This is a genomic window from Pseudomonas sp. NPDC089554 (assembly GCF_050280645.1).
Lineage (GTDB): Bacteria > Pseudomonadota > Gammaproteobacteria > Pseudomonadales > Pseudomonadaceae > Aquipseudomonas.
In genome coordinates, this window is sequence record NZ_JBNNVR010000001.1 from 1 (window position 1) to 217404 (window position 217404).

Sequence of the window (217404 nt, forward strand, 5' to 3'; positions counted from 1 at the left end):
GAAAAAGAGACACGCGCTCTAACGAGTTTAAATGGCGCACTAGAAGAAGAGCACATAAGAATAATGAGAAAACCAAATCACCTCACCGACAAAAACCAACCTGCGCGACCTGGTAGATGCCGGCGTGCGCTCGTTCAAGATCGAGGGCCGCTACAAGGACATGGGCTATGTGAAGAACATCACCGCCCACTACCGCAAGGAACTCGACGCCATCCTCGAGGACCGCCCGGCCCTGGCCCGCGCCTCCAGCGGGCGCACCGAGCACTTCTTCGTGCCCGACCCGGACAAGACCTTCCACCGTGGTAGCACCGACTACTTCGTCAGCGAGCGCAAGATCGACATCGGCGCCTTCGACTCGCCAACCTTCACCGGCCTGCCGGTGGGCGTGGTGGAAAAGGTCGGCAAGCGCGACCTGCTGGTGGCCACCGAGGTGCCGCTGACCAATGGCGATGGCCTGAACGTGCTGGTCAAGCGCGAGGTGGTGGGTTTCCGGGCGAACATCGCCGAATTGAAAAGCGAATCCGAGGAAGACGGCCAGAAGCGCTATCGCTACCGGGTCGAGCCCAACGAAATGCCCGAGGGCCTGTACAAGCTGCGTCCCAACCACCCGCTGTCGCGCAACCTCGACCACAACTGGCAGCAGGCCCTGCAACGTACTTCGGCCGAACGTCGCGTGGGTGTCGAGTGGCATGCGGTGCTGACCGAGCAGCGCCTGATGCTGACTGTCAGCAGCGAGGAAGGCGTAAGCGTGCAGGTGGCCCTGGACGGCCCGTTCGGTGCGGCCAACAAGCCACAACAAGCGCTCGACCAGTTGCATGACCTGCTCGGCCAGCTGGGTACCACCCAGTACCACGCCAATGCCATCGAGCTGGACGCGCCACAGGCGTTCTTCATCCCCAATTCGCAGCTCAAGGCCCTGCGCCGCGAAGCCATCGAGGCCCTGACCGAGGCGCGGGTAGCGGCTCATCCGCGTGGCGGGCGCAAGGCCGAGACCACGCCGCCACCGGTGTACCCCGAGGCGCACCTGTCGTTCCTGGCCAACGTCTACAACCAGAAGGCCCGCGACTTCTACCACCGCCACGGGGTGAAGCTGATCGATGCCGCGTACGAAGCCCATGAAGAGCACGGCGAGGTGCCGGTGATGATCACCAAGCACTGCCTGCGCTTCTCCTTCAACCTGTGCCCCAAGCAGGCCAAGGGCGTGACCGGCGTACGCACCAAGGTCGCGCCGATGCAACTGGTGCATGGCGACGAGGTGCTGACCCTGAAGTTCGACTGCAAGCCCTGCGAAATGCATGTGGTCGGCAAGATGAAGGGCCATATCATTGACCTGCCCTCGCCCGGCAGCGCGGTTGGCCAAGTCGTTGGGCACATCAGCCCGGAAGACCTGCTCAAGACCATCGTGCGCGCACCGCACTGAGCCTTTCGGGGGCCAGCCTCGGCTCCCGCTTTCGAAGCAAATGAGTCTCAAATAAGACTCACCCACCTCCAGCGAGTTGAAAGCGCTTCATTTTCCTGCACAATGGACGCTATGCGCCCCCTGCGAGGAACCTCGATGCAACCCCCATCCCAAGACGAACGCCTGCTCAAGGCGCTCGCCCACGCCATCGTGCTGCACCCCCGCGCAACCTTGAAGGAACTGGCCGAGGCTGCCGGTATCAGCAAGGCCACCCTGCACCGCTTCTGCGGCACCCGCGACAACCTGGTGGACATGCTCGAACAGCATGGCGAGCGGGTACTCAACCAGGTCATCGAAGATGCCGACCTTGGCAACGCCGAACCGCTGTCGGCGCTGCGCCAGCTGATCACCGAGCACCTCAAGCACCATGAGATGCTGCTGTTCCTGATGTTCCAGTACCGCCCCGACACCTTGCTGGGCGACGGCGACGACCGCCGCTGGAAAGCCTATAACCAAGCCATGGATGTGTTCTTCCTGCGGGCCCAGCAGATGGGCGTGCTGCGCATCGATATCAGCGCGGCGGTATTCACCGAGATGTTCCTCACCTTGATATTCGGCATGGCCGACGCCGTGCGGCGCGGGCGTGCGGCCAGCGCCTATGCGGCGCAGGCGCTGGAGCAGCTGTTCTTGCAGGGCGCGCGGGTCCAGGGCTGAAACACCCGCGCAAAAAAAAGGCCCCAGGGCGATGCGCTGGGGCCAAGACAGTAATCGATTTCCCACCAAGCAAATGTCGGCGCTTTATTGCAGCGCCTCGTCGGCCTGTGCCTGGGCGGCCGGCTTTGGCTTGCGTTTAAGCAGCGACAGCACCCAAACGAAGCAGATCGGTACGAATACCACGCCCAGCAAGGTTGCGCTGAGCATGCCACCGATCACCCCGGTGCCGATCGCCCGCTGGCTGGCTGCACCGGCGCCGCTGGCGATGGCCAGGGGCACCACGCCGAGGATGAACGCCATCGAGGTCATCACGATCGGCCGGAAGCGCAGGCGTGCGGCTTCCAGGGCGGCGTCGCGCAGGCTGTGACCCTTCTCCCAAAGCTCCTTGGCGAACTCGACGATCAGGATCGCGTTCTTCGCCGCCAGGCCAATGATGGTGATCAGGCCGACCTTGAAGTACACGTCGTTGGGCATGCCCGCCGCCATCACCGCCAGCACCGCGCCCAAGGCACCGATCGGCACGATCAGCATCACGGTCAGCGGAATGGCCCAGCTCTCGTACAGCGCCACCAACAAGAGGAACACCACCAGGATGGCCAGGGCGAACAGGCTGCCGGCCTGGCCGCTGGAGACCTTCTCCTGGTACGACAACCCCGTCCAGGCGTAGCCGATGCCCGGCGGCAGGTCGGCGACCAGGCGCTCCATCTCGGCCATGGCCTGGCCGGTACTGTGGCCCGGTGCGGCATCGCCTGCGATGCGGATCGACGGGTAGCCGTTGTAGCGTACGATCTGTACCGGCCCCTCTTCCCAGTGCGTGGAAACGAAGGCGCTGAACGGCACCTGTTGCCCTGACGCGTTGGGCGCATACAGGCGCAGCACGCTTTCCGGGGTCATGCGCTCGCCCTGCTCGGCCTGTACCACCACGCGCTGGTGGCGTCCAGCGTTGGTGAAGTCGTTGATCACCTGCGAGCCGAATGCGGTGGACAAGGTGTTGTTGATGGTCTCGAAGTTCACGCCCAGTGCGCGGGCCTTCTCGCGGTCCACCTCGACCCGCAGCTGCGGCGCCTCGGCCAGGCCTTCCATCATCGCGTAGAGGATCGCCGGGTTGCCGTTGGCCTCCTGAAGCAGCTTGTCGCGGGCCGCCAGCAAGGCCTCGCGACCGAGGTTGCCACGGTCGAGCAGGCGCAAGGCAAAACCACCGGAGTTGCCCAGGCCATCGATCGGCGGCGGGTTGACCGCCATGATGCTGCCGTCACCGTGGCTGGCGAAGCGTTCGTTGACCGCCGCGGCCTCGGCTTCCACCGATTGCTCGGCGCTGCGCTCGGACCAGTCCTTGAAGGTCGGGAAAGCCAGCGCGGCGTTCTCGCCCATGCCCGAGAAGCTGAAGCCGCTGACCACGAACACCGAGGCCAGTGCCTCGCGCGACATCATGAACTGCTCCAGGGCCTGCCCGGTGGCGTCGGTACGCAGGCGGCTGGCGCCTGGCGGCAGCTGGATGTCGACGATGGCATAGCCCTGGTCCTCGACCGGCACGAACGATTCAGGCAGGCGCAGGTAGAAGTAGCCCAGCACCACCAGAATGCCGGCGTACACCAGCATGAAACGCCCGGCACGGGCCACCAGTGCGCCGTTGAGTGCCGAATAGCGCTCGGTCAGGCGATTGAAACCGCGGTTGAAAGCGCCGAAGAACCCGCGCTTCTCGTGGTGCCCTTGGGGTACCGGCTTGAGCAAGGTTGCGCACAGCGCCGGGGTAAAGGTCAGGGCCAGGAAGCCCGAGAACAGAATCGACACTGCCAGCGACAGCGAGAACTGCTGGTAGATCACCCCCACCGAGCCGGACATGAACGCCAACGGCAGGAACACCGCTGACAGTACCAGGGTGATACCGATGATCGCCCCGGACACCTGCCCCATGGCCTTGATGGTCGCCTGGGTCGGCGGCAAGCCTTCCTCGGCCATGATCCGCTCGACGTTCTCCACCACCACGATGGCGTCGTCCACCAGGATGCCGATGGCCAGCACCATGCCGAACATGGTCATCATGTTCACCGAGAAGCCCAGCAGCTTCATGATCACCAGCGTGCCGAGCAGGCACACCGGCACCACGATCGACGGGATCAGGGTGTAGCGGATGTTCTGCAGGAACAGGAACATCACCAGGAACACCAGCACCATGGCCTCTACCAAGGTGGTGATCACCTTGCCGATGGCCACGTCGACGAAGCGCGAGGTGTCGTAGGGAATCGAATACTCGACGCCCTCGGGGAAGAACTCGGACAGCTCGTCCAGGCGTTCCTTGACCAGCGCCGCAGTCTTCAAGGCATTGGCACCCGGTGCCAGCTGGATCGCCCCGGCCACGGCCGGCTTGCCATCCAGGCGCGAGGAGAAGTTGTAGCTTTCGCTGCCCACCTCAAGACGCGCCACATCGGCCAGGCGCACCATCGAGCCGTCCGGGTTGGCGCGCAGCACCACCCGGCCGAAGGCCTCGGGGTCATCCAGAGTACCGTGCACGGCCAGGGTCGCGGTCAGCTCCTGCTGGCTGCTGCCTGGCGCGCTGCCGAAGGCGCCCGCTGGCACCTGCACGTTCTGTCCGCGAATGGCGTTGCCGACGTCATCGATGGACAAGCCGTAGCCCACCAGCTTCTGCGGGTCGATCCACACCCGCATGGCCGCTTCCGAGGAGAAGAACTGCAACTTGCCCACGCCGGGCAGGCGGCGCAGCTCGTTGTTGATGTTGCGCGCGGCGTAGTCGCCCAGTTGGGTGGTGTCGCCGTTGGCGCTGGAGTCCTTGTAGTTCAGGGCGTAGATCAGCAAAAAGCCCGCGCTGGTCTGCTCCACTTCCACGCCCTGGGTGGTCACCGCGCCCGGCAGGCGTGCCTCAGCCTTCTTCAGGCGGTTCTGCACGTCGACCTGGGCCAGCTCCGGTTCGGTGCCCGGCTCGAAGGTGACGACGATCTCGGCGATGCCATTGGAGTTGTTGGTCGACTCGAAATACAGCAGGTTCTTGGCGCCGTTGAGCGACTCTTCGATGACGCTGGTGACCGATTCGACCAGCACCTTGGCCGAGGCCCCTGGGTAGGTGGCGGTGATGGTGATCTGCGGCGGTGCCACGCTGGGGTACTGGGCCACCGGCAACATCGGGATGGCCAGCAGGCCGGCCAGGGAGATGAACAGTGCCACGACCCACGCAAGGTTGGGCCGGGCGATGAAGAACTTGGACATTGGACTCTCCCTGTATCAGCGCGTCGCGGCCTGTTGCGCCGCGCTCGGCGCTACCGGCGCGCCTGGAGCGAGCCCTGCCGGGCTGCCGACGATGACCTGATCGCCCGGCTGCAGCCCTTCGAGGATCTGCCAACGTGCGCCCTGCATGGCCCCGGTACGCACCTCGCGGGCCTCGGCCATGCCATTGGCACCCACCAGCATCACCCGCGCCTGGCCGTCGGCACTGCGCTGCACGGCGCGTTGCGGTACCAGGATGGCGCGGTTGTCGGTGCCTTGTGGCGTGCGTACACGCACATACATGCCGGGCAGCAGGATGCCGTCGGCGTTGTCGAAACGACCACGCAGGGTGACTTGGCCAGTGCCAGGGTCGACCGCCACGTCGGTGAACATCAACTGGCCCTGGCGCTCGTAGTCGGTGCCTTCCACACGGGCTGTCAGCGCCTGGTCGTCACGGGCCAAGGCGCCGTCCTTGAGGGCCTGGCGCAGACGCAGGGCATCGGCGGCGGACTGGGTAAAGTCGATATAGATGGGGTCGAGTTGCTGGATACGTGCCATCAGCGTGGCGTCGCCCTGCCCCACCAGCGCACCCTCGGTGATCAGTGCACGGCCGATACGGCCGGAAATCGGCGCCTTGACCGTGGCGTAACCGAGGTTCAGGCGGGCAGTTTCGACATCGGCCTTGGCCGAGCGGATGGCCGCCTCGGCGCTGCGCAGGTCGGCGCTGGCGGTGTCGAAATCCTGTTGGCTGACGGCTTCGATCTCCACCAGCGGCGCATAACGGCGCACCCGCGCCTGGGCCTCATGGCGCACTGCCTCGGCCCGTGCCAAGTCGCCCTCGGCCCGCGACAGCGCGGCCTTGAACGGCGCGGGGTCGATCTGGAACAGCACATCGCCGGCCTTGACGTCGGCGCCCTCCTCGAAGCGCTTGTTCAGCACGATGCCGGCCACCCGGGCCCGCACCTCGGCCACACGCATGGGTTCGACGCGACCAGGCAGGGTCGAGGCCAGGTTCAGGACTTCATTGGCGACCGTAACGGTTTGTACCGGAAGGGGGGAAGGCGCGGCGGCCTGCTGGCCACCCTCGTCGCCACAGCCCGCCAGGGCCATGGCTACGGCCAGGAGGCTGGCCATGCCTGTTGCACGCAAAATGCTCATTTTTTCGCTCACCGAGCCTTATGAAAACCGGTCGAATGGTACTCACGGCAAGGCGGTGAGTCAATTTAGTCTCATTTGATCTTTTTGTGAAAGATTGTAAGGAAGTGTCTCTCCTGGGCGTCCAAGTATCACTGCCCTTCCAGACGCCGTTGACGCCGCCCCAGCCAGCCGCCTGTGATACCCCAGCCGAGAGCAATCAGAGAGCCGATCAACATGGCCAATTGCGGATGCTCCCCCATCAGGTCCAGGCCCCGCTTGACCCAGCCGCTCAGGGCATCGCCACCGCGATAGACCACGGTGTCGATAAAGTTCTTGGCCTTGTATTTATCCTCGGCTGGCAACACCGTGAACAGCATCTCCCGCCCAGGGCGTACCAAGGCGTATTCGCCAGCGCGGCGTACCACCATCACCACGACGAACACTGCAAAAACGGGTGCGAACGCCAGCCATAGGAATCCTGCGGCCATCACCAGCGGCACCGCCACCAGCAGCACACCAACGCCCATTCGCCGGGCCAGGCGGCCGGTCAAGAACACCTGGGTGAGGATCGCCAGGGCCTGCACCAGGGTGTCGATCATGCCGAACACCTGAGTCTGGCGGGTACGATCGGTGAAGGTTTCGCTGACGATGCGCGCCTGCTCGAAATACAGGAAGGTGCTGACGCTGGCCAGCAGCACCACGAACAGCGCGATACCCAGCAAGTAAGGTGACCGCACCACCGCCATGGCACCGGCGAATGGGTTGCCGCCCAGTGGGCGTGAAGCCGGGTGTTCGGTAGTTGCTGGCAACGGGTTGCGTTGCCGCCAAGCCTGCAGATACAGCGCAGCCCCTACGCTGCCCAGCAGGAACAGCCCGGCCAGCACTAGTAGCCCGGCATGGCCCAACGGCGCCACCAGCAGGGTGCCGAGGATAGGCCCGCTCAAGCCCCCCAGGCTGGCACCCGCCGCCAGCAGGCCGAACAGGCGCTTGCCCTGCTCGCTGGAGAACAGGTCGGCGAACACACTCCAGGCCAAGGAAATGGCCAGCAGGTTGAACACCGACAGCCAGATATAAAAAGCCCGCGCATGCCAGAGATCATCCGGGTCGCGGGCAAAGAGCACAGCGAACAACAAAAGGTTGCTGATGAAGAACCCATAGGCCCACGGCAGGATGCTGCGCCTTGGCACCCGCGAGGCCAGCCAGCCGAACAACGGCAGGCACACCAGAGTGGCGACGAAGGTGCCAGTGAACAGCCATTGCAGGTTGTCCACCCCGCCGGCCACGCCCATGGTTTCGCGTACCGGGCGCAGCATGAAATAGCCGGTGAACAACAAGTAGAACAGCAGCAGCCCGGCCACCACCGCCGGGCCTTCGCCAGGCTGGATGTTGAGGCTTTGGTCCAGGCGGCGTCGCCAGCCGTTCATGGCCTCACGCAAACTGCTTGACCAACGCCTGCTGCTGCGCCTCGCTCAACAGCGGACCAACACCGGCCTTGAGCTGGTCGAGCTGACGGTCCGGGCGGCCGGTGGCGGGGATCACTGCGGTCACCGCCGGGTGGCTGATGGCAAACTTCAGGAACAGCTGCGCCCAGCTTGTGATCCCCGCTTCTGCAGCCCAGCCAGGCAATGCCTGGTCCTTGACCTTGGCGAACAAGCGCCCATCGTCGAAGGCGCGATTGATCAGCACCGCCACGCCTTTGTCGCGGCACAGCGGCAACAGCTCGCGGGCGGCTTCTGGTGCATTGACCGAATAATTGATCTGCACGAAATCCAGCGGTTCGCTACGCACGATCTCGGCGACCGCCTCGTGGCCACTGGCCAGGTAATGGGTGATGCCGATATAGCGGGTCTTGCCCTGCTGCTTGAGTTCACGGGCGTAGGGCAGCTGGGTCTTCCAGTCGCGCAGGTTGTGGATCTGCAACAGGTCGACCTTGTCGGTACGCAGGCTGCGCAGGGTCTCGGCCCACTGCTGGCGAGCTGCCTCGGGGCTGTCGGCAGCGATCTTGGTGGCGAGGAAACACTGGCGGTGCCAGCCGCCCTCCTCCAACAACTGGCCGAGAATGGCATCGGCGCCGCCATAGTTGGGCGAGGTGTCGATGATCTTGCCGCCACCCTGGAAGAAAGCCTTGAGCACTTCCTTGAGCTGTTGGTATTGCGCGGACCCAGCGGACACTTCGAAACTGCCGGAGGTGCCTGCACCGATCACCGGCAAGGCCTCACCGGTGGAAGGCACCTTGCGTGTGAGCATGCCCGTAGCGCTCTCGGCCCGCAGCATTGGGCTGGCGGCCAGCAGGCCCAAGGCGGCGCTGGCGAGCAGGACATCGCGACGTGCGTACATCATGAAGAAGCTCCCGTAGTGGGTGGCTCATGCAAGCCGCGCCACCGTCATCAATCGGAAACCTTCAAGGCTAGTCGCAATGTCCTACAGCGTTTGGAGATTCTGTATCTGGATATTTAGGCTCAACCCAGCAGCAGGCGCAGGTCCAGGCCATGCTCGCCCATGGGCGGGCACCAGTAGTAGCCGCCGCTCAGCGGGCGACTGAAGCGATACAAGGCATCGGTTACGCCGTCTTCCAGGCCACTCATGCGCCGCAGCTGCACCTCGAAGGCATCCAGCGAATGCCCCAGGGCCACGAAGGCCAGCCCCGCGCCACGCTCGTCGGCCCAGGCCAGCGAACGGCGCACCATGAAGGCCTCGGGCTCGAAGCTCTCTTGCGCGGTGCGCTTGACGTGGGCCGACTCGGGCGCCTCGTCGAGTTCTTCGTTGTCGCTCAGGCGGCGGCCGATGATGTCGTCCTGCTCGGCCTGGGGCAGTGCCTTGAAGTAACCCAGGTCGTGCTTCCACAGCTGGAACGCGGCGAAGCTCGAGCCTGTCAGCCCCGGCACATCGCTGGCGGTAATCGCGGCGTCGACTGCGGCCTGCTCAACCGGGTTCTCGGTGCCGTCTTCATAGCCAGTCAGATCGTGGCCACCACGGTGCAGGAAGCCTTCGACGCTGTCGACCAGGTTCAGCGCCGGCGCCAATAGCGCTTCCACGGCTTGGGCACGCAGGAACAGCTCACCGCGTTCTTCGCCACGCAGCCATAGCCACAGCGCATGCTGGGTACTGGGGTTCTCGACCACGGCATTCAGTTGCGGGAAGCCGCGCAGGCCCGGCACTTCACGCCCCAACGCCTTTACCAGCGGCGCGCCAACGGCAAGCACCAGTTGCTGGCCATCGACCTGCGGCAACAGCGCGTCCAGCACTGCGGGCAGCGCTTCGCTGGTGTGCAGGGCGAAGAACAGGTGGCGGGCGTGGGCAGGTACCGGGGTGGCAAGCAGGCCTTGCTGGAACGTCATGACAGGCGAAATCCTTGGCAAAAGCGCGAATGCTACTGCGCTCGGCAGCCCATCGCAACGCGGCACGTCGACGCTGGCACAGCGGCTTTTCGGAAAAGCCGGTAACAAAAGGTTACCAAGACCTGGCCCTTTGCGATTAGCGGCCTTGACACTTGCACCTACACTGCTTCGAATCCTTCGCCCGAGACGCTGCCGATGACCGCCTCACCCCTGCTCACCGCTATCCTGCCCCTCGCCTTGGGCATCATCATGCTGGGCCTTGGCCTGTCGCTGACCCTGGCCGATTTCGCGCGGGTGGTGAAATACCCCAAGCCGGTGCTGATCGGCCTGGCCTGCCAGATCCTCCTGCTGCCATTCGTGTGCTTCCTGATCGCCAATGGCTTCGGCCTGGAGGCGGCGCTGGCCGTGGGCTTGATGCTGCTGGCCGCCTCGCCTGGCGGCACCACCGCCAACCTGTTCAGCCACTTGGCCCATGGTGACGTGGCACTGAACATCACCCTGACTGCCGTGAACTCGCTGATCGCCATCCTGACCATGCCGCTGCTGGTGAACCTGTCCCTGATGTGGTTCATGGAGTCGGACCAGGCCATCCCGCTGCAATTTGCCAAGGTGATGCAGGTATTCGCCATCGTGCTGCTGCCGGTGGCCTTGGGCATGCTGATTCGCCGCTATGCCCCCGGCTTCGCCTCGCGCATGGAGAAGCCCATGAAGCTGGTGGCTGCGTTGTTCCTGGCATTCACCATCGTGCTGGCGCTGGCCAAGGACTGGCAGACCGTGGTCGAGTACGCCCCGCTGGTGGGCCTGGCCGCGCTGCTGTTCAACCTGCTGAGCCTGGGCGTGGGCTACTGGGTGCCACGTCTTTTGAAGATTCCCAAGCGCCAGGCGATTGCCATCGGCATGGAGATCGGTATCCACAACGGCACCCTGGCCATCGCCCTGGCGCTGAGCCCAAGCCTGCTGAACAACCCCACCATGGCGGTGCCAGCGGCGATCTACAGCCTGATCATGTTCTTCACGGCGGCAGTGTTCGGCTGGTGCGTGAGCCGTGGCCATGCGGCGTCGGCCAGCGAGCGGGAAACCGCGGGATGATCAGCGTTGGCGCCGCTCGCGCAATTGACGCTTGAGCACCTGCAAGGGCGGCGCATAGAAGAAGCCGAACGACACGCTGCCCTCACGCCCCTTCACCGCATGGTGCAGCCGATGCGCCCGGTACAAGCGCTTGAGGTAGCGCTGTACCGGGCGCGGCTTTTTAGGCCAGTGACGGTGGAAGAAGCCGTCATGGGCCAGCACATACAACACGCCATACCCCGCCACACCCGCGCCGACCCATTGCAGCGGCGCATACCCGGCCTTGCCCAGCGCCACCAGCGCCGCGGCAATCAGCGCCAGGGCCACGAGGTAGAAGTCGTTGGTCTCGAGCATGCCCAGGTGCGGTTCATGGTGCGAGCGGTGCAGCCACCAGCCCCAGCCGTGCATGACGTACTTGTGGGCCAGGGTGCCGACACCTTCCATGGCCACCAGGGTGCCGAGCAGGATGGCGAGGTTGAACAACATGCGAGGGTCCGGCGTCAGTGTGCGAAGGGCGCAAGGGTAGCATTGCGTAGGAACAGGATGAAATCGCGCCGAGGGCCGGTGCAGTGAAGCAATTGTCATCAAACCCGCCTTGACCCTCGCCAACGCCGGGCGTAAGGTCCGCGACGCAATTTCGCATCTCCAACAGGAACCCTGAATTGGACAGTAGCCCCAGTCGATTGCGACAGGCCCACACGGCGAGCTAGTCCGGCAGCGTTCCTGCCACGGTCTCGCCGAACCCGGTAGACGGTGGTCCATCCCCCTCTTTCCTTTTGCCCCAGCGCCCCGGCGCGGTCAGGCATGTGGCCCTGCGCATTCTCTTTATTTTCGTGAGTGACGCGGGCACCGCCCGTGGATAGAGGTTTGCTATGGATTGGAACATTTTCCTGCTGCGCGTCGGCGTAGCCTTGCTGCTTGGTGCCCTGATCGGTGCCGAACGTCAACTGCGCCAGCGCCTCACGGGCCTGCGCACCAACGCGCTGGTCAGCACCGGTGCCTGCCTGTTCATGCTGATCACCGAGGCCGTGCCGGGCATGGCGCCCAGCGATGCTTCGCGGATCGCCGCCTACGTGGTCTCCGGCATTGGTTTTCTCGGCGGCGGCGTGATCATGCGTGATGGTTTCAACGTACGTGGGCTCAACACCGCCGCCACCCTCTGGTGCACCGCCGCCATCGGCGTGCTGTGCAGCCTGGGGCTGCTGCTGGAGGCCACGCTGGGTACCTTGATGGTGTTGTGCGCCAATATTCTGCTGCGCGAGATATCCCAGCGCCTGGATCGCCAGGATGTGCTGCCGGCCAGTGAGGTCGAGCAGCGTTTCGAGGTGCGCATCGTGTGCCGCGCCGAAGATGAGATCCAGGTACGCAGCTTGCTGCTGCACACCTTGGGCGACCCCAGCCTGCGCCTACAGTCGCTGCACAGCGAGGACCTGCCCGACCCCACCCGCCTGGAGGTACGCGCCGAACTGGTGGGCACGCCGCAGGCACCCAGCCAGCTGGAGCGCATGGTCAGCCGGGTCAGTCTGGAAAAAGGCGTCAGCGCCGTGCGCTGGCAGTTGCAGCCGCTGGCCCATGACTGAGCTGTCAATCTGCGCGTAGGTGACGCTCGCGCAGTTCCTGGCGCTCCTTGGCCTCGATGCTCAGAGTGGTCATGGGGCGTAGCAGCAACCGGCGCAGGCCGATCGGCTCGCCGGTTTCCTCGCACCAGCCATAATCGCCCCGCGCCAGGCGTTCCAGCGCCTGGTCAATCTTGTCCAGCAGGCGTTTCTCGCGCTCCAGGCTGCGCAGTTGCCAATGCCGCTCTTCCTCGGCGCTGCCCTGGTCGGCGGCATCGCTGTGCACCTCCTGCTGGCGCAGGGACTGGAACTCTTCGTCGATACGCGCTTGCAGGGCGAGGCGCTGGGCCAGCAGCAAGTTACGGAAGAACTGGCGCTGGGGTTCGTTCATATAGGCCTCGGGAGGCTGGCGGAGCAGGTCTTCTTCAGTCATGGGCACCACTCTTACAAAGGAGGGTTCAACGGTCGAACAGCAACGGCAGGCCTTGGCAGCGGTCCTGCACCTGGCCTTGGTGCCAGGCCAACTGGCCAGAAACGACAGTCGTGCGCACCGCATGGTGGAAACTGCGGTGCTGCAACGGCGTCCACCCGCAATGGGCGAGCACCGGCTCCGAAGCCACCGGACGCGGCTGCAACAGGCGCTCGACCAGGACGAAATCGGCCCAATAGCCCTCGCGCAGGAAGCCGCGCTCGCGGATGGCGAACAACTCGGCCACCGCATGGCTGGTCTTGCGCACCACCTGGGCCAAGCTCAGCACGCCTTCGCTGACCAGCTCCAGCGCTGCCGGCAGAGCGTGCTGCACCAGGGGCAAACCGGACGGCGCGCGGGCGTACACCCGGCGTTTTTCCTCCAGGGTGTGCGGCGCGTGGTCGGTGCCGATCACATCGATCAGGTCATCGGCCAGGGCCTGGCGCAGGGCGTCGCGATCGCTACGCGACTTGATCGCCGGGTTGCACTTGATCAGGTGCCCCAGGCGCACGTAGTCGCTGTCGTCGAACAGCAGGTGGTGCAGGCAGGCTTCGGCAGTGATGCGCTTGTCGGCCACCGGGCCCGGCGCGAACAGCGCAAGCTCACGGGCGGTGGTCAGGTGCAACACATGCAGACGCGTGCCGAAGCGCCGGGCCATGTCCACGGCCAGCGAAGAAGAGCGATAGCAAGCCTCGGCGTCACGGATGCGCGGGTGCGCAGTGGCCGGAATGAAATCGCCATGGCGATCACGCCAGCGCGCCTCGTTGGTCAGGATGCTTGGCGTGTGCTCGCAGTGCGCCAGCAGCAGCGTCGGACACGCAATGAACAAGCGCTCCAGCACCTTGGGGTCGTCCACCAGCATATTGCCGGTGGAGGCCCCCATGAACACCTTCACGCCCGCGACTTGCGTGGGGTCGAGGGCAGCGACGGTCTCCAGGTTGTCGTTGCTGACACCGAAATGAAAGCTGTAGTTGGCCCGCGACACCGCCGCTGCACGGCGCTTCTTGTCGGCCAGCGCTTCGAGGGTCAAGGTGGCGGGGTCGGTGTTGGGCATGTCCATGAAACTGGTGATCCCGCCCGCCACCGCAGCCCTGGATTCGCTCGCCAGGCTGCCCTTGTGCGGCGCGCCAGGGTCGCGAAAGTGCACCTGGTCGTCGATCATCCCCGGCAGCAGCCACTGCCCCGCCGCGTCGATCTCCAACCGGGCACGCACGCCTTCGATGCTGCCGGCGATCTTGTCGATCCGCCCATTGCGCACCAGCAGGTCGGCGTCGAACTCCCGCCCCTCGTTGACCAAGCGAGCATTGCGCACCAATAGCTCGGCCATGTTCAGAACTCGTTCTGCAAGGCTTTGTAGCCCTGGACCAGGTCGATATTGGTGCGCGCCACATCTTCGGAGAACTCCGATGCCGACACACTCACCGGCGGGTAGCGGCCCAGGTCGGTGTGCGGGCCGATGTGCTCGGTGGGCGGCACGTAGAAACGTTCAGGCAGGTCGCACCCGTCGACCACCGAGTTGTGCCGCACCACGCTGCCATCACCCACGCGGCAATTGAACAGCACGCTGTTGAAGCCGATGAACACCCGGTCGCCGACCACGCAGGGGCCGTGGACGATGGAGCGGTGGGCGATGGAGGAATATTCGCCGATGGTCACGGCGGCGCCGGACTTGGAGTGGATCACCACGCCGTCCTGGATATTGGAATTGGCGCCGATGACGATGGGCTGCATGTCGCCGCTGGCATCTACCTCATCGGCGCGGATGACTGCATAAGGGCCGACGAAGACGTTGTCCTTGATCACGACCTTGCCGCAGATGATGGCGGTCTTGTCGATGTAGGCCGACTCGGCGATTTCGGGGAGGTGGCCGGAGGGGTTTCTGCGAATCACGGGGGTGTTCCTGGGGAATGTCGGTCCAGCAAATGTTATATTATAACAATTTACTTGCAACCCCCTTCCCCGCTCCACCTTGAGTCAGTCGCGCGCGGTGTGGTTTCTCTGCTGCTCCAACGCGTGTAGTTGGGCAAGGCGCTCTTGCAGGCGTTCGAGCTGGCGGGCCTGCCCGACGCACTCATCCCGCTTGCTCTCCAGCGCCTGGGTCTGCGCCTGTAGTTGCCGGCGCATTTCCTCGCTCGCCCCCTGGGCCTGGGCAAGGATCGAACGCAACCCTTGTACCTGGGCGTCACGCTGCTCCAGTTGCTCGTCCAGCACCTTGCACTGCACCGCACCCTGGCGCTGTTCGGCCTGCAACCGCTCATTGTCGCGGTGCAAGCGGGTGGCCTCGTCCTGCCGCACGATCATGCCTTGCTGCAACTGGCGCAACTCCACCTGCAACTGCTGCACCTGGGCTTCGTGGCGGCGCTGCTCCTGCTCGCGCTGCTCACGGCTGGCGCTGCGGTAATGCTCCAGCGCGTCGCGGGCATGCCGGTGTTTGTCTTCCAGCGAGCGAACCTGCTCGTCCTTGTCGCTCAGGCGCAACTGCAACTCGCCGAGCGCCTGGTTGAGGCTGGCATTGCGCAGCTGTTCGGCTTGCAGGCTGTGCTGGGTGTCAGCAAGCCGCTCCGACTCGACAGCCAGGGCGCTGGCTTGTACCTGATGCTGTTGATGAGCGGCCGCCAATGCTTGCTGCGCCAGCTGCAATTGCGCCTCGAATTGCTCGCGCTGCTCGGCCAAAGCGGCCTCGGCAGCATCGATTCGCAACTGGGCTTCTTCCTGCAACTGCGCCGATAGCTGTTCGACTAGGCGGGCCAACGGCTCGTTCAGCGCGGCCAGGCCTTGTGGCGCCACCGCTTGCTGGCTTTCCAATTCCTTCAGGTAGCGGTGGATGGTGGTCTTGGAGCCAGTGTTGCCCAGCTCAATGCGTACGGCATCGATGCTCGGGTGTTCGCCCCGGGCGATCAGCGCTTGCCGGGCCTGCTGCACCACTGCCTTGTTGATACCGCCGCGGGCCATATTCGCTCCTACTATTTCGTACTGTGTTACGTACCATGTAATTACGTACTGATTTTGCCCTTTTAATGGTCAAATTTCAATCCATCACTGACAATGAATAATCACGGCTTATCGAATGTGAGGGTTCATATCGCCCGAAAGATGCCCCATGGCGCACGGCTAAAACGTACTGGATCGCAGGCAAAAAAAAGCCCAGCGTGCAGCACACGCTGGGCGATCTCTAACAGCCTTCAGGCCTATGCCGACCGGCTCTCTACCTGCACCGCACTCGACAACGCCCGCTGGAACTTCTCGACCAGCACATCGATTTCCGCAGGCTGAATGATCAACGGCGGCAGGAAGCGCACCACCGCACCATGGCGCCCGCCCAGCTCGAGAATCACGCCTTCGCGCAAGCACTGCTGCTGAATCGCCTTCGCGAGAGCGCCATCGGCTGCCGGCGCTTTCTTGCCCAAGGTCGGTGGTGCGACGATCTCTACCCCCACCATCAATCCCCTACCCCGCACCTGGCCAATGCACCGGTATTGCCCCTGCAATTCGCTCAAGTGGGCCATCAGCCGTTGGCCCATGGCGCGGGCATGGGCGGCGAGGCCTTCTTGGCGCAGGTAGCGCAAGGTCGCGGTACCCGCCGCCATCGCCATCTGGTTGCCGCGGAAGGTGCCGGCATGGGCGCCAGGCTTCCATTGATCGAGCGCCTCCCGGTAGACGATCACCGACAGCGGCAAGCCGCCGCCCAGTGCCTTGGACAGCACCAATACATCCGGCTCGATACCGGCGTGCTCGAAGGCGAACAAGTCGCCCGTACGCGCGAAGCCGGTCTGCACCTCGTCGATCACCAGCACCACGCCATGCTCGCGGGTCAGGCGACGCAGCCCTTGCAGCCAGCGAGCCGGCGCCGGAATCACCCCGCCCTCGCCCTGGATCACCTCCACCACCAGCGCTGCTGGGGGCAGTACGCCGGACTCGGGGTCGCTGAGCAACTGTTCGATATGGCTCAGGCCAGCATCGATGCCTGCCTCGCCGCCGAGCCCGAACGGGCAGCGGTAGTCATAGGGGTATGGCAGCACCTGCACGTCGGCCATCAACGAACCTGGCAGGTTCTTCGGCCCCAGGTTGCCCATCAGGCTCAGCGCCCCATGGGTCATGCCGTGGTAGCCGCCCGAGAAGGTGAACACGCCCTTGCGGCCGGTGGCGATCTTGGCCAGCTTGAGTGCGGCTTCGATGGCATCGGCGCCGGTCGGGCCGCAGAACTGCACGCGGGCCTGGCTGGCGAACGCAGGTGGCAGGCAGTCGAACAACTCATCGACGAATGCCTCCTTGACCGGCGTGGTCAGGTCCAGGGTGTGCAACGGCAGCCCCGAATCCAGGGTCTGGCGCATGGCGGCAACGGCGACCGAGTGGTTATGGCCCAGCGCCAAGGTGCCGGCGCCGCCCAGGCAGTCCATGAAGAACTGGCCCTGGCTGTCACGCACGTACAGGCCGTGGGCCTCGACCAACGCCAGCGGAATACGCCGTGGGTAGGAGCGCGCCGACGACTCGCGCTGCGATTGGCGCTCCAGCCAGGCATTGCTGTCCAGCACCCGGGGCGGCTGGCGGCGGAAGTGTTCCAAGGTGAAAGTGGCTTCAGCGATTGACTCGATCTTGTCCATGGATGCGTGTCCGGAAGAGTTATAGAGGCTTAGCCTTGACCGTTGGCCTGCATGGCTTGGCGCAGGCTCAGCGGGCGCATGTCGGTCCACACCGACTCGATGTAGGCCAGGCACTCCTGCTTGCTGCCCTCGCACCCGGTACTGCGCCAGCCCTGCGGCACGGACTTGTAGTCCGGCCAGATCGAATACTGCTGCTCATCGTTCACGACCACCAGGAAACGGGTGTCGGGGTTGTCCAGGCTCATGGGAAACTCCTTGTGTTGAAACATGAAGGGGGCTGCCATGCTGGCGCCCGTTTTGTGAACTGATACACTCCAGCCCTGCCTCGATCCCGGATGGAACGATGATCGCCAGCCTTTCGCCGTTGCTCTGCGGCCCTCTGCAACGTTATGCCGACAACCTTCGCTTGCCCCTCCCGGGCAGCACGGCGGTCAATACCGAGACCTTCTTCCTGCGCGAAGACCTCGGGCGTTTCTTCGATGACCTGCAACGCCAGCATGCGGCCCAGCACCGCATTGCCGCCGTGTCGCTGTGGTCGAAGTGGTACATCAGCACCTTCCTGGTCCCGGTGGTCGCCGCCAACCTGCTGTTGCAGCGCGCGCTGCCCGTGGCCCTGTCCGAAGCGGGCCTGGTGCTGGCGCCCAATGGTCGGCCCCAGGCGCTGGAACTGGCTCACGATGGCCAAGCCACCGGTGGCGACGATGGCTTCCAGCGTTTCAGCTACCTGATCGATGACCACCTCGAGCCGCTGGTGACGGCGCTGACCGCGGTTTGTGGCGGTGCACCGAGGTTGTTCTGGAGCAACATCGGCAACACCTTCGAATTCGCTATCACCCGCACCGAGCTGCACCCGCTGGCCACGCCCGGCTGCACGGCGCCTGCCCGGCAGATCCTGCGCAGCCGCCTGCGCCCAGATGGTCAACGCAACCCGTTGTTCGAGCCGATCACCTATGCCGATGGGCGTGAAGACGAAGAAACCCGCCGCCGCCGGATCTGCTGCGTGCGCTATCACCTCAAGGGGGCCGGCTATTGCAGCAGTTGCCCGATCGAGCCGGCGCGCCGCCAGGTATTGGACTGACATGGCCGCGCCTCACTGCACCTGGCGGAACGGCGTTTCCCGTTCCCGGTCGTAATCCACCAGTTGCCCGTAGTCCAGGCGGTAGACACGGTCGGCCACGTCGAAGTAGCGGTCGTCATGGCTGATCGCGATGACGGTCTTGCCCGCCGCCTTCAGTTCAGCCAGCAGCTCGCTGTAGAACACATGGCGGAACACCGGGTCTTGGTCGGCGGCCCACTCATCCAGCAGCAGCACCTCGCGCCCTTCCATCATCATCAACAGCAAGGCCAGGCGCTTGCGCTGGCCCTGGGATAGACGCGTGGTCGACAGTCGGCCGTTCTCGAAGCGCACCTTGTGGTCGAGTGCCAGGCGTTGCAGGTAGTGCTGCACCCGGCCATCGAGCCCTTCGAGGCTGCCGCCCTCGCCAAGCACATCGGAAAACAGATGGAAGTCGGCGAAGATCGCGGCGAAGTGCTCGCGGTGCCATGCCGCATCGGCGTCGCCTGAGATCACCTTGCCGTTCAACCACAGGCTGCCGGCGCTGGGCGCGTACAACCCGGTCAGCAGCTTGGCCAGCGTCGACTTGCCGCTGCCGTTGCCGCCCACCAGGAATACCAGCTCGCCCCGGCGGATGGTCAGGTTCACCGGCCCCAAGGTGAAACCGCCTTCCTCGCCCTGGCCGCCATAGCGGTAGCTGACATTGTCCAGGCGCAGTTCGCTGAAAGGCTGTACGGCCTGCCCGCTGCCCTTGAGCTCGGCCATTTCGCCGAGCGCAAGCTCATCGATGGCTTGCAACGCCACATGGCCGCGGATCACCGCTGGAATCGCGTCGAGGATGATCGCGATCGGCGTACGCAGGAACATGATCGCCAGCACGTAGCCCACCACCACCGGCTGGCTCAGCAGGCCCAGCCCCTGCCCCAGGAAGAACAGGGTGCCGATCAGCAGGAACACCAGCAGCGTGGTCCAGTTGAGGTTCACCGCCCACAAAGTGTCGGCCTTGACCGAGGCATCCCGCGAGGCACGCGCCACCGGCTCCAGCCGCAGGTGATACAGCACGCCACGACGGGCGCGGGACAGCCCCAGTTCGGCGCGGCCTTGGATGGCTGCATCGAATTGCTCGGCCAGTTGATCGTCCTGTTGGCGCACAGCGCGCATCAGTAGCTTGATGCGCTTGCCCAGGGTGACGTCCAGCGCCACGCCAAAGGCCATCACCAGCAGCGTCAGGCCGAAGAACGGCAGGCTCAACCAGGCCATGTAGCCCAGGCCGGTCAACAGCAGCAGGCCGTTGTACAGCGAGATCGGCAGTTGCTTGAAGGCCGTCGCCACCGTGGCGATGTCCTTGGTCAGCACGTTGTACAGCCGGGGGCTGCCCAGTTGCTCGACACGCTCAAGCGACGTACCGAGCAACCGGCCGACCAGGCGCATGCGCAACTGGTAGACCAACCTATGGCCAATTTGCACCAGTAGCCGCTGGGACACGATGCCGCTGACGAACAGCAGTACCAGCAGCCCGGCGAACACCGCGATGGCCTCGCCCATCTGGGTGATGCCCTGGGCAAGGCTGTGGTTGATATAGCCAACCAGGCCAACGCCCGCCACAGCGCTCAAGGCACTGCTGATGACCGCCAGCGCAATGCGCCAGCGGGCCTCGAACAACAACTCTCTCAACAACTTCATGGTGTCGACGATCCTTCGATGGGAAGTTGCAGGGCATCGCGCAATGCCTGCGCCAGGCTGGCCTGCTCCAGCATCTGGTGGTGCCCGGCATCCACGTGCCACTGCTGCTGAATCGGCGCCAAGGCCTGCCATGCCGCTGTCAGGTCGGCATGCTCGCGGCCACGCCAGAGCAGCAACGGCACCTCGGTGCGGGGCAGGCGCTGAGCGTACAGTGCGGCCTTGATGTCACGGTAGCGTACCAGTTGCTCCAGCACCTGCCGGTCAGCGGCCTGCTCGCCCAGCAAGGCCTGGACCTGCGCCAATGCCGTCACGCGTACAAGCGCCTCTTTATAGGCGTGCCCCTGGGCCGCCGCCGAAATCAGCTGCCAATCCTCATCCCCTGGCTGCACGCCACGGGCGCGGCAGAAGAACGCAAGGTCCGCCAGCAACTGGCCGCTTTCGTCGTCGCCGCCATCGAGGCTGCGCGACGGGTCGTGGTCGACGGCCCACAGCGCCTGCACGTTGAAGCCTTGGGCTTGCAGGTGCGGCAACAACAATAGGGCCAACCGCGAAGCGAGGCTCCAGCCGAGCACCAGCAGCGGGCGCGACTTCAAGCTCGCGGGCAGGCTGTTGGCGTACGCGCTCAACAGCGACGCCACGTCAGTCGGCGCTTCCCAGCCCTGCTCGGGCGCTTGCAGGCCATAGACGCAGACGTGTCCACCCAGTGCCTGCAACAGCGGCTGGTACATCTGCAGATGGCCTTGGGCACCATGCACCAGCAGCAGCACCGGCCCGCTGTCGCGCTCGGCGCCCAGGCTGCGACAGATCGCCTGCTTGCCCGGCTCCAGGTCTTGCACCAGCGCACGCACCGTCTGGCGCTCGAACAGGCGGTTGGTCGGAAGGTCCAGCGCCAGGCGTTCGCGCAGCAGCGATACCACGCGAATGGCTGCCAGCGAATGGCCGCCACTGGCGAAGAAGTTGTCGGTGACGCCAATGTCATCGGTGCCCAGCACTTCGCACCAGATCGCCAATACCGCCTGTTCCTGCGCGTTTGCGGGTGCTACATGCTGGCGTTGCAGCGCCTGCCGGGCGCGGCTTAGCAGCAGCTGCCGGTCGAGCTTGCCATTGGCGTTGAGCGGCAGCGCCTTCAATGGCAACAACGCGCTGGGCAGCATGTAGTCAGGCAAGCGTTGCGCAAGTTCTGCACGACGCGCCTCGACGGTCGATGTCGACAGCGGGTCTTCGACGAAGAGCGCCAACAACCGCGCCTGCTCACCAGCACCGTCGAGCAGCACTGCCGCCTGCTCCACGCCTGGTTGGGCCAGCAAGGCGGCTTCTACCTCGGACAACTCCAGGCGGAAACCGCGAATCTTCACTTGCTGGTCATTGCGCCCAAGCAGGCGCAGCGCACCATCGGCCTGGCGCAAGCCCAGGTCGCCGGTTCGGTAGCGCCGCAGGCCACTCGTTGGATCGACGTCGAATGCCTGGGGCCCGACATTACCGAGATAACCACGGGCGACGTTACGCCCCGTGATGCACAGCTCGCCCGGCTGGCCGCTCGGCACGCGGTGCCCGGCGGCATCGAGCAGGTCGATGCGGTTGTCACCGATCACCCGGTCCAGGGCGCTGCCCAGGCTGCCCGAGGCCGGGTCGAATGCCCGCCACAACACGCCTACCGTGGTTTCCGTGGGACCGTAGTGGTTGAACACTCGGCAGCGCGCGTTATCGCTGGCCAAGCGCGCTGCCAGGCGTTCGCCGATCGCTTCACCGCCCAGCACCAGCACCTGGCGCGGCAGCACCGCCCCGACCGGCCCCTGGCCGAGCAAGGCTTCCAGGTGCGAGGGTACGATCTTCAACACATCCAGCGGATGACGAGCCAATTCTTCGGCAAAGGCATGGGCATCGGTGACCGCCTCCTGGGCCAGCAGGTGCACGCAGCCGCCGCGCAGCCAGGCCGGGAACAGCACGGTGTTACCCAGGTCGGCCTGCAACGACGACACCAGCCCGTAATGAGCGGCATGGGGAAGCTGCAAGGCTTCGGCGACCTGGTTGCTGTAGTGGCGCAATTGGCCGTGCTCGATCTGCACGCCCTTCGGTGTGCCACTGCTACCGGAGGTGTAGAGCACATACGCCAGCCGGTCCGCCGGGGCCGCAGGCTCGGCGCTCAAGCGTGGCCCTTCGCTGGCCTTCGACCAGGCCAAGCCTGGCACGCCCTCGGGCGCGGGCAGTTCATCCAGGTGCAGTACCAGGCAGGGGCGCGCGCTGTCGAGAATCGCCGCCAGGCGCAATGGCGGTTGCTGCGGGTCGAGCGGCAGATAGGCGGCGCCGGCCTTGAAGCACGCCAGCATCGCGACCAGCGCATGGCCGCTGCGAGGCAGGTAGAGCCCGACCACCTGCTCAGGGCCAGCACCGGCAAGGCGCAGCTGGTTCGCGACGCGGTCGCTCAGCGCGTCCAGCTCGGCATACGACAGCTGCCAGCCGCCATCGCGCAGAGCTGGGCGCTGCGGGTGGCGCTGGGCGTGGTCACGCAGAGCGTCGACCAGGTCGAGATCTTCGCCGGGTTCGGCCACGCCGCTCAACCCTGCTTCCTCGTCCGCCAGCAACGGCAGGCGCTCGGGCATGGTGCTCCCAGCATCGGCCAGCAACTGCTCCAGCCACAGCGTGAAACGCCTCAGCAGACGGGTCATTGCATCGGCGCGGTACAGCCCGGTGTCGTAGGCCAGTGTCAGCGCGCCCTGCCCTTGTTCGTCCAGCTCGACGTGCAACAGCAGTTCCACCGCAGAGTGCCAGGACAGAGACCGTTGTGCCTCAAGCCTGGCTGGGCGCGATACCCGCAGACCGGCCTGCAAGGCATCGCGCCAGTCCGGCAGCACTGCCGGCTGGCTGACGTGCTCCTGCCAGGCCAGGGCATTGTCACGCTGACGCGCCAGCTGGCGCGCACTGTCCAGCCAGCTGGACTCGGCAGCGACGCGTAGCACCAGCGGCAGGCTCTGTTCGAACACCCCCAGTGCACCGGCCAGTTCGTCATAGTCTTCACGTGCATCGTGCTGCACCACCAACTGCGCGCTGGCCTGGCCATTGAGCCTTGCCAGCAAGCCGCCCCAGGCAGCCAGCAGCAGCGAGGGCTCATCGACGCCCGATTGGGCGGCCAATGCCTTCAGTGTCGTGAGCGTGGTCGCCGGCAAGCCACAGGTGACCTGCCCTGCCTGGCCGCTCGGCAAGCCGTAGCGCTCGACCAGCCTCAACCCCGGCACCTGGCCCAGGTTCAGGTTTCGCCAGAACTGCGCGCCCTGCTCGGCGTCTTCATCGCGTTGCAGCTCGTTGATCCAGTCGGCGTATTGGCTGTACTGCATCGGGGCCTCGGCGGGCGGTGTCAGCTCGCCGACCAGCAGCGCGCCCAGTGCGTGCAGGCTTCGCAGGTCCAGCGAGCAGACGGGCGCCGCCAGCAGCAGCCATTGGCCTTGCCACCAGGCCGACAGCGCGCCGTCTTCCCAGGCGAGCCCTTCGCGGGCAAGGCTGCCAAGGTCGATGCCAGGAACGTCATGCCAGTGCACCTGGGCATTTTCGCGAACCCGTTGGCGCAGCCCGGTAGCGCCTTGCGGCCGCTCGAAGCGCAGGCGCAGCGCTTCATGCTCGAAGGCCAAGGCGTGCAGCCGCTCGCGCAGTACGCCGCCATCGGCGCCCGGCAGGTGCAGCATCACCCAGTGGCGTTCGGCGGCGTGGGCAACGGCCAGTTGTTTCTGTTGCGGCGACAGGGCCAGGCCGAGGTCGATCATGCCTGCACCTCCTGCTCATCGGCGGCGAGTGCCGGTGCCGCAGTGACCTGCTCGCGGGTGTAGATCTCACCCATGGCCACCACGATGCGGCGCTCCCCGTCGAACGGGTCGCGGGCGTGGGCTGCCAGCATGTTGTCGAGCATCACCACATCACCACGCTGCCAGTCGAAACGCACGGCGCAGTGGTCGTAGGCGCTGTTGATCGCCTCGATGGCTTCGGCTTCCAGCGGGCTGCCATCGCCATAGAACACTTGGCGTGGCAGCGCCTGCTCGCCAGCACGCAGGAACTGCTGGCGAATGTCCTCGTCCAGGAACGCCGGGTGATACAGCTGTACCTGGTTGAAAAAGCTGGCCTCGCCGGTCAGTGGGTGGAGGATCACCGCCGGGCATACCTGGCGGGTATGCAGGTCGTCAGCGCCACGCCATTCGAACTGGATATTGCCCTCTCGGCAGATGCGCTCGGCCTCATCCCGCGACTCGGTGCGGAAGAAGTGCTGCCAGCTGACATCGATGTTGGCGGTGAAATTACGCACGTACATCAGTTGCTTCTGGCGCAGCTTGGCCTGCAACCACGCCGGCAGCTCGCGATACACCGCGCGGCTGTCGACGATCGGCGTGGCGCCACCGACACTGGCCGGCACCTCGCAGTAGAACCACTGGCGGCGCGGCCAGCGGTGCTGGTGGGCGCTCTCGTTGTGGAACAGGATCATGCGGTCCTTGGGGTACGGCGTGGACTTGTAGATCTTCTCGCCGCCCTCCTTCTTCGGCAGGTCGCCATAGTGACCGTAGAGGTCGGGGCACAGCGCCTGGCAGAAACGCTCGAAGTCCGCGGGCGTGGGCAGGTCGAAGCCACGGAACAGAATGCCGCCATGCTCGCGCAGCCAGCCTTCGACCCGCTCGCGGTTGTTCTCGGCCCACAGCGCCGGTGCCAGCTCCGGCTCGCGGTTGCGCACCAGCAGCGGAAACGCCGAGCCCTCGCGCAGCGGAGCGGCCTGCACAGTGTCCTGAACCGCAGCAGGAGCGGCCTGGCGCAGCTTGCCCAGTTTGCTCATCTTGCGTTGCACAGGGTTTTCCAGGGTCATGGACGTGCCTCCCTTGGCACCGGTAGTCAGGTTGTCGTGGGGCGTGGGCGCCGACATCAATTGCACAAGCGAGCAGTCCGGATTGCCCAGCACCTGTTGCAATACCGCGTGCAGGCGCGCATCGAGGCGCTCGATGGTCGCGGCACGGAACAGCCGGGTGCGGTACACCCAGCGCAGTGCCAAGCCTTGCTCGTCTTCGCGGGCGAACAGCGCCATGTCGAACTTCGAATGCTGCTGCTCGGCGTCGATCGGGGTGATGTCCAGCGCGTCCAGGCGATGGCTGTGGCGCGGCGTGTTGTCGAGCACCAACAGGGTTTGCAATAGCGGGTGCACGTTGCTGCGACGAGGCATTTCCAAGGCCTGCACCACCTGTTCGAAAGGCGTGTCCTGCCAGGCGAAGGCCGACAGGCACATCTGCCCGACCTCTTGCAGTTGCTGGCGGAAGCTGCGCCCAGGACGCACGCGCACACGCAGGGCCAGCAGGTTGACGAAGAAGCCGATCAGCGCTTCGGTGTCGGCGTGCTCGCGGTTGGCCATGTCGGTGCCAATCACCAGGTCTTCGCCGTGGGTCTGCTCATGCAGGACCAAGGCATACAAGGTGACCAGCAGCATGAACAGGGAAACGCCGTTGTCCTGGGCCAGGGCCTTTGCCTGTGCCAGGGTTTCGGGCGAGAGCCGCGCATCCACGGCGCCGCCCTGCCCGTCGTCGTGCTCCGGTCGAGGGAAGTCGAACGGCAACGGCACCTGCTCGGGAATGCCCGCCAACTGCGTGCGCCACCAGGCTTGGCCTTGGCGGTGACGCTCACGCAGAGCCTCGCTGCCCTGCCAGACCGCATAGTCGACGTACTGGATCGGCAAGGGTGCTGGCGCTTGATCTGGGTGGCGGTAGCCTGCCACTAGCTCGTCTACCAGCAGCCCGGCCGACCAGCCGTCGGAGGCGATGTGGTGCATCAGCAGGTGGAGGACGTGCCAACCCGGCGCCACGTGCAGCAAGGTCGCGCGCAGTGGCAGGTCATGGCTGAGCGCGAACGGTTGCCTGGCCAGTTCGTGCAGCTGGGCCTGCCAGTGTTCGGCACTGCTCGGCTGCGGTGTAAGGCTCAGCGACACCTGGGCGTGCAGGCGCTGCACGGTGTGCCCGGCAACTTCGTGGTAGGTGGTGCGCAGAATGCCGTGTCGCTGCTGCAAGCGTTGCAGGGAGCGCTCCAGCGCCGCCACATCCAACTCGCCGCGCAGGTGCACTGCGCTGCCCATGTTGAAGCCGGTGTCAGCGGGGTTGAGCGACTGCATCAGCCACAACCGCTGCTGCGCAGGCGACAGCGGCTGGTCCTGGCCAGGGTCGACCGCGACGATGGCGGGCAACGTCTGAGCCTGCTCAGGTGTATGCGCATCGATGCGTGCGGCCAGTTCGTGCAAGCGGGGTGTTTCGAACAGCCAGCGCAGCGGGATGTCCAGGCCGTGCTCGCGCAGCCGCGCACGTACCTGGGCCGCAATCAGCGAATGCCCACCCAGTTGGAAGAAGTGGCCGTTCGCCGGCACTCGCTCAAGTTTGAGCACCTGCTGCCAGACATCCTTGAGCAGTGTTTCGGTTGCGCTCAGCGGTCGTTGATCCTGCTCGGCAAGCGCCGTGATTTGCGCGCCAAGCGTCGGCAGTTGCTGGCGGTCGACCTTGCCATTGCTGTTGAGCGGCAGGCTGTCGAGCGCACGCATGGCGCTGGGCTGCATGTACACCGGCAGACGCGTCGCCAGGTGCTCGCGCAGGGCGGCAGGCTCCACCACCTGTGCATTCGCCGACGAGACCCAGAACCCGGCCAGTTGCTCCTCCTGCACCACGACCACGGCCTGTGCGACGCCAGGGAACGCCAGCATGGCCGCTTCGATTTCACCCAGTTCGATACGAAAACCGCGCAGTTTGACCTGGCCGTCGTTACGGCCCAGGAAGTACAGCTGCCCATCGGCCTGCCAGCGCACCAGGTCACCGGTGCGATACAGGCGGCCACCGTCCGCGCCGAACGGGTCGGCGATGAAACGCTGGGCGGTGAGCCCTGGCTGGTCGGCATAACCCCTCGCCAGGCCGCTGCCAGCGATATACAGCTCGCCAACACAGCCCGGCGGCACTTCGCAGAGCGTCTCGTCCAGCACATGGCAGCGGGTATTGAGCAATGGTCGGCCAATCGACACCACCGCTTGAGCACTGCCGACGGCCTCGGTGCTGGTGGACCACACCGTGGTTTCGGTGGGCCCGTAGACGTTGATGAGGCGAGCGACCCGCTGTTGCAGCCGAGCCGCGAGATCCTGCGCCAACGCTTCGCCACCGGCCAGCGCCAGACGCCCTTGTAGCGCCTCGGGGTCGCCTTCGAGCAGCAGGCTCCAGGTCGCCGGCGTCGCCTGGATCAACTGCACAGCATGGCGACGGACCAATTCGCCGAGCAATTGCGGGTCGACCCGCTCGGCTTCACTGGCCAGCACTACGCAGCCGCCGTTGACCAGCGGCAGGTACAGTTCCAGCCCGGCGATATCGAAGGTGATGGTGGTCAGGGCCAGCACCCGTTGCAACTCACTGGCAGGCACTACCCGCTCCATGGCCAGCAGGAAGTTGGCGAACGCGCCACGGCTCACTTCTACGCCCTTAGGCACACCGGTGGAACCGGAGGTGTACAGCGTGTAGATCAGCGCCTGGGGGTGCAGCAACGGCGCCGGGGCCGAGGTGGGCTGGGCAGGCAGGTCGACCTGCTCCCAGGCCACGGCCTTCACCGTAGCGGGCAGCGGCGACTCGCCGTCCTGCGGCTCGAACAGGCAAAGCGCCGGGCGTGCGCGCTCCAGAATCATGCGCTGGCGCAGCACAGGCTGCGCGGGGTCCAGCGGCAGGTACTGCATACCGGCCTTCTGGATCGCCAGCAGCGTGACCAGCAGGCGCGCATCCCTCGGCAGGCAGAAGGCAACCAGCGACTGCGCGGGCAGCCCTTGGGCAAGCAGCCAATGGGCCAGGCGGTTGGCCGTCTGGTCCAGTTCAGCGTAGCTGAGCCGCTGCTCTCCGGCCACCAGCGCAATACGCTCGGGGTGCAAGGCCACCTGGGCCTGGAAGCGCAACAGTAGGTCGGCTTCTGCGGGCACGGCCAGGGTATCGCCACCGGTTTGCAGCCCGGCTGTCGAAGCCAAGGTCAACCCGGCCAGCGGCTGCTCACCCGCCGCGTGCGCCAATGTATCCAGCAGGCCCAGGTAGTCGTCGGCCAAGCGCTGTGCCGTCGCGGGCAGGAACAGCGCCGTGGCGTATTCGACGATCAGTTCGCCCTGGGCCTGCTCGCCGCGTCCTTGACTGAACAGGTTGAAGGTCAGGTCGAACTTGGCGCTCACCGCAGCGTCCGGCAACGCTTGCGCTTGCACGCTCACCCCCGGAAGCTCCAGGCGACGCTGCGCGTCATGGTCGGCCTGGTAGTTGAACATCACCTGGAACAGCGGCGTGCGGTCCAGGCTGCGAGGCACCTGCAGGGTGTCGAGCAGTTGTTCGAACGGCAACGCCTGGTGCTGGGTGTCTTGTTGCCAGGCATTGGCGGTACCGCTTACGAAGGCGGCCAGCGTGTGCTGCGGCTCGATGCGCGCACGGTAGGCCAGGGTGTTGACGAACAGACCCACCAATGTCTGCGCTTGCGCCGCTTCACGTCCGGCCAGGGGCACGCCGATGGCGAAGTCGCGACCGGCACCGTGGCGCCACAGCAACAACTGCTGGGCCGCGAAGCACAGCACGAACGGCGTTACGCCCCACTCGCGGGCGCGCTGTTGCAACGCGCTCATCAGCCCGTCCGGCAAGGCCAGGTGCAGGCGTGCGCCGGCCAGTTCCTGTACGGCGGGGCGCGGGTGGTCCAGCGGCAATGCCAAGGGCTCGTCCGGCAGGCCATCCAAGCGCGCCTGCCAATAGTCCAGCAGCGGCCGACCGCCTTCGGCTTCCAGTTGCGCGCGTTGCTGTTCGATCAGGGCCAGCAGGTCACCGCCCTGCGTCTGCTCGCTCAGTGGGTGGCGCTCCCGCGCCTGGCGATACAGCTGGGCGAAATCCTGCACCAGCAAGGCCATCGACCAACCATCCACGGCGATGTGATGCACGTTGAACAGCAACTGCCAGCGTTGCTCATCGATACGCAGCAAATCCAGCGCCAGCAAGGGGCCGTGCTCGAGGTCGAAAGCGCGGCGGGCCAGTTCGGCGATGCGGGCATTCACCTGCAACGACGCGGCACCGCGCAGGTCATGCTGTGCAAGCACGGGCTCGCGGGTGTCGACCAGGCGTTGCAACACCTGGCCATCGCGCTCGAAGAACCGGCAACGCAACGCGGCATGGCGTTGCACCAGTGCTTGCGCCGCCATGGCCAGCGCGTCGATGTCCAGCTCGCCTTCCAGTGCCAGCCACTGGGTCACGTTGTAGGCGCTGCCCTGGGGCGCGAACTGCTGCATGAACCACACCCGTTGCTGGGCGTGCGACAAACGCTGGGCATCCGACCGCGCCGGCCTGGGCTCCACCGCAGGCTTGCCTGCTGCGACCGGTTGCAGCACCTCGGCCAGTTGCCGGGCGGTGGGGTGCTGTTGCAGTTGCGCCGGCATCAGGCCGAGGCCCTGCTGGCGCAGGCGGGCGATCAGTTGCAGGCTGAGAATCGAATCGCCACCGGCGGCGAAGAAGTCATCGTCGGCGCCCAGCGTCGGTTGCTGCAGCAGCTCACGCCATAGCTCCAGCAGCACTTTCAGGGTCGGCTGCGCAGCGAAATCGGCTTGCAGTGCCATGTCTGCCAGCTGCGCGTGCTGCTGCACGGCTTGTGGCGTCAGGCGCAGGCCTTGGCGTGCGGCAAGGCCGATCAGTTGCAGGCCAAGGATCGAATCGCCGCCCAGGGCGAAGAAGTCATCGAAGCGGGCCACCTGGGCAATGCCCAGCAAACCGCACCACAGCGCGGCCAGTTTGGTCTCTGTAGCACCCTGCGGCGGTGCCGCGTCATCGCCCGCCTGCGACACTTCAGGCAGCGGCAGCGCCTTGCGGTCGAGCTTGCCGTTGGCCGCCAGCGGCAGTGCCGCCAGGCATACCCAGTGTGCCGGCAGCAACGGCTCAGGCAGTTGCTCACGCGCCAACGCCTGCAAGGCTTCTAGCTGTTGCGCCGAGAGCATCGGCGCCAGGTAGGCCACCAATTGCAGGCGCTCGCCAATCACCTGGCCCAGCACCGCCGCCTGGGCCACGCCCGCCTGCCCGGCGAGCCATGCACCCACCTCCCCTGGCTCGACGCGGAAGCCGCGAATCTTCAGTTGGTCATCGGCACGTCCCAGGAACAGCAGGTTGTCCTGGCGATCCAGGCGCACGCGGTCGCCACTGCGGTAGAAGCGCTGGCCATCGTCAGCGGTAATGAATGAGGCGGTGGTTTGCTCAGGCTGGCCGAGGTAGCCCATGGCAACCTGGGGGCCGCCGATCCACAGTTCGCCACTGACGCCGCGCGGCACCGAACGCCCCTGGCGGTCGACGATGCGCAGTTGCACACCCGGCAATGGCTGGCCCAGCGGCAGGTAGGCCTGCTGCTCGTCAAGCGCCTCGTGCACTTCGCCGCTCACCACGCCGACCGTGGTTTCCGAGGGGCCGTAGTGGTTGAATACCTTCAACGTCGGGGCCAACTGTCGAAGCCGTTGCAGCAGCGTGGCATCCAGCCCCTCGCCGCCCAGCACCAGGCAGCGCCTTGGCAATACCTGGGCGGCATGCTCCAGGGCCAGCAGGCCGCGCAGGTGAGACGGCGCGATCTTCAGGCAGTCCACCGGCTGGCGTTGCAGGAAGGCGGCCCAGGCTGGCGGATCGAAGGCCAGCTCGGCGTCCGGCAGCACCAGCGGGTCGCCTTGATGCAACGCGGCGAACACGCAGGTCAGCCCCAGGTCGGCGGCCACCGTGGCCAATGTCGCCCAGCGGCTACCGGGCTCGCAGGCCAGGCGCCCGGCGATACCGGCGGCATACGTCGCCAGGTTGCCATGGCTGACCTGCACGCCTTTCGGGGCGCCGGTGGAGCCGGAGGTATAGATCAGGTAGGCCGCGCCGTCGAGCTGGCTGCGGCTTGCGCGGGGGGCGTGCTGCGGCGCGCCATGCGCCTGTACCTGCACACCCGGTGTGCCCGCCAGCGCGCGGCCGTCCAGGCTCAGGCAAAGGCGTGCCTGGCAGTCGTCCAGCAAGCGGGCCAGGCGCTGCTCGGGCTGCTTGGGGTCGAGGAATACGCACACTGCACCTGCGCGCCAGGCCGCCAGCATGGCGATTACCTGCTCGCGGCAACGCGGCATCAGCAGCGCCACGCGATCACCCGGCAGGACGCCATGGCGATCCAGCTGTTCGTCCAGGGCTCCGATCGCACCCTGTAGCTGGGCATGGCTGAAGGCACCCCGCTCATCGATCAGCGCCGCGTCATCGGGGCGTTGCGCAGCCCATTGCTGCACACGCTGGTCTAGCGGCACCGCTGCCGGAGCAGCAGGCCCGGCCCATTCGCTGGGCGATGAGCAAAGCGTGAGCGTATCCAGGCTCAGCGTCGGGTCGAGCGACACGCTGTCGAGCAATCCAACCAAGTCATCGAGCAACTGCCGTGCGCGGGCCTTGTCGAACAGCTCATCGCTGTACTCCAGCTCGCAACGCAATTGGCCAGTGGTGCTGCGCAGCAGGCGCAGGGTCAAGTCGAATCGCGCATGGCGCTGGGGCGGGTCGAGTACCTCAACCTCGACGCCAGGCAAGGCCAGGCGTCGGCTCTCGGGTAGGTCGACCTGCACGAACATCACCCGGAACAGGGGGGCTTCGCGGGTACGCTGCAAGGCTTGAAGCAGGGTTTCCAGGGGCAACGTCTGGTGATCGAACGCGCCGGCCAAGGTGTCGCGGGTGCGGCGCAGGGTTTCGCTGAACTCGGGGTTGCCGTGCAACTGCTGGCGGATCACCAAGGTATTGAGCAACGGCCCGATCAGGGGCATCAGCTCGGGACGGTCCCGGTGTGCCACTGAAGTCCCCAGGCACAGGTCGCGCTCGTCGCTGTAGCGCGCCAGCAGCCAGCTGAAGGCACTGAGGCCATAGATGTACAGGGTCACGCCCTGGCGCCGGATGGCCGCCTCGATCTGCTGCGACAGCTCGGCCGGCAGCTCGCGGACCTCCACCGCACCACTATGGGTACGGCGCGCAGCGGGTGGCCGGGGGCGGTCGCCATCGAGCTCGAATGCCGCCGGAGCATCAGCCAGCGCTTGTTGCCACCAGGCCAGTTGCGCGGCGCACTGCTCGCTGGCCAGCCACTCGTGCTCCCATGCCGCGAAGTCACGGTACTGGATCGGCAGCGGGGCCAGCGCCGAGGGTTCGTTGCTGGCGAAGGTGCGGTAGCTGTCGGCCAGCTCATGGGCCAGTTGCTGCGCCGACCAGGCGTCGTAGGCCACATGGTGGATGGTGAAGAACAGCCAGATGCTACGCTGCGCTGCATCGGTGAACAGCGCCAACCGGAAGGGTACTTCGCAGGTCAAGTCGAACGGTTTGGCGAGCTCGGCAGCGTAGGTGTCGGCGCACCACTGTTCGCTGTCGATGCCAGCCGCCAGGCGCTGCACCGCAGGCAGGCCGACCTGGTGATCCAGGCACTGGGCGAATGGCTTGCCCTGGGCGTCGCTGGGGTAGCACGTGCGCAGGATCTCGTGCCGCTGCACCAGCCGCTGCAACGCCTGTTGAAGGGGCTCAAGCGCCAGTTCGCCATCGAAACGCAGTACCGAGCACAGGTTGTACAGCGCCCGTGCATTGGCCTGGGTGCCCAGGAAACGTTGTTGGGCCTGGGACAACACGACCTCGCCCGGCGCTGCCGGCACGATCGGCAAGCGCCAGCTGTCGATGCCCTTCTCGGCCAGGCGCTGGCGGAACAACGCCTTCTTGTCCGCTGGCAGCGAGGCCAGGCGTTGGGCAATCTCAAGGAATGCCTGTTGCGTCATTGCATCCATCCTTAGTCTTCCATCTCGGAGAGCAGGCGCTGCATTTCATCCAGCGCCTGGTCGGCAGACGGCCCCTGCGGGCGCTCGATCTGCGCAGCAAGGCCCCTGACCGTCGGGTCCTGGAACAACCCACGCAGGTCGAGCCGAACCCCATAGCGGGTTTCAATACGGGTCATCAGGCGCATCGCCAGCAACGAATGACCGCCCAGTTCGAAGAAGCTGTCGGTCACCCCCACCGTCGGCAGCCCAAGCAGCTCCTGCCAGAGCTGCGCCAGTTCGCGCTCCAGCGTGCTCTGCGGTGCAACGGCCGCCAGGCTGCGTGCCTGCTGCTCGGGTTGCGGCAGGGCCTTGCGGTCGATCTTGCCGTTGGCGTTCAGGGCAAAGCGTGGCAGCACCACGAAGTGGGTCGGCACCATGTACGCCGGTAGCGTCGTTTCCAGGTAGGCGCGTACCGCAGCGTTGTCCAAGCCCTCTGCCTGAGGTACCTGGAGCCAGGCGACCAGGGCGCTGCCGGAGCTGTCCTGCATCACCAGCGCTTCTTCGACGCCTGGGTAGCGCCGCAGCAGCGACTCGATTTCCCCCGGTTCGATACGCAGGCCACGCACCTTGACCTGGAAGTCGGCGCGGCCGATGTAGGCCAGCCGGCCATCGGCCAAGCGGCGTACCAAGTCGCCGGTGCGGTACATGCGCAGGCCCGGCGCATCGGCATAGGGGTCTGGCAGGTAGGCAGCCGCCGTCAGTTCGGGAGCCTGGTGATAGCCGCGGGTGACGCCGGCACCGCCGATGTACAGCTCGCCCACGGTACCCAGCGGCACCGGCCTGAGCATGTCGTCGAGCACATAGCAGCGGGTATTGAGCAACGGCGTGCCGATCTCGGCGACACCGCCGCTCATGCCCGCGTTGCCCAGCACCTGGGTGGTGGACCAGACCGTGGTTTCCGTCGGCCCGTAGGCGTTGATCAACTGTACGCCCTTGGCTTGCAGTGCCCGCACCAGCTCTGCCGGTACCGCTTCGCCACCGATCAGCCCGCGCAGCGGCGGCCAGTCGTTGCGCTCGGTTTCCAGCAGCAGCTGCCAACCGGCAGGCGTGGCCTGGAAGATCGTGACACGGCGCAGCAGCTCGAACAGCCGATGGCCGTCCACCACCTGCTCGCGTTGCGCCAACAGCATCGAGGCGCCGTTGACCAGTGGCAGGTACAGCTCCGGCTTGCACATGTCGAAGGCGTAGGTGGTGCTGGCCAGCCAAGTGTCGTTGGCCGTCAGCGGCAGCTGGCGATCGAGCCCGGCCAGCAGGTTGGCCAGGTTTTCGCGGCTCACCTGCACGCCTTTCGGGCGCCCGGTGGAGCCGGAGGTGTAGATCACGTAGGCACGTTGCTGGCCGTGCACCTTGAGGTCGAGATCCCCCTCGGCGTGCTCGGCCAGTGGCAGGTGATCGACCGTCAGCGTCGTCAGGCCGTCGCTGGCAAGCGCCGTCAACGTCTTTGCGCAGGCGCTGTCACCCAACAGCCAGTTCGCCTTGGCGTGCTCGACGATATAGCGCAGGCGCTCGGCCGGGTGCTGGGGGTCGAGCGGCAGGTAGGCCGCACCGGCCTTGAGGATGCCCAGCAAGGTCGGCAGCAACCACGGCCCTCGGCTCAGGCACACCGCGACCAGGTCGTCCTGGCCTACCCCCTGCTCGCCCAGTGCGCGGGCGATCTGGTTGGCTTGGGCATTGAGCGCGGCGTAGTCCTGCTGCTGCGCCTGGCTGTCGACCGCCAGCGCCTGTGGGGTCTGGCGCACCTGCTGCTGGAACCGGGCGATGACATCGTGTGCGGCGCTGAGCGCCTCGCCTGGCGAGTGCCAAGGGCGTTGGGCCAGGGCGTGGTCGGCGTTGGCCAGGTCGATGTCCCACAGCGACGCCTCGGGCGCCGCCAGCATGCCATCGAGCAGGTGACGGTATTCGTCGGCATAGCGGCGGGCCGTGGCGGCGACGAACAGCTCGGTGTTGTACTCGATCACGCACTGCCATTGCTCGCCGTGCTGCTCGATATGCAGGCCGATGTCGGTCAGCGCGGTGTGGGTGTCGATGTCCAGCCGTTGCGCCGGCAGGCCGGCAAAGCTCGGCTGCTGCCCTCCGACATCACGCTGGATCAGGTTGAACAGCGCCTGGAACAGCGGTGTATGGCTCAACTCGCGGCGTACCTGCAAGGCTTCCACCAGGCGCTCGAACGGTACGTCGGCATGCTGCTGGGCCTCCAGGTGCTGCTGTTGCAGTTGTTGCCAGTAGCCTTGCACCGATTGCAGCGGCTCCAGGGTGCTGCGCAACACCTGGGTGCTGGCGAAGTAGCCGATCAGGTGCTCGGTATGCGCCTGGTGACGCTGCGCGACCGGAAGGCCCATCCACACCTCACGCTGGCCACTGTGCCGCGACAGCAGCAGCTTCCAGGCGGCCAGCAAGGGCGCGAAGGCCGTCAGGCCATGCTGGCGTGCGACCGTCCGCAGGCGCACGACCTGCTCGGCAGCAAGGTTGAAACGCAGGCGCTGCCCACGGTAGCCCTGGCGGGCCGGACGCGGCAGGTCGGTGGGCAGGTTCAGTACCGGCGGCTCGCCCGCCAGGTATTGCTGCCACCATTGCAGTTGCGTGTCGATCAGGGTGCTGCCCTGAGGGCTTTGCCAGCTGGCCGCTACATCGCGGAACTGCAACGCCAGTGCCGGCAAGGCCGCCGGGGTACCGTCGGCCTGGGCGCGGTACAACGCCTGCAACTCGCTGAACAGCACCTCGAGGGAGCGCGCGTCGGCGATCAAGTGATGCAGGGTGATCTGCAACACATTGCGACCCTGCCCCTGGTAGAGGCAGGCACGCCACAGTCGGTCAGCGCTATCGAAGGCGACCAAGGCCTGCTCGCGCAGGACGGTGTTCATGTCGCGACCGTTGTCGAGGTGGAAGACTTGCAGCAGCGGACCATGCAGTTCGACCACACGCTGTAGCGGGCCCTCTTCAGCCGACTCGAAACGGGTGCGCAGGCTGTGCTGGCGCGTGGTCAGCTCGACCAGCGCACGCTCCAGCAGGTCGGCGCGCAGTTCCCCGTCGACCTGCAAGGCCAGCGACAAGTGCCAGGCACTCGCATCGCCCTCCAGGTGTTCGATGAACCACAGGCGCTGCTGGGTGAAGTGCAACGGCGCGGTATCGCCTTCAAAGGCTCGTACGATGGCCGGTATCGAGCCCTGGCCCTCGGCCAGAAGCTGGGCTTGCGCCGCGAGGGTCGGTGCTTCGAACACGCTGCGCAAGGCCAGCTGGCGTTGATAACGCTCAGCGATACGCGCCACCAGCCGGGCCGCCAGCAACGAATGGCCGCCCAGCTCGAAGAAGTGGTCATCGGCACCGATATCCTGGCTGCCGAGCAATTCTTCCCACAGCACGGCAAGGCGCGCTTCCCACAGGCTCAGTGGCGCACCGCCCTGCCCTGTGCGGGCCTGGGGCTCGGGCAAGGCCTTGCGGTCGACCTTGGCGCTGGCCCCCAGGGGCAGGCGCTCCAGGTGCACGAACTGTGACGGCAGCATGTAGTCCGGCAAACGCATGGCCAGTTGCTCGCGCAGGACAGCTTCATCCAGGGGCTCGCCCGCATGGTAGGCCACCAGCCGGGCTTGCTCGCCTACGCCGAACAGCACGACCGCAGCTTCGCGGATGCCAGGCACGGCGGCCAGCACGGCCTCGATTTCGCCCAGTTCGATACGGAAACCGCGCAACTTCACCTGGAAATCCAGGCGCCCCAGGTATTCCAGACTGCCTAGGGCATTGCGGCGCACGCGGTCGCCGGTACGGTACATACGCCCACCGTTGCCGAACGGGTCCGGCACGAATGCCTTGGCAGTCAACTCGGGCGCGGCGTGGTAGCCCCGGCCCAGGCTGGCCCCGGCCAGGTACAGCTCGCCCGCCACACCGTCCGGCACCGGTTGCAGGTCGGCGTCGAGGATATAGGCCGTGCTGTTGACGACCGGCTGGCCGATCGGCACTTCCACGCCGCCGTTAGGGTGCAGGAACGGCTCGAAGGTGCTGTACACCGTCGCCTCCGTTGGCCCGTAGCCATTGATGACCTGCGCTCCCCGCCCTTGCATGGCCTGGGCCAGCGCCACCGGCAGTGCTTCACCACCGGAAACTGCGCGCACGCCCTGCCAGCTTCGGCGGGTGTGGGCCACCAGCATGCGCCAAGTGGCTGGGGTGGCCTGCATCACGGTCGGCTGCGTGTCTTGCAGCAACTGGTCGATCGCTTGCGGGTCGCGGGCCTGGTCGCGCCCTGCCAGCACCACACTGGCACCACGCGCCAACGGCAGCAGCAACTCCAGCACCGCGATATCGAAGGTGGCAGTGGTCAGTGCCAGCACCCGGTCGCTGGGGGTCAGCGGCAATACGTCGTCGACCGCCAGCATCAGGTTGGCCAGGTTGCCACGGTCGATGGCCACGCCCTTGGGCTGGCCGGTGGAGCCGGAGGTGTACAGCAGGTAGGCCAGATGCCCAGGCAACACCCGGGGAGCGGTGAGCGGGTTGTGGTGGGCAACCTTGTCGATATCCAGCAGCGGCACAGCGCCGCCCCACGCGCCCACTAGCGCTGCGCTCTGCGCGGTCACCAGGCACAGGCGCGGGCTGGCTTGGCGCAGCACGTAGGCGCCGCGCTCGGCAGGTGCATCCTCGGCCAGCGGGACATAGGCCGCACCACAGCGCAGGATCGCCAACAATGCGATCGGCAGGCGCTGGTCGCGGGGCAGGCACAGTGCAACGCGCTCTTCAGGGCCGACACCCTGGGCCTGAAGCGCACCCACCAGGCGTTCTACCGCGTCTGCCAGTTGCGCATAGCTGAATCGTTGCTCGCCAACCCACAGCGCGGCGGCGTCAGGCCGCTGCCGTACCTGGCGGTCGAATGCATCGAGCAGGTCTTCACTGCCAGCAACCGGCTTGCCGAGCAGCGCCGGTGCCGCCACCCCCTCGACGTGGGCCGCCAGTTCGCCGATGAGTATCGCCGGCTTGCTCAGCATGACCTCGAGCAGGGCTAGGTAATGAGCCGCCATGTGCTCTACCGTCGCCTCGCGGAACAGGTCTCGGCTGTAGGCGAAACTCAGGCTGATGCCGTGGGCCGTGTCGCGCACATCCAGGTGCAGGTCGCACAGCGCCGTGCGCGGCCGATTGTCCATTGGTTCGCCGATCAGCCCTGGCAGTTCGATACGCTCCAGCGCATGGCCGGGGAAGTAGTTGAACATGGCCTGGAAAATCGGGTTGTAGCTGACCTGACGGGGTACGCCCAGTTGCTCGATCAAGTAGTCGAACGGCAGGTCTTGGTGGGCCTGGATACGCACCGAACGGGCCTGCAGGTCGGTCAGCAACTGTTGCAGGCTTTGCCCGCCCGCCAGCGGCTGGCGATAGACCAGGGTGTTGACCAGGCAGCCTTGCAGATGCTGGGTAGCCGCCTGGTGACGGTTGGCCACCGGCACGCCGACCAGGATGTCCTGCTCGCCACTGTGCGCGCGCAGCAACAACTGGTAGGCGCCAAGCAGCGGAACGAACGGGCTTAGCCCCTGTAGCGAGGCGAAGCTACGCAGCTTTGCAGCCAGCCCTTCGGCCACCACGATATCGACCCGTCCACCCGCCTGGGTAGGTTGTGCCGGACGTGGAAAATCGCTGGCCAGCTCCAATACCGGAAGCTCGCCGGCCAACTGTTCGCGCCAGAAGGCCAACTGCTGGCGGCAGTCTTCGCTGCCCATCCACTGCTGCTGCCACAGCGCGTAATCGGCGTACTGCAGGGCGTCGCCGGAGGCTGGCGGCAGCGCCTGGCCTTCCAGCACAGCGCGGTAGCGCAGGCACAGCTCGTCGATCAGCAGTTGCAGCGACCAGCCATCGGCAATGATGTGGTGGCAGGTCAGCGACAACACGTGCTCCTGGTCCGCTAGTCGATACAGCCGGGCACGCAGCAATGGGCCTTGGTCGAGGACGAAGGGCGTCATCGCATCGTCGTGCAGGTGTTCGTGCAGTGCTTCTTCGTTGGCGACCTCGAGGGTGTGCAGCGGCGCGCGCAGCTCGGCAACGATGACCTGGCAGGGCTCACCGGCCTCGCCAGTGAACAGGGTGCGCAGCACTTCATGCTGGGCCAGCAGGCCGTCGAGGGCGTTCTGCAACGCCGACACCTGCACGTTGCCCAGCAGGCGCACAGCCCCCGCCAGGTTGTAGGCCGGACTGCTCGGTTCGAGTTGTTGCAGGAACCACATGCGCTGCTGCGCGAACGACAGCGGCAAGCGCTCGGGGCGCGGCAGGCGCTGCGGGCCTCGGGGTTGCGCATGGTCATCCTGGGCCTGCAACCACTCGGCCATGCCACGGATGGTCGGTCGTTCGAAGACCACGCGCAGGGGCAGGTCCTTGCCGGTCAGCTTGCCGACCAGGCCGATCAGCTGGGTGGCCAGCAACGAGTGCCCGCCCAGTTCGAAGAAATGGTCTTCCACGCCCACCCGCTCAAGGCCCAGCAGCTCCTGCCAGGCATCGGCCATCTGCTGCTCCAGCGCGGTGCGGGGTGCCACATGGCGCGCCGCGCTCTGTGCGGCGAAATCCGGGGCTGGCAATTGCTTGCGGTCGATCTTGCCATTGGCGTTGAGCGGCATTTTCTCCAGCAGCACGAAAGCACCGGGCACCATGTACGCCGGCAAGTGCTCGGCCACGTGTTCACGCAAGGCCTCCACGCTGGCCTGCGTCACCACGTAGCCCACCAGCACCTTGGCCCGCTGGCGGTCATCCCGGGCCAGCACCACCGCCTCGCGCACTTGCGGGTGACGGGCCAGGCAGGCTTCGATTTCATCCAGCTCGATACGGTGGCCACGCACTTTCACCTGGTGGTCGGTGCGGCCCACGTACTCCAGCTCGCCGTCTGCGAGGAAACGCGCCAAGTCGCCGGTGCGGTACAGCCGCGAGCCGTCGGCTGCGATCGGGTCGGGGACGAAGACTGCCGCCGTGCGCCCCGGGTCGGCCATGTAGCCGCGGCCGACGCCCACGCCGGCCACGCAGACTTCGCCCACAGCGCCGACCGGCAGGGGCTCGAGGTCCGGGCCAAGCAGGTACAAGCGGTTGTTCAGGGTGGCGCGGCCAATGGGTACGCTGCTGCGCGAAGGCGGCAACGCCTGGTGCAAGGCGCGGAACGCCACGTCATCGGAGCATTCGGCCGGCCCATAGGCGTTCATCAGGGCGATGCCGGGGTAGTGCTCGAACCAGCGGCGCAACAAGGCCGGCGGCAGCGCTTCGCCGGTCGCCAGCACCCAGCGCAGGGCACTGCGTTGCAGGCCGCAGTCGAGCAAGGCCTGCATCAGCGAAGGCACGGCCTCGAACAGCGTCACCCCCTGCTCCACCAGCGCATCGGCCAGCGCTTGGGGGTTCTGCACCTGGCAGTCGGGGAAGATGACGGTGCGCGCACCCAGCATGCTGCCAGCCAGCGACTGCCACACGGAAATATCGAAGCACTGCGGCGCGGTCTGCGCGATCACATCCTGCTCATCCAGGCCAAGGCTGTTGCCCTGCCCCTGGTCATGGGCCGCGAGCTTACCGAGGATATTGTTGAGCATGCCGGCATGGGTAACCATCGCGCCCTTCGGCGCGCCGGTGGAGCCGGAGGTGAAGATGCAATAGGCCAGCGAGCGCGGGTCGACCGCCAGTTGCAGGTCGTGCTCGGGCTGCTCGTGCAGTGCCGTGGGGTCGTAGCGCAGCGACTGCGGTGCGTTGGCACACAGGGCCAGTGCTTCGCCCGCCAGGGGAGCCAGCGCCAAGCTGTGCAGCAACAACGGCGTGCGGCTCTGGCCGAGCACCTGGGCCAGCCGCTGCGCCGGGTTGCGCGGGTCCAGCGGCAGCCAACCGGCACCGGCCTTGAGGGTGGCGAGGATCATCACCAGCAGGTCGCTGCCGCGCTCATCGAGCAGGGCCACCAGCTGGTCGTGCCTGACACCGGCGGCTCGCAGGCGGTGGGCCAGGCGGTTGGCGGCGCGGTTCAAGGCGTCATAGCTGAGCGAGCGGCCGTCGTGAACCACGGCGGTCCGCTCGGGGGTACGCTTCACCTGGCGCTCGAAGCGCTCGATGTAGGTGCCTTCGACCAGCGCGTCAACGGCTTGCAAGCCGCCGCCGGCCCACTGCTCGAACTGTCGCTGTACATCCTCCTCGGCCAACATGGCGATGTCCTGCAAGGCCGTGCCCGGCCGCTCGGCCAGCGCTGCGCCCATGTTCACCAGCAAAGAGCGGAAATGACCGAGCATGGCTTCGATCTCGCCCTGCTGGAACCAGTCACACTGATACGTCAATTGCAGGTGCAGTTGCTGGCCCGGCACGATCACCACGGTGATCGGGTAGTTGGTGTGGGTGCGGTTGGCCATGTCGCTGATCAGGTAGTCCAGCGCGCCTTGGCGGACATCGTCGGAAATCGGCGCGTTCTCGAACACAAACAGGCTCTGGAACAAGTCCTGGCCCTGCACCTCGCTCCAACCCTGCAGGGTCGCCAGCGGCACGGTCTCGTGTTCGCGCAGGCTCAGGTTTTCCGATTGCAGGTCGCTCAACCACTGCCCCAGCGCCTGCTCCGGGCGCCACTGCCAACGCAGCGGCAGGCTGTTGATGAACAACCCCACCACGCTCTCCATGCCGTCCATATGCACCGGACGGCCTGCCACTGTCACGCCGAACAGCAGGTCGCGATCGCCGCTGTAGCGCCCAAGCAGCAGCGCCCAGGCACCCTGCACCAGGGTATTGAGGGTGATGCCATGGCCGCTGGCCGCACGTTGCAAGCGAGAGGTAAGCGCTTCGTCCAGCTGTACCACGCAGTCACGCACCGGCTCTGGAGCGTCGGCGATACGCCCGGCGTGGCCGAAGCCGAACGCGTTGGGCGTGTCGAAGCCGGCCAGGCGTTGCTGCCAGAACGGCCGGTGGTCTTCGGGCTTTTGCTGCTCCAGCCAACGGATGAAGTCGCGGTACGGGCGCGGTGTCGGCAACGCCAGCTGGCGACCCTCGCGCGCCGCGCGGTAGCCGTTGAGGAAGTCCAGCATGATGATCGAGAAGCACCAGGCATCCATCAGGATATGGTGGTAGCTGCGCACGAACTGGTAGGTATCCGGGCCGATACGCAGCAGGCGCACACGCATCAAGGGGGCCTTGGTGAAGTCCAGGCCATCGCGGCGCTCATCGGCCAGCAGGGTGTCGAGGCGCGCCTGCTGGGTCGCAGCGTCGAGGTGGCTCCAGTCCTGGTAGTCGATGGGCAGCTCGACCTGCTTGTGCACCACCTGCATCGGACGCTTCTGCTGCTTCCAGACGAACGAGGTACGCAGCAGTTCATGGCGTTGCACCACCTGTTCCCAGGCTTGGCGGAAGGCGGCCAGGTCGAAGTCCGGCAAGGTCATGACATGCCGGTATTGCAGCAGGTACATGCCTTGGCCCGGGTGCATCAGGCTGTGGAACAGCAGGCCCTGCTGCATCGGTGCCAGCGGGTAGATGGCTTCGATGTTGCGCGACAGCGCTTTGACCTTGTCATTCATGGTACGGGCAGTCTCCGGAAATCCTTGGAAAAGGCGTTGCCTCAAAGTTGTTCGAGCAGGTCGAGGAACTCATCGTCGGAAAGCCCCGAGTCGGCGAAATCGGCAGCGGTCGCGCGGCCGGCCTGCGGGTCGCGGCAGTGCGCGAGCAAACCTTCGAGGCGTTCGATGAACTGCTGCGCCAACTGCTGGATGCGTGCCGCTTCGTGGGCCTGGGGCGCGTAGCGCCATTCCAGGTGCAATTGGCCGTCGAGCACCAAGGCATTGATGTCCAGCCAGTGGCTGCGCGGGCTGTCGGCGGCACGCATGCCGGGGCATAGCGGGCGTGCCAAGTGCCACAGGCTCGAGGCCCCCAGCCACTGGTCGACGCGGCCCAGGTAGTTGAACGACAGCAGTCGCGCAGCACTTAGCCCATGGCTTGGGTCCTGGCGCAACAGGCCATAGCCGACACCTTGCTGGGGTACGCGGCGCAAGGCTTCCTTGGCTGCGACGATGGCCTGCTCGGGGTCATCGATGCAGGGCAAGGCGAACGGGTAGCGGCTGGTGTGCCAGCCCACCGATGTCGCAAGCTCTGGCGCGCCGTCCCAGGCACTGCGGCCATGGCTTTCCAGCTCGATGGTGATGCGCTCGCGCTGCAACCAGTGGCCCAGCACCTGCCCCAGGGCAGCCATCAGCAGGTCCGGCACCTGGGTGCCGTAGGCCTGGTGGCAGTCGCCGAGCAGGGCCTGGGTCGACGCTGCGCACAGCTGCAATTCGTAGGTATGGCTGTCGCCGTAACGGTTGCTTGCCTGAGGCGTATTGCTTTCGTGGACCAGCTGCTCTTGCCAGTAGCCGAGCTGTTCGGCCACTGCGGGGGTTTGCGCATGACGCTGCAACGCCTCGCTCCACTGCCCGAAGCTGGCGCTGACCGGCGGCAATGGCTGTTGCTCGCCGTTGACATAGAGGGTTTCCAGCTCTTGCAGCAGCAACTGCCAGGACACCGAGTCGACCACCAGGTGGTGCGCGGTGCACAGTAGCTGGCGCGACGGCTCGCACCAGACGAACCGCACCAGCGGTGCCTGGTCCAGGCGCAGCCCTTGTTGCAGGGTTTCCAGCAGGCTGTCGTCCAGCGGTTGGAACACGCTTTTCAGCACATCCTCCGCCATTTGCGCCGTGTAGGGCTGGTAGCGCTGGCCGTCGGCGTCGAACACCAGACGCAGGCTGGCATGCCGTTGCAACAGCACGGCCAGGGCGCGGCGCAGGCGTGCGGGCTCCAGCGGGTTGTCCAGCGTCAGCAGCAAGGACTGGTTCCAGTGCGCGGTGGCCTGGGGTTGTTGCGCGAAGAACCACTGCTGAATGGGCGTCAGGGCGAATGCGCCTTGTGGCAGGGCTTGAAGGCTTTCAGTCTTTACCGATTGAGTGGACAGCTCGACGGCGCAGCGCGCCCAGCCTGCGACCGTCGGGTGCTCGAAGATCTGCTTGGGCGTCAGTTGCAGGCCCTGCTGCTTGGCCCGGGCGATGATCTGCAAGCTGAGGATCGAGTCGCCGCCCATGGCGAAGAAGTTGTCGTCCAGTGCAAGGTCCGGGCGCGCGAGGATATCGGCGGCAATCTCCAGCAGTTGTCGCTGCACCGGGCTTGTCGCCAGCGTGGAAGGCACTGCCTTGACCGGTGCAGAGGGTGCTTGTTCGCAAAGCCGGCGCAAGGCACCCAGGTCGACCTTGCCGTTGCCCAGCAAGGCGAAACTGTCCAGGCAATGCCACTGCGCCGGCTGCATGTAGTCAGGCAGGCGCGCTTGCAGGCTTTGCTGGATCTCGGCGAGCACCGCATCGGCGGCCACCACGAACGCCACCAACCGGTTACCTGCCGGTGGTGCTGGAATGTTCAGCACGCGGGCGTCGTCGACGCCTTCCAGGGCGCGCAACTGCGCGGCCACTTCCTCCGGTTCCACCCGGTAGCCGCGAATCTTCACTTGCTCGTCCAGGCGCCCCAGGAACAGCACCTGGCCCTGGCTATCGATACGTACGCGGTCCCCGGTGCGATAGCCTTGCGCGCTGAAGCGTGCATGGTCGGCCTGCGGTGCATTCAGGTAACCCGCAGCCACGGTCGGGCCGGCCACCCAGAGCTCGCCGTTGACACCGACCGGCAACACCTGCCCGGCCGGGTTACGTACGCTGACCTCGACGTTGGGCAGCGGCTGGCCGAGGCTGATGCTCGCATCGCTGCCAATCTCGCGGGTCAGCACACCGACCGTGGTCTCGCTGGGGCCGTAATGGTTGACGATACGCAGCCCTGGACGCAGGGCACGCACCCGCGCCACCAGTTCGGGGCTGAGCGCTTCGCCGCCGGTGACCAGGCACTGGCGTGGCAGCAGGCGCTGCGGGTCGCTGGCCACCAGCAGTGCATTGAGGTGCGATGGCACGATCTTGAGCATGTCCACCGGGCTGCGTTGCAGCGAGTCGGCCAGCGCCTGGGCATCGAACGCCAGTGCCTCATCGAGCAGGCGCAGGCGTCGGCCACTGAGCAAGGAACCGAACAAGGCGGTGTGGCCCAGGTCGGTGGCGCAGCTGGCCAGGCTAGTCAGGCTGGCGTCGGTATCCAGTGCCAGGCGGGCTAGCACCCCAGTCACGTAGTGCAGCAAATTGCCGTGGGTGACTTGTACGCCCTTGGGCTGGCCGCTGGTGCCGGAGGTATAGACGACGTAGGCCACGGCCTCTGCGCTCGTGGCGCCGCGAAGCGCCAACGTTTGCTCAACTGGACGTTCACCGGCGCCATACCAGTCGACCACAGCTGGCAGCCATTGCGGGCGACTGCCCTCGCCCACCCAGGCCAGCGGGTCGGCATCGGCACAAATCGCCTGTTGGCGGCTCTGCGGCCAATGGGGGTCGAGCGCAACGTACGCCGCGCCTACCTGCCAGCAGGCGAGCATGTTGATGACCAGCTCACGGCCACGGGGCAGGCACAGGGCAACCCGGCCACCCGTGTCAGCAACACTTTCGGCCAGTCGCAGGCCTTGGGCGGCGACGGCTTGCGTCAGGGCAGCGTAGGTCATGACGCCAGAGGCATCCTCGAGCGCCAGTGCGTCTGGTCGGGTGCGACACTGCGCGACGAACGCCTCCCAGGCGCTGGCGTATGGCACCGGCAAGTGCTCGCCGCGCAGACAAGACTGTTGTTCACCCAGCCAATCCAATTGCCCAAGCGGTGTATCAGACCGCTCCAGTGCTGCCGCCAGCAGGTTCTGCAGCAAGCGCGCATAGTGCTGGACAGTCTCTGGTCGATACAGCGCCAGGCTGTAACGCCAGCGAAGCAGGAAGCCTTCCTCGTCGTCGATCACCACCAGGTTCAGCTCATGAGCCGCACCGCGCTGCTCGGACAGTAGGCGCTCGAGGCGCGCCTCGAACGGCGCGGCACGCTCTTTGTTGAGCGTGAACATATGCTGGAACAGCGGCGCACGCCCGACCTGGCGTGGCAGTTCCAGGTGCTTGAGCAAACGCGAGAATGGGTAATGGCGGTGCTTGAAGGCTTCGCCCAGCTGACGGGACACCTGCTGCGCCCAAGCATTGCCGCTCAGGCTGGCATCGAGCTGGCAGCGAATGGGCAGTGGGTTCACCAGGTAACCGGGCAAGGCCATCTGGGCACGCTTGAGGCGCCAGCCGGTCGGCGTGCCAACGACGAAATCATCCTGCCCGGCCAAGGTACCCAGCCAGTACTGGAACAAGGAAAACCAGTAGGCGTAGGGCGTGACACCCAACTGCCGGGCCTGCCCACGCAGGCGCTCGGCCAGGCGCGGGTCGACCCGCAGGCTCATCTCGCCACCGCGAAAATCTTGGCTGCTGCCATGGGCGAAATCGGTAGGCAGCTCCAGGGCCACGACACCGTCGAGCGCCTGCTTCCACCACTCCAGCTCGCTCGGCTCGTCCCGGTCGGCGCGCCGTTGCAGGTCGGCGCACCACTGGCGATAGGCATCGGGTGCAACGTCAGGCAGCGGCTCGCCGTCCAGCTGGGCGAACAGCTCTTCCATCAGTACATAGAATGTGGCCAGGTCGGCCGCGATGTGATGAATCACCAGCAACAGGACGTGCTCCACCTGCCCGTTGCGTGTGTTGCGCCACAACACGGCTCGGCTCGTCTCGCCGTCATGGATCGCCAGCGGCGCATCGGCGGCTTCCAGGATTTGCTCGCGCAGCCCTGGCTCATCCAGGGCTGTGACTGTTCGCACCTGCAAGGCACGAGGCTCGGGCTGACGATCGAGCTGCACCGCCTGGCCATCGAGCTGCGCATAGGGGCTGCAAACCTGGGGATGGCGTGCCTGCACCCGTTGCCAGGCAGCGGCCAGGCGCTCGGGCAGGTCGCGGCTGCCGACATCGGCGCCAAAGCGTGCAGCGTAGGCGATGTTGTAGGCGTTGCCGCCCGCCTCTACCTGATGCAGGAACCACAGCGCCTGTTCGTTATCTGTCAATGGCCGGCAGTGGAAGTGATCGGGGTGAGCGGCCAGCCAGCGGATCACTTCAGCCGGTTGCTGCTCCAGCGCGGCGACCAGCCGTTGATCGATGGCATCGGCCGTGGCCCCGGTAATCAGCAACCGCTCGCCTTCTACCGTCACCGCGATGCCGCGCAGGCGGCAGTCAAGCATCAAACCTTCAAGCATCTGCATTCCCTTGTTCGTTCGAGCACGCGTCGACAGGCCGCGGCGCTGGATGCGCAGCGACAGCCTGTGGTCATTCGGATGGATCAGGCAGCCGAGGCTGGGTCCGCCATGGCCACCACCACCTTGCGAGCGCCCTGGAAGGTCGAGCGCCCGTGGGCGACCAGCATGTTGTCGAGCATCAGCACATCGCCGGCCTGCCAGGGGAACACCACCTGGGTTTGCTGCAGCACGTCGCGGATGTGGTCGAGCGCCTGCTCCTCGATCGGCGAGCCATCGCCGTAGAAGACATTACGTGGCACCCCTGCTTCGCCGACGATGGACACCAGGGTCTCGCGCAGGGCCGGGGCCAGGTTGGATATGTGGAACAGGTGCGCCTGATTGAACCAGACCCACTCCCCGCTACGCGGATGCTGCGCCACGGCCTGGCAGACCTGGCGGGTACGTAGCTCGCCATCGTCCTTCCAATGGAACTCGATGTTGGCCGCGCGGCAATACTGCTCGACCTGGGCACGGTCGTCGGTGCTGAACGCCTGCTGCCAGGTCAGGTCCAGGCCGTTGCCGTAGTTGCGCACGTACATCAGGCGCTTGTCGGCGAAACGCTGGCGGATGCTCGGATCGATGCGCTGGTACACCAGGCGGCTGTCGGCGATGGGCGTTTCGCCGCCCGTGGCAGCCGCTTGCACGCAGTGGAACCAGATCTTCATTGGCCAGTTCTGCGAATACGACTGCTCGTTGTGCAGCGGGATGACCTGGTGGGCGGGGTATTCGGTGGAGGTGTAGACGCGGCTGTTGAGCTTGGTGCGGGGGGTGGAGGCGTAGTCGTAGGTCAGCAGGTCATGGCCGAAGCTGCGGCAGAACGCTTCGAAATCGGCCTCACCCTCGAAGCGAAAGCCCCTGAGCAGCACCCCACCGACCTGCTCCAGGCAGGCGTTTACCTGTGCCTGGATCGCCTCGCTGGAACTGCGCCAGTCAGCGCCGTCGCCGTGGATAGTGAGCGGAAGCGCAGCCATTTGCGCAGAGGTCGCTGCGGCGGTCGAACTGCGCTGGGGAAGTACCAGATCAACGTCCATTTACTTTTTCCTACCTTGATAGGGGAAATTTCTGACGCGGGTACGGTAGTACAACCCAGCAGTAACAGCAAACGATAATGATTAGATTTAACGTCTCTGCAACGTAGTCGACACTTCTTGTAAATATTTGCAATCCAACGCCCTGACAGTGCTCGACACCGCTGTCAGGGCGTTTGCTTCAGCGTGGCTTGAGCACGTAGTCGCGCTCGGCGATATGCGACATCAGCAGGTAGGCCGAACCGATCAAGCCCTGCATCGTTTCGGCATAGCGGCTGCGGTTGAAGTAGAGGAACTGGCGGTTCTTCACCGCGAACAGGTTCTGCCATTGCGGCGACTGGCGAAACGCTGCAGTACTGGCCTCGGAGTCGAGCAGTTGCTCGTAGGTGTCGATGATGAAGTCGCTGTCGAAGTCGGCGATGCGCTCAAGGCTATAGGGCACGTTGGGCCGCCCTTCGCTATAGGCCTTCACACGCCCCAGGCCGAAGTCGCGAATGACATCGTCCACCCCGCCACGACCAATCAGCTGAAAGCTGTCCGGGTACACCTCGAGCGTGGTGACCGTGATGCTCGCGGGGTCCTTGATGCGCTTGTGGAACTCCTGCACTACCCAGTCGTATTCGGCGAGCAGCTGCTTGTAGCGGTCCTGGCGTCCGACCAGCTCGGCAAGCTCGGCGGCGTAGGTCTTGATATCGGCTTCGCGGGCTGGCAACAGCACTACCGGCGCCACCTTGGCCAGCTTCTCACGCAGGTCCTGGTGGTAGGACAGGCCGATGATCAGGTCTGGCTTGAGCGCGGCAATGGCCTCGAGGTCCGGGGCCTGTTGGGAGCCGATGTACTGGATGCCTTTAGGGTCGAAATGCGGCACGGTGCCGCGAAACAGTACATCGGAGAACAGCTTCTTGCGCCCGGTTGAGCCGCAAGGCGTGATGCCGAGCTCCAGCAATTGGGTGGTGATGCTCAGGTCATGCAGCGACACGATGCAGTGCGCCTCAACGGGCACTTCGGCCTTGCCGAAACGGTTTTCGAACAGTTTGGTTTCACTCGCAGAGGCTTGCCCTGCGCCCAGCACCCAAGCAGCACACGCCAGCGCCGACAAACCACGTACCAGGTGTTTCAACGTCCTTCCCACAGCGCCCTCCAGACAGGCCGGTTTCCCCTCAGCGTGATGCGCTTCGGGCCAACAGAATGATCAGATACGGTGCACCAATGATGGCCACCACCAGGCCAGCGGGGATCTGCAACGGCGCGAACAAACCGCGACCCAGTGTGTCACCCGCCAGCACCAGCAGCGCCCCAGTCAGCGCCGACATGGGCAACAACGCCGCATGGCGATCGCCGCACAGCTGGCGCGCCAGGTGTGGCGCCAGCAGGCCGACGAAGGTCATGGTGCCGACGTTGGCCACCGCTGCCGAGGTCAGCATGACGCTGCACAGCAGCAACCCGGCCATCAGCCTGGGCACATCCAGGCCACGGCTGAGGGCGACGCGCTCGCCCAGTTGCAACAAGTTCAAAGGCCGGTGGCAGAACAGCAACGGCGCACCGGCCAACACCAGCCAGAAACCCAGGCTAGACACCTGGGCCCAACTGGCTCGGTGCAAGCTGCCGCCCAGCCACATCAGCGCCGACTCGACCTGGTCGATATTGCCGTAGGTGATGAGCAGGTCAGCAACGGCGCTGAGCATTGCCGTCAGGCCTACACCGACCAGTATCAGGCGCAGCGGCGAGATGCCCTGGCGCCATGACAGGGCCGTCACGCAACTGGCCACCAGCAGGCCGCCAGCCAGTGCGGCCAGAGGGTATAGCGCTATCGGCAGCAGGTTCGGCCAGAGCACGATGATCGACAGCATGGTCACACTGGCGCCCGACTCCACACCGACCAGCCCGGGCGCGGCCAGTGGGTTGCGGGTCAGCGACTGCAATATCAGCCCAGCCAGCGCCATCGCCGCGCCCGCCAGGATCGCCAGCAGGATGCGCGACAGGCGCAGGTCCCAGACCACATCGCGAATACGTGGGTCGGCGGTCGACGGGCTCAACACCGCTTCCAGCGCTTGTGAAAGGTTCAGCGGATAGCTGCCGACCGTCAGGGCATGCAGCACCAGCCATGCGAGCAAGGCTGCCAGCAAGGCGCCAGACAGCAGGTCACGCGGGCGTCCCCAGCGAGTGGTGCGAGACAAGGGCCCCGCCACGACGACAGACCGGCTCATGCTACGCGCCTCAATACCAGGGCGATGAACACTGGGCTGCCGAGCAAGGCCGTGACGATCCCGGTATTCACCTCGTAGGGCCGCACCACCACCCGCGCCAGCACATCGGCCAGGATCACCAGCAGCATGCCCAGCAGCGGCGCCACCAGCAGCAGGCGACGGTAGTCGGTACCGGCCAGCAACCGCGCCATATGGGGCACCACGAGGCCGACGAAGCCGATCGGCCCTGCCAGGGTGACCGCACAACCCGACAGCAACACCACGGCAGCCAGGCCGCACAGGCGCATGCGCAGCAGGTTCACCCCCATGCCGGCAGCGGCCCGCGCACCTAGCCGATGTGCATTCAGCGCGCCGACGTTGACCAGGCATAGCAGCAGCCCCGCCACCAGCCATGGCCACAGCCAGGCCTGCACGCCACCGGTCAGGCCGATCGAGCCGGTCAACCAGCGGCGCAGGCTGTCGAGCCCCTGCTGGTCGAGCAGCAGCAGAATCGAGGTGATCGCACTGAACAGCGCCGCCACCATGGCACCGGCCAGGGTCAGGCGCACCGGGTTGTGGCTGCGACCGGCCAGCAACAGCACGCCTGCGGCAGCGACCAGGGCGCCGGAGAAAGCGAACAGCGGCAACGCGGCCATGCCATTGCCGGGCAGTACCAGCAAACCGACCACCACGAACAATGCCGCACCGCTATTGATACCCAGAATGCCGGGGTCGGCCAGCGGGTTCTCACCCACCGCCTGCATCACCGCACCCGCCAGGCCCAGGCTTGCACCGACCACCAGGGCGATCAGCAGGCGTGGCAAGCGGGTGCCGCGAATCACGCTGTGTTCAGGGTTGCCCGGCACGTAGGCGGTAAGCGCCTGCCAGGCCTCGTGCACGGGAATGTCGCGCGCGCCGACCAGCAGGTGAAGCATGGCTGCCGCCGCGATCGCCAGCGGCAGCAGCAGCCAGGCGCCCTGCCCTGCAATCCCTTTCATGAAGCCATCTCCGCCACCGCACGACGCGCTTGCAGGGTCATGGGCACGCACAGCGGGTCGCCCGAATGGGGGTCGGTGATGATATGTGCATCCAGGTCGAAAGTGGCCTTTAGGTTGGCCTGGGTGAACACCGATTTCGGTGCGCCCTGGGCCAACAGGCGTCCCTTGCCCATCATCACCAGGTGGTCGGCATAGCGCGCCGCCTGGTTGAGGTCGTGCAGCACGGCCACGATGGTGCGGCCCTGCTCGCGCAACTGGCCGAGCAATTCGAGCAAGGCGACCTGGTGGGCGATGTCGAGGAAGGTGGTGGGTTCGTCGAGCAGGATGACCGGCGTGTCCTGGGCCAGGGTCATGGCGATCCAGCAGCGTTGGCGCTGGCCGCCGGACAAGGTACTCAGTTGCCGGTCCAGCAGGGTTTCGATACCGGCCAGGGCCGCGGCACGGTCGACCGCCTGCTGGTCGCGCTCCGACCAGGGCCGCCACCAGCCCTGCCAGGGAAAGCGCCCCTGGGCCACCAGCTCGCGCACGGTCATGCCGGCGGGGGAACCTGTGTGCTGCGGCAGCAGCGCCAGGTGGCGAGCCAGTTCGCGTCGTGAAAACTGGCCTTGGGGGCGGCCGTCGAGCAGGACCTCGCCAGCATCGGGCTTCTGCATGCGTGCCAGCACGTTGAGCAAGGTGGTCTTGCCGCAGCCGTTGGCGCCGATCAGCGCCGTGAACTGCCCAGTCGGAATCTCGACGCTGACATCGTCCAGTACCTGCAAATCACCGAAACGCAGGTGCAAACCCTTGCCGATCAGCATGCCAAGCGCCCCTTCGGCACGGGCTGACCCGGCATCCCATTCATCGTTGTCGCTCGCATCCTTCGGCCTCGTTACCCGTTCCGGCGCTAGAGGATATGTCAAGACGATCTGAATGCCGATTTTTTTATCAAAGCTAATACAAATCTTTCTCAGTTGAGATAAAGTTGGCGCCACCCGACAGCCCCTTCCGTGCCGTCGTCGCGCACGGTCGTGCGTCAAGCCCCATCGCCCAACACACTTCAAAGGACTGTTTTCAGATGCGATACACAATAAAAAAAGGTCGTGCCGTTCGAAGCGGCGCCAGCGTGCCGCGCTTTGCGCTCAGTACGCTGGCGATTTCCCTGGGAAGCCTCCTGTGCACCCAAGCCTGGGCCCAGGAAAGCACCAACGACCCCGCCAACGCAGTACAGCTGGATGCAACCAACGTCACCGCCCAGGCGCAGGAGGGTGACCACGTCGAAGGCTACGTCGCCCTGGAAAACGCCAGCGCCACCAAGACCCGTACGCCCATCACCGAAACGCCACAGTCGATTTCCGTGGTAACCAGCGACGAGATGCGCGCCCGCCAGGTAGATACCGTCGCCGATGCACTGCGCTACACCCCGGGGGTCACCAGCCAGCCCGGCTCGTTCAACCGCACCGCCGACCGCTTCCGCATTCGCGGCTTCGATGTCGAGTCGGCAACCGGCGGCATGCTGCGTGACGGCATGCGCCTGCAACTGAACTCCTACGACGGCGTGCAGGAGCCCTACGGCCTGGAGCGCGTGGAGGTGGTACGTGGCGCCGCCTCGGTGCTGTACGGCCAGCTCACCCCAGGGGGCCTGATCAACGGCGTGAGCAAGCGCCCCACGGAAACCCCGCTGCACGAGCTCAACCTGGAAGTCGGCAACCATGACCGCCAGCAACTGAGCGGCGACTTCGGCGGCCGCCTGGGCGACAGCGAGACCCTCAGCTACCGCCTGACCATGCTGACCCGCGACAGCGACACCCAGCAAAAGCGCATCAACGACGACCGCACCTACATCGCCCCGGCGATCACCTGGCGTCCCAATGAGGACACCTCGCTGACCCTGCTGTCGTTCTATCAGAAGAGCGACACGCGCTTCTCTGCACCGCTGCCGTACCAGATGGTGAAAGGCATCGGCAACGGCCCGGTGAAGATCGGCCGTCACGACTTCCTCGGCGAGCCCAACTACGACGACATGAACGGCGAGATGTGGGCTGCCGGTTATGAGTTCGAACACCGCTTCGACGAGCACACGCGCTTGACCCACAAGGCGCGGTACTACGAGTCGGACGTGAAGTGGAACTACCTGATGATCACCGGCGTGAACGGTGCAGGCCTGCTCACGCGCCAGTACAGCGACCGCCGCGAGCGCGCACGCAACGTCACCAGCGACACGGCCATCGAGTCGAAATGGCAGCTGGCGGGAATGGAGCACACCTTCCTGGTGGGCTTCGACGGCTACGACACCTCCTACGACTCGCATAACTTCCGGGGCGCCGCACCCACGTTGAACCCGAACACCCTCAACTATGGCCAGCCGGTAGTCGTCGACAACCGACCAAGCCGCGACCGGGGTTCACAGGTCGACACCTTGCAAAAAGGCATCTACCTGCAAGACCAGATCAAGTTCGACGAGCACTGGATCATGGTATTGGGCGGGCGCCACGACTGGGCCGACCAGGACATCGAAGGCTTCGCCACTGGTGCAAGCCGCTCGCAGGCCAACGAAGCCACCACCTACCGCGCGGGTCTTGTGTACAAGGCCGACAACGGCCTGGCGCCCTATATCAGCTACAGCGAGTCGTTCTTCCCGATCGCCATTGCCGAAGTCGCAACGGCCGGGCCGCAGACCTTCGAGCCAACCGAAGGCAAGCAATACGAGATCGGTATTCGCTATCAACCGCCTGGCAGCAACACCCTGCTCAGCGCGGCGCTCTACGAGCTGACCCAGGAAAACGCCCTGCGCCAGGATGGCCTGGGCAACTACACCCAGATCGGCGAGCAGCGCTCGCGCGGGCTGGAGCTGGAGGCCAAGACCGAGGTCACGCCTGAGCTGAACGTAATCGCGTCCTATGCCTACACCGACGCACGCATCACCAAGAGCATCACCCCTTCGGAAAAAGACCAGCGCATCGCCGACACGCCTTATCACCAGGCGGCACTCTGGGCGGACTACAACCTGGCCCTGCTCGGTCTGCCCAAGCTGACCATCGGCGGCGGCGCACGCTACAAGGGTGCCACCCAGGCCCCGGGCATTCCCGACGATATCGACGGCTACACCTTGTTCGACGCCATGGCGAGCTATCGCATCGACGACAACTGGACCGTCGCGGTCAACGCCAACAACCTGACCAACAAGCGTTACGTCTACTGCGACCTCAACACCTCGTGCCGCTACGGCGACGAGCGTGAAGTGGTCACATCCGTAAGCTTCAGGTGGTAAGCGATCACGCCCTACCGATCTGCACGAAAGGCCCATGATGGGCCTTTCGTGTATTCAACATTCGAAACACCTCAATCAAGGCAAATTGCCACCAGTCATTCCACTGTCACAATCCTGTCTTATTTTTCTCACTACCACCCCGGCAGGAAGCACCCCTCGTGAACCGCCGCTCCCCCTCCGCCGCAGGGCTGCTGCCCCTGCTACTGCTGCTGTTGTGCGCTATCACCCTGACCTTCCTGTGGGGGTTGCACATCACCCAGAAATCCGCTGCGCGCCACGACGCCTTGGCCGCCAAGGCCGCCGAGCACCTGAACCTGGCGAGTATCGTCGCTGAAAGCCTGCGCCAACTGGTGGACCGCGCCCAGGCCGTGGGGCGGGTGAGCCAGGACGACATGAAAAGCCTGCGCCAGGGCAACCTCAGCCTGGCGCGGCTGCTGGCCGAAGACCCGGTGTTCAAGCGCATGAGCCTGTATGGGCGCAGTGGCCGGTTGTTGTCCGCCAGCCATATCGACGAGCCACCGCAGCTGCCACAGGAGTGGATCGAGCAGTTGCAGCAGCATGTGGCCCACCATGGTTTCAAACCCTTCCTACCGCGCATCAGCGTTCCGGCAGGCGCACCAACCCGGCCGAACTGGCGCTTGCCGTTCCTGCTGCCGTTGACCGACGTGGCCGGCCGCGAGCTCGATAACATCCTGGTGGTGCAGCTGGACATCGGCTACCTCGCCGTCTTGTTCCAGCACATCGACCTGGGCCGCAGTGGCCTGATGCGCCTGATGCAGGACGACGGCCAGGAGCGCTTGCGCATCGACAGCAGTGGCGTGGTAGTGGCCGGTGTGTCGCTGACACCAACGCTCCCCGAAGGCGAAAGCGCTGCCGGGCAATTCACCCAGTACGCCTACGACGGCGACTACCAAAGCCTCTACCGCCGGGTCGAGGACCGTGGTTTCAGCGTGGTGGTCAGCCAGCGCCACGACGAGATCCTGGCCGCCACCATCCTGGCTTATGAGCGTCAGTTCTGGCTGAACCTGTGCATGACGCTGCTGATGCTGGCGGGCTTGGCGGGCAGCCTGGGTCTTTTGCGCAAGCGCCAGGAGGCCTTTAGTGCCTTGGAACATGCCCAGCAGGTCAACCAGCAGTTGATCGACCGCCTGGAAGATGAGCACCGGCGCAGCAGCCATGCCGCCGCCACCGACCACCTCAGCGGTTTGCACAACCGGCGCCAGTTCGTCGAGGTCGCCACCCAGGTGCTGGCCCAGCAACGCGGACGCAGGCGCCTGACGGCGATCCTGTTCATCGACATGGACCGCTTCAAGTCGATCAACGACTCTCTTGGCCACAAGATCGGCGACCTGTTGCTACAGGCCGTGGCCGGGCGTATCCAGCGCCTGCTCGAGCCCGGTGACGAGGCCTCGCGCTTCGGTGGCGACGAATTCGTGGTGCTGCTGGCCGGCGAGCGCAGCGAAGAGCACATCAATGCCTGGGTACGCGCATTGGTCGAGAAACTCTCGGCCACCTATGCGCTGGATGGCCAGGAGGTCAACACCAGCCCCAGCGTCGGCGTGAGCATCGCCCCGCGTGACGGCCAGGACATCGACAGCCTGATCCGCTGCGCGGACGCGGCCATGTACTCGGCCAAACAGGCCGGGCGTGCGCAGTACCGCTTCTTCGACCCCTCGCTGAACCTCTCGGACATCCAGGCCTTCACCCTCGAACAGGCCTTCGGCAATGCCTTGGTCGAGCGCCAGTTCGTGCTGCACTTCCAGCCGCAGATTCGCCTGGATAATTCACAGGTGCTGGGGTACGAGGCGTTGGTTCGCTGGAACCACCCCGAGTTCGGCCTGCTCTACCCCGACCGCTTCATCGGCCTGGCCGAGCGCAGCGGCTTTATCGTCGACCTGGGCTGGGAGGTGTTGCGCCTGGCCTGCGAGGAACTGGCGCACTGGGCCACCCTGGCGCCGGACGCTTGCCTGGCGGTGAACGTCTCGGCACTGCAACTGCGCCAGGCCGATTTCAGCGACCGCCTGCTCGACACCCTCGAGCAACACGGTATCGCCCCGCAACGCCTGGAGCTGGAAATCACCGAAACCACTGTGCTCGACCCAGAAGGCACTGGCCTCGACCATCTGCACCGGCTGCGCGCAGCGGGCATGGGCGTGAGCCTGGACGACTTCGGCCGTGGCTATGCGGGCTTCGCCCACTTGCAGGCACTGCCGCTGTCGAAGCTGAAGATCGACCGCGCGCTGATCGCCCCGCTGTGCAACAGCCATGACGACAGCCCGATCGTCTCCTCGACCATCATCCTGGCCAAGCGCCTGGGCCTGGCCGTGGTCGCCGAAGGCGTCGAAACCCGTGAGCAGGTGGTGTGCCTGAAGCTTGCCGGCTGCGATATCGCCCAGGGCTACCACTTCAGCCGACCGCTGTCGGCCGAACAACTGCGCCAGTACCCGCCCTTCAACGCCATCCGGGAGCAACCATGCGCCTGCTGAAAGCCCTGGCGGCCCTGACCTTGGGCCTGCTGCCAGCCGTTGTCGCACAGGCTGATTGCGCGCCGCGCAGCCTGCGTTTGGCGGTGATCCCGATCAAGGACGCACAGGTCATGACCCATGAGCACCAGGCCTTGTTACAACGCCTGGGCGATGCCAGCGGCAGGCCGGTGGAGCTGGTGGTGGCCCCGTCCTACGAAGCGGTGGTCGATGCCATCGTCTCCGGCGGTGCCGACATCGCCCGCCTGGGGCCTGCGGCCTACGTGCTGGCGCACCGCCTCGATCCGCGCGTGGAGGCCTTCGCCACCTTCACCCTTAGTGCCGGCCCTTACACACCCGCCGGCAACTATTACCACTCCCTGCTGCTGACCCGCGACGACGGCCCGGCCACTATCGAGTCCTTGCGTGGCAAGCGCGTGGCGCTCAGCGACCCGTCGAGCACCTCTGGCAGCCTGGTGCCCAGTGTCGAGTTCGCCACCCAGGTGACCACTCCCCTGCCCCATTATTTCGGTGCGCTGGTGTACGCCGGCAACCATGACAAGGCGCTGGATGCGTTGCTGCAAGGACGAGTGGATGCCGCCTTCGTTGCCAGCGAGCGCGCCGACGCCTACCTGGCCACCCACCGCCTGGCGCCCGAGCGTTTCCAGGTGTTGTGGCGCTCAACGCCGATCCACTACGACCCCTATGTGTTCAGCCCCGGTCTGTGCGCCGCGCTCAAGACGCGCATCCGCCAGGCCATGCTCGACGACCCGAAAGCCCTGGCGCAATTCGTCACCAGCCAGGACGCCAGCGGGCTGGTAGCGGTCAGCCACGAAGATTACGCCCCGCTGGAGCGCATGATGGATGCCGCGGGCCAGCAGTGACGGCCTGATCTCCCAAGACAGCCACGCCCCGCTGGTTTATCGTGTCGCCATGACCGATATCGAGCGCTATGTACGCGCCGCCACCCGTGACAACACCCGCCGCAGCTACCAGTCGGCCATCGAGCATTTCGAGGCGCACTGGGGCGGTTTCCTGCCCGCCACTGCCGACAGTATCGCCCGCTACCTGGCCGAGCACGCCCAGACCCACGCCGTCAGCACCCTGCGCCAACGCCTGGCCGCCCTTAGCCAATGGCACGTCGCCCAAGGCTTCCCCGACCCGACCAAGGCGCCCCTGGTACGCCAGGTGCTGCGTGGCATCCGCACCCTGCACCCGACACCACCGCGCCAGGCCGCGCCTCTTTTGTTGCAACACTTGCAAAAGGCCGTGCACTGCTTCGAGCAGGAAGCACTCGCAGCACGTGAGCGCCACGACCTGCCTGCGCTGATGCGTGCCCGGCGCGACGCCGCTCTGTTGTTGCTGGGCTTCTGGCGCGGCTTTCGTGGCGATGAGCTGGCGCGTTTGCGCGTGGAGCACATCCAGGCCGAGGCCGGGGTCGGTATCACTTTGTTCCTGCCCCGCAGCAAGGGCGACCGCCAGGCGCTGGGTGTGCAGCACCGCACCCCGGCGCTCAAGGCGTTGTGTCCGGTGACGGCGTACCTGCAATGGATCGAAGTGGCCGGTATCGCCCAGGGGCCGGTGTTTCGCAAGCTGGACCGCTGGGGCAACCTGGCGGACGAGGCGCTGCACAGTAATAGCCTGGTCGGCCTGTTGCGACGCATGCTCGAACGGGCTGGGGTGCCGGCTGCACTTTATACGGGGCATTCGTTGAGGCGCGGTTTTGCGACTTGGGCGTCGGCTAATGGCTGGGAGCTCAAGGCGTTGATGAGTTATGTGGGGTGGAAGGATGCCAAGTCGGCGTTGCGTTATATCGATGGGGCGCAGGGGTTTGGGGAGTTGGCGGTTGCTGGGCCGGTGATGCTTGTTGGCGAGTAGCGGTGTGGGCTCTGTACGAAAAGAGATGTCACAAATACCGCATGGGACAAGCCAGCGAGAGCAGCAAAAAGGGACAGATTTGGTTTTTAACTCAAATTAATGAAGATTCGAAAATTAGAGTTGGAAAAATAAATCTGTCCCCTTTTGGCCCCATGCAGAGCCCAAAAATTTCATTTATTAAAGATCATACCGCAACAATGTATTTTTCAAAAAAGTATCCGACACTTATGCTCTATCTTTAAGCTCTCAGGAGCTGGCTCATAAGGTTCCCATTCAAATTTCTCGCAATTGAAAAAGCCGGCCATACTGACGGGACACCCCTCCCCCGTCGAGTCATAACTAATGGCATAATATTTTTTTCCATTTTCACTCATAGGAGGCGCCCCGTAACTGCATCCACAACAAACTTATTGGCTTCGAGCCCTTCTCTTGCAAAACTCTGATTTTTTCCAACACCCAGCGCTAACTGGGTATCAGACAGCTTTTTAGCTTCAAAAATCCTATTTAAATTTGAAACCTTTGAATCGATCACGTCAGTATATTTCCCATGACTTGACCAATGCCCGGGAAGATTTGTTTTTTGCGTCAAGCCTTTACTGCCAGGTAGAAAAATCCCATTTGACGCTCCATCACCATCAAAGCCAACCGATTTAAGTCGTTCAAACATTTTGGCATATTGTGAGAAAGGGGACTAGAGAAAGGGGACGGATTTATTATTCAACTCAGAACAGTGAAAATCAAAAACTAGAGCAAGAAAAATAAATCCACCCCCTTTTGCTGAAAAATCAACTCCATTAAACAACTTAAGCTCAGCTCCAAGTATTGGTTATGCACAAGCTAACTTGGCGTAATAAACCGGCCACCATAAGCCTGCCAGCAAGCAGAGTTTTTATATAAACACCCCATCAACGCCTTTTGCAAAAAAAATGACCTCACCTAAATTCCATGACATGCGAATACCTTGTCAATGCTTCTTTATATTTTTTTGAGAATAAACAGATTTAACTACAACCTTGCCAGGCTCAGCCAGCATTGATTTCAAGTGTACAACCGACAAATCAAGCCCTAACATTTTTTTATACCAACAACCTCTTCGATACTTGGCTTCCCTCCTGTAGCAATGATGTCACCTATTCCACCCGTATCTTCGCCCTCATCATCTTCTATGAAGTCTAACAGTTTCTCTAAAGATACGAATTGCTCGGACTCATCTAGCGATGCGCTCCCTGAATCCACAAGCAAAAAACCACTCTTCCCGTTTTTACTAATCAGCACCAAACGGCCACCCGAGTCATCCCCAACTGCAATCATGTCTTTGAAATTTTTTTCGACTTCAAATGTGTTATTACGCTCCTCAATGCTGCTTACAGAATAAATTAATACCTGGCCATTCAGAAGTGCCCCATCACTTTTTTTCCAAAACTCGACGATCCATGACTCGATAAAAATACCAAGTCTCTCACATAGAGCCTCGATAATTTCAGCAGAGGCAGATCCATAACACTCAGTAAATATCACCACTGTCACACCCTAAAGAGCACACCCTCTACTGCGATCACTAAACATAAGTTCTTTGCCATTTCTTATCACTTTGCAAATCTCGCCTGCCAACCTTACATACACCACCTTCCATGACCAAGGTCAATTTAAAAGAAGCGCGCAACCCTGTTTTTTTTCTAATAATGACTGACGCCGTACTTCCCCCACCTATACATACATCGATTTCATCATGTGCCAAATCATACTCCGGCCATCTACCGCAAACAATATTTTCAACTCGATCATAGTTTCGACCTTCGTCTACGACATACTTTTTAAAAATAACCAAAAGATCAGCCCTCATACTTTTCTCAAGGTCTATTTCTGAAGCATCCTCTGAAAAAGCTTCTAGACTTTTTTCGTAACCTGATGACTCCCACTCATACATAGCAGCCATAAATCCCAGCAACGTATCTCGATACTTATCACCAAGATTAGTTATTGAATATTTTTCCATCGATTAGATCACCATTCCTGAACACACTATAGAGGACTTTAGTAGGCCTTGTACCACCGGCTCCATATTTGAAGATCAGCTCAACATCTACCGGGCCATTATCAAATACATCTTTAGCAATTTGTTTTTCAAAATCTTTAAACAACCCACGATTGACCTTTGAAAGCTGAGGGAACACACCGTTCTTACCTCCAGAGCCACCCAAAAGCTTCCCAATTATGTGGCCTGCATCATCGTCTGAATTCCCCAGCATACGTGCCCACGCCCGTGATGACTGGTTGGTTGCAGTACCTGTTTTCAGATCACTTTTAGTGATCCTAGCGGTGGCCTTCAGGGGCTGACCCGCAACTCCACGGGTTACGTTTGTTGATACACACCATCCTAAAGGATCAAGCCAGCCGCTCGGATTAGGAGCATAACTGTAAAGGTTATCACCTCCTGCTAATCCTATTGGGTCTTGAGTTATAAACCGAGCCACTGCCGGGTCATAAAGGCGAAAAGTGTTGTAGTGCAGATGAGTTTCTTCGTCAAAATACTGTCCCTGGAAACGTAAATTTTGCTCGATCTCATTGATCGTCAGCTGCTCAATCGAACCCCACGAGCGATACGTCGCCTGCCAGACGATTTCGCCTACGCTATTGCTTAGCTCCAACGGCGTACCGATCTGATCGGTATGGAAGTAATAGACCTTCTGCTCTTCCCCCTCCGCCTGGTCCACGCGCGCCAACGGCGCATAGCTACCCGGCTCGTAGAGATACAGAATGCTCTGCCCCGGCGACTCTTCACGCAGCATCCGCAGCCCTTGCCAGAGGAAATGCTTCTGTTCCGTCACGCCTTCGATTTCTGCGGTCTTGGCTACCCGCCTCCCTAAGCTGTCATAGCGGTACGCGCCCGTGCTCTCTAGCTTGCCGTTGACCAGCGTCTCAGCGCGCACCAGCCGGTTTTCGCAGTCATAAGCAAAGTGCTGCAGCTTGCTATGCCCTGAGCGCTTCTCGATCAGATTGCCCCACGGGTCGTAGCGATACTCCTGGTCCCGCCAGCGCTTGATACGATTGTCCTTAACTTTCTCCAACTGCCGCGCATTGAAGTCCAGCCGGTTGGCGGCGGGGTCGTAGCGGAACTCTTCGCTGCCTACGAGCGAACCCGTATCGCGGCTGTGCAGTTGGCCGTTGGCTTCGTACTCGTATTTGATCTCGCCGCGTAGCTTGTCGAGGGTGCGTACCAATTCACCTGCCGGGTCGTACTGGTAACGTCGGTGAATCGGGTTGTAGGCGTGCTCCACCAACAACGAGGTATTGATGCCGGTGTTGTGCACCTGCGACAGCTTGTCGGCGGGCAACGTTGACGCAAACTGCCAGGCCTTGCGACCCATGGCGTCGTAACCAAAGCAACTGGTGAGCTTGCCCTGCGTGCGATACACCTCGCGGTGCAGGTCATCGCGTTCCATGTCGCTGATGACCTGGCCATCCAGGTTGATCTGGTGCAAGTGCCCGCTGCCGTAGTACAGGTGATTGACCTTGCGCCCGTCTGGCAGGGTGAGCGTGGTGAGGTTGCTCAGCGGGTCGTATTCGTAGCCCAGCACACCTTGCGGTGTAATTTCCTGGGTCAGCCGACCGAGTGCGTCGTAGGCATATTCCAACTTCTCCTCGGTGACCCCGAGCTGCTTGCCCGCACCTGTTGGATAGCGCTGAATGTTCAGCACCCGATCTGCATCGTCGTACTCGAAGGTTTGCCGTGCATCGCGGTTGACCTTGGCCAGTAACCGGCCAATCGCATCCCGCTCAAATACGGTATCGCGCTCCGGTCGCTCAGCGTTCTCGCCATAGCCAATCTCATCCAGCCGAGTGAGATACCCGCCCGTGTTGTAGGTGAACCGGCGCGTGAGGTTGTCCACCCGCACTTCTTCGATCAGCCGGTCCGAGGCGTCGTAGGCAAAGCGGTAGGCTGCGCTGTTCTCGTTGACCAATGCAGTCAGGCGCAACGCCTTGTCGTACTCGTAACGAACCCACTGCCCTTTGGCATCCTGGCGGCTGCTGGGCAGGCCACGCGAGGTGCGCTGTAAGCGGATGGTCTGGCCTTTGCCGTCGGTATGGCTGAGCACTTGGCCGAGGGTGTTGTAGGTGAAACTTTCCGCCGTGCCGTCCGAGTGCTGGATGCTCATCACCTCGCCATCCGGCTTGCGCTCCAGCGTTGTGGTCTGGTTCAGCGCATCGGTCACGGCCACCAGGTGCTGGCGCTCGTCATAACGGTAGTACGTGCTCTTGCCCGAACAGTCTTCGAAGCGCTCGACCTGGGCGTAGGCGTTCCACCACAGGTACTTGGACTTGAAGTTCGCATCGATGATCGTGTGCGGCAGACCGTCCTCGCCGTTGAGGTACTCGGTCTTGTGGCCCAGCGGGTCAACCTCGGCGATCAGGTTGCCCTTGCCGTCGTAACGTGATGTCCACACGCTGCCGTCCGGGAAACGGGTTTCGGTCACCAGTGGCGTGGCAAGGTGGTGTTTGTAGCGGATCTTGCGGCCCAGGGGGTCGGTTTCCTCGACCAGCCTGCCGAAGTCGTCGTACTTGAGCGCCAGGCGATTGCCGTCTGGCAAGGTGAAACCGATGATGTTGCCGAATGCATCGAAGTCCATGGCGTAGCGCTCGCCGCCGAAGTCTCGGCTGGCGATGACGCGGTGGTCTTCGTTGTAGTGAACCTCCAGCTCACGCCCCAGCACATCGATGGCCCAGCTGGTGCGTTGGGCGACGTCGTAGCGGAACTGGTAGTGCTCGCCATCGCTGGTCCAGTGCTCCACTACCCGGGGCTTGTCGTGCTGGGTTTGCCAGCGGTATTCGCAGATCAGGCCAAGGGCATTGCTGTGGCGAACCATCAGGCCGTCGGCGTACTGGAAACGACGGACAGAGTCACCGTTGCGGTTGATGACCTCGCTCAATTGGCCGTTGTCGTCGTAGCGGTAGCGCACCAGGGTTTCAACGGCTTGCTGGTCGACGATGCGTTTGACATCGGTCAAACGGCCCAGCGGGTGGTCGTAGTGCAGGTGTACGCGAATGCCGCCGGTGGCGCTGATATCGGTCAGCGTACCTTGCGGGGTGCGGGTGAAATGGAGGAAGTGGCCGTGGGCGTTTTCAAGACGCTGTAGCGGTACGGCGCTGTTGTTGTCCGGTACTTCACCGAAATAGAAGAACAGGTTGTCCAGCGTCTGCAACAGATAGTGGCCGCCTTCGGTGCGCACCAAATGAATTTTTTCGTTGGGGTTGAAGATGCTTTCGCCCGGTTCCAGGTCAATGAAGGGAACGCGGCGCCCTTGGTTATCGGTGTGATAGACGAACCCGCCGCTACGGCGCAAGCTCTGCTCCCAAGGCAGTACCCAACCTTGCCCCAGTACGCTGTCGACAGTCAGGTCGCTGGCATAAAACCTGGACCATTCGATGGGCATCATCCCTGGCAGGACAAAATCGGGCTCGTTGGCCAGTAGCTTGCGGCCGTTGGTCATGTCCACCGGGTTACCGGTAAAGCCGCCAATCGCACGTTCAATGGCAGGGCCGATAATAAAACGCCCCGCAAGGTAGCTACCGGCGATGGTGGCGCCGGTCTGCAACGCGCAGGGGCCGGCAGCCTTGAGGCCAGCCTGTAGACCCAAACGGCCAACGGCCAGTACCGACCGCCCCATGGATGCGACGATCATCAACACGTCGACGGTGACGCGCAGCCACTCCGGCACCTCATCGTTCACCGGCAGGTAACGCTGCGTACCCCCGCCAATGAACACATCGCTGGAACCGCCCGAAATCTTCGCGCCGCAGGTTAGCTTGTCGCCTTTACGCGAGGCCGCTACCCCATTGATGAATACATTCGCAGAGCCTTCCGCGATCAATACCGGCGGTGGATGCTTTTCGCATTTTGCGGTGCTGAGCTCGGCGTGGGCGGCATTGCGGTTGTTGATGAACACATTGGTCGAGCAACCGGCCAGCTCGATCTGCCCCGCCGGTGAGCTGAACATTGAGCCGAACTTCTCGCCCAGCATTGGCAACAGGCCGGCACCTATACCAATGGCGGCGCCCAACAAAAAACCGCCAAGACCTGCTGTGCAAATGGTGAAGGCCGCAGCAGTCGCAATCGCAAGCCCAATTACCGCCCCGGCGAGAAACCCGGCCAGGGCGCCGGTGTGTTCAATCTCATCACCCCAACGCGCTGCTTCGAACATGGGCTCAGTCCTGAGTGGCGTCGTCGGGCGATGCAGCGGCATCCTGCCGCGGCTGGAAACTGCTCAACAACTGTAGCCAGCCCTCGTTTTGCGGGCCACTGAAGTCTTTCTGGCTAGTGGTGGAAAACACCAGAATACGGCCCGGGGCGATTTCGAACGCTGCCTGGCGTTGATACACAGGCCGACCTTCGTTCATGTAATAGCCTTCGACCTGTATCCCTGCCAGCGGCTGGGTGGAGGAAAGCTGTGCAGGCTTTTTATTCAACACGGTGTAGCCACGAAGCTTGGTCGCGATCAACTTCACCTGGCGGTCGATGTAGGCCGTGAGGTCTTCGGCAGCTAAAAGGTTGTCCCGCGATAACGTGATATTGAGTGGCGCGGGAACGTTGCTGCCCAGGATGAACATGTTCACCGTGCGGTCCTGGAAGCCTTCCGGCAGCGTGATAGATCCTTCCTGAAGCTGATAGTCCATTGCTTTCAAATTCCATTGAAACGAGAAAAAGGTGTGCTTACTAGGCCGTCATGCCAGCAAGCATGGCGTCGAACGCGATCAACCAATCGGCCAGGCGCGCCTGGTTCGGGTCTATCTGCGTGGACACTTCGAGCCACTGCCGTGGTTGGCCATCATCGTGGGCGATGATGGTGCAGACAGTACGGGCGTGCCGTTGCTCCTGACCCGCAGGAAACAGGTAATCGAGCGCCAACGCCGGGTGCCCTGCCAGCAAGCACTCGCTTTGGCGTATCAGGGTCATTTGTGCATGACGATCACGTAGGTTCTTCACATACAGCTCAACCGCTTTGGGCAGGTCCAGACCCTCTGGCGCGATTCTGCGCCGCGCACTGAACGTTACCTCGCAAGTGGCGAACGCCAAGGTAGTTTCGATATCGCGAAAGCTGAAGCCCAACGGCACCTGCATATTCAGCCCTGCAATGCAAAAGGCGTTCTGCTCGGCATCCAGGCGCAGCACCGGAACCGGCACGGGCATCTCGCTCAAGGCTTCGGCGGCCTCTCGTTCCTGCTCGGCCTGTTTCCGTGCGAGCGCTTCGGCGGCCTCACGCTTTTGAGAGAGCCTGTCGTACATGTTGGTGAGCATCGCCTATGCCCTATTCATTGATGTCGACACGGTCACCTTTGACGAAGGTGTTCTTGCCGAGGATGTCGATGTTGTCGGCTTCGAGGGTGATGCCGTCGGGGGTCATGATGATCTTGCTGCTGCCTACCTGTAGCAGGATGCTTTCCTTGGCGCTGACCTGAATGAACTTGTTGTCCACCTGCAGGGTGTACCCGCCCTCCTGCACATTCACCACCGTATCTTTCTTGATGGTCTCGGTATGCGCGCCCCCCACCGTAATCGTCCGGTTGTTCCCCACATCATGGGTTTCATCCAGCTCGATCTCGGTGTCCATGTTGCGCTCGGCGTGCATGATCACCTGCTCGGCGCCGGCCTTGTCTTCGAAGCGGAAGAAGTTGGCGGTACCGCCGTCGCCTTTCATCGACCGGGTCAGGAAACCACTCTGGGTCTTGTTCGCCGGCAACGACCATGGCGGGGTGTTGCTGCTGTTGTACAGGCTGCCCATGATCAGCGGGCGGTCGGGGTTGCCATCGAGGAACACCACCACCACTTCGTCGCCCACACGCGGGATCTGGATGCTGCCGAAGCCGCCGCTGGCGCCGGCTTGGGCGACGCGGACCCAGCAGGAGCTGTGGTCGTTGTGCTGGCCCTTGCGGTCCCAGTGGAACTGGATCTTCACTCGGCCCAGCTCGTCGGTGAAGATCTCCTCGCCCGGTGGACCGACGATGATCGCCGTCTGCGGGCCAGAGATGGTCGGCTTTGGAGTGCTCAACTGCGGGCGGAACGGGATCTTCTTGCGCACGCAGGTGAAGGTGTTGAAATAGCTGGCCTGCTGGCCGCTGAGGTAATTGTTGTGGCCTTCGCTTTCCACGCTCATCAACAGGAATTGGCGGTCTTCCACCGCGCCCTGGTCGTGGGTGTAGTGCTGCAACAACTCGAAGGTGTAGCCAGGCTTCATGGCGCGGCAATTACTCGCCCCTTCAAACTTTTTGCCACGCAGCTCCAGCGCTTCGATACGCAGGCGCAGCAGGGTTTCGCCTTCGTCGTAGGTGCCGTGGGTGTACTGGCCGGGGAAGTCGTAAACTTCGAAGTTTTCCACCTCGCCCTGCTTGTTCTTGCTGTTCATCGCCACCGGCAAGCGGTTACTCGGCTGGCGATAGTCGAAGGTTTGCGTAGCCATCTTGCCGGACTGAAGCTGGCGGTTGCCGCTCCATTGCGTGATGGAGTCTGCCGACTCGGTCACCGAGGCGCTGTGGAAGCGAATCTGCGGTTGTTCGGGGAGGTCGACGAGCATGCTGGAGTCGTCGCAGATGATCATGGTGTGGCTTTCGGCGGTGTGCTCGAAATAGTAGAACATCCCCTCTTCCTCCAGCAGGCGCTGGACGAAGTTGAAATCGGTTTCGCGGTATTGGGTGATGTAGGTGTAGCGCTTCTGCGGGCGAGTCAGGCGAAACTCGTGACGGGAAAACGCCGGGCACAGAGCGAACACTTCGGTGACCACTTCCTCGACCGTATTGCCCTGGAAAATGCGCGTGTCGAAGCGGTTCTTGAGCATCGAGAACCAGGGGTTGAGGGTGGCGGTGTAACGAGCCATGCCACCGTCGCTGCCGATACTGGCAAAGCGCGTGAGGTAACCGGTGATATGGCGCGGACCGCCCTCGGCCAGCTCGATTTCAATACTGACCAACTGGCCCATCATCGACTTCAGCGCCACGCCGGAGTCTTCGCATACCAGCAGCAGTTCGTAGTTGAAAGCGCGCGACAGCCCCTCGTCACCCTTGAAGGTTTCCAGCAGCAGTTCCTGCTCGGGGTTGGCCAGGTTGTGGAACTTGAACAGACGGCGGTTCTGCGGCGAAAACAGCGCGGAGGCCAGGTCCATGATCATGCAAAATCTCCTTGAAAACACGGCCAGCACGCTTGCGCGGTGCTCAGCTACCACCCTGCTCTTGCGGGTATGTTCGGCGGGCGCGCGTCGCACGCGTGCCTTGCGCAACCTTGCGACTGTCGGCATGACGAAAAGTGCCATCACGCACGGAATTTAATGCGACCTGGTTCACATTCAAGATTCCCAGGCAGGCAGAACGGCCCAAAGGAGACACCGGCAAAAGTTTCCCTGTCAACCGGCTGTAGCCCAGGATAGGCGCGGTATACGGTGAAAATAAGCAGTGTTAAATTGCCATCATTCGATCACTTTATCGCACCGGCCAGGCAGCTCCTTGCTTATTCCTAACACCCATCCTAGAGGCATTTTCAGCTGTGCAAGACAAGTGCTCGCTCAAGTGCACCGATCACGTCAAATGGCCACCTACTCCCTCGAGCGCATAAAAGAAGAAATTGTTTCATAACGTGCACTGGCTCACTTTTCTGAGCTTTCCAGATTGCGGCCTTTGGCCATCAGGAACGCGTCTAGTACTGGCACTTCCTATTGCCGGAATCGGTATGGATACTCTGGCAATGCCTAATTGCCATCATTGCTGTGCCGAGTCTCCATGGGAACAATAAACACCCCGTAAGGATTTTCTCGCGCGCGCCAAGGTCTGACGCGCCATGCTGCGCTCGCATCGAAGTGCCGCTTACCGACATGGACAGTGAAGCGAAAATGGATCTTTTACCCAACATCCCCAGCTGGGGAGACATCGAGCGCAACCTCGAGCAGAAATTCAGCGACCTCAACCAGAGCGTCGACAGTGGCCTGAATAGCGCCCACGAAGCCTGGAACGGTTTCAGCCGACGGGTAAGCAATGGTGCCACCCAGGCCTACGGCTACCTCGGCGGCCAGCGCATCGACAACGTCCGCCATGCCATGGCACTGTCGTATCCGATCATCCAGGACAACCTCAAGCGTAAGTGGTCGTCGATCGGCATCGAACAGATCCTTCCGGTGCTGCTGCAACTGGTCAAGGAAGTGTCGATGATCCTCGGTGGCAGCGTGGCGGTCGGTTCGCTGGCAGGCGGTGTGGCCGGCGCGTTCGCCTTCGGCGTCGGCGCGGCCCCCGGAGCGGTGGCGGGTGCCGGTATCGGCCTGCAGGTGGGCAATCTGATCCTCATGGGCCTGGGCCTTGCTTGCATTGCCGAATACTTCTACCAAGGCCTGCCGGCTTGCCTGGCGACCTTGCAGCAAGGCATGGCCACAGCCTGGTTCGCCGAAGATGGCCTAAAGCCTGCCGGGCTGGACCCAAGCGGCGGCTCTGCGGCGCAAGCTCAAGATCGAGTCGAGCGCGCAGCGCGTCAGTTGGCCCGCGGACAAGAGCAGTTGGTGTTGCTTTTGCTGACGGCCATTGTCACCTACCTGACGCGGGGGCAGATGAAGGCTGGGGTGATGAGCAGTATGGAAAACATTGCCACGCGTAGTGCTCGCTTGCAGGCTGAAATTTCCAACAAGCAACTGGCGGCCTGGTTGGCGAAGAACGAGCAGAAGTTGTTGGCGCAGCCAGATTTGCAGCTTAGAGAAGTCACACCGATCTCTCGTGCGCAAGCGCAACCGGAGCCATTACGACCACTGTCCGATCGACCGCCCATTGCCCAAGCACCGGATAAGCCAGGCTTGACGGAAATTTCCCGTAGAGAGTATCTGAACAAGAAGTTCGGTCGAACGGGTAATTTGGCACAGGACATCAATATACGAGGCAACCAGGAAACAGCTGTCAACTTCTTCAAGTCGCAGGGCTACAAGCCTGCCGATTACGAAGGTTACATGAACGGCTTGGACTTCACTCAACCTGTCTTCACGGAAACAATCAACCGGGGCAAGACACTTTGGCAATTCCAGGTGCCCGGCGGCCGGCAAGGCATGTGGTACTCTCCTACCCCAGACGTGGTGCCAGGGCAACTGGGGATCAACCCGCTTGGACAAATCTACAAAACCGAAACCATCGTGCCCAAGATCGTGAACGTCTACCAGAGCACTGAGAAGGTCACGCTGCTGAGGAGCACCTCGGCACCGGTACTGGATACCTGGTCCGTTCCTTCCCAACCCTATAACGCCATTGGCGGTGCTCGGCAGATGACCTCTGGCCAACGCGAGCTCTTCAAACTGATAACACCAGGTACATTATGAAACCCACAACCCCCCTCGGCTATGTACAGAAGGCTATCGATATCACCGCGCAGCGGAACAAGGCCTGCCCCGTTAATCCCATCTATGGGATGCTACTCAACCAACTCGACTATGTAAAAGCCGTGTTCGAAGGGCGCGAGCAAGATAAATCGAAACTCCACCAACTCAGTATCGGTGCCATTGCCTCGAAAGAATTCGAAGAAAATGACCCCGAGTTGGCCAGAGCACTGAAAGACGCCTATTACGTAGCCATCCAGTCGGCTCGTGGTCTCAAGATTCAACTGCCCGATTGATTGCCGACGTTCGACCAGCCCACATCGAGCATCGAGTTCGAGCCACTAACGAAAGCTACAGACCATTCACCCAGCAGGTTGTGCCACGATGGACATTTACGCACTCCGGCAGAAATCGATAGCACTTCGCGTCATCATTGACCGACTAAAGTCATGCGACCCCGCCGCCATGAAGTTGAGTACAGCGCTGAATCCTTTGTTGTATGCGGCAGAACAGCAGCGGATCCGCACACCGGTGGAGTGGCGCGATATCCCTGGGCGCTACCTGTTCACCGAAGCAGGGCTGCAGCAGTATGCCGATCTCGAGCACGCCTTCGCCGAGTTTCGCATCGAGCTGACCGGGGGCGAGTCTCCTACCCTGCGCCGACTAAAGGAGAGCATGAACGAAAAGCCGAACAGTGAGTGAGATGGCGGGAAAATCTACATTACGGCTGTACCTGATGATGGCATCGATGCCGGCGCAGTTTCTATAGAGCTATTCTACCCCCCTGCTCTGAGGCGCATAATGAAATTCAAAGACCTGTTTTTCAGTCGACAGCACATGTTCTCCATCGGCATCGAAGAAGACACCAGACAGTATTACGTGTCCTTCCCTGTGAGCAATGGCATGGTTGATTACGAAGAGTACTATGCGATTGACACTGAGATATTCCAACTATTTCTGGATGATTCCGACGCAGCACTTGCGTTTGTCATCAAATGCCGCAACAGAGAACTGGATGAACTGTTGATCATCAAACCAGGGACGAATCGCGGTACCGCCTTCTAGAGAAAAGTTACGCTTGTAGGGCCTATACAGCAGCTTACCGTGACTTTGAAGAGCGGTACGTTGCGTTCTACATAAAGCTCATCGACGGGAGAAGCTCGAAAGCGTTTCAGATGCTACAAGAAAAGATAATCAGCACTACTGATCGCTGGGGCATAAAAATGAACACGCACAACCTGAAGGTCACTGCTAAAGCGCTCCGTGAAAACCTTGAGGCGCTTGAAAATGAAAACTCCGATGCCAAGATTATGCTCAACACCTTGCCGACTGAATGGTCACGTAATACGCATCTTTGAGGGCCCTGGCCAGCGCTGGATCATTCTCCTCGAATTCCTTCGACGCAATAGCACCTATGCTGAGGCGGTGGAGTTTCGATTTGTCCTTTTCCCGCCCTTCAAACACGGCTTTCACATAGTCGAGCTGATTGAGCAGCATTCCGTAGAACGGGTGGGTTGGGCAGGTTTCGTAGCGCTGAGCTGTGAGATCGATCGCTTTTTGCACGTAGCCGAGGGGTGATGTAGGTGTCATGGCGTTCCATTTGTCGGAGGCGGGTGAGGGCTTGTTGTCGGTAAAGCGTTCAAGGGCGCTTTCGGCTGTTTTACAAAAGTTTGCGACTGAATTTTTAATCAGGCTTTTTATTTTTGGCTTGAAATTTTTCAAAGGAACTCCATTTTTCTCCATCGATCAATGCCATGTAAAAGTTGGCAAGTAGCTCGCTGAGGATGCGGTCGTCCTGCAAATGGGTTTCCGGCAAGTGACGATAACCAGGTATGTCTCTGGCCTCCATGGGGGTATGGATTTCTCCCTCTTCAGCTCTCAATAAGAGGTTGCGCAAGGGGGCTAAAAATTCAACTACCCAGTGGGTCTTGATTCGTTGGTGGCCAAGACAGTCTCAGTTGCACTGCCTCTTTCATGCACGCGTGTCTGGTTTTTGCGTGACCACAAACCTCTGTCCAGCAATTTTCACCCATCCAAACGCGTGCATCTAATCGCCCTGCCCCACCATCCGTGCGACGCATTCCGTCGCATTGCCATCATCAAAGTCGATAACGACAACACCCAGCTCCCACCCGAAAATGCGACCCGGTTCACTTTTTGAAAAAAACTTTTTGCCCCCATTTTTTCGCCCCTCCTAAAACTCTGATCCCCACGCTTTAGGGCTCTTGCGCCCATTTTTCGCGCACCAAAGCCACAAACAATAGCATCGCGCCATCATTGCATCGCTGCACAAACACGGGAAAAAATCGCGCCCCTCGCCGGAACTTCTTCCATGGCAAGGTGCCCTACTCGGCATTGCTGGCAACTCGATATTCATGTGCCAGCACTCAAGACGCCGTAGTGGAACAGGACGATTCAAAAGGCTCATGGACGATGTATCGATGACACAGACATTCGATGTCGAAGCACTGATCAAGCTGCGTGCGCAAACGCGGGCGATCGCCGATGCGCTGAAGGCGCAGGCGGCCGATTACCTCGCCACCGTGGCCCCATTGATCCGTCCGCAGACCCTGTTCGGTGAATACCTGCAAGGCGCCCAGCGCAGCAGTGGCCGCGAAACCCAAGGCCACTTCCAGTCGCTTATCGAACTCTACGAGCGCATCGGCTCGGCCGCGCCGTTCCAGCTGGTCAGCGAGCTGGAAGTGCCGCTCAACCTCATCAGCACCACCCCCGAACTGTTCCCCCTGGAGTACGACAAAACCCTCGCCCCGAGCGGCCAGGTGATTCGCGTCACCAGCCCAGTGCGCTGGGTGGTGGGCTTCCAAGGTTTCGAGCTGGCGCGCTTTCGCAGCGTCATCAACGACCCCAACCGCAGCAGCGCCGAGCTGTACCGCTTCGTGGTGCATTACCTGGTGCTGTTCTACTGCCTGAGCAAAGCGCCTGGCCTGGGCCGGCTGTTCGAAGGTCTGCGCTTTGGCCTGAGCTTCGAGCGCCTCAAGGGCCTGGGCGACCTGCCGTTTTGCGTCATCAGCTCGCCGGTGCGCTCGGCACTGCCCGACGACTCGGTCATTCGGAGCAGCACGCAAATTGCCGGCAACACCAGTTTCGAAGAGCTGGTGGGCCGCGACAGCATCCTGGAAATGAACGACGAAATCCGTCAGCGCCTGTTGGCGTTGATCGAAGGTCTGTAACGCGCAGGGCCCGGCATCGGGCCGCGCAATGATTCGCAGCGAATTGCACGCACTGGAGAACACGATGGCGAAGAAGGAAAGCACCCAGCACAAACTCGACCGCATCCGCGCGCCTCGGGTCCATATCACCTACGACGTGGACATCGGCGATGCCATCGAGAAGAAGGAGCTGCCCTTCGTCGTCGGCGTGCTGGGCGACTTCTCCGGCAACCCGCTGGAGCCGCTGCCCAAGCTCAAGGACCGCAAGTTCGTGTTCATCGACCGCGACAACTTCAACGGCGTGCTCAAGGGCATCAAGCCGCGCCTGACCTACCGCGTCGATAACACCCTGGCCAAGAACGGCACTCAGCTGGGCGTCGAGCTGAACTTCAACAGCCTCGAAGACTTCGAGCCGCAGAACGTGGTCAAGCAGGTCGAGCCGCTGCGCAAGCTGCTGGAAGTGCGCAACAAGCTGGCCGACCTGCGCAACAAGATGGGCGGCAACGACAAGCTCGAAGAGCTGCTGATGGACGTGCTGCAGAACACCGAGAAATTGAAAACCCTGGGCAAGGAATTCGGTCGCGAGGCCGCCGTCCCCGCCACCGACGGCAAAGCGTAAGCAGGAGCCAGACGATGACCGACAAGCAAGCACTGCCACAACAGCAAGCCGACCTGGTCGAAGTGGAAAACTTCGCCCCCCAGGCCTCGCTGCTCGACAGCATCATTTCGCAAAGCCGCGTGGCCCGTTCCGACACCGAGCGCAACCGGACCCGCGACCTGATCGGCGAGCTGGTGAACCAGGTGCTCGAAGGCGAGATGACCCCGAGCAAGGACCTGATCGCCGTGCTCGACGCGCGCATCGCCGAAATCGATTCGATGCTCTCCGAGCAGATGAACGAGATCATGCACGCCCGTGAGTTCCAGCAGCTGGAAGCCTCCTGGCGCGGCTTGAAGTACCAGGTCGACCAGACCGAAACTAGCACCACGCTGAAAATCCACTTGCTCAACGCCTCGAAGAAGGACCTGGTGCGCGACCTCAAGGCCGCCAGCGAGTTCGACCAGAGCGCGCTGTTCAAGAAGGTCTACGAAGAGGAGTACGGCACGTTCGGTGGCGCGCCGTTCGGCATGCTGATCGGTGACTACGAGTTCAATCGCCACCCCGAAGACATGTACCTGCTCGAAGAAATCTCGCACGTGGCCGCCGCAGCCCACGCGCCGTTCATTTCGGCCGCCTCGCCCGAGCTGTTCGGCTGGGACTCGTTCACCGACATGTCCGGCCCGCGCGATTTGGCGAAGATTTTCGACACCGTCGAGTACGCCAAGTGGAAGTCGTTCCGCGCTTCGGAAGACTCGCGCTATGTCGGCCTGACCCTGCCACACGTACTGGGTCGCCTGCCATACGGCCCCGATACCGCCCCGGTGGAAGAATTCAACTTCGTCGAAAGCGTCGACGGCCGCGACCACAACAAGTACCTGTGGATGAACGCCGCCTACGCCCTTGGCACCCGCGTCACCGACGCCTTCGCCCGCTACGGCTGGTGCGTGGCGATCCGTGGCGTCGAAGGTGGCGGCCTGGTCGAAGGCCTGCCAACCCACACCTTCAAGACCGACGACGGCGAAATCGCCCTCAAGTGCCCGACCGAAATCGCCATTACCGACCGCCGTGAGAAAGAGCTGTCGGACCTGGGGTTCATCCCCCTGGTGCATTGCAAGGGCACCGACTACGCCGCGTTCTTCGGCACCCAGTCGGCGCAGAAGCAGAAGCAGTACAACACCGACATCGCCAACGCCAACGCACGCCTGTCGGCGCAGCTGCAGTACATCTTCGCCACCTCGCGCATCGCCCACTATATGAAGGCGATCATGCGCGACAAGATCGGCAGCTTCGCCTCGCGCATGGATGTGGAGCGTTTCCTCAACCAGTGGCTGGCCAGCTATGTGCTGCTCGACGACACCGCCAGCCAGGAGGCCAAGGCCAAGTTCCCGCTGCGCGAAGCCCGCGCCGAGGTGTTCGAGGTGCCTGGCAAGCCAGGCGTGTACAAGGCTGTGACCTACCTGCGCCCGCATTACCAGCTCGACGAACTGACCGCCTCGCTGCGTCTGGTCGCCGAACTGCCACAAGGCGCCCGCGGCTGACTCCAACGTTGTGTACAAGGATGACACATGAGTAACCAGGCCCGCCTGCTGCCCTCGCTGCTCGACCGACTGCTGGACGACCGTCCGTACCAGTCGGCCGAGCCGGCCGTGCAGCGCACCTGTTCCCTGGCCGACTACAAGGCGAGCATCGTCCGCGACCTCGAGGTACTGGTGAACACCCGCCAGTCCCTGGTCGCCGAGGCGCTCGCCGACTTCAGCCAACTCGGTGGTTCGATCCTCGAATACGGCATGCCCGACTTCATCAGCCGCAGTGTGCTCGACCCCCAGGATCGCCGGCTGATCCAGCAACAGCTGGAGCGGGCGATCAGTACCGGTGACCGGCGTTTTCGCCGGGTCCGTGTGCAGCTGCTGGCCCAGCAGAACGGCCACCGCATGTTGACCTTCCGGGTGGACGCCGTGCTGCGTCTGCAGGACATCAGCCGCCAGGTGTCGTTCGACGCCGTGCTGCAGGTCAACACCCAGGAATACAAAGTGCAGAACCTCAACTGATGCTCGACGAACTGCTGCCCTACTACGAAAAGGAACTGTCGCACCTGCGCTTTCTCGGCCAGGAGTTTGCCGCGCAGTACCCGAAGATCGCCTCGCGATTGCTGATCGAGGGCGACAACTGCGAAGACCCGCACACCGAGCGCCTGATCGAGGCGTTCTCGTTCCTGTCGGCGCGGGTGCACAAGAAGCTCGATGACGAGTTTCCGGAAATCGTCGAATCCTTCCTCGAGGTGCTGTACCCACACTACCTGCGCCCGACGCCGTCGATGTCGATCGCCGAGCTGAGCCTGGGCAAGCAGGAGAAGGTCACCGAAGCCTATCGCGTGGCCCGTCACACCGAACTGCATGCCAACGCCGTCGACGGCGTGGTGTGCAAGTTCCGCACCTGCTACCCGGTGGAGCTGTGGCCGGTTGCCGTGCAACAAGCATCATTTGCCGAAATGGAGCGCTCGGCGTTCAACGGCCACAGCGCCGACCTGGTGGCGCGCCTGCGCATCCGCCTGGAAACCACCGGGGATGCGTTGTTCGGCCAGCTCGACATCGAACGCTTGCGCTTCTTCCTCGACGGCGAGGCGACCTTGATGCTGCAGCTGTACGAGCTGCTGTTCAACAACCTGGCCAAGGCGACATTGAGTTTCCAGGACCAAGGCCGCACCCGTGAAGTGAGCCTGCCGGCCGATGCCCTGAAGGCCGTGGGCTATGCCCGCAACGAGGGCTTGGTGGACTATTCCGAGCGCTCGTTCCTCGGCTATCGCCTGCTGCACGAATACTTCACCTTCCCCGACAAATTCATGTTCTTCGACCTCGGCGGTTTCGCCCGCATTCTTCAGGGCAAGGCCATCGACCAAGTCGAGATCAACTTCTACTTCAGCGACTACGACCTCAGCGAGCGCCTGGCGCGGCTGACCCAGAACATCGGGCGCAACAACTTCAAGCTCAACTGCACGCCGATCATCAACCTGTTCCGCCAGCAGGCCGAGCCGATCAAGCTGACCCACACCCAGCACGAATACCCGGTCATCCCCGATACCCGGCTGCACAACGCCGCCGAAGTGGTGTCGATCGACCGCGTGCGGCGGGTGCGCAAGCTGGGCGGCATCGACCAGGTCTCCACCTGCCAACCGTTCTTCGAGCCGCGTGGCGAACAAGACCCGCACACCAGCTTCTGGATCGCCCGCCGGCGTAACCAGGGTGATGCCACTGCCATGAGCATCCGCGTGGTCGACCGGGATCTGGAGTTGATCGACGCCAGCAGCGACACCCTCAGCATCGCCCTCACCTGCAGCAACCGCGACGTGCCGCTGATGCTGCCATTCGGCGGCGAGCAAGGGGTTTTCAACATTCCGGCCAACTCGGTGATCAAGGCCATCCGCTGCCTGCGCAAACCCACCGCCACGGTGCGCGTGCCGCTGGGCAAGGGCCTGATCTGGCGGCTGATCGCGCACCTGTCGCTGAACCACCTGTCGCTGGTCAGCCAGGGCCGCGAAGTGCTGCTCGAACTGCTGTCGCTGTACAACTACCGCAACGTCTCGGCGATTCGCAAACAGATCAACGGCATCAAGGCCATCAGCAGTGAGCCGGTGGTGGCGCGCATCGGCCACCCGCGGCCGAACTTCGTGCGCGGCGTCGGCATCACCCTGACCCTGGACGAGAGCCAGTTCACCGGCAGCGGCGTGTTCCTGTTCGGCATGGTGCTGGACCACTTCTTCGGCCAGTACTGCTCGATGAACAGCTTCACCCAACTGACCCTGCGCACCCAACAACGAGAAAAGAGAGTCGTCCAATGGCCAGCACGTACTGGCGATCAGCCCCTGGCCTGATCGAACAAGCCCGAGCCGAGCCGCACCGATTCGAATTCTTTCAATTGGTGCGCCTGCTCCGCCTGCATTACAGCCGCACCGGGCGCATCGACCTGGCTACCCGGCCGCACGAAGACCCGCTGCGTTTTCGCAGCCAGCTGTCGCTGGCATTTCCAGCCAGCGAAGTCAGCGACCTGCACTTCGAGCGCGAGGGCAAGGTGTCGCCAGCAGGCCTGCCGTTGTCGGAGGTGCAGGTCACCTTCATGGGCCTGGTCGGGCCCTCGGGGGTGCTTCCGCGCCCCTACACCGAGCTGCTGCTCGAACGCCACGTGCAATACCGCGACGATGCCGCCCATGCGTTTCTCGACATCTTCTCGCACCGCATGACCACGCTGTTCTACGAGGCCTGGCAGAAGTACAAATTCCATATCGAGCACGAGCGCAACGGCACCTCGGGGTTCGATGGCTACCTGCTCAACCTGGTCGGCCTGGGCCCGCGCGCGCAGCAGCTGAAGTTCGAGGAAAAACCTTCAGTGCTGCGTCGGGACCTATTCAGCTACTTCGCCGGGCTGCTCAGCCAGAAGCCGCGCAACGCGCTAAACCTCGAAGTGATGCTGGGCTTCTATTTTTCGCTGCCGATCAAGGTCCGCCAGTTTTCCGGGCGCTGGCTGCACCTGCAGCCCGAACAATGTACCCAGCTCGGACGCCGCAATGCCCAACTCGGCCACAGCGCCGTGGCCGGCAACCGGGTCTGGGACTACCAGTCGAGCATTCGCATCGAACTGGGCCCACTGAGCCTGGCCGACTACCAGCGTTTCCAGCCGGGCACCCCGTGCTATCGCAAGCTGGTCGAGCTGGTGCGCTTCTATATAGGTGCCGAGCTGGATTTCAACATCGCCCCGCGCCTCAAGCGCGAGGCAGTACCCGTCGCCCAGCTGGGCCGCAGCGGCAATCTCGCCCTGGGCTGGCTGGGCTGGCTCAAACGCCCTGGCCGTGACGTGGAGCCTTCGCGTTGCGCCGTCTTCAACATTCCTTACGATGGGGTCGCCTTGTGAACCTGAAGTCGCTGTTCGCCAAGCTCAACGAAACCAGCCGCACGGCCACTGAAAGCGCAGCGGCCCTGTGCCTGTCGCAGCACCACTACGACGTCGAGGTGGAGCACCTGCTGCTGCAACTGCTCGACAACAGCGACAGCGACCTGGCGCCGATCCTGCGCCACTACGACGTGGTCGCCGAGCGCCTGCAAGCGCAGCTGCTCACCGCCCTGGGCACCTTCAAGAAAGGCAACACCCGCACCCCGGCGTTGTCGCCGCACATCACCCGCATGATCGAGCAGGCCTGGTTACTGGCCTCGATCGAGTATGGCGTAGGCCAGGTGCGCAGCGGCCACCTGCTACAGGCGCTGCTCGACGACGCCCAATTGCGCCGGGTGGTGATCGCCTCGGCGCCGGAGCTTGAGAAGATCAACGCCGACGACCTGCGCCTGAACCTCGCCGCGCTGGTCGAAGGCAGCGCCGAGGCGAAACAGGCCAGTGACCTGGCCAGCCCGGCCGCACCGCTAGCGGGCAACGCCAACGTCGGCGGCAAGACCCCAGCGCTGGACCAGTACACCGTCAACCTCACCCAAAGCGCTCGCGAAGGCCGCATCGACCCGGTGCTGGGCCGTGAATTCGAAGTACGGCAAATGGTCGACATCCTCACCCGTCGCCGGCAGAACAACCCGATTCTCACCGGTGAAGCCGGCGTGGGCAAAACGGCCGTGGTCGAAGGCCTCGCCCTGCGCATCGCCCAGGGCGACGTACCAGCCGTGCTCAAGGACGTTGCCCTGCACACCCTCGACCTGGGCCTGCTGCAAGCCGGCGCCGGGGTCAAGGGCGAGTTCGAGAACCGCCTCAAGGCGGTGATCGAGGAGGTCAAGCGCAGCCTGCACCCGATCATCCTGTTCATCGACGAAGCCCACACCCTGATCGGCTCCGGTGGCCAGGCCGGGCAGAACGATGCCGCCAACCTGCTCAAGCCAGCCCTGGCCCGTGGCGAGCTGCGCACCATCGCCGCCACGACCTGGGCCGAATACAAGAAGTACTTCGAGAAGGACGCCGCCCTCGCCCGCCGCTTCCAGGTGGTCAAGGTCGACGAGCCGGACGAGGACAAGGCCATCCACATGCTGCGCGGCCTGCTCGGCAAGATGCGTGAACACCACAAGGTCGCGGTGATGGACGAAGCGTTGGTGCAGGCGGTGCGCTTGTCCAACCGCTACATCACTGGCCGCCAGTTGCCCGACAAGGCGGTCAGCGTGCTCGACACCGCCTGCGCGCGTATCGCCCTGGCGCAGTCGTCGCAGCCCGGTGCACTGGAAGACATCCGCCGACAGATCGACAACCTCGAGGCGGAAATCGCCGTGCTCGGCGATGAAGCCGGCAAGGGTCACGACCATGCTCGCCGCCTGGGCGAGCTGCAAGCCGCGTTGCAGGCCGAACAACGGCAAGAACAACAGTTGAACGAGCAGTGGCAGCAGGAGCTGGCGCTGGTCGAACAGCTCAAGGCGCTGGATGCCGCCAGCGACGCCGATGCCGCACAACTCAACGCCCTGCGCGCCGAGTTGGCCCAGGTGCAAGGCGACCAGCCACTGGTGCACGCACTGGTCGACAGTGGCGCTATCGCACAAGTCATCAGCGGCTGGACCGGCATCCCATTGGGCAAAATGCTGCGTGACGAGATCGACACCGTGCAGCGCCTGCCGGCCCTGCTCGCTGAGCGGGTGCTGGGCCAGGACCACGCCCTGCACGAGATCGGCAAGCGCATCAAGATTTCCCGCGCACGCATGGAAGACCCGAACAAGCCGATCGGCGTGTTCCTGCTGCTCGGCCCGAGCGGCGTGGGCAAGACCGAGACGGCCCTGGCCCTGGCCGACACCCTGTACGGCGGCGAGCGCAACCTGATCACCATCAACATGTCCGAGTACCAGGAGGCGCACACCGTGTCGAGCCTCAAGGGCTCGCCACCCGGCTATGTCGGCTACGGCGAAGGCGGCGTGCTGACCGAGGCGGTGCGCCGCAAACCCTACAGCGTGGTGCTGCTCGACGAGGTGGAAAAGGCCCACCCCGACGTGCTCGAACTGTTCTTCCAGGTGTTCGACAAGGGCGTGCTCGACGACGGCGAAGGCCGCGAGATCAACTTCCGCAACACGGTGATCATCCTCACCTCCAACACCGGCACCGAGCACATCATGCAGACCTGCCTGAACACCACCGAGCTGCCCACCCCCGAGGCGATCGTCGACGGTCTGCGCCAGGAGCTCAACCGGGTGTTCAAGCCGGCCTTCCTCGGCCGCCTGAGCATCGTGCCGTTCTACCCGGTACAGGACCAGATCCTAGAGCGCATCGTCGGCCTCAAGCTCGGCCGCATTGCCAAGCGCTTCGCCCGTAACCACCAGGCCGAACTCAGCTACGACCAGGCGTTGGTCAAGGCCATCGCCGCGCGTTGCACCGAGGTCGACAGCGGTGCACGCAACATCGACAACATCCTGTCCCAGACCCTGATGCCCGAGCTCGCCCAGCACGTGCTCGAGCGCATGGCCCAGGACGCGCCCATCGAACGCCTGACCATCGAGCTGGGCAGCGATGGCGATTTCGCCTATCGCCTGGCCTGAATAGAGGTAAGCCGCCATGCTTCACATACCGACCGCCTTCAAACGCCTGACCGCAGCCGCCCTGTTGCTGGCCCTGGCCGGCTGCGGGGTCACCGACCGCATCGGCAAGCGCATGGAGGACAGCTGGGCGGCTGACATGCTGGCCGACAGCGAGAAGGTCATCCTGACCTCCGACGGTGGCAACCAGCTCAACCCCGATGCCGAGGGCAAGCCGCTGTCGGTGGTGATGCGCGTGTACCAGTTGACCGACCTCGAACGCTTCTCCGTCAGCGATGCCGAGACCTTGTGGGTCACCCCGGAAAAAGCCCTGGGCAACACCCTGGTGGAAGCCCGCGAGATCACCTTGCTGCCCGGTATCGGACAGATCGACCAGTGGCCACTGGCCAAAAGCGCGCGCTACGTCGGCGTGGCGGCGTTCTTCCGCGATGAACAGGGGGCGCGCTGGAAAGTCGCTTTCGACGCCGAGTCGCTGCGCAAGGACGGCATCTGGTTCTCCTCCAATGGCCTGCGGGTGCTGGTGGACAAGACCGAAATCAGCGCCATGCGCGGCGTCGACATCCTGAACAAACCGCCTACTGCCGAGCAACTGGCAGCGGCGAAAAAAGCCGAGCAAGCCGCCCCGTCTCTGGCCGACAAGCTGCAGGACGCGGCGCTCGACAAGGCCGGCGAGATGGCCAGCCAGTCGGCCCGCAACGCCGTGGATTCAACCTTCAACTCTTTAGTGGAAAGCGTCAAATGAGTAAGCAGAGCCGGGTGATGTGGTCCGAAGGCATGTTCCTGCTGCCCCAGCACTTTCAGTATCAGGATGAGTTCCACCAACACCAGCTGGCCGAAGCGACGCTGCGTAGCAGCCCGTTCCATTGGGGCGTGCAGACCCTGCAAGTGGACGAGGACGCCCTGGCCAACGGCTCGCTGCAGCTCAAACGCCTGAAGCTGGTGTTTCCCGATGGCAGTGTGTACGACGCGCCGCAGCACGACCCGCTGCCGGCCGCACGTGACCTCAAGGAGCTGCTCAAGGCCAATGACCTGAAGGTCTACGCAGCCCTCAAGCTGCCCGAACCGTTCGGCCTCAACTACGTGGAAGATGGCCAGGTGCACCAGGCCGCGCGTCGCTTTCGCAAGCAGTTCGACACCCTGCCCGACCTCAACGAAGGCGAGCTGGAGAACGAGATCACCAGCCTGCGCCTGAACGTGGTGCTGCTGGTCGACGGCGACAGCCTCGACGGCTACAGCCATTGCCCGCTGGCCAAGCTCACGCGCAACAGCATGGGCGGTTTCAACCTCGACCCGCATTTCGTCCACCCGACCCTGCACCTGGGCAACCACGACACCCTGGCTGGCATCGGCAAACGTCTGCTTGGCGCTTTGCAGGCCAAGAGCAAGGCGCTGTCTGGTAGACGCCGCGAGCGCGCCGACCAGATCGCCGAATTCGGCTCCAGCGACGTCACCCTGTTCTGGCTGCTGAACACGGTCAACCGCGCCCACCCGCAGCTGGCCCACCTGCTGGCCCACCCGCGCCTGCACCCGGAGCGTCTGTACCTGTTCCTCGCCGACCTGGCCGGCGGCCTGCTGACCTTCACCCTCGACAGCCAGCTCAGCGACCTCCCCGAGTACGACCACCACGACCCGGCCGCGTCGCTGGTCAAGCTCGACGAGATGATCCGGGTGATGCTCGACAATGTCGTGCCGAACCAGTGCATCGTCATCAACCTGAGCCAGACCAAGCCATCGTACTGGCAGGGCCAACTGCGCGACCCGCGCCTGACCGAGGCCGACTTCTATATCGCGGTACACGCCGACATGCCCGGTGCCAGCCTGCTGGAGCTGGTGCCACGGGCCTTCAAGGTCGGCTCGCCGGAAGACATCGAGGTGGTGGTCAACAGCGCCATGCCCGGCGTCACCCTCAACCACGCCGCGCGGCTGCCCAACGCGATTCCGGTGCGCCTGGACAACCAGTACTTCGCCATCGAGCCCCACGGCCATGTGTATGAGCGAATGATGGAGGCGCAGACCATCTGCTTCTACGCGCCCAGTGCCTTTACCAACCTCAAGCTTGAACTGATGGCGGTGCTCAAATGACCGAAGCCGTACTGCAACAGGGTGCCGTCGCGCCCACCAGTGAAAAACCGACGCTCAAGGACCTGGTCCAGGACTTCATCAGCATGGCGCTGATCGTGCGCCGTGGTCGCCCAGTCACTTCGGTGCAGACCTTCGAGGCCCGCGTCGAGCGTTTCTTCGCCAACCTGGAGCGCGAAGCCCGCGCCGCCAACTACAGCGTCGAGCAGGTCAAGGACATCCAGTACGCCCTGTGCGCGTTCCTCGACGAAAGCGTGCTGCGCGCCAAGGACAGCGAGCTGCGTCGGCACTTTGAACTGCAACCGCTGCAGTTCCGCTACTTCGGCGTGCACCTGGCCGGCGAAGGCTTCTTCGAAAAGATCGAGGTGCTGCGCGCGGACGTCAGGCAGCACATCGATGTGCTGGAGGTGTATCACCTGTGCCTGGCCCTGGGCTTCGAGGGCAAGTTCAGCATCGGTTCGAAGGACCAACTGCGCTACCTGGCCAACAGCCTGGGCCAGGATATCGCCCGCTACCGCAAGGCGCCCAAGGCGCTTTCACCGGACTGGGCGCTGCCTGACCAAGTGTCGCAGATGCTGCGCCACGAAGTGCCACTGTGGGTGTACCTGGCGCTGATCGCTCTGGCCTGCGTCGCCGTGTACCTCACGCTCGACTGGTTGCTGGACAAGGACGTCGCCGCCCTTGCCGAACAAGTCCGCCAGTTGTTCAGTGCCTGAGCACAACCCAGGTAGCCGAGTCAGGAAGACATGAAGACATTACTGCGCCTGTTGAAGAGTTTCTGGATTCTCCTGCCACTGCTGTGGCTGGCGAGCCTGTTGATCTGCTGGTTGGCCGCAGCGCAGCTGCCGTGGCTGCAGCGGCACCTGCCCGAAGCGCTGGCGATCGTCAGCGCCTGTTTCCTGCTGGCGATCGTGCTGCGCCAGTACCAGCGCATTCGCGCCGAGCACAACCTGGAGAACCTGCTGCAGATCGAGGTCGACCGCTCGTGGAATGCCACCGGCGAGTTCCGCGACCAGCAGGTGCTGCGCGAGCGCCTCAAGCACGCTATCGCCATGCTGCGCACCGACCGTTCCGCCGGCGGCGGCGGCAAGGCGGCGCTGTCCGACCTGCCCTGGTACCTGGTGCTGGGCATGTCGGCGGCCGGCAAGACCTCGCTGCTGACCCACTCGGGCCTGTCGGCCAGCATCGCCACGGGTAACGATACCGATAGCGGCACCCAGCACTGCGACTGGTACTTCAGCCCCGACGCGGTAATGATCGACACCGCTGGCCGCTACCTGCGCGACGACCAGTCGGCCAGCGAGTTCTCGGCCTTCCTGCGCATGCTGCGCAAGCAGCGCGGCAAGGCGGCGATCAACGGCCTGGTGCTGGTGGTCAGCCTGCCCGAGCTGCTGGCGGCCAATAGCGATGAGCGTAATGCCCTGGCCGCCCAGCTGGCGGCGCGGGTGGCCGAGTATGCCGAGTGCCTGGACGCCAACCCGCCGGTGTACCTGATGCTGAGCAAGACCGACCAGCTGCCGGGCTTCGACCAGGCCTTCGACGGTCTCGACTTGCACCAACGCCAGCAACCACTGGGCATGACCTTCGGCCTGGCGGAGATCCGCAACAATGGCCTGCACACGGTGTTGCAGGCGCGCTTGAGGAACCTGCAGGCGCATGTCCGCCAGCACGTCGATGCGCAGGTGATCGCCCTGGGGGCCGAAGCCGGCAGCACCCTGCTGAACTTCCCGCAGTACTTCGCTGCCCTCGGTGGCGTGCTCGAACAGTTCCTCGAACACTTCACCCTGCGCCAAGGCGGCGCCGCCCCACTGCTGCTGCGCGGCCTGTACTTCACCAGCGCGTTGCAGACCGACCAGCACCTGGGGCAGGTCTACGAGGACGTCATCGCCGACGAGTTCGCCCTGCAAGACGCCTATGCCGAGGGTGCCCAGGGCAGCGGCAAGGCCGTGGGCAACCGCAGCTACTTCATCACCGATACCTTCCGCCGGGTGATCTTCCCTGACCGCGACCTGGCCCTGTACCAGTCGCGCCTGGGCCGCCAGTCTGCGTTCAGCCCGCTGCTGCTTGGCCTGGCCGCCGCCACCGGGGTGCTGTTCATCGGCTGGCAGGCGCTTTCATTCGCCAACAACCGGCAGTGGCTGGACAGCCTGCGCGGGCAACTGGCGCAGATCGAGCAGGCCGACGACCGCGAGCAGCTTCTGGCCACAGGCAAAGGCTTGCAAGTGCTGCGCGAGCAGATGGCTACCGTCGAGGCTCATCGCCTGCAGGGCGTACCACTGTCGCTGGGGGCCGGCCTGTACCACGGCGAGGCGATCCACCAGGTGACCCGTAGCGCCTACCTGGCGCAACTGCGCAGCCAGGCGCTAGAGCCGATTGCGCGCAACTTGCAGGTGCAGATGCGCGCCTTCAACACCTTCGCCAACGGCATCAACCAGTCACTGGAATTCACCCCGGCGCCGGCACCGAAGAAGCGCAATGCCAAGCCGCTGGCGCCGACCGTTGCCGCCAAGGCCGCGCTGGACACTACCCGCGCCGGTGGGTATGCGGCCAAGGTCAACCTGGCCAGCACCAGCGACGCTGCCGAGCTGTCCGCCACCACCGGTGGCCTGTCGTTGTCCGAGGAAATGCTCGGGCGCCTGGACGAGCAGCAGGTGGCGTCGATCATCGAGGCCTACAACACCCTCAAGCTGTACCTGCTGCTGACCGAACCGCAGGCCCACCCGGACCCAGCCTTCGTCGCCGCCAGCCTGCCCCAGGCCTGGGCCCGCGCGGCCGGTGAAGACGTCCCGGCCGAGGGTGTGATCGAAGAAAACGCACCGCTGTACGTGCAGTTGCTCGAACAAGGCCAGGCGCCGTCGCTACCGCGCAACGAGCCGTTGATCAGTGAGACCCGGCAGAACCTCAAGGCCTTCATGATCTCAAGCTCCCTGGTCGACCGCGAATACCTGCGTTTGCAGCTCGAATCGAGCCGCCAGTTCCCGGCCCTGAGCCTCAACGACCTGATGCCACAACCGGGCCGGGCGCTGCTGTACGGCTCCGCCGGGGTACCGGCGATCTACACCCGCCAGGGTTGGGACACCTTCGTCAAGCCTGAGCTGATCAAACTGGTATCAGGCAACCTGCGCAACGAATCGGACTGGGTGCTGGACGGTGAAGGCGGCGATGCCATCGTGCAGAAAGCCAATTTCATCCGCGAGTTCATGACCCGCTACAAGCGCGACTACACCCAGGCCTGGTACAAGATGGTCAGCAACGTCGGCGTGCGTCCCTTCGCCGACCTGGCCTCGGCCACCGAGCAATTGGGCCTGCTCAGCGACGTGCAGAACTCGCCGGTGAAGAACCTGCTGGCGGCAATCAATGACAACACCCAATGGGACCTGCCGAGCGAGCGTGAGCTGCCGGTTCCGGGCGTCGCCCGCAAGGACGGCTTCTGGAGCAAGGTTTCGGGCCTGTTGGACGACCAGGACGCGCTGCCAGCAAACCTCGCCCCGGCCCTGCCGACGGTCGACGACGGCAGCCTGGCCAAGCGCTTCGAGCCGGTGGCGCGGGTGTTCGCCGAGAACAACGCCGAAGGCGCCGACAGCACCATCATGGACCGTTACCTGGCGGCGCTGCGCAAGCTCAAGGTGCGCATGAACAACATCCAGCGCTCGCAGGATGTGGGTAAGAGCAGCAAGCTGCTGATCAGCGAAACCCTGGAAGGACAGCCGAGCGAAGTGACCACCGTGCGCAACTACGTGGAAAGCAGCGTCGACACCAGTCAGGACGGCCTGTCGCGCTCGCTGCAGGAGCTTTTCAGCCTGCCGATCCAGTACGCCTGGGCCACGTTGCGCGACCCTGCCGGGCAGCAAATCGCCAAGGCCTGGGCGCAGCAGATCGCCAAGCCCTGGGAGCAGGTCATGGCGCATCGCTACCCGATCGCCGGCAACAGCCGCAACGAAGCCTCGGTCAAAGACCTTCAGCGCTTCGTCGAACCCAATAGCGGCCTGCTGCCGGCCTTCAAGCGCAACGAAATCGGCAACCTGGCCGGCGGCGAAGGGCTCGGCGCGGGCGACGGCAAAGGGCCGGCGCTGGTCAACCCGGGCATGCTCAACAGCATCGACAAGGCCAGCTCCGTGGGCCAGGTGATCGCCAGCCTGTCGGACCGCGACAATGGCTTCGAGATCATGCTGGAGCCCTCGGCCACGTTCACCGACATCGTGTTCACCCTCGATGGCCAGGAACAGCACTACCGCAATGGTCGTAGCAGCTGGAACCGCTTCGCCTGGCCAGGTAGCAGCAACGCGCCAGGCGCACGCCTGGACGTGGTCACCTTGAGCGGCGCGCGGGTCACGGTGTTCGACTTCCCGGGGCGCTGGGGCCTGCTGCGCATGAACGACAGCGCCCGGGTCGAGGACCTCGACGGCATCCAGCAGCGCTTCAGCTGGGACACCGCCAATGGCCGGGTGAGCCTGATAGTGCGCAACTTTGGTGGGGTCAAGCTAACCGACCTGGGTGACGTCAAGGCGCTGAGCGCGCTCAACGACAGGGGCGCGCGATGATCGGTTGCTTCGGCAAGCTGCCGTCGAGCGCGGACTTCGTCAGCCTGCATGGCGCGGCGGAGGAAGTGTGCGAGTTCGATGCCTGGCTGCAGTCTTCGCTGGCGGCCATGCGCCACCGCGACGACTGGCAGGCGCTATTCGACGCATTACCGATGTGTTTCTTCAACTACCGCGCGCGCAACGGCAACGGGCTGCTGGGCGGCCTGCTCAGCTCGCGCGATGCCAGCCAACGGCGCTATCCGTTCTTCATCTTCCAGCTGCTCAAGGGCGAGGACGGCGCGGCAATGGCCAACCCGTTCACCCTGGGGGAGCTGTTCAGCGCACAGATCAAGCCGTTGCTGCACCAGGCGGTACTGGGCGCCGAACGCGCTAGCCTGTTCGAACGGGTCAAGGCCCTGCGCCCACTGCAAACGCAGGATCTGCACCTGTTCCGTCGGGTGCATGCCAAGTTCTTGCACGATTACAGCTTTGCCGACATCGCCCGCGCCCTCCAAGGCTCGTGGCCGGGCTTCGATGGCAACGCCGCGCTGGCGCGGCTGCAGGCGGCCTGGCCTTCGCTGCACGGTGACTTCGACGGTGGCATCGAGCTGCCCCTGCCGGCCGAGCGCGGCCTGAAAAACCCCACGGCCGACCTCTGGCTGACCTGGCTTACGCGCATGAGCGGGCAGCCCGGCGTGCCAGCGGTGAGCCTGCTGGCCGACGACTTCATGCACCCGCGGCTGTATTGCTTCCCGTCGCGCCACACGCGCAGTGCCTACCCCCTGCTCAGTGGCAGCGCCGAAGCGCCCCAGCACCTGGAACTGCTGGGGCCGATGCCTTCGGCGCGGCGCCTGCACGACCACGACCGCCCCCTTGAACACATCATCGACCAGTTCGTCGATGCGCTGGATGCGACGCCTGTATGAACAAGATCAAGTACTACTGCCTGCGCTACCAACCCTACCTGCTGGGTGTGGCGTTCTTCCTGACGATCTTCCTGGTCTGGGCCGTGGGCCGAGCCCTGGGCTTCGCTTCGCTACGAAGCCTGTTGGCCGGTATCGGCGTGTTCCTGCTGCTGTCGGCGGGCTACGTACTGCTGCTGTACCGCGGTGCAAGCCAACACCACAACCTCGAAGGGCTGCTACGCGACGACGCCGACCAGGCGGTGCTCAATGCCTCCCCCGCCGACCGGGAAGAAGTCAGCCTGCTGCGCGAACGCCTGTTGCAGAGCCTGGAACGTCTGCACAGCAACAAGCCGCGTGGCGCCTCGGCCAACGATGCGCTGTATGCCCTGCCCTGGTACCTGGTGATCGGCCAGCCAGCCGCTGGCAAGAGCACCATGATCCTGCAGTCGGGGCTGAATTTCCCCTACGCCGAGCGCGAAGGCGTGCGGGTGGCGGGCCTGGGCGGCACGCGCAACTGCGACTGGTTCTTCAGCTCCGAAGCCGTGCTGCTGGACACCGCCGGGCGCTACATGAACAGCCCGGAAGAAGCCGGCAAGTGGCGTGGTTTCCTGCAACTGCTGCGCCAGCACCGCCAGCGCCGGCCACTCAACGGCCTGATCGTCGGCGTGAGCATCGCCGACATCCTGCACGGCTCGGCCGAGGACCAGGAACGGGTGGCCAAGCGCCTGCGTGAACGCATCCAGGAAAGCTGCACCCTGTTGGAAGTGCGCCTGCCGATCTACCTGGTGTTCACCAAGTGCGACCTGATCCCCGGCTTCACCCCGTTCTACCGCCAGTTGGACGACACCGCACGCGGCGAGGTGATGGGCAAGACCTTCTCGCACAAGGATTACCAGCAGGCCGACTGGGGCCAGCGCTTCGGCAAGGCGATGGACGAGCTGACCGGCTATTGGCAGCAAGTGGCCAGCCAGCAGTTGGTGCAGCAGGACATCCAGCTGACCCGGCAGAACGACGCCGCCTACCGCTTCCCGCTGGAGCTGGCCGCGCTCAAGCCGCGCTTGCAGCAATTCGTCGACAGCCTGCTGCGGGCCAACCCATACCAGCACGCCGAACTGCTGCGCGGCTTCTACTTCACCGCCGCGCTGCAAGCCGACGAGGCCCAGTGGGGCAGCCACGGCCAGCACGTGGCCGAACGCTTTGGCCTGGAACATGACGCAGATGCCGCCAGCGCGGGTAGCCAGCCCGCGCCGCTGTTCATCAACAGCCTGTTCCGCAAGGTGATCATTCCCGACCAGCACCTGGTGGCGCTGTACACCAGCAACCAGCGCGAACGTCGGCGCAAGGCCACCTGGGTCGCCGCCGCAGGCCTAGCGGGCCTGGTGCTGTGCAGCCTGTGGGGCTGGTCGTACCTGAACAACCGCGCCACCTTGGCCAGCATCACCAGCGAACTGGCCCAGGCCAAGGCGCAGGACAAGACCACCAGCGGCCAGTACACCGCCTGGCGCAGCCTCGATCGCCTGCGTTTCTGGACCCAGCACTACCATGAGCAGCATCACCATCAGGGCGTACCGTTAAGCATGCGCCTGGGCCTCTACCAGGGTCACGCGGTGGAGCCGCTGCTGCGCAGCCGCTACTTCGCCACGTTGCAGCATGTGATGCTAAAGCCCACCGCCGACAACCTGACCCGCACCCTGTACCTGCTGACCACACTCAAGGTGTACCAGCGCAACACCCGCGAGCTGCAACCGGTGAGCGGCGTCGACAGCGTCGAGGCGAAAGCCTTGCCCGATGACAACCGGGCCCAGTCGATTGCCGACTTCGGCAAGGCGACCCTGGATACCTACGTGATGCTCTCGCCGGCCCAGCGCGAAAAGGCCGACCCAGCCTTCCTCAAGTCCCACCTGCCGGACTACTGGTACCCGGCCATCGCCCGCCACACCGGCAAGAGCCTGGCAGTGGCCGGCAGCGAAACCGACGGCAACCAGGATTACCTCTACGCCAGCCGCCAGATCACCTTCTACAGCGACCAGATCCGTGAGCCGGACGTGCCGCGCATCCTCGACAACGCCTTCCTGATGTCGAGCTCGCGCAACTACATCGACAGCCTACGGGCACAGTCGCTGCGCGCTATCGAGACCATCACTTTGGAATCCGACACCCTGTTCGCCTTTGGCCGGGCCGATTTCCAGAGCCTGAGAAACGAGGGCCAGAACCAGCTGAGCGCGATCGCCAGCAAACTGCTGAACACCCCCAACATCGGCAAGATCGTGATCTCCGGCCACGCCGACCAGCTCGGCGACAGCCAGGGCAACCTGCAGGTCTCGAAGCAGCGGGCGCAGACCATTCGTACTTACCTGGTCGGCAAGGGTGTGGCCGCCGAACTGGTGGTGGCCCAGGGGGAAGGCAGCCGCAAGCCGCTGGTCAACTGCGACATGCAGCAGCCGCGGGCACAACTGATCAAATGCCTGGAGCCCAACCGCCGGGTGGAAATCGAAGTGCGCGGGCTTAACTGAGGCCGCGCCGCAAGAACCTGCCCACCGGGCCTCACAGGAGGAGCTCCGGTGGGCGGCAAGCTACCTCTGCCGACAGATTCGGCGAGGTCAAAACAAAGGGGTGCATGAGCAGCCCTGCCAATGTTGCTAATGGAGAGTTTCACGATGGCTTTTGACGCGTATATCCAAATCGACGGCATCCCAGGCGAAGTACTGGATGAAAAACACAAGGACTGGATCGAAGTGCTGGGCTACGAGTACGGCGCCACCCAGGCTTCTTCGGCAACCGCCAGCTCCTCGGGCGGTGCGTCCTCCGAGCGTGTCGCCCTGAGCGACTTCAAGATCCGCAAGGCGGTCGACAAGGCGTCGGCCAAGCTGTTCGAGCACTGCTGCACCGGCAAGCACATTGCCAAGCTCAAACTCAACGTCAACCGCGCCGGTGGCGACAAGGTCACCTACCTGACCATCGACATGGAAGAAGTGATCGTGTCCTCGGTGCGCTTCGTCGCCGGTGGTAACCAGGGCGGTGAAGACAAAGCGGTCAGCGACCTGCCGATCGAAGAGATCAGCTTCAACTTCGCCCGTATCAAGACCACCTACACCCAGCAGAACCGCACCGACGGCCAAGCTGGCGGCAACATCGTCGGTGGCTGGGACCGCACCGCGAACAAAGTGTTTGCCTAAGCACTGGCTTGCCCATGGGTCGCGCAAGCGGCCCATGTTCCGCGACGTGTCGGCCTGCCCGGCACGCCGCTTCCCTCCCCTGACCCGAGTGTTTTATGCCTGAAATCCTCAACGACCTTTCGCTGGCCGAGCTGGCCGCGCCGATCGACGGTGGCAGTGGCGAAGACTTGAGCTTCTCCGCCCTGTTCGACCAGATCAAGGAAGCGCGCCGCGCAGACCCTGACTACCTGACCCAGGGCGACTGGCAGACCGACCTGAAAACCGCCGACTGGGAAACCGTCATAGACCTTAGCGCCGAAGGCCTCGCGCAGCAGAGCAAAGACCTGATGCTGGTGGCCTGGCTCAGCGAAGGCCTGGCCCAGCGAGCGCATTTTGAAGGCATCACCTTCGGCCTTAAGCTGACCGAACGAATCCTCGAAGCGTTCTGGGACAACGCCTACCCATCACTTGAAGAGGGCCTGGACGAACGCGCCGCGCGCCTGTCCTGGCTCAAGACCACCCTCACCGACATAGCCGGTGGTTTGCCCATCACCCAAGGGCAGCATTTCGGCGTGCTGCGTTACGACGAATCACGCCATGTAGAGAACCTCGCCTTGCAGAACCCCAAGGCGATGCAGGCAGCGTTGAGCGAAGGCAAGATCAACGCCGAGATCTTCCAGCGCTCGGTGGCGCTCAGCGACACCCAGCACCTGCGCGACAAAGCCTTGCAGGTTGGTGCCAGCCTGCAAGCCTGCCAACGGCTGCAGGCCACCAGCGATCGCCTGTTCGGCAACGAGGCGCCGAGCTTCGCCAGCCTGTTCGACATGCTGTCGCGCGCCAGCCAATTGGCGGAAAAGCTGCTCAAGGACCGCGGCGTCGAGCTGCACCCGGTGGTCGTGCCGGTGGCAGAGCCCGTGACCACCGTTACCCCCGTCGATCAAGCAGGTGAACCGATGAACACGCCCGTCCAGACCAGCTCAACTGCCCCTCTGCGTACCACGCCGCTGAGCCGCGACGAGGCCTTCACCCTGCTTGCCGGCATCGCTCAGTTCTTCAAGCAGAGCGAGCCGCAAAGCCCGGTGCCATACCTGATCGAACGCGCCATCAAGTGGGGCAACATGCCGCTGGAAGGCTGGCTGAACGACGTGATCAAGGACAGCAACGTGGTGGACAACATCCGCGATGTGCTGGGAACGCGGGAGCCGAAGGCCTGAACCTTCTGGGGCAATCCACCCGGTTGGTTTACCCGCGCGCCACCTGCCATAACCGGGCAATGTCCCGCGCCCGCGCCATCAGCAATTGCCCGGCGTCGGCGCAGGCCTGCTCGAGGGTCATCGGCCCGCTGGCAAGGGCGAATGCCGCATCGATGCCATGGGTATACAACTGCTCGTAGCCCTCGCCCAAGGTGCCGGCCAGTACCAGCACCGGCACGCCATGGCGCTTGGCGACCCGCGCCACACCCAGCGGTGTCTTGCCGCGCAGGGTCTGCGCATCGAAGCGCCCTTCCCCGGTAATCACCAGGTCCGCACCTTGCACCAGCGCATCCAGCCCGGCGAGTTCCGCTACCACCTCGACCCCTGGACGAAAGCGCGCCCCCATGAACGCTTTGGCCGCGAAGCCCATGCCACCCGCGGCGCCACAGCCTGGGAAGTCGCGCACATCCTCGCCCAGCAGTTGCGCGCAATGGTCGGCGAAATGCCCCAGGGCAGCGTCCAGCGCCTGGACCTGCTCGGGGCTCGCGCCCTTCTGTGGTCCGAAGATCGCCGAGGCGCCGTTGTCGCCGCATAGCGGGTTGTCGACATCGGCCGCCACTTCCACCTGGACGTCGGCCAGGCGCGGGTCGAGGGCGCTGGCGTCGATCTGCGCCAGTTGCGCAAGGGCCAGGCCGCCTTCAGGCAAGGGTTGGCCGTCACCGTCGAGCAACCGCAAGCCCAACGCCCGCAGCATGCCGCTGCCGCCATCGTTGGTGGCACTGCCGCCAATCGCCAGCACGATGCGCGAGGCACCGGCATCCAAGGCTGCGGCAATCAGCTGGCCGGTGCCCCAGGTGCTGCTGCGACAGGCATCGCGCTCACCGCTGGCGAGCAGTTGCAGGCCGCTGGCCTGTGCCATTTCGATGATCGCCGTGCGGCTGTCGGCCAACCAGCCCCAGCCGGCCTCGACCTCGCGCCCCAGTGGCCCGCGCACAGTCTGGCGACGCAGCTCGCCCTGGCTGGCCGCCAGGATCGCCTCCATGGTGCCCTCGCCGCCGTCGGCCATCGGGCATTCGATACGCTCGGCCTCAGGCCACACCTGGGCAAGGCCCTGCGCGATGGCGCGGGCGACGGCGGCGGCGTCGAGGCTGTCCTTGAACGAATCGGGGGCGATGACGACTTTCATGGGAATCTCCTGGGCAGATAACCCGCATGCTGACAGCTGCGGGCCAGAGCGGCCTCGGTCAGTTGCACAAAACCGAGGGGGTGCGGGTTGGGCAAATGCCGGGGCACGTGCGCATCAGTCGGCGGGCAGCAGTTGCAGGCCCAGGTACAGGCTGAGCATGCCCTCCAGACGCAACGGGTCCACCTCGCTCAACTCGGCGATGCGCTCCAGCCGGTAGCGCAGGCTGTTGCGGTGGATACCCAGGGCATCGGCGCAGGCCTGGCTCTGGCCGTCGTGGGCGCACCAGGCGCGCAGGGTCGCGAGCAATTGGCCGCTGGCATCCTTGGCGCGGATACGCTGCAAAGGCTCCAGCAGCTCGTCGAGGGCATCGTCGTTGCGGTGGCGCCACAGCAAGGCAGGCAGGCGGTAGCGTGACAGGCTCAACAGTCGCTCGCCCGGCACCACTTCACGACCATACGCCAGCAGGTCGCGTACCCGCCGATAGCTGCGACGCAACTGTTCAAGGCCAGGTGCCGCACTGCCCAGCGCCAGGCGCTGGACCTGCCAGCCATGGCGCTGCAAGCGTTCGAGCAGGCGGGTTTCATCCAGCATCACAGTGGCGGGCCGGCACCACAGCAGCGATTGCCGCGCGGGGCTGACACACCAGCTGTCCGGGTAGCGGCTCATCAACCACGCCGACAGCGCTTCGGCGGGCGGCCCTGCGTCCAGCTCGAACAGGCATGGCACGCGTGACAGCTGGGGCTTGAGACCCAATTGCTGGGCCTCATCCAGCAGCCGTGGCGAGTCGCCGGTCCCGCCCAGCAGCAAGGCCAGCAGGTCGTCGCAACGCTGGCGTCGCCATTGCTGCTCCACTTGCAGGTGACGTTGGGCCAGGAGCATTTCAGCTGTCATGCGCACCAGCTCGCCATAAGTGCGCAGCTGCTGTGGGTCGCCGGTCAGGCCGAGCACGCCGATCAGCCTGCCGTCGAGCATTAGCGGCAGGTTCACCCCAGGTTGCACACCCTTCAGGCACTTGGCCGCCTCGCCATCGAGCTCGACGATGCGCCCATTGGCCAACACCAACTGCGCGCCTTCATGGCGAGTGTTGATGCGCTCGGGCTCGCCACTGCCCAGGATCAAGCCCTGGCTGTCCATCACGTTGACGTTGCACGGCAGGATGGCCATGGCCCTGTCGACGATATCCTGCGCCAGGTCGTGGTCCAGTTCGAACATTGCGGCATCCTTAGGGTCGTAGGCGTTTGTACGGCGGCACAGCCAGGTGCGCCAGGGGCTGTGCAAAAGCACAAAGACAGCTGCGCCGCGCTCGCCGAGACTCGTCAGGCGAGCGCCGGAACAGGCGCGGCGGAACAACCATAACAACAGAGAATTTCATCATGGCACACAGCCCTGCCCCTGACCAAGGCGACGCAAGCACCCGCAATGCGCTGTACCGGCGCATCACCCTGCGGCTGATTCCGTTCATCTTTATCTGCTACCTGTTCAACTACCTCGATCGCGTCAACGTCGGCTTTGCCAAGTTGCAGATGCTCGACGCGCTGAAGTTCAGCGAAACCGTCTACGGCCTTGGCGCCGGTATCTTCTTCATCGGCTACGTCGCGTGTGGCCTGCCCAGCAACCTGGCGCTCAACCGCTTCGGCCCCCGGCGCTGGATCGCCGTGATGATGATTGCCTGGGGCAGCCTGTCGACCTGCCTGCTGTTCGTCACCACGCCCATGGAGTTCTACGTGTTGCGCCTGCTCACCGGCGCCGCCGAAGCGGGCTTCTTTCCTGGCGTGGTGCTGTACCTTTCGCGTTGGTTCCCAACCGATCGCCGGGGTCGGATCATGGCGCTGTTCATGTCGGCGATCCCGGTGTCGGGGCTGCTGGGCGGGCCGTTCTCCGGCTGGATCCTCGACCACTTCGCCGCCGGCCAGCATGGCCTGGCGGGCTGGCAGTGGATGTTCCTGATCCAGGGCCTGCCCACCGTGGTACTGGGCTTCATGGCGGTGGCCCTGCTCAGTGACGGCTACCAAACAGCCAAATGGTTGTCGCCGAGCGAACGCCAGATCATCGAGGCGGACCTGGCCGCTGACGCTGCGCGCAAGCCTGCCACCATGGGCGACAGCCTGCTCGCAGTGCTGACCAACCCACTGGTGTGGACCTTCGGCTTTATCTACTTCTGCATCCAGAGCGGCGTGTACGCGATCAACTTCTGGCTGCCGTCGATCATCAAGAACCTGGGCTTCGACAGCCCGATGCTGATCGGTTGGCTGAGCGCCATTCCCTACCTGCTGGCTGGCGTGTTCATGATTATCGTCGGGCGCTCGGCGGACCTTCGCAACGAGCGACGCTGGCACCTTGTGGTGCCGATGCTGATGGGCGCCATCGGCCTGCTGATCGCCGCGAACTTCGCCAGCAACCCGGTCATCGCCATTCTCGGTTTGTCGATCGCCACCATGGGTGCGCTCACCGGCCTGCCGATGTTCTGGCCAATGCCCACGGCGCAGCTCAGTGCCGGCGCGGCGGTAGCGGGCCTGGCGATCATCAACTCGGTGGGCCAGATGGCCGGCTTCCTGAGCCCGTACCTGGTCGGTTTCATCAAGGACCAGACCGGCTCCACGGATGCGGCACTGTACTCGCTGGCGGCAGTGATCGTACTGGGCAGCCTGGTGGCGCTTCGGGTCACCCGTGCCGGTGCGTTGAGCGCGGCCCCCGCACGTTGAACGAAAGCGCCCGGCGACCGTTTGTCGGTAGCCGGGCGCATTGTATGAAGCCATTCCTGGCACAGGGTTTCTGAGCCTATGAGGGGTGGTCGATACTGCCTCTCACTCCTGTGTTGGCCCGCCCTGGGGCGGGCCTTTTTACCTGCGAGGGCGCCTTGATGAACGAACGCCTGCAAATGGGTGGCGGCGATGCCCAGACCGAGTGGCCAGAACTCGAACCCGACCGCCGTAACGACAAGGTCGACGACCCGGACGCCGACCCCAACCTCACCGATGACGACGAAGAACACCCCGGCGTGCCGGCCAGCGACCCGGAGTGAGGCCTTCGAGCGACGTTTTCAATCCATGCGCGGGGCCACACGCCCCGCCTTGGCCTATACCCCAGCGCCTACTCGCTCTCCCGACACCCGCCATTGCACCTCGGTGATGCCATAGCGCTCAGCCATGGGGCGGCTGATCTTCCTGATTTTCTCGCGTCCGAACTTGGGAATGATCCCCACGCCGGCATCGCAACTGGCCCAGTGCCAAGCCTGCGCACTGTCCAGGCCTTCCAGGCGAATGATGAAACTGCGTGGCTCGTTGTGCAGCCGGTAATCGATGATATAGAGCTGTGGAGCTGGCATCTCGGGGCCTCCTCTTCTCCGTGGATGACAAAGGGGTGGATCGAAGCCCAGCGAGAAAATTCAAAACATTGTGGAACTTTTCGCTTGAGCGGCTGATGGCAACTGGCCAAGCCTTGGAGATTGCCTGCACGCCGTTCGCACTTTTTCCATGACCTGGCGGTCATAACAGCACAGGGTTCGTACCTGAACAGGCGATGTTTGCAATGCGCTGGCTCGCCGCCAGGGGCAAGCCCTGCCTATAATCGCCCACCACACGCCCCCGAAGCCTCGAAGGGCCGAACCACAAGGTCTGCAGAAGGCTCTGCTCGATGAAACCGTCAAATGGAAAAGCCCCAGCGTCGCCCATCAATCCGGCGCTGGCCGTGAGCCACCTGGACTTTCCGGTGGTCGGCATCGGCGCATCGGCCGGGGGCATCGAAGCCATCCGCACCTTCTTCTCGCAAATGCCCGCCGACAGCGGTATGGCCTTCGTGGTGGTGCTGCACCTGTCGCCCGACCACCAAAGCATGCTCGACCAGATCATCCAGAGCGTAACCCGCATGCCGGTGCTGCAAGTCACCCAGCCGGTGCCGATCGAGCGCAACCACGTCTATGTGATCTCCCCGGCCAACCAGCTTTCCACCAACGATGGCTATCTGCGCGTCACCCCGGCCCACCGCCGACGTGGCGACCATGTGGCCATCGACCTGTTTTTTCGCGACCTGGCCGATGTGCACAAGGACCACGCCTTCTGCGTGGTGCTGTCCGGCACCGGCGCAGACGGTGCGGTGGGGCTGTCGCGTATCAAGGAACAAGGCGGCGTGACCTTGGTGCAGGCCCCGGACGATGCCCTGCACGACAGCATGCCCAGGGCGGCCATCGCCACTGGCCTTGTAGACTTCGTCCTGCCAGCCGCCGAAATGGCGCAGAAGCTCATCGAGCTATGGCTCAACGCCCGCCAGGTGCGCCTGCCCGAGGTGGATGAAGCGCATATGCCACCGCCCCTCGGAACACGCGACGGCGACGCGCAGCGCAGCGAGCCGTTGCTGGAAGAAATTCTGCTGCTGCTGCGCACCAACACCGGCCATGACTTCCAGCACTACAAGCGTGCCACGGTGTTGCGCCGCATCGAGCGGCGCATGCACGTCACCGGCCAGGTCGACCTGCCCGGCTACTACCGCTACCTCGAGCAACACCCCGACGAATCCACCCAGTTGCTGGCCGACATGCTGATCGGCGTGACCAACTTCTTCCGTGACCGCGAAGCCTTCGAAGCGCTGGAACGTAATGTGCTGCCGGAGCTGGTCAGCCCGAGCGAAAACGGCGAAGGGCCAAGTGAAATTCGCGTATGGTCGGCCGGCTGCTCCACCGGCGAGGAGGCCTACAGCCTGGCCATGCTGGTGAGTGAGCAGATGACGCTGGAGCGCAGCGCCGCCAAGCTGCAAGTGTTCGCCACCGACCTGGACGAGCGCGCCATCGTCCACGCCCGAAGCGGCTGCTACCCCGAATCCATCGTCACCGACGTGCCACCGGCGCGCCTGCGCCAGTTCTTCACCAAGGAAGACGAGCACTACCGGGTGCGCAAGGAAGTACGCGAACGGGTACTGTTCGCCCGCCACAACCTGCTGTCCGACCCACCGTTCTCGCAGATCGACCTGGTGGTGTGCCGCAACCTGCTGATCTACCTCGACCGCGAGGTGCAACAGGACATCCTGCGCATGTTCCACTTCGCCCTGCGCCCTGGGGGCTACCTGTTCCTGGGCTCCTCCGAGTCAGCCGACCTGGGTGAAGAACTGTTCGCCCCGGTGGACAAGCGCAACCGCATCTTCCGCGCCCGCGACACGGTCAGCGGACTACGTCGCTCAGGGCGCCAGCTGACCGGAGCAGACCTGCCCACCGCCGTCACCGACACCACCGCCAAGGCCCGCCCCAGCCGCAAGCTGTCCTACGCCGAGGTGCATCACCGGGCACTGGCGCGGCATACCCCGCCCAGCCTGATCCTCGACGGTGACGGCAATATCCTGCACATGAGCGACGGCGCCGGGCGCTTCCTGCAAATGGCCGGTGGCGAGCCAAGCCGCAACCTGCTCAACCTGGTGCTGCCCAGCCTGCGCCTGGCCCTGCGCAGCACCTTGTTCCAGGCGCGCCAGGGCTCGCAGTCGGTCACCTCGCGGCCGGTAGACCTGGAAGAAGGCGACGCCCGCGTGCAGGTCGAGATCGTCGTCCACCCGCACAAGGACGAGCCCAGCGGCAACGAGTGCCTGCTGGTGGTGTTCGAGGAGCGCGCGCCCGACCCTTCCCTACCGCTGGCCGGTAGCATTCGCCAGACCGACAGCATGGTGCTGGCAAACCTTGAGCGCGAGCTGCAGCGCACCCGCGTGCAATTGCAGGAAACCATCGAGCAGTCGGAAATATCCAGCGAAGAGCTGACCGCCTCCAACGAAGAGATGCAGGCGATCAACGAGGAACTGCGCTCGGCCAGCGAAGAGTTGGAAACCAGCAAGGAAGAGCTGCAGTCGATCAACGAAGAGCTGCTTACCGTCAACTACGAGCTCAAGAACAAGGTCGAGGAAACCGACAAGGTCAACGACTACCTGAGCAACCTGATCGCCTCCACGGCCATTGCCACGGTGTTCGTCGATCGCAACCTGCGCATTCGCTGGTTCACTCCACGAGCTACCGACATCTTCAACATGCTGCCGGTCGACACCGGCCGCTCGCTGCTCGACATCACCCACCGTCTGGATTACCCGGAGCTGGCCGACGATGCCCGCGCGGTGGCCCAGGGCGAGACCACCATCGAACGCGAAATCGCCACCCACGACCTGCGCTGGTACCTCGCCCGCCTGCTGCCCTACCGTTCCAGCGAGCAGAAAATCGACGGCACGGTGCTGACCTTCGTGGATATCAGCAAGAGCCGCGCGACCGAAGAACGCCTGCGCCTGGGCGAGGAACGCATGCGCCTGGTGGCCGAAAGCACCCATGACTTCGCCATCATCCTGCTCGACGAGCATGGCCATATCACCGACTGGAACACCGGCGCTGCGCTGATCTTCGGCTACACCAAGCAGGAGGTGCTTGGCCAGCACTACCAATTGATCTTTACCGAGGACGACCGCCAGCACGCCATCCCCGAGCGCGAGCTACGCAGCGCCCGGGTCAATGGCCGCGCGCAGGACGAGCGCTGGCATCTGCGCAAGGATGGCAGCCGCTTCTATTGCAGCGGCGAGGTGTCGTTGCTCAAGGACAGCAGCCAGCGCGGCTACGTGAAGATTGCCCGCGACCTCACCGGCCACAAGCGCCTGCACGACGAGCAGAGCAAGCGCCTGGCCGAGTCGCAGAGCAGCAGCCACATGAAGGACGAGTTCTTCGCCATCATGTCCCACGAGCTCAAGCACCCGCTGAACCTGATCCAGCTCAATGCCGAGATACTCCGGCGCCTGCCGCTGGTCAAGACCCTCGGCGCCGCCAGCAAGGCGGTCGGCACCATCTGCGAGGCGGTATCCAGCCAGGCGCGGATCATCGATGACCTGCTCGACGTGGCGCGCATCCGCACCGGCAAGCTCAAGCTCAAGACCGAGCCGGTTGACCTCACTGCCGTGCTGGTCGGCATCCATGCCGTGGTGCTCAGCGAGCAACACCCCTGTGAGGTGGCGCTGAGCGTGCCCCAGGACGGCGCGCCGCTGTTCATCGACGGCGACGTCACGCGCCTGGAGCAGATCATCTGGAACCTGCTGAACAATGCCTTGAAGTTCAGCCCCGCCGGCAGCGAGATCCGCATACGCCTCGGCCGCCAGGAGACGCATGCGCAACTGGAGGTGATCGACCGCGGGGTGGGGCTGAGCCAGGAGAACCTGGAGAAGATCTTCGACCTGTTCAGCCAGGCCGCCCCGCACACCTCGGCCCATGGCCGCGAGGGCCTGGGCATTGGCCTTTCGTTGGTACGCCAACTGGTGGAGGCCCATGGCGGTACGGTCAAGGCCCGTTCCGCAGGCTTGGGCCTGGGCTGTACCTTCACGGTGTTGCTGCCGCTGTCGAACAACGCCGTTGCGGCCGTCGGCGATGCTGTCGAGCAGCAGACAGAGGGGCGCCTGAGTGGCACCCGGGTGCTGCTGGTGGATGATTCGGTCGAAGTGCTGGAGGTGATGCAACAGCTGCTGGAAATGGAGAATGCCCAGGTGCGGGCCTACAGCGACCCGCAACAGGCGCTGAAAGCGGCGGCAGATGAACATTACGACGTGATCATCTCGGATATCGGCATGCCGGTCATGGACGGCCATGCGCTGATCAAGGCCTTGCGCGCGCTCGAGCACCTTCGTCACACCCCCGCCATCGCCCTGACCGGCTACGGCGCCAGTGCCGACCAGCACAAGTCACGCCAGTCGGGTTTCGACCGGCACCTGAACAAGCCGGTGGGCTATGACGACCTGGTAGATGCCATCGAAACCTTGAGCGGCTCCCTGCCCTACTGAAAACCGCGTGCAGGCCTCTGGCGTGCACGCGGCAGCCTTTCCGCTCGTCAACCTCAGTGAACCCTTGCGTCCCTTCATCAGTCGCACTTTCATCTGTACTGGCGAAGGAAAGTACCTGTGAGCGACATCGACCCTGGGCGCGAACGTATCGACCCGACCTTGGCCACGGCCCAGGCGGCTGCCGTGCGCCGCCTGAACGTGTTGACCCTCAACGCGCACAAGGGCTTCACCGCGCTCAACCGGCGCTTCATCCTGCCCGAGCTGCGCGAGGCGGTGCGTGCCACGCAGGCAGACCTTGTGTTCCTCCAGGAAGTGCACGGCAGCCACCACCACCACGCAGTGCGCCACCCAGGCTGGCCGCAGACGCCCCAGTACGAGTTCCTGGCCGACAGCATGTGGCCGCAGTTCGCCTATGGCCGTAATGCGGTCTACCCCCATGGCGACCACGGCAATGCCTTGCTGTCGAAATTCCCCATCGCCGACTACCGCAACCTGGACGTGTCCATCGATGGCAACGAAGAGCGCGGCCTGCTGCATTGCCGCCTGGACGTGCCGGGCCACGAGCAGGTGCACGCGGTGTGCGTGCACTTGGGCCTGCGCGAGAGCCACCGGCAACGCCAGGTGGCCTTGCTGTTGGAGCTGCTGGAAAGCCTGCCCGAGCACGCCCCGGTGATCGTCGCTGGCGATTTCAACGACTGGCGGCTGAAGGCCGACGAAGTGCTCGGTGAACACCTGGTCGAGGCGTTCGGCGAGCGCTTCGGCACCCCGGCCCGCAGTTTTCCGGCGCGCCTGCCGCTGCTGCGCCTGGACCGCATCTACCTGCGCAATGCCCAGCCGGGTGCCGCGCAGGTGCTGTCGAAATACCCGTGGTCGCACCTTTCCGACCATGCGCCACTGGCGGCGGAGGTGAACCTGTGAGCGCTCCTTGGGTGGCCGGTAACCAGGTCGAACTGCTGATCAATGGCGAGCAGTACTATCCACGCGTCTTCGAGGCGATCGCCAGGGCCCGCGAGGAGATCCTGCTGGAGACCTTCATCATCTACGACGACAAGGTCGGCCAACAGCTGCGCCAGGCGCTGGTAGACGCCGCCAAGCGCGGCGTACGCGTGGAAGTGGCGGTGGATGGCTATGGCACCGCCGACTTGCCGCCAGAATTCCTGGCCTCGATGACCGACGCCGGTGTGCGCTTCCATAGCTTCGACCCGCAGCCGCGCCTGGTGGGCATGCGCACCAACCTGTTCCGTCGTCTGCACCGAAAGATCGTGGTGGTCGATGGCGAGCTGGCGTTCATCGGCGGCATCAACTACAGCGCCGACCACCTCGGCGACTTTGGCCCCATGGCCAAGCAGGACTACGCGGTGCAGGTCAGCGGCCCGGTCGTGGCCCAGGTGCACGCCTCCAGCCAACGCATGATGGCCGCCGTGCTCGAGGCGCCAGGCCAGGTGAAACCTGTGCTTACCTCCAGCGGAACAGCCCAGGCGTGCCTGGTGGAGCGCGACAATGGACGCCATCGCACCGATATCGAAGCCCAGTACCTCAAGGCGTTTCGCCAGGCGCAGCGACGCATCGTGGTAGCCAACGCCTACTTCTTCCCGGGCTACCGTCTGCTGCGCGAATTGCGCAACGCGGCCCGGCGCGGGGTCGAGGTCACCTTGATCCTGCAAGGCCAACCCGATATGCGCTGGGTGCGCGCGCTGTCACGGCTGCTCTACAACTACCTGCTGCGCGACGATGTGCGCATTCGCGAATACTGCCAGCGGCCGCTGCATGGCAAGGTGGCGCTGGTAGACGATGAATGGTCCACGGTCGGCTCGAGCAACCTCGACCCGTTGAGCCTGTCGCTGAACCTGGAAGCCAACCTGCTGATCCGCGACCGGGCCTTCAACCAGCACCTGTACGAGCACCTCAGCGAGCTGGCCGAGCAGCACTGCAAGGTGGTGACCCTGGAGCGGATGATCCGCGGCTACTGGTGGCGGGCGCCGCTGATCTTCATGGGTTTTCACATCACCCGCTACTTCCCGCGTATCGCCGGTTGGTTTCCCGCCCATCGCCAGCGCCTGCATTCCCTGCACGCCGAGCCCGAGACACGTGGCGATCTTCATGAGGGGCAGACCTGATGGCGCAGAAAACCTGGCAAACCTGGGCCAAGCGCCTGCTGACCCTGGTGTTCCTGTTGTTGGTGCCGACGCTGCTGTACCTGCTGGTGCGCAACCTGGACTGGAACGAGGTGCGCCAGTCGCTGCTGGCCTACAAACCCTCGACACTGGTGATCGGCCTACTCCTGGCCTTGGCCAGCTACCTGGTGTTCGCCAGCTACGACCTGCTGGCCCGCGCCTACACCGGGCATAAGCTGCCGGCCCGGCAGGTGCTGCCGGTGGCGTTCGTGTGCTACGCCTTCAACCTCAACTTCACCACCTGGGTAGGTGGCGTGGCCTTGCGCTACCGGCTATATGGCCGCTTGGGCCTGGACACCGCCACCATCACGCGCATCCTGACCCTGGGCCTTTTGACCAACTGGATGGGCTACTCGCTGCTGGCCGGCACGGTGTTCGCCCTGCGCCTGGTGCGTTTGCCGGATAGCTGGGCAGTGGGCGCCACCGGCCTGCAATTGATCGGTGTGCTGATGATTGCGGTGGCGCTCGCTTACCTGCTTGCCTGCGCCTTCGCCAAGCGCCGCACCTGGCAGGTGCGAGAACACGAAATCACCCTGCCGTCCTGGCGCCTTGCGCTGTGCCAGTTGGCCCTGGGGGCGAGCAATTGGGCGTTGATGGCTGCGCTGATCTACTGGCTGCTGCCGGGCGAGCTGTTCTACCCGTCGATTCTCGGCATTCTGCTGATCAGTTGCGTGGCCGGGGTGGTGGCGCATATTCCTGCGGGGCTGGGCGTACTGGAAACGGTGTTCCTTGCCCTGCTCCAGGGCCAGGTCGGCCAGGGCAGCCTGGTTGCGGCGTTGTTGGGCTACCGTTCCCTGTACTACCTGATCCCGCTGGTACTGGCAGTGGTGACCTACGTGATCCTGGAAAAGCGCGCCAAGGCCATGCGCCAGCGGGGCGAGGCTACACTGCGCAAGACCTGAAGCGCCGCTGGCGGGCCTGGTTCACTCAGCAGGCTCGCCAGCACAATCGCAGCCTTCGTGCTGGCAATGCTCACCCTCGCTGTGCCCGGTAGCGCAGGCCTCGCAGCAATACAACAGCCCTTTGTGTACCACACTATCGGCGTGCACCTCGCAGTGGCAGTCGGGGCAGGCACATTCTTCGCGCGCATCCATGGTCAGGTCCTCTCGTCGTCGTCATCGACCACCTGGTCGGTCCAGGGCTCGCCATCCAGCGGCGCAGAGCGGGCCAGTTCGGCCTCATCGAGGCCAATGCCGCCACCGATCTCGTCGGCGTCGACTTCGCGCAGGTCCTGGTCTACCGGCCCTTCGCCGCCCGGCTCGTGGCGGTCGCGGGCGCCGGTCTGGTCGTAAAGGGTATCGGGGCTGAGGTCGTCGAGGGTGACGTTGTCCTCGTTCAGGCTGTCGCTCAAGGCTTCGCCGCCACTCATGCCACCTTCGGCGACGCGCGCTGGAGGAAATTCCTGGGCCTCTTCGTGTGCCGGGCGTTCGTCGCCGATGCGCCCTTCACGCGTATCCTTGCGTTCGCTGAAGTCCAGCTCGTGCACGCTGCCCATGCGGTCCTCGGTGGTGTCGATCTCGCGGGGGGTATAGGGGTTCGGGGTGTCTGGACGGGCCATGTGAAGTCTCCATCGGGGTGGGTTCATGCGGTCGACTGCATGGGCGCGTGGAAAATTCACAGTTTCGGCTGGAAGGTGCAGGCCCGTGCCGCCCGCAGGTTCGGACATGCGTCGCGCAGTCTTTTTGAACTCTCCCCGGCATGGCTCCCTCCATCGTTTACAGCCTTGCAGGGGAGCGCGATGACATGAGCATCATCCAGGATTTCGACCTGACCACGCTGGACCGTCTGCTACGCGGCTTCACCCTACGCCCTCAGGCCCTGAACCTCGACACCCAACTGCCCGTACTGATGCAGGCGCTGCAAGCCGACCACCTGGACCTGCTCCCACTGCCCGGCCAAGGTCACACCCTGCAACGCTGGCAGACCCTGGCGCGCGTGGCCGGTTGCGACTTGGCCCTGGCCAAGCTGTACGAAGGGCATACCGATGCCCTGGCGATTCTTGCCGAATGCGGCGCGGCACACCTTGTCAGCGATGGGATATGGGGGGTGTGGGCAGCCGAGCCGCCCGATGCCCGTGCCCTGATACGTTCGCGCCAGGGTGACGAGGTGCGTCTTGGCGGCAGCAAGGCCTGGTGCTCGGGCGCGTTGCAGATCGACCGGGCTCTGATTACCGCCTGGAACGAGGATAACCAGCCGCAGTTGATCGCGATCGAGCTGTCGCACCCCAGCCAACGGATCCAGGTTGACGACTGGCAGGCCGTGGGCATGGCCATTACCACCAGTGTGCACATCAACTTCGACGACTCGCCCGGTATTCCCGTCGGCCAGCCTGGCCAGTACCTCTCGCGCCCCGGCTTCTGGCAAGGTGGTGCCGGTATTGCCGCGTGCTGGTACGGCGCCGCCGAGGCGCTGGCCGACTACCTGCGCGAACACCGGCGCAAACCGCGCAGCGACCCCCATGCCGACGCCCACCTGGGCGCCGTCGACGCCGCCTTGTTCGGCGCCAGGGCCAGCCTGCGCGAGTGCGCCGCGTGGATCGACCGCCACCCCAGCAGCGATGCCAGTTTCCCCGTGCGGCGCACCCGCGCGCAGGTGGAACAGGCCGTGGAACAGGTCATCCAGCATGTTGGCCGGGCCTTGGGCGCCACACCCTTCTGCCGCAGCAGCCACTTCGCCAGGCTCGCTGCCGACCTGCCGGTGTTCCTGCGCCAGAGCCACGCCGAACGCGACCTCGCCGCCCTTGGACAGCAGCTGGCACAGCAGCCGGCCGGAGCTTGGCAACTATGAGTGAAAACCTGATCGAAAATGCCCAGGGCACGCCTTGGAGTGACTGGCAACACTCGGCGCACCTGGCCCGCGCCACCTGGATAACGCCCCACCAGCTGTGCCCGCCGGGGCGCCGCCTGGTGCTGGTGGCCCCGCACCCGGACGATGAAATTCTCATGGTGGGCGGCCTGCTCAGCCACTTCCACGGGCGCGAGCAGGACCTGCTGCTGATCTCCGCCACCGATGGCGAAGGCAGCCACCCAGGCTCCAGCCAGTGGACCGAACGCCGCTTGCGTCACCAACGCCCGCAGGAAAGCCGGCATGCCTTGCAGCAGCTCGACCTGGACCTGAACACCCTGGACTGGCGCAGGCTGCACCTCAAGGATGGCGGTCTGCCGCGCGACGAGGCCTTCCTGGTCAATCACCTCGGCCAGTTGCTGCAAGCCGACGACTTGCTGATGTGCCCCTGGCGTGGCGACGGACATTGCGACCACGAAGCCGTTGGCCGTGCCTGCGCCCAGGCAGCCCTGGCCCGTGGCGCGCAGCTGGCCGAAGTACCGGTATGGGCCTGGCACTGGGCAAGCCCGGATGACGCCCGCCTGCCTTGGCCTCGCGCCCACCGCATCCAACTCGACGAGGTGAGCCTTGCACGCAAGCGCCAGGCACTGGGCGCCCATGCCAGCCAGCTGGAAACTGACGAAGGCCCGCCCGTACTGCCACAGGCCCTGCGCGACTGCCTGCTGCAACCCTTCGAACTGGTGTTTCTCTGACAAGGACCTGCCATGAGCCTCGATGCCCGCTACTTCGCCGAGTTGTACGCCCACCACGACGACCCCTGGGCCTTCCGCACCCGCTGGTACGAGCGGCGCAAACGCGACCTGGTGCTGGCCTGCCTGCCCCAGCAGTGCTACCAGCGCATCTTCGAACCTGCCTGCGCCAATGGTGAGCTCAGCGCGCTGCTGGCCGAACGCTGCGCCCACCTGGTGTGCCAGGACATCGACCCCACCGCCGTGAGCCTGGCCCGCAAGCGCCTAGCCAAATACCGCCACGCCAGCGTCGAGCAGGCACGCCTGCCCAATGACTGGCCCAGCGGCCAGTTCGACCTGATCGTGCTCAGCGAAGTGGGCTACTACCTGGATGCCAACGACTGGCTGCAGGTGATCGAACGCTCGGCCGCCAGCCTCAGCGAAACCGGCGGCCTGCTGGCCTGCCACTGGCGCCACCCGATCGCCGGCTGCCCGCAGGATGGCCGCGAGGTGCATGCACGGCTGGCGCGGCATGTGCCGCTATACCCACTGCTGCGCCACGAGGAGGCGGACTTCGTGCTGGAGTACTGGTCCAGCCAGCCAAGCCTGGTCGATCTGGACGAGACCTGCTGATGATCGCCGTCATCATCCCCGCCCATAACGAGGCCCGGCGCCTGGGGCATTGCCTGAAGGCCGTAGGCACGGCGGCGGCCTTTGCCGAGCAGGCGGGGTACCAGGTCGAGGTGCTGGTGGTACTGGACCGTTGCAGCGACGCCAGCGAAGCCATCGCCCGCCGCCACGGGGCGCAGACCCTCAGCGTGGCCGCCGGCAACGTCGGCACGGCGCGTGGCGCAGGTGCCGCGCACATGCTCGAGCGCGGCGCGCAATGGCTGGCCTGCACCGATGCCGACAGCCGCGTGCCAGCCCACTGGCTGCTCTGGCAGTTGGCCTGCGCTGCCGACGCGGTCTGCGGCACGGTGCATATCGAACGCTGGCAACCCTGGCAAGACGCCGCCCTGCGCAAGCTATACCGCAGCCGCTACCAGGCTTGCGAGGGCCACCAGCACATCCATGGTGCCAACCTGGGAATCGATGCCCAGGCATACCAACAAGCGGGCGGGTTCAAGCCGCTGGCCGCCCACGAGGACGTGCAACTGGTGCACGACCTGCAAGCCTGCGGCGCACAGATCGTCTGGACCGCCCGGCACAGCGTGGCCACCAGCAGTCGGCGTGACAGCCGGGCACGCGGGGGCTTTGGTGATTATTTGGCGGGGCTGCGTTAACCGCGGCGCTTGAAGGTTTCCGAAGGCAGTTCACCAAAACGCTGCCGGTAGCTCTCGGCGAACCGCCCCAGGTGCAGGAAGCCGTAGTCCAGGGCCAGCTCGGTAACGCTGCGCACCGGGCAGCTGGCATCCGCCAGGCAAGCCTGCACACGCTCGAGCTTCTTCTGGCGGATGTACTGCTTGGGCGTGGTACCCAGGTGCCGGTCGAACAGTGCATACAGTGAGCGCACGCTCATGCAGGCCTGCTCGGCCAGGGTTTCGGCGCAGAGTTCGAACTTGAGGTTGCGTTCGATGTGATCGAGGATCCGCTCCAGGCTAGCGCCCTGGGCGTCCAGGTGCTCGCGGCGGATGTTGTTGCTCATCAGGGTCAGCAACTTGCTGGCGATGATCTGGCTGTAGTGCGACTGCACCCTGGGCAGCGAGCCACTGACCTCGGCCTCGTGGCAAACCATCGCCAGCAGGTTGACGAAGCCGTCCAGCTCCTCGAGCCGGTAGTGGTTGCGCAGAAAGCGTACTCCGCCGCTAGGCCGCTGCCAGCGCTGCTCGTCGCAGAAGGTGTCGAGCACCCGGGTGGGCACCTTGAGAATGAATTTCTCGCAGTCCTGGGAATAGGTCAGGTCGACCGGGTCGTCCGGGTTGATCAGCAGCAGCTCGCCCGGTACCAGGTGGTGCTCGCGCTGGTGCCCGCGCCACAGGCAGTTGCCGTTGAGCAGTACTTGCAGGTGATAGATGGTCTCCAGCGCAGGGGACGTGACCCGCACGCTGCCGCCATAGCTGATGCGGCACAGGTCCAGGTCGGCGAACTTGCGGTGGCTGAGGCTGGCTTGCGGGTGGGTGCTGCGTGACAGGCCGATGCAATGCTGGCCCACATGCCGGTTGACGTAGTCGGACACGGCATAGGGGTCGGCGTGCTGGAACACGCGACTTTGCTCGCTCAACAGGCGGCTTTCCATAGGCAAGGCACTCGGCATCGTTATTGTTCTGGTCGCCGCTTCCTACATGCCTCGGGGCAGTGGTTGCGGTCGTTCACGGTCATTCTATCCAGCCGGTGAGGCAGCGCCGGGGCAGTCGACGGTCGGCTGGCGTACCACACTAAGCAAAACAGTAGCACCCGGCAATGCCACCAAGGTCTTCAAAAGAGGGAAAAGGCCCGGCGGCGCTCTAACTCCGTTCGATCAGCGAACGCATTTTTTTGAAACAGATTGCAAACATCCTGGGGCGCCGTTCGGGCATATTTCCCACAGCGCATTTCTGGCTTCTGATAAAAACCTCAGGTCCTACCCCGCTGATGGTCAGCCATGCCCTATTCCCTGATGTCCTCGCTCAAGCGCCGCTGGTTTCGCTGGTTGGCCGTGACCTTGCTGGTGGTCGGCCTGCCGGCCGGTTGCAGCGTGCTGCAACACAAGGAGCGCGAACTGCTGTTCCGCATCGAGCCGGGCCAGGCCAGCTGGTTCCAGGGCCTGCCGGCCGGCGTGCAGGAACTCGAGCTGCGCCCGCGCAGCTTCACCGAAGAGCAGAGCCTGCATGCCTGGTGGTGGCCAGCCAAGCGCGCCGATGCCCCGGCCATCCTCTACCTGCACGGGGTGCGCTGGAACCTTACCGGGCAGATGTTCCGCATCGAGCAACTGCATGCCATGGGCTACTCGGTGCTGGCGGTGGACTACCGCGGCTTCGGCCAGAGCCGTGGCGACCTGCCTTCCGAAACCACGGTGTACGAAGATGCGCGCATCGCCTGGGAACGTTTCGCCCAACTTCAGCCCCAGGCCGGCAAACGCCTGATCTTTGGCCACTCGCTGGGTGGCGCGGTGGCGGTGGAACTGGCCCGCGAACTGGCGCAGCAGGCAACGGATACCGGTGAACCGGTGCCTGCACGCGGTTTGATCCTCGAATCGACCTTCACGTCCCTGGGCGATATCGCCGCCGTGGTCGCCGACACCCGCCTGCCGGTGCGCTGGCTGCTGTCGCAGAAGTTCGACTCGCTGGACAAGATCAAGGACGTCGGCATGCCCTTGCTGCTGGTGCACGGCCTGGACGACCGCTACGTGCCGCCGCGTTTCAGCGAGCAGCTGTTCGACGCTGCGCGTGAACCGAAGACCCTGCTGCTGGTGCCGGGCGCCAGTCACAACAACAGCATGCGTTTGGCTGGGCAGCGCTACAGGCAGGCGATCGAAGGCTTGCTCTGAGCGCGCCTTACTGTACCGGCAGGAAGTTCATCAGCAACAGGCTCTGCGCGTAGTTCAGGCCAATGCGCCGGTAGCGTTCATCCAGCAGGTGCGCCAGCAAGTCCAGGCGCGCGACGATCTTGCCGAACTCCACGGCGAAGCTCAGGTTGCTGCCCGCCTCGGAGATTTCATTGGAGAACAACAACAGTACGCCGTTGGCGTCCTGGCGCTGGCTGAGCATCCAGGTGGCTTTCTCGATATTGCGCGCGGCGTTGTTGACGAACAGCGGGTCGATGCTGTCGGTCATGAAGAACTCGGTGCGCCCGCCGTGTGCGGTGATCAGCATGCTGCCGATGGCGTAGATGAAGGCACCAACTCGGTCGCCCTGAAATTCCGGGCTCAAGGCATAGCTCAGGGCCGCCAGGTCGCGGCGGTTGCCCAGTTGGGTCAAAGGGGTGCGTTGTTCGATGGCCACGCGGATCTGCCGCTCGGCGCTGGCAGCGTCAAGGTAGCCGGCCTGCTTCCACTGGTTGGGGTTGCGCTGGTACAGCTTGTTCATCAACAGGTAGAGGCTGTCGAGGTTGTCGCGCATCGCCAGTGTGGCCAGGCGGTCGACGCTGGTCTGGAACAGCTCGCTGGGTTTGCCTTCGCGCATTTGGGTAAGCATGTCGCCGCCCTGCTGCTGGGTGCAGGCACACAGGGTGGTCAGGGCGCCTGCCAACAGCAGGCGTGCGCAGTGGCGTAGGGCGAGAACGGGCATTGGCACCGGGGTCCGGGGTCAACGGCCGAGCCGGTTATCGGCGCGGCCTAGCCATGCATAGAGCGCGCAAATCGGGAAAAGTGCCTAAAGCAGCCCCGGCGAGCTCAAGTACCCGTCGGGTTACATCGCCCCGCGCAGCATCTGCACCACCTGCGCATGCAACGCCGCATCGCCACAAGCCACCACGCAGCCACCGTTCTGCGCCGAGCTGCCATCCCACGCGGTGATCACCCCGCCCGCCCCTTCGATGATCGGCATCAGCGCCTGCACGTCGTAGGGTTGCAGGCTCGCCTCGACGATCACGTCAACGAACCCCGAAGCCAGCATGCAGTAGGCGTAGCAGTCGCCGCCATAACGCATCAGCCGGGCCTTGCCGGCCACCTGCTCGAACGCAGCCTTGCGCGCCGGGGTATCGAACATGTCGGGCGTGGTGCACATCAAGGTCGCCGAGGCCAGGTCGGCGCAGGCGCGGGTCTTGAGCGGCGTAGCGCCGCGCCAGGCACCTTCAGGGGTGCCGACGAAGCGCTCGCCAGTGAACGGCTGGTTCATCACCCCGATGACCGGGCGCTGGCCATCGTTCAGGGCGATCAGCGTGCCCCACAGCGGCAGCCCGGTGATGAACGCACGGGTGCCGTCGATGGGGTCGAGCACCCAGGTCAGCGGGCTGCTGCCCACCGCCGCGCCATGCTCCTCGCCAAGGATGCCGTGCTCGGGGTAGCGCGCCTGGATCAACGCACGCATGGCGTCTTCTGCGGCCTTGTCGGCGATGGTCACCGGGTCGTACAGGCGCCCGCCTTTGTCCTCGACCGCGAGCGTTGCACGAAAGTACGGCTGGATCGCCGCAGCGGCGGCGTCGGCCAATTGTTCGGCAAATGCGCGGAACTCAACGGTCTGTTCAGCGTTCAGGGACATAAAGGGCGCCTCGCGAGGGAAAAGGCAGGCATCATACCTGAGGCGCCCTACGCCTGCGCGCAGGCGACAAAAATGCAGCCAGCCGCTGCAGATTTGCCAATTGTGCAGTGTATATATGCATGGCAGGATCCCTCGATCCTCCAGCGCAATTCCAACTTCATTTGGAAAATCAATAACAAAGCAGGGAGTCCGCGATGACCGTGCAAGCTCAGCCCGACACCTCGGGCCACGTCCTGGTCGACGTTCGCAACCATGTTGGCCACCTCACCCTCAACCGCCCCGCCGGCCTCAATGCCCTGACCCTCGACATGGTGCGCAGCCTGCGCAGCCACCTCGACGCCTGGGCCGACGACGCCAATGTTCAAGCCGTGGTGCTGCGTGGCGAGGGGCCCAAGGGCTTCTGCGCCGGCGGTGACATCCGCTCGCTGCACGACAGTTTCAAGGCCGGCGACACCCTGCACGAAACCTTCTTCGTCGAGGAATACGACCTCGACCTGCTCATCCACCGCTACCGCAAGCCGGTGCTGGTGCTGATGGACGGCTTCACCCTGGGCGGCGGCATGGGCCTGGCCCAAGGGGCAGACCTGCGCGTGGTGACCGAACGCAGCCGCCTGGGCATGCCGGAGGTGGGCATCGGCTACTTCCCCGATGTCGGCGGCAGCTATTTCCTGTCGCGCATTCCGGGTGAGCTGGGTACCTACCTGGGGGTGAGCGGCGCACACATCCAGGCTGCCGACGCCCTGTATTGCGGCCTGGCCGACTGGTACCTGGCCAGCGAGCAACTGGCCGCGCTGGACCAGGGCCTGGACCAGCTGCACTTCGGCGAATACCCGCTCAAGGACCTGCAAGGCCTGCTGGCCAAACTCGGCACCCAGGTGCTCGACGATGCACCGCTGGCGCGCCTGCGCCCGGTGATCGACCACTACTTCGCCCTGCCAGACATGCCCAGCATCGTCGAGCAGTTGCGCGCCGTGGCCATCGGCGACAGCCATGCCTGGGCGCTGGCCACCGCCGACCAGCTGGAAACCCGCTCGCCCCTGGCCATGGCGGTTACCCTGGAAATGTTGCGCCGCGGGCGTCACCTGAGCCTGGAAGACTGCTTCGCCATGGAACTGCACCTGGACCGCCAGTGGTTCCAGCACGGCGATATCGTCGAAGGCGTGCGCGCCCTGATCGTCGACAAGGACAAGCAGCCGCGCTGGAACCCGCCGACCCTGGCCGGGCTATCGCGCAAGCGCGTCGAACAATTCTTCGAAGGCCTCTGAGCGCCGGGAGTACACAGCATGCAAGACCTGGAACTGAGCGAAGAGCAGATCATGATCCGCGACATGGCCCGGGATTTCGCCCGCGGCGAGATCGCCCCCCATGCCCAGGCCTGGGAAAAGGCTGCCTGGATCGACGATGCGGTGGTACGCAAGATGGGTGAGCTGGGCCTGCTCGGCATGGTGGTGCCGGAGGACTTCGGCGGCAGCTACACCGACTACGTGGCCTATGCCCTGGCCGTGGAAGAAATCGCGGCCGGCGACGGCGCCACCGGCGCGCTGATGAGCATCCATAACTCGGTGGGCTGCGGCCCGCTGCTGGCGTATGGCACGCCCGAACAGCAACAGGCCTGGCTGCCGCGCCTGGCCAGTGGCGAGGTGATCGGCTGCTTCTGCCTTACCGAGCCGCAGGCAGGCTCTGAAGCCCATAACCTGCGCACCCGCGCCGAGCTGGTCGATGGCCAGTGGGTGATCAACGGCGCCAAGCAATTCGTCAGCAACGCCCGCCGGGCAGGCTTGGCGATCGTCTTCGCCGTCACCGACCCGGAGCTGGGCAAGAAGGGCCTGTCGGCCTTCCTGGTGCCCACCGACAACCCCGGTTTCAAGGTCGAGCGCAGCGAACACAAGATGGGCATCCGTGCCTCCGATACCTGCGCCGTGACCCTGGACAACTGCCGCATTCCCCAGGCCAACCTGCTGGGCGAGCGCGGCAAGGGCCTGGCCATTGCCCTCTCCAACCTCGAAGGCGGACGCATCGGCATCGCCGCCCAGGCCCTGGGCATCGCCCGGGCGGCGTTCGAGGCGGCACTGGCCTACTCGCGTGACCGCGTGCAGTTCGGCAAGCCGATCAACGAGCACCAGAGCATCGCCAACCTGCTCGCTGACATGCAGGTACAGGTCAATGCTGCGCGCTTGCTCATCCTTCATGCCGCGCGCCTGCGCAGCGCCGGCAAGCCGTGCTTGTCGGAGGCCTCCCAGGCCAAGCTGTTCGCCTCGGAAATGGCTGAGCGGGTGTGCTCGATGGCGATCCAGGTGCATGGTGGCTATGGGTACCTTGAGGACTACCCGGTGGAGAAGTACTACCGCGATGCGCGGATCACGCAGATCTACGAAGGGTCCAGTGAGATCCAGCGGATGCTGATTGCGCGGGAGCTGAAGCACTACAGCCTATAAATTCCCGAAACGACGCAGCCCGCTCCTACAGGGACTGCGTCGTAGCTAATATCGGGCCGATAGCATTTATCCATTGAACACCCCGTTGCAGGTGCAGTAAGCTCGGCCTCAATCACTGGAGAGCAACATGTCGAAACATTCCCGCAATCACGCCAACACCACCGGTCGCATCGCGCGCCCTGTGCTGGCTGTTGCCGGTCGTAACGCCGTTGCCAGCTTTTATTTTGGGTATTGGTTTAGCCACTAGGCGCCGATTCCCACCCGGCGCCCACCTTCGAGGGGCCGCCGAACATGAGAATACTCAAACCCCCGGTCGGCTCCCCGACCGGGGGTTTTGTTTTTCCGGGCCTTCACACACCGATTCGAACTGAGGACAGATCCATGAACTACACCACCTACCGCTACGCCGACACCTATGCATGGCGATTTAGCCAATCCCGTTCGGGCCAGCCTGCCGCCTCCGTTCGGTCCACTACCGGTGGCAATGCTGCGCACAGTAATCACACCAGTACCTGTCGAACACCGCGATAGGGCCGACCGAGCGGGGAAGCACCCGCCGTCCGCCCAGGGAAAAAATGCCATGCAATCGTCCAACCTCGCCCTGCCCCTGACCCAGCCCCAGGCTGCCAACACCGCTGTCAGCCAGCGCCTGCCAAGCCCGCACCTGCTCAAGCAGCAGATGCCGCTTTCCACCGAACTCGCCCATCAAGTGCACCAGCACCGCCAAGCCGTACGCGCCATCCTCGAAGGCCGCGACGAACGCTTGCTGGTGATCGTCGGCCCGTGCTCGATCCACGACCCACGCTCGGCGCTGGAATACGCCGACCGCCTGGCCGCCCTGAGCCGCGAGGTGGACCACAAGCTGCTGCTGGTGATGCGCGCCTACGTCGAGAAACCGCGTACCACCGTGGGCTGGAAAGGCCTGGCCTACGACCCGCATCTGGACGGCAGCGACGACATGCACGCGGGCATCGCGCTGTCGCGCGGGCTGATGCTGGGCATGCTCGAACGCGGCCTGCCGATCGCCACCGAATTGCTGCAACCCATGGCCGCCGGCTACTTCGACGACCTGCTGGGCTGGGCGGCCATTGGCGCGCGCACCACCGAGTCGCAGATTCACCGCGAGATGGTCAGTGGCCTGGCACTGCCCGTGGGCTTCAAGAACGGCACCGACGGCGGCGTGGGCATCGCCTGCGACGCCATGCGCAGCGCCGCCCACCCGCACCGGCACTTTGGCATGGATGCGCAAGGCTACCCGGCGATCATCGAGACCCTGGGCAACCCCGACACCCACCTGGTGCTGCGCGGCGGCCACCAAGGCCCGAACTACGACGCCCAGAGCATCGCCCTGGCGCGCCAGGGGTTGGCCAAGGCCGGGCTGGCGCCGCGGATCATGGTCGATTGCAGCCACGCCAACAGCGGCAAGGACCCAGCGCGCCAGCCAGCGGTATTCGAGGACGTGCTGGCACAACGCCTGGGCGGCGACCGCTCGATCGTCGGGGTGATGCTCGAAGGCCACCTGTTCGACGGCTGCCAGGCCCTGGGCAAAGGCGCGCTGAAATACGGTGTATCGATTACCGATGGCTGCCTGGGCTGGGAGTCGACCGCCGCGCTGCTGCGCGATGCGGCTGGCCGCCTGTAGAGCCGGCTGTAGGAAAGCAACGGCAAGCCTTGCGAGACATTTCGCAGGCAACTGAGTTAGGCTTGCCGCTTTACCTCAAGGAGTAGTTCCCATGGCCCGAGCCACCGCCCGCCACATCCTGGTCAGCAGCGAAGAGAAGTGCAACGAACTCAAGGCTCAGATCGAAGCTGGCGCCGACTTCGCCGAAGTCGCCAAGGCCAACTCCACCTGCCCGTCCAGCCGCCAAGGCGGTGACCTGGGCTCGTTCGGCCCAGGCCAGATGGTCAAGGAGTTCGACACCGTGGTGTTCAGCGCCCCGGTCAACACCGTGCAAGGCCCGGTGAAGACCCAGTTCGGCTACCACCTGCTGGAAGTCACCAGCCGCCAGGACTGAGGCGTACTTGTTCGCCCGCCTGCTGGCAGGGGGCCTGGCGTCATGGCTTGCCATGGCAGCCCAGGCCGCCCCTACCCATGCCCTCACTGTCTATGGCGAGCCCCCGCGCTACCCCGCCAATTTCACCCATTTCGAATACACCAACCCCAGCGCCCCCAAGGGTGGCACGCTGCGCCGTTCGGCCATCGAGATCGGCCAGTTCGACCATATCCTGCCGTACATCGACAAAGGCACCGGCGTCACCCAGGTCGACGGCTGGTTGTATTCGCCCCTGGCCGAGCGCTCGTTTGACGAGCCCTACACCGTCTATGGCCTGATCGCCCGGCGTATGGAACGTGGCCCCGATGACGCCTGGCTGCGCTTCGAGATCGACCCGCGCGCCACCTTTGCCGACGGCAAGCCGGTGCGTGCCGAGGACGTGCGCTTCACCTTCGAGCTGCTGATGAGCAAGGGCAGCCTGAAATTCCGCACGCAATTCGCCGAAGTGGCCGGGGTGACCGTGGAAAACCCGCGCAGCGTGCGTTTCGACTTCAAGCAGCCCCATGGCCGCACCCTGGCACTGGACTTGGCGACCCTGCCGGTGCTGCCCGAGCACGACTGGCAGCACCGCGACTTCGCCAACGGCGCCGGTTTCGACAAGCCGGTCGGCAGCGGTCCGTACCGCATCGGGCGGATCGACAACGGCCGCAGCATCACCTTCGAGCGCGACCCCACCTGGTGGGCGCGCAACCTGCCGGTGAACAACGGCCGCTTCAATTTCGAGAAGATCCGCATCGAGTATTTTGGCGACACCGAAGTCGCACGCCAGGTGCTCAAGGGCGGCGGCTACGACTATAACCGCGAGTTCTCCGCCACCGCCTTCACCATCGGCTACAACAGTGCCCAGCTCGACGATGGCCGCTTGCAGCGCGCCCACCTGGGCCCGGCCAAGCCCCAGGCAGCCCAAGGTTTCGTGTTCAACCTGAGCAAGCCAGTGTTCCACGACCGCCGCGTGCGCCAGGCACTGGCCATGCTCTGGGACTTCGAATGGAGCAACCGGCAGATGATGCGCAACATGTACATCCGCCAGCAGAGCATCTTCTCCAACACCCCCCTCGCCGCCCGCGCCCTGCCCGATGCCCAGGAGCTCGCGGTGCTGGAACCGCTGCGCGGGCAGGTGCCGGACGAAGTGTTCGACCAGGTGTTCCAGGCGCCGGTTACCGATGGCTCGGGCATCATCCGCCCGCAGCAACTGAAGGCCCTGGCGCTGCTCCAGGAAGCAGGCTGGCGGCCCGAGGGCGACCGCCTGGTCAATGCCCAGGGCGAGCCGCTGCGCTTCACCTTCCTCAATGGCCAGTCGGGGCTGGAACGGCTGCTGCTGCCCTGGAAGCGCAACCTGGCGCAAATCGGCATCGAGCTGAACATTCGCAATGTCGACTCGGCCCAGTACATCAACCGCCTGATGGGCCGGGACTACGACATGATCGTTACCGGCTACCCGGTGACCCTGTCGCCAGGCTCGGAGCAATACACCTACTTCGGCTCGGCGTCGGCCAACGACCCCGGCTCGAACAACCTCATGGTGCTCAAGGACCCGGCCGTCGACCGCCTGCTCGACGGCCTGGTACGCGCCGATACCCAGGCCGACATGCTGCGCCACGCCCGCGCCCTGGACCGGGTGCTGCAATGGAACTACTACTGGATCCCCAACTATTACCCACCGGGCAGCTCGACGGTGTGGTGGAACCGCTTCGGCCTGCCCAAAGTGCAAGCAGCCTATGACGAAGGCCTGGACACCTGGTGGGAGGTCAGCCCCAACGCACTGACCGACCGGCAGATGGCCGAGCGCCGGAAGAGCGCGCCATGACCGGCTATATCCTGCGGCGCCTGCTGCTGATCATCCCGACCTTGCTGGCGATCCTGCTGGTGAACTTCGCCATCGTCCAGGCCGCCCCCGGCGGCCCGGTGGAGCAGGCGGTGGCGCGCCTGCAAGGCATCGGCGGTGGTGCGCCCGGCGCCAAGGTCGAGGTGATACAGGGCGAGTCCCGCGCCACTCGCGGGCTGGACCCGAAGCTGATCGAGGAGATCAAGCGCCAGTACGGCTTCGACAAGTCCGCCCCCGAGCGGCTATGGCTGATGCTCGGCCAATATGCCCGGCTGGATTTTGGCAACAGCTTCTTCCGTGGCGCCAAGGTCACCGACCTGATCCTTGAGAAACTGCCGGTGACCTTGTCGCTGGGCTTCTGGGCCACGCTGATCACCTACCTGGTATCGATCCCCCTGGGCATCCGCAAGGCGGTGCGCCACGGCAGCCGCTTCGATGCCTGGAGCAGCGCGCTGATCGTGATCGGCTATGCCCTGCCCTCGTTCCTGTTCGCTCTGCTGCTGATCGTGCTGTTCGCCGGTGGCACTTCGCTGAACTGGTTCCCGGTGCGCGGGCTGGTGTCGGATGACTTCGACCAATTGAGCCTGCTGGGCAAGGTGGCCGACTACTTCTGGCACCTGGTGCTGCCGGTGGGGGCACTGGTGATCGGCGGCTTCGCCACCTTGACGCTGCTGACCAAGAACGCCTTCCTCGACGAGGTGTCGCGCCAGTACGTGGTGACGGCACGGGCCAAGGGCCTGAGCGAACGCCGCGTGCTGTATGGCCACGTGCTGCGCAACGCCATGCTGGTGGTGCTGGCCGGGCTGCCCCAGGCGCTGATTACCGTGTTCTTCGCCGGCTCCCTGCTGATCGAGGTGATCTTCTCCCTCGATGGCCTGGGCCGCATGAGCTATGAGGCGGCGGTGTCGCGCGACTACCCGGTGGTGTTCGGCACCTTGTTCATCTTCACCCTCGCGGGCCTGCTGATTCGCCTGGTCGGCGACCTGTGCTACACCCTGGTCGACCCACGCATCGACTTCGACGCGAGGGCGCACTGATGTTCTCGCCCATCGCCCAACGCCGGCTGCGGCGTTTTCGCGAAAACCGTCGCAGCTGGTGGTCGCTGTGGCTGTTCGCCCTGCTCTTGGTGCTGAGCCTGGGTGCGGAGCTGGTGGCCAACGACAAGCCGCTGCTGCTGAGCTACAAGGGCGAGCTGTACACCCCGGCCCTCAAGCGCTACACCGAAGAGCAGTTCGGCGGCCAGTTGCCTTTCCAGCCCGATTACCGCAGTGCCTATGTGCGCCAACTGATCGAAGCGCAGGATGGCTGGATGCTGTTCGCGCCCATCCCCTTCAGTGCCGACACGCCCAACTACGACCTGCAAGTACCCTCCCCCAGCCCGCCCAGCGCCACCAACTGGCTGGGCACCGACGACCAGGGGCGCGACGTGTTGGCGCGGGTGCTGTATGGCACGCGGGTGTCGCTGTTGTTCGCCTTCGCCCTGACCGTGGTCAGCGTGTTGATCGGCGTGGCCGCCGGTGCCCTGCAGGGTTACCACGGCGGCTGGGTCGACCTGCTCGGCCAGCGCTTGCTGGAGGTGTGGTCGGGGTTGCCGGTGCTGTACCTGCTGATCATCCTGTCGGGCTTCGTCGAGCCGGACTTCTGGTGGCTGCTGGGAATCATGGCGCTGTTCTCGTGGCTGACCCTGGTGGATGTGGTGCGTGCCGAGTTCCTGCGGGGGCGCAACCTGGAGTACGTAAAGGCCGCGCGCGCCCTGGGCCTGACCGACGGCCAGGTGATGCTGCGGCACATTCTGCCCAATGCGATGAACGCCACCCTGACGTTCATTCCCTTCATGCTCACCGGCGCTATCACCACCCTGACCGCCCTGGACTTCCTCGGTTTCGGAATGCCCGCGGGCTCCGCCTCGCTTGGCGAGCTGGTGACCCAGGGCAAACAGCACCTGGAGGCGCCGTGGCTGGGCTTTACCGCGTTCTTCGCCCTGGCGTTGATCCTGTCGTTGCTGGTGTTCATCGGCGATGGGCTGCGCGAGGCGTTCGACCCGCGGCGCTGATCGGTTTTCCTTGAAGAGACCTCCATGTACGAAAACGACAGCCTCAAGGACTACTCCCAGGTCCGCCAACTGGCAATCCGCTCGCTGTTCGAGATCATCGAGCAGTCCAGTGAAGGCACCATCATCGTCGACCGTCAGGCGCGCATCGTCTGGATGAACGAGCGCTACGCCCGGCGCTTCGGCCTGGCCGATGCCGCCAGCGCCATCGGCCAGCCCTGCGAGGCGGTGATTCCCGGCAGCCTGATGCGCGAGGTAGTGACCAACGGCAAGCCGATCCTGCTGGACATGCTCGACACCGCCAAGGAGCCGTTCGTGGTCATGCGCCTGCCGATCCACGACGACCAGGGCGCGCTGATCGGCGCCATCGGCTTTGCCCTGTTCGATGAATTGCGCAGCCTGTCGCCGCTGCTCAAGCGCTACTCGAGCATGCAGCAGGAGCTGGCCTCGACCCGCTCGCAACTGCGCGCCCGCCAGGCGCGCTATAGCTTCGCCCAGTTCGTCGGCAGCAGCGCCGCCAGCCTTGAGGCCAAGCGTCGCGCGCGGCGCGGGGCAGGCAGCGACTCGCCGGTGCTGTTGCTGGGCGAAACCGGCACCGGCAAGGAATTGCTGGCCCATGCCATCCATGCCGCATCGGCGCGGGCGCACAAGGCTTTCGTCAGCATCAACAGCGCGGCCATCCCCGAAGCGCTGCTGGAAGCCGAGTTCTTCGGCACCGCCCCCGGCGCCTTCACCGGCGCCGACCGCAAGGGCCGTAGCGGCAAGCTGCAATTGGCCGAGGGCGGCACGCTGTTCCTCGATGAGATCGGCGACATGCCCCTGGCCCTGCAAAGCAAGCTGCTGCGGGTGTTGCAGGAGAAGGAGTACGAGCCGGTGGGGTCGAACCAGATGCTGCGCAGCGATGTGCGCATCATCGCGGCAACCTCCATCGACTTGCAGGCGGCGATGGCCCAAGGCCGATTCCGAGCGGACTTGTATTACCGGCTGAACGTGCTGCCGATTGCGGTACCGCCTTTGCGTGAGCGCCTGGAGGACCTGCCGGCCCTGTGCGAGGCGATCCTGGCGGAGCTGGGCAGCCAGTACGAGCTGGAGCCTGACGCTCAAGCGTTGTTGGGCCGCCACGCCTGGCCGGGAAACATCCGCGAGCTGCGCAATGTGCTGGAGCGCGCGACCTTGCTGGCGGACCAGCCACGCCTGGCGCTGGCGGACCTGCATTCGGCGTTGGGGCCGGTATGCCTTGCAGCGCCCGAGTCCGGTCGCATGAGCTACCGGGACGCCTGCGAACGGTTCGAGCGGCAGTTGATCATCGATGCATTGGCCGAACATGCGGGGAATGTGCCGCAGGCTGCGCGGGCTCTGGGGTTGGGACGTTCGACGTTGTACAAGAAGATGGTCGTGCTAGGCATTCAGTCTCAATAAAGAGACCTGAGTTTCAAATCAGAGATTCCGCTACACCACTAATTCTGCAGGAGCGGGCTTGCCCGCGAACACCGGCGTTGCCGGTACCATCCTCCGCAGCGCCTGCTTCGCGGGCAAGCCCGCTCCTACAGGGTTTAGCGCAAACCTGAGCGACGCAGTCTCGCATTGGAGATCCATTTGTGCCAAAAACAAATTTAATCGATAAAAATCAATAGCTTAAAGATTGGCACGATTCCCGCTATCTCCACACAGCCCAATAAAAACAAGACTCACCCAGGAGATACACCCAGATGACCGTGCTCATCGCCCTCGCCGCATTGGCGCTGCTGATGCTCGCCGCCTACCGCGGCTACAGCGTAATCCTCTTCGCCCCCATCGCCGCCCTCGGCGCCGTCCTGCTCACCGACCCCTCCGCCGTGGCCCCGGCCTTCACCGGCGTGTTCATGGAGAAAATGGTCGGCTTCATCAAACTCTACTTCCCGGTATTCGTGCTCGGCGCGGTGTTCGGCAAGCTGATCGAACTGTCGGGCTTCTCGCGTTCGATCGTCGCCGCCGCTATCCGCCTGCTCGGCACCCGCCAGGCCATGCTGGTGATCGTGCTGGTCTGCGCCCTGCTCACCTACGGCGGCGTGTCGCTGTTCGTGGTGGTGTTCGCGGTGTACCCGTTCGCGGCGGAAATGTTCCGCCAGAGCGACATCCCTAAACGCCTGATCCCGGCCACCATCGCCCTGGGCGCGTTCTCCTTCACCATGGACGCCCTGCCCGGCACGCCGCAGATCCAGAACATCATCCCCAGCGCCTTCTTCAACACCAATGCCTGGGCCGCGCCCTGGCTTGGGGTGATCGGCACCATTTTCGTGTTCAGCGTCGGCATGCTCTACCTGCACCGCCAGCGCAACAAGGCCCTGCGCAAGGGCGAAGGCTACGGCACCTCGCTGCGCAACGAACCGGAGACCGCCGACGATATCGACCTGCCCAACCCGTGGCTGGCGCTTTCGCCGCTGGTGCTGGTGGGGGTGATGAACCTGCTGTTCACCCACTGGATTCCACAGTGGTACGGCACCAGCCACAGCTTGCAATTGCCGGGCATGAGTGCGCCGCTGCAAAGCGATGTGACCAAGCTCACAGCGATCTGGGCGGTACAGGCCGCGCTGCTGGTGGGCATCCTGATGGTGCTGGTATGCGCCTTCGGGGTGATCCGCCAACGCCTGGCCGAAGGCACCAAGAGCGCGGTCAGCGGTGCGTTGCTGGCGGCGATGAACACCGCTTCCGAGTATGGCTTCGGCGCGGTGATCGCCTCGCTGCCAGGCTTCCTGGTGCTGGCCGATGCGTTGAAGGCCATTCCCAACCCGCTGGTCAACGAAGCGATCACCGTGACCTTGCTGGCCGGTATCACAGGTTCCGCCTCGGGCGGCATGAGCATCGCCCTGGCGGCCATGGGCGATACTTTCATCGCGGCCGCCAATGCTGCCAATATTCCCCTGGAAGTGATGCACCGGGTGGCCTCCATGGCGAGCGGCGGCATGGACACCCTGCCACACAACGGCGCGGTGATTACCCTGCTGGCGGTCACCGGCCTCACCCATCGCGAGGCCTACAAGGACATCTTCGGTATTACCCTGATCAAGACCCTGGCGGTATTCGTGGTCATCGCGACCTTCTACGCCACCGGCATCGTCTAAGGAGCTGCGCATGAATCTCAACGGCAAGACAGCACTGGTCACCGGTTCCACCAGCGGCATCGGCCTGGGCATCGCCCAGGTGCTCGCCCAGGCGGGCGCGAACATCCTGCTCAATGGCTTCGGCGACCCCAACCCGGCCATCGCCGAAATCGCCAAGCACGGCGTGAAGGTCGCGCACCACCCGGCCGACCTCGCCGACGTGGGGCAGATCGAAGCGCTGTTCGCCCTGGCCGAGCGCGAGTTCGGCGGCATCGACATCCTGGTGAACAACGCGGGCATCCAGCACGTGGCGCCGGTGGAGCAGTTCCCAGTAGAGAGCTGGGACAAGATCATCGCCCTGAACCTTTCGGCGGTGTTCCACGGCACCCGCCTGGCCCTGCCGGGCATGCGCGAGCGGGGCTGGGGGCGGATCATCAACATCGCCTCGGTGCATGGCCTGGTGGGTTCGACCGGCAAGGCGGCCTATGTGGCGGCCAAGCATGGGGTGATCGGCCTGACCAAGGTGGTGGGCCTTGAGACTGCCACCAGCAACGTTACCTGCAATGCCATTTGCCCTGGCTGGGTGCTGACCCCGTTGGTGCAGAAGCAGATCGACGACCGCGCCGCCAAGGGCGGCGATGCGCAGCAGGCGCAGCACGACCTGCTGGCCGAGAAGCAACCGTCGCTGGCCTTCGTCACCCCGCAGCACCTGGGCGAGCTGGTGCTGTTCCTGTGCAGCGAAGCCGGCAGCCAGGTGCGCGGGGCGGCCTGGAACGTCGATGGTGGGTGGCTGGCGCAGTAGCGGCTAACCTTGCTGGTAGCTGGCGCCTTGGGCGCCAGCCTCAAAGGAGAAACGCCATGAACACACCTCTCTGGCAACCCTCCCAAGCGCGCATCGACGCCAGCCGCATGGACACCTTGCGTCGCCAGGTCAACGACCGCTTCAGCCTGACGCTGAACGACTACGCCGACCTGCACCGCTGGAGCATCGAACAGCGCGTCGATTTCTGGCAAACCCTCGTAGAATACTTCGATGTGCAGTGGCACACACCGCCCACCGCCGTGCTCGACGAAGGCCCACACATGCCTGATGCCCGCTGGTTCAGCGGCGCCACGCTGAACTACGCCGAGCACCTGCTGCGCCGCCGCGACACGCACCCGGCGGTGGTAGCCATTCGCGAGGATGGCCAACGCCATGTCCTCACCCATGCCCAGCTGGCAGCCCAGGTCGCCGGGTTGCAGAACGCCTTGCACGCCCTGGGTATCCAGGCTGGAGACAAGGGTCGCGGCGGTCATGCCCAACACCTGGCAAACCCTGGTGGCCATGCTGGCCTGCACAAGCTTGGGGGCGATCTGGTCGAGTTCATCGCCAGAGTTCGGCACCCACGACATCATCGACCGCTTCGGGCAGATCGAACCGAAGCTGCTGATCGTTTGCGCGGGCTATGAGTACGCCGGCAAGACCATCGACCAGGTGGACAAGGTCAACCAGGTGGTCGCCCAACTGCCGACGCTGCAGCACCTGCTGGTGGTGCCCCATACCCGCCTCGGTACCCGCAGCGATGAGTTCCAGGCCCCCAAGGTCAGCTTGTGGGACGATTTCTTCACGCCCGGCGGCGAACCCCGGTTCGTCGCCCTGCCCTTCGACCACCCGCTGTACATCCTCTATTCCAGCGGCACCACCGGCGTGCCCAAGTGCATCGTGCACCGCGCCGGCGGCGTGCTGTTGCAGCACCTGAAGGAGCATGGGCTGCACAACGACCTGGCGGCCAACGACGTGTTGTTCTACTACACCACCTGCGGCTGGATGATGTGGAATTGGCTGGCCAGCGGCCTGGCGGTGGGCGCCACCCTGGTGCTGTACGATGGCTCGCCGTTCCACCCAGGGCCCGAGCGCCTGCTCGATTTGATCGATGCCGAAGGGGTGCACGCCTTCGGCACCAGCGCCAAGTACCTTGCGGCCCTCGAACAGGCAGGCCTGGAGCCGGCCCACAGCCACCGCCTGGACACCCTGCGCCTGCTGCTGTCCACCGGCTCGCCGCTGTCGCCGCACAGCTACGACTATGTGTATGGCAAGTTCAAGGCCGACCTGTGCCTGGCCTCGATGTCCGGCGGCACCGATATCGTCTCGTGCTTCGTGCTGGGCAACCCGCTGCTGCCGGTGCGCCGCGGGGAAATCCAGGGCAAGGGCTTGGGCATGGCCGTGGAGGTGTGGGACGCCAAGGGCCGCCCGGTGAGTGGCGAGAAAGGCGAACTGGTCTGTACTCGCAACTTCCCCTCGATGCCCCTGGGTTTCTGGGGTGACGACGATGGCAGCCGCTACCATGACGCCTATTTCAGCCAGTTTCCCGGGGTCTGGGCACAAGGCGACTACGCCGAGCAGACCGCCAGCGGCGGCATGGTCATCCATGGCCGCTCGGACGCCGTGCTCAACCCCGGTGGCGTGCGCATTGGCACGGCGGAGATCTACCGCCAGGTGGAAAAGGTCGAGGAAGTGCTGGAAAGCGTGGCCATCGGCCAGGACTGGCACGGCGATGTGCGGGTGGTGCTGTTCGTGCGCCTGCGTGAAGGTTTGGCCCTGGACGAACCCCTGCGCCAACGCATCCGTCAGGTCATCCGCCAATACACCACGCCGCGCCATGTGCCGGCGGTGATCGCCCAGGTCAACGACATCCCGCGGACCATCAGCGGCAAGCTGGTGGAACTGGCGATTCGCAACGTGGTGCACGGCCAGCCAGTGAAGAACACCGATGCGCTGGCCAACCCCGAGGCGCTGGAGCAGTTCCGCGACCGGCCGGAGCTGCGCGAACAGGGTTGAGCGACCGAATGGCGGCCATTTCAGGCATAATGGCCGCCTTTTTTTCGTAGCACATGCAGGTACCCCCCCCATGAAAGCCCAAGCCCGCCACATCCTGGTCAAGACCGCCGCCGAGGCCGAACAGCTGAAACAGCGCCTGGCCAAGGGCGAGGCGTTCGATGTGCTGGCCAAGAAATTCTCCACCTGCCCTTCCGGCAAGCGTGGTGGCGACTTGGGTGAGGTGCGTCCGGGGCAAATGGTGGGCGCCATCGACCAGGTGATCTTCAAGAAGGCCTTGCGCGAGATACACGGGCCGGTCAAGAGCAAGTTCGGTTACCACCTGGTGCAGGTCTTCTACCGCGACTGAGTTGCCCTATAGCAGCCGCAGCTCGTCCAACTCCAACAAGGTGAAGGAGCCACTGCCCCAGCCGCCGGTATCGAGGTGCCAGACATTGCCGAGCACCTTGGCCTTGAGCATCGGCGTATGCCCCACCAGCAGCGCACGCAGGCCAGCCACCGGGCGCTCGTCATCCTCACGCAGGCGCCGTCGCGACCACTGGCACACCTCCCGCACCTCGGGGTCGTCGCCTGCCAAAAGATTCGCGCGCAACACCGACCAATCGTCGAACGGGCTGTCGGCATGTAGCAGCCCCACCCGCCCTGTCGCCGTCTGCACCTCCAAGGCCAGCGGCATCTGCGCGAACGCCTCGACGAAGCGCTCTTGCTCGGCCCTGGGCAGGTCGATGAACCAACCGCCACCTGCCGCACGGTACATCCCAAGGTCCAGGCGCCCGCCCCGCACCAGGTTCACCGCCAAGGCTTCATGATTGCCCTGCACGGCATGGAACCAGGGCTTGGCCAGCCACACCAGCGCCTGCTCGCTGTCAGGGCCACGGTCGACCAGGTCACCGACGCTGAACAGCCGGTCGACGGCCGGGTCGAAGCCCACCTCGTCCAGGCGCTGCTGCAAGCGGTGGAAGTGGCCATGAATATCACCCACCGCCAGGTCACGCCCTTTGTCGTTGGCCGCTACCTGCTGAAACCGAGCCATTACGTTTGTCCTCTGCTGCATGCGCACAGCGCCGGGCGTAGAATAGGCGTGTGACACTCATTCCCGGAGACGCACCATGCGCTACCTCCTCGCCAGTGCCGTGCTCATGAGCCTCACTTGCAACAGCATGGCACAAGGCACGCCACCTCAGCAGGCCACGCCTGCAAACGTCGAGGTGCACTTCGACCACCCCGAGAAATTCCGCGACGCCAGCCTGGACAGCCGCGGCTACGAGCGCGGTGCCGACGCCCAGGTGATCAAGGCCCTCACCGAACACCTGCAAAAGCTGGCCCTGCGCTACCTGCCACCCGGGCAACAGTTGCGCATCGATATCCGTGACATCGATCTGGCGGGCCGCTACGAGCCCTGGAACAGTCGCGCCTATGATGTGCGCTTCATGCGTGAAATCACTTGGCCGAGCATCGACCTGAGCTACACCCTGAGCCAGCCGGGCCGCCCCGACCAGCAGGCCGAAGAACGGGTCAGCGACAAGATGTACCTCAGCCGCCCAGGCCGCCAAGCCAGCAGCGACCGCCTCTACGCAGAAAAAAGCATGCTCGGCGACTGGTTCCGCCAGCGCTTCGCGCAACGCCCGGCTTCCTGAGCAGGCGCTGGTGAAGGTCTATCGCCAGGTAGTATCCTCGCCGCTCGTATCGGCCAAGGATGGACACCTGTGAAGTACCTGCTGCTGGCGCTGGCCAGTTATGCCTCGACCTACTATTTCGTCGGCCTGTTGATCCGCGGTCGGTTGGTCGATCTCGCCGAAGGCTTGCGCCATCACCCCGGCGCCCCGCCCAAGGCGCAGTATTTTCGTGAAGTGCAGGCCCACGCGCAGCGAGCCCGCGTGTACTACAGCCTGTTCGCTGGCAGCGTGCTGACACTGCTGTTGTGCGCTCTGGCCTGGTGGCTGGACTAGAAGCCCAGCGTCAGGCTTTCCCGCCCCTCCAAGGCCAACAGATACTGCTTGGCCTGCAAGCCCCCCGCGAACCCCGTGAGGCTACCTGAAGCGCCGATTACCCGGTGGCAAGGCGCGATGATCGAAATCGGGTTGCGCCCGTTGGCCGCGCCCACCGCCCGCACCGCCTTGGGGTTGCCAAGCTGCTGGGCGATATCGCTGTAGCTGCGGGTTTCGCCAAACGGAATGGTCAGCAAGGCGGCCCACACCTGGCGCTGGAACTCGGTGCCAGCAAAATTCAGGGGCAGCTCGAAGCGCTGACGCTGACCTGCGAAGTACTCACCCAGCTGCCGCGCGGTTTCCAGCAGCACCGGGTGGCGGTCATCGCGGTGTAGCTCACCCAGGCGCACGCGGTTTTCCCGCTCCTGCTCCCAGAGCACCGCCGCCAGGCAATCGCCGCGCGCTACCAGGGTGAGGACGCCGACGGGCGATTGCATGAGGGTAAAGGCAGAGGGCATCACAGGTTCCTGTCGGCGGGCGCGAGCGGTGCACGTTACCGGAACCGCCCATGGCTTGCACCCATGCCTTGTGATCAGCTCCCCGGGTTCACGTAGGCCTCAGGGAAGAAATAGTCCTTCCAGGACTCGGCCTTGTTCTTCAGCACACCCAGCTCATGCAGCTTCTGGGCATAGATGAAGGTGCGCTGCGGCGACACGGTGAAGTCGTTTTCCGGGTCTTCGATGATCTTGCGCACGAAATCCAGCGGCAGCTTGGAGTTTTCCACGCGGATGTAGGTCTCGGCAGCTGCGGCCTTATCCGCCTTGATGATCTGCTCGGCCTCAACCAGTGCGTCGTAGAACGCCTTGTAGGTCTTGGGGTTCTGGTCGTGGAATTTCTCGGTGGCGTACAGCACGTTGAAGGTGGCTTGGCCGCCAAGGATGTCGTAGCTGCTGATCAGCTTGTGCACCTTGGGGTTTTCCAAGGCTTGGTACTGAAATGGCGGACTGGAGAAGTGCGTGGTGATTTCCGAGCCGCCCTTGATCAGCGCGGCGGTTGCGTCCGGGTGCGGCAGGCTGACGGAGATTTTGTCGAAACGCTGGAAATCCGCGTTGCCATAGAGCTTGGCGGTTTCGATCTGCAAGGTGCGCGATTGGAAGCCAACCCCCGCTGCAGGTACGGCGATGCGGTCTTTGTCCGACAAGTCCTTCAGCGTCTTGACGCCCTCGCGATTGCTCAGCACATAGCCCGGCAGCGAACCCAACGCGGCAACGGCCTTGACGTTCTGTCGACCCGCGGTGCGGTCCCAGACCGTGAGCATCGGCGGCACACCTGCCGAAACCACATCGATGGCGCCGGCCAGCAAGGCCTCGTTCATCGCCGTGGCGCCGGAAATGGTCCGCCACTCGACTTCGATGTCGTCCAACCCCTGTGCCTTGGCGTGTTTCTCGATCAACTGTTGGTCCTTGACCACATGCAGCACCAGGTAGCCGATGCCAAATTGCTGCGCGATGCTGATCTTGCCTTCGGCGTGTGCAGCCAGGGGCAAGGCCAGTACCCCAAGCAGGCCCAATGCAGCGGCCAGGCGGTTGTATTTCATGGTGCGCTCCTAAGTGTTGGGTGTCGCCCTCTCAGGGGCGCGTTCTATGGGTGGCGAGTCAGAGCCCGACTCACGAACGCGGATACTATCGGTATAAAAAATTAAATTTAAATACCCTTTAGAAATATGCATATGGCCGCCAGCGAAGCCGAACCACGCGGCGCACGACAGCAACTGTCGCCGGACCAGGTGGTGATCAACGGGTACGACCATGAGCCCATCAACCGTTACAACGTGGCACCGTCGGCGCGGGTCTAGATCATTCAGCAAACTGCGGACGGCTTGAGCGTGGATCGCATCAAGTGGGGATGGTCGCCATTCTGGGCAAAGGGTAAAGGTTTCGATCCGATCAATGCCTGGGCTGAGGCGGGGCTGGGGCAATCCTGGAACGGGGCCGCACACCAGCAGCGGATTTCCGGTGGTATCAAGTCGGCAAGGCCATGGGGAATGCCAAGAATGAGAGTGAGTCGTTGATTGCCCCAATAAACAACGAAAACCATCAGGCTCAGCTAGAGTTTTGATGAGTACAACATCGCGAGATAACGATCATGCTAAAACAAGAAGCAGACGACGTGATTGAGCGTATTCGGGACGATCTGAAAAGGCACGGCGTGCTGATCGGCTACGATCCTGAGTTTACCACTGCTGAATTCGGGTGCGACCTGGACCATCACGTTGCTCAGGTCAGAGAGGATCCGAACAACCGTGTGTTGCAGATTGCGATACATGACGAAGGGCTGTGGAACCAGCTCCAGCAGGGAAATGTGTATCGGTGCATTGTCAGTGATTGTCGAGGAAAGCTCTTCGGCATTCCTATAACGATAGATCCGAGAGACGATGAGTCCTACACCATTCAGTACAGGCTCTGAAGTTTCAGGAGGGTAGTCTGCCGTCCAGATTCCCCTCCTGCAGATTCAAAGCTGAGTGAGCCCAGTGAAGCGGCAGGCGCGCAGAATTGCCGACTTGAGGAAGATGCGTCGAAGTCCACCTACCCCATCAGTCCATTTGTCTTCCCGCCGAGTAAAGGTGGGCTGTGGATCAACGAGCCAAGTGTTACAATCCGCCACTTCAAATCAGCGCTCAAGGCGCTGAGCATCCGTGAGCGCCGCCAGTACGACACCCGCCACACCTACGCAAACATGTGCCTGATGGCTGAGATGAACCACGCGTTCATCGCAAACCAGCTCGGCCACAGCGTCGAGATGTTGCTCTCTACCTACGCGAAATGGATCAGCTCCTCCTCGGACTGGAGGGAGCTGGAGAAGCTGCCGCCCCGAGTCGAATTGGCCCAAGATTGGCCCAAAACCGACGAGAGGGCCTAAATACACCTCTGGAACCCCCGCAGGACAAGCACTTGATTTCTACAGCCAACATCACCATGCAGTTCGGCGCCAAGCCGCTGTTCGAGAACGTCTCGGTCAAATTCAACAACGGCAACCGCTACGGCCTGATCGGCGCCAACGGCTGCGGCAAGTCGACCTTCATGAAGATCCTCGGCGGCGACCTGGAGCCGTCCGCAGGCCAGGTGATGCTCGAGCCGAACACCCGCCTGGGCAAGCTGCGCCAGGACCAGTTCGCCTATGAAGAATTCACCGTGATCGACACCGTCATCATGGGCCACGGCCAGCTGTGGAAGGTCAAGGCCGAGCGCGACCGCATCTACTCGCTGCCGGAAATGACCGAGGAAGACGGCATGGCCGTCGCGGAGCTGGAAACCGAGTTCGCCGAAATGGACGGCTACACCGCCGAATCCCGCGCCGGTGAGCTGCTGCTGGGCCTGGGCATTCCACTGGAGCAACACTTCGGCCCGATGAGCGAAGTGGCGCCCGGCTGGAAACTGCGCGTGCTGCTGGCCCAGGCGCTGTTCTCCGACCCCGACGTGCTGCTGCTGGACGAGCCGACCAACCACCTGGACATCAACACCATCCGCTGGCTGGAAAACATCCTCACCGCGCGCAACAGCACCATGGTGATCATTTCCCACGACCGCCACTTCCTCAACAGCGTCTGCACCCACATGGCCGACCTGGACTACGGCGAGCTGCGCCTGTTCCCGGGCAACTACGACGAGTACATGACCGCCGCCACACAGTCGCGCGAGCAACTGCTGGCCGACAACGCCAAGAAGAAAGCCCAGATCGCCGAGCTGCAGACCTTCGTCAGCCGCTTCTCGGCCAACGCCTCGAAGGCCAAGCAGGCCACCTCGCGCGCCAAGCAGATCGACAAGATCCAGCTGGCCGAAGTCAAGCCGTCGAGCCGGGTCAGCCCGTTCATTCGCTTCGAGCAGAACAAGAAGCTGCACCGCCAGGCCGTGACCGTCGAGAAAATGGCCAAGGCCTTCGACGACAAGGTGCTGTTCAAGGACTTCAGCGTCACCATCGAAGCCGGCGAGCGCGTGGCCATCATCGGCCCCAACGGCATCGGCAAGACCACCCTGCTGCGCACCCTGGTCGGCGAGATGACCCCGGATAAGGGCGCCGTGAAATGGACGGACAGCGCCGAAGTGGGCTACTACGCCCAGGACCACGCCCACGACTTCGAGGACGACGTTTCGCTGTTCGACTGGATGGGCCAGTGGACCCAAGGCGAGCAAGTGATCCGCGGCACCCTGGGGCGCATGCTGTTCTCCAACGACGAGATCCTGAAATCGGTCAAGGTGATCTCCGGTGGTGAACAGGGCCGCATGCTGTTCGGCAAGCTGATCCTGCAAAAGCCCAACGTGCTGGTGATGGACGAACCCACCAACCACCTGGACATGGAGTCGATCGAGGCACTGAACCTGGCGCTGGAGAACTACCCGGGCACCCTGCTGTTCGTCAGCCATGACCGCGAGTTCGTGTCGTCGCTGGCCACCCGCGTCATCGAGCTGTCGGCCGATGGCGTGGTGGACTTCAGCGGCACCTACGACGACTACCTGCGCAGCCAGGGCGTGGTGGTCTAACTGCCTCACGACACCTGCCACGCAGCATGAGGGCGGTGCAGGCCGAAAGGCTTGCGCCGCCCTTTTCATTCAGGCAAACGCCATTCCCTGACATTTTCCCTCGCCCCCTCTTCAGGGCTATTCCCTATTTCCGTGCTAGCCATTAGCCTTCGCACGCGAATTGGACAACCCCACTATCCCCTGCTTGTATCTACGTTCTACACGCAGATGCAAATCGTACAACTTCGTACAGGGACTCGGACGAGGAACGCGACGATGGCTCACACCGTCATGATGGTATTCGGCACCCGCCCCGAAGCAATCAAGATGGCACCCCTGGCCCGGGTGCTGCGCGAATGGCCAGGCATCGACCTGCATATCTGCTCCACCGGCCAACACCGGGAAATGCTTGAGCAGGTGCTCACCGCCTTCGGCCTGACCGTCGACCAGGACCTCAAGGTGATGACCCAGAACCAGACCCTCAACGGTCTGTCGCGTGACCTGCTGGACAAGCTCGACAAGGCCTATGAGCAGGTCAAGCCAGACATCGTGCTGGTGCACGGCGACACCACCACCAGCTTCATCGCAGGCTTGGCAGCGTTCCACCGACACATTCCCATCGGCCACGTCGAGGCGGGCCTGCGCACCGGCAACCTGCAGCAGCCCTGGCCGGAGGAAGCCAACCGACGCCTGACCGGCGTGCTCGCCGACCTGCACTTCGCCCCCACCACCAAGTGCCGCGACAACCTGCTGCGCGAAGGCGTGCCCCTGGAGCACATCGAGGTCACCGGCAATACGGTGATCGACGCCCTGTTGTGGATGCGCAAGCACCTGGAAGAGGCCCACTGGCAGCCCGCCGCCGACTCTCCCTTGGCCGCCTTGGTCGATGGCCAGCGCATGGTCCTGATCACCGGCCACCGCCGCGAGAATTTCGGCGCAGGCTTCGAGCGCATCTGCCTGGCCCTGGCCGAGCTTGCCCTGCGCTACCCCGACGTGCAGTTCGTCTACCCGGTGCACCTCAACCCGCAGGTACAGAAGGCGGTGTACAGCGTGCTGTCCGGTCGCGACAACATTCACCTGGTCGCCCCGCAGGACTACCAGCACTTCGTCTGGCTGATGAACCGCGCGCATATCATCCTGACCGACTCCGGCGGTGTGCAGGAAGAAGCCCCGGCGCTGGGCAAACCGGTGCTGGTACTGCGCAAGGTCACCGAACGGCCTTCGGCGCTCGAGGGCGGCACGGTCAAGCTGGTCGGCACCCTTACCGAACGCATCGTGCGTGAAACCAGCCAACTGCTCGACGACCCCGAGGCCTACGCACGCATGGCACGGGTGCACACCCCGTTCGGTGACGGCCACGCCAGCGAACATATCGCCAAGCGCCTGGAGCGCTGGTTCGAGGAACGCGACACGAGCAGAGACGACGCATGAGCCTGGTGGTCATCGATGTCCTTACCTATGTGCTGTTCGGCCTGAAGATCCTTGCAATCACCCTGGCCACGCTGATGTTCGTGCTGGGCCTGGATGACCTGTTCATCGACCTCTGCTACTGGGTGCGGGCGCTGGTGCGGCGTTTTCGTATCTATGACAAGCACAGCAAGGCCGACGAGAAGCGTCTGTTCGAGGTGCCGGAGAAACCCCTGGCGATCATGGTGCCGGCCTGGAACGAGGTGGGCGTGGTCGGCGAGATGGCGCGCCTGGCGGCCTCGACCATCGACTACGAGAACTACCAGATCTTCGTCGGCACCTACCCGAACGACCCGCAGACCCAGGCCGACGTCGACGCCGTGTGCCTGCACTATCCCAACGTGCACAAGGTGGTGTGCGCCCGCCCCGGCCCTACCTCCAAGGCCGACTGCCTGAACAACATCATCGATGCCATCCTGCGCTTCCAGCAGGACGCACGTATCCAGTTCGCCGGCTTCATCCTGCATGACGCCGAGGACGTGATCTCGCCCATGGAGCTGCGGCTGTTCAACTACCTGCTGCCGGCCAAGGACATGATCCAGATTCCGGTGTACCCCTACGCGCCGGAATGGAAAGGTTTCACCGCCGGGCACTATGTCGATGAGTTCGCCGAGAACCACGGCAAGGACGTTATCGTGCGCGAGGCCCTGACCGGCCAGGTGCCCAGTGCCGGGGTCGGCACCTGCTTCAGCCAGCGCGCCATCGATGCGCTGCTCGAGGACGGTGACGGCATCGCCTTCGATGTACAAAGCTTGACCGAAGACTACGACATCGGTTTTCGCCTGAAGCAAAAAGGCATGAAGTGCATCTTCGCCCGCTACTCCATCAGCGACCCGGCCTTGGCGCTGAAGCAGGAGTGGCGCCTGGGCATGAGCCGCGCGTTCTCCCAGGTGATCTGCGTGCGCGAGCATTTCCCGCGCGACTGGCAGCACGCCATTCGGCAGAAGTCGCGGTGGATCGTCGGCATCGTGTTCCAGGGCACCACCAACCTGGGCTGGAGCCGCACCGGGGCGCTCAACTATTTCCTCTGGCGTGACCGCCGTGGCCTGTTCGCCTACCTGCTGAGCTTCCTGGTCAACCTGTTGCTGCTGGTGCTGCTGGTGATGTGGCTGGTGACGGTGATCGCCCCCGATTCGTGGCGCTTCATGTCGATTCTCGGCGATAGCCAGCTGCTCTCGATCCTGCTGTGGCTCAACGGCCTGCTGCTGCTCAACCGGCTGTTCCAGCGCTTCTGGTTCGTCACCCGCTTCTATGGCATCGGCGAAGGCCTGCTGTCGGCGCCGCGCATGATGTGGAGCAACTTCGTCAACTTCTTCGCCAATATCCGTGCCCTGCGCCAGGTACTGGCCATGGGCGACTCGCGGCGCGTGGCCTGGGACAAGACCACCCATGAATTCCCCGCCATCGCTGCCCCGGCACGCACGCCGCTGGGCCAACGCCTGTTGGCCAAGGGGCTGATCAACGAGCAACAACTGCACGAGGCCATCACCAACCCGGTACGTCGCCGCCTGGGTCGCGAGCTGCTGCTGCGCGGCCTGTTGACCAGCGAGCAGCTGGTCGAGGCGTTGGCCGAACAACTCGACCTGCCCTGGGCGCCGCTCAACCCGTTCAAGCTCGATCCGGCGTTGATCGCCCAGCTGCCACGGCGCCTGGCCACCCATTATGGCGTGCTGCCGGTGGCCGAAGATGGCAAGACCCTGGTGCTGGCCAGCGAAACACCGGTCAGCCAGGTGTCGCTGGGGGTGATCAGCCGCCAGCTCAAACGCCCGGTCAGGTGCCAATTGGCGCCCCAGGGCCGCGTGGCCCTGGGCCTGAGCTACCACTACCCAAGCCCCTGGCAGAAGCCGGAAACCCGGGAAATGCTGGCGGTGCTCGAGCGTCACCAGGACGACGCCGAGCTGCTGGAGCAGGTCAGCCACCACCAGGTCATGCTGGGCTCGCTGTTGCAGGTACGCGGTATGGTGCCGGTAGCCCTGTTCAACCAGGCACTGATCGATTTCAACCCCGAGCGCATGACCCTGGGCGAACACCTGATCGCTCGCGGCATCATCACCGAAGAGGTGCTGCAGGAAGCCCTCGCCGAGCAGGCCAGCGAACAGCAGGCCGCCTATGACCTGATCCGGGAGATGGCATGAAGCCGCGTGTTCCCCTGACCCTCGCCGGGCTGCTGTACCTCGCCACGCTGCCGGCCCTGGCCGCCGAGCCCATGAGCGACTTCCAGCGCTTCACCAGCTACCCGTTCATGGAGCGCAGCTACCGCGAGGCGAAGAACAACAACTGGGCCGAGGTCGAGCGCCTGACCCGCCATGTGCTCGAGCGTGTGCCCAACAACGACGAGGCCCGCACCTTGCTGTCCGAGGCCCTGGCCAAACAGGGGCGCTATAAGGAGGCCCAGGCGACCGCCGAGCAATTGGGCGACACCCCGGAGCAGGCCGACGCGCTGCTGGAGCTGCGCCTGGCCTGGATCGAACGCGACCCACCACCGGCCAGCCAGGTCGAAAGCTGGATCGCTTCCAGCACCGGCCAGCGCCGTCAACGCCTATGGCAGGCCTACAGCCTGAGCCTGGCCAAATCCCAAGGCCCGGAACGCGCGCTGCAATGGCTCAACGGCCTGCCCGCGCAAGACGATGGCCTGGTACTGCGCATCACCCGGGCCATCTTCGCCGAGCGGCTGCGCGACTGGGGCCAGACCATCGCGCAACTGCAACCCTTGGCCGACCAGGGCTCCCTGCCAGCCGAGGAGTGGCCACGCCTGGCCAATGCCTATGTGCAGCAGCTGGACGACCCAGGCCTCGAGAAGCTCTTGCCCAGCGCCCCTTCCCCCGATGCCGCCAACGACGCCCGCCTGGCCATGGCCAACCGCGCCATCGCCGTTGGTCGCCAGCGCCAGGCCGAGCGCTGGCTGCGCAGCCTGCCCGAGGAACTGCAGGAAAACCCGCAACAGCGCCAACAACTGTGGGAGCTGGCACGCAATGGCGACGACGTCGCCCTGGTGCGGCGCCTGAGCAATGCCCTGGAACGTCCTTGCCTGGAGATCGTCGACTGGCTGTCGCAACGCGACCCGGGCCAGGCCCGCGAGCAGTTCGCCGGCTGCCAGGCCCAGGAAAACCCCCGTGCCTACGCCGTGCTCAAGCAGCGCCTGTATGGCGACCCGCCGCAGGCCGCGCTGCCACGCACCGCTGCGCAGTGGGAACGCCGCTACCGCCAGACCGGCGACCTGGCCGCTCTGGAGCAGGCCAGCTTCATGCTGCTCGAAGAGGGCCAGGCCGAACGCGCCCGGGTTCTACTGGAACAGGCCTACGACCGCCGCCAGGGCCGTCTGAGCCCTTCGTTGCTGCAACGCCTGGGCGCCCTCTATGCACGCAACGACGGTCCCTTGAACACCTCGCGCATGCTGACGTTGGTTCCACGTGTCGACGCCCCGACCCGCGCTCTGCTGCTCGGCCGCCTGGCCGAGGCCGGCCAGTGCGCCGCCGTGCGCCAGGCAATACCGGCCAACCCCAGCGAGGCCGGCCAGTACCGAGCGCTGGGCCGCTGCGCCATGCCCGACCAGCCCGGCGAGGCAGTGGTCTACTACCAAGCGGCCGAGCGCCTGGGCGATCGCAGCAGCCGCCTGCCCCTGGCCTACGCCCTGGAAGCAGCCGGTGACTCCGCCTCGGCCCAGCCGATCTGGCGCAGCCTGCGCGCCGATGAATGGACCGCCAACGCCCGCCTGACTGCCGCCCGTGGCGCGCTCAACCTGGGTGATGCTGACAGCGCACGCCAATACTGGGACGCCGCGCCACACCAAAGCGCCGATGACTGGGCCCTGGGTGCCGCCATTGCCCAACGCCAGGGCGACAGCGCCCAAGCCATGGTCTATCAACGCGAGGCACTCAAGCGCAACCCACGTGCCGACCACTTCTACGCGGCCGCCGCCACCGCCCAGCAAGCCGGCGACAGTACCCAGAGCACCGCCTGGCTAGCCGAAGCCGTGCGCCTGGCCCCGGACCAGCCACGCTATCGCGCCGACTACGGCATGCGCCTGGCCAGTGCCCGCGATAAACAGGTACGCCGCCAGTCCATTCCCTACCTGCAACGCGCCACCCGCGACTTCCCCGAGGACTACCGCCTGGGTGAAACCCTGGCGCTGCGCTACGACGAAGTCGAAGACAGCGCCGCAGCGCGCCGCGAGCTGCGCCGGGTGATCGATGTGGAACGCAACGTGGTCGATGGCGACGACGAATACGGCAGCCTGGAAGCGCGCATCTACCGCCAGCGCCGCGCCCACGAGGCATTGTCCCGCCGCGACACCGTGACCCTGGCCAGCACCTGGTCGCCGGGCGGCATCTCGACCATCGACCGCTTGATCGATGACGACGCCCCACGTCGCGCCCAGTCGCAGAACGTACAGACAGCCATGTGGGACCACGCCCTGGGCGATGAGCCCAGCCGCAATGGCAGCACCGTGTCGGTGTATGGGCGGGTGCTGTTCGGCGCCGAGGGCCGCAGCAACTACGGGCAAAGCATGGGCACCGGCGTAGGCCTGCGCTTCAAGCCTTTCGGCCAAGCCAACCTTAACCTCTACACCGAGCTGTACCACCAGCGCCAGGTCGAGCTCGAGCACCACAAGCGCATGCGCCTGGGCGAACTGGCCAGCCCGGCCAAGGTCAGCAATAACTGGAGCAAGCTGCGCAATCACGCGACCTCATACAACGACCTGCTGCTGCGCGCCACCAGCTCGTTCCTCGACCAGGGCGACTGGCGCAACGACTGGCGCATCGATGAAGACCAGTGGAACGAGCGCTTCCTCTACCTCGACGCCGCCTGGTGGACCCGCAGTGGCGATAAAGCCTGGCTGTCGCGCTACCAACAGGGCCATGCCTGGAAGCTGCCGGTAGGCTCGCCGCAGTCGATCATGCCCTATGGCTTCCTCGAATTCGCCAGCCAAGACCCGGACAACGACTGGCGCCAGGACCTGCGCACCGGCGTGGGTGTGCGCTGGCAATGGTGGTTCGACGATGACCGCTACAACGCTTACCGCGGCTCGCTCAAGGTGCGCGCGGAGTACCAGCAGGGCCTGGGTGGCAACCTTTATGAAAGCGCCAACGGCATGCTGCTGGGTGTGGAGATGACCTTCTGATGCGCACATTCCTGGCAATCTGCTTACTCGTTTTATGCCTGCCGGCGACAGCCGACCAGCGCCTGTTCTACCAACCCCTGAACCGCGACGAAAACATTACCCCCGCGCAGTGGCAGCAACTGTGGCGCAACACCGTGGCGCAAGGCGGCAAGACCCTGATCGTGCAATGGAGCGCCCATGGCGACAGCACCTTCGGCGGCGCCCATGGCTGGCTGGCCGAAAGCCTGCGCCAGGCGCGCGCCCAGGGGCTTGAGCTGGTGCTAGGGCTGTACATGGACCCGGCCTATTACCAGCGTCTGGAAGAACTCGACAGCGCAGGGTTGAGCGCCTACTGGAACGCTCAGTTGGGCCGCTCGCTGAACCAGTACCAGCAGGTGCGTTCGAGCTGGAATCTGGAGGTGGCCGGTTGGTACTTGCCCATGGAGCTGGACGATGTGCACTTTCGTGAGGCCGAGCGCCGCAGTGCCCTATACAGCCAACTGCAGGCGTTCAACCGGCGCCTCGACAAGCCTCTGCATATCAGTGCCTTCAGCGCCGGGCAGTTGGCTCCCCGGGTCAATGCGCAGTGGCTGGACCAGTTGGCAGGCCTTGGGCTGAAGGTGTGGTGGCAGGACGGTGTCGGTACCGGACGCTTGCCTGCGATGGTGCGCCAGGGTTATGAAAGTGCCTTGCCCTGTAGCGTGGGGATCGTGCGCGAGGCGTTTCGCCAGGTCAGTGGCGAAGGCCAGCCGTTCCACGCCGAACCCGCAGAACCGACAGCAGGCAGCGGATGCCATGCCGAAGCCGTGTTCGACCTGCGTTATCGACCTTGGGCGCGGGGTGTACTGCCACGCAGTTGAGTTGCCCGCGAAGGGCCCAGCGCTGACAAACGATCATCAAGGGGCCTTCCCATGTACAAGACCCTCGAAGAACACATTCGCAAGCAGGTCGCCCCTGCGGCCCTGCGCGCCGAATTCCGCCAGCACGAATTCGAGGCGATGCGCCCGTTCTGCCTGTTGATCTTCTGCGTCAGCATTGTCATCTGGCTGGTCTTCGACCTGATCATCAGCTACCTGGGAGGCCAAGGCTTCACCTGGCTGTCAGGCGTGTTCATCGCCGCGTTGTGCAGCCTGACCGTGGTACTGGCCTTCACCCGCCGCAGCCATCACTTCGACGTACTCAACCTGCTGTTCATCGCAGTCATCACCTTGGGGATGCGCCTGCTGATCGACGGCATCCCCATCGAACTGCGTCCGGTGTGGCTGGTGCTGGGGGTGTCCAGCGTGCTGTATTGCGTGTCGGTCGCGCCGGTGCGGCGCTGGTCGTTCTTCTGCGCCATGGCCATCACCTGGGTCATGCTCAACCCCTTCCTGCATACCCATATCGATGCCCTGGAGCTCGAAGGCGCGATGTTGCTGAGCTACGCGCTGTTTCTCAGCGGCCTGGTGACCTACAGCTACCTGCGCATGCGCCTGGCCAAGCTGCACAACTACTACTTGTCCAAAGTGTTGCTGGAGCAAGCCTACGTCGACGCACTCACCGAGATCCCCAACCGCCGCTCGTTCATGGCCAAGGCCGAACGCCAGTTGCGCCATGCCGCCGCCGGGCAGTACCTGGCGATGATCGATATCGACAATTTCAAGAAGGTCAACGACCGCTTCGGGCATGACATCGGTGACGAGGTGCTCAAGCGCGTGGCCGGGCATATCAAGGCGTGCATCGTCGGCCATGAGTTTGCGCGCCTTGGTGGCGAGGAGTTCGCGATCTTCTTCGACGGGCTTGACCAGGCCGCTGCCGAACAGCAGGTCAGCACCCTGTGCCAACGAGTGCGCGATGACCTCGCGCAGCACCCGGTGACCATCAGCATCGGCCTGGCCAAGGTGGCCCGCGACGATAGCCTGAGCCTGGCGCTGGTGCACGCCGACCAAGCGCTGTACGCCGCCAAGCACCAGGGCAAGGACCGTTTCGTGCTGTGGGCCGAGGGGATGGGCGGCTAACCCGCCGGCAGGCGCACCCTGAACTGTGCGCCGCCCAGCGGCGACTGCCTGACGGTCAAGGTGCCACCCTGCCCCTCGATGGCTCGACGACTGATCGCCAAGCCAAGCCCGAACCCACCGGTGCTGCGGTCGCGGCTGCGGTCCAGGCGGTAGAACGGCTGAAAAATGCGCTCACGTTCCTCCGGAGGAATGCCTATCCCGTCATCCTCCACCGTCAGCAGGCAAGCGCCATCCGCCTCCAGCCGCAACCACAGCAACAGGCGCCGGTCGCAATAGCGCATGGCATTGCGCACCAGGTTCTGCACGGCGCGTGCGGTCAGGCGCGGGTCTAGGACAAAGCGTGGCAGGGTGTTGTCTGCCCGCACCTCCCACTGCACGCCACGGCTGTCGAGCTCTTCGGCAAAGGCACCCAGCACACTGTCGACCAGCTCCAGCAACGACACCTCGACTCGCTCGCGGGGTTGGTCGGCGTTTCCCAAGCGGCTATAGGACAGCAGTTCGAGTACCAGTTCATCCAGCTCGCGCACGTGCCCGACCAGTTCCAGCAAGCGCTTGCGGCTGGCTGGCGGCACTTCGTCGAACAGCAGTACCAGGCCGAAATCCAGGCGGGTCAGCGGCGTGCGCAACTCGTGGGACACGGCATTGAGCAGCTCACGCTGTTGGTTGACGTGACGCTCCAGGTCGCCCGCCATGGTGTCGAATACACCGGCCAGCTCACCGATGTTCGAGCGCGGCGAAATGTGCGTGCGCTGCGACATTTCCCCCCGCCCCAGGCGATGGGCGGTTTCCTTGAGGCGCTCCAGGTCGCGCCAGTGCGGCCACACCCACAGCAACAGGCAGCCGAGCAAGGCCGCGCCGATCAGTACCGTCACCCCCCAGGACAATACGTTGATGTCCACCGGGTCCGGGGGCGCATGCAAACGTACCAGCCACCCCTCACCCAAGGGCGCCAGCACCGTCTGGTAGTACCCCCACTCGGCGATGCGCACCACGTGCAGGCCATGAACCAGGCGGGCGCGCTCATCGGGCAACAGGTCGGCATCGTCCATGCGCTGCAATTGCAGCTCGATCGGCGCGAACGCCGCCTTCAGTTCCTGTTCGACCAGCGGCCAGTTCTCGCGTGGGGCCTGCTGGAACTGGCGCACCACCAAGGTTTTCACGCCTTTGGTCTGGTCGAGGTTATAGGCGATGAAGCGTTCCTGGAACGCACCGACGATGGCGCTGGGAATCAGCAGCAAGGCACCGGCGTAGGCGACGATGATCACCAGGTACAGGCGCACCAGGATCTTCAGCATGGCGCCTCAGTACTCCCACTCGACGCGGCTGAACAGGTAGCCCTTGCCCCACACGGTCTTGATCTTGCGGGCTTCACCGGCACTGTCGTCGAACTTGCGCCGCAGCTTGGAGATAGCCACGTCCACCGAGCGGTCGGTGCCATTGAATTCGATGCCGCGCAGCTGCTGCAGGATCCGGTCGCGGCTGAGCACTTCGCCGGCGTTGCGCGCCAGCACCACCAGCAGGTTGTACTCGCTACACGACAACTCGACCTGGGCACCACGCCAGCTGACACTGCGCTCGGCCAGGTCGATGCACAGCCCGCCGATCAGGATCAGCTCGCTGTCCAGGCGTGGCTCGTGCACCCCGCTGCGGCGCAGCAAGGTACGCACCCGCGCCAGCAGTACCCGTGGTTCGCAAGGTTTGGTGACGTAATCATCGGCGCCCATTTCCAGGCCCAGCACCTGATCGTGGCTGTCGTCGCGGGCAGTCAGCATGAGGATGGGCAGGCTGCGCGATTCCTGGCGCAGCAGGCGGCACACTTGCAGGCCGTCCAGGCCCGGCAGCATCAGGTCGAGAATCACCAGGTCAGGGCGCTGGCGACGGTATTCCTCGAACACTTGGTCGCCGCGTGCGATGACCCGTACGTGGAAGTCATTGCGTTGCAGGTAGCTGGCGATCAACTCCGACAGTGCGCGGTCGTCTTCGACCAGGAAAATGTTCGGCATAGGTGTTTGTGATAATGAGAAAAGGAAACCCTCGAAGGTGCAGGCAGAATATAGATTCCTACCTGTACCCTGGCAGGATCCTTACACTTTTTCACAGACGTCTTACAGGTATTAACACCCGCCCCTGTACACGCCGGCTGGACAACCGCTCGACGAAATGGGAGGGTGCCAGGCCCTGACTACCCGGAACCCCTGTTCATGCCGACCGCCCTTCCCCCCTGCTCTGTCCTTATCCTCGCCGGTGGCCGTGGCCAGCGCATGGGCGGGCGTGACAAGGGCCTGGTGCCCTGGCAAGGCGAGCCGCTGGTGGCTCATGTACAGCGGGCAGCACGGCCATTGACCGATGACCTGGTGATTTCCTGCAACCGTAACCATGCAGCCTATAGCGCCTATGCCGACACGCTGGTGAGCGATACCGACGCCGATTTCCCAGGGCCGCTGGCCGGGGTCATTGCCGGGCTTGCGGTGGCGCGCCATGACTGGTTGCTGGTGCTGGCGTGCGACGCGCCACGGGTGGACCAGGCCCTGCTCGAAGACCTGCTGAGCCTGGCGGTGCGCGGCGACAGCGCGGCCATGGTGCGCCAGAACGGGTATTGGCAACCCATGTTCTGCGTGCTGCCCAAGCGCATGCTACCGCTGCTGGAGCAGGCCTGGCAGGCCGGTGAGCGGAGCTTGCAGAAGGCACTGCTACAGGCGCCCGTCCAACCCCTGGAGTGCGCCGCCGACGACGACCGGCTAGCCAATTTCAACAGCCCCGATCGCCTGCGCTAAGCGCAGTCTGCCCCATCCCATTCCCCAACCCTGGGGGCCAGCGCCCACCCCCAGCGGCTCGAAAAAGCCCCCACCCGATCGCCGCAGCCCTTGCGCTGCAAGGCTTTCAGCCCCGCCAAAACAACCTGGCACAACAGTTGCCGATCCCCCCTCAGACGCCCCAAACCCATTGGGCCCGTTTGCAGGAGGGAGTTCTCATGCACCGACCGACACCTCACCCGCTGGCCGTGGCGATCTTCGCCGGCCTGCTCCAGCTACCGGCCCAGGCTGCGCTGTATGCGGTCGATAGCGGGCCCTATTCCCTGGCCAACGGCAATTTCGCCGCCTGGTACCAGGACAGCCATGGCCGGGTCCTGGACCTGTGCCTGTCCAAGGCGGTCAGCTCACGCGTGGCCGGCGCCCCGGGGGCGCCTTCGTACATGTGCACGCTGCTGCCGACACCTGGCGTGTTCGATGACACCCAGCCGATCCAGTTCCCCAGCAACTTCCCTGACGAAGCCTTCTGGTTCACCGCTGACGCGGCCATCGTCGACGCCGCCCGCGGCATCGACCTGAGCTATGGCACCGCCATCGAGGCAGCCTTCGCCGCCGAAGAGCCGGTCGAAGGCGACCAGGTCAGCTTCGCCAGGGTGCGTATCCGCGTCGATGTGCCAGTGGCAGGTACCTACGTGGTCACCCACCCCTACGGCGTCGACGTGTTCGATGTACCCGCCGCCGGACGCCGGGCGATCAACATGACCCGCGACATCGGCATCGCCGGTGCCGGCGACTTCACCGGCGCGCTCAAGGGCGATGTCGGGCCGTTCCTGCGCAGCGTCAACGGCCCCTACACCGAGACCAACCCCGGTAGCGGCGCGAGCGAGCGCTATATCGGCGACCCCAACCTGGAAGAGCCGGTGACCGGCAGCCCGTTCAACACCAACTTCGTACGCATCGAAGGGCCCAACGGCATCGACCTGCGCACCGAGCTGTTCGCAGTGTCCGGCAAGCTATCCACGGTCAACCGGCCCACCCCGATGATGCCGCTGCGCAGCACCTACTCGCGCCACAGCGACAACGGCGACCTGCGCGCCCAGCAGGATGTGTTCGTCATGGCGCCCCCGGCCCCAGCCACCGTCACCCTCACCAGCCAGACCCCGAACCTGGCGCTGACCGAGGCCAACGGCACCGGCGCTTGGTACGCCCAGTCGGTACTCAACCCCAGCCTGCCGCTGAACCTGCAGGTGACCGCCGACAACAGCCTGGCCATCGCCACCAGCACCCCCACCAGCGCCAGCCTGCCGCTGACGGACCTGGTAACCATCACCCGCGCCGAATACAGCCTGGCCAGCGGCCAGCTGACCTTGGTGGCCAGCACCAGCGACGAAACCAGCCCACCGGCGCTCACCGCCCACACCGGCAATGGCGCGCTGATCGGCAGCCTGGCCGGCAACGGCGCGGTGAAGACGCTCACCACCGGCTTGTCGCCGATTCCGCCGGCCCGGGTGCAAGTCACCAGCGCCCACGGCGGCAGCGACAGCGAAGACGTGGTGCTGCTGCCATGAACAGACAAAGGCCCCGCCTTCAAGGAGGCAGCATGAACACTTGGCCACGCCGGGCGCTATGCGCCGCCGGGCTCACCTTCACCCTCAGCGGCGCGGCCTGGGCCGCGCTGACCGAAGTCGATACCGGCCCCTACACCTTGGCCACCGGGCGCTACCCCATGTGGTACAAGGACTCGACCGACCTGTCGCTGGAGCTGTGCCAGTCCCGCGCTACCAGCTCGCGCAACCCCGGCGGCCCTGGCGCACCGGCCTATATGTGCACCCTGCTGCCCGAGCCTGGGGTGTACGACGATGCCCTGCCACTGGTGTTCCCCGACAACTGGCCGCCAGAAATGTTCTGGTTCCTGGCCGAGACCGAGATACCCCAGGTCGGCAACAGCGGCTACGAGCTCGAGGTGTATGTCGCAGGCCTGGAGGCTGCGTTCGCCGCCGAGAACCCGGTGGACGGTGACCAGCAGAGCTTCGCGCGCATCCGCATTCGCGCCTCGGTACCACGCACCGGCACCTACACCATCACCCACCCCTATGGCGTGGAAACAGTCAACGTCACCACCGCTGGCCGACGGGCGATCAACATTACCCGCGACATCGGTATCGGCGCGCCAGGTGTGTTCAGCGGTGCGCTCAATGGCGACCTCGGCCCGTTCCTGCGCGGTGCCAGCGGCCCCTACACCGAGGTCAACCCGGACACCGGCGCCAGCGAAACCTTCGTCGGCGACCCGAACATCACCGAGCCGGTGACCGGCAGCCCGTTCAACACCAACTTCGTGCGTATCCAAGGCCCGGCCGGGACCATCCAGACCAACGTCTTCACGGTTTCCGGCAAAGTGCTCGACCCACGCGCGCAAACCCCGGTGGAACTGCAACGCGCCAGCTACCAGCGCAACGCTGCCGGCACCCGCGTGGAGGTGTTCGCCAAGGCCCCGAACAACGCCAGCCTGTGCCTGCGCAATGGCCTGGCGCTGGTCGGCTCGCCACCTTCGCCCTGCCAGTTCAGCCTGCTGGCGGACAACAACGGGCTGTTCTTCAGCCAGCAACTGAGCCAAGCCGCACCGCCTCCCGTGGTGGTGGTCACTGCCAGCAGCGGCACCGGCGGCACCCGGCCCACGGCGCTGTCGAGCAAGCTGACCGACGTGGTCAAGGTGCGCACCGCACGCTACGACTGGGCCAATAAACGGCTGTTCATCGAGGCCAGCTCCAGTGACGAAGTGCAGGTGCCCGACCTGGTCGCCCAGGGTTATGGCCGGTTGTCGAAGGCCGGGACCTTGCAAAGCCTGACCGTGAACGACCTCACCCAGCCACCCGCCAGCGTCACGATCAAATCCGCCGCAGGCGGCAGCGATGTGGAGCCGGTGATCATCGTCGGCATTGCGCCGATCATCGGTGAGAACCAGCCGCCGCTGGCCCAGGCGGACAATGGCAGCACCAGCGTCGGCGTACCGCTGACCCTCAACCTGCTGGCCAACGACAGCGACCCGGATGGCGACGTACCACTGACCATCAGCGACCTCAGCCAACCCGGCACCGGCCTCGGTTCGGTGGTGCAGAACGGCAGTACCGCCATCACCTACACCCCGCCGCCCGGCGCAACCAGCGCCTTCGCCGCAACCTTCAGCTACCGCGCCCAGGACGCCAAGGGGCTGAAATCAACACCCGCGACGGTGACCATCAACGTCGCGCCGAACCAGGCGCCGACCGCCGTGGCCGACACCGCCTCAACCCTGGGCGTGCCGCTGACCATCAACGTGCTGGGCAACGACACCGACCCCGAGGGCAACCTGCCGCTGGCGATCGCCAGTGTCACCCAGCCTCCGGCCGGACGCGGCACAGTCAGCCATGATGGCAGCCAAGTCACCTACACGCCGCCAGCGACCGTCACCGCAGCGTTCAGCACCACGTTCAGCTACGTGGTACGCGATGCCGTCGGCGCCACCTCCAGCCCCGGTACGGTGACCGTGCAAGTGTCGCCACGGCCCGCCCAGGAGACCTTCGCGGTCACTGCGGCCACCGTCACGGCCCGCTCGAACAACCGCTTCAACTGGGACATCAGCGGCACCTCCTCGGTGACCACCGGCAACACCATCACGGTGCAGGTGACCACCCCGGACGGCCTGGTGACCTTGGGCACGGCCACGGTACCGGTTACCGGCCGCTGGCGCCTGGCGGTGAGCAACAGCACCACGGTGATCCCAACGGCCAACCCGACGGCGACCATCCGCAGCAGCCAAGGCACCGTGCGCACCGTGCCGGTCAACGTGCAGTAGCCCGAAGGAGTGAACGCCATGCGCCTGCCCGCCCTGCTGCTCAGCCTGCTTGTGATGGCCCCGGCCACCTGGGCCGACGACCTGATGGACAACGCCGACCTGGTGGCTGGCAATGACCTCGGCGAACCACTGGTGGTACGCCTGCTGCCGGCAGGCGCAGGCCAAACCGCGGTGGTGGAGCAGCAGGGCGGCGGCAACCGCGCCGCCCTCGACCAGAACGGCCAGGCCCTGCTGGGCCGCATCGTCCAGGCCGGGGGCGCACAGGAGGCGTTCATTCTGCAAGCAGGCACCGACCTGCTGGCCACTATCCACCAGCAAGGCCAAGGCAACAGCGCCTCGATCCGCCAGAGCGGCAGCCACAACAGCGCGCAGATCGAGCAGATCGGCAACTACAACAGCGCACAGATAGAACAAAGCGGCACGGGCCTGAACAGCGCCGTGACCCAGGCCGGAAACGGCCAAACCCTACACATCACCCAATACCGATAGACCTGGAGGCACCACCATGAACAAGCTCGCACCCCTGAGCGCCGCCATCGCGCTGGCCCTCGCCGGCCAGGTCATGGCCGACGACAGCACATCCACCCAGACCCAGCAGGGCAACCAGAACATCGCCGAAGTGCAGCAAAGCCTGGCGCCCTTCGCCTCGGCCACGCAAAACCAGACTGGCCACGACCACAACCACCTGGCCGTGCAGGACACCAGCACCAGCCATATCCAGCAGAGCGCCACCGGCTCGTTCAACGCCGGCTACGCCGAGCAGTTGTTCGAGAACGGCAGCCAGATCACCCAGCAGGCCGGCGGTAGCCTGAACGATGCCTTTGCCAGCCAGTCGGTGGGCGAAAACAACCAGGCCCTGCAAACCCAACAAGGCACCGGCAACTACTCGATGGTCTACCAGGACACCCAACTGGGCAGCCAGGCCACCACGATGCAATGGGGCCAGGGCAACGAGGCAGTGGCCGAGCAGCTGTTCGGCGGCAGCAACAACCGCAGCCTGATCATGCAAGGCGGCACCGGTAACTTCGCTGCCGCCGAACACATGACCCACCAGGACGGCAACATCGAGATCTACCAGGATGGCAACGCCAACTGGGCATACGGCGACCAACGCGACGGTCAGGGCGGCAGCATCGGCATCCAGCAGTACGGCATCGGCAACTCCACCGAGGTGTGGCAGGACAACCAGGTCGGTAGCCAGGCCGCCGTGATCCAGCAGGGCCAGAACAACGAAGGCTACATCGACCAGAGCTTCGGCCAGGGCAACAGCGCAAGCCTTGCCCAGAACGGCCAGCGCAACGCCAGTTGGTCGGACCAGTACGAGGCCAACCAGTCGGTCACCAGCATCAGCCAGAACGGCAAGGACAACCTGCATTTCACCTACCAGAGCGGCGACAACCACAGCCTGGTGGTCAACACCACCGGCAATGGCAACAAGATCATGGCCAGCAACTGGAAAGGCGACCTGCCCGGCGGGCAGTTCGGCAGCAACCAGCGCGCCGAGATCAACCAGGCCGGCACCGGCAACAGCGTCAACCTCACCCAGGAAGGCAGCTCGCAGCTAGCGAGGCTCAACCAGGTGGGCTCCGGTAACCAGATGCAGACCCGCCAGGTCGACAGCAACAACGAGCTGTACTTCGAACAGAACGGCAGCGATAACCTGCTGGTCGCCGACCAACGCGGCACCGGCAACTACGCCGAGGGCCTGGCCGCCGGCAACGGCGGCAGCATCACCCTGGAGCAGTCGGGTGCGGGCAACCAGAGCTACACCTACCAGCTGTACGGCACCGGCAACGAGGCGAGCATCAAGCAGGCCGACGGCGTCAACGTGGCCTACGTGACCCAGGCTGGCAACGCCAACCAGGCGTTCGTCGACCAGAGCGGCGCCAATATGAACGCCACCATCAGCCAAGTGGGCAACGCCAACCTTGCCACCGTGACCCAGCAGTAATCCGCTCCCCCTTGAGCCGCAGCCGCTTCCTCCCTGGCGCTGCGGTTCTTTTTTTGCCTACGGGTAGCCGACTCAATCGAGCTACCATGGGCACTCGACCCACCCGATAGCCGCCATGATCCAGTCCGACCTCGACCTGTTCGGCCCCCAGCCGCAACGCCTGGCCACGCACACCGTATTGCTGCCTGGCTTTGCCCTGCCCCCACTCGAAGCGCTGCTCGATGCCCTGCGCCCGGTGCTGCGCGCCGCGCCGTTCCGGCACATGCAAACCCCAGGCGGGCAGCACATGGCGGTGGCGTTGAGCAACTGTGGCACGCTGGGTTGGGTCAGCGATGCTCAAGGTTATCGTTACACCCTGCTAGACCCGCAAAGCGGCCAACCATGGCCTGCCCTGCCCCAGGTTCTACTCGACCTTGCAGGCAAGGCCGCGCAGGCCGCCGGCTTCGACGGTTTCGTGCCCGATGCCTGCTTGGTCAACCACTACCTGCCCGGCACCCGGCTGACCCTGCACCAAGACCGCAACGAGCGCGACTTCAGCCAGCCGATCGTGTCGATTTCCCTGGGCCTGCCGGCGGTGTTCCTGCTGGGCGGCCTGCAACGTAGCGACCGTCCCCGGCATGTGCCGTTGAGCCATGGTGACGTGCTGGTGTGGGGTGGCGAGGACCGCCTGCGGTTTCATGGAGTGCTGCCGATCAAGCCCGGCGTGCATCCGCGCATGGGGGAACGGCGAATCAACCTTACATTGCGCAAGGCTGGGTAGGGTTTTTCAGACGCATTGGCGGCATTTTCGCGCTTACGCAATACCTAAAAGCTTGCGCGGTCCCTGTGGGAACGGGATTACCCGCGAAGCAGGCGACGCGGTGAATGGCACCGGCGTTGCCGGTGTTCGCGGGTAAACCCGTTCCCACAGGTATAGCGGCGTTCTTACGAGCGACTGGCCTCCAGCACCTGGTTCAACGCCGCGCCGTCGATGCTCAGGGTGGCGCTGTCGAACATGCCCTCCACATAGGTTTTCACCAGTTGCTCTTGGCGCTGCGCCCGCATCACCTGGCGAAGTTGCGGCGCTACCTCCTCCAACGTGGCCGCACGGGCTGGTTGCTGCTCCACCAGCTTGACGATGTGCCACCCCGCCGGGCTACGCAACGGCTCGCTGACGCCATCGACCTTCATCTGCGTCACCACCTCGCGAACCTCAGGCAACAGTTGAGCCAAGGGTTGCAGCCCAGTGTCACCACCCTGCGCGGCGCTACCGGTGTCCTGCGAATGCTCGCGGGCCAGCGCCGCGAAGTCGCCCTCGCGAGCTTGCTTGAGCAAGGCCTGCGCGCGCTTTTGCACCTCTTGCTCGTCCTTGGGGTTTTCCACCCGCAGGAAGATCTGGCTCAAGCGATAGCGCACAGGTATCTGCAACTCGTCCTGGTTGGCCTGGTAGGCCTGTTCAAGCTCGGCTTGGCTGGGGTAATCGGCAGGCACCTCGCTGACCGATACCAGGTAGCCGCGCAGCACGATCTGCTCGGTGGCGGCCCGGGTTTGCGCCTGCACCTCGGGCCGCTGCGGCCAGCCCTTGGCCGCGGCCTGGCGATACAGCGCCTTTTCTGCCAGGCGTGTACGAAGCCACGCCTCCAGGGCTGGACGATCGCCAAGCAGACGCTCGCGGGTGTCTTGTGGCAGTTGGGCCAACAGGGCCTTGAGCTCGTCGCTACCCACCTTTTGCTCGCCAAGGCTTGCGAGCACCGGGCCGGAAGCGGTGGCCTGCGCGGCCACCGGTTCATCACCCGGCCGCATGCTCAGTGCCACAGCAACCGCCACCAAGGCCAGCGCACCGGCGCTGGCCCACAGGGTACGCCCCGTCACGAAGCTTGCGCCGCACCTGCGGCGCCTGCAGGCGCCTGTTCGGCGACGTTGCGGCTGTAGTCACGTACGTAGACGATGAACTCCTGTAGCAGGCGGTCCCACAGCAGCAGGCTGCCCAGCAGGTATTTCTGGCTCACGCCGTCGGCCACCACCACGTCCTGCTCCAGCACCAGGAACTCGCCTTGTACCGACAGCCGGGCAAACCGCCGGCTGGCATTCCAACGCCCGACCAGCCCCTCCGGCAACTCGCCCTGCACACGCAGCGCACAGCTGAAGGTGAAGTCGAAGAATTCGCCCTCCTTGCCCGGCGCCTGGTTGCCGAAGCGTACGGCGTAGCCCACGCCCTGGCTGGCACTGAGCAGTTGCACGACGTGGTTTTGCTCGTGGCGGTTGACCCGGCAGCCGGCGTCCTGCAGCAGCGTGGTCAGCGAGTCGGCGCTTACGGTTTCGATCAGGGTGACTTCGGTCATGTTGCCTTCCTTGTGGTGATGAATGCGTCACGCACAACGCGGTGCAGGAAGGGACCGGACTTGGCGAGGGACATCAGCGCTGGCGAACTCCCTGCCTCTGCGACCATCCGTTTCTGCAATCGCGCGTGTCGACTTCAAGTAGTAGCACATGGATCCAATAGGGCCAGCAATTCTCCACAAGGCCCCAGGGTTCACGGCTGCTGATACTGCCCCAGGTACTTCTCCACCACCGCCGGGTCGCCGCTGCCACCCTCCGCCACTTGCCACAACCGGCGCTCGATACCCTGGGCCAGCAAATGCCCTACCGCCGCCTCGATTGCCGACAGCACGCACAGCTGCGCCGGTTCGTTGGTGGTGTAGCCCACCTCCGCCTCCAGCAGCTTCTTGAACTCGATGAACTTGAACACCCCGGCGCTGCGCCCGACCGAGTAGATGGTCTTGCTGGTCATGACGTTGGCCAGCACTTGCCCGGTGCGTACGTCCACTGCGCGCAGGTTCACCGTGACCTGGTCGACGCGGTACTCGCGGGCGATGTCGATGCCCAGGTAGCGTGCGCCCTCGCCGCCGCTGCGCACGTTGGTGTCGTAGGCAATGATGCCGCCTTCGAGCATCAGGTTGGCGGCCTGTAGCGGCGGCAGCTCGTTCTGGATGTTCGGCGCCACGTCGGGCTTTTTCTGCGAGGCGCGAATGATCTTGCGCTCGGTCAGCAGGTTCTGCAGCCCTTCGCGTTCCAGCACCACGAACCAGCCACTGGCGTTGAGCGCGTCCATCAACATGCTCGCGGCGCCCTGGGTCACGCTGGTGGAGAAAGAACTGGCCGGGGTCGGTTTGTATTGCCCGGTCTGGTCGCGGAAACCGTATACCACCGCCATCAACCGGCCCTTGGGGCGCGGCATGTTGAGCAGGTCATAGTAGGTGGAGGCACGCGGCGTCAGGGTCGGACTGTCCGGGTCCTGTTCGGCGGGCATCAGCTCGCGCAAGCCGCAACCTTGCAAGGTGGCGAGGATCAACAACGTGCTCAGCAGGCGTTTCATGGCGGTTCTCCCCAATCCAATGGGCCAGTCCCTCTCAGGGGTTCAGGCCGCTGACCTCGATGATCGAGATTTCCCCGGTGGCGCGGTCGGTAATGCGGATGCTCAGGGCTCCGGAATCATCGATTACATCCACCAGGAACGAGTCGGTAGCAAGGCTGCCGGTATTGCCGTTGTTGATGTTGTCCAGCAGTTGCGAGAGCAGACGTGACTCCAGCTGGCTGGTGAAGCGCTCCAAGGCGGAGGTGCCGGTGAAGGCTGAGGTGCGCTTTTTCAGGTCGGGGTCTTCATGATCGTTCTGCGCCTGGGCGTTGTTCAGCAGCCAGGTGCCGTTCAACGGGTTGCCGCCGAATGCCGGGTTGACCGGCGTGTAGACCAGTTCGGTGGCCTGGACGCCAAGGCTTGCGGCCAGCAGGCAGGCGGTGACGCTGCGGGTAAGCAGGGTGTTCATAGCTCGTCCCTCTCAAGGTCAGTGGTGTCCTGCAGCAGGCGTTGCAGCTTGCGCTGGACAATCTGCTGGCGCACCAGGTCGGCGGCCGCGATGGCCTCGTCGTTGAGCTGCGTGGTGTTCGGCGGCAAAAAGCGCCGGTACAGCACCTCGCGTTCGTATTCCACGGTCACCAGGCTCCCCCAGCGGGCATCCGGGCGTTCGCGCACCACCAGGTTGAAATCCAGCTGGCTGCTAGCACGCAGGCGGTCGGCGAAGGCGCAGTAGAAGTCGTGGCCGATGTGCGAAATGGTGTTGTCGACGATGAAACCCATCATTTCATCCTCGGCCCCGGCCCAGGCCGACGCCTGTTGCAATGCCAGGAGCAGGCAGGCGATGCACGTCAGGTGCTTCATGGTGTATCTCCCGGGCCACTCTGGCGGCGGGCGCCGTTGCCGCCTTCGGCGAAAGCCTGCTCGGCGACGAACTGCCAGTCGCTGTAGCGCTCCAGCCCTTCGAACCCCGACCACTGGGCGACAAAACCACTGCGTTTGAGCGGTGTGGCGTCGGCGCGGCTGTACACGCCAGTGATGCGCCCATCGATGGCGCGCAACAGGCCCCAGTCACCAGCACCCAGGGGGTCGGGATAAAGCCTGCGAATGTGTCGCCGGGGCGCGGGGAAACGGTTGTCTTCCAGCAGTTCCTCGAGCGCCTGCGGGTACTGGGCAAGCCCTGGCGATGCGCGGTAGTAACTGCGCAGCGCCTGGGCATACTGCCCGCCGACCCACAGCAACTGGCGCTCGCGTTCGCGCTGGGCACTGGTGGCCCACAGGGCGCCGGTGGCAGCCAGGGCCAGGCTGCTGGTGGCGATCAGCAGCAGCACGCCCAGGTAGGTGAACCCGGCGTTACCACTCGGCATAGAGGCTGCCATCACGCGCCCTCCCGGTTGCCCCGCTCTTGATATCGGCCACCCCGCCAGCCACGCCTTCCGGTGGCGGCAGCAGCTGCCAGCCGTCGCGGCGCTCGGTGACCGGGTCCAGCGGGGTGTTGCGCAGGTAGCGCTGTTCCACCAATTGCTCCAGCGACTCGGGGTAGCGCCCGGTGTCGCCGTAGTAGTGGTCCAGCGCCTCGCGCAGCACCGCCAGGCTCTGACGCAGGGTTGCCTCGCGGCTGGCCTCGAGGCTTTCGAAGTAGCGCGGCATGGCGATGGTCATGAGCGTTGCGATGATCGCCATGACCACCAGCAGCTCGATCAGGGTGAAGCCTTGCTTGCGTTTCATGGCCGTCACCATTGCCCGTAGGGCGTGCCGTCCAGGCCTTTGCCTGGCGCCTTGGAATACACGTCGAACACATCCTCGCCATCGCGCGGGTTGTCCGGTTGGCTGTCGTAGCTGCGCAGGCCCCAGCCGCCTTGGTCGTCCTCCTTGGCCGGACGCAGCGGGTCGCGGGGTATGCGACGCAGGAAGTAGAACTTCGCGCCCTTGGCGCTGCGCACGTCGCGCACGCCATCTACCAGCACTTGCAGGCTCGGCGGGTAGCCGCTGGCGTTCAGGCGCTTTTCGATATAGCCAGCGTCAAAGGCACGTTTGTAGGCATCGATGGCATCGCGCACCTGGTACAGCGCCTCGCGCAGCTGCTGCTCCTTGTTGCGCCGCACCAGTGTCTCGGCCAACGGCGCGGCCATGCTGGCCAACAACCCGAGCAGCGCCAGGGTCAGCACCACCTCGATCAGGCTGAAACCGCGCACTGGGCGTTTCATGGCTGCGGGCTCCGTGGCACCAGGGCCATCTGCCCTTCCACCACCGGGCCCGCGCTCGGTACCTCGGTGGGCTCGGCGCTGGCCGGCAGCGGCTGGGCCAGTTGGCGCACTTGCAGGCTGGATTCGGTGCCGGTGGCGAACTCCATGTCCGACGGGCTCTGGTACGGCAGGTTGCGCACGATGCGCGGGGTGATCGCCAGCACCAGCTCGGACTTGCTCATGTCGTCCTTGTGGCTGCCGAACAGCCGGCCCAGGCCAGGAATGTCGCCCAGGCCGGGGATCTTGTTGCCGCTGGCGTTGTGGTCGTTGCGCACCAGCCCCGCCAGCACCTGGGTTTCGCCGTCGTGCAGGCGCAGGCTGGTCTGGGCGTTGCGGGTGTCGACCTGGACCGGGATGGTGCCCTGGCGGGTCGGCTCCAGCGGCGTTGCGTTGCTCACCTCGAGCGCGATCTTGATCGCCACTTCGTTGTTCAGGTGCACGGTGGGCTGCACCTCGAGCTTCAGGCCCACGTCCAGGTAGGTGACGCTTTCGGTAATCACCGGGCCTTGGGTGGACGGCACCGAGGTGGCGCTGATGATCGGCACCCGCTGGCCAATGTGAATGCGTGCCTGCTCGCGGTTGCTCACCCTTATCACCGGGCTTGCCAGGGTGTTGATGTCCTTGTCCTGGGCATTGATCTTGGCCTGGGGCGAAGGCGAGATAGTGATGCGGCTGGAGTTGATGCCACGCAGCTGGTCGAGCACCCCCACCGCACTGCCGTCGCCATTGATCACGCCGAAGGTGTTGGGCCATTGCAGGCCAAGGTCGAGGATGCGCGAACGGGCCACCTCCATCACCTCCACCTCCAGTACCACCTCGGGGTTGGACTGGTCCTGGGACTGCAAGAGTTTTTCGGCCATGCGCACAGCGTCCGGGGTGTCGCGCAGGGTCAGGGTGTTGAGGCGTTCGTCGACAAACACGTCGCGGGTCTTCAGCAGGGTCTTGACCATGTTCAGCGCGGTGTTGGCGTCGATGCTGGTCAGGTAGAAGGTGCGCATGACCAGTTCCTGGTAGTCCTTGGTCTTCTGCGGCGAGTCGGGGTAGATCAGCAAGGTGTTGTCGTTGACGATCTTCTGGTGCAGCTGGTTCTGCTCCAGCAGCAGGGCCACGGCGTCTTCGATGCGCACCTCGCGCACGAAAATGGTGGCCTTCATGTCGGGGCGCAGGTCCTTGTCGAAGATGAAGTTGATGCCTGCCACCTGGGCCAGCACCTCGAAGATGGTCTTGAGGTTGGCGTCGCGAAATTCCAGGGTCACCGGGCGCTCCAGGCGGCTGCGCAGCTGTGGGTAGGGCTGCGCGGTGCGGGCCTGGACGTTCTCGATGTCGGCCCGCAGGATCAGGCCCTTCTGGTGTTGCGGGTCCAGGCGCAGCACTTCGCGCATGTGCCGCTCGGCGCCGAACAGGTCGCCCTGGCGCAAGGCTGCCTGGCCGAGCGCGACGCGGTCGTCGAGGGTGCGCATCATTTCCAGCTGGCGCAGGCCCTCCTGGGCGCGGCGGTTGTTGGGCTCCAGGGTCAGGACCCGGCTGTAGCCCATGCGGGCGCCGCTGAAATCGTGGAGGGTGCGGTCGCTGTCGGCCTGGGTCAGCAGCGCCTCCACCGCCTGCTGGCGACCGTGGGCCAGGGCGATGTTCAATTCGGTGTCGCGCGGGTCTTCGCGCAGGGCTTCTTGCAGGCGGGCAATACCGGCTTCGTACTGGCCCTCCTCGATCAGCGCCTGGCCGTCCTTGCGTGCGGCGCTGGTGCCACATCCGGCCAGGGCCACACAAAGGGCCAGGAGCAGGAACGGAGCGGGTTTGCTCAGCTTCGATGAATTCATGGTGCGCTCCCGACAGACAGGGTCTGCGACTGGTGCAATGGCAGGTAGACCAGGCTCAGCTCGCTGGCCGAGACCCGGTCGAGGCGGTAGGTGTCGTCGATCACATCGCCCTGGCGCACGACGTAGAGCTTCTCGCCGCTCTGCAGGAACACCTGCTGGTCGTCGCGGTCGCCCAGGCGGCCGATGAACTGGAACGGCAGGACGGGCGCGCTGGGGGTTGCCGGGGCTGCGGGGGCGGCCGGGGCGGGTTGCTCGGTGACAGTGGCCAGGGTTTGGGGTTTGGCCCAGCGTTGGCTTGGGAAGAGGTCTTTGGGAGACTGTGGGGGCCTCTTCGCGGGCGAGCCCGCTCCTACAGAGGGCGCGTCGTTCGCGGAATCGGTGGACGACACCGCCCCTGTAGAAGCGGGCTTGCCCGCGAAGGCAGCCACCTCGGTATCCAGCCCGAACCAGTGCCCCGGCGCCCACGCCAATGCCGCGCTCAGCCCCAGGAACCCCGCCCACATCACCGCACGCTGAGTGTTCATCACGACCTCGACAGGTAAAGGGTCATGCGCAGCCGACCATTGAGCTCGCTGTCGCCGATGCGTTTGCGTTGCAGCTCGAGGTCTTCCAGCACCAGGGTCGGCAACTGCCCCAGCAAGGCCTGGAGAAACCCGCGAATCTGCGGATAGCTGCCGCGTACCGGCAGGATGATCTGGTAGCGCGCCAGCTGGGTCTTGGGGTCGATGCCCAAGGCGTACTCGCCACGTGCCAGGCTGATGCGTTCTGCGTTGGCCAGGTGGTAGAGGCGTTCGATCAGCTCGCTGGCCTGGGGTTGGCCAGGCAGTTGCTGGCGCAGGCTGTCCAGGGCCTGGTGCTCGGGCTTGGCCGCCACCTTCAGTTCGCCTCGCTGCACCCGCTGCACCTGCACCTGGGCATCCGCTTCGCTGGCTTGCAGGGCGCGCACCGCCTGCCACTGCGGCAGTACGCCCGCCAGCGCCAACAGCACGCTCAGCAGCGCCACGAGCACCCCAGCCAGCCCTGCCCGGCCCAGGCGTGATACAGCTTCGTGAAGGATCAGGCTAGGGACGCGCATGGCCGGTCTCCCAAGTGGCAGTCAGGTTGAAACGCACCGGGTGTTCGGCCTGGCCGGCCAGCACCTCGTGGTTGAGCAGCGACACGTCGGCCAGCTCGCTGCTGCGCTCCAGGCGCTGGTGGTACTGCAACATGGCCTCCAGGCTGCGAGCCTCGGCGGCGATACGCACCTGGCCCTTGCGGGCGTCCGGGGTCAGGCTGAGCAGCGCCACGTCTTCCTGGGGCTGGGCTTCGAGCATGGCGAACAGCTGCTCCCAGGGGCGCTGCAATTGCTGCGAGACCGAGCGCATCTGCGCCAGTTGCTCGGCCTGCTCGCGGCTGGCGGCGCTGTTCTGCGGTGCGATGGTGGCCGGGCGGCGGCCCAGCTTGAGCTCCAGCTGGTGTACCCGGGCCTCCAGCGCCACCTGCTCGTGCTGCAGGTGCTGCTGCAACAGCACCAGCAAAGCCAGCACCGCGCTGCCCAGTGCCAGCAGCGCCCAGGCCAAGGGGCTGCTGCGCCGTGGCTGGAATTCCAGGTCCAGGCGGCGCATCTCAGGCCACCGCCCGCCACATGGCGCACAGCGGGTCGCTGTCGCCAATGGCGCTGCACAGTTGCACGGCCTCCAGGTCAGGGGCGTCCTGGCGGCCTGGGGCGTGCAGGTAGACCTTGGGCAGGTGTTCGCCGTACAGCTCGCAAGTGCGGGCGATCAAGGCGCGCAGGGCCTGGTCGTTGTCGGCGCAGCCCTGGGCCAGCACTTGCTGCCAGGCGCCACCGGCGGCCAGCAGCAGCACGCTGCGGCGGGGCTCTGCGAGCACGAACAGGAAGTCGCCCTGGCCCAGCTGTGCCGAGCAGCGGTTGTAGGCCGCCATCAGGTAGGGCTGAACCGAGCGCAGGTGCAGGTGGCTGCGCTTGCCCAAGGCTTGCAGGCCCTGCAACAGGGCTTCGGGCAAGGCGGTGGCGATGCGTGCGGCGCCAGCAGGCTCGGGCGACAGCACGATGCGCCAGTCGTCCAGCGCTTGGCCGTAGAGGTTTTCGAAGCAGGCCCGGGCGTAGGCTTGCAATTCGCCTGGGTGGCCGATGGCATCGCTCCAGGGCACCAGGCAGAAGCGGCTGTAGCGCGCCGACAGTAGCACCCGAAGCTGCGCGCCCTTCACTGCGTGGGTGTGCAGCAGCGCACCAAGGGTTTCCAAGGCTTGGGCCCAAGCCGGTTGCGCGGCGTCGCAGCTAAAGGCCTGGCTGCCCAGCCACTGGTGGCGGTTGCCGTGCCAATGGCCCAGGCCGACACCTTCGGCGCCGAGCACGGCGCAGTAACGATCAGGCGATAAATGTGACACGGTTGATCTCCTCCAAGGTGGTGCGGCCCTCGCGGACCAAATCCAGCGCCGAGGCGCGCAGCAGGCGCAGCCCGCGCTGGCAGGCCAGCGCCTTGATCTGCGCGAGCGCGCGGCGCTCGACGATCATCTGGCGCAGGTCGTCGTCCAGGTGCAGCAGCTCGGCGATCGCACTGCGCCCGCGGTAACCGCTGCCACGGCACTGGCCGCAGCCCTGGGCGCGTACGAAATGCCAGCCCTCGACCTGCTCACGGGCCAGGCCCGAGGCGGCCAGGGTGGCGTCGTCCACCTCGCAGGGCGCGGCGCAATGCGGGCAGGCCAGGCGAATCAGGCGTTGGGCGAGCACGGCGTTGAGTGCCGAGACGAAGCTGTAGGGGTCGACCTGCATCTGGCTGAAGCGGCCGATCACGTCGAACACGTTGTTGGCGTGGATGGTGGTGAACACCAGGTGCCCGGTGAGCGCCGACTGCACGGCGATCTGCGCGGTGTCCGGGTCGCGGATCTCGCCTACCAGGATCTTGTCCGGGTCGTGGCGCAGGATCGAGCGCAGGCCGCGGGCGAAGGTCAGGCCCTTCTTCTCGTTGACCGGAATCTGCAACACGCCGGGCAACTGGTACTCCACCGGGTCTTCGATGGTGATGATCTTGTCCACGCCGTGGTTGATCTCGCTGAGCATGGCGTAGAGGGTGGTGGTCTTGCCGCTGCCGGTGGGGCCAGTGACCAGGATCATCCCGTAGGGCTCGCTGGCCAGCCGGCGCAGGGCCTGCAAGGTGTGCTCGGCAAAGCCCAGGGCTTGCAGGCGTACGCCGCTGACCTGGTCGGACAAGTCCTGCTTGTCGAGCACCCGCAGCACCGCGTCTTCGCCGAAGATGCTCGGCATGATCGACACGCGAAAATCGATCTGCCGCTCGCCCACCAACACCTTGAAGCGGCCGTCCTGGGGCACGCGCTTCTCGCCGATGTCCAGCTCGGCCATGACCTTGATGCGCGAGATCACCTGTTCGGCGAAGGCGCTGCCGCTGGCCTTGCCGGCGCCATTGAGCACGCCATCGATGCGGTACTTGATGGTCAGGCCCTGGCCGGTCATGCCCAGGTGGATATCGCTGGCGTGCAGCTTGAGGGCGTCGTACAGGGTCGAGTTGACCAGTTTCACCACCCGGCTCTGGTCTTCGCTGATGCTGGTCAGCGACAGGCGTTGCAGGGCGTCGGCCTCGCTGCCGGGCTCGGCATCGTGGCCGAGGGCGTCGATGGCGTGGAAGTTTTCTTCGTGACGGGCCAGGAACGCGGCGAGGTCGGCGGCGTGGGCCAGGTGCAGCGACGCACCTTGCAGGCAGTCGTCGATCCAGGCCAGGCGCGCAGTGTCGAAGGGGTCGGCGAAGACGCCCAACAATTCGCCGCCCTGCTCTACCAGCACGAACTCGCGCTTCAGGCATTGGGCCAGGCTGACCTTGTCGAAGCGCGGCTGTGCGGCGAACAGCGCCTGGCTGTCCAGGGTGGGGTAATGCAGGGTGGTGGCCAGGCGTTGCAGGAACACTGCCGGGGTGTCGGCGCTCAGGCGTTCGAGGCGGGCCAGCAGGCGGTCGTCGCTGGCATCGGAGCGGGCCTGGGTGAGGAGTTCGCGGGGGTAGGCAGGGGTTTGTTCCGGCCTCTTCGCGGGCAAGCCCGCTCCTACAGGTTCTGTGGGCGCCGCGGTCCCTGTAGGAGCGGGCTTGCCCGCGAAAGGGCCAGTACTGACTTGATCAAGGCTCATGACCTGCGACTCCGCTCAGGGGCGCGTCGCAGGCTGGTTCAGGGAAGGCCGCGGGCGCCGCTATTCCCCGGTGCGCAGTTGGTCGTCGTCAGGTTCGGGGGGCTTGGCGCCATTGTGTCGGCGGTCGGCCAGGACCCAGCTGCCATCGTACAACTGCAAGGGGAACGTCTGGTTCCTGTTCTGGCGTCGCTCGATAAAGCCTTCTGCCGGGTTGTCCGTGGCCCTGCGCTGGCGCTCCAGCCCCATCAGGTCGAATACCGCGCGGGCCAGTTCCGCCAAGGGGAACGGCTTGAACAGGACGTGGCTGACACCCAGCTCGGCGGCCCGCTCACGCACCTCGACGGTCGGGTGGGCGGTAATCAGCACGAAGTGGCACTGCCTGTTCCTGCGCACGGTTTCCAGAACCTGAAACCCCTCCATGTCGGGCAAGCGGTAATCCAGCACGATCACTTCCGGTACCAGGCGTTCGGCCAGGCCAATCCCCGTGGCACCGTCGTGGGCAACCTCGACTTCCAGGCCTTGCGCCTGCAAATACGCCTGCAGGTTCTGCGCAAGGGTCTGCTCGTCATCGACCACCAAAACTCTGTTCACCAAGGCCCACTCCCCTGAACTACCCGGTAACCCGGTCGGCGAAGCGCGGCCTTGTAGAGGCTTGAGCAGGCTTCGTGCCAGGCGTGAAAAGTCATGTCGAAACACCTTAAGTCGTTGATCTTGCTAGGCTGCCCCAGAAGGGCCAGACGCCCTCCCCCACATTCGGGGTGAGTGATGGCATTTTGAACTGCGGTGGTTCCCCAACCTTGGGGAACCGCTCAGTTCGCGCGTTCCACCACGGCCCCCTCGCGCAATCGTTGGCGTACCGATTGCCGCGCCTGGGCCTGCAATTGCCCGACGAGCATGGACTTGGCCAAGGCCAGCCCCTGTTCCCCTGAGACCAAAGCGTTATCACTTTGGTTCGGCATTTTTTCCAGTTGCTGGCGCAGTGCCTCTACCTGCGCCTGGCTGGGCTCATCGATGCGGGTCAGCCGTGCGTAGGCCTGTTGGGCGGCCATCTCGTGACGAGTGTAGTCGGCGAAGCGTGGCCTATCGAAGCCTGCCTCGGCCAGGGCGCGCTCGAACGCAGCCGGGCTGGCGAAGGCCTGCTCCAGCTCGGCGACATAGACCGCCACCTGGGCGTCGCTGATCTCGACGCCCTGGCGCCGCGCCTCTTGCCACAACAGCTCCTTGTCGATCAGTTCATCCAGCGCCTCGTCACGCAGGCGCTTGTACAGATTCGGGTTGCGGATACTAGACAGCGCACGGCCCTGGGCTTGCAGGTATTCGCTGAAATAGCGCTCCAGGCGCAGCACGCTGATTTCCACGCCATTGACCCGTGCGGCGGCGAGTTCCGCAGCCTGTGCCTGGGCAACCAGCAGCATGCACAGCAAAAGGGTACGCATGGCGACCTCCATTCATGGGTGTTCGGCTAGGGGCCGGTACGGCGCGGCGGTCGCAAACTGCGGCCCAGGCAGGCTCACCGCGACCACATGGGCACCGGCCAGGGCCTGGCGCCGTCCGGGGCCAAAGCCCAGTGCTGGGGTAAGGCCGGTCTCGATGCCGTGCAGGCCCTCGAGGGCAAGCACCAGACGCTCGCGGCTGGCATCGCGCCCCACTTGGCGCAACGCTTCGCTCAACAGCCGCAAGGCGCACAGGGTGCTGACCTGCAAGGCGGCATGACGGGCGTCCAGGCCTTGGCGTCGTTGCAGCCCAGCCAGGGAGGCGCGGCCCTGTTCGGTCCAATCGCTGGGGACATAGGGATAGGCCAGGTACAGCCTGCCCGACCACTGCTGCGCTAAGGCGGGCAGTGCGCTCGCCACTTGGCTGGAGGCGGCGAACAGGTAAGGCGTACGCCCTGCGTCGCGCAACACCGAGGCCAAGCTGGCGAAGGCCTGGGCGCGCCCAAGGAACAAGATGCCCTCGCCTGCTACCGCCTGGCCATCGAAGGCCTGCACCGGGGACGGCGACCAGCCCGCCTGCTGCAGGCGCAGGTGCAGCGCCTGGGCAGCAGCGGCCTGCTCGGCGCCGGCATATACCACCCGCAAGGCACCCGCACTCAGGCCCAGGCCCTCGCGGGCATGGTTGGCCAGGCTGAACAATTGTTCGGGCAGCGCGGGCAGAGGGTCGAACACTTGGGGGCTGCCACCGCTGCGCGGAGCAACGCCCACCAGGGGGACGCCATGGCGTTCCAACACGGCGGCCCCTTGCTGATCGAGCATCGGCGCCAGGGGGCTGACCAGGGCGAAGACCTGCTCCTGCCCCAGCAGCCGCTCCAGCGCGTGCTCAGCGCTGCTGGCGTTGTTACCGGGGTCGAGCACCACCAGCTCCAGGCGCCTGCCGTGGAGGCCGCCCTGCTGGTTGAGTTGTTCGATGCCATCTTGCAGCACTGCGCGCACCACCTGCCCGGCCTCGGCCAGCGGGCCACTGCCCGGCAACAGGGTGCCGAGGCGCAAGGTGCCCTCCTCCACGCCGGGGTCGCGCTCCTCAGCCAGGCGCTTCAGATAGGCGCCGAGGTTGCGCTGGTCGGCAAGCGTCATGTCGAAGCGCGGCATGGCCGGGTCCAGGCGGTTGCCCGCAGGATCGACGCCATGGCTGATGGCGCGAGCCAGGGTCGCGTCGGCATAGGGCGGGTAACTGCGGCCATTGGCCTGGCGGGTACCCTGCCCGCCCGCCAGGCGCTGCCATTCCAGGCTCGGCGGGCGCACGCCGCCTTCGGCGCGGCCGCGGCCATCGCTGCCGTGGCAGCTGGCGCAGGGTAGCACGCTGGCGGGCACGCGCAGGTCGCTGGCGCCCACCAAGGCGGTGACCTGGGCATCGCTGCTGGACACGCCCTCGCGGTACAGGCGCTTACCAGCCAGCTCCTGGGGGGTTAGGTCCAGGGCGTGTGCTGGGAGGCAGAGCGCCAGCCACAGGCCCAGAACACCGCATGCACTGTTCATCACACTTACCGCCCCGCCAGAGGTTGCGTCAGCAGTTGCATGCGCTGGGCAATGGCAGCGGGTGGTGCATCAGGGCGGATCTTGCTCCAGCGCTTGCCCGCTACATCGCCCGCGATCAGCTGCGTGGAATGCTGCTCGGGGCTGGGCAGGAACTGGCCCAGGCGGCCCAGCACCAGGTCGACATTGGCCTTGTCGCCGGTCAGGAACAACCAGTTCGGCCCGTCCACGCCCTGCTGGGCAGCGAACGCCTTGAGCACTTCAGGGGTGTCGTTGAGCGGGTCGCTGCTCAGCGACACGAAGGTCACCTGCCCCGCCAATTCAGGGCCCATGGCCTCGCGTACCTCGCGCAGCTTGCGGGTAATCAGCGGGCAGGCGTCGTTGCAGTGGGTGAAGATCACGTTGAGCATCACCACCTTGTCTTTGAGTACATCGCTGTAGAAGCGCAGCTCGCGGCCGTTCTGGTCCTTGAGCAAGGTGTCGGTGAACCAGGCCTGGGCATCGCGGGTGCCGCCACCGCTCAGCATTGGCTGCGGCGCGGCCTGGGGTTGCGGCTGTGGCGCATGGCCTTCGTGGGCACAGGCCACCGAGGCGAGGATCCACAGGCAGGCGCCCAGGGTCAGCCAGTCGAGGCCGCGCATGCCGTGGCGGTGGGGGTTGGCAGTGCTCATGGCTGCACCTCCTGGGCAATGGCCGTGCTCTTGGCGTGCACCCGCCGCGCACTGAGGCGGTTGATCTCGGCGATCAGCACGTTGGGGTCGGTGAAGCCGTAGTAGCGTGTCCATTGCCCGCTGCGTCCATCGCCCACGAGGATCAGCGGCGGGTGCTGGGTCAGGTCGGCGCTGAAGCTGCCCAGTCCCTTTAGCGTCTCGCTCACCGCATAGGGCGAGCCGGTCAGCCAGCTCCAGCCCTCGCCATGCTGGAAGGCGCGGGCGTAGCTTTGCAGGCGCTTGGCGTCGTCGCGTTGCGGGTCGATGCTCAGCGATACCAGCTGCACCTCCTCACCCACCCGCCCGCCCAGCTGCTGCTGGACCTTGCTCATGATCGACGACACCACTGGGCACACCGTGGTGCAGCTGGTGTAGATGAAGCCCATCACCACCAGGCGGTCGCCTACTAGGTCCTGTTCCAGGCGCACCGGCATGCCATGCTGGTCGAGCAGCGACACATCGGCGAAACGCACGCTGGCTTTTTCCTGGTGCAACGCAGGCGGCGCCTGCTTGGCATGGCCTTCATGGTCGTGCCCGGCGTGGGCCAGGGCCAGGTTGCTGGCCAGCAGCAGGCTGCAGGCGAACACATAGCTTGGGCAGTTCATCGCACACTCCTGGATTCCCCTTGGGAAGCGGTGGACGCTGCGGCCGGCTGGACACGCAGGCTGGTGTAGTTGTTTTCGGCGAACATGCGGCCAAGGCTTGGCGACTGCACATGCAGGTACCAGGCACCGGGCTCGGCCAGTTGCAACGACGCCTGGTAGACGCCCTCGCCCACTTCGCTCAGCGGCAGGCTGCGCGGCATCGAGGATGGCGCCAGGAAATAGCGCAGGCTCAGGTCGCGCAGGCCGACACGCGGCTGGCCCTGGTCATCGAGAATGCGCACCTGGGCCATGAATGGCGCGTGCTGCAAGCGGGGTTGCTCGCCGCCAATGAACTCGGCGCGAGCACCTTTGTGCTGGCTTGACGAGGGCGCGGCGGCGACGTCGGTGCTGAAGCAATGGATGATCTGCGGTTGGTTGAGCAGGAAGGCCACGTCGAACGTGCCCGCCGCCGGCAGCTTCACCGTCGAGCCGTACACGCCAGGCGCCAGCTCGCGCAGGCTGCGGTCGATGACGATGGCCGCGCGGGCTTGGTGGCCGCGGTTGTTGTAGCCGGACATCGGTGCGTTCATGCCCTCGGCATAGAAGTAGGTGGTGTTGTCCACCGGGTTGACCACGAACACCGAGTTGTCGTCGCGGGCCACGCTCAGGCCCTGGGCCAGCGGCAGGTCGCCGGCCTGGCGCGGTGCTGCGGGGCCGGCCTCGAAGCCCTGGACGATCGGCTGGCGCCCTTCGCCGAGGCTGGACAGGTTGATCATGCTGACCTTCGGCGAGGCCAACCCACGCACGTAGGCATACCCCTTGGTGAAGGTCAGCTGGTACGGCTCGGCCGCCACCGGAATGCGGTGGATCAAGCGGTCGTTGCTGGCGTCGATCACCAAAGCCTGGTTTTCCAGGGTATTGAGCACGATGCCGTAGCGCCCGTCGCTGCTGAAGCGCATCGGCCCCAGGCCCGGCTCGGCCTGGACCACATGGCGCAGCTGATGGCTGCGCGCATCGATCACCCGCACGCTGCCTTCTCGACCATCGACCACATACACCGCTTGGGACAACGCCGAATACGCCACCGACAGCGGGTGTGGGCCGACTTCGAGGGTCTTGGCCAGGCGCATCTCGGCGGTGTCTATAACACTCAGGGTGCCGCCATCGCGGTTGCTGACGAAGGCATAGCGCGAGTCGGCGCTGAAGGCGATTTCGTGGTGCCCGGAGCCGGTGGCGAAGGATTTGAGCGTGCTGCGGCTGGGCACGTCGATCACCGTCACCCCGCCCCTGGCCGGGTCGTCGCTGTTGTTGCCGACCCACAGGCGGCGCTGGTCGGGTTGCAGGGCCACACGCAGCGGCTGGTCGCCGGCCTCAAGGGTGGCTACATGACGGAAGGTCTCGGTATCGACCACCGCCACCTGACCACGCTCGGGCATGGACACGAACACCTGCTTGTCGTCGCCACTGGCCACCCAATCCATGGGCCGCCCAGGCAGGTCGATGCGCGCCAGGGTGCTGGTGACCCCGCCCACCGACACCGTAGGGTCGATCACCGTGAGGCTGGCGTCCTTGTTCAGCACCAGCAGGAAGTAGCTGTTCAGGTCCAGCAACGGGCGTGCGCCGATGCTGCTTTTCAGGAACAGCGCCACCCGCGCCTTGCAGCTGCTGTCGCGGTCACCCACCGGGGCCGACTGCGCCGGGTCGATCCAGGCGCCCGGGGCCATGCCCGAGAGTGGCTGGCCGCTGGCCTGGTCGCGCACCTTGAAGCGCACGTTGGCAAAGCCACCTTCGCGCAGCACCTCTCCAGCCAATGGGCGTGCTTCGAACTCCACAGTTACCCCGTCGCGGCTGAGCCGGTGCAGGGCCTGCGGGTCGGCAGGCTCCTGCAGCAATTCGCGAGGGTCGCAATAGAGCTCGTCGTAGGCGACCCCCAGGCCGATCAGCGCAATCCCCAGCAATACCCCCAGGTAGGCGGGACGCATCTTCTTGTTCATGGCTCGCACTCCCCCTGGTTCATTGCGCCGGTGCCGTGGCCGGCGGCGTTTCGTGGGTTACCCGCAAGATCCCCCACAGCCCGGAGACGTTGCCGTAGGCGGCGTAGTCGCGGAACAGGTAGTCGCCGGGCACGGCGTTGGCGCCACCGGCGCTGGGCAGCATGAAGCTGAAGTGCGCCGCCGGCAGCACGCTCTCCTGGGCGCCAACGTAGATGGACATCGGGTTGTAGCCAAAGCGCACCGAACCGATGCCTGGCAAGCCCATGGGGTGGCCATCGAGGTCGCTTTTCTCGGGCTGGTAGGCATGCAGTGGCCACAGGTGCCCGTCGAGCTGGTAGGTGATGCCGCGGCTGCCACCACTGGGCATCAGCACGTGGCTGCGCAGCGGCTGGCCAGGCTTGGCCCACAGCACCGGGGTTTGCGGGTCGCCGCCGATCAGGGCGTTGCTGTAGGCCATGTGAGCGTTGGGTACGTCGCCGAAGCCATGGCCATCGGCGCGGCCGAATGGCGCGTCAGGGGCCAGGCCGAAGCGCAGCCACAGTGGCTCGGTCTTGTAGTTCATGGCCATGTTGCCGTTGTCCTTCGGATCGCCCGGCACGCCGTTGCCTTCGGTGGCGATACCCGCCACCGGCCGGCCATCGGCCCAGCGCATGTTCAGCGAGCGCTGCCACACGGTGACCAGGTCGCGGTAGTCGGCCAGCCCCGTCGCCTTGACCGTGGCCTGGGCGCGGCTGGCGCCGTCCTCGGTCCAGGTGGCACTTTGGGGCAGCACGCTCATCGCACCCACCAGGCCCTTCTGCGGTTGCTTGATCAGATCCGCCGGGGTCAGGTTCAGGCCGCCGAACTCGATGGCCGTGGTGTTGATGTTGTCCACCGTGCGGCCCAGTTGCAGCACCGGCTTGCCTTCGCGCTCCAGGTGCCCGGCGTAGTACTGGTACACCTTGCTGGGGTAGGCGCCGCTGTTGCCGGCACGCGGTGGCACGGTCTGGATCGGATTGGTCCCAACGTTGGTGCCATCGGACTTGGTGATGTCGTAGGCCAGCAACTGGGCATGCAGGCCCACGTGGCTGGACGGGCGCATCAGGTTGTTGTTGAACGCCGTGGAGCCCTCGCTGCCATTGCGGTCGCGCTTGACCACGTTCTGCATCACGGCGGTGCTGGGCAGGTCGGGCATGACCAGCGGCAGGCGGTTCTCCAGGGTGATGCTGATGCAGTCGCCGGCATTGGCGCGCAGCACCAGGGGCTCTACCGGGATGCCGGGCTTGAGCTTGCCAGTGGTGGCGTCGAGGTCGGCCTTGCGCACGTACATCACGGCGGTGGGGTCGTGCAATGGCGCACTGTGGCCACCGATGGTGAAGGTGGTGCCGTCTTCCTCGTCGGTGACGGTGGCCAGCGGGATGCTGGTGCGACGGCTGTTGAACACCAGGGTGCCGCCATTGGCTTTCAGCGGGCCGCCGACATGCTGGCCGACGCCGGCTGGGTCGCTGATGCTCACGCCATGGCGGTTCTCGAGGATGTCGTTGGCCAGCGCCGCGACCACTTCATAGCTGCGCTTGACCGTCGGCCGGGTGCCGATGCCGTTGGGGTTGGCCGTGGTGCGCGGGCAGATGCCATCGAAGGCCACGGTGTTGCGCATGGCTACCGGCTGCGGGTTGTTCGGCAGCGGGAACAGGTCCGGACGCTGCGCGGTGTAGTTGCGCATCACCCCCCAAATGCCATTCCAGTAGCCTTCCAGGGCGGCATCCAGCGAGTACAGGTAGTCGCCGTTGGTGGCCGCAGAGCTGGAGATCATCGACACCGGCGCCATGAAGCCCAGCTGCTCGGAAATGCCCACCATCTGCGAGGACTTCCACCCCGAGTTGGAGCTGCTGCCGAAGCCCGAGCCGTTTTGCAGCCATTTCACGCCGTGCAGGGTGACGTTGTGCTCCTCTTCGTGGCCGCCAGCGTGCATGCGCAGGCGCACGTTGTCGCCGGAGTAGGTGCGCAGCATCGGGGTGAACGGGTCGCCCGGTTCGCTGCCCTTGTTCACGTGTGGCGGGAACAGCGTGGTGCCGCCGGTGGGGCCGACCGCCGAGGTGATGGCCGAAGGCGCCAGGTTCATCGCTGGAATCGCCCGGTCGGTGCGGCTTTGCAGGGCATAGGCCAGGTCACCGCCCAGGCCGTCGGCCTGCATGCCGCGCTTGCCGTCCGGGCCGACCTTGTTGGGGTCGAACACGCGCAGGGCCAGCGGTTCGTTGCGGTAGTTGACGACGAACATGCCGGGGTCATCCACCGAGATCGCCTGCGGGCAAGGTCGCGTCGGGCAGCCGGGGCTCAGCCCGCCACGGGACTCCACCACCGATTCGAGCAGGTTGGACGCAGCCTGGCGTACCGGTGGGTTGATGGCGTAGCGGAAGCTGTCGGCGGTGGCCGGGAAGGCCTGGCCATTGGGCACGCCATCAGGGCCTGCCCCCACGTAAACGCCGGCCTCGTAGGCATGCTGGAAGTCGCTGTATTCCAGGAAGAACTCGCGATAGCTGTCGTTGCGCCCATCGCCGTCGTGGTCGCCGGTCTGGATCACCGCCTGCCACGAGGTCGGTCCGCCGTCCTGGCGCACGGCCGGGTTGTACAGCTGCTCGCCGGTTTCGGCGTGGTACCAGGTGGAGCCGGCAGGTTCGGCCAGCACGGTGGCGTACAGCCCAAGCTGCTGGTGGGTCGAGGGGCCGAGGTGGTCGTGGGTGAAGATGGTGCCAAGGCCCCGGTCGACGTTGTGCACGTTGATCAGCGGGTCGGCGAACCAGCGTTGCATGGCGGTGCGCGCACCCAGCCAGTCAGCCCGGCCGAAGCGCCCGAAGTACGGGTGCTGCTTGGCCTTCGGGCAGGCCTCGGTGCCGTCGCGGGTGTCGCCTTCGGTACAGCCATTGAAGCTGCGGATGGCATGCACGCGCTCGACCACACTGCCGGGCGAAAGCACGCCGTCTTCGTAGTTCCAGCCGTTGGCCGAGCCGTCGGCGGCGGTCAGGTCCCACTTGGGCAGGTGGATATGCTGGCCGATCACGTCGGTGGGCGTGCGCACCTGGTAGTCGTCCATTTCATAGAACGACGGGATCAGGTTGGTGTGCTGGTACATGGTGCAGTCGAAGGTGTTCATGCGCATCACCAGCGGCTCTGGCGGGCGCTGCTTGGTGATCACCGGCCAGGCGTCTTCCCACAGGGTGAGGATGCGCGCTTGCGGGAAGTGGTAGCCCACTTTGTTGTATACCGCGTCGAACTGGATGTTGGCGCCCTTGTAGATGCGCGGGCGGTCGGCGGTGAAGGTGGAGGCGCCACGGAAATTCAGGCCGCCCAGGCTTTCGCCACTGAAATATTCGCCCAGGCCCGAGGCTTGGGTCAGGCGCTTGCCGCGGTCGTCCATGCACGGCTCGTAGAACGGCGCGCCGGCAGTAGGCAGCGCGCCGTTGGTGCGAAATGCCTTGGCTACCGGGGCGCTGCCGGGTACCAGGGCGAAGCTTGGGTGCTCGGCCTTGGCGTGGAACTGCATGGCGGCCTGCTCGACGTCGGTGCCCTGCTCGGGCAGGTAGATGGGCTTGGCCTTGTGCACCACCTTGGAAAAGTCCAGGCGGGTGGTGGTGGTCACCGCCTCGCCACCGGCGGAAACACCGTCCAGGGCGTGGCGACCCAGGCCGCCGTCCCAGCCATCGACTTGGTTGGCGTCGAGGTTGGCCCACAGCGCGTTGCCGCTGTCTTTGAGCTGGCGCGCCAGCGCGGGGTCTAGCATGTCCAGCGGTGGGGTTGGCGGACGTTGGCCGACGCTGCTTTCCATACCGCCGATCCAGAATGGGAAGCCGGGGTTCTTCAGGCTGCCGTCGGCGTTGCGGTTGGTCTCGCTGCGGTCGACCAGGGCCAGCGAGCCCACGGCCCGTGGTGCGGCGCCATGCTCGTCCCCCCCTTCCTGCTCTTCATCGTCGTCGTGCTCGGCCACCCCCTCTTCGGCGAGCTTGGGCACCACCACGACCTTGCCCGGCATCGGCGCCATGGCCTTGCCTGGCAGCGGCACGATTGCCGGAATCGGCGTGCCGGCGACGATCTCGCCGTCCGGCAGCGCCCGCGCGCCAGCGGCTGGCTTGCCACTGCGCAGGGCGAACGGCGTGGTGTGGAAGCCGTCTTCGCTTTCGCCGCTCACCTCCAGGCGCGTGCCCGCCTCGAACACATCGTGCACGCGCCACATGGCCCACATGCCCTGGGCGAAGTGCGGGTAGAAGTGGCAATGGTAGATGGCATCGCCCGCCACTCGGTTGCGGTTGCCCGAGCCGCCGTTGGCGATTTCGTAGGTGTAGCCCACGCCCGGACCGATGCCCTGGGCGTCGATGTAGTCGGAGTTGTCGTCGTTAGGGTTGAACAGCCACTGGTGCCCGTGCAGGTGGAAGATGTGCTGCTCGTGGCCGTTGTGGGTGTTGCGGAACTTGGTGAAGTCGCCGATGTAGCTGTGGTGCACGTTGGCAGGTTCTGCCGGGTACAGCGCCATGCTGGCCTTGACCCCTACCGCGCTGGCTGGCGGCACTTCGCCGGGCCGGATGCGTTCAAGGCCGACGTTAGCCGGTACGTCCACCAGGGTGCCGATATCGCCGACGGTGTGGGAGCTCAGGAAGAACTCCTCGTAGGCACACGACAGGCAATCGTGCATCGGCCCCACGCCCAGGCGGTTGGCGACCACTTCTGCGCCCATGCCGCCGGAACCGTAGTTGATCATGAACGAGTCGCGGGCCGGTTCCAGCACATGGCCCATTACCGGGTCTGCCCAATAGCCTGGGAAAGCCTGGGTGGTGGCCACCTCGTCGGCGAACTGCGCGGCGAAGTCGCGGAACGCCTCGAGCCGATTGGGAATCGCCGGGTTGCGCTTGCCGAGGCTTTCCAGGGGGTAGGTGCTGCGCGGGAAACTGCCATCGGGGTTGGGGCCCATGACAATGGCATCGGTTTCGCTGTTGAGGATCTCGTTGCCATCGACCATGGCGATGACCGGCTTGCCGGCCTTGCCTTCGGTAATCCAGGGCTCCACTTGCGGGTAGCGCGCCTCGTAGTCGATCACCGGTTGGCCAGTGGCCGTACGCCCCGTGGTGGCCAGGCGCATTTCCTCTTCGGTCAGCGTATTGCGGTAGGTACGCCCGCCCTTGGGCACCACCACCACCTGGCCGAACAGGCCATTGGCGACGTTGCCCGCCCCGCCCTGGCCGCCGAAAGTGGCGCCCAGGCTGGTGGCGGCGAAAGCGCCTTCGCGCTCGGCATACAGGGTGTAGCTGCGGCTGGCGCCGGGGGCGATCAGGAAGTTGCCGTTACGCCCGGTGTTGGCGGCGATATCGCCGATACTGTTCACCGCTTGCAGGCCGTTGACCTGGAAGCCCACGTGACGGTCGGTGACCTGTTCGTCGGCGACGAAGTTTTCATCGCCTGCGTTCTCGATCTCGACGCCCTCGTCTTCCTCACCCTCGACTTCGTGCTCGTCGTGGTCGATGCCGTGCTTGTTGGGGTTGGCCTGGTAGGCCAAGAGGTTGGTGAGGTTGACCGTCAGGCAGTCACCTGCGCCGACCCGTAGCACGATGGGCCGCGGGCGTTTGTCCGGGCGCAGGGTGACCTTGCCCGGCACAGCGGCGCCGCCCTTGGTCAGCGGCACGTGGTTTTCGTCCACCACATCCTGGCGCAGGGCGAACATCATGCCATTGGCGTTCTGCGCGCCAAGGCGGTTGAACATCAGCGGCTGGTCCAGCGCCACCACGTTGGCCACCAGATTGCGCTGGCACTGCACCGCCGCTTCGCTGGTAACCTGCCAACCCACAAGGGCCAGCATGAGGGACGTCAGGACGGAGCCTTTGAGCGGGGTCTTCATGCTGCACCTCCGGGGGACACAGGGACTCTGCGAAGGGCCGGAGCAAGGCGCATGCCATTAAAAATATTCATTTATTTCAATAAGTTGAGTCGATCAAGTCGTACAGATGGGGAAATACCCCCGAGAATTTCCCCGATTCAGGGTACTGAGCGACCGATAGTTCAGGGCTTCAGGTATCATTCCTGCCCATAGCGGCCCGCGCTGAAAGCGGCCAGATAGCTACGCTCAAGCATTCAAACTTGCTGTGCCAGTGAGGCGACCATGTACATCCGTTCCTTGAACGTTCAGAACCTAAAACGTCTTCGAGACCTTCGCCTGACGTTCACCGACGACAATGGCAAGCCCAGGATGTGGACAGTGATCATCGGCGAGAACGGCACCGGCAAGACCAGCATTCTTCAGGCCATTGCCTTGGCATCGGCGGGCACGCTGCGCGTGAATGACCTGGCCAGCAATACATTCGCCCTGTTGGTTGACCGGCGTCAGGACCAGCCAATGACCATCGAGGCGGACTTCGACTTTACCCCGTCAGCCCTGCTGGACGGCACTTGCCACCCGCTCCTCGAGCAAAAGCCCCCCGCCGGGGTTCGACTGAAATCGAATGTCAGCCTGGACCCGGAAGAAACCTCCATCCGTGCAGCGGCGTACTACCACATAGACGAGCGGCGCCTGGTCGAAAAAGACCCCTTGGATCTTGCCCGTGCCAGGGAGCTGCACCTTTGGTTCGTCATTGGTTATGGCTTGCACCGGACCCTCCCGGCGACAGGTCGCGTACCTGACCTTGTTCGCCCCTCCGTGGATCGCATGAAGCCGTTGTTCGATTCACAGTACCCCCTTACCAGCACGAGCTTCCTCGGTCACTACGAGGGGGCCAAAGCACGTGCCTATACCGATGTACTCAAGCGCACGATCATCAATACCGGCGTGCTACCAGAGGATCTTGCCAACCTGGAAATGCGCGGCAATGGCGGTGTCACGAAATCATCCGATCTTCTGGAGCGCGAGCGCTTCCAGCAAACGATGGGAGGTAAGCCGGTCAAAATCCCTGGTATTGCCCTCGCACATGGCTATCAATCGACGATCGCCTGGATCGCCGACCTGGTAGGTCACATTCTGTTGGAGGCGCACCGCGACAGCGATATTGGGCTTCAGCCTCAGGACTTTGAGGGCCTGGTGCTGATCGACGAAATCGACCTTTATCTGCACCCTACCTGGCAGGCACGTTTGATCCCAGCGCTACGCAAAACCTTCCCGAAATTGCAGTTCATCGCCACAACTCACAGTCCGGTTGTGCTCGCCTCACTGTCTCCAGAAGAAATCATTCGCGTCCATGCTGACCCCAGCAGCGGTGATGTCTGCCGTATCACTCCCGACTCGGATACCGGTGAGTGGGACCCCGTCGACAAGCCTGCCGACCTGCACACCCAGCCTGACCCACGGACGATGACAGGCACCGAAATGTACCAGGCGTATTTCGGCCTGGAGGGCCTGACCCTGAATGCCCACGGTGAGGCGCTGCGCAGCTACACCGCCCTGGCGACTAACCCGCATCGCACGCCGCATCAACAGAAGAAGATGGAAAGCTTGAGGGCTAAGCTTACGGCCGCCTTGATCACCGATCTCGCCACACCACTGAGCGACAAACCGGGAGCCTCTATCGATGATTAGGCTCGATCTAGGTGACGAGCCTGAAACGCTCAAAGCCAGCCGTGAAGAGCGACTCCCAGCAGCAATCACAGCCTTCAACAACCACGGTACGGGTCATGAGGACTTCACTAAGCTGTTGGACACAGGTTATCAAGTAGCCAGGCCCGATTTGCGGGACCGTCAACATGGCAAGTGCGCATTCTGCGAGAAAAACGAGGACCCTTTTAAGCGCCCTGTTGAGCACTTCCGTCCCAAAAAAGGAGCCGAAGACAAAGTCGATGGCCGCTGGGTCGGCATAAATACCCATTACTGGTGGATGGCCTGGACCTGGAGCAACCTCTATTTCGCCTGTGACCGCTGTAACATGAACGGTCGAAAGGGAAGTCGATTTCCCATTGAAGCAGGCTATGAGCGTATCTCGACACCTTGTCGCCCCAGTGCCGACGAGATAGCGCAGGAGCATTACGTCACTCATCATGAGCGACGTTTGTTGATAGACCCTCGACACGACAACCCGTTCGAGCATCTACAATGGATGCCAGTCGACCGTACCAAGCCCAAAGGCAGTTGGAAGTGGACCGTAGAAGGCCGGGATGAGCGTGGCGAAATGACTGTCGAAGTACTCTGCCTCAGTGAACGGGTCGATGAAGTCAATCGTCACCTCAACGGACTTCAGCTGTTGTGGCGACAACTTCACAAACACGTGCAGGCCGGTCGCCTGGACGATGCCCGTGAAGGCTGGGACGAGCTGCTGGACAACTACGTCGACACGCCCGCACAACCCTTTCGCAACGCGGCTTGGTGGGCTGCCGACTCACTGTTCCCCGCGCAGGAAAGAGAGGAGCTTGGGTTGCGCCACCCCGCTATTCCCGAGGTGAGACAACAAAGCGCCTCCACGACTGGCCAAGGCCAATGAAGCGTCTTTACTTCACGGAGATACCTTATCGAGCAAAGGGAAACTGCCATGAAGATCGTTGTCACCAGCCTCTTTGTAGACGACCAAGCCAAAGCCCAGTCTTTCTATCACTACGTACTGGGCTTCGAGCCCAAGCATGACGTTCCCATGGGACGTCACCGCTGGCTGACCCTGACCTCGCCCAACGACCCCAATGGCGTTGAGTTGCTGCTAGAGCCCAATTCACACCCTGCTGCCCAGGCCTACCAAGCAGCAATCAAGGCCGATGGTATTCCCGCCACCTCATTTGCCGTACGCGACATCCAGGCCGAATACACCCGCCTGTGCGCTGCCGGCGTGCAGTTCACCCAACCGCCCACTGCCATGGGCCCAGTGACCGTGGCGGTGTTCGACGACACCTGCGGCAACCTGATCCAGATCGCCCAGCGCCATTGAGCGCACCCTTCCCAAAAGCGCACCTAGAACAAGGAAAAAACCCGATGCGCTATGAATTCAGCGAAGTCCTCAACGACTTGGTCGACTATTTCCTGGTCGCCGACATCCAGCTGCTCGAACGTTTCAAGCAAGACCACGACCTGCCCAACGACCTGGCCCGGGCCTTCACCAGCAGCGATATCGGCGACCAGGCGGTGCTCGAGGGCGTGGTCCTGCCCTTGGCGGGTATCGAGAACCTGCCCTACCGGATCATCTTCAGCGTTGGCGAGCCGACGCCGGCATTGCTGGAGCCGGGCAACCGTGTGCAGCACCGGCGCGCGGGCTACGTGCTGCGGGTCGAGAACCGGGCAGTGATGCTGTTCACCTGGCGCATCCTGCAGCATTTCACACCCAAGACCCTGGGCGACCTGCTGGCGCGCTACCAGGAACCGGGGCGGCCGATCATCGAGCTGGAGAATGGTTGGTACGACGTGGAGGTGCTGGGCGGCGCGGTGTGGCGCGACGGACTGTTCGAGCCGGCGTTCGAGTTCGTGCTGAAGAAGACCTGGCGCAAGAATGACTGTGCGGGGGTGGACGTGGGGTATCGGTTTACCCTGCGCGATTAAGCAGAAAGGGCCGCAATGCGGCCCTTTCCCTTTACCTCAGTCGTGGTTGATATCCCGGTCCTTGGTCTCTGGCAGGAACAAGATCCCCAGCACCGCCGTCATCACCGCGATGACGATCGGGTACCACAGCCCGTAGTAGATATCCCCGGTGGCCGCCACCATGGCGAACGCCACGGTCGGCAGGAAACCGCCGAACCAGCCGTTGCCGATGTGGTACGGCAGCGACATCGAGGTGTAGCGGATGCGTGTGGGGAACAGCTCCACCAGCCAGGCCGCGATCGGGCCGTAGACCATGGTCACGTAGATCACCAGGATGGTCAGCAGCAACAGCACCATCGGGTAGTGGATCTGCGCAGGGTCGGCTTTTTCCGGGTAACCGGCTTCCTTCAGCGCACCGCTCAAGGTGGCGACGAAGGCGTCGTTCTGCGTCTTGAAGTCGGCCGCAGCCAGGCTGCTGCCGTCGAAGCTCGGCAGTACCCGCTCGCCAATGCGAATTTGCGCCACCGTGCCAGGCTCTGCGCGTTCGTTCTCATAAGGGATGGCGCGCTTGGCCAGCAAGCTCTTGGCGATGTCGCAGGAGCTGGTGAATTTGGCCTTGCCCACCGGGTCGAACTGGAACGAGCACTGGTCAGGGTCGGCCACCACTACCACCGGGTTCTGCTCCTGGGCGACGAACACCGCAGGGTTGCCGTACTCGGTCAGCGCCTTGAAGATCGGGAAGTAGGTGAGCGCGGCGATGATGCAGCCGGCCATGATGATCTTCTTGCGCCCGATGCGGTCCGACAGGCTGCCGAAGATGATGAAGAACGGCGTGCCGATCAACAGTGAACCGGCAATCAGCAGGTTGGCGGTCTGCGGGTCGATCTTCAGCGTCTGCAACAGGAAGAACAGCGCATAGAACTGCCCGGTGTACCACACCACCGCTTGCCCGGCAGTGCCGCCGAGCAGCGACATGATCACCACCTTGAGGTTGTCCCAGCGGGCGAACGACTCGGTCAGCGGCGCCTTGGACGCCTTGCCCTCGGCCTTCATCTTCAGGAACACCGGCGACTCGTTCAGTTGCAGGCGGATGTACACCGACACCGCCAGCAGCAGGATCGACAGCAGGAACGGAATACGCCAGCCCCAGGCTTCGAACGCCTCGTTACCCAGGATGGTGCGGCAGCTGAGGATCACCAGCAGCGACAGGAACAGGCCCAGGGTCGCGGTGGTCTGGATCCACGAGGTGAAGAAGCCGCGCTTGCCGGGCGGCGCATGCTCGGCCACGTAGGTAGCCGCCCCGCCGTACTCGCCGCCCAACGCCAGGCCTTGCAGCAGGCGCAGGGTGATGAGGATGATCGGCGCGGCCACGCCGATGGTGGCGTAGCTGGGTAACAGCCCCACGATCGCGGTCGACACACCCATGAGGATGATGGTGATGAGGAAGGTGTGCTTGCGCCCGATCATGTCGCCCAGGCGCCCGAACACGATCGCCCCGAACGGCCGCACGGCAAAGCCTGCCGCAAAGGCCAGCAAGGCGAAGATGAACGCGGTGGTTTCGTTGACGCCGGCGAAGAAGTGCTTGGCGATGATCGCCGCCAGCGAGCCGTAGAGATAGAAGTCGTACCACTCGAACACTGTACCGAGGGATGAAGCGAAGATGACCTTGCGCTCCTCCTTGCTCATGCCACGCTGGGGCGCACTGCCCGTCGAGGTGCTGTCGATTGCCGCCATGGGTTGCCTCCGTCTTGTTCTTGTTAGGCCGGAGCACCTCACCAGTATTGCCGCACCCAGGCCCCTAGGCTGATACAGGACTACGGTTGCGCGAAGCACGACAAGGCGGACCGCCCAGGATCGCAGCAAGGTACGTTGAAGCATAATCGGCTTTGCGGGGATATCCACTCGCCAGCATGGCGAATAGCTATATACGCTTATGAGCGGCTCTGGCCTACCGGGCCCTTGAGCTCGACCTGGTTGCCATCGGGGTCGTAGCAGTACAGCGAAAGCCCCTCGCCTTCGGCGCCGTAGCGCTTCTCGGCAGGCTCGACCAACACCCCGGCAGACTGCAGGTAGGCGCTGAGCGCCTGCTCGTCGAAGGGCTCGATACGCAGGCAGAAATGATGCAGGTTGCGGCCTTCGCGCTGCGGCGCGGCCCCGCCAGGGCGCCCCAGTGGGCCGTCGAGGCTGACCAGGTCGATCATGGCCGTGCCTGCCGCGAGGTGGACCATGCCCAGGTCCTCGCGGATGCGGCGGACCTCGCAACCCAGCAGTTCCTGGTAGAACACTATGCTGCGCGACAGGTCGCTGACACGCAGCACGAGATGGTCGATGTGGTTGACGCTGAACGGTCGCATGATGGCGGCTCCCTGTAAAAACATCAGTTGACCCTAGCAGTGTGGCCCAGGTGCTGGCCAGGCCGATAGCATGCTACAGCACCCCCGCAGACTTGCAGCGGTTGGATTGTGGGCCTTTGAACCGGAGAGCCCACGATGCCCGCCCCCCACCCGCGCCTACCACCAAGCCACCCTTACCCGACGACTGCCTACCTGGAGCCGGCAATTGCCTGGCGACCCTGGAGGGCCTGCGACTGGAAGTGCTCGACCTGCATGACAACGCCATCACCCTAACGCCGGAGATGGCCGCACGCATGGGCGACATAGTGCACCTGACCCGCCTGTTACTGAGGGCAACCCGCTGGGCGTGGCGCCGGTACAGTGGCGCAACAATCGCGCTGGGACAGCCTCTTCGAAAACGGGCGGAACAGCGCGCTCACCGATGTGCTGGACCGCCAGGGGGCGTCGGACGAAGCCCAGCGGTATACCAACGCTGTCGGGGGGCGAGTATGGAGCCTGGTCGATGCGCTGGGTGAAGACACCGCGCTGCGTGAGAGTCTTGAAACCCTGGCAGAGCAGTTCCCCGCCACCTGCGGTGATGCCGGTGCAGATGCCTTCAGCAGCCTGGAGCTGGAATGGATGGTCTACCGCGAAAGCGCAGATGCCGACGTACCGGGCTGCGGGTGCCGACTACCTCGCTGGGCTGCACGACGACGGCCAAGGCCCATTACCCGCGGACATCGTGCAAGCCCTGGCCGATGCCTTGGGCAACAGCCCGCTTGGCGAAGATGGCTCGATGCTACCGCTGGACCCTGACCTCGACGAGCAGACCCTGCTGCAAGCCTGGCAACGCTTTGGCGCTGCCCGGCAACGCGCCGAGGATGAACTGCTGCTGGAGCTGACCACCAGCAACGACGTCAACGACTAGCGCTCGCGCAGGTCTTCGAAGCACGGCAATTCCCCCTCGACCCGGCTGGATGCGCGGGGCAGCTTGGCTGCCTCGCCATCGCTGGGCTCCACGTGCCAGTAGCAGTGCTTGATCGCCCGGGTCACCCCGACATAGGCCAAGCGCTGCACCTCTTCCTTCTGCGCGGTATCGAACGGCTGCGTATCGTCGGCTCGACCGACACCCGCCATGCGGTACACCTGGTTCTTGTAGGGCGAGCTCGTCAGGTACTGGCAGTCGCCAAGCAGGAACACCACATCGGCTTGTAAGCCCTTGGCACTGTGATAGGTGAGCTCACGCAGCCGACGCTGAGGCGCAGGCAATCTGGAATCCACTTTAACAACAGAAGATATATGCTCAGAAATCAATGCTTTATCAGAGCTTTTTCGATACAACATCATCACTGAATCGCCCTGCTGGTAATGTTCGACCAGCGTGCGCCCGAGCGCTGCCTCATCACGCTCGAACACCCTCACCGGCACTTTCGCAAGTGTCGCCGCCTGCCCCGCGGCCTTGGCCTTCTTGCCGCGAATGGCCGACGCGCCTTTGACCAGGTGCTCGGCGGCATCGATGATGTGCTGCTGGCTGCGGTAGTTCTCCACCAGCATCACCTGGGTATTGGCCGGTGACGGGAAGGTTTCGGCGAAGGCCATGAAGTAGTGTGGCGAACTGCCCCGCCAGCCGTAGATCGATTGCCAGTCGTCACCCACGCACATCACCGAACTGTGCACGGCGCTGCGCCCCGCATGCAGGGCTTCGCCGCGCCGGCGAACTTCCGCAAGGCTTGCGCGCAGCCAGCTGACGACCTGCGGTGAGACATCCTGGAATTCATCGATCAGCAGGTGCGCCATTGGGCGCAACAGTGCAGCGGGCAGTTGTTGCAGGTTTTCCGGGCTACGCTCGCCGAAGTGCGCGAACATGCGGTTGTAGGTCATCACCGGCGGGGTCTGGGCCTGCAGGTAAGCCTCGAAGGCCTTCCAGTAAAGTGCCAGGGCCTCGAAGAACGCCGCATCGCCGTCATCCGCCGGGAAACGCATGCCCGCGACGGCCTCACCGACATCCAGGCCCAGGTTCTCGATGAAGCCCGCAGCGCCCACGAAGGCATCGAGCAGCGGTGTGGCGGCCAGCTCGCCCTTGACCTTGTATTCGAAGCCAGGACCGGCCACGGCATCGCCGGCCAACGTGGCCGAAAGGCGCTTCGCCGCCCCATAGTTATCCAACCATATCAGTGGTTTATTGCAGAAAGCTTGAAACAGGGTGCGCTTCACAGCCCACTCAGCACGCACCGATAGCTTGGCGCCAGGGCGTTGATACTGGGCGCTTTCAGAGGGATCGAAGCCCAGCACCACCCAAGCATCCAGCCCCTCGAGGCGGCCATGCACATGGAAACGGCTGCCGCGAATGGTCACGGTTTCCCGGCAGGGCGTGATGCCGGGCATGGGCCACGCGCCAGCTGCGAACCACAGGTCCTCGATCACATCGCACAGCTCCTCGTCGCGCTGCGCGGCCAACTGGGTTACTTGCACGCGCTTCTGCACATCCGGGTGGTCCGGGTCCAGGGGCTTGAGCTGCAAGGCTTCGCGGCGCATCGCGGCGACCAGCTCGGCAAAGCGTGGGCTGCTGCGCAGCAGGTCGCGGTAGCAGAGGTTCATGTGCTGGCGCTGGGTGTCGTTCAGGCGCAGGTCGAAGGGGTTGTCATCGGCCTCGCCAGCCTGGCCTGGCGCCTCGCTGCCCAGCGCCTCGAACGCCCGCGTCTGGGCATGGCCAGGCAGGCTGCGCAGCATGGGCAGGATCCGCGAATGGAAGGTACGCACCAGCTCGCGTGCCTGGGGCATTGGCAAGTCAAGCTGCCAGAGGGCGAAGACCTGTTGCAGGCGCCGGATGAAGTCCTTGCGCGACTCACGGGTGAAGGTCACCACCGTCATGGCGTCCAGCTCGAAACCCAGGTAGTGGTGCAATAACAACAGGCGCAGCACCAGTGAGGTCGACTTGCCAGCGCCGGCGCCCGCGACCACGCAGGTCGACGGCGTGTCGCTGAAGATCAGCTTCCACTGCGCACTACTGGGGTGCGCATCGGCAGCCAGGCGCTGGGTGACATCCGCCTTGAAGCGCTTTTTCAACGCTGGGGTGAGTGGCAGTCGCCAGTCATCGAACAGCAGGTCATCCGCGTCCACCTGGGCAGGCGCCGAGGGTTTGGGGGCTGAGGGCTGACGCCGTTTTTTTGCAGCCTTCTGGCCATCCGCCAGCCCACGCTCATAGGCCTGGCGCAGCGCTTCTGCCTGCAGACGGGCTGGGTCGGCACCCACCATGCGCACAACCAGGCGTTGCAACCACGACAGTGAAGTGGGGGGAAGCTTGGGCGGCACGGTTACTCCATTGCGTTTGCGAATCAGCGGGCCATGTTCGCCTCATCCAGCAAAAAGCACCAGCTAATGCTTTCAGATCAGTGAATTAGGCGATGAAACGAATGCAGATACACACCCAAACAAATCCAATAATTAGATTGTTTTAAGCCGATATTTACGCTTATTTTCGATATTTGAAACAGGCACTATGGCTCCATTCCAAACGCACTGAGGAGCCAGATCATGCTGCAACTTCGCCCCTTCGATACCTTGGGCCATGCCAATCACGGCTGGCTGGACGCCCACCACCACTTCTCGTTCGCCGAGTACCACGACCCGGCACGCACCCACTGGGGCAACCTGCGGGTGTGGAACGACGACCTGATCGCAGCCGGCAGCGGCTTCCCACCGCACCCGCACCGCGACATGGAAATCATCACCTACGTCCGGGAAGGCGCTATCACCCACCAGGACAGCCTGGGTAATAAAGGCCGCACCGAAGCCGGCGACGTCCAGGTGATGAGCGCAGGCACCGGCATCGTGCACAGCGAGTACAACCTGGAGAAGGTCGACACCCGTCTGTTCCAGATCTGGATCATTCCTGAGCGGGTCGGCGAGGCGCCTTCCTGGGGTACCCGGCCATTCCCCAAAGGTGAACGCGGCGAAGGCTTCGTGACCCTGGCCAGCGGCCGTGCAGGCGACGAAGAAAGCCTGCGTATTCGCACCGATGCCCGCTTGTCGGCCGCTACCCTGAGGGCTGGCGAAACGGCGCAGTACCGCTTCGACGCCGGGCGTCGCGGCTACCTGGTACCTGCCAAGGGTTTGGTGGAAGTGAATGGGCTCCAGGTCCAGGCCCGCGATGGGCTCGCCATCGAGCAGGAAACGCTGCTCACGGTCACCGCCGTGCAAGACAGCGAAATCGTCCTGGTCGACGTGACCTGAGTGGGTGGCGGGTCCGAGGCCGCACAGCGGCCCCGGACCAGGGTGGATCGGTTGCATTTGCAGGGCACCTGCCCCAAGCTCTGCCGCTCATGCCACCCCGGACCTGCCGATGCCCAGACGTCAGCGCTACCTGATCGCCCTGCTACTGGCACTTGCCGTGGCAGGGTCCATCAGTTACTTGTGGCGCACCCCGCAAGCCACGCAACCGGTGTTGCCACCCCACAGCTATGCCAAGGCCCTGCGCCAGGCCCATGACGGCCAGCCCGGCGCTGCGCGCGTGCTCTATCAACAGTTGCAACGCGACGACCTACCGCCAATCCGCCGCGCGGCACTTTACGACGAACTGCCCAACTACCCGTCGCCCCAGGCCCTGAAACTGGCTCGCCTGGACCTCGAGCACGCCGACCCCTTGGTACGCCGCGCCGCCCTTTCAAGCATCCGCCGCCTGGTGCCCCCGGCTCAACGCAGCCTGGTGCTCGGCCCATTGCTGGAAGACGACGAGCAAAGCGTCCGCTTCGCCGCCGTCGACGCCCTCGTAGGCCTGGCCCCGGACGCCATCGGCCTGTACTTCCGGCCCTTGCAGGAGGCCCTGGAGCAATACCAGGCAGTCCTGGCGCTCAAGCCTGAGGATGCCGAGGCGCAAGTGCACCTGGCCCGCCTTTACCTGCACGAAGCCGATTACCCCCAGGCTACCCTCGCCCTGCAACGCAGCCTTGCGCGCGAGCCGGCAAGGCCTGACGCACTGGTCACCCAAATGCGACTGCTGGAACGCCAGGGGCAGCACGACGCCTCTCGCGAAGTCTTGGCCAAGGCCCTGGCGCAGAACCCCGACTCGGCCTTCCTGCAATACCAGCTGGGCCTCTGGCTGACCCGCCACGAACAGCAGGAATACGCCTTGCTGGCCTTTTCCCGCGCCGCCGAGCTGGAACCGGACAACACCGACTACCGCTACACCCTGGCGGTTACCCTGCACGACCTCGAACAGGTCGAGGCGGCGCAGAAACAGCTGCAGACACTGCTCGACCAACAGCCCGCCAACCGTCGGGCACGGGTGTTGTTGATCCAGTACTGGAAGGAAACCGGGCAACTGCAGAACGTCCAGGTGTTGCTGGCCGAACTCGAGCGGCAAAACCCTGACGATCCGCTGCTTCAGCAGGGCTTGTAAAAGTCTTGTACAGCTTGGTTGAACCCTGATCGCAGCGCTGTGGTCCAGTGGATAAGCCAGGTCGATACACGACTGGCTCAAGCCACGGGAGAATCGTCTTGGCGGGTTCGCTTTCCCTTGATGAGCGTGCGTTGATCCTCGCACCCGAGTCGATGGGCACTGTCGCCTCAAACTTGCTGTCTGGTGCGGGCATCGGCTGGCGTTGCACCAGCAATGTGCTGCACCTGGGCCAGTGGCTGAACGAAGGCGTTGGCCTGGTGATCGTCGCCGAGCAGGCGCTGGCAGACGATGAGCAATCGGCGCTACAGCAATTCATCGACCAGCAGCCGGTGTGGTCCGACCTCCCGGTGCTGCTGCTCACCCCGATCCCCGCCCCCGAGCGCGCGCCGCCCAGGGAGCGCCTGGGCAACCTGTCGCTGCTGCCCTACCCGTTCGAGGATGCGCAACTATTGATGCTGGTGGCGCAAGCCCTGCGCGCCCGGCGTCGCCAGTACCTGGCCCGCGATCAGTTCGACCAGCAATGCCTGGCCCAGCAGAACCAGTTGCTGCAACAGTTGGCCAATGAGCAGGCGCAGCATCACACCCGCAAGATGGAAGCCATCGGCCAGCTGGCTGGCGGGGTCGCCCATGACTTCAATAACCTGCTGACCAGCATCGGCGGCAGCTTCGAGCTGATCGACAGGCGCCTGAAGCAGGGTAAGACGCAGGGCATCGAAGCGCTGCTGGAGCGGGGCCAGGAAGCCGTCGCCCGCGCCGCGCGACTGACCCACCGGCTGCTGGCGTTCTCATCGCGCCAGTCGCTGCAAAGCCAGTCCGTGGACCTGCGCCAGCTGCTACAACCCAAACGGCTAAGGCAAAGCCTCAACGATTCGATCCGCTTGCAGGTGCACCTGCCTAACGGCCTGTGGCCGGTGGACGCTGACGACCAGCAATTGCGCGATGCCGTGGAGAGCCTGCTGCTCAATGCCTGCGAGGCCATGCCCAGCGGGGGGCGCTTGTGCATAGAAGCCCACAACCTGCATATCGATGCCAATGACTTCGCCGGTGGCGGCCTGAGCAGTGGCGACTATCTGCAACTGAGCATCAGCGATGACGGCCAAGGTATGCCCGAAAGTGTCCAGGAGCACGCCTTCGAACCCTTCTTCAGCACCAAGCCCGTAGGCCAGGGCATCGGCCTCGGCCTGTCGATGGTCTATGGCTTCAGCAAACAGTCCCACGGCCATGTGACGCTGCACAGCCAGATAGGCCGTGGCACGCGGGTCGAGTTGTACCTGCCGCGCTTCATCGACAGCGCGCAGCCACTTGGCGAGCAAGCCACTGCCTGGGCCAGCAGCGGTCGCGAGGTGCTGGTGGTCGAGGACGACCCCCATGTACGCGCCCTGCTGCACCAGGCATTGAGCGAGGACGGCTTCACCTGCCATACCGCGTGCGATGCCGAAGAGGCGCTGCCGATCCTGCGCTCGCCACAAGCGATCGCCCTGTTGATCAGCGATGTCGGCCTACCGGGCACCAGCGGGCGACAACTGGCGGAAATCGCACGCACGCTGCGCCCTGACTTGCAGGTGCTGTTCATTACCGGTTACGCCGAGGCCGCGATGTCTCGGGAAGGCTTCCTGGGCCCCGGCATGCAACTGATGTGCAAACCTTTCGAACTGTCGAACCTGCGCCAACGTGTAGCGCAGATACTCGGCGAACACTGACGCCAACCCTCGGCCAGCGGGCGCAAGGCCCGCCGCGCATGGCATCCCAGGTAACTGCGGCTATGCTCTTTACGTTTGCCTGCCCGCCCGGAATGTCGGGCTAAATCAGTCGAAGGGAGCGTGGCGATGAAGAGCAAGATCCTGGTGGTGCTGACCAACACGGCCAAGTACCCCACCCTCAAGCGCGCCACCGGCCTGTGGTTTGGCGAAGCCGTGCACTTCGTCGAAAAGGTCGAGCAGGCAGGGTATGGGGTGGACTTCGTCAGCCCCAGCGGCGGCTATGTACCCATCGACCCGCACAGCCTGCAAATGGCAACCGAACAGGACTGGCAGTGGTATGACGACAAGCGGTTCATGAACCGCCTGGGCAACACCCTGGCACCTGGAAAGGTACGCGCCGATGACTACTGCGCAATCTACTACGCCGGCGGGCATGGCGTGCTCTGGGACTTTCCCGACAACCCAGCCTTGCATGAGCTCACCCGACGCATCTATGAGGCCGGTGGGGTCGTGGCTGCGGTGTGCCATGGCGCAGTCGGGCTGCTCAACGTGAAGCTCAGCGACAACAGCTTGCTGGTCAGGCAGCGGCAAGTGACCGGGTTCTCGAATATCGAGGAGAAACTGGCCGAGCTGGTCGATGTGGTGCCATTTCTGACCGAAACCGAACTGGTGGCCAGAGGTGGCCAATACCAAAAGCATGAAGACCCCTGGCAACCCTTCGTCGTGACCGACGCCCGCCTGGTCACCGGACAGAACCCGGCCTCCACCGCCCAGGTGGCCGAGCAGGTGCTGGTGCAGTTGCACGCCAAGTAAAACTCCCGCAGTTATTTACCCCGGGTCCTTCAGCGACAGAAGCACCGCCCTACAGCTCACCCAGGCAAGTATCGCTACCCTCGCTGTCCACCACGATGAAGCGGACACTGGGAGCGGGATGGCCATGCTGAGATCCACGCATGCGGGACGTAGCTTGCTGGAAGTACTGATGACCCTTGCGGTCGGCCTGGTGCCGATCACCTCCGGCCTGGCGGTGATGGGTTATCAGCTGGACAAGAAACTGGAACAGGTTTCCAGCACCTCCCTACAGGAAGCGCTGTTCGTCATCGATCGGGCCCTGGACGATGTCAACCAGACAACATTGAAGGCGCTGCCGCTGAGTGGCAAGCCTTGCCGTGCCGTGCAAGACGAGCTGAAAGGGCTGGTGTTGCGCAGCCCCCACCTGCATTCGCTGTCGCTGACCCAGGACGGCCAAGCCTATTGCAGCAGTGCCTCGGCCTTCGCCCTGCACTCACCCAACTTCGCGCCAGGAGAACATGTAAAGCTGGACTTCGGCGTACCCACCGTCCCCAACGAGGCCATACTGGAATACCGCTTGCCAGACAAGAACCCGGGGGTGAGCGCCAGCGCCTATGGGGTCAAGCTGCGTAACGAACTGAATGGTTTTCAGAGCGGGCTGGTGCTACTGCTGGAATTCGGCGATAACTACCTGTGGAGCGCCGGAGACAGCCGCTCTGCCGAACGGCCCTCCCAGGCGGAATACTTCCAGAGCGAGGCCTCGACGAAATATGGCTATACCGTCAAGGTCGGTTTCCCTGCGGGCTACCGCCAGCAGGAACTGCTCCAGGCAACCCTGCAAACCCTGCCTTCGCTCGCCTTGGTTGGGCTGCTGACCTCCGCCTTCATCTACTGGGGCCTGTTTCGCAGCCGCAAGAAGGCCATCCATGACGCCACCCGGTAAGGGGTGGCGCCACACATGACATCACTCGACGTTCAACACCCCACGGCGAACCTGATCGCGCTCGATGGATTCGAACAGCGCCTTGAAGTTGCCTTCGCCGAAACCATCATCACCCTTGCGCTGGATGAACTCGAAGAACACCGGCCCCAGCAGGGTTCCCGAGAAAATCTGCAACAGCAGGCGCTTGTCGCCCGGCGAAGACGCACCGTCCAGCAGAATGCCGCGCGCCTGCAATTGCTCCACCGGCTCGCCGTGGCCAGGCAGGCGCTCTTCGAGCATTTCGTAGTAGGTCTGGGGGGGCGGGGTCATGAACTGCATACCCATGCCCTTCAGCGCATCCCAGGTCTTGAGCAGGTCGTCGGTGAGGAAGGCCACATGCTGGATGCCCTCGCCGTTGAACTGCATCAGGAACTCTTCGATTTGCCCGGAACCCTTGGACGACTCTTCGTTGAGCGGAATGCGGATCATGCCATCAGGGGCGGTCATCGCCTTCGAGGTCAGGCCGGTGTACTCACCCTTGATATCGAAATAGCGAATCTCGCGGAAGTTGAACAGCTTCTCGTAGAAGCCGGCCCAGTACGACATACGCCCGCGATAGACGTTATGGGTGAGGTGGTCGATGACTTTCAGGCCTGCCCCCGGCGGGTGGCGGTCGACGCCTTCGATGAAGGTGAAGTCGATATCGTAGATCGAGCTGCCTTCCTCGAAACGGTCGATCAGGTACAAGGGTGCACCGCCGATACCCTTGATCGCCGGCAGGCGCAGCTCCATCGGCCCGGTTTCGATCTCCACCGGTTGGGCGCCCAGTTCCAGGGCGCGAGCGTAGGCTTCATGGGCGTTACGCACGCGAAACGCCATGCCGCACACCGAAGGCCCATGCTCGGCGGCAAAGTAGGACGCAATGCTCTTGGGTTCGTTGTTGAGGATCAGGTTGATGCCACCCTGACGGAACAGGTGCACATCCTTGGAGCGGTGGGTCGCCACCTTGGTGAAGCCCAAGGCCTGGAACACAGGCTCCAGCACGCCAGGGGTGGGCGATGCGAGTTCAATGAATTCGAAGCCCATCAGGCCCATCGGGTTTTCGTAAAGATCAGCCATGTTCGTGTCCTCATCTGCAGCGGTAAAAAACCTATGTCACATGCTTTGGATGTCGAACAGGAAAGGTGGAGCGCAAGGAATGCCCCTCACACTGCGGGAAAGGAAGTCACCAATCAGCACTTTGAAGCCTTGGTAAGCCATATGAGCCCATTTTTTGCCGGGAATGATCCACCCAATGCGGGGATCTTATTCTTGTATTCGTAATGCGATTCTATAGTGCGTAAAAAACTTTGTCGCGCGTTAGTTCTCCATACCTATAAGGCGACAAACGGCTATCCTTTGCAGGCTATGGTTCATCAAGTCTAGGTCAGCATGCCCCTCTCGGTTAAACGCAAATCCCGCTGGAACTGGCAAACCCTACTGCCTTGGGCGGTCGGGACACTTCCCTTGCTGTGCGGCCTGGCGATCATGCAATGGCAGATCGAGCGCGAATTGCGCGCCAGCAGCCAGGCCACCACACAACAGGTGGTACGTTATGTCGAGCACATTCTCGACAGCCTCTCCACGGCGTCCCAGGCCCTGCTGCCCCTGGCCGGCAAACCCTGCAACGAAGTGGTGCTGGCCCTGCGCGAGCAGGTCACGCGCAATGCCTTCGTACGCTCGACCAATCTGTCTCAAGACAACAACCTGTATTGCAGCTCGCTGTTCGGCGACTACCAGGAACCTGTGGTCGACAGCGACTACGTGGCAGGCCGACTCTGGCTGATGGACGGCAACTCGGTCACCCCAGGCCACCCACTGTTGGTACTGCGTACCGGCAACGGCGCCGCCGGTGCGATTGCCACGGTCGATGGCGACCACCTGATCACCGCCCTGCGCCTGATCGGTGACGATGAAGTGCTGCAGTTGCAGGTCGGCACCCACTGGATGGACAGGGAAGGCGTGGTGCATCGCGGCGTACCGCCGCCCGCCGCCAGCGCCCCGACACTGCTGACCTCGGCCCGTTACCCGTTCACCATTCAAGGCGGTTACCCCGAAGGCAAGGCCCACCAAGTGCTGCACAGCCACTATCCGGCTCTGCTCAGCCTGCTGCTGGGCCTCGGCCTGGCGGCCGGTGTGGCCTGTCGCTGGCAACTGCGCCGCGCCTCGTCGCCGCGTGCCGAACTAGACCGGGCACTGGAGGCCGACGAATTCCTGCCGTACTTCCAGCCAGTGGTGCGCAAGGGCGATTACCGCTGGGCCGGTGCCGAGGTGCTGATGCGCTGGCAACACCCCCGCGAAGGCCTGGTACGCCCTGACCTGTTCATTCCCTATGCCGAGCACAGCGGGCAGATCGTCGCCATGACCCGCGCGCTGATGCTGCACACCGCCCAAGGCCTGGCCCCTTACGCTGCACTGATGGAGGATGGCTTTCACATCGGCATCAACATCACCGCCGACCATTGCCGCGACCTGAGCCTGCTCGACGACTGCCAGACCTTCCTCCAGCACTTCCCCTCCGGCCGCGTGGTACTCACCCTCGAGCTCACCGAGCGCAAGCTGATCGAGGCCACGCCCGTGACCCTCGAGCTGTTCGAAAAGCTGCATGACATGGGGGTGATGATCGCCCTCGATGACTTCGGCACCGGCCAGTCGAGCCTCAACTACCTGCGCCAGTTCAAGGTCGACTACCTGAAGATCGACCAGAGCTTCGTTGCCCTGATCGGTAGCGATGCGCTGTCCCAGCACATCCTCGACAGCATCATCGAATTGTCGGGCAAGCTGAACTTGGGCATCGTCGCCGAAGGCGTGGAAACCGAGGTGCAGCGTGACTACCTGGCGCGTCACCAGGTGGATTTCCAGCAGGGCTACCTCTACGCCCGGCCAATGCCACTGGCAGACTTCCTGCACGCTCTCGCGGCCCCGCCTGCCGCCTCCGGGTTGCCGCAGGTCACGCCCACTGCGATCATGCCCGGCTGACTCCACCCCTACCCCTTGCTACCGAGGTCTGCGTGTCAAAAGGCATTTTCGCGTCCGTCATGGCGTCCATCCTGTTCGCCGTGATGTATTTCTACACCTCCCTGTTGACGCCCCTGGATGGCGAAGAGATCTTCGGCTGGCGCACCCTGCTCACACTGCCCTGCCTGACCCTGTTCATGTGGCTGAGCAAAGACTGGCAGCGCGTCGGCGAACTGCTGGCCCGGGTACGCCAGGCCCCAGCGTTGCTGCTGGGCATGCTGGGCACCTCGGCGCTGCTGGGCGTGCAGTTGTGGCTGTTCCTCTGGGCACCGCTGCATGGGCGCAGCCTGGAGGTGTCGATGGGGTATTTCCTGCTGCCGCTGGCCATGGTCATGACCGGCCGGCTGGTGTATGGCGACCGCCTGTCACGCCTGCAGACACTGGCGGTGGGCTTCGCGGCGCTGGGGGTGGGGCACGAGCTGTACCAACATGGCAGCTTTGCCTGGGAAACCTTGGTGGTGGTGATCGGCTACCCGATCTACTTCGTGCTGCGCAAACGCTGCGGCACCGAGCATTTGGGGGGGTTGTGGTGCGACATGTGCCTATTGCTGCCAGTGGCCCTGTACTTCGTGGTACAGGGCCCGCTGTCAGCCGCGGACCTGGCCGAGCACCCCGGGCTTTATGGGTTGATCCCACTGCTCGGGGCGATCAGTGCCTGCGCCCTGATCGCCTATGTGCTGGCCAGCCGCTTGCTGGCGTTCAGCCTGTTCGGCCTGCTCAGCTACGTCGAGCCGGTGCTGCTGGTAGCCGTGGCTTTGCTGCTGGGCGAGACCATCGGCCCCGACCAGTGGCTGACCTACCTGCCGATCTGGGCCGCAGTCATGGTGCTGGTGCTCGAAGGCATCAAGCACCTGCTGCGTCAGCGTCGGCGTCCTGTGTAAGGCGCACCTGGCGAACCCGGCGCTCCTCCACTTCTTCCACGACCATGGTCCAGCCGTTCCAGGCCAGGCGGTCGCCCACCACAGGCAGGCGGTCCAGCAGGCTCATGACCAGGCCGGCCATGGTCTGGTAGTCCTCGGTGGCACGCGCGGCAAAGCCGGTACGTGCCTGGACCTGGCTGAGGTTCAAGGCACCGCTCACCACAAAGCCATCGGCCTGCTCGACGATCCCAGGGCCTTCCACCTCACTGGCGTCCGGCAGCTCACCGGCGATCGACTCGAGAATGTCGGTCAGGGTCAGCAAGCCGGTGAAGTCACCGAACTCGTTGACCACGAACGCCACGTGGGTCGACTGGCCACGCATCTGCTCCATGGCATTGAGGATGCTGAAGCTTTCCAGCAGGTTCAGCGGTTTGCGCGACAGGTTCTCAAGGTCTGGCTGGCCACCGCCCAGCAGTTCCTTGAGCAATTCCTTCTTGTGCACGAAGCCCAGCGGTTCCTCGATGCGACCGTCACGGATCAACGGCAGGCGCGAGTACGGCGAGTTGGCCAAGGCCTCGGCAATCGCCTCGGGCGACTGCGACAGGTCGATGGCGTCGACTTCGGCACGTACCGTCATGACGCTGCGAATCGGCCGCTCCGCAAGGTTCAGTACGCCACTGATCATCACCCGCTCGCGGCGGTCGAACAGCACGTTTTCCTCGCCACCTTCGACCAGGTCGGCGATTTCCTCACCCACCTCATCGGCCTCCACCTTGCGACCACCCAGCAGACGCAGCACCGCATGGGCGGTACGTTCACGCATCGGGCGATGCTGCTGCAAGCTGCGCTTGCGGCGGGCACGGGCCAGCTGGTTGAACAACTCGATCACGATCGAGAAGCCGATGGCGGCGTACAGGTAGCCTTTCGGGATGTGGAAGCCCAGGCCTTCGGCGGTGAGGGCAAAGCCGATCATCATCAGGAAGCCCAGGCACAGCATGATGACCGTGGGGTGGGCGTTGACGAAGCGGGTCAACGGCTTGCTGGCGATGATCATGATACCGATGGAGAAGATCACCGCGATCATCATCACCGACAACTGCTCGACCATGCCCACGGCAGTGATTACCGCGTCCAGCGAGAACACGGCGTCCAGCACCACGATCTGCGCGATGATCGGCCAGAACGCAGCATGGCGCACTGTGCCCGCCGCCTGTGTGACATGCCCTTCAAGACGCTCGTGCAGCTCCATGGTGGCCTTGAACAGCAGGAACACACCACCGAACAGCATAATCAGGTCGCGGCCCGAGAAGCTCTTGCCGAACACCTCGAACAGCGGCTCGGTCAAGGTCACCATCCACGAGATACTCGCCAGCAGGCCCAGACGCATCAGCAATGCCAGGCTCAGGCCAATCACCCGGGCACGGTCACGCTGCTCCGGCGGCAATTTATCGGCAAGGATCGCGATGAATACCAGGTTGTCGATACCCAGCACCAACTCGAGGATGATAAGCGTGAGCAGGCCTAGCCAGGCCGTGGGGTCGGCTATCCATTCCATTAGCGGGTACTCACGAGGGAAGCGTCACGAAGACGGGGGGAGGATGGCCGGTACGGCCAGAAACTGGGGGGCTCCGCGAAGGTGCTCATATAAACCTTGGTAAGAAAATGGGGAGTAGATCCTACAATCGAAGCAGCTTTTACCGACAGAGGGAAACTATTTCAAAACCTGTAACAAATAGCCTTGGGTACTTTCCTTCAATACCCAGGCGCGCCGGTCAGCCAGGATGACCGGCATTCAACGACCACAAGGAAACCTTTCATGAGCCTGTCCCTGTCCATGGCCGCCTTCGCCCTGGCGGCCTCCATCTCCCCTGGCCCGGTCAATATCGTTGCCCTGGGAAGCGGCTCGCGCCACGGCCTGCGCGCCAGCCTCGCGCACGCCGCAGGTGCCACCTTGGGCTTTTGCCTGCTGCTGGTGTTGGTGGGCCTTGGCCTGCATGAACTGCTGCTGCGCTGGCCTCTGCTGGGCCGCCTGTTGCACTGGGGCGGCGTGGCGTTTCTTTTGTACATGGCCTGGAAACTGGCCAGCGACGATGGGCAGCTCGGCAAGGCCCACCACCAGCGCCCGCCGTCAGCCTGGCATGGCGCGCTGATGCAGTGGCTCAACCCCAAGGCGTGGCTGGCGGCGGTGGCCGGGGTGGGTGCCTATACCGGGGGCGAGCAACAGCTGCTGTGGCTGTTCACCTGGCTCTACGGGCCGATCTGCTTCGTTTCGGTGGCTAGCTGGGCCTGGGCTGGCAGTGTGATCAGCCAGTACCTGGCCGAGCCGCGGCGCATGCGCCTGTTCAACCGGGGGTTGGCGGTGCTGTTGGTGGCCAGTGCGGTGTATCTGGTTGCTGGCTAAGGTCATGGCTCAACCCTGGCGATAATGCCCAGGCGTCGTCGCCAGATGCTGCTTGAACGCCCGCTGCAGGTGCGCCTGGTCGGCGAACCCCGCCTCCAGCGCCACCTCGGCGATACTCCTTCCCTGTCGCAACTGGGCCCGAGCATGCTGCACCCGCTGGTCGACCAGGTAGCCATGGGGCGTCAAGCCGAAACGCTGGCGGAATGCGCGGATCAGGTAGGCCCGCGACAGCCCGGCAGCGGCGCAGATATCTTCCAGGCTCAGCGGGTCAAGCCGGTGCGCGCGAATGAAGGCTGCCGCCATGTCCAGTCGTGGATGCTGGGCCTGGCGCGCCCCAGGCGTTGCGTCCAGGTACCCCGGTAGGTCAGCGAAGAATGCCGCCAGCATGGCCTCGCGCCCTTCCCGCCCGTCGTCGAACAACCCCGCGAACACGTCCAGCAACCGGCCGTAAAGCGCGGGCGACACGCTATGGGTAGCCTGCGGTAGCACGAAGCCCCGCTCGCGCAGCCAAGGCATATCGACAAACAGCATCAGGTACGACCACACCTCGCCCTCGATGGGGTTGCAGGCGTGCACCACACCCGGGTTCATCAGCACCGTGGCACCCGCCGCCAGTTCGCACCACTGCCCGCCGGAGCGGTAGGTGCTGCGCCCGCCGGTGATCACGCCAATGGAAAAGCTCTCGTGGGAATGGGCGCCATAGCAGGCTTGCCGACCATCACCCACCCGCCGCGCCTCGACGAAGGGCAAGGCCGGGTCGCGCCAGAAGCGCGAGGCCTCGATCACCGCCCGGCCCTCACTCGTCGCCGCCCTGCACCACCACCAGCAACTGCGCCTGCTGCTCACCGACCGAACGCAGGCGGTGTGGGGTCTGTGCGTTGAAGTGCAAGGCATCGCCTTGCTCCAGCAGCACCCGCTCGGTCATGAAGTCCACTTCCACCTGGCCTTCATGGACGAACAAAAACTCCTCGCCCTGGTGCTCCTTGAAGGTGCGGTCGCTGAATTCCCGAGGTGGCTGGATGATGAACGGCAGCAAGCTGCGCTGGCCGACTTGGGAGGTCAGCACCGCATACCCAGGCCCCGCGCCATCGCCGACCAACGCCTGGCGCCCACTACGGCGTACCAGGCTGTAGCGCGCCTGGTCGGCATGCTCCTCGGCGAACAATTCTTCCACGTTCACGTTCAAGGCCTTGGCCAGCTTGAGCGCCGCGGCGATCGACGGCGTGTTCAAGCCACGCTCGACCTTGGAGAGATAACTCTTGGTCATGCCCGACTTCTCAGCCAGCACCTCCAGGGTGACGCCCAATTTCTTTCTTAGCAGTTTCAAGCGGATAGACATGCGACGCGATTTTCTCCAAAAAGCGCTATTGCCTATGACACCTTGTGTCATATAGGATCACTTGTGTCATTCGCTTGACCGCCCCCACCGTCCAAAGCAAAGAGCTGGCCAAGCATCGATACTCCATCAGCCACAGAGGATAGCCCCCATGGCCAAGACCCTGACAGACAGCAAAGACCAGCTGGTGCGCAAGGCCCTGACGCAGATGCAAGGTTCGCTCGCCGATAATACGTGGACTGTGCGCGAAAAGCTGGCCCTGACTTGCCGAATTCTCTTCGAGCACGGCCACGACTCGGGCCTGGCCGGGCAGATCAGCGCCCGCGGCCCGCAACCGGGCACCTTCTATACCCAGCAACTGGGCCTGGGCTTCGATGAAATCAGCGCCAGCAACCTGCTGCTGGTCAACGAAGACCTTGAAGTGCTCGAAGGCGAAGGCATGGCCAACCCGGCCAACCGCTTCCACAGCTGGGTGTACCGCGCCCGCCCGGACGTGAACTGCATCATCCACACCCACCCCACCCACGTCGCCGCGCTGTCGATGCTGGAGGTGCCGCTGGAGGTGTCGCACATGGACCTGTGCCCGCTGTATGACGACTGCGCCTTCCTCGGCGCCTGGCCGGGCGTGCCGGTGGGCAACGAAGAAGGCGAGATCATCAGCCAGGCCCTGGGCGACAAGCGCGCCATCCTGCTGTCGCACCACGGCCAGCTTTCCACTGGCACCAGCATCGAGCAGGCGTGCATCTACGCCCAACTGATCGAACGCGCCGCGCGCCTGCAACTGCTGGCGATGTCGGCCGGCAGCATCAAGCCGATCGACCCAGCCCTGGGCCGCGAAGCCCACGACTGGATCGACCGCCCCAAGCGCCACTCGGCCTCGTTCAACTATTTCGCCCGGCAGTGCCTGCGTACCCACGCCGACTGCCTGAACTGATTCCTTAAATGCCTTGCTTGCGGAGCCTATAACCATGACCACTGAATTCCACGGCATCATCGGCTACACCATCACCCCCTTCAGCCAGGATGGCGAGCAGCTCGACCTGCCGGCGCTGGGCAAATCCATCGACCGGCTGATCGACGGCGGCGTGCAGTCCATCGCCCCACTGGGCAGCACCGGCGAAGGCGCCTACCTGAGCGACAGTGAATGGCAGCAGGTGGCCCAGTACAGCCTGGAGCACATCGACGGGCGCCTGCCGAGCATCGTCAGCGTGTCCGACCTCACCACTGCCGGGGCCGTGCGCCGTGCACGCTTCGCCCAGCAACACGGCGCCGACGCGGTGATGGTACTGCCCAGCGCCTACTGGAAGCTCAGCCCGGAAGAGATCGTCCAGCACTACCGCACCATCGGTGCGGCTATCGACCTGCCGATCATGCTGTACAACAACCCGGCCACCAGCGGCACCGACATGCCGGTGGAGTTGATCCTGCGCATCGTGCGCGAAGTGGACAACGTGACCATGGTCAAGGAGAGCACCGGCGACATCCAGCGCATGCACAAGCTGCACCTGCTGGGCGAAGGCCAGGTACCGTTCTACAACGGCAGCAACCCGCTGGCGCTGGAAGCCTTCGTGGCTGGCGCGAAAGGCTGGTGCACTGCGGCGCCGAACCTGATCCCGGCGCTCAACCAGCAGCTGTACCAGGCCGTGCTGGCCGGTGACCTGGCCAAGGCCCAGGCGCTGTTCTACCGCCAACTGCCGTTGCTGGACTTCATTCTCAAGGGTGGGCTGCCGGCGACCATCAAGGCGGGGCTGGGCATGACCGGGTTGCCGGTGGGCGAGCCGCGTCGTCCGGTGTTTGGTCTGGATGACTCGGGTAAGGCTGCGTTGGCTGCGCTGGTGGCTGAGTTGACTCAGGCAAGCTGATACTGCGGTGTCTGGCACCGGCTGCGCCGGTGTTCGCGGCCAAGGCCGCTCCTACAGGGTCGATGCTGAACCTGTAGGAGCAGGCTTGTCGGGGCGCCGAACCGCCGCGAAGAAGGCGCCGCAGTTTCTGATTAGGACTAGAGCTTCCAGTCCAAGCTCACCATCAAGGTGCGCGGCTCCCCGTGATACACCCCGTTATAGAACCCCAAATTGTTGTAGTAATGCTCATCGAACAGGTTCTTCACGTTCACCGACGCCGACAGGTGCTCATCGAACGCATAGCGTGCCATCAACCCCACCACCGAGAACGCACGCTGGCTCATGCGCTGCTCCTCGGTGACGATCTGCCCACCCGCATCACGCCCCACCGGGCGCTGGCCGAGGCCGAAGGTGTTGCTCTGCCAGTCGAGCGTACCGCCCACCGTCCATTTCGCTGACACCGCATAGGTGCTGGAGAAACGCACCAGGTTCAGCGGCTGGGCCGGGTCCTTGCGGCTCTTGTCGCCTCGCGCGGCATGGGTGTAGCTGTAGCCCAGGCTCATGCTCCAGCCATCGCCCACCTCGCCCGCCAGCTCCGCCTCGAAGCCCTCGACCACCACGCCCTTGCCACCGGACTTGTAGTACTGCTCGCCATTCGGGCCACGAGGCACCGAGTCGTCGATTTCCGGTACGTTGTCCTGCTTGCTGCGAAACACCGCAGTACTGAGGTTGGCGCGCTCGTCGAACAGGCTGCCTTTCAGGCCCACCTCAAAGACCTTGCCCACGATCGGCTCCAGGTATTGGTCGCTGGCATCCTTGACCGTCTGCGGGTTGAAGATATCGGTGTAGCTGGCGTAGACGGTGTATTGCTCGGTCAGGTCGTAGAGCACGCCCGCATAGGGCGTCCACTGGTCGTTCTGGGTCTGCTCGCTGCGGCTTGCGCGAGTCAGCGCCAGGTTGGCGTCGTAGCTCCACGACTTGCTCTGGCTCTTCCAGCTGCCATAGCGACTACCCAGCACAAAATGCAGCTGGTCGGTAGGGTTCAGGCGCGTGGCGATGTAGCCCGCCTTCTGCTCGGTGCTCGAGCGCGACGAATCGAGCCCGGTGTCGTAGTCGCTGAACTTGGGAATGCCGCCCATGTACTTCCAGTCGCCGATATTCGAATAACCCGGCGCATCGACACGTCCAGCGAAGAACGGCGACTGGTTGCGCCGCTCCGACACGCCATAGCCGACCATGAAGTCGTGGCTGCGCTCTAACAGCTGGTAGGGGCCTGCGAGGTTGAAATCAAGCGCATCCATTTTCTCTACCCCGGCGAAGTGGCTGCTCCAGGCGGTCATGCCGCTGCGGTCGGCCGCCGGGAAGCCATTGCCGCCGTAATACACCTTGCCGTCGGTGTCGCTTTGCCGATGGGTGTAGGCCGCCTTGAGCAGCCAGTCGCCCGCCAGTCGCTGGTCGAGAGTGACGAACACCGTCTGGTCCTTGAGCGGCCAGGACGACCAGGACGTCGCCAGGTTGGTCGAGCGCGGCAGGTTGGCCTTGCCGCCCTCGGCGTTCCAGTAAGGCACCGTGCCCCAGGAGGCGCCCTGCACATGCTTGTTCTGGTAGTCGTAGCCCACCGCAAGCACCGTGCTGTCGGTCAAGTCCGCCTCGAGAATGCCGTAGGCCACCTCGCGCTGGCTGGCGTACTTGCCCATGAACGACTGGCTGTCGCGATAGGCCAGCACCGTGCGCCCGCGCAGGCGTCCGTCCCAGGCCAGTGGCCCGCCCACGTCCAGGTAGCTGTGGTAGGTGTCGAAGCTGCCGGCACTGACGCCGCTCTTCACTGCCAATTGCGCGGTCGGGCGCTTGCGCACCATGGCGATGGTGCCTGAAGGGTCGCCTGCCCCGGTGGTCAGGCCGGTGGCGCCACGCACCACCTCGATCCGGTCGTAGATGATGGTGTCAGAATCGGACTTGAGCCCCGAGAAGGTGTTGAGCATGCCATCGATCTGGAAATTGTTGATCGCATAGCCCCGCGAGTAATACGTCGGTCGCTCGGAGTCGTTGCGCTGCACGGTCACCCCGGTGACCCGACCCATGGCTTCGGACAGCGTGTCGAGCTGGAAGTCATCGAGTTGCTGGCGGGTCAGTACCGAGACCGACTGCGGGGTGTCCTTGATCGACAGGTTCAGCCGGGTGGCGGTGCTCATGCTGCCGGTGGTGTAGGCCCCGGTGTGCTCGGTGGTGCTGCCCAGGCCCTGGGCGAAGATTTCGGTGGAGCCAAGTTCCAGTACGCCGTCGGTGGGGTTGCCTTGCGGCTGTTCGGCCAGGCCCTGCTGGCTGATGACGGTGCTGCAAAGGCCCAGTGCCAGGGCCATGGAACGGTTGATGGGCGCAAACATCGCGGCCTTTCTCCTTGTTCGTTCGGGTGAATATCCATGGGCTGCCGATTACTGGCAGTCATATGAAAACGAACCCCCAATAGGAATCGTTATCGATAATTCACCCGAACGAAAAAAAGGACGGGGATCAACCCGTCCTTTCTGGTGTTGCTACAAACGCATATCGCTTACGGCATGACCGGCGGCGTGTACTGCAACGTCGTACCCAAGGCCCACAGCAATATCAGCACCAGCGGGATGTGCACGATCAACTGCACGAACGAGAAGCCGATCAGCTCACGCGCCTTGAGCCCCAGCACGCCCAGCAGCGGCAGCATGTAGAACGGGTTGATCAGGTTCGGCAGCGCCTCGGCGGCGTTGTAGATCTGCACCGCCCAGCCCAGGTGGTATTGCAGGTCGTTGGCCACCAGCATCACGTACGGCGCTTCGATGATCCACTTGCCGCCACCGGACGGGATGAAGAAGCCCAGCACCGCCGAGTACACGCCCATCAGCAAGGCATAGGTGTCATGGGTGGCGATCTGGGTGAAGAACACCGAGATATGGTGCGCCAGGGTCTGAGCGTCGGCGCCCTTCACCTGGGTGAGGATGGCCGCGATCGAGCCGTACAGCGGGAACTGGATCAGCACCCCGGTGGTGGTCGGCACCGCGCGGGTCACCGCATCCAGGAAGCTGCGCGGGGTCCAGTGCAGCAAGGCACCGAGCATGATGAACAGCAGGTTGTAGGTGTTCAGGCCAGAGATCGCGGTGATCGCAGGCTTGGTCGCGAACTCCTGGTACAGCCAGCCAGCGGCCAGGGCCACCAGCATCAGGATCAGGATCGGGCTGTGCTCCAGCCACTCGCCCGGGCGGGTGCGCTTGGGTGCAGGCGGTGCGGTGAAGCTTGGGTCGACGCCGCAATCTTCGGCGCTACGGGCGCTGTTCGGGCCAGGCGCGGTGGCGTAGGCGACGATCAGCGAAACGATCATCAGCGCCACCAGCATCACGCCCGACTGCCACAGGAAGATGGTTTCGGTGAATGGGATCACGCCAGTGATAGCCAGGATCGACGGCGGCAGGCTGGCCGGGTTGGCCTGCAACTGCGCAGCGGACGACGACAGGCCCAGGGCCCAGACGGCGCCCAGGCCCAGGTAGGCGGCGGCGCCGGCGGCGCGGTAGTCCATCTTCAGGTCGGTGCGACGCGCCAGGGCACGTACCAGCAAGCCGCCGAACACCAGCGACAGGCCCCAGTTGAGCAGGGAGGCGATCATCGAGATCAGCGCGACCCAGCATACGGCCGAGCGGCCATTCTTGGGCAGCAGTGCCAGGCGGTCGATCAGGCGGGCCGCAGGCGGCGAGCTGGCGACCACGTAGCCGCCGATGACCACGAAGGCCATCTGCATGGTGAAGGGAATCAGGCTCCAATAACCGTCACCGAAGGCCTTGGCCGTATCGGTGGGTTTGGCACCCATCGCCAGGGCACCCACGGTCACGATCATCACCGCCAGGGCGGCGAATACCCAGGAGTCGGGGAACCAGCGTTCAGCCCAGTTCGAGCAACGCAGGGCAAACCGCGCAGAGCGGCTGTCTTGTATTTCAGCGGCCACAGAGTCTTTCCTTTTTTGGTTTTATTGGTGGATGTTGCTTGTTGGTCAGATACGAAAAACCTGTGGAAATGGGCTTGCCCGCGAGCACGCCAGTGCAGTCACTGGCGCCTTCGCGGGCAAGCCCTTTCCCACAGGGTTGTGGGTCCATCCCCTTACCCGAAGGTCATTTCCTTCACGTCGTCCGGCACGATCAGCTTGCCGGCGGTCTTCGCGACGATTTCCTCGATGCTCACACCCGGTGCGGTCTCCCGCAGGATGAACGCACCGTCTTCGATTTCCAGGTACGCAAGGTCGGTCAGCACCTTGCGAATGCAGCCCGCACCGGTCAGCGGCAGGCTGCAACGCGGCAGCAGCTTGGACTCGCCATCCTTGGATGCGTGGGTCATGGTAACGATGATGTTTTCGGCACCGGCCACCAGGTCCATGGCGCCGCCCATGCCCTTGACCAGCTTGCCGGGGATCATCCAGGAGGCGATGTTGCCGTCTACGTCTACCTCGAAGGCGCCCAGCACGGTGAGGTCAACGTGGCCGCCACGGATCATGGCGAACGATTGTGCCGAGTCGAAGATAGACGCACCGCGGCGGGCGGTGACGGTTTGCTTGCCGGCGTTGATCATGTCGGCATCGATGGTTTCCTCGGTAGGAAACTCACCCATGCCAAGCAGGCCGTTTTCCGATTGCAGCATCACGTCCATGTCGGCGGGCACGTAGTTGGCCACCAAGGTGGGGATGCCGATGCCGAGGTTGACGTAGTAGCCGTCCTTCAATTCACGGGCGACGCGTTGTGCCATCTGTTCGCGGGTCAGTGCCATGGTCAGGATCTCTTTGTTGTTCTGTGGAAGGTGCTCAGGCCTTGACGGTGCGCTTTTCGATGCGCTTCTCGAAGGTACCGACGATGACCCGGTCGACGTAGATGCCCGGGGTTTGGATCTCGCTGGGCAGCAGTACGCCCGGTTCGACGATCTCTTCCACTTCGACCACGGTGATCTTGCCGGCGGTGGCGGCCAGCGGGTTGAAGTTCTGCGCGGTGTTGCGGTACACCACGTTGCCGTAGTGGTCGGCCTTCCAGCCCTTGACGATGGCGAAGTCGCCGGTGATGGATTCTTCGAGGATGTACTTGCGCCCGTTGAACTCGCGCACTTCCTTGCCTTCGGCAACCGGGGTGCCGTAGCCGGTGGCGGTGTAGAAGGCCGGAATACCGGCGCCGCCGGCGCGCATCTTCTCGGCCAGGGTGCCTTGCGGTGTCAGTTCCACTTCCAGCTCGCCGCTAAGCAGCTGGCGCTCGAACTCGGCGTTCTCGCCTACGTAGGAGGCGACCATCTTGCGGATCTGGCGGTCTTCGAGCAGTACGCCCAGGCCGAAGCCATCGACGCCGCAGTTGTTCGACACCACGGTCAGGCCCTTGACGCCACGACGCTTGATTTCGGCGATGAGGTTCTCAGGGATGCCACACAGGCCAAAACCACCCGCCAGTACGGTCATGTCGTCGGTCAGGCCGTCGAGGGCCTCTTCATAGGTTGCTACGCGCTTGTCCAGTCCGGCCATGCTGATCCGCCTTTGTAGTTGTTTGAGCGAGTGCTGGCATCTTCACCGCTGGCGACTGATTTGTTAATTTTGTTTTCGTCATCGATTGATAACTTTTACAAAACAACCATCAGGCCTGCCATGAACGTCAAGCAACTGCGCGCCTTCGTCACCGTGGCCAAGTACCAGAGCTTCGCCCAGGCGGGCGAGCACTTGCACATCTCCCAGCCGGCCCTGAGCCTCACCATCAAGGCGCTGGAAGACAACCTCGGCGGCGCCCTGCTTACCCGCACCACCCGCAGCGTCAGCCTGACCGCCGAGGGCGAAGTATTGCTGCCCCTGGCCCGACGCCTGCTGGCCGACTGGGACGATACCGAGGAAATGCTGCGCCAACGTTTCACCCTGCAACTGGGCCGGGTGTCGGTGGCGGCCATGCCGGCCTTTGCCGGCAACCTGCTGCCGCGTTCGCTGAAGGTGTTCCGCCAGCATTACCCGCGGGTCAATGTCACGGTGCACGACGTGATCAACGAGCAGGTCATGGAGCTGGTGCGTCATCGACGTGTCGAACTGGGCATTGGTTTCGAACCGGAAAACCTCGAAAGCCTGCGTTTTCATCCGCTGTCGCTGGACCGTTTCGTCGCGGTGGTGCCCAGCGACTCCCCCCTGGCGCAGCAGCCCGAGGTGCGCTGGAGCGAACTGCTGGCCGAAGACTTCATCGCCTTGCAACGCCCCTCGGCGGTGCGCCTGCTGCTCGAGCAGCACTTGGCAGCCGCGCACGGCAAGCTGTCGGTGGCATTCGAGAGCCACCAGCTGTCGACCATCGGGCGCATGGTCGCCAACGGCCTGGGGGTGAGCGCGGTGCCAGCGCTGTGCATCGAACAGATGCAGGAGCTGGGCGCGCGCTGCGTGGCGCTGGTGGAACCGACCGTGGAGCGGCGTATTGGGGTTATCGCCCTGGCTGACCACAAGCTGTCGACAGCGGCCCAGGCGTTGCTCGAGGTGTTGATGGAAAACCCGCCTGTCTAGCACAGAGCATCGCCATCAAAATGCCCCTACGCTAGGATGGGTTCCAACATTTCGCCCCCACAGGAGCATCAGGGATGATCAGATTCGACCGAGGGCCAACGCCGGATATCTTTGCCTCAGAGCGCTTGGCTGGCTTGCGTGCCCAAGCAGTGGATTTCTACAGCCAGCCCAAGGCCAAGCGTGCGCAGAGTCGCTTCTCCTTCCAGCCTGTCGCTTCGCTACTGCACCCGCCGATCAGGGCATTGTGGGGCGAGCGCGACATGCATAAATGCGCTTATTGCGAGCAATACCTGGATCAGATGGATATCGATGTGTTCCGCCCTCGCCAAGGCGCCATCGACCTGAAGGGCGAAGTGTCCGATGACCATTACTGGTGGTTGGCCTTCGAATGGAGCAACTACCTGCCCTCCTGCGCCGAGTGCAACGCCCTGAAGGGCTCGCGCTTCCCCGTCGAAGGCCCGCGTGCCAAGGTCGGAGCCGAAGCTGAGGCCTTGCGGCAGGAACATAACCTGATCCTCGACCCGTCACAGGATGAAGTCGAGGGCGTGTTCCTTTACCTGGACGATGGCAGGGTCACCAGCCAATCACCACGCGGGCAAGTGACGATCGACATTCTCGGGCTGAACCGAAGCAACCTGGTAAGGGCCCGACAGCACAACGTCCTCAGGCTGCAGGCCTTGCTAGAACCCTCAATGTCGAGCAGTACAGGCCGGCTCCCAGGCAATCTCATCGAACAACTGAGGGGACTGACTGCACCAAAAATGTCGTTCTGCGCATTGAATCGCCAGTTCATCCAGGCGTGGGCGCAAAGCATGGTCGAACGCCAACCTGCCATGCATAAACAGCTGTCGACCTTCCTCGACTTCACCACCGCCCTGGGCGCCAGTAGCCCCTCGGACAACGACCAACTGCTGTCCAGCGCCTCCGAAGAGCTGACCCAACGCACCAAGGAATTCGAGTCGTTCTCGGTAGAACAAGCGCAAGCCCCAGAACAGCTGTATCGCGTGTCGCAGTACATCGAGCGCATCACCCTGGACAACATCCGCACCGTGGAGCACCTAGAGCTGCAACCCAAGCCCAATGCCGAGCTGGTGGGTTCGTGGTTCATGCTGCTGGGCGAAAACGGCAGCGGCAAGAGCACCCTGCTGCAAGCCGTGGCCTGAGCGCTGGTCGGCCAGAGCGGCGTCGACAAGCTGGGCGTGAAGGCCACCGACCTGCTGCGCCACGGGGCCAATACCGGGGAAGTGCGCATCGAGCTGTCCGGCATGTCCGAACCGATCGTCATGAGCCTGGTGCGCCGCTCGAACCGCATCACCATCACCCCGCCCGAGCCCAAGGTCATGGTGCTGGCCTATGGTGCTACGCGACTGATGGGCAAGCTGGATGCCCCGCTCGACTCCATCGCCCAGCGCAGCAAGATCGAAAACCTCTTCGACCCCACGCGCCTGCTCGACAACGGCATGCCCTGGCTCAATGACCTGAAACCCGACGACTTCAACCGCTTCGCCCGCGCGCTGGCCTCGCTGCTGCCCAGAAGCGACGGGGTCACTCTGGCCAGGCGCAACCGTCAGATCATCGTCCAGAGCCCCAGCGGCAATGAAAGCCTGGCGGTGGTCAGCAGTGGCTACCAGGCAGTTCTGGCGTTGGCGCTGGACATCATGAGCGTGATGCGCCACGGCTGGCAGGACATGGCCACCGCCGAGGGCATCGTGCTGATCGACGAGGTCGACGCGCACCTGCATCCACGCTGGCGGATGCGTATCGTGCAGCGCCTGCGCGAGGTCTTTCCGCGTATCCAATTTATCGCCACCAGCCATGAACCCCTGACACTACGTGGCCTGGACAGTAATGAAATCGCCGTGCTCACCCGCCGCCTCGATGGGCAGATCACCGCGTTGACCAGCGACAACACGCAATTACCCTCGCCCCGTCACATGCGGGTCGACCAGTTGCTGGCCTCGGACTACTTCGGCATGCACTCAACCGATGACATGGACTCCGAGCTGCTGTTCGAGCAGTACTACCAGTTGCTGGCCATCAAGGAACGTACTGCCGAACAGGAAAGTGAGCTCAATCGGCTGCGCGACGAATTGCAGGCTGACCGCCGGATGGGCCTGACACCCCGTGAGCGCCTGGTGTTCGAGGCGGCCGACCAGTTCATCGCGCAACGCATGGCTACCAGCCAGGCGCTCGCCCCGCAGGTCAGCCAGGGCGCCATCAACGAGCTCCAGGCGCTGTGGAGCGAGCTCAGCAGCGTGTCGAACGACGGGCAGGAGGATCAAGCATGATCCACGTCCCACGCGGCCCTGCGCCAGCCAGCCTATCGGGCACGACGTCAGCGGGTCACAAGGAAACCGAGGCAGCCATCGACAAGGTAGTGAAGGCTCCCAATCGAATTCCTGTGCCCCCATACAACTACAAGGCCTACAAAGGGGCTGATGTCGTTGACGCCCTGCGCACCTTGTTCCACAAGAAATGTGCCTATTGCGAATTCAACTACGCCGCTGGCGGCCCTGAAGATGTCGAACACTTCCGCCCCAAGGGTGCCGTGGTCATTGATGAGAAAATGGTCAAGCCAGGCTATTACTGGCTGGCGGCGGACTGGGACAACCTGCTGCCCTCGTGCATGGACTGCAACCGCAAGCGCACCAAGGTATTCGACGACAAGAGCGTAGGGATGTCGGGCAAGGCAAACCTCTTTCCGGTGGATGATGAAGCAATGCGCTGGCGCGACCATGCCCAGCCCAATACCGAACAGGCCCTGCTGCTCGACCCTTGCGTGGATCAACCACTGGAGCACTTGGAGTTCCTGCCGCAAGGTGGCGTGCGGGCGCTCAGCAGCAAGGGTGATGCCTCGATCAAGGTCTATGGCTTGCTGCGTGAGGACTTGGTGATCGCGCGTGCACTCAAGGAAACCCGCGTCAAGGCGGCTATCGAGAGCGCGCTGGAGCTGACCGAACTGATGCAGTTGGAAAGCGATCCTAAGCTCAAGACCAGGCTTCGCGCCTTGGCCGCCAAGCAACTGGCGGAGGCCAAGAGCCACCTGGAGCCCCGCGAGCCCTACCTGGCCGTGGCCCGGATTGTCTTCAACAGCTACGGATTGAAACCATGACGACATCGACCCCCTTCAGCGCAGACCCACGCGTGTCCACCATCGGCCAAGGCACCTGGTACATGGGCGAAGACCCGGCCCAACGTGCCGCCGAAGTCGCCGCGCTGCAACATGGCATCGAACTGGGCATGACCCTGGTCGACACCGCCGAGATGTATGCAGAAGGCGGCGCCGAGGAAGTGGTGGGCCAGGCCATCGCCGGGCGCCGCGACCAGGTGTTCCTGGTCAGCAAGGTCTACCCGCACAACGCCAGCCAGCGCGGCGTGCCGACCGCCTGTGAGCGTAGCCTCAAGCGCCTGGACACTGACTGCATCGACCTGTACCTGCTGCACTGGCGCGGCCAGTACCCGCTGGAAGAAACCGTCGAGGCCTTCGAGCGCCTGCGTGAACAAGGCAAGATCCGCCACTGGGGCGTTTCCAACTTCGACCTGGCCGACCTACATGAGCTGGACAATACCAACTGCGCCACCAACCAGGTGCTGTACAACCCGGCCGAGCGCGGCATCGAGTTCGACCTGCTGCCCTGGAGCCAGGCCCAGGGCCTGGCGACCATGGCCTACTGCCCGCTGGCCCAGGCCGGGCGCCTGCTGCGCCACCCGGTGCTGGCGCAGGTTGCCGAGCGCCATGGCGTGACAGCGGCACAGGTATGCCTGGCCTGGGTTACCCGCGAGCCGGGGGTGATCGCCATTCCCAAGGCGGTGAACCCGATGCATGTGCGCTTGAATGCGGCGGCGCAAGGCTTGGTATTGGCCGAGCAAGACCTGCTCGCGATCGATGCCGCCTTCCCGGCGCCAACGCGCAAACAGCGGTTGGCGATGGTGTGACTCAATGAAAATCCCGGCTGCGCACATCCAGCCCGCGCAACAGCGGGCTGACATCTTCCAAACGCCGCGCGATCAAATGCCGCACCCCGCTCTCCTGTTCCAGCCGCCCACTCACCTTTAGCAGTTGCGAGCCCACCAGCGTCCGCCGTTGGCGTTCGGCGAGGTCGCGCCAGACCACCACATTGAGCATGCCATGCTCGTCCTCCAGGGTGACGAAGGTCACCCCACTGGCGGTTTGTGGTCGCTGGCGACCGACCACGATACCGGCCACGGCGATGCTGTCGCCATGCTCTACTTGCGCAAGCTCGGCCGAGCTGCGACACCCCAGCGCCCGCAACTTCGCCCGCAGTAGGCTCAGCGGGTGCGGGCCGAGCGTGGTGCCCAGGGTGGCGTAGTCGGCGAACAGGTCCTCGCCCGGCGTCGGCACTGGCAGGCTTACCTGGGGCTGTGGCGCTGCCTCCAGCTGGGCGAACAAGGGTAACGGCTCCTGCACCGCCGCCACCTGCCAGCGCGCCTGGTGTCGGTCGCCCACCAGGGCGTGCAAGGCCCCCGCGTCGGCCAACCGGGCCCGGGCGCGGTTGTCCAGCGCTGCGCGCAGGCACAGGTCCTCGACATCGCGCCAGGGCCTCTGCCCCCGGGCCTGAACCAGGCGTTGTGCCGCGTCCTGGGCAAAGCCGCGCACCTGGCGCAAGCCCAGGCGGATGGCCAACTCACCCTCGTCTGCGGGTTCCAGGGTGCAGTCCCAGTCGCTGTGCGAGACGTCCACCGGACGTACCTCGATGCCCTGGCGGCGAGCCTCCTGCAACAGCTGGTCGGGGCTGTAGAAGCCCATGGGCCAGCTGTTGACCAACGCACAGGTGAAGACTGCCGGTTCATGGCACTTGAGCCAGCTGCTGGCATAGCACAGCAAGGCGAAGCTGGCTGCGTGGGATTCAGGGAAGCCATAGCTGCCGAAGCCCTTGATCTGCTCGAAGATGCGCTCGGCAAATTCCAGGTCATAGCCATTGCGCAGCATGCCGGCGAGCAAGCGTTCACGGTGCGGTTCAAGGCCGCCGTGGCGCTTCCAGGCCGCCATGCTGCGGCGCAGCTGGTCGGCCTCGCCCGGCGTGTAGTCGGCGGCGACCATCGCCAGTTCCATCACCTGCTCCTGGAACAGCGGTACGCCCAGGGTGCGTTTGAACACGGCCTTGAGCTTGTTGCTGGGGTAAGTGACCTTCTCCTGCTTGAGCCGCCGACGCAGGTAGGGGTGCACCATGTCGCCCTGGATCGGCCCCGGCCGCACGATCGCCACTTCGATCACCAGGTCGTAGAACTTGCGCGGCTTTAACCTGGGCAACATGGCCATCTGCGCCCGCGACTCGATCTGGAACACGCCCATGGTTTCGCCACGGCAGATCATGTCGTAAGTGGGTTCGTCGCCAGGAGGAATATTCGCCAGAGTGAGATGGCGTCCCCGGTGCAGGGCAAGTAGATCGAAACAGCGACGCAAGGCACTGAGCATGCCCAAGGCAAGCACATCGATCTTGAGCAGACCGACTATGTCCAGGTCGTCCTTATCCCATTGGATCACCGTGCGCTCGGGCATGCTGGCGTTTTCCACCGGCACCAGCTGGTCCAGCGGCTGTTCGCTGATGACAAAACCTCCCGGGTGCTGCGACAGGTGCCGGGGAAAGCCGATCAGCTCGCCCGCCAGCACCAGGATGCGCCGCAACGACGGGCTCTGCGCCTCGAAGCCTGCCTCGGCCAGGCGTGTCTCGTCGGGAATGCGGTCGCTCCAGCGCCCACAGCACTTGGCCAGGACATCCACCTGGTCGGCCGGCAGCCCCAGCACCCGTGCCACGTCACGCACGGCGCCCGCAGCATGGTAGGTGCTGACCACTGCCGTCAGCGCCGCGCGGTGTCGGCCATAGCGGCGGAACACGTACTGGATCACCTCTTCGCGGCGCTCGTGCTCGAAGTCCACGTCGATGTCCGGCGGTTCGTTGCGCTCGCGGGACAGGAAACGTTCGAACAACAGGTGGTGCAGCGTAGGGTCGAGCTCGGTGATGCCCAGCACGTAGCACACCACCGAGTTGGCCGCCGAACCCCGCCCCTGGCAGAGGATGCCCTGGCGGCGAGCGAAGGCGACGATGTCGTGCACCGTGAGGAAGTAGCTCGGATAGCCCAGCTCCTCGATCAATGCCAGCTCACGCGCCAGGGCTTGCAGTACTTCGCCACTCGCCCCCTGCGGCCAGCGCTCGGGCAACCTGGCCTGGCACAGGTGGCGCAGCCAACTGGCCGGGCTGTGGCCTTCGGGGACCAGCTCACGGGGGTATTGATACTGCAATTCACCCAGGTCGAAGCGGCAACGCTCGGCGATGGCCAGGGTTTCGGCCAGCAGCTCGGCGGGGTACAGCTCGGCCAGTTGTCCACGCGGGCGCAAGTGGCGCTCACCATTGGGGTACAGGTGCTCGCCGGCATCGGCCACGTTGCAATGCTGGCGGATGGCGGTCATGCAGTCCTGCAACGCGCGGCGCCCGCGGCTGTGCATGTGTACGTCGCCACAGGCCACGGCGCGGATGCCCCGTTGTCTGGCCAAGGCGAGCAGGCCTTGCAGGCGCGCCTCGTCGTCGCAGCCCCGGTGCAAGTGCACCGCCAGCCACAGGCGCTCGCCAAACAACGCCTGCAACCACGCGGCATCGGCCGGGTCTTCGGCGACCCACAGTGCCAGCAGGCCCTGGCAATGGGCCTGCAGGTCTTCGGCGAGTAACTGGTAGGTGCCCTTCTCGGCTCGGCGTCGAGCACGGGTAACCAGGGCGCAGAGGCTCTGGTAGCCGACCAGGTTCTCGACCAGCAACACCAGCTTGGGGCCGCCCTGTACCTGTACCTCGCTGCCAACGATCAGCTTCAGCCCATGCGCCTTCGCCGCCTGCCAGGCACGCACGATGCCCGCCAGGGTGCATTCGTCGGTGATCGCCAGGGCCGTGTAGCCTTGCGCCTTGGCCCGGGCGAACAGTTCCTCGGCACTGGACGCCCCGCGCTGAAAGCTGAAGTTCGACAGGCAGTGCAGTTCGGCATAACCGGGCAGGCTCATGCGAACCAGCCTTGCAGCCACAAGGTGCCGGGCCGGGACAGGTCTTCGTAGGCCCAGCCGCGCAAACCCTCGCGGGTTTCGATGCGGTAGTAGTCGCGGCGTACGTCACCGCCATCCCACCAACCCGACTCGATACGCTCGGCCTGCCCCTGATAACGCAGCGCCCTCCACGGCAAGGCCTGGGCCTGGGGCAGCAACCAGCCGGGGCGACTGCCGGGGGCGATGTGCAGGTTAGGCCGGGTGCTTTGCTCCACAGCCAGCGAGGCATGTTCAGGACGGTGGTCGGCGGCCGCGCACAGGCCCTTGACGGCCCCGTCGCCCAGCCGCGCGCGCAGGCGTTCGCGCAACTGCTGCCACGGCTGGGCTTGCTGCGCACGGGGGTCGAACAGCGCCTGGTGCTGCGGCACGAAGGCCGGCAAGTCTTCTGCCAAGAGGCGCAGGTTGCGCACCGGGGCCGGAATGCGCAGTGACTCCAGGCGCCCGCGGGCCAGCTCGAAGAGCATCGCGGGGTCGCGCTCGGCGGCCAGCAGGCCGACCTTGAGCAGTGTGTCTGGCCCTTCGCCGTGCTCCAGGTGCAGCACGAAGCGCTGCACCCCGCAGTCACGGCCAGCAAGAAAGGCAGCCAGGTCGTTGAGCAAGCGGCGCAGGGGAAACAACAGTGCCTGGTGCGACTCGACGTCGAAGTTCAGTTCCAGGCGCGACTCGAAGCGGTCGGGCGGCTGGTAGAACGCCAGGCCCAGGCTGCGCAGGCCCAGCAGTTGATCCAGGTGCAACTGCACCTGTGCAGGAAAGCGCCGGGCCAGGGCCTCGCGGGGCAATGCCAGCACTTCGGCCAGCCGTCGCAGCCCCATGCGGGCGAAGGCCTCGGCGCTCTCGGGGGGCAAGCCGATACGCGTCAGGGGCATGCGCAGCAAGGCGGCGCGGGTCTGTTCGGGGCAGGTGGCGGCCAAGCCGTCATGGGCATTGACCAGCATGCGCGCCGCCACCGGGTTACTGGCCAGGACAATCCGGTGACGTAGGCCAAGGGCCTGCAATTCTTGGCGCAAGCGTGCTTCGAAAGCCGGCCAGGGGCCGAACAGTTGCAGGCTGGAGCCCACTTCCATCAACAAGGCACGCGGGTAATGCAGGCTCACCTGGGCGCTGAAGCGGTAGGCCCAGGCGGCGAGCAATTGCTGTACCTGCTCGATGCGCGCGGGGTCGGCCGCGACACAGCTGAAGCCTTCGGCCAAGGCGTGTGCAGCGGTGAGGCGCTGCCCGGCGCGCAAGCCAAGCGCAGCCGCCGCCGGGTTGACCGCTTGCAGCACCCGTCGCTGGCTCGGCCCGCTGACCAGCACCAGCGGCGAATCGGCGTCGCTGCGCCCGCGCAGCACGGTATCCAGTGCCAGCTGCGGTAGCAGGATACAAGCCCAGTGCATCATTCCCACCCTGGGCAGGCGATGGGGTTGGCCGGGGCCAGCCCGCCCCGGCACTTGAGCACCCGCCATTGCGCCGGGCACGCATCGATGGCGATACGCAAGGCGGCTGGCGACGGGTTGTGCGCGGCCTGTTGCGGGCGGCAGGCGAAGGCCAGGGCCTGACCGGTCTCGGCAGCCACCTGCAAACGACGCAAGGCACGGTCGTCGGCACGTTCAGGCCAGCACAGCACCGCCGCGCAACTGCCTGAACGCAGGCATTGCTCGGCGGCCCACAAGGCCTCGCCAGGCTCGGCCTCGATCTGCACCAACCAGCCCAGGTCGACCCCCGCCGCCTGCCAGGCCGGGGCATAAGGCAAGAAAGGCGGCGCCACCAGCACCACTCGCCCCTGCTGCGCGGTCAGCCGCGCCAGGCTTGGCCACAGCAGGTGCAGCTCACCGCAACCGGGGCCGGCCAGCAATAGCTCGCTGAGCGCTGCCGCAGGCCAGCCGCCCTCTGGCAGCCGTGCATCCAGGGCCTCGTGGCCGGTGGGCTGCAACCCCAGCGGGCGTGCCTGGGCCTGGCGCCCGCGCCATACCCGACGCTGTTCGAGCAGGCCGTCGAGGTCGACCACCGCGCCCATCAGTCACGCCTCAGCAGGCCGCAGAACACGCCTTCGATGAAGAACTCGCGCTCCGGCCCCACGTCGATCGGCGCATAGGCCGGGTTGCGCGGCAACAGGCGGTAGCCGCCAGGGGTGCGTTGCAGGCGCTTGATGGTCACCTCGCCATCGAGGCGGGCGACGACGATCTGCCCGTCATTCGCCTCACCCTGCTGGCGAATACCCACCAGGTCGCCGTCGAAGATGCCGTCGTCGACCATCGAGTCGCCGCGCACCTTGAGCAGGTAGTCGGGGGTGCGGCGAAACAGGCTGGGGTCGAGCAGCAGTTTTTCGTGGATGCCCAGGTCCGGGCCGATCGGCGCACCGGCGGCCACCTGGCCCAGCACGGGCAGGTCGAGGACCTCCGGCCGGCGCAGGGGCTCGGCCAGGCGGATGCCCCGCGCCTGGTTAGGCGTGACGTCGATGAAGCCGCCCTCGCACAGGGCGGTGATGTGCTTGCGCGCCACGCTGCGCGAGGCGAAACCGAAGCGCTCGGCGATATCGGCCAGGCTCGGCGGCTGGCCCTGGTCGATGCGCTCGCGGATGAACGCGAGAATGGCGCGGCGTTTGGGAGTCATGTTTCCCATGGAGTACATTTGTACTCTTTTGCTCGCACCCTGGCCAGTCCCTTTTGTCGTCCATTCAGTCCCTTTTGTCGCCCACCCATTTGAGGAACCGATTCACCTTTTGCTGTTCGAACGGGTGGATTGCCAGGTCGTGGGATGTCATGCCACCCAAAACACTGTTCCACACATAGAACAAACTGTTTCACGAACGACTTTACGTGTCAGACATCACATCTCTTACCATCTGGCCTTTTACCCCCGTTGACCCTTCTTCGCAGCCACGCTTAGCCTTGCGCACGGCCAGAACGGGACAGGTCATGAGGGGTAGATAAGTGAGCGACCCGAGCCGAGCGTCGGTGTTCTTCGACGCTTAAGTGGCAGGGAAAACGCCACACGTTTGTGCTGGTTCCGGGGGTATGGAACCGGCTTGCCTCAGCCCTCATTTCTCATGGACGTGTCATGATCGAACCGCATTGGTTTTCGTTGAGTTCTACCCAGCAATCCGTTTGGCTCGACCAGCTGTTATCCCCCGATACCCCCTCCTACAACATCGGCGTCACCATAGAAGTGCACGGCGAGGTAAACCTCGAGGCCTTCACCCGCGCCGTTCACGCGGTAATCGCCCAGCACGATGCCCTGCGCCTGGTGTTTCGCGAGCACGACGGGCACGCCCAGCAGCGCGTGCTGAGTTCGCTCGAGCCCCCAGTCAGCTACCACGACTGGCGCGCCGAGCCGGATGCCCATGCCCGGGCCCTGGCGACCATCGGCGAACTGAACCGCACGCCCTTCGCCCTGCATGAACAACCGCTGTGGCACATGGAGTGGTTCCAACTCTCTGACACCCATGCACTGTGGAACAGCCGCTACCACCACCTGGTCTGCGACGGCACCTCGGTGAGCCTGGTCGGTAACGCGGTCACGAATGCCTATGACCAGCTGATGCGTGGCGAGCAACCGCAGTGGGATGAGCAACTGGCCCAGGGTTATCGACACTTCACGGCGCAGGACCAGCAATACCTGGTCTCCGAGCGCTACGCCAAGGCACGCGCCTACTGGCTGGAGCAGTTCCCGACGCTACCTGACCCCTTGTTGCAACCGCTCGATACCCCCGTGCAACTACAGGTCGCCAGCAACGCCCACCTGCCCAGCGCCCAGGCCACCTGGACACTGGGAAGACGACGCCTGGAGGCGCTGACGCACCTGGCCCGCGCCCAGGGCGCGAGCCTGAGCCACTGCCTGAGCGCCCTGTTGGCAGGCTACTTCAGCCGCATGACCGACCAACGCTCGAAGGTGGTCATCGGTCTGCCGGTGCACAACCGCGCCAACGCCTTGCAAAAACGCACGGCAGGCATGTTTTCGTCGGTATTGCCACTGGCCATCGAGGTCGACCCACAGGCCGGCTTCGCCCACAGCGTGCAGCAAGTCGCCAACCAGGTCCCACGCAGCTACCGCCACCAACGCTACCCATTGCAGGCCCTGCACCGCGAGCTACGGACCCAGGCCGGGCACGCCGGCCAGCTGTTCGAAGTGATGCTGTCGGTCGAGCAGTTCGCCGGCGACCTCCAGTTCGGGGCGACCCGGACGGTGTTGCGCACGTGGCACAACGGCTATGAGCGCTACCCCTTGGCGATCTACCTGCGTGACTACGAAGCGCTGATCGAGCCCTTCCTGGAATTCAACTACGACCCACAGCGCTTCACTGCCGAACAGATCTCAGCGCACCTGCGTCGCCTGGAGCGCCTGGCCGATCAGGTACTCGCCGAACCGAACCGGCCGCTACACGCTTGGCCATTGCTGGACGCCGATGAGCAGCATCAGGTTCTCCAGGTGTTCAACGCCACTGCCCGCGAGTACCCCGCTGACCAGCCCCTGCCTGCGCTGTTTGCCGAGCAGGTGCGCCGTCGGCCAAACGCCCTGGCGCTCGTGGAAGGCGAGCACACCCTGAACTACCGCCAGCTCGCCCAGCGTGTCGAGCACTTGGCTCAACACCTGGACGTCCGAGGCATCGGCCCGGGTGACCGGGTGGCCCTGCGCATACCGCGTAGTGCATCGCTGGTGGTGTCGATCCTGGCGATCGTGCAACGCGGTGCTGCCTATGTCCCGGTCGACATGGACGCGCCTGCGGCCCATCTGGCACGCGTACTGGCCGACGCTGGCTGCACCTGGCTGCTGGTCGGCAACACCCGCCCGGCAGTGCCCGACGGTGTGCAGCTCATCGATGTGGAAGCCTTGCCCGCGCAGCAGGACGCCGCGCCAACCCCAGCACAGTCGATCGACGCAGGCGACATCGCCTATGTGATGTACACCTCCGGCTCCACCGGCACCCCCAAGGGCGTGCAAGTGCCGCACCGCGCCATCGTGCGCCTGGTGCGCAACAACGGCTT

At 64.5% G+C, this 217404-nt stretch carries 165 protein-coding genes and 4 pseudogenes; 90 read left to right on the forward strand and 79 right to left on the reverse strand.

All coding sequences use genetic code 11. The annotated features are described in order from the left end of the window. Nucleotides 1-97: 97 nt before the first annotated feature. A pseudogene (locus tag ACQKPE_RS00005) lies at nucleotides 98-1420 on the forward strand (DUF3656 domain-containing U32 family peptidase); the annotation flags it as partial. Between the two features lie 135 nt (nucleotides 1421-1555). Further along, nucleotides 1556-2113, forward strand: a complete 558-nt coding sequence (locus ACQKPE_RS00010; RefSeq protein WP_427662727.1) for a TetR/AcrR family transcriptional regulator — start codon at nucleotides 1556-1558, stop codon at nucleotides 2111-2113. An 84-nt stretch (nucleotides 2114-2197) separates the two neighbouring features. On the opposite strand, the gene ACQKPE_RS00015 is transcribed toward ACQKPE_RS00010, so the two are convergent. From ACQKPE_RS00015 to ACQKPE_RS00035, 5 genes are all read right to left on the reverse strand, one after another. Further along, complete coding sequence (locus ACQKPE_RS00015) at nucleotides 2198-5335, reverse strand: multidrug efflux RND transporter permease subunit (protein WP_427662728.1); 3138 nt, start codon at nucleotides 5333-5335, stop codon at nucleotides 2198-2200. Between the two features lie 15 nt (nucleotides 5336-5350). Continuing rightward, nucleotides 5351-6490: a MexC family multidrug efflux RND transporter periplasmic adaptor subunit gene (locus ACQKPE_RS00020; RefSeq protein ID WP_427662729.1), complete on the reverse strand. Its 1140-nt coding sequence runs from the start codon at nucleotides 6488-6490 to the stop codon at nucleotides 5351-5353. Between the two features lie 128 nt (nucleotides 6491-6618). Beyond that, nucleotides 6619-7893: an NTP/NDP exchange transporter gene (locus ACQKPE_RS00025; protein WP_427662730.1), complete on the reverse strand. Its 1275-nt coding sequence runs from the start codon at nucleotides 7891-7893 to the stop codon at nucleotides 6619-6621. A 4-nt stretch (nucleotides 7894-7897) separates the two neighbouring features. Next, a complete protein-coding gene (locus ACQKPE_RS00030) occupies nucleotides 7898-8806 on the reverse strand; it encodes an aldo/keto reductase (RefSeq protein WP_427662883.1) in 909 nt (302 codons plus the stop codon). A gap of 122 nt (nucleotides 8807-8928) precedes the next feature. Then, nucleotides 8929-9807 (reverse strand): Dyp-type peroxidase, encoded by an 879-nt coding sequence (locus ACQKPE_RS00035; protein WP_427662731.1) that lies wholly within the window; start codon nucleotides 9805-9807, stop codon nucleotides 8929-8931. 195 nt (nucleotides 9808-10002) lie between these two features. Here ACQKPE_RS00035 and ACQKPE_RS00040 point away from each other — a divergent pair, with 195 nt between their 5' ends. Beyond that, a complete protein-coding gene (locus ACQKPE_RS00040) occupies nucleotides 10003-10896 on the forward strand; it encodes a bile acid:sodium symporter family protein (RefSeq protein ID WP_427662732.1) in 894 nt (297 codons plus the stop codon). Here the strand turns inward: ACQKPE_RS00040 and ACQKPE_RS00045 are convergent, their stop codons facing one another. Then, on the reverse strand, nucleotides 10897-11361 hold the full coding sequence (locus ACQKPE_RS00045; RefSeq protein WP_427662733.1) for a sterol desaturase family protein: 465 nt from the start codon (nucleotides 11359-11361) through the stop codon (nucleotides 10897-10899). Between the two features lie 386 nt (nucleotides 11362-11747). Between ACQKPE_RS00045 and ACQKPE_RS00050 the strand changes: the two genes are divergently transcribed. Next, nucleotides 11748-12455 carry an MgtC/SapB family protein gene (locus ACQKPE_RS00050; protein ID WP_427662734.1) on the forward strand — a complete coding sequence of 236 codons (708 nt, stop codon included), beginning with the start codon at nucleotides 11748-11750 and terminating at the stop codon, nucleotides 12453-12455. 4 nt (nucleotides 12456-12459) lie between these two features. Here ACQKPE_RS00050 and dksA read toward each other — a convergent pair whose 3' ends face one another. The 6 genes from dksA to ACQKPE_RS00080 all read right to left on the reverse strand — a co-directional run bounded on the left by dksA (nucleotide 12460) and on the right by ACQKPE_RS00080 (nucleotide 17746). Next, complete coding sequence (gene dksA / locus ACQKPE_RS00055) at nucleotides 12460-12864, reverse strand: RNA polymerase-binding protein DksA (protein WP_427662735.1); 405 nt, start codon at nucleotides 12862-12864, stop codon at nucleotides 12460-12462. Between the two features lie 25 nt (nucleotides 12865-12889). Beyond that, on the reverse strand, nucleotides 12890-14227 hold the full coding sequence (locus ACQKPE_RS00060) for a dihydroorotase (protein ID WP_427662736.1): 1338 nt from the start codon (nucleotides 14225-14227) through the stop codon (nucleotides 12890-12892). A 2-nt stretch (nucleotides 14228-14229) separates the two neighbouring features. Continuing rightward, nucleotides 14230-14790 (reverse strand): carbonate dehydratase, encoded by a 561-nt coding sequence (locus tag ACQKPE_RS00065; RefSeq protein WP_427662737.1) that lies wholly within the window; start codon nucleotides 14788-14790, stop codon nucleotides 14230-14232. An 84-nt stretch (nucleotides 14791-14874) separates the two neighbouring features. After that, the gene (locus ACQKPE_RS00070) at nucleotides 14875-15852 is read right to left on the reverse strand and encodes a DNA-binding protein (protein WP_427662738.1); all 978 of its coding nucleotides are present in this window, start codon (nucleotides 15850-15852) and stop codon (nucleotides 14875-14877) included. Between the two features lie 236 nt (nucleotides 15853-16088). Continuing rightward, nucleotides 16089-17501 (reverse strand): diaminobutyrate--2-oxoglutarate transaminase, encoded by a 1413-nt coding sequence (locus ACQKPE_RS00075; RefSeq protein WP_427662739.1) that lies wholly within the window; start codon nucleotides 17499-17501, stop codon nucleotides 16089-16091. Nucleotides 17502-17530: 29 nt separating this feature from the next. Continuing rightward, on the reverse strand, nucleotides 17531-17746 hold the full coding sequence (locus tag ACQKPE_RS00080; RefSeq protein WP_427662740.1) for an MbtH family protein: 216 nt from the start codon (nucleotides 17744-17746) through the stop codon (nucleotides 17531-17533). Between the two features lie 98 nt (nucleotides 17747-17844). Here ACQKPE_RS00080 and fhuF point away from each other — a divergent pair, with 98 nt between their 5' ends. Beyond that, nucleotides 17845-18579, forward strand: a complete 735-nt coding sequence (fhuF, locus tag ACQKPE_RS00085; RefSeq protein ID WP_427662741.1) for a siderophore-iron reductase FhuF — start codon at nucleotides 17845-17847, stop codon at nucleotides 18577-18579. 12 nt (nucleotides 18580-18591) lie between these two features. Here fhuF and ACQKPE_RS00090 read toward each other — a convergent pair whose 3' ends face one another. The 10 genes from ACQKPE_RS00090 to ACQKPE_RS00135 all read right to left on the reverse strand — a co-directional run bounded on the left by ACQKPE_RS00090 (nucleotide 18592) and on the right by ACQKPE_RS00135 (nucleotide 52207). Further along, nucleotides 18592-20238, reverse strand: a complete 1647-nt coding sequence (locus ACQKPE_RS00090; RefSeq protein WP_427662742.1) for a cyclic peptide export ABC transporter — start codon at nucleotides 20236-20238, stop codon at nucleotides 18592-18594. Next, on the reverse strand, nucleotides 20235-23993 hold the full coding sequence (locus tag ACQKPE_RS00095; protein WP_427662743.1) for an amino acid adenylation domain-containing protein: 3759 nt from the start codon (nucleotides 23991-23993) through the stop codon (nucleotides 20235-20237). The genes ACQKPE_RS00090 and ACQKPE_RS00095 overlap by 4 nt, the downstream gene beginning before the upstream one ends. Next, nucleotides 23990-33016, reverse strand: a complete 9027-nt coding sequence (locus ACQKPE_RS00100; protein ID WP_427662744.1) for an amino acid adenylation domain-containing protein — start codon at nucleotides 33014-33016, stop codon at nucleotides 23990-23992. The genes ACQKPE_RS00095 and ACQKPE_RS00100 overlap by 4 nt, the downstream gene beginning before the upstream one ends. An 11-nt stretch (nucleotides 33017-33027) precedes the next feature. After that, the gene (locus tag ACQKPE_RS00105; RefSeq protein WP_427662745.1) at nucleotides 33028-42534 is read right to left on the reverse strand and encodes an amino acid adenylation domain-containing protein; all 9507 of its coding nucleotides are present in this window, start codon (nucleotides 42532-42534) and stop codon (nucleotides 33028-33030) included. A 41-nt stretch (nucleotides 42535-42575) separates the two neighbouring features. Beyond that, nucleotides 42576-47156: a condensation domain-containing protein gene (locus tag ACQKPE_RS00110; protein ID WP_427662746.1), complete on the reverse strand. Its 4581-nt coding sequence runs from the start codon at nucleotides 47154-47156 to the stop codon at nucleotides 42576-42578. Nucleotides 47157-47239: 83 nt separating this feature from the next. Continuing rightward, the gene (locus ACQKPE_RS00115; protein ID WP_427662747.1) at nucleotides 47240-48226 is read right to left on the reverse strand and encodes a TauD/TfdA family dioxygenase; all 987 of its coding nucleotides are present in this window, start codon (nucleotides 48224-48226) and stop codon (nucleotides 47240-47242) included. Nucleotides 48227-48404: 178 nt separating this feature from the next. Next, nucleotides 48405-49355, reverse strand: a complete 951-nt coding sequence (locus tag ACQKPE_RS00120; RefSeq protein WP_427662748.1) for an ABC transporter substrate-binding protein — start codon at nucleotides 49353-49355, stop codon at nucleotides 48405-48407. Between the two features lie 28 nt (nucleotides 49356-49383). Then, entirely contained in the window at nucleotides 49384-50430 is a 1047-nt protein-coding gene (locus ACQKPE_RS00125; RefSeq protein ID WP_427662749.1) for a FecCD family ABC transporter permease, read from the reverse strand. Then, entirely contained in the window at nucleotides 50427-51407 is a 981-nt protein-coding gene (locus tag ACQKPE_RS00130) for a FecCD family ABC transporter permease (RefSeq protein WP_427662750.1), read from the reverse strand. The genes ACQKPE_RS00125 and ACQKPE_RS00130 overlap by 4 nt, the downstream gene beginning before the upstream one ends. Next, on the reverse strand, nucleotides 51404-52207 hold the full coding sequence (locus ACQKPE_RS00135) for an ABC transporter ATP-binding protein (RefSeq protein WP_427662751.1): 804 nt from the start codon (nucleotides 52205-52207) through the stop codon (nucleotides 51404-51406). The genes ACQKPE_RS00130 and ACQKPE_RS00135 overlap by 4 nt, the downstream gene beginning before the upstream one ends. 257 nt (nucleotides 52208-52464) lie before the next feature. On the opposite strand from ACQKPE_RS00135, the gene ACQKPE_RS00140 reads away from it, so the two are divergent. The 4 genes from ACQKPE_RS00140 (at nucleotide 52465) to ACQKPE_RS00155 (ending at nucleotide 58997) form a co-directional block, all read left to right on the forward strand. Then, nucleotides 52465-54657, forward strand: coding sequence for a TonB-dependent siderophore receptor (locus ACQKPE_RS00140; RefSeq protein WP_427662752.1), 2193 nt, complete (start codon nucleotides 52465-52467; stop codon nucleotides 54655-54657). Nucleotides 54658-54815: 158 nt separating this feature from the next. Beyond that, nucleotides 54816-57143: a putative bifunctional diguanylate cyclase/phosphodiesterase gene (locus tag ACQKPE_RS00145; RefSeq protein WP_427662753.1), complete on the forward strand. Its 2328-nt coding sequence runs from the start codon at nucleotides 54816-54818 to the stop codon at nucleotides 57141-57143. Next, nucleotides 57131-58003 (forward strand): phosphate/phosphite/phosphonate ABC transporter substrate-binding protein, encoded by an 873-nt coding sequence (locus ACQKPE_RS00150; protein ID WP_427662754.1) that lies wholly within the window; start codon nucleotides 57131-57133, stop codon nucleotides 58001-58003. The genes ACQKPE_RS00145 and ACQKPE_RS00150 overlap by 13 nt, the downstream gene beginning before the upstream one ends. Further along, nucleotides 57984-58997: a site-specific integrase gene (locus tag ACQKPE_RS00155; protein WP_427662755.1), complete on the forward strand. Its 1014-nt coding sequence runs from the start codon at nucleotides 57984-57986 to the stop codon at nucleotides 58995-58997. Before ACQKPE_RS00150 ends, ACQKPE_RS00155 begins: the two co-directional genes overlap by 20 nt. 370 nt (nucleotides 58998-59367) lie before the next feature. On the opposite strand, the gene ACQKPE_RS00160 is transcribed toward ACQKPE_RS00155, so the two are convergent. The 7 genes from ACQKPE_RS00160 to tssI form a co-directional block, all read right to left on the reverse strand. After that, nucleotides 59368-59664, reverse strand: coding sequence for an AHH domain-containing protein (locus tag ACQKPE_RS00160; RefSeq protein WP_427662756.1), 297 nt, complete (start codon nucleotides 59662-59664; stop codon nucleotides 59368-59370). A 398-nt stretch (nucleotides 59665-60062) separates the two neighbouring features. Then, nucleotides 60063-60515 carry an SMI1/KNR4 family protein gene (locus tag ACQKPE_RS00165; protein ID WP_427662757.1) on the reverse strand — a complete coding sequence of 151 codons (453 nt, stop codon included), beginning with the start codon at nucleotides 60513-60515 and terminating at the stop codon, nucleotides 60063-60065. Between the two features lie 40 nt (nucleotides 60516-60555). Further along, entirely contained in the window at nucleotides 60556-60993 is a 438-nt protein-coding gene (locus tag ACQKPE_RS00170) for an NTF2 fold immunity protein (RefSeq protein ID WP_427662758.1), read from the reverse strand. Continuing rightward, nucleotides 60971-65197, reverse strand: a complete 4227-nt coding sequence (locus tag ACQKPE_RS00175) for an RHS repeat-associated core domain-containing protein (protein ID WP_427662759.1) — start codon at nucleotides 65195-65197, stop codon at nucleotides 60971-60973. The genes ACQKPE_RS00170 and ACQKPE_RS00175 overlap by 23 nt, the downstream gene beginning before the upstream one ends. Nucleotides 65198-65201: 4 nt before the next feature. After that, nucleotides 65202-65669 (reverse strand): DcrB-related protein, encoded by a 468-nt coding sequence (locus ACQKPE_RS00180; RefSeq protein WP_427662760.1) that lies wholly within the window; start codon nucleotides 65667-65669, stop codon nucleotides 65202-65204. 40 nt (nucleotides 65670-65709) lie between these two features. Continuing rightward, a complete protein-coding gene (locus tag ACQKPE_RS00185) occupies nucleotides 65710-66291 on the reverse strand; it encodes a hypothetical protein (protein WP_427662761.1) in 582 nt (193 codons plus the stop codon). Between the two features lie 10 nt (nucleotides 66292-66301). Then, nucleotides 66302-68155, reverse strand: coding sequence for a type VI secretion system tip protein TssI/VgrG (gene tssI, locus ACQKPE_RS00190; RefSeq protein ID WP_427662762.1), 1854 nt, complete (start codon nucleotides 68153-68155; stop codon nucleotides 66302-66304). A gap of 714 nt (nucleotides 68156-68869) precedes the next feature. Here tssI and ACQKPE_RS00195 point away from each other — a divergent pair. The 4 genes from ACQKPE_RS00195 to ACQKPE_RS00210 all read left to right on the forward strand — a co-directional run bounded on the left by ACQKPE_RS00195 (nucleotide 68870) and on the right by ACQKPE_RS00210 (nucleotide 71389). Beyond that, entirely contained in the window at nucleotides 68870-70327 is a 1458-nt protein-coding gene (locus ACQKPE_RS00195; RefSeq protein WP_427662884.1) for a polymorphic toxin type 46 domain-containing protein, read from the forward strand. Further along, complete coding sequence (locus ACQKPE_RS00200) at nucleotides 70324-70620, forward strand: immunity protein Tsi6 family protein (protein WP_427662763.1); 297 nt, start codon at nucleotides 70324-70326, stop codon at nucleotides 70618-70620. The genes ACQKPE_RS00195 and ACQKPE_RS00200 overlap by 4 nt, the downstream gene beginning before the upstream one ends. 88 nt (nucleotides 70621-70708) lie before the next feature. Further along, entirely contained in the window at nucleotides 70709-71026 is a 318-nt protein-coding gene (locus ACQKPE_RS00205) for a hypothetical protein (RefSeq protein WP_427662764.1), read from the forward strand. A 99-nt stretch (nucleotides 71027-71125) separates the two neighbouring features. Further along, complete coding sequence (locus ACQKPE_RS00210; RefSeq protein WP_427662765.1) at nucleotides 71126-71389, forward strand: hypothetical protein; 264 nt, start codon at nucleotides 71126-71128, stop codon at nucleotides 71387-71389. Nucleotides 71390-71638: 249 nt separating this feature from the next. On the opposite strand, the gene ACQKPE_RS00215 is transcribed toward ACQKPE_RS00210, so the two are convergent. Continuing rightward, nucleotides 71639-71914: an immunity protein Tsi6 family protein gene (locus ACQKPE_RS00215; protein ID WP_427662885.1), complete on the reverse strand. Its 276-nt coding sequence runs from the start codon at nucleotides 71912-71914 to the stop codon at nucleotides 71639-71641. An 851-nt stretch (nucleotides 71915-72765) separates the two neighbouring features. On the opposite strand from ACQKPE_RS00215, the gene ACQKPE_RS00220 reads away from it, so the two are divergent. The 15 genes from ACQKPE_RS00220 (at nucleotide 72766) to tssA (ending at nucleotide 93458) form a co-directional block, all read left to right on the forward strand. Beyond that, a complete protein-coding gene (locus ACQKPE_RS00220) occupies nucleotides 72766-73515 on the forward strand; it encodes a hypothetical protein (protein WP_427662766.1) in 750 nt (249 codons plus the stop codon). A 64-nt stretch (nucleotides 73516-73579) separates the two neighbouring features. Beyond that, complete coding sequence (gene tssB, locus ACQKPE_RS00225; RefSeq protein ID WP_427662767.1) at nucleotides 73580-74113, forward strand: type VI secretion system contractile sheath small subunit; 534 nt, start codon at nucleotides 73580-73582, stop codon at nucleotides 74111-74113. Nucleotides 74114-74127: 14 nt separating this feature from the next. After that, a complete protein-coding gene (gene tssC / locus ACQKPE_RS00230; protein WP_427662768.1) occupies nucleotides 74128-75630 on the forward strand; it encodes a type VI secretion system contractile sheath large subunit in 1503 nt (500 codons plus the stop codon). A 27-nt stretch (nucleotides 75631-75657) separates the two neighbouring features. After that, on the forward strand, nucleotides 75658-76140 hold the full coding sequence (gene tssE / locus ACQKPE_RS00235; RefSeq protein WP_427662769.1) for a type VI secretion system baseplate subunit TssE: 483 nt from the start codon (nucleotides 75658-75660) through the stop codon (nucleotides 76138-76140). Then, on the forward strand, nucleotides 76140-77960 hold the full coding sequence (tssF, locus tag ACQKPE_RS00240; protein WP_427662770.1) for a type VI secretion system baseplate subunit TssF: 1821 nt from the start codon (nucleotides 76140-76142) through the stop codon (nucleotides 77958-77960). Before tssE ends, tssF begins: the two co-directional genes overlap by 1 nt. After that, complete coding sequence (gene tssG, locus ACQKPE_RS00245; protein ID WP_427662771.1) at nucleotides 77924-78994, forward strand: type VI secretion system baseplate subunit TssG; 1071 nt, start codon at nucleotides 77924-77926, stop codon at nucleotides 78992-78994. Before tssF ends, tssG begins: the two co-directional genes overlap by 37 nt. Continuing rightward, the gene (gene tssH / locus ACQKPE_RS00250) at nucleotides 78991-81588 is read left to right on the forward strand and encodes a type VI secretion system ATPase TssH (RefSeq protein WP_427662772.1); all 2598 of its coding nucleotides are present in this window, start codon (nucleotides 78991-78993) and stop codon (nucleotides 81586-81588) included. The genes tssG and tssH overlap by 4 nt, the downstream gene beginning before the upstream one ends. 16 nt (nucleotides 81589-81604) lie before the next feature. Next, nucleotides 81605-82327 carry a type VI secretion system lipoprotein TssJ gene (tssJ, locus tag ACQKPE_RS00255; protein WP_427662773.1) on the forward strand — a complete coding sequence of 241 codons (723 nt, stop codon included), beginning with the start codon at nucleotides 81605-81607 and terminating at the stop codon, nucleotides 82325-82327. Then, complete coding sequence (tssK, locus tag ACQKPE_RS00260; RefSeq protein ID WP_427662774.1) at nucleotides 82324-83667, forward strand: type VI secretion system baseplate subunit TssK; 1344 nt, start codon at nucleotides 82324-82326, stop codon at nucleotides 83665-83667. The genes tssJ and tssK overlap by 4 nt, the downstream gene beginning before the upstream one ends. Further along, nucleotides 83664-84380 carry a type IVB secretion system protein IcmH/DotU gene (gene icmH, locus ACQKPE_RS00265; protein WP_427662775.1) on the forward strand — a complete coding sequence of 239 codons (717 nt, stop codon included), beginning with the start codon at nucleotides 83664-83666 and terminating at the stop codon, nucleotides 84378-84380. Before tssK ends, icmH begins: the two co-directional genes overlap by 4 nt. A 30-nt stretch (nucleotides 84381-84410) precedes the next feature. Further along, entirely contained in the window at nucleotides 84411-88205 is a 3795-nt protein-coding gene (locus tag ACQKPE_RS00270; protein WP_427662776.1) for a type VI secretion protein IcmF/TssM N-terminal domain-containing protein, read from the forward strand. Beyond that, nucleotides 88202-89110 carry a type VI secretion system-associated protein TagF gene (gene tagF, locus ACQKPE_RS00275; RefSeq protein WP_427662777.1) on the forward strand — a complete coding sequence of 303 codons (909 nt, stop codon included), beginning with the start codon at nucleotides 88202-88204 and terminating at the stop codon, nucleotides 89108-89110. The genes ACQKPE_RS00270 and tagF overlap by 4 nt, the downstream gene beginning before the upstream one ends. Further along, a complete protein-coding gene (gene tssM / locus ACQKPE_RS00280; protein WP_427662778.1) occupies nucleotides 89107-91602 on the forward strand; it encodes a type VI secretion system membrane subunit TssM in 2496 nt (831 codons plus the stop codon). Before tagF ends, tssM begins: the two co-directional genes overlap by 4 nt. A gap of 144 nt (nucleotides 91603-91746) precedes the next feature. Further along, nucleotides 91747-92265 (forward strand): Hcp family type VI secretion system effector, encoded by a 519-nt coding sequence (locus tag ACQKPE_RS00285; RefSeq protein WP_427662779.1) that lies wholly within the window; start codon nucleotides 91747-91749, stop codon nucleotides 92263-92265. Between the two features lie 95 nt (nucleotides 92266-92360). Continuing rightward, the gene (gene tssA / locus ACQKPE_RS00290; RefSeq protein ID WP_427662780.1) at nucleotides 92361-93458 is read left to right on the forward strand and encodes a type VI secretion system protein TssA; all 1098 of its coding nucleotides are present in this window, start codon (nucleotides 92361-92363) and stop codon (nucleotides 93456-93458) included. 28 nt (nucleotides 93459-93486) lie between these two features. Here tssA and ACQKPE_RS00295 read toward each other — a convergent pair whose 3' ends face one another. Further along, nucleotides 93487-94623 (reverse strand): glycerate kinase, encoded by a 1137-nt coding sequence (locus tag ACQKPE_RS00295; protein ID WP_427662781.1) that lies wholly within the window; start codon nucleotides 94621-94623, stop codon nucleotides 93487-93489. 114 nt (nucleotides 94624-94737) lie between these two features. Then, nucleotides 94738-95835 (reverse strand): sugar diacid recognition domain-containing protein, encoded by a 1098-nt coding sequence (locus tag ACQKPE_RS00300; RefSeq protein ID WP_427662782.1) that lies wholly within the window; start codon nucleotides 95833-95835, stop codon nucleotides 94738-94740. A 161-nt stretch (nucleotides 95836-95996) separates the two neighbouring features. On the opposite strand from ACQKPE_RS00300, the gene ACQKPE_RS00305 reads away from it, so the two are divergent. Beyond that, nucleotides 95997-97325 carry an MFS transporter gene (locus ACQKPE_RS00305; RefSeq protein ID WP_427662783.1) on the forward strand — a complete coding sequence of 443 codons (1329 nt, stop codon included), beginning with the start codon at nucleotides 95997-95999 and terminating at the stop codon, nucleotides 97323-97325. Between the two features lie 158 nt (nucleotides 97326-97483). After that, nucleotides 97484-97645, forward strand: coding sequence for a hypothetical protein (locus ACQKPE_RS00310; protein ID WP_427662784.1), 162 nt, complete (start codon nucleotides 97484-97486; stop codon nucleotides 97643-97645). Nucleotides 97646-97699: 54 nt separating this feature from the next. Here the strand turns inward: ACQKPE_RS00310 and ACQKPE_RS00315 are convergent, their stop codons facing one another. Then, the gene (locus ACQKPE_RS00315; protein WP_427662785.1) at nucleotides 97700-97948 is read right to left on the reverse strand and encodes a DUF6555 family protein; all 249 of its coding nucleotides are present in this window, start codon (nucleotides 97946-97948) and stop codon (nucleotides 97700-97702) included. A 308-nt stretch (nucleotides 97949-98256) separates the two neighbouring features. Between ACQKPE_RS00315 and ACQKPE_RS00320 the strand changes: the two genes are divergently transcribed. From ACQKPE_RS00320 to ACQKPE_RS00335, 4 genes are all read left to right on the forward strand, one after another. After that, nucleotides 98257-102399: a CheR family methyltransferase gene (locus ACQKPE_RS00320; protein ID WP_427662786.1), complete on the forward strand. Its 4143-nt coding sequence runs from the start codon at nucleotides 98257-98259 to the stop codon at nucleotides 102397-102399. Between the two features lie 147 nt (nucleotides 102400-102546). Next, nucleotides 102547-103317 (forward strand): endonuclease/exonuclease/phosphatase family protein, encoded by a 771-nt coding sequence (locus ACQKPE_RS00325; protein WP_427662886.1) that lies wholly within the window; start codon nucleotides 102547-102549, stop codon nucleotides 103315-103317. Beyond that, on the forward strand, nucleotides 103314-104516 hold the full coding sequence (gene clsB, locus ACQKPE_RS00330; protein WP_427662787.1) for a cardiolipin synthase ClsB: 1203 nt from the start codon (nucleotides 103314-103316) through the stop codon (nucleotides 104514-104516). The genes ACQKPE_RS00325 and clsB overlap by 4 nt, the downstream gene beginning before the upstream one ends. Then, the gene (locus ACQKPE_RS00335) at nucleotides 104516-105475 is read left to right on the forward strand and encodes a lysylphosphatidylglycerol synthase domain-containing protein (RefSeq protein ID WP_427662788.1); all 960 of its coding nucleotides are present in this window, start codon (nucleotides 104516-104518) and stop codon (nucleotides 105473-105475) included. Before clsB ends, ACQKPE_RS00335 begins: the two co-directional genes overlap by 1 nt. A gap of 21 nt (nucleotides 105476-105496) precedes the next feature. Here the strand turns inward: ACQKPE_RS00335 and ACQKPE_RS00340 are convergent, their stop codons facing one another. Together ACQKPE_RS00340 and ACQKPE_RS00345 are read right to left on the reverse strand one after the other, a co-directional pair. Beyond that, a complete protein-coding gene (locus ACQKPE_RS00340; protein ID WP_427662789.1) occupies nucleotides 105497-105667 on the reverse strand; it encodes a metallothionein in 171 nt (56 codons plus the stop codon). 2 nt (nucleotides 105668-105669) lie between these two features. Continuing rightward, entirely contained in the window at nucleotides 105670-106131 is a 462-nt protein-coding gene (locus ACQKPE_RS00345) for a phosphotransferase system, HPr-related protein (protein ID WP_427662790.1), read from the reverse strand. A 185-nt stretch (nucleotides 106132-106316) separates the two neighbouring features. Between ACQKPE_RS00345 and ACQKPE_RS00350 the strand changes: the two genes are divergently transcribed. Genes ACQKPE_RS00350 through ACQKPE_RS00365 form a run of 4 tightly spaced genes read left to right on the forward strand, consistent with a single transcriptional unit; the run spans nucleotide 106317 to nucleotide 109368 of the window. After that, nucleotides 106317-107360: an acyl-CoA dehydrogenase gene (locus ACQKPE_RS00350; RefSeq protein WP_427662791.1), complete on the forward strand. Its 1044-nt coding sequence runs from the start codon at nucleotides 106317-106319 to the stop codon at nucleotides 107358-107360. Continuing rightward, nucleotides 107357-108109: a PIG-L deacetylase family protein gene (locus ACQKPE_RS00355; protein WP_427662792.1), complete on the forward strand. Its 753-nt coding sequence runs from the start codon at nucleotides 107357-107359 to the stop codon at nucleotides 108107-108109. The genes ACQKPE_RS00350 and ACQKPE_RS00355 overlap by 4 nt, the downstream gene beginning before the upstream one ends. Nucleotides 108110-108121: 12 nt before the next feature. Further along, the gene (locus ACQKPE_RS00360; RefSeq protein ID WP_427662793.1) at nucleotides 108122-108718 is read left to right on the forward strand and encodes a class I SAM-dependent methyltransferase; all 597 of its coding nucleotides are present in this window, start codon (nucleotides 108122-108124) and stop codon (nucleotides 108716-108718) included. Next, complete coding sequence (locus tag ACQKPE_RS00365) at nucleotides 108718-109368, forward strand: glycosyltransferase (RefSeq protein ID WP_427662794.1); 651 nt, start codon at nucleotides 108718-108720, stop codon at nucleotides 109366-109368. The genes ACQKPE_RS00360 and ACQKPE_RS00365 overlap by 1 nt, the downstream gene beginning before the upstream one ends. Here ACQKPE_RS00365 and ACQKPE_RS00370 read toward each other — a convergent pair. After that, a complete protein-coding gene (locus tag ACQKPE_RS00370) occupies nucleotides 109365-110321 on the reverse strand; it encodes an AraC family transcriptional regulator (RefSeq protein WP_427662795.1) in 957 nt (318 codons plus the stop codon). The genes ACQKPE_RS00365 and ACQKPE_RS00370 overlap by 4 nt on opposite strands. Nucleotides 110322-110666: 345 nt before the next feature. On the opposite strand from ACQKPE_RS00370, the gene ACQKPE_RS00375 reads away from it, so the two are divergent. After that, nucleotides 110667-111551, forward strand: a complete 885-nt coding sequence (locus ACQKPE_RS00375; RefSeq protein ID WP_427662796.1) for an alpha/beta hydrolase — start codon at nucleotides 110667-110669, stop codon at nucleotides 111549-111551. A gap of 7 nt (nucleotides 111552-111558) precedes the next feature. Here ACQKPE_RS00375 and ACQKPE_RS00380 read toward each other — a convergent pair whose 3' ends face one another. Together ACQKPE_RS00380 and hisN are read right to left on the reverse strand one after the other, a co-directional pair. After that, nucleotides 111559-112290, reverse strand: coding sequence for a hypothetical protein (locus ACQKPE_RS00380; protein ID WP_427662797.1), 732 nt, complete (start codon nucleotides 112288-112290; stop codon nucleotides 111559-111561). Between the two features lie 120 nt (nucleotides 112291-112410). Next, the gene (hisN, locus tag ACQKPE_RS00385) at nucleotides 112411-113202 is read right to left on the reverse strand and encodes a histidinol-phosphatase (RefSeq protein ID WP_427662798.1); all 792 of its coding nucleotides are present in this window, start codon (nucleotides 113200-113202) and stop codon (nucleotides 112411-112413) included. Between the two features lie 194 nt (nucleotides 113203-113396). Between hisN and ACQKPE_RS00390 the strand changes: the two genes are divergently transcribed. The 12 genes and pseudogenes from ACQKPE_RS00390 (at nucleotide 113397) to ACQKPE_RS00445 (ending at nucleotide 127810) form a co-directional block, all read left to right on the forward strand. Beyond that, a complete protein-coding gene (locus ACQKPE_RS00390) occupies nucleotides 113397-114467 on the forward strand; it encodes an enoyl-CoA hydratase/isomerase family protein (RefSeq protein ID WP_427662799.1) in 1071 nt (356 codons plus the stop codon). Between the two features lie 18 nt (nucleotides 114468-114485). Continuing rightward, entirely contained in the window at nucleotides 114486-115637 is a 1152-nt protein-coding gene (locus ACQKPE_RS00395; protein WP_427662800.1) for an acyl-CoA dehydrogenase family protein, read from the forward strand. Nucleotides 115638-116217: 580 nt separating this feature from the next. Next, complete coding sequence (locus tag ACQKPE_RS00400; RefSeq protein WP_427662801.1) at nucleotides 116218-117279, forward strand: 3-deoxy-7-phosphoheptulonate synthase; 1062 nt, start codon at nucleotides 116218-116220, stop codon at nucleotides 117277-117279. Between the two features lie 91 nt (nucleotides 117280-117370). Further along, nucleotides 117371-117652 carry a peptidylprolyl isomerase gene (locus tag ACQKPE_RS00405; protein ID WP_217885349.1) on the forward strand — a complete coding sequence of 94 codons (282 nt, stop codon included), beginning with the start codon at nucleotides 117371-117373 and terminating at the stop codon, nucleotides 117650-117652. A 52-nt stretch (nucleotides 117653-117704) separates the two neighbouring features. Further along, complete coding sequence (locus ACQKPE_RS00410; RefSeq protein WP_427662887.1) at nucleotides 117705-119498, forward strand: extracellular solute-binding protein; 1794 nt, start codon at nucleotides 117705-117707, stop codon at nucleotides 119496-119498. Further along, nucleotides 119495-120553 (forward strand): microcin C ABC transporter permease YejB, encoded by a 1059-nt coding sequence (locus ACQKPE_RS00415; RefSeq protein ID WP_427662802.1) that lies wholly within the window; start codon nucleotides 119495-119497, stop codon nucleotides 120551-120553. Before ACQKPE_RS00410 ends, ACQKPE_RS00415 begins: the two co-directional genes overlap by 4 nt. Then, nucleotides 120553-121569: an ABC transporter permease gene (locus ACQKPE_RS00420; RefSeq protein WP_427662803.1), complete on the forward strand. Its 1017-nt coding sequence runs from the start codon at nucleotides 120553-120555 to the stop codon at nucleotides 121567-121569. Before ACQKPE_RS00415 ends, ACQKPE_RS00420 begins: the two co-directional genes overlap by 1 nt. A 24-nt stretch (nucleotides 121570-121593) precedes the next feature. Beyond that, entirely contained in the window at nucleotides 121594-122985 is a 1392-nt protein-coding gene (locus ACQKPE_RS00425) for a sigma-54 interaction domain-containing protein (protein ID WP_427662804.1), read from the forward strand. 290 nt (nucleotides 122986-123275) lie between these two features. Then, nucleotides 123276-124667 carry a GntP family permease gene (locus ACQKPE_RS00430; protein ID WP_427662805.1) on the forward strand — a complete coding sequence of 464 codons (1392 nt, stop codon included), beginning with the start codon at nucleotides 123276-123278 and terminating at the stop codon, nucleotides 124665-124667. A gap of 10 nt (nucleotides 124668-124677) precedes the next feature. Further along, a complete protein-coding gene (hbdH, locus tag ACQKPE_RS00435; protein WP_427662806.1) occupies nucleotides 124678-125448 on the forward strand; it encodes a 3-hydroxybutyrate dehydrogenase in 771 nt (256 codons plus the stop codon). A gap of 56 nt (nucleotides 125449-125504) precedes the next feature. Beyond that, a pseudogene (locus ACQKPE_RS00440) lies at nucleotides 125505-127464 on the forward strand (acetoacetate--CoA ligase). Nucleotides 127465-127534: 70 nt separating this feature from the next. Next, nucleotides 127535-127810 carry a peptidylprolyl isomerase gene (locus ACQKPE_RS00445; RefSeq protein WP_427662807.1) on the forward strand — a complete coding sequence of 92 codons (276 nt, stop codon included), beginning with the start codon at nucleotides 127535-127537 and terminating at the stop codon, nucleotides 127808-127810. Nucleotides 127811-127816: 6 nt separating this feature from the next. On the opposite strand, the gene ACQKPE_RS00450 is transcribed toward ACQKPE_RS00445, so the two are convergent. Next, complete coding sequence (locus ACQKPE_RS00450; protein WP_427662808.1) at nucleotides 127817-128494, reverse strand: metallophosphoesterase; 678 nt, start codon at nucleotides 128492-128494, stop codon at nucleotides 127817-127819. A gap of 76 nt (nucleotides 128495-128570) precedes the next feature. Between ACQKPE_RS00450 and ACQKPE_RS00455 the strand changes: the two genes are divergently transcribed. Both ACQKPE_RS00455 and ACQKPE_RS00460 read left to right on the forward strand, forming a co-directional pair. After that, nucleotides 128571-129098 carry a DUF3016 domain-containing protein gene (locus tag ACQKPE_RS00455; RefSeq protein WP_427662809.1) on the forward strand — a complete coding sequence of 176 codons (528 nt, stop codon included), beginning with the start codon at nucleotides 128571-128573 and terminating at the stop codon, nucleotides 129096-129098. A 69-nt stretch (nucleotides 129099-129167) separates the two neighbouring features. Further along, nucleotides 129168-129410: a hypothetical protein gene (locus tag ACQKPE_RS00460; RefSeq protein WP_427662810.1), complete on the forward strand. Its 243-nt coding sequence runs from the start codon at nucleotides 129168-129170 to the stop codon at nucleotides 129408-129410. Here ACQKPE_RS00460 and ACQKPE_RS00465 read toward each other — a convergent pair. After that, on the reverse strand, nucleotides 129407-129907 hold the full coding sequence (locus ACQKPE_RS00465; protein WP_427662811.1) for a methylated-DNA--[protein]-cysteine S-methyltransferase: 501 nt from the start codon (nucleotides 129905-129907) through the stop codon (nucleotides 129407-129409). The genes ACQKPE_RS00460 and ACQKPE_RS00465 overlap by 4 nt on opposite strands. Nucleotides 129908-129981: 74 nt before the next feature. Continuing rightward, nucleotides 129982-130986 carry an ABC transporter substrate-binding protein gene (locus tag ACQKPE_RS00470; protein ID WP_427662812.1) on the reverse strand — a complete coding sequence of 335 codons (1005 nt, stop codon included), beginning with the start codon at nucleotides 130984-130986 and terminating at the stop codon, nucleotides 129982-129984. Between the two features lie 126 nt (nucleotides 130987-131112). Between ACQKPE_RS00470 and ACQKPE_RS00475 the strand changes: the two are divergent. From ACQKPE_RS00475 to ACQKPE_RS00515, 9 genes and pseudogenes are all read left to right on the forward strand, one after another. Beyond that, nucleotides 131113-131352, forward strand: a pseudogene (locus tag ACQKPE_RS00475) (SOS response-associated peptidase family protein); the annotation flags it as partial. A gap of 182 nt (nucleotides 131353-131534) precedes the next feature. Further along, the gene (locus tag ACQKPE_RS00480) at nucleotides 131535-131855 is read left to right on the forward strand and encodes a hypothetical protein (RefSeq protein ID WP_427662813.1); all 321 of its coding nucleotides are present in this window, start codon (nucleotides 131535-131537) and stop codon (nucleotides 131853-131855) included. A 51-nt stretch (nucleotides 131856-131906) separates the two neighbouring features. Further along, nucleotides 131907-132308: an integrase gene (locus tag ACQKPE_RS00485; RefSeq protein WP_427662888.1), complete on the forward strand. Its 402-nt coding sequence runs from the start codon at nucleotides 131907-131909 to the stop codon at nucleotides 132306-132308. A gap of 32 nt (nucleotides 132309-132340) precedes the next feature. Further along, nucleotides 132341-133927: an ABC-F family ATPase gene (locus tag ACQKPE_RS00490; protein WP_427662814.1), complete on the forward strand. Its 1587-nt coding sequence runs from the start codon at nucleotides 132341-132343 to the stop codon at nucleotides 133925-133927. A gap of 255 nt (nucleotides 133928-134182) precedes the next feature. Then, complete coding sequence (gene wecB / locus ACQKPE_RS00495; RefSeq protein WP_427662815.1) at nucleotides 134183-135337, forward strand: non-hydrolyzing UDP-N-acetylglucosamine 2-epimerase; 1155 nt, start codon at nucleotides 134183-134185, stop codon at nucleotides 135335-135337. Continuing rightward, nucleotides 135334-137508 carry a cyclic di-3',5'-guanylate-activated glycosyltransferase NrfB gene (gene nrfB / locus ACQKPE_RS00500; protein ID WP_427662816.1) on the forward strand — a complete coding sequence of 725 codons (2175 nt, stop codon included), beginning with the start codon at nucleotides 135334-135336 and terminating at the stop codon, nucleotides 137506-137508. The genes wecB and nrfB overlap by 4 nt, the downstream gene beginning before the upstream one ends. Next, a complete protein-coding gene (locus tag ACQKPE_RS00505) occupies nucleotides 137505-140495 on the forward strand; it encodes an NfrA family protein (protein WP_427662817.1) in 2991 nt (996 codons plus the stop codon). Before nrfB ends, ACQKPE_RS00505 begins: the two co-directional genes overlap by 4 nt. After that, nucleotides 140495-141334: a DUF4434 family protein gene (locus ACQKPE_RS00510; RefSeq protein WP_427662818.1), complete on the forward strand. Its 840-nt coding sequence runs from the start codon at nucleotides 140495-140497 to the stop codon at nucleotides 141332-141334. The genes ACQKPE_RS00505 and ACQKPE_RS00510 overlap by 1 nt, the downstream gene beginning before the upstream one ends. Nucleotides 141335-141385: 51 nt before the next feature. Further along, nucleotides 141386-142471 (forward strand): diguanylate cyclase domain-containing protein, encoded by a 1086-nt coding sequence (locus ACQKPE_RS00515; protein WP_427662819.1) that lies wholly within the window; start codon nucleotides 141386-141388, stop codon nucleotides 142469-142471. On the opposite strand, the gene ACQKPE_RS00520 is transcribed toward ACQKPE_RS00515, so the two are convergent. Next, nucleotides 142468-143766: an ATP-binding protein gene (locus ACQKPE_RS00520; RefSeq protein WP_427662820.1), complete on the reverse strand. Its 1299-nt coding sequence runs from the start codon at nucleotides 143764-143766 to the stop codon at nucleotides 142468-142470. The genes ACQKPE_RS00515 and ACQKPE_RS00520 overlap by 4 nt on opposite strands. Nucleotides 143767-143772: 6 nt before the next feature. Beyond that, complete coding sequence (locus tag ACQKPE_RS00525; RefSeq protein ID WP_427662821.1) at nucleotides 143773-144474, reverse strand: response regulator; 702 nt, start codon at nucleotides 144472-144474, stop codon at nucleotides 143773-143775. 198 nt (nucleotides 144475-144672) lie between these two features. On the opposite strand from ACQKPE_RS00525, the gene mobA reads away from it, so the two are divergent. The 6 genes from mobA (at nucleotide 144673) to alkB (ending at nucleotide 151764) form a co-directional block, all read left to right on the forward strand. Continuing rightward, nucleotides 144673-145245, forward strand: coding sequence for a molybdenum cofactor guanylyltransferase MobA (gene mobA / locus ACQKPE_RS00530; RefSeq protein WP_427662822.1), 573 nt, complete (start codon nucleotides 144673-144675; stop codon nucleotides 145243-145245). Nucleotides 145246-145442: 197 nt separating this feature from the next. Beyond that, a complete protein-coding gene (locus ACQKPE_RS00535; protein ID WP_427662823.1) occupies nucleotides 145443-146789 on the forward strand; it encodes a hypothetical protein in 1347 nt (448 codons plus the stop codon). 32 nt (nucleotides 146790-146821) lie between these two features. Beyond that, nucleotides 146822-149053, forward strand: coding sequence for an Ig-like domain-containing protein (locus ACQKPE_RS00540; protein ID WP_427662824.1), 2232 nt, complete (start codon nucleotides 146822-146824; stop codon nucleotides 149051-149053). Nucleotides 149054-149071: 18 nt separating this feature from the next. After that, nucleotides 149072-149542, forward strand: coding sequence for a curlin (locus ACQKPE_RS00545; RefSeq protein ID WP_427662825.1), 471 nt, complete (start codon nucleotides 149072-149074; stop codon nucleotides 149540-149542). 16 nt (nucleotides 149543-149558) lie between these two features. Next, entirely contained in the window at nucleotides 149559-151004 is a 1446-nt protein-coding gene (locus ACQKPE_RS00550) for a curlin (protein WP_427662826.1), read from the forward strand. Between the two features lie 115 nt (nucleotides 151005-151119). Next, complete coding sequence (gene alkB / locus ACQKPE_RS00555) at nucleotides 151120-151764, forward strand: DNA oxidative demethylase AlkB (RefSeq protein ID WP_427662827.1); 645 nt, start codon at nucleotides 151120-151122, stop codon at nucleotides 151762-151764. A 164-nt stretch (nucleotides 151765-151928) separates the two neighbouring features. On the opposite strand, the gene ACQKPE_RS00560 is transcribed toward alkB, so the two are convergent. From ACQKPE_RS00560 to mnxG, 21 genes are all read right to left on the reverse strand, one after another. Further along, nucleotides 151929-152855, reverse strand: coding sequence for a peptidylprolyl isomerase (locus tag ACQKPE_RS00560; RefSeq protein ID WP_427662828.1), 927 nt, complete (start codon nucleotides 152853-152855; stop codon nucleotides 151929-151931). Continuing rightward, the gene (locus tag ACQKPE_RS00565; protein WP_427662829.1) at nucleotides 152852-153325 is read right to left on the reverse strand and encodes a YbjN domain-containing protein; all 474 of its coding nucleotides are present in this window, start codon (nucleotides 153323-153325) and stop codon (nucleotides 152852-152854) included. Before ACQKPE_RS00565 ends, ACQKPE_RS00560 begins: the two co-directional genes overlap by 4 nt. Before the next feature lie 191 nt (nucleotides 153326-153516). Beyond that, on the reverse strand, nucleotides 153517-154359 hold the full coding sequence (locus tag ACQKPE_RS00570) for a CsgG/HfaB family protein (RefSeq protein ID WP_427662830.1): 843 nt from the start codon (nucleotides 154357-154359) through the stop codon (nucleotides 153517-153519). Between the two features lie 34 nt (nucleotides 154360-154393). Beyond that, a complete protein-coding gene (locus tag ACQKPE_RS00575) occupies nucleotides 154394-154807 on the reverse strand; it encodes a curli assembly protein CsgF (protein WP_427662831.1) in 414 nt (137 codons plus the stop codon). After that, nucleotides 154804-155199 (reverse strand): curli production assembly/transport protein CsgE, encoded by a 396-nt coding sequence (gene csgE, locus ACQKPE_RS00580; protein ID WP_427662832.1) that lies wholly within the window; start codon nucleotides 155197-155199, stop codon nucleotides 154804-154806. Before csgE ends, ACQKPE_RS00575 begins: the two co-directional genes overlap by 4 nt. Continuing rightward, nucleotides 155196-155714: a type II secretion system protein gene (locus tag ACQKPE_RS00585; RefSeq protein WP_427662833.1), complete on the reverse strand. Its 519-nt coding sequence runs from the start codon at nucleotides 155712-155714 to the stop codon at nucleotides 155196-155198. Before ACQKPE_RS00585 ends, csgE begins: the two co-directional genes overlap by 4 nt. Beyond that, complete coding sequence (locus ACQKPE_RS00590) at nucleotides 155689-156063, reverse strand: type II secretion system protein (RefSeq protein ID WP_427662834.1); 375 nt, start codon at nucleotides 156061-156063, stop codon at nucleotides 155689-155691. The genes ACQKPE_RS00585 and ACQKPE_RS00590 overlap by 26 nt, the downstream gene beginning before the upstream one ends. A 5-nt stretch (nucleotides 156064-156068) precedes the next feature. Continuing rightward, complete coding sequence (locus ACQKPE_RS00595; protein ID WP_427662835.1) at nucleotides 156069-156542, reverse strand: prepilin-type N-terminal cleavage/methylation domain-containing protein; 474 nt, start codon at nucleotides 156540-156542, stop codon at nucleotides 156069-156071. Beyond that, complete coding sequence (locus ACQKPE_RS00600) at nucleotides 156539-158398, reverse strand: secretin N-terminal domain-containing protein (RefSeq protein WP_427662836.1); 1860 nt, start codon at nucleotides 158396-158398, stop codon at nucleotides 156539-156541. The genes ACQKPE_RS00595 and ACQKPE_RS00600 overlap by 4 nt, the downstream gene beginning before the upstream one ends. Continuing rightward, a complete protein-coding gene (locus ACQKPE_RS00605) occupies nucleotides 158395-158922 on the reverse strand; it encodes a hypothetical protein (protein WP_427662837.1) in 528 nt (175 codons plus the stop codon). The genes ACQKPE_RS00600 and ACQKPE_RS00605 overlap by 4 nt, the downstream gene beginning before the upstream one ends. Next, entirely contained in the window at nucleotides 158922-159473 is a 552-nt protein-coding gene (gene pilO / locus ACQKPE_RS00610; RefSeq protein ID WP_427662838.1) for a type 4a pilus biogenesis protein PilO, read from the reverse strand. The genes ACQKPE_RS00605 and pilO overlap by 1 nt, the downstream gene beginning before the upstream one ends. Then, entirely contained in the window at nucleotides 159460-160002 is a 543-nt protein-coding gene (locus ACQKPE_RS00615) for a pilus assembly protein (protein WP_427662839.1), read from the reverse strand. Before ACQKPE_RS00615 ends, pilO begins: the two co-directional genes overlap by 14 nt. Nucleotide 160003: 1 nt before the next feature. Further along, nucleotides 160004-160786 carry a hypothetical protein gene (locus ACQKPE_RS00620; RefSeq protein ID WP_427662840.1) on the reverse strand — a complete coding sequence of 261 codons (783 nt, stop codon included), beginning with the start codon at nucleotides 160784-160786 and terminating at the stop codon, nucleotides 160004-160006. Continuing rightward, nucleotides 160767-162443, reverse strand: coding sequence for a GspE/PulE family protein (locus tag ACQKPE_RS00625; protein ID WP_427662841.1), 1677 nt, complete (start codon nucleotides 162441-162443; stop codon nucleotides 160767-160769). Before ACQKPE_RS00625 ends, ACQKPE_RS00620 begins: the two co-directional genes overlap by 20 nt. Nucleotides 162444-162593: 150 nt before the next feature. Next, nucleotides 162594-163127 carry a response regulator gene (locus ACQKPE_RS00630; protein WP_427662842.1) on the reverse strand — a complete coding sequence of 178 codons (534 nt, stop codon included), beginning with the start codon at nucleotides 163125-163127 and terminating at the stop codon, nucleotides 162594-162596. A 215-nt stretch (nucleotides 163128-163342) separates the two neighbouring features. After that, nucleotides 163343-163969: a SurA N-terminal domain-containing protein gene (locus tag ACQKPE_RS00635; protein WP_427662843.1), complete on the reverse strand. Its 627-nt coding sequence runs from the start codon at nucleotides 163967-163969 to the stop codon at nucleotides 163343-163345. Between the two features lie 12 nt (nucleotides 163970-163981). Further along, on the reverse strand, nucleotides 163982-165505 hold the full coding sequence (locus ACQKPE_RS00640; RefSeq protein WP_427662844.1) for an ABC transporter substrate-binding protein: 1524 nt from the start codon (nucleotides 165503-165505) through the stop codon (nucleotides 163982-163984). A gap of 5 nt (nucleotides 165506-165510) precedes the next feature. Then, nucleotides 165511-166173 carry an SCO family protein gene (locus tag ACQKPE_RS00645; RefSeq protein ID WP_427662845.1) on the reverse strand — a complete coding sequence of 221 codons (663 nt, stop codon included), beginning with the start codon at nucleotides 166171-166173 and terminating at the stop codon, nucleotides 165511-165513. Then, a complete protein-coding gene (locus ACQKPE_RS00650; protein WP_427662846.1) occupies nucleotides 166170-166817 on the reverse strand; it encodes an SCO family protein in 648 nt (215 codons plus the stop codon). The genes ACQKPE_RS00645 and ACQKPE_RS00650 overlap by 4 nt, the downstream gene beginning before the upstream one ends. Then, entirely contained in the window at nucleotides 166814-168790 is a 1977-nt protein-coding gene (locus tag ACQKPE_RS00655; protein WP_427662847.1) for a cytochrome D1 domain-containing protein, read from the reverse strand. Before ACQKPE_RS00655 ends, ACQKPE_RS00650 begins: the two co-directional genes overlap by 4 nt. Before the next feature lie 19 nt (nucleotides 168791-168809). Further along, complete coding sequence (mnxG, locus tag ACQKPE_RS00660; RefSeq protein ID WP_427662848.1) at nucleotides 168810-174650, reverse strand: manganese-oxidizing multicopper oxidase MnxG; 5841 nt, start codon at nucleotides 174648-174650, stop codon at nucleotides 168810-168812. Nucleotides 174651-174911: 261 nt separating this feature from the next. On the opposite strand from mnxG, the gene ACQKPE_RS00665 reads away from it, so the two are divergent. From ACQKPE_RS00665 to ACQKPE_RS00680, 4 genes are read left to right on the forward strand one after another with little or no spacing between them, the layout of a single operon-like run. Continuing rightward, nucleotides 174912-176318 (forward strand): AAA family ATPase, encoded by a 1407-nt coding sequence (locus tag ACQKPE_RS00665; protein ID WP_427662849.1) that lies wholly within the window; start codon nucleotides 174912-174914, stop codon nucleotides 176316-176318. Next, nucleotides 176311-177213: a hypothetical protein gene (locus ACQKPE_RS00670; protein WP_427662850.1), complete on the forward strand. Its 903-nt coding sequence runs from the start codon at nucleotides 176311-176313 to the stop codon at nucleotides 177211-177213. Before ACQKPE_RS00665 ends, ACQKPE_RS00670 begins: the two co-directional genes overlap by 8 nt. Before the next feature lie 48 nt (nucleotides 177214-177261). Further along, nucleotides 177262-177648, forward strand: coding sequence for a VOC family protein (locus ACQKPE_RS00675; protein WP_427662851.1), 387 nt, complete (start codon nucleotides 177262-177264; stop codon nucleotides 177646-177648). Between the two features lie 44 nt (nucleotides 177649-177692). Next, on the forward strand, nucleotides 177693-178253 hold the full coding sequence (locus tag ACQKPE_RS00680; RefSeq protein ID WP_427662852.1) for a hypothetical protein: 561 nt from the start codon (nucleotides 177693-177695) through the stop codon (nucleotides 178251-178253). A 36-nt stretch (nucleotides 178254-178289) separates the two neighbouring features. Here ACQKPE_RS00680 and ACQKPE_RS00685 read toward each other — a convergent pair whose 3' ends face one another. Continuing rightward, a complete protein-coding gene (locus ACQKPE_RS00685; RefSeq protein WP_427662853.1) occupies nucleotides 178290-179966 on the reverse strand; it encodes an MFS transporter in 1677 nt (558 codons plus the stop codon). Nucleotides 179967-180163: 197 nt separating this feature from the next. Beyond that, a complete protein-coding gene (locus ACQKPE_RS00690) occupies nucleotides 180164-180586 on the reverse strand; it encodes a VOC family protein (protein WP_427662854.1) in 423 nt (140 codons plus the stop codon). 360 nt (nucleotides 180587-180946) lie between these two features. Here ACQKPE_RS00690 and ACQKPE_RS00695 point away from each other — a divergent pair. Further along, nucleotides 180947-181213 (forward strand): annotated as a pseudogene (locus ACQKPE_RS00695) (NEL-type E3 ubiquitin ligase domain-containing protein); the annotation flags it as partial. A gap of 13 nt (nucleotides 181214-181226) precedes the next feature. Next, nucleotides 181227-181493: a hypothetical protein gene (locus ACQKPE_RS00700; RefSeq protein ID WP_427662890.1), complete on the forward strand. Its 267-nt coding sequence runs from the start codon at nucleotides 181227-181229 to the stop codon at nucleotides 181491-181493. On the opposite strand, the gene ACQKPE_RS00705 is transcribed toward ACQKPE_RS00700, so the two are convergent. Next, nucleotides 181490-183820 carry a UvrD-helicase domain-containing protein gene (locus tag ACQKPE_RS00705; RefSeq protein ID WP_427662889.1) on the reverse strand — a complete coding sequence of 777 codons (2331 nt, stop codon included), beginning with the start codon at nucleotides 183818-183820 and terminating at the stop codon, nucleotides 181490-181492. The genes ACQKPE_RS00700 and ACQKPE_RS00705 overlap by 4 nt on opposite strands. A 279-nt stretch (nucleotides 183821-184099) precedes the next feature. Here ACQKPE_RS00705 and ACQKPE_RS00710 point away from each other — a divergent pair, with 279 nt between their 5' ends. The 5 genes from ACQKPE_RS00710 (at nucleotide 184100) to ACQKPE_RS00730 (ending at nucleotide 189398) form a co-directional block, all read left to right on the forward strand. Then, entirely contained in the window at nucleotides 184100-184798 is a 699-nt protein-coding gene (locus ACQKPE_RS00710; protein ID WP_427662855.1) for a pirin family protein, read from the forward strand. 109 nt (nucleotides 184799-184907) lie between these two features. Next, the gene (locus tag ACQKPE_RS00715) at nucleotides 184908-185963 is read left to right on the forward strand and encodes a tetratricopeptide repeat protein (protein WP_427662856.1); all 1056 of its coding nucleotides are present in this window, start codon (nucleotides 184908-184910) and stop codon (nucleotides 185961-185963) included. 98 nt (nucleotides 185964-186061) lie between these two features. After that, nucleotides 186062-187663: an ATP-binding protein gene (locus ACQKPE_RS00720; RefSeq protein ID WP_427662857.1), complete on the forward strand. Its 1602-nt coding sequence runs from the start codon at nucleotides 186062-186064 to the stop codon at nucleotides 187661-187663. Nucleotides 187664-187789: 126 nt separating this feature from the next. Beyond that, complete coding sequence (locus ACQKPE_RS00725) at nucleotides 187790-188476, forward strand: type 1 glutamine amidotransferase domain-containing protein (protein ID WP_427662858.1); 687 nt, start codon at nucleotides 187790-187792, stop codon at nucleotides 188474-188476. A gap of 124 nt (nucleotides 188477-188600) precedes the next feature. After that, nucleotides 188601-189398 (forward strand): CSS-motif domain-containing protein, encoded by a 798-nt coding sequence (locus ACQKPE_RS00730; RefSeq protein ID WP_427662859.1) that lies wholly within the window; start codon nucleotides 188601-188603, stop codon nucleotides 189396-189398. A 21-nt stretch (nucleotides 189399-189419) separates the two neighbouring features. Here the strand turns inward: ACQKPE_RS00730 and hppD are convergent, their stop codons facing one another. Beyond that, a complete protein-coding gene (hppD, locus tag ACQKPE_RS00735) occupies nucleotides 189420-190496 on the reverse strand; it encodes a 4-hydroxyphenylpyruvate dioxygenase (protein WP_427662860.1) in 1077 nt (358 codons plus the stop codon). A 312-nt stretch (nucleotides 190497-190808) separates the two neighbouring features. Between hppD and ACQKPE_RS00740 the strand changes: the two genes are divergently transcribed. Next, on the forward strand, nucleotides 190809-192395 hold the full coding sequence (locus ACQKPE_RS00740) for an EAL domain-containing protein (protein ID WP_427662861.1): 1587 nt from the start codon (nucleotides 190809-190811) through the stop codon (nucleotides 192393-192395). A gap of 32 nt (nucleotides 192396-192427) precedes the next feature. Then, nucleotides 192428-193315: an EamA family transporter RarD gene (rarD, locus tag ACQKPE_RS00745; RefSeq protein WP_427662862.1), complete on the forward strand. Its 888-nt coding sequence runs from the start codon at nucleotides 192428-192430 to the stop codon at nucleotides 193313-193315. Here rarD and ACQKPE_RS00750 read toward each other — a convergent pair. Then, entirely contained in the window at nucleotides 193278-194849 is a 1572-nt protein-coding gene (locus tag ACQKPE_RS00750) for a TerC family protein (protein ID WP_427662863.1), read from the reverse strand. The two genes, rarD and ACQKPE_RS00750, sit on opposite strands and share 38 nt — an antisense overlap. 261 nt (nucleotides 194850-195110) lie before the next feature. On the opposite strand from ACQKPE_RS00750, the gene ACQKPE_RS00755 reads away from it, so the two are divergent. Continuing rightward, complete coding sequence (locus ACQKPE_RS00755) at nucleotides 195111-195695, forward strand: LysE family translocator (protein WP_427662864.1); 585 nt, start codon at nucleotides 195111-195113, stop codon at nucleotides 195693-195695. Nucleotides 195696-195704: 9 nt separating this feature from the next. Here the strand turns inward: ACQKPE_RS00755 and ACQKPE_RS00760 are convergent, their stop codons facing one another. Next, nucleotides 195705-196481, reverse strand: coding sequence for a helix-turn-helix domain-containing protein (locus ACQKPE_RS00760; protein ID WP_427662865.1), 777 nt, complete (start codon nucleotides 196479-196481; stop codon nucleotides 195705-195707). 10 nt (nucleotides 196482-196491) lie between these two features. Next, entirely contained in the window at nucleotides 196492-197034 is a 543-nt protein-coding gene (locus ACQKPE_RS00765) for a helix-turn-helix domain-containing protein (protein WP_427662866.1), read from the reverse strand. A 148-nt stretch (nucleotides 197035-197182) separates the two neighbouring features. Here ACQKPE_RS00765 and ACQKPE_RS00770 point away from each other — a divergent pair, with 148 nt between their 5' ends. Then, nucleotides 197183-197965, forward strand: a complete 783-nt coding sequence (locus ACQKPE_RS00770) for an aldolase (RefSeq protein WP_427662867.1) — start codon at nucleotides 197183-197185, stop codon at nucleotides 197963-197965. Nucleotides 197966-197999: 34 nt separating this feature from the next. Then, complete coding sequence (locus ACQKPE_RS00775; RefSeq protein WP_427662868.1) at nucleotides 198000-198893, forward strand: dihydrodipicolinate synthase family protein; 894 nt, start codon at nucleotides 198000-198002, stop codon at nucleotides 198891-198893. 137 nt (nucleotides 198894-199030) lie between these two features. Here the strand turns inward: ACQKPE_RS00775 and ACQKPE_RS00780 are convergent, their stop codons facing one another. The 4 genes from ACQKPE_RS00780 to ACQKPE_RS00795 form a co-directional block, all read right to left on the reverse strand. After that, the gene (locus tag ACQKPE_RS00780) at nucleotides 199031-201256 is read right to left on the reverse strand and encodes a TonB-dependent siderophore receptor (protein ID WP_427662869.1); all 2226 of its coding nucleotides are present in this window, start codon (nucleotides 201254-201256) and stop codon (nucleotides 199031-199033) included. A 167-nt stretch (nucleotides 201257-201423) separates the two neighbouring features. Next, nucleotides 201424-202842 (reverse strand): short-chain fatty acid transporter, encoded by a 1419-nt coding sequence (locus tag ACQKPE_RS00785; protein ID WP_427662870.1) that lies wholly within the window; start codon nucleotides 202840-202842, stop codon nucleotides 201424-201426. A 152-nt stretch (nucleotides 202843-202994) separates the two neighbouring features. Next, a complete protein-coding gene (locus ACQKPE_RS00790; RefSeq protein WP_427662871.1) occupies nucleotides 202995-203654 on the reverse strand; it encodes a CoA transferase subunit B in 660 nt (219 codons plus the stop codon). 34 nt (nucleotides 203655-203688) lie between these two features. After that, nucleotides 203689-204387, reverse strand: a complete 699-nt coding sequence (locus ACQKPE_RS00795; protein WP_427662872.1) for a CoA transferase subunit A — start codon at nucleotides 204385-204387, stop codon at nucleotides 203689-203691. 120 nt (nucleotides 204388-204507) lie between these two features. On the opposite strand from ACQKPE_RS00795, the gene ACQKPE_RS00800 reads away from it, so the two are divergent. From ACQKPE_RS00800 to ACQKPE_RS00820, 5 genes are all read left to right on the forward strand, one after another. After that, nucleotides 204508-205392, forward strand: coding sequence for a LysR family transcriptional regulator (locus ACQKPE_RS00800; RefSeq protein WP_427662873.1), 885 nt, complete (start codon nucleotides 204508-204510; stop codon nucleotides 205390-205392). A 74-nt stretch (nucleotides 205393-205466) separates the two neighbouring features. After that, the gene (locus tag ACQKPE_RS00805; protein ID WP_427662874.1) at nucleotides 205467-206555 is read left to right on the forward strand and encodes a hypothetical protein; all 1089 of its coding nucleotides are present in this window, start codon (nucleotides 205467-205469) and stop codon (nucleotides 206553-206555) included. Between the two features lie 36 nt (nucleotides 206556-206591). After that, on the forward strand, nucleotides 206592-207680 hold the full coding sequence (locus ACQKPE_RS00810) for an AAA family ATPase (RefSeq protein ID WP_427662875.1): 1089 nt from the start codon (nucleotides 206592-206594) through the stop codon (nucleotides 207678-207680). Next, complete coding sequence (locus ACQKPE_RS00815) at nucleotides 207677-208504, forward strand: hypothetical protein (RefSeq protein ID WP_427662876.1); 828 nt, start codon at nucleotides 207677-207679, stop codon at nucleotides 208502-208504. The genes ACQKPE_RS00810 and ACQKPE_RS00815 overlap by 4 nt, the downstream gene beginning before the upstream one ends. Further along, complete coding sequence (locus ACQKPE_RS00820) at nucleotides 208501-209328, forward strand: aldo/keto reductase (protein WP_427662877.1); 828 nt, start codon at nucleotides 208501-208503, stop codon at nucleotides 209326-209328. The genes ACQKPE_RS00815 and ACQKPE_RS00820 overlap by 4 nt, the downstream gene beginning before the upstream one ends. Nucleotide 209329: 1 nt before the next feature. On the opposite strand, the gene ACQKPE_RS00825 is transcribed toward ACQKPE_RS00820, so the two are convergent. The 4 genes from ACQKPE_RS00825 to lexA are packed head-to-tail and all read right to left on the reverse strand — an operon-like array spanning nucleotide 209330 to nucleotide 215050. Continuing rightward, nucleotides 209330-212401, reverse strand: coding sequence for an error-prone DNA polymerase (locus tag ACQKPE_RS00825; protein ID WP_427662878.1), 3072 nt, complete (start codon nucleotides 212399-212401; stop codon nucleotides 209330-209332). Then, the gene (locus tag ACQKPE_RS00830) at nucleotides 212398-213816 is read right to left on the reverse strand and encodes a Y-family DNA polymerase (protein ID WP_427662879.1); all 1419 of its coding nucleotides are present in this window, start codon (nucleotides 213814-213816) and stop codon (nucleotides 212398-212400) included. Before ACQKPE_RS00830 ends, ACQKPE_RS00825 begins: the two co-directional genes overlap by 4 nt. Continuing rightward, on the reverse strand, nucleotides 213816-214436 hold the full coding sequence (gene imuA, locus ACQKPE_RS00835) for a translesion DNA synthesis-associated protein ImuA (protein WP_427662880.1): 621 nt from the start codon (nucleotides 214434-214436) through the stop codon (nucleotides 213816-213818). Before imuA ends, ACQKPE_RS00830 begins: the two co-directional genes overlap by 1 nt. Beyond that, nucleotides 214436-215050, reverse strand: a complete 615-nt coding sequence (lexA, locus tag ACQKPE_RS00840; protein WP_427662881.1) for a transcriptional repressor LexA — start codon at nucleotides 215048-215050, stop codon at nucleotides 214436-214438. Before lexA ends, imuA begins: the two co-directional genes overlap by 1 nt. Before the next feature lie 429 nt (nucleotides 215051-215479). Between lexA and ACQKPE_RS00845 the strand changes: the two genes are divergently transcribed. Then, nucleotides 215480-217404 (forward strand): condensation domain-containing protein (locus ACQKPE_RS00845; RefSeq protein ID WP_427662882.1); only part of this gene is annotated, 1925 nt, incomplete at its 3' end.

Coding starts and splice junctions, on each gene's coding strand:
- tssK (WP_427662774.1), top strand. CDS start 82,324: ATGAGTAAGCAGAGCCGGGTGATGTGGTCCGAAGGCATGTTCCTGCTG.
- ACQKPE_RS00715 (WP_427662856.1), top strand. CDS start 184,908: ATGCCCAGACGTCAGCGCTACCTGATCGCCCTGCTACTGGCACTTGCC.
- ACQKPE_RS00345 (WP_427662790.1), bottom strand. CDS start 106,131: ATGGCCCGTCCAGACACCCCGAACCCCTATACCCCCCGCGAGATCGAC.
- ACQKPE_RS00685 (WP_427662853.1), bottom strand. CDS start 179,966: ATGGCGGCAATCGACAGCACCTCGACGGGCAGTGCGCCCCAGCGTGGC.
- ACQKPE_RS00375 (WP_427662796.1), top strand. CDS start 110,667: ATGCCCTATTCCCTGATGTCCTCGCTCAAGCGCCGCTGGTTTCGCTGG.
- ACQKPE_RS00185 (WP_427662761.1), bottom strand. CDS start 66,291: ATGCTCACCAACATGTACGACAGGCTCTCTCAAAAGCGTGAGGCCGCC.
- ACQKPE_RS00030 (WP_427662883.1), bottom strand. CDS start 8,806: ATGTACGCACGTCGCGATGTCCTGCTCGCCAGCGCCGCCTTGGGCCTG.
- ACQKPE_RS00015 (WP_427662728.1), bottom strand. CDS start 5,335: ATGTCCAAGTTCTTCATCGCCCGGCCCAACCTTGCGTGGGTCGTGGCA.
- ACQKPE_RS00585 (WP_427662833.1), bottom strand. CDS start 155,714: ATGGCAGCCTCTATGCCGAGTGGTAACGCCGGGTTCACCTACCTGGGC.
- ACQKPE_RS00680 (WP_427662852.1), top strand. CDS start 177,693: ATGCGCTATGAATTCAGCGAAGTCCTCAACGACTTGGTCGACTATTTC.
- ACQKPE_RS00480 (WP_427662813.1), top strand. CDS start 131,535: ATGCTAAAACAAGAAGCAGACGACGTGATTGAGCGTATTCGGGACGAT.
- mnxG (WP_427662848.1), bottom strand. CDS start 174,650: ATGAAGACCCCGCTCAAAGGCTCCGTCCTGACGTCCCTCATGCTGGCC.
- dksA (WP_427662735.1), bottom strand. CDS start 12,864: ATGACTGAAGAAGACCTGCTCCGCCAGCCTCCCGAGGCCTATATGAAC.
- ACQKPE_RS00670 (WP_427662850.1), top strand. CDS start 176,311: ATGATTAGGCTCGATCTAGGTGACGAGCCTGAAACGCTCAAAGCCAGC.
- ACQKPE_RS00780 (WP_427662869.1), bottom strand. CDS start 201,256: ATGTTTGCGCCCATCAACCGTTCCATGGCCCTGGCACTGGGCCTTTGC.
- csgE (WP_427662832.1), bottom strand. CDS start 155,199: ATGAAGCACCTGACGTGCATCGCCTGCCTGCTCCTGGCATTGCAACAG.
- ACQKPE_RS00705 (WP_427662889.1), bottom strand. CDS start 183,820: ATGGTGGGTGCCGACCCAGCCCGTCTGCAGGCAGAAGCGCTGCGCCAG.
- ACQKPE_RS00095 (WP_427662743.1), bottom strand. CDS start 23,993: ATGATCGACCTCGGCCTGGCCCTGTCGCCGCAACAGAAACAACTGGCC.
- tssA (WP_427662780.1), top strand. CDS start 92,361: ATGCCTGAAATCCTCAACGACCTTTCGCTGGCCGAGCTGGCCGCGCCG.
- ACQKPE_RS00070 (WP_427662738.1), bottom strand. CDS start 15,852: ATGGCCCGCGGCGGTATCAACAAGGCAGTGGTGCAGCAGGCCCGGCAA.
- ACQKPE_RS00125 (WP_427662749.1), bottom strand. CDS start 50,430: ATGAGCCGGTCTGTCGTCGTGGCGGGGCCCTTGTCTCGCACCACTCGC.
- mobA (WP_427662822.1), top strand. CDS start 144,673: ATGCCGACCGCCCTTCCCCCCTGCTCTGTCCTTATCCTCGCCGGTGGC.
- lexA (WP_427662881.1), bottom strand. CDS start 215,050: ATGTACTCCATGGGAAACATGACTCCCAAACGCCGCGCCATTCTCGCG.
- ACQKPE_RS00465 (WP_427662811.1), bottom strand. CDS start 129,907: ATGCCCTCTGCCTTTACCCTCATGCAATCGCCCGTCGGCGTCCTCACC.
- ACQKPE_RS00410 (WP_427662887.1), top strand. CDS start 117,705: ATGGCAGCCCAGGCCGCCCCTACCCATGCCCTCACTGTCTATGGCGAG.
- ACQKPE_RS00710 (WP_427662855.1), top strand. CDS start 184,100: ATGCTGCAACTTCGCCCCTTCGATACCTTGGGCCATGCCAATCACGGC.
- ACQKPE_RS00045 (WP_427662733.1), bottom strand. CDS start 11,361: ATGTTGTTCAACCTCGCCATCCTGCTCGGCACCCTGGTGGCCATGGAA.
- ACQKPE_RS00590 (WP_427662834.1), bottom strand. CDS start 156,063: ATGAAACGCAAGCAAGGCTTCACCCTGATCGAGCTGCTGGTGGTCATG.
- ACQKPE_RS00090 (WP_427662742.1), bottom strand. CDS start 20,238: ATGAAGTTGTTGAGAGAGTTGTTGTTCGAGGCCCGCTGGCGCATTGCG.
- ACQKPE_RS00595 (WP_427662835.1), bottom strand. CDS start 156,542: ATGAAACGCCCAGTGCGCGGTTTCAGCCTGATCGAGGTGGTGCTGACC.
- ACQKPE_RS00395 (WP_427662800.1), top strand. CDS start 114,486: ATGCAAGACCTGGAACTGAGCGAAGAGCAGATCATGATCCGCGACATG.
- ACQKPE_RS00400 (WP_427662801.1), top strand. CDS start 116,218: ATGCAATCGTCCAACCTCGCCCTGCCCCTGACCCAGCCCCAGGCTGCC.
- ACQKPE_RS00645 (WP_427662845.1), bottom strand. CDS start 166,173: ATGAGCACTGCCAACCCCCACCGCCACGGCATGCGCGGCCTCGACTGG.
- ACQKPE_RS00415 (WP_427662802.1), top strand. CDS start 119,495: ATGACCGGCTATATCCTGCGGCGCCTGCTGCTGATCATCCCGACCTTG.
- ACQKPE_RS00510 (WP_427662818.1), top strand. CDS start 140,495: ATGCGCACATTCCTGGCAATCTGCTTACTCGTTTTATGCCTGCCGGCG.
- ACQKPE_RS00815 (WP_427662876.1), top strand. CDS start 207,677: ATGATCCACGTCCCACGCGGCCCTGCGCCAGCCAGCCTATCGGGCACG.
- ACQKPE_RS00075 (WP_427662739.1), bottom strand. CDS start 17,501: ATGGACAAGATCGAGTCAATCGCTGAAGCCACTTTCACCTTGGAACAC.
- ACQKPE_RS00100 (WP_427662744.1), bottom strand. CDS start 33,016: ATGACGCAACAGGCATTCCTTGAGATTGCCCAACGCCTGGCCTCGCTG.
- ACQKPE_RS00515 (WP_427662819.1), top strand. CDS start 141,386: ATGTACAAGACCCTCGAAGAACACATTCGCAAGCAGGTCGCCCCTGCG.
- ACQKPE_RS00335 (WP_427662788.1), top strand. CDS start 104,516: ATGGCGCAGAAAACCTGGCAAACCTGGGCCAAGCGCCTGCTGACCCTG.
- ACQKPE_RS00340 (WP_427662789.1), bottom strand. CDS start 105,667: ATGGATGCGCGCGAAGAATGTGCCTGCCCCGACTGCCACTGCGAGGTG.
- ACQKPE_RS00200 (WP_427662763.1), top strand. CDS start 70,324: ATGAAACCCACAACCCCCCTCGGCTATGTACAGAAGGCTATCGATATC.
- ACQKPE_RS00770 (WP_427662867.1), top strand. CDS start 197,183: ATGGCCAAGACCCTGACAGACAGCAAAGACCAGCTGGTGCGCAAGGCC.
- tssM (WP_427662778.1), top strand. CDS start 89,107: ATGAACAAGATCAAGTACTACTGCCTGCGCTACCAACCCTACCTGCTG.
- ACQKPE_RS00365 (WP_427662794.1), top strand. CDS start 108,718: ATGATCGCCGTCATCATCCCCGCCCATAACGAGGCCCGGCGCCTGGGG.
- ACQKPE_RS00675 (WP_427662851.1), top strand. CDS start 177,262: ATGAAGATCGTTGTCACCAGCCTCTTTGTAGACGACCAAGCCAAAGCC.
- ACQKPE_RS00205 (WP_427662764.1), top strand. CDS start 70,709: ATGGACATTTACGCACTCCGGCAGAAATCGATAGCACTTCGCGTCATC.
- ACQKPE_RS00445 (WP_427662807.1), top strand. CDS start 127,535: ATGAAAGCCCAAGCCCGCCACATCCTGGTCAAGACCGCCGCCGAGGCC.
- ACQKPE_RS00540 (WP_427662824.1), top strand. CDS start 146,822: ATGAACACTTGGCCACGCCGGGCGCTATGCGCCGCCGGGCTCACCTTC.
- ACQKPE_RS00450 (WP_427662808.1), bottom strand. CDS start 128,494: ATGGCTCGGTTTCAGCAGGTAGCGGCCAACGACAAAGGGCGTGACCTG.
- ACQKPE_RS00725 (WP_427662858.1), top strand. CDS start 187,790: ATGAAGAGCAAGATCCTGGTGGTGCTGACCAACACGGCCAAGTACCCC.
- ACQKPE_RS00690 (WP_427662854.1), bottom strand. CDS start 180,586: ATGCGACCGTTCAGCGTCAACCACATCGACCATCTCGTGCTGCGTGTC.
- ACQKPE_RS00655 (WP_427662847.1), bottom strand. CDS start 168,790: ATGAACAAGAAGATGCGTCCCGCCTACCTGGGGGTATTGCTGGGGATT.
- ACQKPE_RS00825 (WP_427662878.1), bottom strand. CDS start 212,401: ATGAGCCTGCCCGGTTATGCCGAACTGCACTGCCTGTCGAACTTCAGC.
- ACQKPE_RS00520 (WP_427662820.1), bottom strand. CDS start 143,766: ATGCTGAAGATCCTGGTGCGCCTGTACCTGGTGATCATCGTCGCCTAC.
- ACQKPE_RS00305 (WP_427662783.1), top strand. CDS start 95,997: ATGGCACACAGCCCTGCCCCTGACCAAGGCGACGCAAGCACCCGCAAT.
- ACQKPE_RS00640 (WP_427662844.1), bottom strand. CDS start 165,505: ATGAACAGTGCATGCGGTGTTCTGGGCCTGTGGCTGGCGCTCTGCCTC.
- ACQKPE_RS00795 (WP_427662872.1), bottom strand. CDS start 204,387: ATGGCCGGACTGGACAAGCGCGTAGCAACCTATGAAGAGGCCCTCGAC.
- ACQKPE_RS00270 (WP_427662776.1), top strand. CDS start 84,411: ATGAAGACATTACTGCGCCTGTTGAAGAGTTTCTGGATTCTCCTGCCA.
- hisN (WP_427662798.1), bottom strand. CDS start 113,202: ATGTCCCTGAACGCTGAACAGACCGTTGAGTTCCGCGCATTTGCCGAA.
- ACQKPE_RS00350 (WP_427662791.1), top strand. CDS start 106,317: ATGAGCATCATCCAGGATTTCGACCTGACCACGCTGGACCGTCTGCTA.
- ACQKPE_RS00430 (WP_427662805.1), top strand. CDS start 123,276: ATGACCGTGCTCATCGCCCTCGCCGCATTGGCGCTGCTGATGCTCGCC.
- ACQKPE_RS00600 (WP_427662836.1), bottom strand. CDS start 158,398: ATGAATTCATCGAAGCTGAGCAAACCCGCTCCGTTCCTGCTCCTGGCC.
- ACQKPE_RS00380 (WP_427662797.1), bottom strand. CDS start 112,290: ATGCCCGTTCTCGCCCTACGCCACTGCGCACGCCTGCTGTTGGCAGGC.
- ACQKPE_RS00170 (WP_427662758.1), bottom strand. CDS start 60,993: ATGGAAAAATATTCAATAACTAATCTTGGTGATAAGTATCGAGATACG.
- ACQKPE_RS00285 (WP_427662779.1), top strand. CDS start 91,747: ATGGCTTTTGACGCGTATATCCAAATCGACGGCATCCCAGGCGAAGTA.
- ACQKPE_RS00665 (WP_427662849.1), top strand. CDS start 174,912: ATGTACATCCGTTCCTTGAACGTTCAGAACCTAAAACGTCTTCGAGAC.
- imuA (WP_427662880.1), bottom strand. CDS start 214,436: ATGGGCGCGGTGGTCGACCTCGACGGCCTGCTCGAACAGCGTCGGGTA.
- ACQKPE_RS00775 (WP_427662868.1), top strand. CDS start 198,000: ATGACCACTGAATTCCACGGCATCATCGGCTACACCATCACCCCCTTC.
- ACQKPE_RS00650 (WP_427662846.1), bottom strand. CDS start 166,817: ATGAACTGCCCAAGCTATGTGTTCGCCTGCAGCCTGCTGCTGGCCAGC.
- ACQKPE_RS00370 (WP_427662795.1), bottom strand. CDS start 110,321: ATGGAAAGCCGCCTGTTGAGCGAGCAAAGTCGCGTGTTCCAGCACGCC.
- tssF (WP_427662770.1), top strand. CDS start 76,140: ATGCTCGACGAACTGCTGCCCTACTACGAAAAGGAACTGTCGCACCTG.
- ACQKPE_RS00455 (WP_427662809.1), top strand. CDS start 128,571: ATGCGCTACCTCCTCGCCAGTGCCGTGCTCATGAGCCTCACTTGCAAC.
- ACQKPE_RS00755 (WP_427662864.1), top strand. CDS start 195,111: ATGAGCCTGTCCCTGTCCATGGCCGCCTTCGCCCTGGCGGCCTCCATC.
- ACQKPE_RS00035 (WP_427662731.1), bottom strand. CDS start 9,807: ATGACGTTCCAGCAAGGCCTGCTTGCCACCCCGGTACCTGCCCACGCC.
- ACQKPE_RS00805 (WP_427662874.1), top strand. CDS start 205,467: ATGATCAGATTCGACCGAGGGCCAACGCCGGATATCTTTGCCTCAGAG.
- ACQKPE_RS00405 (WP_217885349.1), top strand. CDS start 117,371: ATGGCCCGAGCCACCGCCCGCCACATCCTGGTCAGCAGCGAAGAGAAG.
- hbdH (WP_427662806.1), top strand. CDS start 124,678: ATGAATCTCAACGGCAAGACAGCACTGGTCACCGGTTCCACCAGCGGC.
- tssG (WP_427662771.1), top strand. CDS start 77,924: ATGGCCAGCACGTACTGGCGATCAGCCCCTGGCCTGATCGAACAAGCC.
- ACQKPE_RS00140 (WP_427662752.1), top strand. CDS start 52,465: ATGCGATACACAATAAAAAAAGGTCGTGCCGTTCGAAGCGGCGCCAGC.
- ACQKPE_RS00425 (WP_427662804.1), top strand. CDS start 121,594: ATGTACGAAAACGACAGCCTCAAGGACTACTCCCAGGTCCGCCAACTG.
- ACQKPE_RS00700 (WP_427662890.1), top strand. CDS start 181,227: ATGCCGACGTACCGGGCTGCGGGTGCCGACTACCTCGCTGGGCTGCAC.
- ACQKPE_RS00635 (WP_427662843.1), bottom strand. CDS start 163,969: ATGCGTACCCTTTTGCTGTGCATGCTGCTGGTTGCCCAGGCACAGGCT.
- ACQKPE_RS00315 (WP_427662785.1), bottom strand. CDS start 97,948: ATGCCAGCTCCACAGCTCTATATCATCGATTACCGGCTGCACAACGAG.
- icmH (WP_427662775.1), top strand. CDS start 83,664: ATGACCGAAGCCGTACTGCAACAGGGTGCCGTCGCGCCCACCAGTGAA.
- ACQKPE_RS00105 (WP_427662745.1), bottom strand. CDS start 42,534: ATGAATGACAAGGTCAAAGCGCTGTCGCGCAACATCGAAGCCATCTAC.
- fhuF (WP_427662741.1), top strand. CDS start 17,845: ATGATCGCCAGCCTTTCGCCGTTGCTCTGCGGCCCTCTGCAACGTTAT.
- ACQKPE_RS00750 (WP_427662863.1), bottom strand. CDS start 194,849: ATGGAATGGATAGCCGACCCCACGGCCTGGCTAGGCCTGCTCACGCTT.
- ACQKPE_RS00155 (WP_427662755.1), top strand. CDS start 57,984: ATGCCGCGGGCCAGCAGTGACGGCCTGATCTCCCAAGACAGCCACGCC.
- nrfB (WP_427662816.1), top strand. CDS start 135,334: ATGAGCCTGGTGGTCATCGATGTCCTTACCTATGTGCTGTTCGGCCTG.
- ACQKPE_RS00215 (WP_427662885.1), bottom strand. CDS start 71,914: ATGACACCTACATCACCCCTCGGCTACGTGCAAAAAGCGATCGATCTC.
- ACQKPE_RS00545 (WP_427662825.1), top strand. CDS start 149,072: ATGCGCCTGCCCGCCCTGCTGCTCAGCCTGCTTGTGATGGCCCCGGCC.
- ACQKPE_RS00765 (WP_427662866.1), bottom strand. CDS start 197,034: ATGTCTATCCGCTTGAAACTGCTAAGAAAGAAATTGGGCGTCACCCTG.
- ACQKPE_RS00130 (WP_427662750.1), bottom strand. CDS start 51,407: ATGAAAGGGATTGCAGGGCAGGGCGCCTGGCTGCTGCTGCCGCTGGCG.
- ACQKPE_RS00175 (WP_427662759.1), bottom strand. CDS start 65,197: ATGTTCGAAGCAGCGCGTTGGGGTGATGAGATTGAACACACCGGCGCC.
- ACQKPE_RS00390 (WP_427662799.1), top strand. CDS start 113,397: ATGACCGTGCAAGCTCAGCCCGACACCTCGGGCCACGTCCTGGTCGAC.
- alkB (WP_427662827.1), top strand. CDS start 151,120: ATGATCCAGTCCGACCTCGACCTGTTCGGCCCCCAGCCGCAACGCCTG.
- ACQKPE_RS00800 (WP_427662873.1), top strand. CDS start 204,508: ATGAACGTCAAGCAACTGCGCGCCTTCGTCACCGTGGCCAAGTACCAG.
- ACQKPE_RS00050 (WP_427662734.1), top strand. CDS start 11,748: ATGGATTGGAACATTTTCCTGCTGCGCGTCGGCGTAGCCTTGCTGCTT.
- ACQKPE_RS00025 (WP_427662730.1), bottom strand. CDS start 7,893: ATGAACGGCTGGCGACGCCGCCTGGACCAAAGCCTCAACATCCAGCCT.
- ACQKPE_RS00505 (WP_427662817.1), top strand. CDS start 137,505: ATGAAGCCGCGTGTTCCCCTGACCCTCGCCGGGCTGCTGTACCTCGCC.
- ACQKPE_RS00300 (WP_427662782.1), bottom strand. CDS start 95,835: ATGTTCGAACTGGACCACGACCTGGCGCAGGATATCGTCGACAGGGCC.
- ACQKPE_RS00525 (WP_427662821.1), bottom strand. CDS start 144,474: ATGCCGAACATTTTCCTGGTCGAAGACGACCGCGCACTGTCGGAGTTG.
- ACQKPE_RS00320 (WP_427662786.1), top strand. CDS start 98,257: ATGAAACCGTCAAATGGAAAAGCCCCAGCGTCGCCCATCAATCCGGCG.
- ACQKPE_RS00295 (WP_427662781.1), bottom strand. CDS start 94,623: ATGAAAGTCGTCATCGCCCCCGATTCGTTCAAGGACAGCCTCGACGCC.
- ACQKPE_RS00470 (WP_427662812.1), bottom strand. CDS start 130,986: ATGAAATACAACCGCCTGGCCGCTGCATTGGGCCTGCTTGGGGTACTG.
- ACQKPE_RS00575 (WP_427662831.1), bottom strand. CDS start 154,807: ATGAACACCCTGCTTACCCGCAGCGTCACCGCCTGCCTGCTGGCCGCA.
- ACQKPE_RS00565 (WP_427662829.1), bottom strand. CDS start 153,325: ATGACCGAAGTCACCCTGATCGAAACCGTAAGCGCCGACTCGCTGACC.
- ACQKPE_RS00220 (WP_427662766.1), top strand. CDS start 72,766: ATGACACAGACATTCGATGTCGAAGCACTGATCAAGCTGCGTGCGCAA.
- ACQKPE_RS00605 (WP_427662837.1), bottom strand. CDS start 158,922: ATGAACACTCAGCGTGCGGTGATGTGGGCGGGGTTCCTGGGGCTGAGC.
- tssJ (WP_427662773.1), top strand. CDS start 81,605: ATGCTTCACATACCGACCGCCTTCAAACGCCTGACCGCAGCCGCCCTG.
- ACQKPE_RS00355 (WP_427662792.1), top strand. CDS start 107,357: ATGAGTGAAAACCTGATCGAAAATGCCCAGGGCACGCCTTGGAGTGAC.
- ACQKPE_RS00040 (WP_427662732.1), top strand. CDS start 10,003: ATGACCGCCTCACCCCTGCTCACCGCTATCCTGCCCCTCGCCTTGGGC.
- ACQKPE_RS00195 (WP_427662884.1), top strand. CDS start 68,870: ATGGATCTTTTACCCAACATCCCCAGCTGGGGAGACATCGAGCGCAAC.
- ACQKPE_RS00135 (WP_427662751.1), bottom strand. CDS start 52,207: ATGCTGATCGGCAAGGGTTTGCACCTGCGTTTCGGTGATTTGCAGGTA.
- ACQKPE_RS00210 (WP_427662765.1), top strand. CDS start 71,126: ATGAAATTCAAAGACCTGTTTTTCAGTCGACAGCACATGTTCTCCATC.
- ACQKPE_RS00535 (WP_427662823.1), top strand. CDS start 145,443: ATGCACCGACCGACACCTCACCCGCTGGCCGTGGCGATCTTCGCCGGC.
- ACQKPE_RS00820 (WP_427662877.1), top strand. CDS start 208,501: ATGACGACATCGACCCCCTTCAGCGCAGACCCACGCGTGTCCACCATC.
- ACQKPE_RS00020 (WP_427662729.1), bottom strand. CDS start 6,490: ATGAGCATTTTGCGTGCAACAGGCATGGCCAGCCTCCTGGCCGTAGCC.
- ACQKPE_RS00740 (WP_427662861.1), top strand. CDS start 190,809: ATGCCCCTCTCGGTTAAACGCAAATCCCGCTGGAACTGGCAAACCCTA.
- ACQKPE_RS00115 (WP_427662747.1), bottom strand. CDS start 48,226: ATGGACGTTGATCTGGTACTTCCCCAGCGCAGTTCGACCGCCGCAGCG.
- ACQKPE_RS00110 (WP_427662746.1), bottom strand. CDS start 47,156: ATGCTTGAAGGTTTGATGCTTGACTGCCGCCTGCGCGGCATCGCGGTG.
- tssC (WP_427662768.1), top strand. CDS start 74,128: ATGACCGACAAGCAAGCACTGCCACAACAGCAAGCCGACCTGGTCGAA.
- ACQKPE_RS00830 (WP_427662879.1), bottom strand. CDS start 213,816: ATGCACTGGGCTTGTATCCTGCTACCGCAGCTGGCACTGGATACCGTG.
- ACQKPE_RS00080 (WP_427662740.1), bottom strand. CDS start 17,746: ATGAGCCTGGACAACCCCGACACCCGTTTCCTGGTGGTCGTGAACGAT.
- ACQKPE_RS00180 (WP_427662760.1), bottom strand. CDS start 65,669: ATGGACTATCAGCTTCAGGAAGGATCTATCACGCTGCCGGAAGGCTTC.
- ACQKPE_RS00570 (WP_427662830.1), bottom strand. CDS start 154,359: ATGAAACGCCTGCTGAGCACGTTGTTGATCCTCGCCACCTTGCAAGGT.
- ACQKPE_RS00550 (WP_427662826.1), top strand. CDS start 149,559: ATGAACAAGCTCGCACCCCTGAGCGCCGCCATCGCGCTGGCCCTCGCC.
- ACQKPE_RS00150 (WP_427662754.1), top strand. CDS start 57,131: ATGCGCCTGCTGAAAGCCCTGGCGGCCCTGACCTTGGGCCTGCTGCCA.
- ACQKPE_RS00360 (WP_427662793.1), top strand. CDS start 108,122: ATGAGCCTCGATGCCCGCTACTTCGCCGAGTTGTACGCCCACCACGAC.
- ACQKPE_RS00010 (WP_427662727.1), top strand. CDS start 1,556: ATGCAACCCCCATCCCAAGACGAACGCCTGCTCAAGGCGCTCGCCCAC.
- tssE (WP_427662769.1), top strand. CDS start 75,658: ATGAGTAACCAGGCCCGCCTGCTGCCCTCGCTGCTCGACCGACTGCTG.
- ACQKPE_RS00730 (WP_427662859.1), top strand. CDS start 188,601: ATGCTGAGATCCACGCATGCGGGACGTAGCTTGCTGGAAGTACTGATG.
- ACQKPE_RS00420 (WP_427662803.1), top strand. CDS start 120,553: ATGTTCTCGCCCATCGCCCAACGCCGGCTGCGGCGTTTTCGCGAAAAC.
- ACQKPE_RS00310 (WP_427662784.1), top strand. CDS start 97,484: ATGAACGAACGCCTGCAAATGGGTGGCGGCGATGCCCAGACCGAGTGG.
- tssB (WP_427662767.1), top strand. CDS start 73,580: ATGGCGAAGAAGGAAAGCACCCAGCACAAACTCGACCGCATCCGCGCG.
- tssI (WP_427662762.1), bottom strand. CDS start 68,155: ATGATCATGGACCTGGCCTCCGCGCTGTTTTCGCCGCAGAACCGCCGT.
- wecB (WP_427662815.1), top strand. CDS start 134,183: ATGGCTCACACCGTCATGATGGTATTCGGCACCCGCCCCGAAGCAATC.
- ACQKPE_RS00615 (WP_427662839.1), bottom strand. CDS start 160,002: ATGCGCCGCCTGGACCTGGAATTCCAGCCACGGCGCAGCAGCCCCTTG.
- ACQKPE_RS00790 (WP_427662871.1), bottom strand. CDS start 203,654: ATGGCACTGACCCGCGAACAGATGGCACAACGCGTCGCCCGTGAATTG.
- ACQKPE_RS00060 (WP_427662736.1), bottom strand. CDS start 14,227: ATGGCCGAGCTATTGGTGCGCAATGCTCGCTTGGTCAACGAGGGGCGG.
- hppD (WP_427662860.1), bottom strand. CDS start 190,496: ATGGCTGATCTTTACGAAAACCCGATGGGCCTGATGGGCTTCGAATTC.
- ACQKPE_RS00160 (WP_427662756.1), bottom strand. CDS start 59,664: ATGTTTGAACGACTTAAATCGGTTGGCTTTGATGGTGATGGAGCGTCA.
- tagF (WP_427662777.1), top strand. CDS start 88,202: ATGATCGGTTGCTTCGGCAAGCTGCCGTCGAGCGCGGACTTCGTCAGC.
- pilO (WP_427662838.1), bottom strand. CDS start 159,473: ATGCGCGTCCCTAGCCTGATCCTTCACGAAGCTGTATCACGCCTGGGC.